General features: G+C 70.8%; 222 protein-coding genes, 1 tRNA gene, 1 pseudogene and 1 riboswitch (2 of these 225 running past the window's edge). Of the genes and pseudogenes, 130 read left to right on the top strand and 94 right to left on the bottom strand.

Annotation, left to right across the window (positions count from 1 at the left end; genetic code table 11):
- Positions 1-1,422, bottom strand: the 5' portion of a protein-coding gene (locus tag HF323_RS15170; RefSeq protein WP_169583743.1) for an MFS transporter. 255 nt of this gene lie to the left of the window's left edge; 1,422 of the gene's 1,677 nt are visible here — the first part of the coding sequence; its start codon is at positions 1,420-1,422; its stop codon lies off the left edge, out of view.
- Positions 1,423-1,499: 77 nt separating this feature from the next.
- Between HF323_RS15170 and HF323_RS15165 the strand changes: the two genes are divergently transcribed.
- The 4 genes from HF323_RS15165 to rpsN all read left to right on the top strand — a co-directional run bounded on the left by HF323_RS15165 (position 1,500) and on the right by rpsN (position 3,103).
- Positions 1,500-2,228, top strand: a complete 729-nt coding sequence (locus HF323_RS15165) for a DNA-3-methyladenine glycosylase (protein ID WP_169583742.1) — start codon at positions 1,500-1,502, stop codon at positions 2,226-2,228.
- A gap of 159 nt (positions 2,229-2,387) precedes the next feature.
- Complete coding sequence (gene rpmB, locus HF323_RS15160) at positions 2,388-2,624, top strand: 50S ribosomal protein L28 (protein WP_013584774.1); 237 nt, start codon at positions 2,388-2,390, stop codon at positions 2,622-2,624.
- Positions 2,624-2,794 carry a 50S ribosomal protein L33 gene (rpmG, locus tag HF323_RS15155; protein WP_005051772.1) on the top strand — a complete coding sequence of 57 codons (171 nt, stop codon included), beginning with the start codon at positions 2,624-2,626 and terminating at the stop codon, positions 2,792-2,794. The genes rpmB and rpmG overlap by 1 nt, the downstream gene beginning before the upstream one ends.
- A 3-nt stretch (positions 2,795-2,797) precedes the next feature.
- Positions 2,798-3,103 (top strand): 30S ribosomal protein S14, encoded by a 306-nt coding sequence (rpsN, locus tag HF323_RS15150; protein ID WP_169583741.1) that lies wholly within the window; start codon positions 2,798-2,800, stop codon positions 3,101-3,103.
- Positions 3,104-3,180: 77 nt separating this feature from the next.
- On the opposite strand, the gene HF323_RS15145 is transcribed toward rpsN, so the two are convergent.
- Positions 3,181-4,047, bottom strand: coding sequence for a potassium channel family protein (locus HF323_RS15145; protein WP_169583740.1), 867 nt, complete (start codon positions 4,045-4,047; stop codon positions 3,181-3,183).
- Positions 4,048-4,184: 137 nt separating this feature from the next.
- Here HF323_RS15145 and HF323_RS15140 point away from each other — a divergent pair, with 137 nt between their 5' ends.
- On the top strand, positions 4,185-5,342 hold the full coding sequence (locus HF323_RS15140; RefSeq protein ID WP_169583739.1) for an alpha/beta hydrolase: 1,158 nt from the start codon (positions 4,185-4,187) through the stop codon (positions 5,340-5,342).
- Positions 5,343-5,397: 55 nt separating this feature from the next.
- Here HF323_RS15140 and HF323_RS15135 read toward each other — a convergent pair whose 3' ends face one another.
- On the bottom strand, positions 5,398-6,240 hold the full coding sequence (locus tag HF323_RS15135) for an alpha/beta hydrolase (RefSeq protein ID WP_169583738.1): 843 nt from the start codon (positions 6,238-6,240) through the stop codon (positions 5,398-5,400).
- Positions 6,241-6,405: 165 nt separating this feature from the next.
- On the opposite strand from HF323_RS15135, the gene HF323_RS15130 reads away from it, so the two are divergent.
- The 3 genes from HF323_RS15130 to HF323_RS15120 all read left to right on the top strand — a co-directional run bounded on the left by HF323_RS15130 (position 6,406) and on the right by HF323_RS15120 (position 9,735).
- On the top strand, positions 6,406-6,996 hold the full coding sequence (locus tag HF323_RS15130) for a TetR/AcrR family transcriptional regulator (RefSeq protein WP_169583737.1): 591 nt from the start codon (positions 6,406-6,408) through the stop codon (positions 6,994-6,996).
- Between the two features lie 238 nt (positions 6,997-7,234).
- A complete protein-coding gene (locus HF323_RS15125) occupies positions 7,235-7,522 on the top strand; it encodes an HU family DNA-binding protein (RefSeq protein WP_127473557.1) in 288 nt (95 codons plus the stop codon).
- 236 nt (positions 7,523-7,758) lie between these two features.
- Complete coding sequence (locus HF323_RS15120) at positions 7,759-9,735, top strand: bifunctional copper resistance protein CopD/cytochrome c oxidase assembly protein (RefSeq protein WP_169583736.1); 1,977 nt, start codon at positions 7,759-7,761, stop codon at positions 9,733-9,735.
- A 10-nt stretch (positions 9,736-9,745) separates the two neighbouring features.
- On the opposite strand, the gene HF323_RS15115 is transcribed toward HF323_RS15120, so the two are convergent.
- Positions 9,746-10,888: a hypothetical protein gene (locus tag HF323_RS15115; RefSeq protein ID WP_317451103.1), complete on the bottom strand. Its 1,143-nt coding sequence runs from the start codon at positions 10,886-10,888 to the stop codon at positions 9,746-9,748.
- Between the two features lie 121 nt (positions 10,889-11,009).
- Between HF323_RS15115 and HF323_RS15665 the strand changes: the two genes are divergently transcribed.
- Positions 11,010-12,374, top strand: a complete 1,365-nt coding sequence (locus HF323_RS15665) for a DEAD/DEAH box helicase (RefSeq protein ID WP_169583735.1) — start codon at positions 11,010-11,012, stop codon at positions 12,372-12,374.
- Positions 12,375-12,384: 10 nt separating this feature from the next.
- Here the strand turns inward: HF323_RS15665 and HF323_RS15105 are convergent, their stop codons facing one another.
- Both HF323_RS15105 and HF323_RS15100 read right to left on the bottom strand, forming a co-directional pair.
- Entirely contained in the window at positions 12,385-13,038 is a 654-nt protein-coding gene (locus HF323_RS15105) for a biliverdin-producing heme oxygenase (RefSeq protein ID WP_169583734.1), read from the bottom strand.
- A gap of 44 nt (positions 13,039-13,082) precedes the next feature.
- Positions 13,083-13,394, bottom strand: coding sequence for a DUF2470 domain-containing protein (locus HF323_RS15100; protein WP_169583733.1), 312 nt, complete (start codon positions 13,392-13,394; stop codon positions 13,083-13,085).
- Positions 13,395-13,472: 78 nt separating this feature from the next.
- Here HF323_RS15100 and HF323_RS15095 point away from each other — a divergent pair, with 78 nt between their 5' ends.
- The gene (locus HF323_RS15095) at positions 13,473-14,738 is read left to right on the top strand and encodes a serine hydrolase domain-containing protein (RefSeq protein WP_169583782.1); all 1,266 of its coding nucleotides are present in this window, start codon (positions 13,473-13,475) and stop codon (positions 14,736-14,738) included.
- A 29-nt stretch (positions 14,739-14,767) separates the two neighbouring features.
- Positions 14,768-15,628, top strand: a complete 861-nt coding sequence (locus HF323_RS15090; RefSeq protein WP_317451102.1) for an EamA family transporter — start codon at positions 14,768-14,770, stop codon at positions 15,626-15,628.
- Positions 15,629-15,740: 112 nt separating this feature from the next.
- Here the strand turns inward: HF323_RS15090 and HF323_RS15085 are convergent.
- Positions 15,741-15,811: transfer RNA gene (locus HF323_RS15085), tRNA-Gly, on the bottom strand.
- 107 nt (positions 15,812-15,918) lie between these two features.
- Here HF323_RS15085 and dcd point away from each other — a divergent pair.
- Together dcd and HF323_RS15320 are read left to right on the top strand one after the other, a co-directional pair.
- Entirely contained in the window at positions 15,919-16,524 is a 606-nt protein-coding gene (gene dcd / locus HF323_RS15080) for a dCTP deaminase (RefSeq protein WP_169583732.1), read from the top strand.
- A gap of 227 nt (positions 16,525-16,751) precedes the next feature.
- Positions 16,752-17,582, top strand: a complete 831-nt coding sequence (locus tag HF323_RS15320; protein WP_211160640.1) for a hypothetical protein — start codon at positions 16,752-16,754, stop codon at positions 17,580-17,582.
- Between the two features lie 11 nt (positions 17,583-17,593).
- Here HF323_RS15320 and HF323_RS15070 read toward each other — a convergent pair whose 3' ends face one another.
- The gene (locus HF323_RS15070; protein WP_169583731.1) at positions 17,594-18,346 is read right to left on the bottom strand and encodes a cache domain-containing protein; all 753 of its coding nucleotides are present in this window, start codon (positions 18,344-18,346) and stop codon (positions 17,594-17,596) included.
- A complete protein-coding gene (locus HF323_RS15065; RefSeq protein WP_169583730.1) occupies positions 18,343-19,137 on the bottom strand; it encodes a GntR family transcriptional regulator in 795 nt (264 codons plus the stop codon). Before HF323_RS15065 ends, HF323_RS15070 begins: the two co-directional genes overlap by 4 nt.
- A gap of 124 nt (positions 19,138-19,261) precedes the next feature.
- On the opposite strand from HF323_RS15065, the gene HF323_RS15060 reads away from it, so the two are divergent.
- The 4 genes from HF323_RS15060 (at position 19,262) to HF323_RS15045 (ending at position 23,392) form a co-directional block, all read left to right on the top strand.
- Positions 19,262-20,296: an ABC transporter ATP-binding protein gene (locus HF323_RS15060; protein ID WP_188241726.1), complete on the top strand. Its 1,035-nt coding sequence runs from the start codon at positions 19,262-19,264 to the stop codon at positions 20,294-20,296.
- A 68-nt stretch (positions 20,297-20,364) separates the two neighbouring features.
- On the top strand, positions 20,365-21,546 hold the full coding sequence (locus HF323_RS15055) for an extracellular solute-binding protein (RefSeq protein WP_169583728.1): 1,182 nt from the start codon (positions 20,365-20,367) through the stop codon (positions 21,544-21,546).
- 71 nt (positions 21,547-21,617) lie between these two features.
- Positions 21,618-22,583: an ABC transporter permease gene (locus HF323_RS15050; protein WP_317451101.1), complete on the top strand. Its 966-nt coding sequence runs from the start codon at positions 21,618-21,620 to the stop codon at positions 22,581-22,583.
- An 8-nt stretch (positions 22,584-22,591) separates the two neighbouring features.
- Positions 22,592-23,392: an ABC transporter permease gene (locus HF323_RS15045; protein WP_169583727.1), complete on the top strand. Its 801-nt coding sequence runs from the start codon at positions 22,592-22,594 to the stop codon at positions 23,390-23,392.
- Positions 23,393-23,471: 79 nt separating this feature from the next.
- Here HF323_RS15045 and HF323_RS15040 read toward each other — a convergent pair whose 3' ends face one another.
- The 13 genes from HF323_RS15040 to HF323_RS14980 all read right to left on the bottom strand — a co-directional run bounded on the left by HF323_RS15040 (position 23,472) and on the right by HF323_RS14980 (position 36,925).
- Positions 23,472-24,443 carry an NAD(P)/FAD-dependent oxidoreductase gene (locus HF323_RS15040; RefSeq protein ID WP_169583726.1) on the bottom strand — a complete coding sequence of 324 codons (972 nt, stop codon included), beginning with the start codon at positions 24,441-24,443 and terminating at the stop codon, positions 23,472-23,474.
- Complete coding sequence (fdxA, locus tag HF323_RS15035; RefSeq protein ID WP_169583725.1) at positions 24,436-24,765, bottom strand: ferredoxin; 330 nt, start codon at positions 24,763-24,765, stop codon at positions 24,436-24,438. Before fdxA ends, HF323_RS15040 begins: the two co-directional genes overlap by 8 nt.
- Positions 24,762-26,141, bottom strand: a complete 1,380-nt coding sequence (locus tag HF323_RS15030) for an FAD-dependent oxidoreductase (RefSeq protein ID WP_169583779.1) — start codon at positions 26,139-26,141, stop codon at positions 24,762-24,764. The genes fdxA and HF323_RS15030 overlap by 4 nt, the downstream gene beginning before the upstream one ends.
- An 11-nt stretch (positions 26,142-26,152) precedes the next feature.
- Positions 26,153-26,968, bottom strand: coding sequence for a uroporphyrinogen-III C-methyltransferase (gene cobA / locus HF323_RS15025; RefSeq protein ID WP_169583724.1), 816 nt, complete (start codon positions 26,966-26,968; stop codon positions 26,153-26,155).
- Positions 26,965-27,885: an ABC transporter permease gene (locus tag HF323_RS15020; protein WP_169583723.1), complete on the bottom strand. Its 921-nt coding sequence runs from the start codon at positions 27,883-27,885 to the stop codon at positions 26,965-26,967. Before HF323_RS15020 ends, cobA begins: the two co-directional genes overlap by 4 nt.
- Positions 27,875-28,600: an ABC transporter ATP-binding protein gene (locus HF323_RS15015; protein ID WP_317451105.1), complete on the bottom strand. Its 726-nt coding sequence runs from the start codon at positions 28,598-28,600 to the stop codon at positions 27,875-27,877. The genes HF323_RS15020 and HF323_RS15015 overlap by 11 nt, the downstream gene beginning before the upstream one ends.
- Positions 28,601-28,737: 137 nt before the next feature.
- Entirely contained in the window at positions 28,738-29,805 is a 1,068-nt protein-coding gene (locus HF323_RS15010) for an aliphatic sulfonate ABC transporter substrate-binding protein (RefSeq protein WP_317451100.1), read from the bottom strand.
- 48 nt (positions 29,806-29,853) lie between these two features.
- On the bottom strand, positions 29,854-31,251 hold the full coding sequence (locus HF323_RS15005; RefSeq protein WP_169583722.1) for a GTP-binding protein: 1,398 nt from the start codon (positions 31,249-31,251) through the stop codon (positions 29,854-29,856).
- On the bottom strand, positions 31,251-32,249 hold the full coding sequence (gene cysD / locus HF323_RS15000) for a sulfate adenylyltransferase subunit CysD (RefSeq protein ID WP_169583721.1): 999 nt from the start codon (positions 32,247-32,249) through the stop codon (positions 31,251-31,253). The genes HF323_RS15005 and cysD overlap by 1 nt, the downstream gene beginning before the upstream one ends.
- Positions 32,246-32,989 (bottom strand): phosphoadenylyl-sulfate reductase, encoded by a 744-nt coding sequence (locus HF323_RS14995; RefSeq protein WP_169583720.1) that lies wholly within the window; start codon positions 32,987-32,989, stop codon positions 32,246-32,248. Before HF323_RS14995 ends, cysD begins: the two co-directional genes overlap by 4 nt.
- Positions 32,986-34,722: a nitrite/sulfite reductase gene (locus HF323_RS14990; RefSeq protein ID WP_169583719.1), complete on the bottom strand. Its 1,737-nt coding sequence runs from the start codon at positions 34,720-34,722 to the stop codon at positions 32,986-32,988. The genes HF323_RS14995 and HF323_RS14990 overlap by 4 nt, the downstream gene beginning before the upstream one ends.
- 166 nt (positions 34,723-34,888) lie before the next feature.
- Positions 34,889-35,611 (bottom strand): CbiX/SirB N-terminal domain-containing protein, encoded by a 723-nt coding sequence (locus HF323_RS14985; protein ID WP_169583718.1) that lies wholly within the window; start codon positions 35,609-35,611, stop codon positions 34,889-34,891.
- A gap of 231 nt (positions 35,612-35,842) precedes the next feature.
- Positions 35,843-36,925: a hypothetical protein gene (locus HF323_RS14980; protein WP_169583717.1), complete on the bottom strand. Its 1,083-nt coding sequence runs from the start codon at positions 36,923-36,925 to the stop codon at positions 35,843-35,845.
- Positions 36,926-37,038: 113 nt separating this feature from the next.
- Between HF323_RS14980 and HF323_RS15540 the strand changes: the two genes are divergently transcribed.
- Positions 37,039-37,584 (top strand): MarR family winged helix-turn-helix transcriptional regulator, encoded by a 546-nt coding sequence (locus HF323_RS15540; protein ID WP_223169468.1) that lies wholly within the window; start codon positions 37,039-37,041, stop codon positions 37,582-37,584.
- A 35-nt stretch (positions 37,585-37,619) separates the two neighbouring features.
- Here the strand turns inward: HF323_RS15540 and HF323_RS14970 are convergent, their stop codons facing one another.
- Entirely contained in the window at positions 37,620-39,092 is a 1,473-nt protein-coding gene (locus HF323_RS14970; protein WP_169583716.1) for an MFS transporter, read from the bottom strand.
- A 163-nt stretch (positions 39,093-39,255) separates the two neighbouring features.
- On the opposite strand from HF323_RS14970, the gene HF323_RS14965 reads away from it, so the two are divergent.
- The 7 genes from HF323_RS14965 to HF323_RS14935 all read left to right on the top strand — a co-directional run bounded on the left by HF323_RS14965 (position 39,256) and on the right by HF323_RS14935 (position 46,668).
- The gene (locus HF323_RS14965) at positions 39,256-40,836 is read left to right on the top strand and encodes an MFS transporter (RefSeq protein ID WP_169583715.1); all 1,581 of its coding nucleotides are present in this window, start codon (positions 39,256-39,258) and stop codon (positions 40,834-40,836) included.
- 267 nt (positions 40,837-41,103) lie between these two features.
- Positions 41,104-41,967, top strand: a complete 864-nt coding sequence (locus HF323_RS14960; RefSeq protein ID WP_169583714.1) for an amidohydrolase family protein — start codon at positions 41,104-41,106, stop codon at positions 41,965-41,967.
- A gap of 192 nt (positions 41,968-42,159) precedes the next feature.
- Positions 42,160-44,025: a molecular chaperone DnaK gene (dnaK, locus tag HF323_RS14955; RefSeq protein ID WP_169583713.1), complete on the top strand. Its 1,866-nt coding sequence runs from the start codon at positions 42,160-42,162 to the stop codon at positions 44,023-44,025.
- A gap of 2 nt (positions 44,026-44,027) precedes the next feature.
- Positions 44,028-44,639 (top strand): nucleotide exchange factor GrpE, encoded by a 612-nt coding sequence (locus tag HF323_RS14950; RefSeq protein ID WP_169583712.1) that lies wholly within the window; start codon positions 44,028-44,030, stop codon positions 44,637-44,639.
- Between the two features lie 18 nt (positions 44,640-44,657).
- Positions 44,658-45,653: a DnaJ C-terminal domain-containing protein gene (locus HF323_RS14945; protein WP_169583711.1), complete on the top strand. Its 996-nt coding sequence runs from the start codon at positions 44,658-44,660 to the stop codon at positions 45,651-45,653.
- Positions 45,654-45,706: 53 nt separating this feature from the next.
- Positions 45,707-46,189 (top strand): MerR family transcriptional regulator, encoded by a 483-nt coding sequence (locus tag HF323_RS14940; protein ID WP_169583710.1) that lies wholly within the window; start codon positions 45,707-45,709, stop codon positions 46,187-46,189.
- Positions 46,190-46,245: 56 nt separating this feature from the next.
- A complete protein-coding gene (locus HF323_RS14935; RefSeq protein ID WP_169583709.1) occupies positions 46,246-46,668 on the top strand; it encodes an MmcQ/YjbR family DNA-binding protein in 423 nt (140 codons plus the stop codon).
- Positions 46,669-46,738: 70 nt separating this feature from the next.
- On the opposite strand, the gene HF323_RS14930 is transcribed toward HF323_RS14935, so the two are convergent.
- On the bottom strand, positions 46,739-48,133 hold the full coding sequence (locus HF323_RS14930; protein WP_169583708.1) for a DUF2252 domain-containing protein: 1,395 nt from the start codon (positions 48,131-48,133) through the stop codon (positions 46,739-46,741).
- A 91-nt stretch (positions 48,134-48,224) separates the two neighbouring features.
- Between HF323_RS14930 and HF323_RS14925 the strand changes: the two genes are divergently transcribed.
- From HF323_RS14925 to HF323_RS14915, 3 genes are read left to right on the top strand one after another with little or no spacing between them, the layout of a single operon-like run.
- Complete coding sequence (locus tag HF323_RS14925) at positions 48,225-49,349, top strand: AI-2E family transporter (RefSeq protein ID WP_317451099.1); 1,125 nt, start codon at positions 48,225-48,227, stop codon at positions 49,347-49,349.
- Positions 49,346-50,416: a DUF998 domain-containing protein gene (locus HF323_RS14920; RefSeq protein WP_169583706.1), complete on the top strand. Its 1,071-nt coding sequence runs from the start codon at positions 49,346-49,348 to the stop codon at positions 50,414-50,416. Before HF323_RS14925 ends, HF323_RS14920 begins: the two co-directional genes overlap by 4 nt.
- A gap of 48 nt (positions 50,417-50,464) precedes the next feature.
- Positions 50,465-51,187: a potassium channel family protein gene (locus HF323_RS14915; RefSeq protein WP_169583705.1), complete on the top strand. Its 723-nt coding sequence runs from the start codon at positions 50,465-50,467 to the stop codon at positions 51,185-51,187.
- A 62-nt stretch (positions 51,188-51,249) separates the two neighbouring features.
- Here the strand turns inward: HF323_RS14915 and HF323_RS14910 are convergent, their stop codons facing one another.
- The 4 genes from HF323_RS14910 to HF323_RS14895 all read right to left on the bottom strand — a co-directional run bounded on the left by HF323_RS14910 (position 51,250) and on the right by HF323_RS14895 (position 52,761).
- Entirely contained in the window at positions 51,250-51,606 is a 357-nt protein-coding gene (locus HF323_RS14910; RefSeq protein ID WP_169583704.1) for an SHOCT domain-containing protein, read from the bottom strand.
- 12 nt (positions 51,607-51,618) lie between these two features.
- A complete protein-coding gene (locus tag HF323_RS14905; protein ID WP_169583703.1) occupies positions 51,619-52,038 on the bottom strand; it encodes a DUF6325 family protein in 420 nt (139 codons plus the stop codon).
- Between the two features lie 21 nt (positions 52,039-52,059).
- Positions 52,060-52,440, bottom strand: a complete 381-nt coding sequence (locus tag HF323_RS14900) for an SHOCT domain-containing protein (protein ID WP_169583702.1) — start codon at positions 52,438-52,440, stop codon at positions 52,060-52,062.
- A gap of 96 nt (positions 52,441-52,536) precedes the next feature.
- Positions 52,537-52,761, bottom strand: a complete 225-nt coding sequence (locus HF323_RS14895) for a hypothetical protein (RefSeq protein WP_169583701.1) — start codon at positions 52,759-52,761, stop codon at positions 52,537-52,539.
- A gap of 139 nt (positions 52,762-52,900) precedes the next feature.
- On the opposite strand from HF323_RS14895, the gene HF323_RS15780 reads away from it, so the two are divergent.
- Together HF323_RS15780 and HF323_RS14885 are read left to right on the top strand one after the other, a co-directional pair.
- On the top strand, positions 52,901-55,483 hold the full coding sequence (locus HF323_RS15780) for a LuxR C-terminal-related transcriptional regulator (protein WP_169583700.1): 2,583 nt from the start codon (positions 52,901-52,903) through the stop codon (positions 55,481-55,483).
- Positions 55,484-55,518: 35 nt separating this feature from the next.
- Positions 55,519-56,679: an AI-2E family transporter gene (locus HF323_RS14885; protein ID WP_169583699.1), complete on the top strand. Its 1,161-nt coding sequence runs from the start codon at positions 55,519-55,521 to the stop codon at positions 56,677-56,679.
- Positions 56,680-56,685: 6 nt separating this feature from the next.
- Here the strand turns inward: HF323_RS14885 and cls are convergent, their stop codons facing one another.
- The 3 genes from cls to HF323_RS14870 form a co-directional block, all read right to left on the bottom strand.
- Positions 56,686-58,161: a cardiolipin synthase gene (gene cls, locus HF323_RS14880; RefSeq protein ID WP_169583698.1), complete on the bottom strand. Its 1,476-nt coding sequence runs from the start codon at positions 58,159-58,161 to the stop codon at positions 56,686-56,688.
- 12 nt (positions 58,162-58,173) lie between these two features.
- Positions 58,174-58,386: a hypothetical protein gene (locus HF323_RS14875; protein ID WP_169583697.1), complete on the bottom strand. Its 213-nt coding sequence runs from the start codon at positions 58,384-58,386 to the stop codon at positions 58,174-58,176.
- Positions 58,387-58,487: 101 nt separating this feature from the next.
- Entirely contained in the window at positions 58,488-59,087 is a 600-nt protein-coding gene (locus HF323_RS14870; RefSeq protein ID WP_169583696.1) for a hypothetical protein, read from the bottom strand.
- Between the two features lie 112 nt (positions 59,088-59,199).
- Here HF323_RS14870 and HF323_RS14865 point away from each other — a divergent pair, with 112 nt between their 5' ends.
- The 4 genes from HF323_RS14865 (at position 59,200) to HF323_RS14850 (ending at position 64,921) form a co-directional block, all read left to right on the top strand.
- Positions 59,200-60,429, top strand: a complete 1,230-nt coding sequence (locus HF323_RS14865) for a glycosyltransferase (RefSeq protein ID WP_317451098.1) — start codon at positions 59,200-59,202, stop codon at positions 60,427-60,429.
- 6 nt (positions 60,430-60,435) lie between these two features.
- On the top strand, positions 60,436-61,671 hold the full coding sequence (locus tag HF323_RS14860) for a glycosyltransferase (RefSeq protein WP_169583694.1): 1,236 nt from the start codon (positions 60,436-60,438) through the stop codon (positions 61,669-61,671).
- A 505-nt stretch (positions 61,672-62,176) separates the two neighbouring features.
- Positions 62,177-63,196: a helix-turn-helix domain-containing protein gene (locus HF323_RS14855; RefSeq protein WP_169583693.1), complete on the top strand. Its 1,020-nt coding sequence runs from the start codon at positions 62,177-62,179 to the stop codon at positions 63,194-63,196.
- Between the two features lie 51 nt (positions 63,197-63,247).
- Positions 63,248-64,921 carry a SulP family inorganic anion transporter gene (locus HF323_RS14850; RefSeq protein ID WP_169583692.1) on the top strand — a complete coding sequence of 558 codons (1,674 nt, stop codon included), beginning with the start codon at positions 63,248-63,250 and terminating at the stop codon, positions 64,919-64,921.
- Between the two features lies 1 nt (position 64,922).
- Here the strand turns inward: HF323_RS14850 and HF323_RS14845 are convergent, their stop codons facing one another.
- Positions 64,923-65,135 carry a dodecin family protein gene (locus HF323_RS14845; RefSeq protein WP_169583691.1) on the bottom strand — a complete coding sequence of 71 codons (213 nt, stop codon included), beginning with the start codon at positions 65,133-65,135 and terminating at the stop codon, positions 64,923-64,925.
- Between the two features lie 157 nt (positions 65,136-65,292).
- Here HF323_RS14845 and HF323_RS14840 point away from each other — a divergent pair, with 157 nt between their 5' ends.
- Positions 65,293-67,503: an AAA family ATPase gene (locus HF323_RS14840; protein WP_169583690.1), complete on the top strand. Its 2,211-nt coding sequence runs from the start codon at positions 65,293-65,295 to the stop codon at positions 67,501-67,503.
- A 71-nt stretch (positions 67,504-67,574) separates the two neighbouring features.
- Positions 67,575-68,417: a UbiA family prenyltransferase gene (locus HF323_RS14835; protein WP_169583689.1), complete on the top strand. Its 843-nt coding sequence runs from the start codon at positions 67,575-67,577 to the stop codon at positions 68,415-68,417.
- Between the two features lie 7 nt (positions 68,418-68,424).
- On the opposite strand, the gene HF323_RS14830 is transcribed toward HF323_RS14835, so the two are convergent.
- Genes HF323_RS14830 through HF323_RS14820 form a run of 3 tightly spaced genes read right to left on the bottom strand, consistent with a single transcriptional unit; the run spans position 68,425 to position 71,430 of the window.
- Positions 68,425-69,567 carry an NAD(P)/FAD-dependent oxidoreductase gene (locus HF323_RS14830; RefSeq protein WP_169583688.1) on the bottom strand — a complete coding sequence of 381 codons (1,143 nt, stop codon included), beginning with the start codon at positions 69,565-69,567 and terminating at the stop codon, positions 68,425-68,427.
- Positions 69,560-70,264, bottom strand: coding sequence for a methyltransferase domain-containing protein (locus tag HF323_RS14825; protein ID WP_169583686.1), 705 nt, complete (start codon positions 70,262-70,264; stop codon positions 69,560-69,562). The genes HF323_RS14830 and HF323_RS14825 overlap by 8 nt, the downstream gene beginning before the upstream one ends.
- Positions 70,261-71,430 carry a type III polyketide synthase gene (locus HF323_RS14820; RefSeq protein ID WP_169583684.1) on the bottom strand — a complete coding sequence of 390 codons (1,170 nt, stop codon included), beginning with the start codon at positions 71,428-71,430 and terminating at the stop codon, positions 70,261-70,263. Before HF323_RS14820 ends, HF323_RS14825 begins: the two co-directional genes overlap by 4 nt.
- Before the next feature lie 88 nt (positions 71,431-71,518).
- Here HF323_RS14820 and HF323_RS14815 point away from each other — a divergent pair, with 88 nt between their 5' ends.
- Positions 71,519-71,977 (top strand): hypothetical protein, encoded by a 459-nt coding sequence (locus HF323_RS14815; protein WP_169583682.1) that lies wholly within the window; start codon positions 71,519-71,521, stop codon positions 71,975-71,977.
- A gap of 6 nt (positions 71,978-71,983) precedes the next feature.
- Here HF323_RS14815 and HF323_RS14810 read toward each other — a convergent pair whose 3' ends face one another.
- Positions 71,984-73,405, bottom strand: coding sequence for an MFS transporter (locus HF323_RS14810; protein ID WP_169583680.1), 1,422 nt, complete (start codon positions 73,403-73,405; stop codon positions 71,984-71,986).
- 57 nt (positions 73,406-73,462) lie between these two features.
- Between HF323_RS14810 and HF323_RS14805 the strand changes: the two genes are divergently transcribed.
- Together HF323_RS14805 and HF323_RS14800 are read left to right on the top strand one after the other, a co-directional pair.
- Positions 73,463-74,002 (top strand): winged helix-turn-helix domain-containing protein, encoded by a 540-nt coding sequence (locus HF323_RS14805; protein WP_169583678.1) that lies wholly within the window; start codon positions 73,463-73,465, stop codon positions 74,000-74,002.
- Positions 74,003-74,197: 195 nt separating this feature from the next.
- Positions 74,198-75,406, top strand: a complete 1,209-nt coding sequence (locus HF323_RS14800; RefSeq protein ID WP_169583676.1) for an acetyl-CoA C-acetyltransferase — start codon at positions 74,198-74,200, stop codon at positions 75,404-75,406.
- 55 nt (positions 75,407-75,461) lie between these two features.
- On the opposite strand, the gene HF323_RS14795 is transcribed toward HF323_RS14800, so the two are convergent.
- Both HF323_RS14795 and HF323_RS14790 read right to left on the bottom strand, forming a co-directional pair.
- The gene (locus HF323_RS14795; protein ID WP_169583674.1) at positions 75,462-76,559 is read right to left on the bottom strand and encodes an ABC transporter permease; all 1,098 of its coding nucleotides are present in this window, start codon (positions 76,557-76,559) and stop codon (positions 75,462-75,464) included.
- A complete protein-coding gene (locus HF323_RS14790) occupies positions 76,556-77,440 on the bottom strand; it encodes an ATP-binding cassette domain-containing protein (RefSeq protein WP_169583671.1) in 885 nt (294 codons plus the stop codon). The genes HF323_RS14795 and HF323_RS14790 overlap by 4 nt, the downstream gene beginning before the upstream one ends.
- 227 nt (positions 77,441-77,667) lie before the next feature.
- Between HF323_RS14790 and HF323_RS14785 the strand changes: the two genes are divergently transcribed.
- Positions 77,668-78,237, top strand: a complete 570-nt coding sequence (locus HF323_RS14785) for an NADPH-dependent FMN reductase (protein WP_169583669.1) — start codon at positions 77,668-77,670, stop codon at positions 78,235-78,237.
- A gap of 131 nt (positions 78,238-78,368) precedes the next feature.
- Here the strand turns inward: HF323_RS14785 and HF323_RS14780 are convergent, their stop codons facing one another.
- Entirely contained in the window at positions 78,369-79,055 is a 687-nt protein-coding gene (locus HF323_RS14780) for a response regulator transcription factor (RefSeq protein WP_169583667.1), read from the bottom strand.
- Positions 79,052-80,320 carry a sensor histidine kinase gene (locus HF323_RS14775; RefSeq protein WP_169583665.1) on the bottom strand — a complete coding sequence of 423 codons (1,269 nt, stop codon included), beginning with the start codon at positions 80,318-80,320 and terminating at the stop codon, positions 79,052-79,054. Before HF323_RS14775 ends, HF323_RS14780 begins: the two co-directional genes overlap by 4 nt.
- Before the next feature lie 137 nt (positions 80,321-80,457).
- On the opposite strand from HF323_RS14775, the gene HF323_RS14770 reads away from it, so the two are divergent.
- The 4 genes from HF323_RS14770 (at position 80,458) to HF323_RS14755 (ending at position 82,892) form a co-directional block, all read left to right on the top strand.
- Positions 80,458-81,030, top strand: coding sequence for an NADPH-dependent FMN reductase (locus HF323_RS14770; RefSeq protein ID WP_169583664.1), 573 nt, complete (start codon positions 80,458-80,460; stop codon positions 81,028-81,030).
- A gap of 92 nt (positions 81,031-81,122) precedes the next feature.
- The gene (locus HF323_RS14765; protein ID WP_169583662.1) at positions 81,123-81,560 is read left to right on the top strand and encodes a VOC family protein; all 438 of its coding nucleotides are present in this window, start codon (positions 81,123-81,125) and stop codon (positions 81,558-81,560) included.
- Complete coding sequence (locus tag HF323_RS14760; protein ID WP_169583660.1) at positions 81,561-82,259, top strand: helix-turn-helix domain-containing protein; 699 nt, start codon at positions 81,561-81,563, stop codon at positions 82,257-82,259. It begins immediately after the preceding gene.
- A 12-nt stretch (positions 82,260-82,271) separates the two neighbouring features.
- Positions 82,272-82,892, top strand: a complete 621-nt coding sequence (locus HF323_RS14755) for a dihydrofolate reductase family protein (protein WP_211160638.1) — start codon at positions 82,272-82,274, stop codon at positions 82,890-82,892.
- A 7-nt stretch (positions 82,893-82,899) separates the two neighbouring features.
- Here HF323_RS14755 and HF323_RS14750 read toward each other — a convergent pair whose 3' ends face one another.
- Positions 82,900-83,739: an exodeoxyribonuclease III gene (locus HF323_RS14750; RefSeq protein ID WP_169583658.1), complete on the bottom strand. Its 840-nt coding sequence runs from the start codon at positions 83,737-83,739 to the stop codon at positions 82,900-82,902.
- Positions 83,740-83,901: 162 nt separating this feature from the next.
- Here HF323_RS14750 and HF323_RS14745 point away from each other — a divergent pair, with 162 nt between their 5' ends.
- The 4 genes from HF323_RS14745 to pyrE all read left to right on the top strand — a co-directional run bounded on the left by HF323_RS14745 (position 83,902) and on the right by pyrE (position 86,949).
- Positions 83,902-84,660: a hypothetical protein gene (locus HF323_RS14745; RefSeq protein WP_169583656.1), complete on the top strand. Its 759-nt coding sequence runs from the start codon at positions 83,902-83,904 to the stop codon at positions 84,658-84,660.
- 182 nt (positions 84,661-84,842) lie between these two features.
- Entirely contained in the window at positions 84,843-85,400 is a 558-nt protein-coding gene (locus tag HF323_RS14740; RefSeq protein ID WP_169583654.1) for a DUF1697 domain-containing protein, read from the top strand.
- Between the two features lie 86 nt (positions 85,401-85,486).
- Positions 85,487-86,293 carry a trypsin-like serine protease gene (locus HF323_RS14735; protein ID WP_169583652.1) on the top strand — a complete coding sequence of 269 codons (807 nt, stop codon included), beginning with the start codon at positions 85,487-85,489 and terminating at the stop codon, positions 86,291-86,293.
- A 77-nt stretch (positions 86,294-86,370) separates the two neighbouring features.
- Positions 86,371-86,949 carry an orotate phosphoribosyltransferase gene (gene pyrE, locus HF323_RS14730; RefSeq protein ID WP_169583650.1) on the top strand — a complete coding sequence of 193 codons (579 nt, stop codon included), beginning with the start codon at positions 86,371-86,373 and terminating at the stop codon, positions 86,947-86,949.
- A gap of 125 nt (positions 86,950-87,074) precedes the next feature.
- Here pyrE and HF323_RS14725 read toward each other — a convergent pair whose 3' ends face one another.
- Complete coding sequence (locus HF323_RS14725) at positions 87,075-87,650, bottom strand: YdeI/OmpD-associated family protein (RefSeq protein ID WP_169583648.1); 576 nt, start codon at positions 87,648-87,650, stop codon at positions 87,075-87,077.
- 49 nt (positions 87,651-87,699) lie between these two features.
- Positions 87,700-88,509, bottom strand: coding sequence for an HAD-IIA family hydrolase (locus HF323_RS14720; protein ID WP_169583646.1), 810 nt, complete (start codon positions 88,507-88,509; stop codon positions 87,700-87,702).
- A 39-nt stretch (positions 88,510-88,548) separates the two neighbouring features.
- Here HF323_RS14720 and HF323_RS14715 point away from each other — a divergent pair, with 39 nt between their 5' ends.
- A complete protein-coding gene (locus HF323_RS14715) occupies positions 88,549-89,523 on the top strand; it encodes an SDR family NAD(P)-dependent oxidoreductase (protein ID WP_317451097.1) in 975 nt (324 codons plus the stop codon).
- A 27-nt stretch (positions 89,524-89,550) separates the two neighbouring features.
- On the opposite strand, the gene HF323_RS14710 is transcribed toward HF323_RS14715, so the two are convergent.
- From HF323_RS14710 to HF323_RS14685, 6 genes are all read right to left on the bottom strand, one after another.
- Positions 89,551-90,186: a metal-dependent transcriptional regulator gene (locus HF323_RS14710; RefSeq protein ID WP_169583642.1), complete on the bottom strand. Its 636-nt coding sequence runs from the start codon at positions 90,184-90,186 to the stop codon at positions 89,551-89,553.
- Between the two features lie 23 nt (positions 90,187-90,209).
- A complete protein-coding gene (locus tag HF323_RS14705) occupies positions 90,210-91,457 on the bottom strand; it encodes an Nramp family divalent metal transporter (protein ID WP_223169488.1) in 1,248 nt (415 codons plus the stop codon).
- Positions 91,458-91,579: 122 nt separating this feature from the next.
- Complete coding sequence (locus HF323_RS14700; protein WP_169583638.1) at positions 91,580-91,993, bottom strand: ATP-binding protein; 414 nt, start codon at positions 91,991-91,993, stop codon at positions 91,580-91,582.
- On the bottom strand, positions 91,983-92,315 hold the full coding sequence (locus tag HF323_RS14695) for an STAS domain-containing protein (protein ID WP_169583636.1): 333 nt from the start codon (positions 92,313-92,315) through the stop codon (positions 91,983-91,985). Before HF323_RS14695 ends, HF323_RS14700 begins: the two co-directional genes overlap by 11 nt.
- Positions 92,312-94,264, bottom strand: a complete 1,953-nt coding sequence (locus HF323_RS14690; RefSeq protein WP_169583635.1) for a glycosyltransferase — start codon at positions 94,262-94,264, stop codon at positions 92,312-92,314. Before HF323_RS14690 ends, HF323_RS14695 begins: the two co-directional genes overlap by 4 nt.
- Positions 94,261-95,409, bottom strand: a complete 1,149-nt coding sequence (locus HF323_RS14685; protein WP_169583633.1) for a SpoIIE family protein phosphatase — start codon at positions 95,407-95,409, stop codon at positions 94,261-94,263. Before HF323_RS14685 ends, HF323_RS14690 begins: the two co-directional genes overlap by 4 nt.
- Before the next feature lie 97 nt (positions 95,410-95,506).
- Between HF323_RS14685 and HF323_RS14680 the strand changes: the two genes are divergently transcribed.
- A complete protein-coding gene (locus tag HF323_RS14680) occupies positions 95,507-96,127 on the top strand; it encodes an RNA methyltransferase (protein ID WP_169583631.1) in 621 nt (206 codons plus the stop codon).
- Positions 96,128-96,131: 4 nt separating this feature from the next.
- Here HF323_RS14680 and HF323_RS14675 read toward each other — a convergent pair whose 3' ends face one another.
- Complete coding sequence (locus HF323_RS14675) at positions 96,132-97,454, bottom strand: MATE family efflux transporter (protein WP_169583629.1); 1,323 nt, start codon at positions 97,452-97,454, stop codon at positions 96,132-96,134.
- Between the two features lie 70 nt (positions 97,455-97,524).
- On the opposite strand from HF323_RS14675, the gene HF323_RS14670 reads away from it, so the two are divergent.
- Both HF323_RS14670 and HF323_RS14665 read left to right on the top strand, forming a co-directional pair.
- A complete protein-coding gene (locus tag HF323_RS14670) occupies positions 97,525-99,489 on the top strand; it encodes a M13-type metalloendopeptidase (RefSeq protein WP_169583627.1) in 1,965 nt (654 codons plus the stop codon).
- Between the two features lie 64 nt (positions 99,490-99,553).
- On the top strand, positions 99,554-100,471 hold the full coding sequence (locus tag HF323_RS14665) for a serine hydrolase (RefSeq protein ID WP_169583625.1): 918 nt from the start codon (positions 99,554-99,556) through the stop codon (positions 100,469-100,471).
- 23 nt (positions 100,472-100,494) lie between these two features.
- On the opposite strand, the gene HF323_RS14660 is transcribed toward HF323_RS14665, so the two are convergent.
- Together HF323_RS14660 and HF323_RS14655 are read right to left on the bottom strand one after the other, a co-directional pair.
- Positions 100,495-100,902 carry a hypothetical protein gene (locus tag HF323_RS14660; protein WP_169583623.1) on the bottom strand — a complete coding sequence of 136 codons (408 nt, stop codon included), beginning with the start codon at positions 100,900-100,902 and terminating at the stop codon, positions 100,495-100,497.
- Positions 100,899-101,636 (bottom strand): CDP-alcohol phosphatidyltransferase family protein, encoded by a 738-nt coding sequence (locus HF323_RS14655; protein ID WP_169583621.1) that lies wholly within the window; start codon positions 101,634-101,636, stop codon positions 100,899-100,901. The genes HF323_RS14660 and HF323_RS14655 overlap by 4 nt, the downstream gene beginning before the upstream one ends.
- 86 nt (positions 101,637-101,722) lie before the next feature.
- On the opposite strand from HF323_RS14655, the gene HF323_RS14650 reads away from it, so the two are divergent.
- From HF323_RS14650 to HF323_RS14620, 7 genes are read left to right on the top strand one after another with little or no spacing between them, the layout of a single operon-like run.
- Positions 101,723-102,700 (top strand): zinc-binding alcohol dehydrogenase, encoded by a 978-nt coding sequence (locus HF323_RS14650; protein WP_169583619.1) that lies wholly within the window; start codon positions 101,723-101,725, stop codon positions 102,698-102,700.
- Complete coding sequence (locus HF323_RS14645) at positions 102,697-103,092, top strand: 6-carboxytetrahydropterin synthase (RefSeq protein ID WP_169583618.1); 396 nt, start codon at positions 102,697-102,699, stop codon at positions 103,090-103,092. The genes HF323_RS14650 and HF323_RS14645 overlap by 4 nt, the downstream gene beginning before the upstream one ends.
- A complete protein-coding gene (locus HF323_RS15530) occupies positions 103,089-104,105 on the top strand; it encodes a glycosyltransferase family 4 protein (RefSeq protein ID WP_169583616.1) in 1,017 nt (338 codons plus the stop codon). The genes HF323_RS14645 and HF323_RS15530 overlap by 4 nt, the downstream gene beginning before the upstream one ends.
- The gene (locus HF323_RS14635; RefSeq protein WP_169583614.1) at positions 104,102-104,914 is read left to right on the top strand and encodes an SAM-dependent methyltransferase; all 813 of its coding nucleotides are present in this window, start codon (positions 104,102-104,104) and stop codon (positions 104,912-104,914) included. The genes HF323_RS15530 and HF323_RS14635 overlap by 4 nt, the downstream gene beginning before the upstream one ends.
- Positions 104,902-105,870 carry a lysylphosphatidylglycerol synthase domain-containing protein gene (locus HF323_RS14630; protein ID WP_169583612.1) on the top strand — a complete coding sequence of 323 codons (969 nt, stop codon included), beginning with the start codon at positions 104,902-104,904 and terminating at the stop codon, positions 105,868-105,870. The genes HF323_RS14635 and HF323_RS14630 overlap by 13 nt, the downstream gene beginning before the upstream one ends.
- Positions 105,867-106,598 (top strand): dihydrofolate reductase family protein, encoded by a 732-nt coding sequence (locus tag HF323_RS14625; RefSeq protein ID WP_169583610.1) that lies wholly within the window; start codon positions 105,867-105,869, stop codon positions 106,596-106,598. The genes HF323_RS14630 and HF323_RS14625 overlap by 4 nt, the downstream gene beginning before the upstream one ends.
- Positions 106,588-108,249 (top strand): hypothetical protein, encoded by a 1,662-nt coding sequence (locus HF323_RS14620; protein WP_169583608.1) that lies wholly within the window; start codon positions 106,588-106,590, stop codon positions 108,247-108,249. Before HF323_RS14625 ends, HF323_RS14620 begins: the two co-directional genes overlap by 11 nt.
- A 147-nt stretch (positions 108,250-108,396) precedes the next feature.
- On the opposite strand, the gene HF323_RS14615 is transcribed toward HF323_RS14620, so the two are convergent.
- From HF323_RS14615 to HF323_RS14605, 3 genes are all read right to left on the bottom strand, one after another.
- Positions 108,397-109,086, bottom strand: a complete 690-nt coding sequence (locus HF323_RS14615) for a VOC family protein (protein ID WP_169583607.1) — start codon at positions 109,084-109,086, stop codon at positions 108,397-108,399.
- An 80-nt stretch (positions 109,087-109,166) separates the two neighbouring features.
- The gene (gene purU / locus HF323_RS14610) at positions 109,167-110,045 is read right to left on the bottom strand and encodes a formyltetrahydrofolate deformylase (protein WP_169583605.1); all 879 of its coding nucleotides are present in this window, start codon (positions 110,043-110,045) and stop codon (positions 109,167-109,169) included.
- A 73-nt stretch (positions 110,046-110,118) separates the two neighbouring features.
- Positions 110,119-111,519 (bottom strand): MFS transporter, encoded by a 1,401-nt coding sequence (locus tag HF323_RS14605; protein WP_169583774.1) that lies wholly within the window; start codon positions 111,517-111,519, stop codon positions 110,119-110,121.
- A gap of 177 nt (positions 111,520-111,696) precedes the next feature.
- Between HF323_RS14605 and HF323_RS14600 the strand changes: the two genes are divergently transcribed.
- The 9 genes from HF323_RS14600 (at position 111,697) to HF323_RS14560 (ending at position 119,481) form a co-directional block, all read left to right on the top strand.
- The gene (locus tag HF323_RS14600; protein ID WP_169583603.1) at positions 111,697-112,413 is read left to right on the top strand and encodes a GNAT family N-acetyltransferase; all 717 of its coding nucleotides are present in this window, start codon (positions 111,697-111,699) and stop codon (positions 112,411-112,413) included.
- A 114-nt stretch (positions 112,414-112,527) separates the two neighbouring features.
- Positions 112,528-113,454, top strand: a complete 927-nt coding sequence (locus tag HF323_RS14595; RefSeq protein ID WP_169583601.1) for a cyclase family protein — start codon at positions 112,528-112,530, stop codon at positions 113,452-113,454.
- A 63-nt stretch (positions 113,455-113,517) separates the two neighbouring features.
- On the top strand, positions 113,518-113,667 hold the full coding sequence (locus tag HF323_RS14590) for a hypothetical protein (protein ID WP_169583599.1): 150 nt from the start codon (positions 113,518-113,520) through the stop codon (positions 113,665-113,667).
- Positions 113,668-113,701: 34 nt separating this feature from the next.
- Positions 113,702-114,835, top strand: coding sequence for an o-succinylbenzoate synthase (gene menC / locus HF323_RS14585; RefSeq protein ID WP_169583597.1), 1,134 nt, complete (start codon positions 113,702-113,704; stop codon positions 114,833-114,835).
- The gene (locus tag HF323_RS14580) at positions 114,832-115,734 is read left to right on the top strand and encodes a hypothetical protein (protein ID WP_169583595.1); all 903 of its coding nucleotides are present in this window, start codon (positions 114,832-114,834) and stop codon (positions 115,732-115,734) included. Before menC ends, HF323_RS14580 begins: the two co-directional genes overlap by 4 nt.
- A gap of 78 nt (positions 115,735-115,812) precedes the next feature.
- Positions 115,813-115,971, top strand: a complete 159-nt coding sequence (locus HF323_RS14575; RefSeq protein WP_169583593.1) for a hypothetical protein — start codon at positions 115,813-115,815, stop codon at positions 115,969-115,971.
- A gap of 244 nt (positions 115,972-116,215) precedes the next feature.
- Entirely contained in the window at positions 116,216-117,517 is a 1,302-nt protein-coding gene (locus HF323_RS14570; RefSeq protein WP_169583591.1) for an alpha-hydroxy-acid oxidizing protein, read from the top strand.
- A 57-nt stretch (positions 117,518-117,574) separates the two neighbouring features.
- The gene (locus tag HF323_RS14565; protein ID WP_317451096.1) at positions 117,575-117,955 is read left to right on the top strand and encodes a DUF4870 domain-containing protein; all 381 of its coding nucleotides are present in this window, start codon (positions 117,575-117,577) and stop codon (positions 117,953-117,955) included.
- Positions 117,956-118,095: 140 nt separating this feature from the next.
- Complete coding sequence (locus HF323_RS14560) at positions 118,096-119,481, top strand: glycine--tRNA ligase (RefSeq protein ID WP_169583772.1); 1,386 nt, start codon at positions 118,096-118,098, stop codon at positions 119,479-119,481.
- A gap of 7 nt (positions 119,482-119,488) precedes the next feature.
- Here the strand turns inward: HF323_RS14560 and HF323_RS14555 are convergent, their stop codons facing one another.
- Both HF323_RS14555 and HF323_RS14550 read right to left on the bottom strand, forming a co-directional pair.
- Positions 119,489-119,911, bottom strand: coding sequence for a DUF1801 domain-containing protein (locus HF323_RS14555; RefSeq protein ID WP_169583590.1), 423 nt, complete (start codon positions 119,909-119,911; stop codon positions 119,489-119,491).
- Positions 119,911-120,492 (bottom strand): HhH-GPD-type base excision DNA repair protein, encoded by a 582-nt coding sequence (locus tag HF323_RS14550; RefSeq protein ID WP_169583588.1) that lies wholly within the window; start codon positions 120,490-120,492, stop codon positions 119,911-119,913. Before HF323_RS14550 ends, HF323_RS14555 begins: the two co-directional genes overlap by 1 nt.
- Positions 120,493-120,612: 120 nt before the next feature.
- Here HF323_RS14550 and HF323_RS14545 point away from each other — a divergent pair, with 120 nt between their 5' ends.
- From HF323_RS14545 to HF323_RS14510, 8 genes are all read left to right on the top strand, one after another.
- Positions 120,613-122,061, top strand: coding sequence for an FAD-dependent oxidoreductase (locus HF323_RS14545; protein ID WP_169583586.1), 1,449 nt, complete (start codon positions 120,613-120,615; stop codon positions 122,059-122,061).
- Between the two features lie 2 nt (positions 122,062-122,063).
- Positions 122,064-122,807 carry a DUF2071 domain-containing protein gene (locus HF323_RS14540; protein WP_317451095.1) on the top strand — a complete coding sequence of 248 codons (744 nt, stop codon included), beginning with the start codon at positions 122,064-122,066 and terminating at the stop codon, positions 122,805-122,807.
- A gap of 112 nt (positions 122,808-122,919) precedes the next feature.
- Positions 122,920-123,324, top strand: a complete 405-nt coding sequence (locus tag HF323_RS14535) for a hypothetical protein (RefSeq protein WP_169583582.1) — start codon at positions 122,920-122,922, stop codon at positions 123,322-123,324.
- Position 123,325: 1 nt separating this feature from the next.
- A complete protein-coding gene (locus HF323_RS14530) occupies positions 123,326-123,727 on the top strand; it encodes a phage holin family protein (RefSeq protein ID WP_169583580.1) in 402 nt (133 codons plus the stop codon).
- Complete coding sequence (locus HF323_RS14525; RefSeq protein WP_169583578.1) at positions 123,717-123,995, top strand: hypothetical protein; 279 nt, start codon at positions 123,717-123,719, stop codon at positions 123,993-123,995. Before HF323_RS14530 ends, HF323_RS14525 begins: the two co-directional genes overlap by 11 nt.
- A gap of 164 nt (positions 123,996-124,159) precedes the next feature.
- Positions 124,160-124,993 (top strand): uroporphyrinogen-III synthase, encoded by an 834-nt coding sequence (locus HF323_RS14520; protein ID WP_169583576.1) that lies wholly within the window; start codon positions 124,160-124,162, stop codon positions 124,991-124,993.
- A 13-nt stretch (positions 124,994-125,006) separates the two neighbouring features.
- Complete coding sequence (gene cofD / locus HF323_RS14515) at positions 125,007-125,990, top strand: 2-phospho-L-lactate transferase (RefSeq protein ID WP_169583574.1); 984 nt, start codon at positions 125,007-125,009, stop codon at positions 125,988-125,990.
- Positions 125,991-125,992: 2 nt separating this feature from the next.
- Positions 125,993-126,736 (top strand): sulfite exporter TauE/SafE family protein, encoded by a 744-nt coding sequence (locus HF323_RS14510; RefSeq protein ID WP_169583572.1) that lies wholly within the window; start codon positions 125,993-125,995, stop codon positions 126,734-126,736.
- 19 nt (positions 126,737-126,755) lie between these two features.
- Here the strand turns inward: HF323_RS14510 and HF323_RS14505 are convergent, their stop codons facing one another.
- Genes HF323_RS14505 through cofG form a run of 5 tightly spaced genes read right to left on the bottom strand, consistent with a single transcriptional unit; the run spans position 126,756 to position 132,871 of the window.
- Positions 126,756-127,187: a cupin domain-containing protein gene (locus HF323_RS14505; RefSeq protein WP_169583570.1), complete on the bottom strand. Its 432-nt coding sequence runs from the start codon at positions 127,185-127,187 to the stop codon at positions 126,756-126,758.
- 23 nt (positions 127,188-127,210) lie between these two features.
- Positions 127,211-127,918 carry a 2-phospho-L-lactate guanylyltransferase gene (gene cofC, locus HF323_RS14500; RefSeq protein ID WP_169583568.1) on the bottom strand — a complete coding sequence of 236 codons (708 nt, stop codon included), beginning with the start codon at positions 127,916-127,918 and terminating at the stop codon, positions 127,211-127,213.
- Positions 127,915-128,928 carry a glucose-6-phosphate dehydrogenase (coenzyme-F420) gene (gene fgd, locus HF323_RS14495; protein WP_169583566.1) on the bottom strand — a complete coding sequence of 338 codons (1,014 nt, stop codon included), beginning with the start codon at positions 128,926-128,928 and terminating at the stop codon, positions 127,915-127,917. Before fgd ends, cofC begins: the two co-directional genes overlap by 4 nt.
- Positions 128,925-130,415, bottom strand: a complete 1,491-nt coding sequence (locus tag HF323_RS14490) for an NAD(P)/FAD-dependent oxidoreductase (RefSeq protein WP_169583564.1) — start codon at positions 130,413-130,415, stop codon at positions 128,925-128,927. Before HF323_RS14490 ends, fgd begins: the two co-directional genes overlap by 4 nt.
- Complete coding sequence (gene cofG, locus HF323_RS14485) at positions 130,412-132,871, bottom strand: 7,8-didemethyl-8-hydroxy-5-deazariboflavin synthase CofG (protein ID WP_317451094.1); 2,460 nt, start codon at positions 132,869-132,871, stop codon at positions 130,412-130,414. The genes HF323_RS14490 and cofG overlap by 4 nt, the downstream gene beginning before the upstream one ends.
- 104 nt (positions 132,872-132,975) lie before the next feature.
- Between cofG and HF323_RS14480 the strand changes: the two genes are divergently transcribed.
- The gene (locus HF323_RS14480; protein ID WP_169583562.1) at positions 132,976-133,452 is read left to right on the top strand and encodes a hypothetical protein; all 477 of its coding nucleotides are present in this window, start codon (positions 132,976-132,978) and stop codon (positions 133,450-133,452) included.
- A 43-nt stretch (positions 133,453-133,495) separates the two neighbouring features.
- Here HF323_RS14480 and HF323_RS14475 read toward each other — a convergent pair whose 3' ends face one another.
- Both HF323_RS14475 and HF323_RS14470 read right to left on the bottom strand, forming a co-directional pair.
- On the bottom strand, positions 133,496-134,314 hold the full coding sequence (locus HF323_RS14475; RefSeq protein ID WP_169583560.1) for an ABC transporter permease: 819 nt from the start codon (positions 134,312-134,314) through the stop codon (positions 133,496-133,498).
- A complete protein-coding gene (locus HF323_RS14470; protein ID WP_169583558.1) occupies positions 134,311-135,999 on the bottom strand; it encodes an ATP-binding cassette domain-containing protein in 1,689 nt (562 codons plus the stop codon). Before HF323_RS14470 ends, HF323_RS14475 begins: the two co-directional genes overlap by 4 nt.
- Before the next feature lie 135 nt (positions 136,000-136,134).
- On the opposite strand from HF323_RS14470, the gene HF323_RS14465 reads away from it, so the two are divergent.
- Positions 136,135-137,196, top strand: coding sequence for an enoyl-CoA hydratase/isomerase family protein (locus HF323_RS14465; RefSeq protein WP_169583556.1), 1,062 nt, complete (start codon positions 136,135-136,137; stop codon positions 137,194-137,196).
- 22 nt (positions 137,197-137,218) lie between these two features.
- Positions 137,219-138,145 (top strand): DnaJ domain-containing protein, encoded by a 927-nt coding sequence (locus tag HF323_RS14460; RefSeq protein WP_169583554.1) that lies wholly within the window; start codon positions 137,219-137,221, stop codon positions 138,143-138,145.
- Positions 138,146-138,159: 14 nt separating this feature from the next.
- Here the strand turns inward: HF323_RS14460 and HF323_RS14455 are convergent, their stop codons facing one another.
- A complete protein-coding gene (locus tag HF323_RS14455; protein WP_169583552.1) occupies positions 138,160-139,758 on the bottom strand; it encodes a D-alanyl-D-alanine carboxypeptidase in 1,599 nt (532 codons plus the stop codon).
- Positions 139,759-139,795: 37 nt separating this feature from the next.
- Positions 139,796-139,907: riboswitch (TPP riboswitch) on the top strand.
- Here HF323_RS14455 and HF323_RS14450 point away from each other — a divergent pair.
- The 3 genes from HF323_RS14450 to HF323_RS14440 all read left to right on the top strand — a co-directional run bounded on the left by HF323_RS14450 (position 139,898) and on the right by HF323_RS14440 (position 142,801).
- A complete protein-coding gene (locus tag HF323_RS14450) occupies positions 139,898-140,545 on the top strand; it encodes an ECF transporter S component (RefSeq protein WP_169583550.1) in 648 nt (215 codons plus the stop codon). (Overlaps the previous riboswitch by 10 nt.)
- 16 nt (positions 140,546-140,561) lie before the next feature.
- The gene (locus tag HF323_RS14445; protein WP_188241729.1) at positions 140,562-142,013 is read left to right on the top strand and encodes an ATP-binding cassette domain-containing protein; all 1,452 of its coding nucleotides are present in this window, start codon (positions 140,562-140,564) and stop codon (positions 142,011-142,013) included.
- On the top strand, positions 142,010-142,801 hold the full coding sequence (locus tag HF323_RS14440) for an energy-coupling factor transporter transmembrane component T (RefSeq protein ID WP_317451093.1): 792 nt from the start codon (positions 142,010-142,012) through the stop codon (positions 142,799-142,801). The genes HF323_RS14445 and HF323_RS14440 overlap by 4 nt, the downstream gene beginning before the upstream one ends.
- 4 nt (positions 142,802-142,805) lie before the next feature.
- On the opposite strand, the gene HF323_RS14435 is transcribed toward HF323_RS14440, so the two are convergent.
- The 3 genes from HF323_RS14435 to HF323_RS14425 are packed head-to-tail and all read right to left on the bottom strand — an operon-like array spanning position 142,806 to position 144,387.
- Positions 142,806-143,318, bottom strand: coding sequence for an SRPBCC domain-containing protein (locus HF323_RS14435; protein WP_169583548.1), 513 nt, complete (start codon positions 143,316-143,318; stop codon positions 142,806-142,808).
- On the bottom strand, positions 143,315-144,040 hold the full coding sequence (locus HF323_RS14430) for an aminoglycoside 3'-phosphotransferase (RefSeq protein WP_169583546.1): 726 nt from the start codon (positions 144,038-144,040) through the stop codon (positions 143,315-143,317). The genes HF323_RS14435 and HF323_RS14430 overlap by 4 nt, the downstream gene beginning before the upstream one ends.
- 2 nt (positions 144,041-144,042) lie before the next feature.
- Positions 144,043-144,387: a DUF488 family protein gene (locus HF323_RS14425; protein WP_169583545.1), complete on the bottom strand. Its 345-nt coding sequence runs from the start codon at positions 144,385-144,387 to the stop codon at positions 144,043-144,045.
- 109 nt (positions 144,388-144,496) lie between these two features.
- On the opposite strand from HF323_RS14425, the gene HF323_RS14420 reads away from it, so the two are divergent.
- Genes HF323_RS14420 through HF323_RS14405 form a run of 4 tightly spaced genes read left to right on the top strand, consistent with a single transcriptional unit; the run spans position 144,497 to position 147,309 of the window.
- On the top strand, positions 144,497-145,258 hold the full coding sequence (locus HF323_RS14420) for an SDR family NAD(P)-dependent oxidoreductase (RefSeq protein ID WP_169583543.1): 762 nt from the start codon (positions 144,497-144,499) through the stop codon (positions 145,256-145,258).
- A gap of 10 nt (positions 145,259-145,268) precedes the next feature.
- A complete protein-coding gene (locus tag HF323_RS14415) occupies positions 145,269-146,057 on the top strand; it encodes an enoyl-CoA hydratase-related protein (protein ID WP_169583542.1) in 789 nt (262 codons plus the stop codon).
- Positions 146,054-146,908, top strand: a complete 855-nt coding sequence (locus HF323_RS14410; protein WP_169583540.1) for an NAD(P)-dependent oxidoreductase — start codon at positions 146,054-146,056, stop codon at positions 146,906-146,908. Before HF323_RS14415 ends, HF323_RS14410 begins: the two co-directional genes overlap by 4 nt.
- 23 nt (positions 146,909-146,931) lie before the next feature.
- Positions 146,932-147,309: a VOC family protein gene (locus tag HF323_RS14405; RefSeq protein ID WP_169583538.1), complete on the top strand. Its 378-nt coding sequence runs from the start codon at positions 146,932-146,934 to the stop codon at positions 147,307-147,309.
- A 3-nt stretch (positions 147,310-147,312) separates the two neighbouring features.
- On the opposite strand, the gene HF323_RS14400 is transcribed toward HF323_RS14405, so the two are convergent.
- Both HF323_RS14400 and HF323_RS14395 read right to left on the bottom strand, forming a co-directional pair.
- The gene (locus tag HF323_RS14400; RefSeq protein WP_169583536.1) at positions 147,313-147,951 is read right to left on the bottom strand and encodes a LysE family translocator; all 639 of its coding nucleotides are present in this window, start codon (positions 147,949-147,951) and stop codon (positions 147,313-147,315) included.
- Positions 147,952-147,991: 40 nt separating this feature from the next.
- Entirely contained in the window at positions 147,992-148,867 is an 876-nt protein-coding gene (locus HF323_RS14395; RefSeq protein ID WP_169583534.1) for a hypothetical protein, read from the bottom strand.
- A 101-nt stretch (positions 148,868-148,968) separates the two neighbouring features.
- Here HF323_RS14395 and rlmN point away from each other — a divergent pair, with 101 nt between their 5' ends.
- A complete protein-coding gene (gene rlmN / locus HF323_RS14390) occupies positions 148,969-150,213 on the top strand; it encodes a 23S rRNA (adenine(2503)-C(2))-methyltransferase RlmN (RefSeq protein ID WP_169583532.1) in 1,245 nt (414 codons plus the stop codon).
- A 9-nt stretch (positions 150,214-150,222) separates the two neighbouring features.
- On the opposite strand, the gene HF323_RS14385 is transcribed toward rlmN, so the two are convergent.
- Positions 150,223-155,772 carry a PD40 domain-containing protein gene (locus tag HF323_RS14385; RefSeq protein ID WP_169583530.1) on the bottom strand — a complete coding sequence of 1,850 codons (5,550 nt, stop codon included), beginning with the start codon at positions 155,770-155,772 and terminating at the stop codon, positions 150,223-150,225.
- A gap of 130 nt (positions 155,773-155,902) precedes the next feature.
- Here HF323_RS14385 and HF323_RS14380 point away from each other — a divergent pair, with 130 nt between their 5' ends.
- Both HF323_RS14380 and HF323_RS14375 read left to right on the top strand, forming a co-directional pair.
- On the top strand, positions 155,903-156,916 hold the full coding sequence (locus HF323_RS14380; RefSeq protein WP_169583528.1) for an aldo/keto reductase family protein: 1,014 nt from the start codon (positions 155,903-155,905) through the stop codon (positions 156,914-156,916).
- A 101-nt stretch (positions 156,917-157,017) separates the two neighbouring features.
- Positions 157,018-157,498: pseudogene (locus HF323_RS14375) on the top strand (NUDIX domain-containing protein).
- Between the two features lie 120 nt (positions 157,499-157,618).
- Here HF323_RS14375 and HF323_RS14370 read toward each other — a convergent pair.
- From HF323_RS14370 to HF323_RS14355, 4 genes are read right to left on the bottom strand one after another with little or no spacing between them, the layout of a single operon-like run.
- Positions 157,619-158,149, bottom strand: coding sequence for a ribonuclease H (locus HF323_RS14370; RefSeq protein WP_169583526.1), 531 nt, complete (start codon positions 158,147-158,149; stop codon positions 157,619-157,621).
- Positions 158,150-158,159: 10 nt separating this feature from the next.
- The gene (locus HF323_RS14365; RefSeq protein WP_317451091.1) at positions 158,160-158,627 is read right to left on the bottom strand and encodes a MarR family transcriptional regulator; all 468 of its coding nucleotides are present in this window, start codon (positions 158,625-158,627) and stop codon (positions 158,160-158,162) included.
- Between the two features lie 3 nt (positions 158,628-158,630).
- Complete coding sequence (locus HF323_RS14360) at positions 158,631-160,250, bottom strand: polyketide antibiotic transporter (RefSeq protein ID WP_169583524.1); 1,620 nt, start codon at positions 160,248-160,250, stop codon at positions 158,631-158,633.
- Positions 160,247-161,170: an ABC transporter ATP-binding protein gene (locus HF323_RS14355; protein WP_188241725.1), complete on the bottom strand. Its 924-nt coding sequence runs from the start codon at positions 161,168-161,170 to the stop codon at positions 160,247-160,249. The genes HF323_RS14360 and HF323_RS14355 overlap by 4 nt, the downstream gene beginning before the upstream one ends.
- Before the next feature lie 244 nt (positions 161,171-161,414).
- Between HF323_RS14355 and HF323_RS14350 the strand changes: the two genes are divergently transcribed.
- From HF323_RS14350 to pulA, 6 genes are all read left to right on the top strand, one after another.
- Positions 161,415-162,041 carry a GntR family transcriptional regulator gene (locus tag HF323_RS14350; protein ID WP_169583522.1) on the top strand — a complete coding sequence of 209 codons (627 nt, stop codon included), beginning with the start codon at positions 161,415-161,417 and terminating at the stop codon, positions 162,039-162,041.
- A 7-nt stretch (positions 162,042-162,048) separates the two neighbouring features.
- Positions 162,049-163,575 (top strand): MmgE/PrpD family protein, encoded by a 1,527-nt coding sequence (locus HF323_RS14345; RefSeq protein WP_169583520.1) that lies wholly within the window; start codon positions 162,049-162,051, stop codon positions 163,573-163,575.
- Between the two features lie 118 nt (positions 163,576-163,693).
- Positions 163,694-164,593 carry a methylisocitrate lyase gene (gene prpB, locus HF323_RS14340; protein WP_169583518.1) on the top strand — a complete coding sequence of 300 codons (900 nt, stop codon included), beginning with the start codon at positions 163,694-163,696 and terminating at the stop codon, positions 164,591-164,593.
- A 112-nt stretch (positions 164,594-164,705) separates the two neighbouring features.
- The gene (locus tag HF323_RS14335) at positions 164,706-165,896 is read left to right on the top strand and encodes a bifunctional 2-methylcitrate synthase/citrate synthase (protein WP_169583516.1); all 1,191 of its coding nucleotides are present in this window, start codon (positions 164,706-164,708) and stop codon (positions 165,894-165,896) included.
- A complete protein-coding gene (locus tag HF323_RS14330) occupies positions 165,893-166,348 on the top strand; it encodes a hotdog fold thioesterase (RefSeq protein WP_169583514.1) in 456 nt (151 codons plus the stop codon). Before HF323_RS14335 ends, HF323_RS14330 begins: the two co-directional genes overlap by 4 nt.
- 213 nt (positions 166,349-166,561) lie before the next feature.
- Positions 166,562-172,357, top strand: a complete 5,796-nt coding sequence (gene pulA / locus HF323_RS14325; protein WP_317451090.1) for a pullulanase-type alpha-1,6-glucosidase — start codon at positions 166,562-166,564, stop codon at positions 172,355-172,357.
- A 64-nt stretch (positions 172,358-172,421) separates the two neighbouring features.
- On the opposite strand, the gene HF323_RS14320 is transcribed toward pulA, so the two are convergent.
- On the bottom strand, positions 172,422-172,760 hold the full coding sequence (locus HF323_RS14320; RefSeq protein ID WP_169583510.1) for a hypothetical protein: 339 nt from the start codon (positions 172,758-172,760) through the stop codon (positions 172,422-172,424).
- A gap of 141 nt (positions 172,761-172,901) precedes the next feature.
- Here HF323_RS14320 and HF323_RS14315 point away from each other — a divergent pair, with 141 nt between their 5' ends.
- Positions 172,902-173,345, top strand: coding sequence for a MarR family transcriptional regulator (locus HF323_RS14315; RefSeq protein ID WP_317451089.1), 444 nt, complete (start codon positions 172,902-172,904; stop codon positions 173,343-173,345).
- A gap of 15 nt (positions 173,346-173,360) precedes the next feature.
- Here HF323_RS14315 and HF323_RS14310 read toward each other — a convergent pair whose 3' ends face one another.
- A complete protein-coding gene (locus HF323_RS14310) occupies positions 173,361-173,702 on the bottom strand; it encodes a hypothetical protein (RefSeq protein ID WP_169583507.1) in 342 nt (113 codons plus the stop codon).
- 154 nt (positions 173,703-173,856) lie between these two features.
- On the opposite strand from HF323_RS14310, the gene HF323_RS14305 reads away from it, so the two are divergent.
- Positions 173,857-174,048 (top strand): hypothetical protein, encoded by a 192-nt coding sequence (locus tag HF323_RS14305; protein WP_169583504.1) that lies wholly within the window; start codon positions 173,857-173,859, stop codon positions 174,046-174,048.
- Positions 174,049-174,085: 37 nt separating this feature from the next.
- Here HF323_RS14305 and HF323_RS14300 read toward each other — a convergent pair whose 3' ends face one another.
- Positions 174,086-174,397 (bottom strand): hypothetical protein, encoded by a 312-nt coding sequence (locus tag HF323_RS14300; protein ID WP_169583502.1) that lies wholly within the window; start codon positions 174,395-174,397, stop codon positions 174,086-174,088.
- 226 nt (positions 174,398-174,623) lie between these two features.
- Between HF323_RS14300 and HF323_RS14295 the strand changes: the two genes are divergently transcribed.
- The 3 genes from HF323_RS14295 to HF323_RS14285 are packed head-to-tail and all read left to right on the top strand — an operon-like array spanning position 174,624 to position 177,476.
- On the top strand, positions 174,624-175,784 hold the full coding sequence (locus HF323_RS14295) for an acyl-CoA dehydrogenase family protein (RefSeq protein ID WP_169583500.1): 1,161 nt from the start codon (positions 174,624-174,626) through the stop codon (positions 175,782-175,784).
- Between the two features lies 1 nt (position 175,785).
- A complete protein-coding gene (gene mmsB, locus HF323_RS14290) occupies positions 175,786-176,703 on the top strand; it encodes a 3-hydroxyisobutyrate dehydrogenase (RefSeq protein ID WP_169583498.1) in 918 nt (305 codons plus the stop codon).
- Positions 176,700-177,476: an enoyl-CoA hydratase gene (locus HF323_RS14285; protein ID WP_169583496.1), complete on the top strand. Its 777-nt coding sequence runs from the start codon at positions 176,700-176,702 to the stop codon at positions 177,474-177,476. The genes mmsB and HF323_RS14285 overlap by 4 nt, the downstream gene beginning before the upstream one ends.
- 2 nt (positions 177,477-177,478) lie before the next feature.
- Here HF323_RS14285 and HF323_RS14280 read toward each other — a convergent pair whose 3' ends face one another.
- Positions 177,479-178,015, bottom strand: coding sequence for a MarR family transcriptional regulator (locus HF323_RS14280; protein ID WP_169583495.1), 537 nt, complete (start codon positions 178,013-178,015; stop codon positions 177,479-177,481).
- Between the two features lie 184 nt (positions 178,016-178,199).
- On the opposite strand from HF323_RS14280, the gene HF323_RS14275 reads away from it, so the two are divergent.
- From HF323_RS14275 to HF323_RS14265, 3 genes are read left to right on the top strand one after another with little or no spacing between them, the layout of a single operon-like run.
- A complete protein-coding gene (locus tag HF323_RS14275) occupies positions 178,200-178,976 on the top strand; it encodes an electron transfer flavoprotein subunit beta/FixA family protein (protein WP_169583492.1) in 777 nt (258 codons plus the stop codon).
- Between the two features lie 11 nt (positions 178,977-178,987).
- The gene (locus tag HF323_RS14270) at positions 178,988-179,953 is read left to right on the top strand and encodes an electron transfer flavoprotein subunit alpha/FixB family protein (RefSeq protein WP_169583490.1); all 966 of its coding nucleotides are present in this window, start codon (positions 178,988-178,990) and stop codon (positions 179,951-179,953) included.
- A 6-nt stretch (positions 179,954-179,959) separates the two neighbouring features.
- Positions 179,960-181,705, top strand: coding sequence for a cytochrome b/b6 domain-containing protein (locus HF323_RS14265; protein WP_188241724.1), 1,746 nt, complete (start codon positions 179,960-179,962; stop codon positions 181,703-181,705).
- Between the two features lie 39 nt (positions 181,706-181,744).
- Here the strand turns inward: HF323_RS14265 and cofE are convergent, their stop codons facing one another.
- The gene (gene cofE / locus HF323_RS14260; protein ID WP_169583488.1) at positions 181,745-182,509 is read right to left on the bottom strand and encodes a coenzyme F420-0:L-glutamate ligase; all 765 of its coding nucleotides are present in this window, start codon (positions 182,507-182,509) and stop codon (positions 181,745-181,747) included.
- Between the two features lie 5 nt (positions 182,510-182,514).
- Positions 182,515-183,021, bottom strand: coding sequence for a GNAT family N-acetyltransferase (locus HF323_RS14255; RefSeq protein ID WP_169583486.1), 507 nt, complete (start codon positions 183,019-183,021; stop codon positions 182,515-182,517).
- A 153-nt stretch (positions 183,022-183,174) separates the two neighbouring features.
- On the opposite strand from HF323_RS14255, the gene HF323_RS14250 reads away from it, so the two are divergent.
- The gene (locus HF323_RS14250; protein ID WP_169583484.1) at positions 183,175-183,735 is read left to right on the top strand and encodes a thioesterase family protein; all 561 of its coding nucleotides are present in this window, start codon (positions 183,175-183,177) and stop codon (positions 183,733-183,735) included.
- 22 nt (positions 183,736-183,757) lie between these two features.
- On the opposite strand, the gene HF323_RS14245 is transcribed toward HF323_RS14250, so the two are convergent.
- Positions 183,758-184,072: an ATP-dependent DNA ligase gene (locus tag HF323_RS14245; protein ID WP_169583482.1), complete on the bottom strand. Its 315-nt coding sequence runs from the start codon at positions 184,070-184,072 to the stop codon at positions 183,758-183,760.
- A gap of 127 nt (positions 184,073-184,199) precedes the next feature.
- Here HF323_RS14245 and HF323_RS14240 point away from each other — a divergent pair, with 127 nt between their 5' ends.
- On the top strand, positions 184,200-184,967 hold the full coding sequence (locus tag HF323_RS14240; RefSeq protein WP_169583479.1) for an EAL domain-containing protein: 768 nt from the start codon (positions 184,200-184,202) through the stop codon (positions 184,965-184,967).
- 1 nt (position 184,968) lies between these two features.
- On the opposite strand, the gene HF323_RS14235 is transcribed toward HF323_RS14240, so the two are convergent.
- The gene (locus HF323_RS14235; RefSeq protein WP_169583477.1) at positions 184,969-185,238 is read right to left on the bottom strand and encodes a hypothetical protein; all 270 of its coding nucleotides are present in this window, start codon (positions 185,236-185,238) and stop codon (positions 184,969-184,971) included.
- Between the two features lie 74 nt (positions 185,239-185,312).
- On the opposite strand from HF323_RS14235, the gene HF323_RS14230 reads away from it, so the two are divergent.
- Positions 185,313-185,621: a hypothetical protein gene (locus HF323_RS14230; RefSeq protein ID WP_169583475.1), complete on the top strand. Its 309-nt coding sequence runs from the start codon at positions 185,313-185,315 to the stop codon at positions 185,619-185,621.
- Between the two features lie 18 nt (positions 185,622-185,639).
- On the opposite strand, the gene HF323_RS14225 is transcribed toward HF323_RS14230, so the two are convergent.
- Positions 185,640-187,592 carry a sensor domain-containing diguanylate cyclase gene (locus tag HF323_RS14225; RefSeq protein WP_169583473.1) on the bottom strand — a complete coding sequence of 651 codons (1,953 nt, stop codon included), beginning with the start codon at positions 187,590-187,592 and terminating at the stop codon, positions 185,640-185,642.
- Positions 187,593-187,869: 277 nt separating this feature from the next.
- On the opposite strand from HF323_RS14225, the gene HF323_RS14220 reads away from it, so the two are divergent.
- From HF323_RS14220 to rocD, 8 genes are all read left to right on the top strand, one after another.
- A complete protein-coding gene (locus HF323_RS14220; RefSeq protein ID WP_169583471.1) occupies positions 187,870-188,487 on the top strand; it encodes a hypothetical protein in 618 nt (205 codons plus the stop codon).
- Between the two features lie 115 nt (positions 188,488-188,602).
- Positions 188,603-192,403 (top strand): bifunctional proline dehydrogenase/L-glutamate gamma-semialdehyde dehydrogenase, encoded by a 3,801-nt coding sequence (locus tag HF323_RS14215; protein WP_169583469.1) that lies wholly within the window; start codon positions 188,603-188,605, stop codon positions 192,401-192,403.
- A 41-nt stretch (positions 192,404-192,444) separates the two neighbouring features.
- Positions 192,445-192,801, top strand: a complete 357-nt coding sequence (locus HF323_RS14210; protein WP_169583467.1) for a hypothetical protein — start codon at positions 192,445-192,447, stop codon at positions 192,799-192,801.
- Between the two features lie 254 nt (positions 192,802-193,055).
- Positions 193,056-193,490: a hypothetical protein gene (locus tag HF323_RS14205; protein ID WP_169583465.1), complete on the top strand. Its 435-nt coding sequence runs from the start codon at positions 193,056-193,058 to the stop codon at positions 193,488-193,490.
- The gene (locus HF323_RS14200) at positions 193,490-193,705 is read left to right on the top strand and encodes a helix-turn-helix transcriptional regulator (protein WP_169583463.1); all 216 of its coding nucleotides are present in this window, start codon (positions 193,490-193,492) and stop codon (positions 193,703-193,705) included. The genes HF323_RS14205 and HF323_RS14200 overlap by 1 nt, the downstream gene beginning before the upstream one ends.
- A 1-nt stretch (position 193,706) precedes the next feature.
- Positions 193,707-194,756, top strand: a complete 1,050-nt coding sequence (locus HF323_RS14195) for an NAD(P)-dependent alcohol dehydrogenase (protein ID WP_169583461.1) — start codon at positions 193,707-193,709, stop codon at positions 194,754-194,756.
- A gap of 139 nt (positions 194,757-194,895) precedes the next feature.
- Positions 194,896-195,774 (top strand): dimethylargininase, encoded by an 879-nt coding sequence (ddaH, locus tag HF323_RS14190; RefSeq protein WP_169583459.1) that lies wholly within the window; start codon positions 194,896-194,898, stop codon positions 195,772-195,774.
- Between the two features lie 17 nt (positions 195,775-195,791).
- Positions 195,792-197,018, top strand: a complete 1,227-nt coding sequence (gene rocD, locus HF323_RS14185; RefSeq protein WP_169583457.1) for an ornithine--oxo-acid transaminase — start codon at positions 195,792-195,794, stop codon at positions 197,016-197,018.
- Between the two features lie 2 nt (positions 197,019-197,020).
- Here rocD and HF323_RS14180 read toward each other — a convergent pair whose 3' ends face one another.
- Together HF323_RS14180 and HF323_RS14175 are read right to left on the bottom strand one after the other, a co-directional pair.
- Entirely contained in the window at positions 197,021-197,713 is a 693-nt protein-coding gene (locus HF323_RS14180; protein WP_169583455.1) for an FCD domain-containing protein, read from the bottom strand.
- A 63-nt stretch (positions 197,714-197,776) separates the two neighbouring features.
- Positions 197,777-199,282 carry a molybdopterin-dependent oxidoreductase gene (locus HF323_RS14175; RefSeq protein ID WP_169583765.1) on the bottom strand — a complete coding sequence of 502 codons (1,506 nt, stop codon included), beginning with the start codon at positions 199,280-199,282 and terminating at the stop codon, positions 197,777-197,779.
- 137 nt (positions 199,283-199,419) lie between these two features.
- On the opposite strand from HF323_RS14175, the gene HF323_RS14170 reads away from it, so the two are divergent.
- Genes HF323_RS14170 through HF323_RS14160 form a run of 3 tightly spaced genes read left to right on the top strand, consistent with a single transcriptional unit; the run spans position 199,420 to position 203,056 of the window.
- Complete coding sequence (locus HF323_RS14170) at positions 199,420-201,288, top strand: circularly permuted type 2 ATP-grasp protein (protein WP_223169465.1); 1,869 nt, start codon at positions 199,420-199,422, stop codon at positions 201,286-201,288.
- Complete coding sequence (locus HF323_RS14165) at positions 201,282-202,214, top strand: alpha-E domain-containing protein (RefSeq protein WP_169583453.1); 933 nt, start codon at positions 201,282-201,284, stop codon at positions 202,212-202,214. Before HF323_RS14170 ends, HF323_RS14165 begins: the two co-directional genes overlap by 7 nt.
- Positions 202,211-203,056, top strand: coding sequence for a transglutaminase family protein (locus HF323_RS14160; RefSeq protein ID WP_169583451.1), 846 nt, complete (start codon positions 202,211-202,213; stop codon positions 203,054-203,056). The genes HF323_RS14165 and HF323_RS14160 overlap by 4 nt, the downstream gene beginning before the upstream one ends.
- Before the next feature lie 65 nt (positions 203,057-203,121).
- Here HF323_RS14160 and HF323_RS14155 read toward each other — a convergent pair whose 3' ends face one another.
- Positions 203,122-203,268: a hypothetical protein gene (locus tag HF323_RS14155; RefSeq protein ID WP_169583449.1), complete on the bottom strand. Its 147-nt coding sequence runs from the start codon at positions 203,266-203,268 to the stop codon at positions 203,122-203,124.
- A 189-nt stretch (positions 203,269-203,457) separates the two neighbouring features.
- Here HF323_RS14155 and HF323_RS14150 point away from each other — a divergent pair, with 189 nt between their 5' ends.
- Positions 203,458-204,696 carry a D-arabinono-1,4-lactone oxidase gene (locus HF323_RS14150; RefSeq protein ID WP_169583764.1) on the top strand — a complete coding sequence of 413 codons (1,239 nt, stop codon included), beginning with the start codon at positions 203,458-203,460 and terminating at the stop codon, positions 204,694-204,696.
- A gap of 27 nt (positions 204,697-204,723) precedes the next feature.
- On the opposite strand, the gene HF323_RS14145 is transcribed toward HF323_RS14150, so the two are convergent.
- Both HF323_RS14145 and HF323_RS14140 read right to left on the bottom strand, forming a co-directional pair.
- Entirely contained in the window at positions 204,724-206,064 is a 1,341-nt protein-coding gene (locus HF323_RS14145) for an MFS transporter (RefSeq protein ID WP_169583763.1), read from the bottom strand.
- 32 nt (positions 206,065-206,096) lie between these two features.
- Positions 206,097-206,561 (bottom strand): MarR family transcriptional regulator, encoded by a 465-nt coding sequence (locus HF323_RS14140; protein WP_169583447.1) that lies wholly within the window; start codon positions 206,559-206,561, stop codon positions 206,097-206,099.
- An 86-nt stretch (positions 206,562-206,647) separates the two neighbouring features.
- Between HF323_RS14140 and HF323_RS14135 the strand changes: the two genes are divergently transcribed.
- The 5 genes from HF323_RS14135 (at position 206,648) to HF323_RS15520 (ending at position 211,777) form a co-directional block, all read left to right on the top strand.
- Positions 206,648-207,499, top strand: coding sequence for an alpha/beta fold hydrolase (locus tag HF323_RS14135; RefSeq protein WP_169583445.1), 852 nt, complete (start codon positions 206,648-206,650; stop codon positions 207,497-207,499).
- Between the two features lie 98 nt (positions 207,500-207,597).
- Complete coding sequence (locus tag HF323_RS14130) at positions 207,598-208,647, top strand: biotin/lipoate A/B protein ligase family protein (protein WP_169583443.1); 1,050 nt, start codon at positions 207,598-207,600, stop codon at positions 208,645-208,647.
- Positions 208,648-208,740: 93 nt separating this feature from the next.
- Positions 208,741-209,592, top strand: a complete 852-nt coding sequence (locus HF323_RS14125; protein WP_317451104.1) for a site-specific DNA-methyltransferase — start codon at positions 208,741-208,743, stop codon at positions 209,590-209,592.
- Between the two features lie 10 nt (positions 209,593-209,602).
- Entirely contained in the window at positions 209,603-210,589 is a 987-nt protein-coding gene (locus HF323_RS14120) for an LLM class F420-dependent oxidoreductase (RefSeq protein ID WP_169583438.1), read from the top strand.
- A gap of 750 nt (positions 210,590-211,339) precedes the next feature.
- On the top strand, positions 211,340-211,777 hold the full coding sequence (locus HF323_RS15520) for a DUF559 domain-containing protein (RefSeq protein ID WP_317451088.1): 438 nt from the start codon (positions 211,340-211,342) through the stop codon (positions 211,775-211,777).
- Positions 211,778-212,007: 230 nt separating this feature from the next.
- Here HF323_RS15520 and HF323_RS14110 read toward each other — a convergent pair whose 3' ends face one another.
- The 4 genes from HF323_RS14110 to galT all read right to left on the bottom strand — a co-directional run bounded on the left by HF323_RS14110 (position 212,008) and on the right by galT (position 217,198).
- Positions 212,008-213,474, bottom strand: a complete 1,467-nt coding sequence (locus tag HF323_RS14110; protein ID WP_317451087.1) for a carboxylesterase family protein — start codon at positions 213,472-213,474, stop codon at positions 212,008-212,010.
- Between the two features lie 403 nt (positions 213,475-213,877).
- Positions 213,878-214,714, bottom strand: coding sequence for an alpha/beta hydrolase (locus HF323_RS14105; RefSeq protein WP_169583436.1), 837 nt, complete (start codon positions 214,712-214,714; stop codon positions 213,878-213,880).
- Between the two features lie 130 nt (positions 214,715-214,844).
- Entirely contained in the window at positions 214,845-216,032 is a 1,188-nt protein-coding gene (gene galK, locus HF323_RS14100; protein WP_317451086.1) for a galactokinase, read from the bottom strand.
- The gene (gene galT, locus HF323_RS14095) at positions 216,029-217,198 is read right to left on the bottom strand and encodes a galactose-1-phosphate uridylyltransferase (protein ID WP_169583760.1); all 1,170 of its coding nucleotides are present in this window, start codon (positions 217,196-217,198) and stop codon (positions 216,029-216,031) included. Before galT ends, galK begins: the two co-directional genes overlap by 4 nt.
- An 88-nt stretch (positions 217,199-217,286) precedes the next feature.
- Between galT and HF323_RS14090 the strand changes: the two genes are divergently transcribed.
- Complete coding sequence (locus HF323_RS14090) at positions 217,287-218,258, top strand: LacI family DNA-binding transcriptional regulator (protein WP_169583759.1); 972 nt, start codon at positions 217,287-217,289, stop codon at positions 218,256-218,258.
- A gap of 36 nt (positions 218,259-218,294) precedes the next feature.
- Here HF323_RS14090 and HF323_RS14085 read toward each other — a convergent pair whose 3' ends face one another.
- Positions 218,295-219,422: a LacI family DNA-binding transcriptional regulator gene (locus HF323_RS14085; protein WP_169583432.1), complete on the bottom strand. Its 1,128-nt coding sequence runs from the start codon at positions 219,420-219,422 to the stop codon at positions 218,295-218,297.
- A 139-nt stretch (positions 219,423-219,561) separates the two neighbouring features.
- Here HF323_RS14085 and HF323_RS14080 point away from each other — a divergent pair, with 139 nt between their 5' ends.
- From HF323_RS14080 to HF323_RS14055, 6 genes are all read left to right on the top strand, one after another.
- Positions 219,562-221,586 (top strand): DUF2264 domain-containing protein, encoded by a 2,025-nt coding sequence (locus HF323_RS14080; RefSeq protein WP_169583430.1) that lies wholly within the window; start codon positions 219,562-219,564, stop codon positions 221,584-221,586.
- Positions 221,583-222,887 carry an extracellular solute-binding protein gene (locus tag HF323_RS14075; RefSeq protein ID WP_169583428.1) on the top strand — a complete coding sequence of 435 codons (1,305 nt, stop codon included), beginning with the start codon at positions 221,583-221,585 and terminating at the stop codon, positions 222,885-222,887. Before HF323_RS14080 ends, HF323_RS14075 begins: the two co-directional genes overlap by 4 nt.
- Positions 222,888-222,953: 66 nt before the next feature.
- Complete coding sequence (locus tag HF323_RS14070; RefSeq protein WP_169583426.1) at positions 222,954-223,913, top strand: sugar ABC transporter permease; 960 nt, start codon at positions 222,954-222,956, stop codon at positions 223,911-223,913.
- Entirely contained in the window at positions 223,913-224,830 is a 918-nt protein-coding gene (locus HF323_RS14065; protein WP_169583424.1) for a carbohydrate ABC transporter permease, read from the top strand. The genes HF323_RS14070 and HF323_RS14065 overlap by 1 nt, the downstream gene beginning before the upstream one ends.
- A complete protein-coding gene (locus HF323_RS14060) occupies positions 224,830-225,498 on the top strand; it encodes a YesL family protein (RefSeq protein WP_223169463.1) in 669 nt (222 codons plus the stop codon). Before HF323_RS14065 ends, HF323_RS14060 begins: the two co-directional genes overlap by 1 nt.
- Positions 225,499-225,530: 32 nt before the next feature.
- Positions 225,531-225,579, top strand: the beginning of a protein-coding gene (locus HF323_RS14055; protein ID WP_169583422.1) for a glycoside hydrolase family 88 protein. Its footprint extends 1,136 nt past the window's final position; the window shows 49 of its 1,185 coding nt (coding positions 1-49); its start codon is at positions 225,531-225,533; its stop codon lies beyond the right edge, outside the window.

Genomic DNA, 225,579 nt, shown 5'->3' with positions numbered 1-225,579 from the left:
CTCGGCCTGATCCTGCGAGATGATCGGCGCCCCGCCCGCCGTGGCCTCCGCGACCTGCTGCTTCACGTCGTCGGCGAGCGTGGTGCTGCCCTCGACCGCCGTGCTGAAGCCGCCCGTCAGCAGCAGGATGAACACCGAGCCGACCACGGCGGTGCCGAACGAAGAGCCGAGGTTCTGGAACGTGCCCTGCAGGCCGCCGACCTCGGAGGTGTCGTCTTTCGAGACCGCGGTCATGTTGACGTTCCCGAGCTGGGAGGCCAGCAGTCCGAAGCCGGCTCCGACCACGAACATCCCCGCGGCGAAGAGCACGTCGGTCAGTTCCGGCTGCACCGACACGAAGACGAGCAGCAGGCCGAGGCCGAGGGTGAACTGGCCGATGCGGGCGATGTTGCGGGCCGACCGCACCGTCGACATCCGCGAGCCGACGACCGAGAAGAGGATGAGGCCGACCGACAGCGGCAGGATCTTCAGACCCGTCTGCAGCGCGTCGTACCCGAGGATCGTCTGCAGGTAGACCGGCACCACGAAGAAGAGCGCGGCGATCGCGAAGTACTGCGCGAGGAACATCGTCAGTCCGCTGCGCAGCGCCGGGATGCGCAGCATGCTCACCTTCAGCAGCGGGACGCGGCCGGCGCTCTCCAGGTGCTGCTGACGCCGGACGAACCACCACAGCACGAGGATCGCCACGACGATGAGGTACGCGACCGGCGAGATGCCGAAGGGCGCGATGGTGACTCCGGCGACCTCGGGCGGGTCGAGCGGCACGAGCCACCCCCACGCCTTGCTCTGCAGGACCGCGTAGACGAGCAGCGCCATGCCGGACGCGGACAGGATGACGCTCAGCAGGTCGATGCGCAGCGAACGGTCGCCGGGAGTGTCCTTGATGCGTCCCGACACGATCAGGACGAGCACCATGATCACGGTCTCCGCCACGAAGACGTATCGCCACGAGGCATACGTCGTCATGAGTCCGCCGATGAGGGGACCGGCGGCCGCGGCGAACCCCGTGATCGCACCGAGCGCCGAGAACGCGATGACGCGGTCTCGGCCGGAGTAGTTGATCGCCGCGAGGGCGGCGATGGCGGGGATCACGAGGATCGCGCCAAGACCCTCGACGAGCGACCACCCGAGCATGAGCACGGTGAGGTTGGGGGCGAGGGCCGTGGTGAGCGAGCCCAGGCCGTAGACCACCGACCCGATGCGGAACGCGGTGCTGCGTCCCCACTTGTCGCCGAGCTTGCCGCCCGTCAGCATGAAGGCCGCCATCGTCAGGGCGTAGAACGTGATGGCCGCCTGCATGCCCCCGATATCGGTGTTCAGGTCGGTGGCGACCGTCGAGATGGACACGTTCATGACCGTGCTGTCGAGCACCATGACGAACTGCGAGACGCCGAGGATCACCAGCACGAACCATCGCTTCATGAGCGGATGCTAGCGATCGCCGCGGTCGCAGCGGATCGCCCCGCCGAGGTGAGATGCCTTCTGCGTAGAATCCCCGCATGTCCGATCCCGTTGCGCTGCGGCCTGCGCGCCGTGAGGATCTGCTCGGTCTTCCCGCCGAGGTCGCGCCGCGGCTGCTGGGCGGCACTCTCACCACGATCGTCCACGACGACACGGTCGTCGTGCGGCTCACGGAGGTCGAGGCCTACCACGGCCGGGGCACCGGACCCACACCCGACCTCGGCTCGCACGCCCGGATGGGACGCACGGCGCGCAACGCGACCATGTGGGGAGAGCCCGGCCACCTGTACGTGTACCTGAGCCACGGCATCCACTCGTGCGTGAACGTCGTGTGCGGTCCGGGCGGGGTCGCCGGCGGAATCCTCCTTCGCGCAGCCGAGGTGATGGAGGGGACGGATGCCGCGGCCCGCCGCCGGCCCGCAGCGCGAACCGCGCGCGACCTGGCGCGGGGACCCGGTCGGCTCGGAGACGCGGTGGGGCTGCGGCATCCGATCCACGACGGCATCGACGCGATCACCGGCGAGCCGCGCCACGGAGCGGTCGCGCGCCTGTCGCTGCGCGTCGAGCCGCTCACGGGCATCGCGACGGGCCCGCGGGTCGGAGTGGCGGGCGAAGCCGGCACCGCGCTCTTCCCGTGGCGGTTCTGGATCGCCGGCGATCCGTCGGTGTCGGCGTTCCGGTGGGGCCGGGGTGCGGCAGAGGCGGCGGGCGTGGCATCCGGTGAAGCCCGCCGCGGCAAGGGCGACACGCCGCCCGTGCTAGACTGACTCTTTGTCTGCGCGCACTCCAGCACGCAGTTCGCGTTTCGTCTCACTTCGTTCGCTCAACGACCGGAACATCCGGGCGGGGATCGCGTGTGTCACGAGATGCAGACAAGGGATCTTGGGTGGGGCCGTCCGGCTCCACGGTACTAAGGAGACATCACTATGGCAGCAGTGTGCCAGGTGACTGGAGCAGTTCCTGGCTTCGGTCACAACATCTCGCACTCGCACCGCCGGACGAAGCGCCGCTTCGACCCGAACGTGCAGAAGAAGACCTACTTCGTTCCGTCGCTGGGTCGCAACATCAAGCTCAACGTCTCGGCCAAGGGCATCAAGGTCATCGACGCCCGCGGCATCGAGGCGGTCGTGCGTGACCTCCAGGCGAAGGGTGTGAAGCTCTGATGGCCAAGAAGGCACAGGACGTCCGTCCGATCATCAAGCTGCGTTCGACCGCCGGCACGGGGTACACCTACGTGACGCGCAAGAACCGCCGCAACAACCCCGACCGCATCGTGCTCAAGAAGTACGACCCGGTCATCCGCAAGCACGTCGAATTCCGAGAGGAGCGCTGATCCATGGCCAAGAAGAGCAAGATCGCGCGCAACCAGCAGCGCCAGGAGGTCGTCGACCGCTACGCCGCCAAGCGCGCCGAGCTGAAGAAGGCTCTCGTCGACCCCACCTCGACCGACGAGCAGCGCGAAGCCGCTCGCGTGGGCCTGCAGAAGCTGCCCCGCAACGCGTCGCCGGTTCGTCTGCGTTCGCGCGACGTCATCGACGGCCGCCCCCGGGGCGTGCTGACGAAGTTCGGCATCTCGCGTGTCCGCTTCCGCGACATGGCGCACCGTGGCGAGCTGCCCGGCGTGACCAAGTCGAGCTGGTAAGCACCACAGCATCAGTCGGAAGGCCCGGCGTTCCTCGGAACGCCGGGCCTTCCGTCTTGCGCGGGGCGCGCCGTCAGTCAGGACAGGTCGTGCCCGTGGCTGCCCGCGACCGCTCGCAGCACGTCGTCCGTGGACTCTCCCCTCACGTGCGGGTACTGGACGGTGAGCACGCGGGCGAGCTCGTCCAGCACGTGCGCCAGGAACACCCCCGCGGCGTGAAGGTCGGGGTCGTCGGACTGTGTCGCGGTGTCGCGCAACTCCATCGCGTACCCGGTTGCTCGCGAGGCCGACAGGCGCTCGTCCTTCTCGGTGAAGTAGAAGATCTCCGTGTTCTGCACGAGGTCCGCCGTCACTTCCGCGAACGCACGGGCCACCGAGGCGACGACGGATGCCGCATACGCCGGCGACACCGTGGGCGACAGTGCGCTCAGACCCGACGAGTGCAGGCTGGTCAGTTCGATGGCCAGCGCCCGCCGGCGCGCGAGCGCGGGGTAGAGCTGAAGGAACCACGACACGGCCGCCGAGAGCAGCGCGAAGCCGGTGAGCGCCTCCAGCGGTGACAGCAGCCGGATGACCGGATCCGTGGGGACCGCGTCTCCCAGTCCGAGGGTCGTGAGCGCGACGAGCGAGTACGTCAGCGCTTCGAAGAACGGGCTGTAGTCGTCGGGATCGATGCCGCTGTAGGCGAAGCCGTCCGGCACGTGGGGCAGGTAGATGAGTGCCCAGCCCAACGCGATGAGCACGATCCAGACGGCGATCGTCGCGAGGATCGTGAGCGGCCCCCCGATCGTGAGCGGGCGGCGCCTGCGGGAGAGGAACCACATCGCCCGGAAGACCAGGGTCGTCAGCCTGCCGGTCGACGCCGGCCGCAAGAGGGTGTGGAAGACGTCGTTCAGCGCGACGGCGATGAGGACGATGCCGGCGATGATGCTGACCGCGGTCATGCGCCAACAGTATGCCTCCCCGGGAGGCCGCGGGGCGCCGCCCGCGGTGCGGGGGGACGCGCATCCGTGTGTCAATCCCGGTCGTGCCGAACGGGCGCCCCTCTACACTCGGCGTGACGCGACGGAGGTGAGGGCGGATGCGGCTGGACCCGTTCTTCGAGGAGCGGCTGCGCGTGCACCGCAAGCACCTGCTCGACAAGGCGAAGGGCGCGATGCGCGCACGCCTGAGCGCGCTCTGGCCCTTCTCCCGTGTGGCCGCACCGACCGCGGCCGGCAACGCGGCCCCGAGGGCAGGCGCCGCGGGGCCGGTGCCCGCCGCGGGGTCAGTGCCCGCGAGGGCGAAGACGGGATCCACGGCGAAGCCGGGCAGCCCGCCGCTGGGTCCCCGCGCACAGGCGCGTGCGCGCAAGCGCAAGGCGGCGCTCGCGTGGGACCGCACCGAGCTGCGCACCGTCGGCATGCCCGGTCCGGACATCCGCACGACCGACCATCGCGTCGAGGTGCCGGGCCGTCCGTCGGTGCGGGTCCGTGTCTACCACCCCGGCCCCGTCGGCGCCGCGCCGGTTCCGGGGGTGCTCGCGCTGTTCGGCGGCGCGTTCCGTATCGGGGGCGTGGACTACCCCACGACGGATGCCTCGTTCCGCCGGCGGGCGGTGGACGCAAATGTCGCCATCGCGGCGGTCGACTACGCCCTCGCACCCGAGCACCAGTACCCGGTGCAGGTGGAGCAGACCTTCGCCGCGCTGGGATGGCTGCGCGCGCACGCGGGCGAGCTCGGCGTCGACCCGGGGCGCATCGGCGTGCTGGGGACGTCGGCAGGCGCGAACATCGCGGCGGCGGTGGTCTTGATGAACCGGGACCGAGGCGGTCCGCCGCTCGCGCTGCAGGTGCTCGAAGTGCCCGTCGTCGACCTCACGGGCGCGCACCTCGACCTGAGCGCGACCCGCACCCTCGGCATCCCCCGATTCATCGCCGTTCGCGAGCTGCGATCGGTCGCGCGCACCTACCTGCCCTCATCGCGCGCTGCGCATGAGCCCTACGCGTCGCCGCTGCGCGCGGGTTCGCACGAAGACCTGCCGCCGACGGTGATCATGACGGCCGAGTACGACCCGCTCCGCGGCGACGGCGACGCCTACGGGGCAGCCCTCCGCGCGGCAGGGGTGGAGGCGAGCGTCGTCCGGTACCAAGGTGTGACCCACGACACCCCGATCTTCCTGGCCGCGCTGCCCGCGGCGCGACGCTGGCACGACGACGTCGTCTCGGCGCTGCGCCGGCTGCACGCTCCCGAGGGCTGAGGGCGTTTCGTCTCGCTTCGCTCGCTCAACGACCCGGGGTGGGCGAGGCATCCGCTTACTTCGCCGCCTCGGCCTGGCGCACCTGGTGGGTGGTGGCCCACTCGAGGGCGTAATCGGCGATCTCCTCCCAGCCGTCCTGGCTCACCAGGCGGTGGGTGCGGCCCGGGTAGGTCTTGTAGTCGACGACCGCCGGGCTGCCGGTCTTCCTGTACTTCTTCACGATCGCCTCACCGATCGCGGGCGGCACGACGTGGTCGATCTCGCCGGTGATGATGAGCAGCGGCGCGCGGTCGGTGCGGCCGTAGTCGACACGGGTGACGCCGTTCTTCTCGTTCAGCACCGACGTGACGCCCTCGAAGAACACCTTGTTGTACGAGTTGACGGCGAACTCCTCCCAGAGCGTGTCGGACTCCTCACGCGGCAGGTCATTGCCGAAGGTGAAGTGGAAGTGGCGCTTCGACAGCGGCTTGGCGCCGTTGATGCCGAACGGGTTGGACAGGATCGGGGTTCCGGTCCACAGCGTGGAGAGGGGGAGCGTCGTGACGCCGGCCGTCTGCCCGGGGGCCACGCCGACGTAGGCGACCCCGAGGCCGCGGTCGGCGAGCATCTGCGTGAGGACTCCCCCGAAGGAATGGCCGATGATGATCGGCTTCTCGGGGAGGGCGCGGATGATGCGCTCGTAGTTGTCGGCGATCTGCGCGAGCCCGATGCCCTTGAGCGCGGCGGGGTTGTTGCGGATGTCTTCGACGGTGCGGTCGTCGATCCCGGGCCAACCCGGGACGATCACCTGGTGGCCCGCGGCGCGGAAGCGATCGGCCCACGTGTCCCAGCTCTTCGGAGTCATCCAGAGTCCATGGATGAGGACGATGGGGGTCTTGGCGGTGGTGTTCTCGTTCATTTCGATCTCCTGTGCGGTCTCGTGCGGTGGTGGTGTGTGGATCCGGATCCTGCGTCTCCGGTTGTTGTATCCTGATAGTAGACCGAACGTTCTATCTACGCAAGACTGTTCTCGAGAAAATCTTTCGCGCCGCTCCGGATGGCACGATGGAGACCGGAGGAGACCATGAGCACCACCCCCGCCGCCAGCGGCACGACACGCCCCTCCCCTGCGCGGCAGCGCCTGCTGGATGCCGCGACCCACCTCTTCTACAACGAGGGCATCCACTCGGTCGGGGTCGACCGCATCATCGAAGAGTCCGGCGTCACGCGGGCGACGATGTACAAGCAGTTCCAAGGCAAGGAAGGACTCGTCATCGCCTACCTGCGCGGCGAGGACGAGCGCCTCCGCGAGCTGTTCGCCCACGCCGGTGCCGCCTCCGACGACCCGGAGGTGCTCCTCGAGCTGGTCATCGCCGGGATCGAGCAGGACATCCGCGAACGGCACACCCGCGGCTGCCCCTTCATCAACGCCGCGGCCGAGTACCCCGACGAGGGGCCGGTGCGCGAACTGATCGCCGGCCATCGCGAATGGTTCCGGTCGACGCTCGAGCAGCTCGCCGCTGCGGCGCGGCTGATCGATCCGCGAGACGTCGCCGCCTCGCTGGTCCTGCTGCGAGACGCGGCCCTGGTCGGCGGCTACCTGGACGGACAGGACCGCGTCGCACCGGCGTTCGCACGCACCGCGCGCAGCGTGATCGCGTCCCATCGAGGCTGATCCGGCGGCCCGCTCCGCGAGGCGGGAAGAGGAGCTGAGCGGCCTTCACAACAGCCCCAAAGGCCACAACCACCCCCGACACGCCGTCTGGAACGTCCGAAAACCCCGGAAATCCGCGGTTTCCGACGGGATGTCGGGTACATTCAAGGCGGTCGAACCGACCAGCCGGGGGGCTCACGCCGTCCGGTCCGAGAAATGAACAAGGCGGCGACTCCGCCGCTTTCGGAGGACAAACCCCATGGCCGACAAGTCCATCACCAAGACCGAACTCGTTGCGAGCATCGCGAGCGCGACCGGGCAGAGCCAGTCCGCCGTGTCGGGCGTGCTCGACTCCCTCTTCTCGACCGTCTCCGAGGCAGTCGCCAAGGGCAGCAAGGTCTCGATCCCCGGTTGGATCTCGTTCGAGCGCGTCGAGACCTCCGCTCGCACCGGCCGCAACCCCCAGACGGGCGAGGAGATCAAGATCCCCGCCGGCCAGCGTGTCAAGGTCACCGCGGGCTCGAAGCTGAAGGCCGCCGTTAAGTGACGAGAGTCGGATCAATGCCGCGTATGCGGCGTTGATGCGACTCGGGTCAGGTTGAGGAGGCCGCGCAGCGACCGTATCGAAACCAACCAACGACCACACAAGAAGGGGGATGCCGCGTGGCGGCGTCCCCCTTCTGCCGTCTGTGCCACCGCCCAGGCGGGCCCACGTAGGCTGGACGGGTGATCCCGGCTTCCCCTCCACGCGGCGCCGTTGCACCGCGCGGAGCGTCAGGAGGTGTGGCCTCCCCCCGCGGGCTGCGGGCCGCGGGGCCCGTCATCCTCGTCGTGTCGGCGCTGATCGTTCTGGTGTGGGCGCTCGCCTACGGCGGGGGAGCCGCGCCGCTGGCCATCGGCGATCCCGGTCCGATCGCGCGCTGGGGGCTCCCCACCGCGAAGCTCTTCGTCAACCTCTCCGCAGCCGGCATGGCCGGTGCTCTCGTGACCGCGCTCTTCGCCCTCACGTCGGGCGAGCGCGAGTTCGACATCGCGCTGGACGCGGCATCCGTCTCCGCCGCCGTCTTCACCGTCTCGGCGGCCGTGACCGGGTTCCTCACCTTCGTCGACGCGTTCAATCCCGCCATCGACGCCGGGCCCGAGTTCGGGGCGCAGCTGGGACGCTTCCTCGTCGAGACGGAGGTCGGCCGCACGTGGCTCATCACCACTGTCGCCGGCGCCGCCCTCACCGTGCTGACCTTCGCCGTCCGCTCGTGGACGGCGACGCTCTTCGTCGCGATCCTGGCGCTGGCGGCCCTCGTGCCGATGGGCACGCAGGGACATTCGGGTGAGGAGGCCAACCATCACGAGGCGATGACGGCCCTCATCCTCCACATCATCGGAGCTGCGGTGTGGCTGGGAGGCCTGCTGCTCATGGTGCTCGTGCGTCCCGCCCTGAGCCGGGACAGGCTCGCCTCGGTGCTTGCACGCTACTCGAGCATCGCGCTCGCCGCCTTCGTCGTCGTCGCCCTGTCGGGCACCGTGCGCGCCGTGATCGGGCTTCAGGACTGGGGGGCGCTGCTGTCGCCGTACGGCGTGATCCTCTGCGTCAAGATCGTCGCCCTCATCGCGCTCGGCGCCCTCGGAGCGTGGTACCGCGTGCGTCTCATCGGGCGCGTGCGGGAGACCGGCGCCTCCCGCACCTTCTGGACGCTGGTCGCCTTCGAGCTCGTCCTCATGGGCGTCGCCAGCGGCGCGGCCGCCGCGCTCGCCCGCACGCCTCCCCCGGTGGCGTCGGCACCCCCCGCGCAGCGCACGCCCGCCGAGGTGCTCACGGGCGCGCCCCTCCCACCCGAGCTGACGCCCGACCGCTGGCTCAGCGCGTGGAACATCGATCTGCTGTGGGCTGTCGCCGCAGGCTTCGGCGTCTTCTTCTACCTCGCGGGTGTCTGGCGACTGCGCCGGCGCGGTGACGAGTGGCCGCTCTACCGCACGATCATGTGGGTCGCGGGGCTCGCCCTGCTGGTGTGGGTCACGGGCGGCGTGATCAACGTCTACCAGGACTACCTCTTCAGCATGCACATGGTCGGCCACATGCTGCTGACGATGGCGATCCCGGTCCTGCTGGTCGCCGGGGCGCCGGTCACGCTCGCGGCACGCGCGATCCGCAAACGCGACGACGGCACGCGCGGCGGCCGCGAGTGGATCCTCTGGGCTGTGCATTCGCCGGTGGCACGCGTGCTCACCAACCCGTTCGTGGCTGCCGGGCTGTTCATCGGCTCCCTCTGGGTGTTCTACTACACCGACCTGTTCCGGTGGTCGCTGTACGACCACCTCGGTCACGAGTGGATGGTGGCGCACTTCCTGTTCACGGGCTACCTCTTCGTGCTCACGCTGATCGGCATCGACCCCGTGCCGTACCGCCTCCCGTACCCGGGACGCCTGCTCCTGCTCATCGGCATCATGGCGATGCACGCGTTCTTCGGCATCGCCATCATGATGCAGAGCGGCCTGATCGTGGCCGAGTGGTTCGGTTCGATGGGCCGGCAGTGGGGACTGCCGCCGCTCGAGGATCAGTACTTCGGCGGGGGCGTGGCCTGGTCGATCGGCGAGATTCCGACGCTCATCCTCGCGATCACCGTGGCCATTCAGTGGAGCCGGAGTGACGCACGCGATCAGAAGCGCCGCGATCGGCACGCCGACCGCACCGGGGACGCCGAACTCGAGGCGTACAACGCGCACCTTGCGAAGCTCGCCGAGCGGGACGCCCAGGTCCGCTGACGCCGAGCGACTAGGGTCCCTCGGGCCCGCTGACGACGATCGATGCGGTGCCGTCGGGCTGCACCGTGATCCGCCCGCCGACGGTGAAGGGAACGTCTTCACTCACGTGGGTGATCGACCCGTCGAAGAGCGAGACGACGTCGAGCTCGATGTGGGCGACCGCTTCGGTCGGCATGATCGCCCATCCGGCACCGTCGGGTGCGACCTCCACGGTCGGCTGCCGGGCGATCGACCAGGTCGGCGGGGAGTCGATGCGATCCTGGAGCACGTACCCGAACGGGCACGCCGTGGGCTGCAGCACCTCCTGTGTCGCGCACGCGGTGAGGAACTCCTCGACCTTCTGCTGCACGACGGCGACGAACTCCTCGGTCGCCTCGGCCTGGATCTCGACGGGGAATCCGTGGAACGGGGTGTCGGAGAGCACGGCGACGCCGGGTGTGGCCGAAATGGGAGTGTCGACGGCCACGGAGTACATGCCGGGCGAGAACACGAGCAGATTCACCGGCGCGAGGGGGTCGGCCTCGGTTCCGTCGGGCGAGACCTGACGCTTGTCGAGCTCGAAGCCGTTCACCTCGAACTGCATGGAGCCCTTGACGACCAGCTGCATCACCGCGAGCGGGCTCTGCGCGAACCGCCACGTCGGCGCGAGGCCGACGGAGCCCTCGCGCGCGATCTCGAACGTGGTCGTGCCCGGATAGCCTCCTGCCTCGTACTCGACGGTGACACGGGTGATGTCACCGTCGACCTGTTCCGAGACGACGCGGGCGTCCTCGAGCGACCCGAGCGCGGCCTCGCGCAGGAGGCCCTCCGAGGCCGACGCCGGCAGCCCGGCCGCCTCGAGATCCGAGGAATCGACCGCGACGCCGGGTACGGTCAGCGCTTCGGCCGCGCGTCCGTCGGCGAGCATCGCGAGGTAGCGCTGGACGAAGGCCGTCGGGCTGTAGAACTGCTGGTGGATCGCGCCGATCGCCGCGGCCGCTGCCCCGAGCAGCAGCACCCCCACCACCGCGAGCAGGGTGAGGTCGAGGGCGAGGCTGCGTCGCCGGCGGTCCGTGCGAGCGGGGGCGGGAGCGGATGCCTCGGCATCCGGGCGCGCGGACGCGACCGGCGGCTGCACGCGACCGGCGGCGGTGTCCACCGACCCTTGGTCCACCCGCCCAGTCTAAGAACACGCCGGGCCGCGCCCGAACCCGCCGTCACGTCTCGTGATGTGCAGATCCACCGATGCGGTCCGGGGACGCCGGGGCGAGGCATCCGCTGGCTAACATGAATCGGTGAACACGCCCGCGCTCTCCGCCGAACAGGAGGCGCTCTTCCGGCTCATCGAGGACACCCGAGAGCACGTCTTCGTGACGGGTCGCGCCGGGACGGGCAAGTCGACGCTCCTGCAGCACCTGGCCTGGCACACCAGCAAGCAGATCGCCGTGTGCGCCCCGACGGGGGTCGCGGCGCTCAACGTGGAGGGGCAGACGATCCACTCGCTGTTCCGCCTGCCCATCGGGCTCATCGCGAAGAGCGAGATCGAGCAGTCGGATGCCGCGCGCAAGATCCTCAATGCGATCGACACCCTCGTCATCGACGAGATCTCCATGGTGAACGCCGACCTCATGGACGCGATCGACCGCTCGCTCCGACAGGCACGCGGTCGGCGCGCCGAGCCGTTCGGCGGCGTGCAGATCGTCATGTTCGGTGATCCGTACCAGCTCGCCCCCGTTCCGCCGCGCGGTGACGAGCTGCGGTACATCCGCGACCACTATCGCTCGTTCTGGTTCTTCGATGCGAAGGTGTGGGTCGGCGAAGCGGCGGGAGACGGCATCATCGACATCGGGTCGTACGGCGCCGACCTGCATATCCGCGAGCTGGTCGACATCCACCGGCAGTCCGATCCCGCGTTCAAGGCGATGCTCAACGCCGTGCGATACGGCCGGGTGACCGCCGACATCGCGCAGATCCTCAACGACACGGGCGCCCGCACACCGCCCGACCCGAAGGACGGCGAGCATCCGATCATCACCCTCGCCACGCGCAACGACATCGTGAACAGCATCAATCGGCGTCACCTCACCGAGCTGATCGGCCGGGAGCAGACGGCGGTCGCCGAGATCAACGGCGACTTCGGGCGCGGCGACGCCGCCTATCCGGCCGATGTCGAACTCAAGATGAAGGTCGGCGCGCAGGTCATGTTCCTGCGCAACGACACGCAGTCCTACGGCGAGCCGCCGCGGTGGGTCAACGGCACGATCGGCACGGTGACGCGCATCGCAGGCGGCACGGTGCGCGTCGAGGTCGAGGGGCAGGAGTTCGACGTCGAGCCGGCCGTGTGGGAGAGGTTCCGCTACGCGTACGACGCCGGGTCGAAGTCGCTCTCGCGCGAGATCGTCGCCGAATTCACGCAGTTCCCGCTGCGTCTGGCCTGGGCCGTCACCATCCACAAGTCGCAGGGCAAGACGTACGACCGCGCCGTCGTCGATCTGGGCTCGGGCGCCTTCGCGCCGGGGCAGACGTACGTCGCGCTCTCACGGCTCACGTCGCTGGACGGCCTCTACCTCTCCCGTCCGCTGCGGCCGAGCGACATCCGGGTCGATCCCGACGTCCAGCGGTTCATGGCCGGCGTGAGAGCCGGGTCGGTCAAGGCGTAGCGCCCGACCGTCACGCGACGTGGGCCGCCTTCGCGTCGGCGAGGTCCTCGAAGAGCTGAGTGTTGAAGCGGTAGGCGAGAAGCACCTCGTCGATCACGCGGTCCTGCTCGTCGGCGTCCCACGGAGCCGCATCCAGCTGCTCGCGGTAAACGTCCTTGAAGGCCTTCGGATCCGCGATGTCCTCGAAGAGGTAGAACCCGATGCCGTTGGTCTCGAACCCGAAGCGGCGGGCCATCAGCCGGCCGATGAACTGACCGCCCGACAGGTCGCCGAGATAGCGGGTGTAGTGGTGGGCGACGAATCCCCCGGGCCACGTCGCGCCGACCTCGTTGATGCGGTCCACGTACCGGCGCGTGCTGGGCAGCGGCGTGATCGACTCGCGCCAGCCGGGCCCGACGAGGAACTCGAGGTCGGCTTCGAGCGCCGGCAGGCGGGTGAGCTTGTCACTGATGAAGACCGCAGCGACGGGGTCGTTGCGCATCTGCTCAGCCGTGCGCTCGAGGGCCTCGTAGATGAACCAGTGCTGAGCGACGAGCGCGATGTAGTCGTCGCGCGTGCCCTCGCCCGTCATGAGGTCGGACATGAACCCGGAGTGCTCGCTGCTCGAGTGGGCACGACTCGATCGCTCCCGCAGGGCGGTCGAGAACGGGATCGGGTCGCTCATGCGCCCAGTGTAAGGGAGTGAGGATGCCCTAACCTATGGGCATTTCACGCGTGGGGACGCGGCTGCACGCCGAGCCTGCGGCAGGCCTCGTCGTACAACGCGACGATCTCGCGCCGCACGTCGGGTCGCTCAGTGATCGGGCCGCCGGGCCAGCCGACGCGGACCTGAACCGTCGTGCCATCGCTCAGCGACGCCTCCCACGATCCGCCCTCGCCGTCGAATCCCGTCATCACCGCATCGTCTACAGCATCCGCCGGCCCGAAGGCGCGCGCGATGAGAACGTTGTCGGCACGATGATCGTGGTTCATGTGTCCGAGCACACCCGCGCGAACGGACTCGTCGAAGCGATACGCCATGTGTCAAGCCTAGAGAGCCGGATCCTCGGTGGCACCCGCGGTGTGTTTGAATCGAGGGACGACCATCGGGGGGTGAGCATGCACAGTCCGGCCATACTGCGCCGCGCCGTCGCGACGGCATCCGTCGCGCTCGCCGTCACACTGGTCCTGCTGGGCTGCGCACCCGACTCGAGCGTCGAGATCGAGCTTCCGCCCCAGGCGGACGTCCCGCTTCCCGAAGCGACCGTGACGCAGCTGCAGGATGCCGTGACCCACGCGATGGCGGCAGCCGGCGCGTCGGGCGCGATCGTCGGAGTCTGGGCGCCGTGGAGCGGCGCGTGGGTCTCGGGCATCGGCACCCAGAACCCGGTCGACGGCGCCGAGGTGACGGCCGACATGCAGTTCCGCGCGTCGCGGGTCACTCGCGCGATGACGTGCGATGTGCTGTACGCGGCGGCCGAGCAGGGGAAGGTCGAGCTCGACGACCCGATTTCGGACTGGGTTGCCAGCGTCCCTGTGCTCACCGACGTGACGCTCGAGCAGCTCTGCGACAGCACCTCGGGGATCGGATCGTACGCGTCGCATCTCCAGCCGCTCTGGCTGGCCAACCCCGATCGCAGATGGGTGCCGCGTGAGCTGGCGAGCTTCGGGCTCGGCGAACCGCGCACCACTCAGCCGGGCGCCGCCTACCGCGACTCCGATGCCGGCTATGTGCTTCTGGGTCTCGCCCTCGAGCGGGCGCTCGGCGCGCCCGCGTCGCAGCTGATCGACGAGTACGTCGTCCGTCCGCTCGACCTCGATGCCTCGCATCTCGGCGGCTTCACGACGGAGAACGTCCTCCAGGGCCTGTACGCGCCGCCCGTCGAGGGCGGGAAGCGCAACTGCGCCGAGCCGCTCGACGTGACGGACGTGTCGGCGAGCGCCGGCTACACCGACAGCGGAGTGGTGAGCGACATCGACGACCTCGGCAGGTACGCCCAGGCGCTCGCGACCGGCGCGCTCCTGCCGCAGGTCGACGACCGATTCGCCGACCCGGTCCCGGCCGGCGCCTCTGCCCCGTCGTGGTACACGGTCGGGGGCGGCGCCGTGCAGGCCGGATCGCTCATCGGGCAGTTCGGCGCGTCTCCCGGCTACACGACCGCCGCCTTCTCCGACCCCGAGACGGGCCTGACGGTCGCCGTCGTGCTCAACAACTCCGCAGGCGGCGGCGGGCACGGACTGTACCTGGCGTGGGAGCTCGCGGCGATCGCCTCGAAGGCCCCGGCGGCTGCCGGTGAGACCGCGCCTGAAGCCGGCCTGCCGTGGACGGCGGAGCAGTACCACGACGCGATCGCCAAAGCCGCGATCTGCGCACCCGCCGCGTGAACGCAGCGCCCCCTCGTGGGGCGGGAGGGGTGAGCGGCCCCGCGGTCTTGCTCGTCGTCGCCGGTCTGGCGTGCCAGGAGGTCGGCGCGTCGCTCGCCGTGCTCCTCTTCCCCCAGGTCGGACCTCTCGGCATGGTCATGCTGCGCCTGGTGTTCTCGGCGCTCATCCTTCTTGCGATCGCGCGGCCGGCGCTGCGTGGTCACACCCGGTCGGACTGGACCGCCGTCATCCTCTTCGGTCTCGTGCTCGCCGTCATGAACGGCCTGTTCTATCTCGCCCTCGAGCGGCTGCCGCTCGGCGTGACGGTGACCATCGAGGTGCTCGGCCCGCTCGTGCTGTCGATCGTGGCCGCCCGGCGGGCGTCGGCGTGGCTCTGGGCGGTCGTGGCCTTCGCCGGGGTCGTCGCCCTCGGCGGCGGGGGGTGGGACCGCCTGGACCCGCTGGGGGTCCTCTATGCGCTCGGCGCGGCGGCGAGCTGGGCGTTCTACATTCTCGCCTCAGCCCGGGTCGGCAGGGCGTTCCCCCGGCTCGACGGCTTGGCCCTCGCGATGGCGGTCGGCGCCGTGATCGCGCTGCCGTTCGGGGTTCTCGACGCCGGCTCCGCCGTCCTGCGTATCGAGCTCCTCGCGCTCGGTGCGGCGGTCGCGGTGCTGTCGTCGACGATCCCCTACGCCTTCGAGCTCATCGCGCTGCGGCGTCTGCCGGCCTCCGCGTTCGCGATCCTCATGAGCCTCGCGCCGGCGACCGCGGCGATCGCGGGCTTCGTGTTCCTCGGTCAGCAGCTGGCCTGGCTCGAGATCGCGGGCATCGCGCTCGTGATCGCCGCGAGCATCGGGGCGGTCCGGTCGTCGGCGCGGAGCGCGCGGGAGGCGGCAGAGCCGCTGGCATGAAAGCTACGCCGGCGCGTGGAGCCTCTGGCGGCGCGGGCCCACCCAGGGGGTCGATTCGCGGCAACAGCAGATGCTCCGCTGCACCGCCTGCGGCGGCACATCAGAGCATCGGAGGGGATGACGGGAATCGAACCCGCGCTATCAGCTTGGGAAGCTGAAGTTCTGCCATTGAACTACATCCCCGGGACGCCGAATCGGCGTTCGGCCAGGATAACAGAGCACGGCGGGGGCGCGGCATCCGGACCCGTCACAACCGTCGAGTGCCCGAGCCCCACCGCTAGGCTTGCCCCGTGCTGCTCAGTGACCGCGACATCCGCCTCGAGATCGACGCCGGCCGCATCGGCGTCGAGCCGTGGCAGCCCGAGATGGTGCAGCCGTCGAGCGTCGATGTGCGTCTCGACCGCTACTTCCGGCTGTTCGACAACCACAAGTACCCGTTCATCGATCCGGCGCAGGACCAGCCCGAGCTCACGCGCCTCATCGAGGTGTCGCCCGACGAGCCGTTCGTGCTTCACCCCGGTGAGTTCGCCCTCGGCTCGACCTTCGAGCTGGTGTCTCTGCCCGACGACGTGGCTGCTCGGCTCGAGGGCAAGTCGTCGCTCGGGCGCCTCGGCCTGCTGACGCACTCGACCGCCGGATTCATCGACCCGGGCTTCTCGGGTCACGTGACCCTCGAGCTGTCGAACGTCGCCACGCTGCCGATCACGCTCTGGCCGGGCATGAAGATCGGTCAGCTGTGCTTCTTCCGGCTGTCCTCACCCGCGGAGAACCCCTACGGCTCGGGTCCCTACGGCAACCGGTATCAGGGGCAGCGCGGGCCGACCGCGTCGCGCTCGTTCCAGAACTTCCACCGGACGGACGTCGGCACGACCGACGCGGGATCGCTCGGCGGCTGAGGCTGAGAAGGATCAGCAATCGGGGTGGCGCCGACCGAGGTGGCGGCGCCACCCCGATGGCTGCCCCAGCGTCATCGGGTGCAAGCCGACCACCGGTCGTGCCTGCCCCAGTCAACGGCCCGTGTCCCCACACGTTGCGGCCGCGATCAACCCGATGGCTACTGCAATTTGCAGTATAGGGTCCGCAGGCCTCCACGTCGACTATCGTTTTGCCCACGGAGGATGCCGTGCCCGACCTCAACGATCGCGTCGACGACGAGCTCCGGGCCCTCCGCGAGCGGGCCTACGGACCCGGCGCCGACATCCATGACGATCCCGTGGCGCTCGCACGCCTCGACGAGCTCGAGCGGTCGCTGTCGGGCGAGCGCCCGTCGGTCGCCGTCACGCCTCGTGATCCGGTCGATCCGGACGAGGGCGACGCGCGGACGCGAGCCGAGGTCGCCGTCCACGACGGCCCCGCCGACCCGCGCGGCGACCCCGCCGACCCGCGCGGCGACCCCGCCGACCCGCGCGACGACCCCGTGCGTTCGTCGGATGAACCCGCTCCCCCGGCCGATCCCGCCTCGGCCGAGCCCGCGCGTCCCGCGTCGCGACTGTCGCGCCGGACCAAGGGCATCTGGGCGGTGTCGGTCGTCGCCGCACTGATCGCCGGCGCCGCTCTCACCATGGCGACCACCGCCGCGGTCGGCGGGCGCGTCGCGGTGCTCGCCGAGGCGGACCTGGACGAGTGGCCGGACCAGTTGTTCGGCGAGCCCCAGGAAGGGGCGCAGGTCTTCGAGGAGCTCTTCGGGCTGCGCGTGCTGACGGTGCCCAATGCGTGGGGCAGCTCGCGCCACGGAATCAACTGCGTGTTCGTGACGCAGGTGGGCGGGTCCGAGGCGGGAAGCGCCGGAGAACTCATCACGACCGGCTGCGGAGACGGGCACTACCCGCCGTCGGCCGCTTTTCCGGTGACGGATGCCTCGCCCGAGGCCCTCCGTGAGCGCTTTCCGATCGGCACGAGCCTCAAGGTCGTGGTGCAGGGGAACCAGGCGGAGGTCTTCGCGCGCACCCCGTAGCGCGGGGGCCGTCAGGCGTCGACGACCAGCGCGAGAGACGTGTCGCCGCACGCGAGGACGACCGCGCCCGAAGGCAGGACGACGGGCGTGGACGACGCCGTTCGCGCAGCGGCGGCAAGGCCATCCGAGCGGAGCATCGATCCGGGCTCCCGCCGCGCGTCGGTCGAGGTGACGACGCGGCCGGACGCGTTGACGAGCGTGACGGGTGTCGCGCCGGAGCGCATCGCGGGCAGGAGCGCGCGTTCGAGCCGGTCGACGAGGGCATCCGCCCCGACGACGCCGACGAGCTCGTCGCCGATGCGGACCGGCGTGGTGATCGTGACCGTGTAGTCGTCGGTGCACACGTAGTCCACATAGGGTCCCGTGAGATGGCGCGTGCCCGTCGTCGCCGGGACGCGCCACCACTCGAGCGCGGTGTAGTCCCGGAACTGCTCGTGCGACGGGTCGTCGATGGTCGCCAGCCGCCGGAGCTGTCGCGACGGTGTGGTGCCGCCCAGCCACCAGGCGAGGTGCCATTCGGCGTCGCTCAGCGCGCCGGGAGCAGCGACGAACCCGGCGCCGGTGAGCAGCGTCTCTCCCGTGACCGCGGGAACGGCGAAGGACTCGACGAGCGGATCGACGCGGGCTGCGGTGAGCGAGGCATCCGCTCTCAATCGGTCTTCGAGCAGATCCCGCCAGCCGTCGATCATGGCGAAGATCCCGTCGATCGTGCCGGCCACGTGGGCGGCGACGTCGGCGTGCGAACGGGTCGCGATGGTGGTCATGGCGCTCCCTCCGGCTCGGGTGATCCGGATGCCTCATCCTGCGCGAGCGCGTCTATCCGCGCCCGCTCGTCGATGAGCCACTCGAAGGCACTGTCTATGTGCGCGATCGTCGCTGCGCGGGCTGCCTCCGGTGCGACGTCCCGGAGGGCGGTGATGACCTGTGTGCGTGCGAGGGCGCTGCGGTCACGGTACTCCTGTTCCCGCAGGCACATCCAGAGCATCGGCCCGGCCTCGCTCTGCAGTCGCATCTCTTCGTGGACGAGGCGTGGGGACTGGCTCACCGCCGCGACCTCGAGCTGGAAGCGGCTGACGGCGCGCCTCGCGCCGCCGGCGGTCGCGAGGTCGGCGCCGTCGGCGATGCGCGCGAGGTTCTCGATGTCATCCTCGCTGGCTCGGTTCGCGGCGGTCTCTGCGGCCGTCCCGGCGATGGCCGACACGTGGAGGGCGAGGTCGCGCAGTTCGATGCGGCTCGTGTCGCGGAGGCGACGCTCGAGCATCCGGGCCGCCGTCTCGCGGTCGTAGGTGACGAAGCTGCCTCCGTCGCGGCCGCGCCGCGTCCGGACGAACCCCTTGTCGCGCATGCCCTCGAGTGCCTCGCGTGCCGTGACGAGGGCGACGCCGAGACTGCGCGAGAGGTCGGATTCGCTCGGCAGGCGCTCGCCGTCGTGCAGCACTCCGCTGACGATCGCGTCGGTGAGGCGCTGTTCGACGAGCTCTGCCCGGCCGGTGCCGTCGAGGGGCGCGAACACGACCGCTCGCGCGGCGTCGACGCGCCCTGTGGCGTGCGGCATTGAGCGTTCCCTCCCGGTGCAGAAGCCCGTCCGTCCGAACCGTGACACGACCGTAACACGACGGGTGATCTTTTGACATATGGATCCATATGATTTAGTTGCATCGACATCGAAGGAGAGGTCAATGACCGAGCAGCAGCCCGCCATCCGGCTGAGCGGACTCACGAAGGAGTTCGGAGCCGTGACCGCCGTCGATCACGTCGATCTCGAGATCGCCGCCGGCGAGTTCTTCTCGATGCTCGGGCCGTCGGGCTCGGGCAAGACCACGGTGCTGCGCCTGATCGCGGGCTTCGAGCAGCCCACCTCCGGGACGATCGAGCTCTTCGGACACGACGTCACGAAGAAGGCCCCCTTCGACAGGGACGTCAATACGGTGTTCCAGGACTACGCGCTGTTCCCGCACATGTCCGTTCTCGACAATGTGGCGTACGGGCTGCGGGTGCGCGGGGTCAAGCGCGCGGAGCGACGGGCGCGCGCCATCAAGGCGCTGGAGGCGGTGCGGCTGGAGCAGATGGCCTCGCGCAAGCCCTCCCAGCTCTCGGGCGGCCAGCGGCAGCGCGTCGCGCTCGCTCGCGCGACCGTCGTTCAGCCCAAGGTCCTCCTGCTCGACGAGCCGCTCGGCGCGCTCGACCTCAAGCTCCGGGAGCAGATGCAGGTCGAGCTCAAGCAGATCCAGCGCGACCTCGGCATCACCTTCATCTTCGTCACGCACGACCAGCAGGAGGCTCTCACGCTGTCCGACCGCATCGCGGTCTTCCACGACGGACGCATCGAGCAGCTCGGCACGCCATGGGAGCTCTACGAGCAGCCGGCCTCCCGCTTCGTCGCCGACTTCGTCGGGACGTCGAACCTCTTCGACCACGACCGCTCGGCCGCGCTCATCGGACGTTCCGGCGAGCACTCGATCCGCCCCGAGAAGCTCTCCATCCGATCGGAGGCGGCGACGGGCCCGGGGGAGCACTCCGCCCCCGGCACGGTCGTGGAGTCGATCTACGTCGGTCACGGCATCCGTCGCGTGATCGATCTCGACGCCGGGATGCGCGTGACCGTGCTCGAGCGCAACGACCGATCGCGCGTCTCCGACGATGACCGCGGCGACCGAGTGCACGTCACGTGGCACGACTCGGACGTCGTGTCGCTGATTCCGCCCGGCACCTGAGCCGGCACCCGACCGCGGGCACGGCCCCGGACAACACAGCAGTTCCACACACCGAGAGAGGAACACCCATGATGCACACAGCACGCGGTCGCCGGATCGCCGGCACCGCACTCGCGATCGGCTCGATCGCGATCCTCGCCGGCTGCGGCACCGCCGGCGGAGGCGGCAGCGCTGCCCCCTCCGAAGCCGTCGACGAGCTCGGCGAGTACGAGGGCTCCGTCTCGATCCTCGCCTGGCCGGGGTACGTCGAGGACGGCAGCAACGACCCGAACGTCGACTGGGTGAGCGGCTTCGAGGAGGAGACCGGCTGCGAGGTCACCTCCAAGACGTACGGCACGTCGGACGAGGCGGTCAACCTCATGAAGACGGGCGAGTACGACGTCATCGCCGCCTCGGGCGACGCGACCCTGCGCCTCATCGCCGCGGAGGACGTGGCACCGGTCAACACCGCTCTCATCCCGAGCTACGAGGGCATCTACGACTTCCTGAAGGAGAAGGAGTGGAACTCGGTCGACGGGCAGTCGTACGGCGTGCCGCACGGCTACGGCGCCAACCTCCTCCTCTACAACACGGAGGTCGTCTCGCCGGCTCCGACATCGTGGGACATCGTGTTCGACCGCGCCAGCGAGTACTCGGGCAAGATCACCGCGTACGACTCGCCGATCTACATCGCGGATGCCGCGGTGTACCTCATGACCCACCAGCCGGAGCTGGGCATCGAGAACCCGTACGCCCTCGACGAAGAGCAGTTCGCGGCGGCGGTCGACCTGCTCAAGGAGCAGCGGCAGCACGTCGGCGAGTACTGGTCCGACTACCTGAAGGAGATCCAGGCGTTCGAGACGGGCGACTCGGTCGCGGGGACCACGTGGCAGGTCATCCAGAACGTGCTCGCGAGTGGCGACGCGACGACGGATGTCGTGCTGCCCGAAGAGGGCGCCACCGGATGGTCGGACACGTGGATGATCGCCTCCGAGGCGAAGAGCCCGAACTGCGCCTACGCGTGGCTCGACTGGATCGCCAGCCCCGAGGTCAACGCGCAGGCGACCCAGTACTTCGGTGAGGCGCCGTCCAGCCAGGAGGCGTGCGACTATCGCGACGACTGCGAGGCGTACCACGCGGGCGACGAGGAGTACGCGTCGCAGATCTGGTACTGGACCACACCCATCGCCGACTGCGTGGACGGACGCACCGATGTCGAGTGCGTCGACTACGCGAAGTGGACCGAAGCCTGGACCGAGATCAAGGGCTGACCTTCCGCCCGATCGCCGGGGGCGGCGGTGCAAGCCGCCCCCGGCCTTCTCCCACAGATCGTGAGGATTCCGTGACGACCGACACAGTCACCTCCGCCCCCTCGGGGCGCGCACCCGGAACGCCGGGCCCGGACGCGGGAACCCCGTCCGGGAGCACCGGTGCACTCCGCCGATGGATGCGCGGCGTCTCGTCGTTCCTGACCACCCACCCGCGCACGCGCCTCTCGCTGCTGATCGCCGCCCCGCTGTGCTGGCTCGTCGTCGTCTACATCGTCGCCCTCGCCCTCCTGCTGGTCACGGCGTTCTGGCGCGTGGACCCGTTCACCAACGAGATCGTCATCGACTGGACGCTCGACAACATCGTCACGGTGGTGACCGGAACGCTGTACCAGACGGTGACGCTGCGAACCGTGGGTGTCGCGCTGCTCGTGACGGTGATCGACGTCGCGATCGCCCTTCCCATCGCGTTCTTCATGGCCAAGGTCGCGAGCCCGAGGATGCAGCGTCTGCTCGTCATCGCCGTGCTGATGCCGCTGTGGGCCAGCTATCTCGTCAAGGCTTATGCGTGGCGGTCGGTGCTGTCGCAGGAGGGGATCCTGGAGTGGATCCTCGCGCCCTTCGGCCTGCACACCCCCGGCTACGGGCTTCCGGCGACGGTGATCACGCTGTCGTATCTCTGGCTCCCGTACGTGATCCTGCCGATCTACGCGGGACTGGAGCGCGTGCCGGATTCGCTGCTCGAGGCATCCGCCGACCTCGGCGGCAAGACGTGGCGCACGCTCGGCAGTGTCGTGCTGCCGCTGGCGTTCCCCGCGATCATCGCGGGCACGATCTTCGCGTTCGCCCTGTCGCTCGGCGACTACATCACGGTGAACATCGTCGGCGGCGCGAACCAGATGCTCGGCAACCTCATCTACGCCAACATCGGCGCAGCGGGCAATCTGCCGCTCGCCGCTGCGATCGCCCTCATCCCGATCGTCATCATCTTCGGCTACCTGGCTCTCGTGCGGCGCACGGGCGCCCTGAACAACCTGTAGGACGCAGCATGCGACTCTCAAGGCCGGCGCGGGTCCTCCTCGCGATCGTGACGGGCCTCATCCTGCTCGTCGTCTACCTGCCCCTGTTCGTCGTGCTCGTGAACTCGTTCTCGACGTCGACGTCGCTCACGTGGCCGCCGCCGGGGCTGACGCTGGAGTGGTGGGGCAAGGCGTTCCAGAGCGCCGGGGCGCTGGAGGCCGTGCTCACCAGCGTGCAGGTCGCGATCATCTCGACGGTGATCGCGCTCGTGCTCGGCACCCTCATCTCGTTCGCCCTCCAGCGCTTCGAGTTCTTCGGTCGCGAGTCGGTTTCGCTGCTGATCATCCTCCCCATCGCCTTGCCCGGCATCATCACGGGCATCGCGCTCAACAACTTCTTCCGCACGATCATGGGCGTTCCGCTGTCGATCTGGACCGTCGTGATCGCCCACGCGACCTTCTGCATCGTCACGGTGTTCAACAACGTCATCGCGCGGCTCCGGCGCACGGGCACGAATCTGGAGGAGGCCTCGGCCGACCTCGGGGCAGGGGTGTGGACGACGTTCCGCCTGGTGACGTTCCCGCAGCTGCGATCGGCGCTGCTCGCCGGCGGCATGCTCGCGTTCGCCCTCAGTTTCGACGAGATCATCGTCACGACGTTCACCGCGGGGTCGGGCGTCACGACGCTGCCGATCTACATCCTCAACAACATGTTCCGGCCCAACCAGGCCCCCGTCGTGTCGGTCATCGCGGTCGTGCTGGTGATCGTGTCGATCGTGCCGATCTACCTCGCGCAGCGGCTGTCCGGTTCCGAGCAGACCCGGCGCTGAGGCGCGGGCGACGGATGCCTCGGCATCCGCTCCCTGCGCCTCAGACGCGAGGAGATCAGCCGCGCCGGGTCGGCACGGCTCAGTGCGCCGTGCGCACCCCCACGAGGTCGTGCACAAGGACAGCGGCGGCGCGTGCGCCCTGGCCCGCCGCGACGATCAGCTGCTGCGGACCGGGGGAGGCGGCATCCCCCGCTGCGTAGAGGCCCGCGACCGAGGTGCGTCCCGACGGGTCGACGGCGAGCGTGTCGTCCGCTTCCCGCTCGGGGTCGTGGGACGTGAGGAAGTCGAGCTGCGGCTGCCACTGCGGCCGCACGAAACCGCCGTCGATGGGGACGAGCATGCCGTCGGAGAGGCGCACGCCCGACACGGTGCCGCGATCCCCTTCGAGGTCGTCGATCCGGCGGCGTTCCACGAGGATCCCGGATGCCGCGAGCTCGGCTTCTTCGACGGTGCCGACCGCATCGGCCCCGTTGGTGAAGACGGTGAGCCGGTCGGTCCATCGCGCGATGAGCCGAGCGCGAGCGGCGAGGTCGGGGGTCTCGCCGATGAGGGCGAGGGGCCGGTCCTGCAGCTCCCATGCGTCGCAGGCGGCGCAGCTGAACATCGTCATGCCGTAGAAGGCGCGGAGGCTCGGGATCGACGGAAGCGTCTCCCGCAGGCCGGTGGCGACGAGGACCGACCTCGCAGCGACCGCCGGTGGCGTGCGCTCCGAGCGCCCCTTGAGAGCGGCGATGAAGCGCATGCCGTTCGACGCATCCGTCGGCAGGAGGGCGGTCACGATGGTGCGATCCAGCACCGTGACGTTGGGGTAGGCGGCCAGCTCGGCGCGCGCGAGCTTGCGCAGCTCGAGCGGCGGCACCCCGTCGCGCGTGAGGAATCCGTGCGACCGCAAGGTCGCCGCATTGCGGGGCCGTCCCGCGTCCACGACGACCACGGAGGCGCGCGCGCGACCGAGGTTGAGAGCGGCAGACAGACCGGCCGGACCGCCGCCGATGATGACGACGTCGACTTCCACCGCAGGCGGCGAGGCGGTGTATTCCGTTTCAGCCATGATCATCTGCCTGTGGCGGGAGTGCGGCGATGATCGGGTGGTCCTTGTGGATCACGCCGACCTTGGCGGCGCCGCCGGGCGAGCCGATGTCGTCGAAGAACTCGACGTTGGCCTTGTAGTAGTCCTGCCACTCGTCGGGCAGGTCGTCCTCGTAGTAGATCGCTTCGACGGGGCACACCGGCTCGCAGGCGCCGCAGTCGACGCACTCGTCGGGGTGGATGTACAGCGACCGTTCGCCCTCATAGATACAGTCCACCGGGCATTCGTCGATGCACGCGCGGTCCTTCACATCGACGCAGGGCAGCGCGATGACGTACGTCATGGGACGAGGGCTCCTCGGGAGATGCCCACCTGCTCGTCGCGGGGAACGAGCTTCACGCGCTCGCGTGTGTGGAGGTGGTTCGCTCCGCGCTCGCGCTCGTGGGCGTCGAGCGCGAGCCACCCCTCCCACGTCGTGTAGGCGACCTCGCGCTCGTCGAGGAGGTCCCGCACATCCGAGCCGACGAGCGGCGCCGTGAGGACTCCCGCCTGCACATCGGCCACGAGGTGGGCGATCGTCTCCATCGCGTCGGACTTCGTGTGCCCGATGAGGCCGACCGGTCCGCGCTTGATCCAGCCGGTGGCGTACAGCCCGCGGATCGCCGCCGCGTCGCGGTCACCGGTGGTCGAGGCATCCACCACCCGTCCCTCGATGTTCGAGACCACGCCGGCGCGCGCGTCGAACGGCGCGTCGACGACGGGGGTGCCGTAGTAGCCGACCGCCCGGTAGACCTGCTGGACGGCGATCTCGCGGAACTCGCCGGTGCCGCGCACGCCCCCGTCGCCCGTCGGCTCGGTCCGCTCGAAGCGCACGCCTTCGACACGCCCCTCTCCGAGCACCTCGACGGGGGAGTGGTAGAAGTGCAGGTGCAGGCGACGGCTCGCGCCCGTCGACTCCCGCGTGCGCCAGCCGTTCAGGATGCGCAGCATGACCTTCAGCTGATTGTTCGGCGCGTCGGCCGGGTCGGCGTGGGCGAAGTCCTCGTCGTGCACGACGATGTCGACGTTCGGCACCTCGCCGAGCTCGCGCAACTCGATCGGGGTGAACTTGATGTCGGCAGGGCCACGGCGTCCGAAGACGTGGACGTCGGTGACGGCGGATGCCTCGAGCCCGGCGAGCACGTTGTCGGGGATCTCGGTCGGCCGCAGGTCGACGGCGTGCTTCGCGAGGACGCGCGCGACGTCGAGCGCGACGTTGCCGTTGCCGATCACCGCGACCTTCGCGGCGTCGAGCGGCCACTCGGTCGGCACGTCGGGGTGGCCGTCGTACCAGGCGACGAAGTCCGCGGCCCCGTACGATCCCGGCAGGTCGATGCCGGGAATGTCCAGCACCGCGTCGCGGATGGCGCCCGTCGCGAGGATCACGGCGTCGTAGCGGTCGTGGAGCTCCTCGAGGGAGATGTCGCGGCCCACCTCGACGTTGCCGAGGAAGCGCGTCGTGCCGGCGTCGAGCATCTCGTGCAGCGAGTTCACGATGCCCTTGATGCGGGGGTGATCGGGGGCGACGCCGTAGCGGATCAGTCCGTACGGGGCGGGCAGAGATTCGAACAGGTCGATCGCGACGGAGCCGCCGGCCTCCGCCACGGCGTTGGTCAGGATGTTGCCGGCGTAGATGCCGGCGGGACCCGCGCCGACGATGGCGACGCGCAGGTGGGACAGGGTCGAAGAGGTCACGAGGGGTTGGCCTTTCCGGTCGGGTGCGCGGCCGGGGCCGCGAGAGGATCGAAGGTCGAGAGGTCGAGGGTGGCGAGAGCATCGGGGGCGTAGGGGCTGAGCCGCACGACGTCGCCGACGACGACGACCGCGGGGGAGCGCACACCGCGCGCCGCAGCCTGGTGCGCGATGGTCGAGAGGGTTCCCACCGTGACCCGCTGACCGGGCCCGAAGCCGTCCTCGATGATCGCGACCGGGCAGTCCGCTCCGCGTTCGCCGCGTGCGAGAGTGAGGGCGGAGTTCGCCAGGGTGCCGACGCCCATGAGCAGGACGACCGTGTGGTCGCGACCGCCGCCGAGCGCGCGGATCTGGTCGTGGCCGGTCGCGACGGTGAACGCCGTCGCGACACCGCGGTGGGTGAGGGGGATGCCGGCGATGGCGGGCACCGAGATGGCGCTCGTCACTCCCGGAACCACCTCGACCTCGACGCCGCCTTCCACGCACGCGGCGAGCTCTTCGCCGCCGCGGCCGAAGATGTACGGGTCGCCGCCCTTGAGCCGGACGACCTGCTTGCCGTCCCGCGCCAGCTGCACGAGCAGCGCGTTGATGGCGTCCTGGGGCACCGCGTGGTGCCCGGGGAGCTTGCCCACGTCGACGATCTCCGCGCGAAGGGCGACGCCGTCGGCGGCGAGTGCGTCGAGCACCGGTCGCGCGCCGAGCCGATCGGCCACCACGACGTCGGCGCGCTCGAGCGCGCGCAGTCCCTTGACCGTGAGCAGGCCCGGGTCGCCCGGTCCTGCTCCCACCAGCCACACCTTCCCGACGCCGGTCATCGGGCACCTCCCGTGATGAGAAGGCCCCGGCGGCGAAGCATCCGTCGCTCGAGCGGCCCGAAGAAGACGAGTTCGATGAGGATGCCGATCGCGAGGATCACCAGGATCGCGCCGAGCACGCCGGCGAGGTCGGCGAGGTCGCGCGACTGCTGCAGCATCGCGCCCAGGCCGAATCCGATCGTGCCGCCGGTCGCGATGATCTCGGCCGCCATGAGCGAGCGCCACGAGAAGGCCCATCCCTGCTTGAGCCCCGCGAGATAGCCGGGCAGGGCGGCGGGAAGGATCACCGAGGTCGCCAGCTGCCAGCGGGACGCACCCAGCACCGTTCCCACGCGGCGCAGCTGCGGCGGCACCTGGTCGATGCCCGCGATGAGGCCGTTGACGATCGAGGGGATCGCGCCCATGAGGATCACGAAGTACACGGTGGCGTCCGACAGCCCGAACCAGATGATGGCGGCCGGAACCCACGCGACCGACGGGAGCACCTGCAAGCCGGAGATGATCGGACCCACGGCGCGGCGGATCGGCTTCACCTCGGCGAGCAGCAGGCCGATGGGCGTGCCGACGGCGATCGCGATGATGAAGCCGGCGATCCCCCGCTCGAGGCTCGTCGCGACGGCCTCCTGAAGGCGCCCGGTCTCCCATGCCAGGCCGAGCGCGTTCCACACGTCGAGCGGGCTCGGGACCTTGTCGGGGCGCGGGTCGGCGATCACGACGTAGAGCTGCCACGCGACGATCAGCAGGATGACGAAGACGATCGGCGGCACGACGCTGGTCGCGAAGCGGCGCCAGCGGCTGGGAGCGGCGTCGGTGTCGGTCTGCAGGTTGTCGAGGCCGGCGGCGAGCGAGCGGAGGTCGTCGGACAGGACGGATGCCGCGGCATCCGTCCTGTCGATGGTCGTGGTGTCACGCGGCATTGCGACGGATCTCCTTCCGCAGCTGCTCGGTGATCTCCACCGAGAGGGCGGCCACCTCGGGCGACTCGATGCGCCGGCCCGTCGTCTTGGCGACCTGCCACTGCTGCACGATCCGGCCGGGCCGACTGCCCATCAGCACGACGCGCTGGCCGAGCCGTGCCGCTTCGCGCACGTTGTGGGTCACGAAGACGATGGTGCGTCCGGTCGCCCGCCACACCCGCTCGAGCTCCTCGTGGAGCAGGTCGCGGGTGATCGCGTCGAGGGCGGCGAAGGGCTCGTCCATGAGGAGGACCGGTCGGTCCTGCGCGAGCGCGCGGGCGAGGGCGACGCGCTGGCGCATGCCGCCGGACAGTTCGTGCGGACGCTTGTCGGCGGCATCCGCCAGATTGACCGCGTCCAGCAGCGCCAGCGCCTTCTCGCGCCGCTCGCCGCGCGCGACGCCACGAAGCCGGAGCGCCAGCTCGACGTTGCGCCGTGCGGTGAGCCACGGCATGAGCGCCGACTCCTGGAACATCACCGCCGCACCGGCCGCGGGAGTCTCGATGCGCCCGGCCGTGGGCCGGTCGAGGCCGGCGATCAGGTTCAGCAGGGTCGACTTTCCGCACCCCGAAGCGCCCAGCAGGCACACGAACTCGCCGGGCGCGATGTCGAGCGCGACGTCGTCGAGCACGAGGGGCCCGGCGCCGAACCGCTTCGAGACGCCGTCGATGCGCACCGCGGGGGGCTGCGCGGGGGCGGCGGCGGGCACCGGAGCGACCCCGTCGAAGCTCGGGCCGAGCAGGTTCGGGATGCCGCGGCCCGGCGCCGCGTCGATGGACGACGCGACGCCGGTGCCGCGGGCGTTGAGATCGGTCACGGTGAATCCTCGCCGAGGCCCGCGGCCGAGACGGCCGGGGCGCCGGCTGCCTCGAGCAGGCCGTTGAGCAGGCGCAGATCGAACAGGCCGTCGATCGAGCCCTCCTTCTGCGTGCCGGCCTCCAGGCCGTTCGCGACGAGGGTCTCGAAGGTGTCGGCGTGCGGGTCGACCGAGAAGGTGACGTGGTCCAGCGCCCGCTCGATGACCGCATCGGAGAGAGGCTTGCCCGTCTCCGCCTCGATCGCGCCGTTGATCACCGCGGGCGCCTCTTCGGGGTTGTCCGCGATCCACTGGACGGCGGCGACGTGACCCTCCAGCAGCTGCTCGACGGCCTCCGGGTGCTGCTCGAGGAACTCGGCGCGCACCAGCAGGACGGTCGTGGGGAACTCGCCGTCGGGCCACAGGTTCGCCTCGTCGACGAGCACCTCGGCGCCCTCGTCGATGACGAGGCGCGACACCCACGGCTCGGGGAGCCAGGCGCCGTCGATGTCTCCCTGCTGGAAGAGCGTCAGCGTCTGGGCGTTCTCGGTCGGGGTCACCGACACGTCGCCGCCACCTGAGACGTCGGTCTCGTAGCCCTGGTCGGCGAGCCACACGCGCAGCGCGACATCCTGCGTGTTGCCGAGCTGCGGCGTCGCCAGGGTCGTCCCGGCCAGCTGCTGCGGGCTGTCGATCCCGGGTGCGACGACGAGCGCCGCGCCGCCGGTCGCGGCGCCGGCCACGATGCGTGCCGACTCCCCTCCGGACTGGATGAACGTGTTGATCGACGGGTTCGGACCGATGTAGGTCGCGTCGATCGCTCCCGCCGTGAGCGCCTCGATGGCGGCGGGGCCGGCGTTGAAGACAGAGGTCGTCACGTCGATGTCGCCGAGCGCGTCCTCGAAGAGGCCCTCCTCGAGACCGACGAGCGCGGGGGCGTGGGTGACGTTGGCGAAGTAGCCGAGGCGGAGCTCGGTCACCTCTTCGGCATCCGGGGTGCTCCCCGACGCGGGGGCGCAGCCGGCCATCATGGCCGCCACAAGTCCCAGGGTGGTGATCGTCGTCGCGGTGCGGATGGTGTTCACGGTTCGCCTCCTTCGTTCGGCGTGTCGGGGTTGGTGGAGCGGTGCGCGTCAGTCGCGCGCGATGCCGGCGGCGAGTGTGGCGCCGTCGGACGGATGAATGACGAGGAACGAACCGCCGTGACGGCTGGCCTCGTACGGCTCGATGGGCAGTTCGCCGGCCAGGCGCAGACGCGCGCGGCCGATGTCGTTGGTCTGCAGCGCCTGGGCGGGTTCGTGCACGAGTGCATCGAGGTCGTAGCGCGACTCGATCTGCGCGACGATCGCCTGGACGGTCGTCGTCCCGTGCTTGACCAGCACGCGTGAGCCCGGCGTCAGCGGCCGCGCATCGAGCTGGAAGAGCTCGACCTCGATCTCCTTGCGTCCTGCGGGCAGCGTGCCTTCCGCGACGACGACGGCTCCCCGGGCGGTGTCGATGTCGTCGGCGAACTCGAGCGACACGGACTGCGAGGCGAACGCCTCGTCGACGGCTGTGCCCGCTGAGCGGATGCCCGTCACCGTCGTGGCGATCCCCGAGGGGAAGATCTCCACGCGGTCGCCGACGCGGACGGATCCCGATGAGATGCGACCCGCCACGGCGCGGTAGTCGCGGAGGCGCTCGACCTCGGCGGGGTCGGCCGCGACCTCGGGCGCGAGGCCGCCCTGCGGGCGGAGCACCAGCTGCACCGGGAGGCGCAGGGGCTCGAGGCTCTTCTCGAGCTCGTCGGCGGCCGGGAGCGTCTCGAGCAGCTCGAGCAGCGCCGGCCCGCCGTACCAGGGCGTCCGCTCGGAGCGGTCGACGATGTTGTCGCCTTCCAGCGCCGACACCGGCAGTACGTGCAGATTCCGGATGCCGAGCTCGGCCGCCACCGTCCGGGCCTGGTCCGCGACCGACGAGAACACCTCTGCCGAGAACCCGACGAGGTCGATCTTGTTCACCGCGACGATGACATGCGGAACGCGCAGCAGCGCGACGACCGCGAGGTGGCGGCGGGTCTGCTCGAGCACGCCCTTGCGTCCGTCCACGAGCACGACGACCGCGTCGGCCGTCGTCGCCCCGGTGACCATGTTGCGGGTGTACTGCACATGGCCCGGGCAGTCGGCCAGGACGAACGATCGCGAGCCGGTGGAGAAGTAGCGGTAGGCCACGTCGATCGTGATGCCCTGCTCGCGCTCGGCGCGCAGGCCGTCGGTGAGGAGCGCGAAGTCGAACTCGCCGTGAGCGAAACCGCGCTCGGCGGACGTGCGCTGCACCTGCTCGAGCTGGTCGGCGAGGATCGCCTTGGAGTCGTGCAGCAGCCGGCCCACGAGCGTCGACTTGCCGTCGTCGACCGATCCGGCCGTCGCGAACCGGAAGAGCGTCGGCGTCTGCGGTTCGTCTCGTTGCTGCGCTCCTCGCTCAGCGACCGCGTCGACGGCGGTCGTCGAGCGAGCGAAGCGAGCCGAAACACCCTGGGTATCGAGGGACATCAGAAGTACCCGTCCTTCTTGCGGTCTTCCATCGCGGCTTCGCTGAGCCGGTCGTCGGCGCGCGTCGCGCCCCGCTCGGTGAGGGTGGACACGGCGACCTCGGCGACGATGTCGGCGAGGGTCGAGGCATCCGATTCCACCGCCCCTGTGCAGCTCATGTCGCCGACGGTGCGGTACCGCACGGTGCGCAGCTCGACGTTCTCGTCGGCGCGGGGCGGCGAGAACTCGCCCACCGGGCGCCACATGCCGTCGCGGGCATACACCTCCCGCTCGTGCGCGAAGTACAGCGACGGCAGCGGGATGCCCTCGCGCTCGATGTAGCGCCAGACGTCGAGCTCGGTCCAGTTCGAGATCGGGAAGGCGCGGACGTGCTGGCCCGGCGTGTGGCGGCCGTTGTACAGACTCCACAGCTCGGGGCGCTGATTGCGCGGATCCCACTGCCCGAACTCGTCGCGCAGTGAGATGATGCGCTCCTTCGCGCGGGCCTTGTCCTCGTCGCGGCGGGCGCCGCCGAAGACGGCGTCGTGGCGGCCGTTCGCGATCGCATCGAGGAGAGGCAGCGTCTGCAGCGGGTTGCGCGTTCCATCGGCGCGCTCCTGCAGGCGCCCGTCGTCGATGTAGTCCTGCACCTTCGCGACCTCGAGACGGATGCCGAGACGCTCGACGGTCTCGTCGCGGAAGGACAGCACCTCGGGGAAGTTGTGGCCGGTGTCGACGTGGAGCACCGGAAACGGCACCTTACCGGGAGCGAACGCCTTGGTCGCGAGGTGAAGGACGACGACCGAGTCCTTGCCGCCCGAGAACAGCAGCACAGGGCGCTCGAATTCGGCGACGACCTCGCGGATGACGTGGATCGCCTCCGCCTCGAGAAGGTCGAGCGTCGACAGCGCTCGAGGGCGTTTCGTCTCGGTCGCTTCGCTCCCGCGCTCGACGACCGGAGTCCCGGTCGTCGAGCGAGCGGAGCGAGACGAAACGCTCGCGGTGTTCGAGAGAGTCATACGTGCAGCCCGCATTCCGTCTTCGAGAGCCCGGCCCAGCGGCCGGACCGGGGGTCTTCACCGGGGGCGACCGGGTTCGTGCAGGGCTCGCAGCCGATCGAGGGATAGCCGTTCGACACGAGCAGATTCACCGGCACCTGGTGCGTGCCGGCGTAATCGAGCAGGTCGTCGAAGGTCCACGCGGCGACCGGGTTCACCTTCACGAGCCCGTTGCGCTCGTCCCACGTCACCAGCGGAGTGTTCGTGCGGGTCGGCGCCTCCTCGCGGCGCACGCCCGTGAACCACACCTCGTATCCCGACACCGCGTCCTTGAGCGGCGCGACCTTGCGGCGCTCGCAGCACAGCGCCGCGTCGCGCTCGAAGAGCTTCGCGCCGAACTCCGCGTCCTGCTGGGCGACGGTCTGCTCGGGCAGCACGTCCACGATGCGCACGTCGAGTGCGCGGCCGACCTCGTCGCGCGTGTGGCGCGTCTCGGCGAAGTGATACCCGGTGTCGAGGAAAAGCACGTCGACGCCCGGCAGCTGCTCCGCCACGAGGTGGGGGAGTGCGGCGTCCGCCATCGAGCACGCGACGGCCGCGGAGGTCATCGAGAAGTTGCGCGCCACCCACGCGACGACTTCGGCGGGGGATGCTTCGTGGTCGGTCAGGCTGCCGAGCTCGTGGTTGCCCTGCTCGGCCAGCGCGCGGAGCTCGTCGGCGGTGCGCTTCACCGCGATGCGCGGTGCGAGGGTGACCGTCATTGCAGCGCCTCCTCGTCGGCGCGGTGCGCCCACTGCGCGAAGGTCTCGTCCGCCGCGGCATCCCGCTCGGCCAGGAACCTCTTGACGACCCGCTCGGTGTAGTCGGCGATGCCGTCGGCGGCGACCTTCAGGCCCCGAACCGTCCGGCCGAGGCCGGGGTCCTCCCGGTCGGCGTTCGCGAGACCGCCGCCGAGGTGCACCTGATACCCGGGCACCTGCTCCCCGTCGATCGTGACGAGCTGGCCCTTGAGCCCGATGTCGGCCGTCTGGATCCGCGCGCAGGAGTTGGGGCATCCGTTCACGTGCAGCGAGATCGGGTGCGGAAGGTCGAACTGCGCGAGGCGCTCCTCGAGGTCGAGCACCGCCGCCGTCGCGTAGGCCTTCGTCTCGACGATCGCGAGCTTGCAGAACTCGATGCCCGTGCACGCGATCGTGCCGCGACGGATCAGGCTCGGGCGCGCCGAGAGGCCGAGTTCGTCGAGCCCGGCGATGAGGGACTCGACGCGGTCCTCGGGGATGTCGAGGATCACGAGCTTCTGGTGAGGCGTCGTGCGCAGCCGGGTCGAGCCGTGCGCCTCGACGAGGTCGGCGAGCTTCGACAGGATCGGGCCCGAGACACGGCCCACGATCGGCGTCACGCCGACATAGAAGCGGCCGTCCTTCTGGCGGTGGACGCCGACGTGGTCCCCCTGCGTGAGCGGCTTCGGTGCGGCCGGCCCATCGGGCAGCGCGTATCCGAGGTACTCGTCCTGCAGCACCTGCCGGAACTTCTCGGCGCCCCACTCGGCGAGCAGGAACTTCAGCCGGGCCTTGTTGCGCAGGCGACGGTAGCCGTAGTCGCGGAAGATCTGAGCGACGCCGTGCCAGGCATCCGCCACCTGATCCGGAGCCACGAAGGCACCCAGGCGCTCGGCCAGACGCGGCGTCGTGGAGAGGCCGCCGCCGACCCAGATGTCGTAGCCGACACCCAGCTCGGGGTGCTCGACGGCGACGAACGCCACGTCGTTGATCTCGTGGACGACGTCCTGGCTGGGGTGGCCGGTGATCGCCGACTTGAACTTCCGGGGCAGGTTGGCGAGCGACTCGTCGCCGATGAAGCGCGTCGTGATCTCGTCGATCTGCGGGGTGGGATCGATGAGCTCGTCGGCCGCGATGCCGGCAACCGGGGACCCGAGGACCACGCGGGGCACGTCACCGCACGCCTCCGTCGTGCCGAGGCCCACCGACTCGAGGCGGCGCCAGATCTCGGGCATGGCCTCGACCTCGACCCAGTGCAGCTGGATGTTCTGCCGGTCCGTGAGGTCGGCGGTGTCGCGGCCGAACTCCTGCGAGATGCCGGCGACGACGCGCAGCTGATCGGTGGTCAGCTGACCTCCGTCGATGCGCACCCGCAGCATGAAGTAGCGGTCCTCGAGCTCATGCGGCTCGAGTGTGGCGGTGCGGCCGCCGTCGATCCCGGGCTTGCGCTGGGTGTACAGCCCCCACCAGCGGAACCTGCCGTGCAGGTCGGTCGGGTCGATCGAGTCGAAGCCGCCCTTGGCGTAGATCGTCTCGATGCGCTCGCGCACAGCGAGGCCGCCGTCCTGCTGCTTCCACTCCTCGTTGCCGTTCAGGGGAGCGGTGCCGTCGATCTTCCACTGCCCGTTGGGCTTGGACGACGGACGCGGCGGACGGGCGGCGGCACGGCCGGCGTGCGGCGTCGCGTCGCGCGTGTCGGTGTCGCTGATGGTCACGGTGGCCTCCGGGTGAGCCCGGGCGTCCCCGGGGCGCGGACTCTATCGAGCCCATGCCGCGAGAGTAGAAGCGACGCTCGCTTCGACCTACCCGAGCGTCAAGAGCCGTCACCGTGCGTAACGGTGCGTCACAGAGGTTGCGTGCCGCCTTGGTGGACGGCGTCCATCAACCCGCCGGAGCGGCGGCTGAGGCGGCGGCCGCGGTAGTGCGATAGCGGTCGACGACGATGTCGACGAGGGATGCGGCGGGGGCGTCGTCGTCGAGCAGCGGGCGGGCCACGGGGCATCCGTCCGCCTCTCGCACCGCGAGGTCGTGGAAGTAGCCCGGAGCGAGAAGGTAGTTCGCGACGACGACGCGACCGGGGGCGCCCTGGCGTGCGTCGGCGACCGCGGCGGCGAGCCGGGGATCGGCGGCCGCGAGGAACCCCACCCCGACCGGCCGGCCGAGCCGCTCGCCGAGCATTGCCGCGACACGGCGGCAGTCGTCGTTCGCGCGGTCATCACTCGAGCCGGCGACCGCCAGCACGACCCGGTCGTCGGCGGCGAGTTCGAGGGGCGCCAGGCGGGCGAGCAGTGCGTCGACGAGACGCGGGTCGGGCCCGAGCGCCGATGCGATCGAGATGCCCGTGCGACCCGCCGTCTGCTCCTTGAGGTCCACGCGCACGTGATAGCCGGCCGACAGCAGCAGCGGCACGATGACCACCGGAGCATCGACGGGGAGGGCGTCGAGGGAGGCCGCGACGTCGGGCTGCTGCACGTCGACGTGACCGAGCCGCACCACGACGTCGGGCAACCGCGCGGCGACGGCGGCGACGAGGCCCGCCACGGCCGCCTGCCCCTCGGGGGAGGCGGTGCCGTGCGAGATCGCGAGGAGCGCGGGAGTCGTCACGCCTCCATTCTGGCCTCGCGGCGTGCCCGGGGTGTACGCCGCGAGGTCCGGCGGCGTGCGGGCGGTGCCCACCCCGCGCCAGATGCAGGAGACACGCCGCCGTCGCGCGGCTACCACGGGTGCTTCGCCGCGTGTCTCCTGAATCTGTCACCAACCGACGTGGGCGGGCGGCGGGGTCGTCAGCGGACCGGCGGGTTCGCTGGTTCTTCGACCGGAAACGGCCGACGTGGGTCAGGCGGCGGGGTCGGATGCCTCGGCACGACGCGCGTCGGTGGACTGCGCCGCTCGGAACCCGGCCGCGAAGCCGCGTTCGTATGCCCGCTCCGCCTTCCGCCTGCCCTGACCGCGGTGGTCGTGCCGACCGCGCCCTTCGTGCCCGTGCCCGCCGTGCCCGTGCCCGAGGTTCCCGTGCCCGTGCCCGAGGTTCCCGTGCCCGTGCGATTCGTGCCCGTGCCCTTCGTGCCCGTGCCCGTGCCCGTGCCCTTCGTGCCCGTGCCCGTGTCCGTGCCCTTCGTGCCCGTGTCCGCCGTGCCCGTGCCCGTGCCGGAGCCCGTGCCCGAGGTGCCCCAGCCCGTGCCCGAGGTTCCCGTGGGCGTCGCGTCCGCGCCCGGCGCCCGGGTGGTGGCCGTGGTCGGGGCATTCAGGATCGTCGAGCCCGGAACTCCTCCACGCGTCGTCGTGCGCGGTGCCGTGTCGCGGGGCCGCGCCCGGACGCTCCGCACGGCCGGGTTCGAAGCCGTGGTGTCGGCTCGGGCCCCACCCGTGACGGATCTCGGGCCGCGGCGCGCCCGCGAAGGGAGGTCCGCCGAAGGGAGGTCCGCCGAAAGGAGAACCGCGGAAGCGACCTCCACCGAGCCCCCCGCCGCGGGGGAAGGGCTGGCTCTCGTCCCAGCCGAGCTCCCGCGCCATCGCCTCGAGCGCAGCCAGTGTCGTCGCATAGTCCTCGGACGAGACGGCGTCGGTGACGCGCGAGCGAACGCCGCTGACCGCGTCGGCGAGCCGCGCGTGCGCCTCGCGTCCGGCATCGGTGAGTACCCACGTGCCGTCGCCTTGCTCGAGCGCCCAGCCGAGGTGCTCCAGGCGACGCAGTCGCTTGCCCTTGCGAGCGAGGCGCTCGTCGAGACCGGGCGCGTCGACGGTGCCGGCGAGCACGTTGAGCAGCATCCAATCGCGACGGCTGACGCCCTCGCTCGCCAGCGCGAGGCCGAGCTCCCTGGTGAGCAGCCCGTCGACGAGGCGCAGCCAGTAGCCGAGCGGTCGGCCGGTATGCCGCTCGGGCGGGTTCTGGTTCTCTGTGTTCTCTTCGTTGTTCATGGGAGGTCCTTTCCAAGGCCGTCGCCGGCCAGCGTGAGTGCATGTCAACCGACATGTACATGTACTGTGACATGTGCATGGGATGCATGTCAAGACACATGTAAATTGGAGCCATGTCGCAGCAGCCTTCCGATCCCGCCGACGCCATCGCCGCCGCGCTCTCCCGGATTCGGGGTCGACGGATGCCGCGCCCGCCGTGGGAGGGCGGTCACCCCCATGCGGGTCCGATGCATCACGGGCACCACGAGCCGCCGTGGGGCGGCGGGCCCCACCACGGTCACGGGCGCGGACCGATGCCGTGGGGCGGACCCGCGCGCTTCGGCGGACCGGCGCGCATGCGTCTGCTCGAGGCGCTCGCCGCGGCATCCCGCCCCCTCTCCATCGGCGAGATCGCCGACGCGGTCGGGGTGGATCAGCCCCGGGCGTCACGCCTCGTGCAGCAGGCGGTGCAGCTCGACCTGGTGCGGCGGGAGGTCGACCCCGACGACGCGCGGCGCACGCGCGTCGCGTTGACGGATGCCGGCGCCGCCCTCGTGCGCGGGTTCCGCGGCGAGCGGCGAGAGGCCATCGACACGGCGCTGTCGGAATTCACCGATGCCGAGCGGGTCGATCTCGCGCGGCTCCTCACGAAGCTCGCCGACGCCTGGCCCGGGGTCTAGGGCCCCGGTGCTCCGAAGCGTCCGGCGACCCGTCCTCAGGCGGCGCGAGGCGGCGCCTTGACGAACACCAGCAGCACGAACCCGACCGCGAGCACGAGCGCGATCGCCAGGATCCCGTACAGGGTCTGGTTCGCGGCCGCCGCGATGAACAGGCCCCACAGCAGCGGGGCGAGCCAGCTCGCCGCCCGGCCGGTCGTCGCATACAGGCCGAAGATCTCGCCTTCGTGGCCGGAGGGGGTCACGCGGGCCAGGAACGAGCGCGACGCAGCCTGAGCCGGTCCGACGAACAGGGCCAGGACGATGCCGACCACCCAGAACAGTGCCTGACCCGCCGCCGCGCCGAAGAACACCGTGAGGCAGCAGACGATGATCCCGCCGATCGCGACCAGGATCACGGTCTTCGGTCCGAACCGGTCGTCGAGCCGGCCGGCGAGGATCGTCGACACCCCGGCGACGAGGTTGAGCACGATCCCGAAGATCACCAGGTCCGTGAACCCGAACCCGAAGACGCGCGCCGCGATGACGGAGCCGAACGTGAAGACCGCCGCGAGCCCGTCGCGGTACACGGCCGAGGCCAGCAGGAACCAGAACGTCGCCCGGTTCTCGCGCCACAGCCGGGCGATCGACCGGGCCAGCTCGACGTAACCCAGGAAGAAGTTGACCCGCCGGGAGTCCGGCGTGGGCGGCGGCTCGGGGACGTTGAGGAAGATCGGGATCGAGAACAGCAGCGTCCACACCGTCGCGCCGGCGGCGATGAGCTGGAAGGTCTGCGGTTGCGTTCCGTCGAGCACGCCGCCGAGGATGAGCCCGACCACGATGGCCAGCGCGATGATCCCGCCGAGGTATCCGAAGCCCCAGCCGAGGCCGGAGACGCGGCCGACCGTCCGGGGGGTCGAGACCGAGACGAGGAGGGCGTTGTAGTTCGCCCCCGCGATCTCGCCGACGATGCTCCCGAAGGCGATCATCGCGACGCCGAACCAGAACTGCGACGGAACCCCCGAAACGAAGGCCATGCCGAGCTGGCACAGGATGAGCAGGGCGGTGAAGATTCCGAGCATGAACTTCTTGCGGCCCGTCGCATCGGCCCGCTGGCCGAGCACGGGAGCGAGCAGGGCGATCAGGATGCCGGCGGCCATGATGCCCCAGCCCAGGTTGGCGTCGAGCTGACCGAGCGCCTGGCAGAACGCGGTCGCCGTGTTCGCCGGGGTGTCGCAGTCGATCTCGGATCCGTCCACCACTCCGGAAGCCGCGACGCCCGGGTCGAGGAAGAACGGCGAGACGAGGAAGCTCGGCACCCACACGAAGGTGAGCAGCACGGTGTTGAACGGCTGCGTCGCCCAGTCCCACAGTGCCCACGACACCACGCGCTTGCGGGGGACGCGGACCTCGGGCGCGTGCTCCTGCAGCACCTCGCCGATGGGGCCGATCGCCGCCGACCGAGCGGTCGCCGGCGGCGTCGTCGCCGTGTGGTTCGCGGCGGGGTCGGCAGGGGGCTCGGGCGAACTCATGTCCGTCACGCTAGGACCCTTCGGTGAACGGCGCGTGGCGCCGGCGGGCGCGTCGCCTCATCGCGGCGCCACGCCAGCGTAGCCGGGGCGCGCCGACATCGGTCCAGGGTGATTTCCGGTCGGGGGCCTGGAGCGGGGGCATCCCCTGTGCTTTGCTTCGCACATGACCGACGCACCTGCCGCGGCGCCCTTCAACGGACGTCTGGCGATCCTCCTGGCGATGGCGATGTTCGTGCTGGTCGTCGATACGTCGATCATGAACGTCTCGATCTCCGCTGTCGTGAAGGAACTCGGCACGACGGCGAGCGGGGTGCAGGGTGCGATCGCGCTCGAGGCGCTCGTGTCGGCGGCCTTCATCCTCATCGGCGGCAAGACCGGCGACCTCATCGGGCGCAAGCTCGCCTACACGCTCGGCCTGCTCGGCTACGCCGTCGGTGCGGTCGCGATGACCTTCGCGCAGAGCCTCACGGCGGTGATCATCTTCTGGGCGATCATCGGCGGCATCGGCGCCTCCCTGCTTCTGCCGTCCATGCAGTCGCTGATCCACGGGAACTTCACCGGCGGGCACCAGAAGCGGGTGTACGCGCTGGTCGGTGCCTCGGCGGCCATCGCGGCGGCGATCGGCCCGCTGCTGGGCGGGTTCATCACGACGTTCTGGTCGTACCGGGTCGCGTTCGCACTCGAAGCCGTCATCATCGGGGTGGTCCTGCTCGGTCTGGGGCTCGTCAAGGATGTGCCTTACACCGGCGACCGATCGATCGACCTCGTCGGCGCCGGCCTCTCGGTCGTCGGCATGGGCGGCGTGGTGCTCGGCATCCTGGTCTGGCAGGAGGGCGGCGGCTACGTCGGGCTGCTCATCGGGCTCGGCGTCGTGGCGCTCGGAGGTCTCGCCTGGTGGCTGAACGCGCGAAAGAAGAAGGCGAAGCCGGTGCTGCTCGATCCGGCCCTGTTCGCCTCGAAGCCTTTCCGCACGGGCGTCAGCGGACAGCTGCTGCAGCAGATCGCCCTCGGCGGCACCATGATCGTTCTGCCGCTGTATCTGCAGATGGTGCTCGAGTACAACGCCCTGCAGGCGGGCCTGTCGATCGCCCCGCTCTCGCTCAGCATGTTCGCGGTGGCCATCCTCGCCGGACGACGGGGCAAGGGGCGGCCCGCGAACCTGATCCTCACCGGATTCGCGCTCGCGCTCGCCGGGCTCGTCGCGATCGTTCCGCTCGTGCCGATCGCCGACTCGGGCTGGTGGCTCACTCTGCCCCTGATCGTCGCGGGGTGCGGGCTCGGCCTGCTGGTCTCTCAGCTGAACAACTACACGCTGTCGCCGATCTCGGACGAGCGGGTGAGCGAGGCCGCCGGCGTGAACTCGGCGGCAGGATCGTTCGGCCTCTCGTTCGGTCTCGCCTTCGCCGGCGCCATCATGCTCGCCACCCTCGCGACTGCGTTCACCTCGCTCGCCGACGCGAGCACGGTGCTCGACGCCCAGCAGAAGGAACAGGTGTCGACGGTGCTGGAGGAGGATGCGCAGCTCATGTCGAACACGGGCCTCGCTGAACTGCTCGTCGACGAGCCGCCCGAGGCGGCTGACGAGGTGATCCGCATCAACACCGAAGCGCGGCACATCGCGCTCCAGGTGGCGCTGCTGATCCCGATCGCCGCCGCCGGGATCGGCGTGCTGAACGGATTCCGGATGCGTCGACTGCCGGACCCGAAGCCCAACGAGGCCACCGAGGGCACGCTTCTCGGGTGAGCCGCGGGTCGCCGACTCACCCGCCCGCAGCAGGGTCCTTCGGCGGATTGTGCATGAATTCGATCCGGATGCCGTTGCCGTCTTCGACGAAGGAGGCGTAGTAACGGGCGTCGGACCTCGGATAGCGAGCGTGCGTTCGCGGACCACCGTCCAGCCGGCGTCGACCGCGACGGCGCCGTCACAAGCCGAGGACAGCGCGGAGATCCTGGCAGAATCCGTAAAGACCTTTCGTTTCCCCGAGGGGATGTTCTGGCGCCAGGAGGCCCCATGACCGGCATCATCGACGCGCACACCCACATCTGGGAGCGCGCCAGCGGAGACTACACGTGGCTCACGCCCGCGCACGGCGTGATCTACGACGACTTCGGCCTGGAGGACTTCGCCCCCGTCCGCGCGGCGGCGGGGGTGGACCGGGTGATCCTCGTGCAGGCCGCAGACACCCCGGGGGACACCGACCGCATGCTCGCCGCGGCGGCCGCACACCCCGAGGTCGCGGGCGTCGTCGCGTGGCTCCCGCTCCAGCACGACGACCTGCGGGAGCAGCTCGATGCACGCCTCGCCACGGGCCGGGTCGTCGGGGTGCGCGCCCTGATCCACGGGATGGCGGACGGAGAGTGGATGCTTCGCCCCGACGTCGCTGAAGGACTCGACGCCCTGGCCGCTGCCGATGTGCCGTTCGACTTCGTGACGTCGGGCCCCGCGGCGCTGGCGCTCGTTCCGCTGCTGATGCAGCGGCATCCGTCACTCCGCCTCATCATCGACCACCTCGGCAAGCCCCCCGTCGGTGGGGACGCCGCGCAGTTCGAGGAGTGGTCTCGCCTCCTCCGCGGTGCCGCCGCCTCGCCCCGCGTCGCGGCGAAGCTCTCGGGGCTCGCCTCGGCCGTCGGAGCGCCCGACGGCTGGACGGTCGACGACCTGCGCCCGATCGTGGCGGAGGCGGTGGCGGTGTTCGGCCCCGACCGTCTCATGTACGGCGGCGACTGGCCGGTGAGCAACCTCGCGGGCGGATACGTGCGCACGTTCGAGGGCCTGCACGCCGCACTCGACGTCTCGTCGGGCGACCTGGAGCGGATCCATCACGGCACCGCCGTCGAATGGTACGGCCTCGATCCGTGTGCAGCCCGGGCCTGAACTCCGCGCCGCAGGTCGGTCATCGACAAACTTGAGCCGAGTCATATCAAGTTCATTTGACACCTTTGTGGGTCGTAGGTAGCCTTGAGTCATCGCGGCTCAACTCGCTCAGGAGCGAGTGCGCCGTGAGCTAGGTTTCCCAGATCCACGGGCCGAGGCATCCGTCCCCGTCCCACACGAAGGAGAGAACACATGGCACGTGCTGTCGGAATCGACCTCGGTACGACCAACTCGGTCGTCAGCGTCCTCGAGGGCGGCGAGCCGAAGGTCATCGCCAACGCCGAGGGCTTCCGCACGACCCCGTCGGTCGTCGCGTTCACGAAGGACGGCGAGGTGCTCGTCGGCGAGACGGCCAAGCGCCAGGCCGTGACCAACGTCGACCGCACGGTCTCGTCGGTCAAGCGCCACATGGGCACCGACTGGTCGTTCGGCGTGGACGGCAAGAAGTGGACGCCGCAGGAGATCTCGGCCCGCATCCTGCAGAAGCTGAAGCGCGACGCCGAGCAGTACCTGGGCGACACGGTGACGGATGCCGTCATCACCGTCCCCGCGTACTTCAACGACGCCGAGCGCCAGGCCACCAAGGAGGCCGGTGAGATCGCGGGTCTCAACGTGCTCCGCATCATCAACGAGCCGACCGCGGCCGCCCTCGCCTATGGCCTCGACAAGGGCAAGGAGGACGAGCTCATCCTCGTCTTCGACCTCGGTGGCGGAACCTTCGACGTCTCGCTGCTCGAAGTGGGCAAGGACGACGACTTCTCCACCATCCAGGTGCGCGCGACCGCCGGTGACAACCGCCTCGGCGGCGACGACTGGGACCAGCGTCTCGTGGACTTCTTCATCAAGCAGTTCAAGGACACGACGGGCGTCGACGTCTCGGGCGACAAGATCGCGCTGCAGCGCCTCAAGGAGGCTGCCGAGCAGGCGAAGAAGGAGCTGTCGTCGTCGACCTCGACGAGCGTCAACCTCCCGTACCTCTCGCTGACCGACTCCGGCCCCGTGTCGCTGTCCGAGACGATCACGCGCGCCAAGTTCGAGGACCTCACCAAGGACCTGCTCGACCGCACCAAGAAGCCGTTCGAGGATGTCATCCGCGAGGCCGGCATCAAGGTCGCCGACATCGACCACGTCGTGCTCGTCGGCGGCTCGACCCGTATGCCCGCCGTGAGCGAGCTCGTTCAGCGCGAGGCCGGTAAGGAGCCCAACAAGGGCGTGAACCCCGACGAGGTCGTCGCCGTCGGCGCCGCCCTGCAGGCCGGCGTCCTCAAGGGTGAGCGCAAGGACGTGCTGCTCATCGACGTCACCCCGCTGAGCCTCGGCATCGAGACCAAGGGCGGCATCATGACGAAGCTCATCGAGCGCAACACCGCCATCCCGACCAAGCGCTCCGAGACCTTCACGACCGCCGACGACAACCAGCCGTCGGTCGCCATCCAGGTCTTCCAGGGCGAGCGCGAGTTCACGCGCGACAACAAGCCGCTCGGCACTTTCGAGCTGACCGGCATCGCGCCCGCGCCGCGCGGCATCCCGCAGATCGAGGTCACGTTCGACATCGACGCGAACGGCATCGTCCACGTCTCGGCGAAGGACAAGGGCACCGGCAAGGAGCAGTCGATGACGATCACCGGCGGCTCGTCGCTGCCGAAGGACGACATCGAGCGCATGGTCCGCGAGGCCGAGGAGCACGCCGCAGAAGACAAGAAGCGTCGCGAGGCCGCCGAGATCCGCAACCAGGCGGAGACGCTCTCGTACTCCATCGAGAAGCTCATCAAGGAGAACGACGACAAGCTGCCCGAGGACGTCAAGACCGACGTGCAGGCCGACGTCGACGCGCTCAAGACGGCGCTCGCCGGAGACGACGACGAGGCGGTCAAGACCGCGTTCGAGAAGCTGAACCAGAGCCAGGGCAAGCTGGGCGAGGCGATCTACGCCGCAGGCCAGGCGTCTCAGCAGGCGGATGCCCCGGCCGACGAGCCCGCCGGTGACAGCGGTGCGACGACCTCCGAAGAGGACGTCGTCGACGCCGAGGTCATCGACGACGAGGACGAGAAGAAGTAACCATGACAGGCAAGGACTTCGAAGAGCCCCAGGGCGAGGGCGAAGAGGTCCGTCCCGAGCAGGAGGGGTCGGAGGCGCAGGCCTCCGGCCCCGTCCCGCAGGACGGGCAGGCTCGCGACGAGGAGCTCACGGTGGAAGACATCCTGGGCGCCCAGCAGAACGCGGATGCCGCGGCGGAGGACGCCGTCATCGCCGACCTCGAGTCGCAGCTGCTGAACGATCTCAAGCGCCTCCAGGCGGAGTACGCGAACTACCGCCGCCGCACCGAGGAGCAGCGCGAGGTCGAGATCGAGCGGGCGAAGGGCGCGGTGGCCAAGGGCCTGCTCCCGGTGCTCGATGATCTCGACCGCGCCGAGAAGCACGGCGATCTCGAGGAGGGCACGCCCTTCGCCGCGATCGCCGAGAAGCTTCGGGGCGTCGCCGAGCGCATGGGGCTCACGACGTACGGCGTTTCGGGTGAGGTGTTCGACCCGCAGCACCACGAGGCCATCTTCCAGGCGCCGACACCCGGGGTCGAGACCCCGACGATCCTCGAGGTCGTCGAGATCGGCTACCGCCTCGGCTCGGTCGAACTGCGCCCGGCGAAAGTCGTCGTCGCGGTCCCCGCCGAGTAGTCCGCAGGAGGAGCATCCATGGCCAGTCAGGACTGGTTCGACAAGGACTTCTACAAGATCCTCGGTGTGTCCAAGGACGTCACCGACGCCGATCTCAAGAAGACCTACCGCAAGCTCGCCCGCAAGTACCACCCCGACTCCAACGCGGGCGATGCCGCGGCGGAGGCGAAGTTCAAGGAGGTCAGCGAGGCGTACTCGGTGCTCTCCGACGCGGAGCAGCGCAAGGAGTACGACCAGATCCGGGCGATGGGTTCGGGCGCGCGGTTCACCTCGGGCGGCCCCGGCGGTGCCGGCGGTTTCGAGGACGTGTTCAGCATGTTCAACCAAGGTCGCGGCGGCTCGCGCTATCGGACCGAGGACTTCGACGACATCTTCGCGATGTTCAACCAGCAGCAGGGCGCCGGCTTCGGCAGCGGCCGGTTCGGTCAGACCACGGGCGGCTACCGCGGATACGGCGGGCCGACGCGCGGGACCGATGTCACGGCGCGCACGACGATCGACTTCGTCACGGCGACGCGCGGCGAGACGATCTCGCTGCAGGGGGAGGACGGCAAGCCGTTCAAGGTGAAGATCCCCGCGGGGGTCTCGGACGGGCAGAAGATCCGCCTGCGCGGTCGAGGGCGCCCGTCGCCCGACGGCGGCGAGGCGGGCGACGTCGTCGTGCAGGTGAGCGTTCGGCCGCACCCCGTCTTCACACGGGACGGGCTCAATCTGCGTGTCACGGTGCCGATCACCTTCACCGAGGCGGCGCTCGGCGCCACCATCGAGGTGCCGACGCTCGGCGGGGAGCCCGTGAAGCTGCGGGTGGCTCCCGGCACTCCGTCGGGTCGCGTCCTGCGCGTGAAGGGTCGCGGCGTCGAGACTGCGAAGGGCACGGGCGATCTGCTCGCCGAGGTGCAGGTCGCGGTGCCCTCGCACCTCGACGACGCCGCCCGCGAGGCCCTCGAGCGCTATCACGAGCTCGAGCCGAAGGAGAACCCGCGTGCCGACCTCATGTCGAGGGCGCGCGGCTAGGAAGATGACGATGGCGGGTCCGGGTTCCGGTTGCCGACGAGGAGGTGAACGCGATGGGCGAGCAGCACGACATCGACGATGAGGCGCCGATCTTCGCGATCGCCGTTGCGGCGGAGCTCTCGGGCATGCATCCGCAGACGCTCCGCCAGTACGACCGTCTCGGCCTCGTCGTCCCTGCGCGCACGCCGGGCGGCTCCCGTCGCTACTCGCTGCGCCATGTCGCGCAGCTGCGGGAGGTCGCCCGCATGTCGGCCGACGGCATCGGCCTTCCGGCGATCGCCCGCATTCTCGAGCTCGAGGACAGGGTCCGCGAGCTCCATGGCCGCGTCCGCGACCTGGAGGAGCGCGTGCGCGTCGAGCTCGAACGGCGACCGGGTGCACGCGTGTTCGCCGCGGGGTCGACCGGCTCGGTCATCACGCTGCGCAGCGGCACACGCGTGCGCCGAGCGACGGAACTCGTGGTGTGGCGGCCCCGGCACCAGCTCGAGCAGGGCGGGTCGACGGATGCCGCCCCCCGGTCCTCCTCGCAGGAGTAGCAGGGGCATCCGCTCGTCCTCTGGCGCCGATCGCCGTCGCGCGCCAGCATGAGCGCATGGCGACTCTCGAGGACGTGCGCGCGATCGCGCTCGGGCTCCCGGGCGTTCACGAGCGCGTGGACGGTCATCGGGGCGGCATGACCTGGCGCACCGCGGCCGGTGCGTTCGTGTGGGAGCGAGGACCGGGAAAGGCCGACCTCGCCGCCCTTGACGCGCTCGGCCGGGAGTGGCCCGACGGCCCGGTGATCGCCGTGCGCACCGACGGGCTCGACGAGAAGGAAGCATTGCTCGAGACCTACCCCGACGCGTTCTTCACGATCCCGCACTTCGACGCGTTTCCGGCGGTGCTCGTGCGTCTGGACAGGATCGAGGGCGACCACCTGCGCGAGATCGTCACCGACGCCTGGCTGCTGCGCGCTCCCAAACGGGTCGCTCGCGAATGGCTCGACGCCCACTCTGAGGCCCCAGAGGACGTCTGACGCTCCCGCTCCGGGGGCGGCGCGCTCCTGCGCCTCCGGCTCGCCCGCGTCCGCCGGCCGTGACGCGGCGTCAGCTCTCGATGCCGCGGTGCCGGCGGAACAGCTGCCAGTCGGCGCGGGACAGCTCGGCGTAGGCGTACGACCATTCGAGGATCGCCTCGCCGGCGACGCGACCGCCCCCGATGTACCCCGCGACCACCGAGGCATTGGGCGACTGGCCGTGCGCCCGCGCCAATGTGGTCGCACAGGCGTCCGCGTACCAGCGGAACGCCGTGTCCTCGAGCGTGTCCATGTCGAACCCGCCCTTCTTGTCATGGAACTGCCGCACGTAGAAGGATCGCTCCGGCCCGTCGACCGAGGGGCCGGTGAGGTGGCCGAGGAAGGGGTCCGAGACGGCCTGAAGCACCCGTTGCATCGCGACGACGCGGGCGCCGTCACCCTGCTTCTCGATGTACCGGGTCACCCCTTCGGGCTGCTCGACCCGGCCGTACTCGATGAGCACGCTCTGCCCCGCCTCCTTGGCCTGCAGAAGCAGCGCGTTCCCATCGCCGTCGGCGAGCGAGACGAGGAAGCACCGGGTGCCGACGCTTCCCACGCCGACCACACGCCGGGCGATATCGGTCACGTGGTACTTCTGCAGCAGCACGCGGATGTCGATGTTCGCGGACTGCTGGTACTCGAGCATGAACTCGTGGAGCCGCAGCTCGATCCGAGGATCGACGTGCGTCATGGTGGGCGGGATCTCGATGAAGACGAGGCGGCCGTCGTCGTCGACGACGGTGAGCTTGCGCACGGCGCGCGTGGCTGTCCGCTTCTCCGCGTCCTTCACGGCCTTGTGCAGAGCGTCGGCCGAGGCAGGGTCGATGGCCGCAGCCGCCGCGTCGGCGTCGAAGTGGTCGTAGTAGCGCTTGAGCGGGCTGCGCTTGGCGCCGTTCGCCAGCGATCGGGCGTAGGTGCGCACGGCGCCCAGCGCGGCATCCGCCACCACCTTCTCGTCGCGCGAGGTCGACTGTCCGGCGATGACGATGCTCGTCACCAGACGCTTGACGTCCCACTCCCACGGCGCCCACGCCGCTTCGTCGAAGTCGTTGAGGTCGAACACGAGCGTGCGCTGCGGAGACGCGAAGAGGCCGAAGTTCGACACGTGGGCATCGCCGCACGACCCGACCGCCAATCCGCTGCTGGGGGAACGGGCGAGGTCGGCCGCCATGAGCGCCGCCGTGCCCCGATAGAAGGCGAATGCGCTCTCGGCCATGCGCTGCGTGCGGATCGGCACCAGCTCGGGGACGCGCACGGAGTCCTGCCGGTCGAGGATCCCCATGGGATCGCGCTCGCCGTCCGGGAGGAGCGCGAGGCTCTCACGCGGGGCGGGGCCGCGCGCAGCACGGCCCTCGTCGAGGTGGTCTTGAAGCGTGGGCGGCGGCGACCAGGACTCCGCCAGCGGGCTGACGTGTGCCGTTGACATGGGCTCAGTGTGGCATCGTCACACCGTTCACGGGGGTGACTTCACGGGTGAAATCCCCGGCGACCGAGAGGACGGTGGATACCCTGGCGGCGTGACCCGCACACCACCCTCACCGTCGCCGGTGCCGTCGACGCCGACGGGACTGTCGCCGAGCCTGCGGACGCTGCTCACGCTGGCGGCCGCCGCGATCGTGCTCGCGGGGGTGTCGTTCGCTCGCGAGCTGGTCGGGCCGCTCGCTCTCGCGATCGTGCTCGTGGTCATCTGCGAGCCGGTGCGGCGCCCCCTCGACCGTCGCGGATGGCCGCGCTGGGCCGGCACGACGGCGGTGATCGCCGTCGCCTACCTCGTGCTGCTCGTCATGGGTGTGCTCCTGTGGGTCGCAGGGGTGCAGTTCGTTCGCCTGATCGGCGACCTCGGGGAGCAGCTCGAGAGCAGTGTGCAGGGCGTCGTCTCATGGCTGCAGTCCGTCGGGCTGGAGGGGGAGGCGTCGGATGCCGCGGCATCCGTCCTCGACCCTGAGTCCCTCTTCGGCCTCGCCTCCCGCCTGGGCGGCACGGCCGTGGGAGTCGCGACGGCGCTGTTCTTCGTCTTCGCGTACATCATCTTCATGGCGGCCGACGCGGCCCGCTATCGCGACGCCGGACGGGTCTTCGGCGCGTCGAAGCGGCCGACGCTCAGCCGCATCCGTCACCTGAACACCGGCGTCCGCCGCTACTACGTCGTCAACGCGACCTTCGGTGCGATCGTCGCGATCATCGACGGGCTCGCGCTGTGGTGGCTCGGCGTCCCCGCGCCCCTCGTGTGGGCGATCCTCGCGTTCGTCACGAACTTCATCCCCAACATCGGCTTCATCCTCGGCCTCATCCCGCCGGCCGTGCTCGCGCTCGTCGTCGGCGGCTGGCCGCTGCTGCTCGCGGTCGTCGCGGTCTACTGCGTGGTCAACGTGGTGCTGCAGGTGCTCGTGCAGCCGAAGTTCGTCAGCGACGCCGTCGACCTGAGCCTCACCCTGAGTTTCTTCTCGGTCATCTTCTGGACGTTCGTCATCGGGCCGCTCGGCGCGATCCTCTCCATCCCGCTGACACTGTTCGTGCGAGCGCTCCTGCTCGAGGGCGACCCGGGCGGACAGTGGCTCCGCTGGCTCTCGGGCGACCGCACCGCCGCACCGCCCACGGCACCAGACCCGGCACCACCGGCCCCCAGGAGGAGGCGACCATGACGCAGGACACCCTCGCCGATCGGGGAACGCGACGCGATCGCGCTCTCGCCCGTGTCGTCGACGCCCGCAGCGAGCGATCGCTCGAGTCGCTCGCCCTCGGTTCGGCGACGCTCGCGTTCATCGTCGTCGCCCTGATCGCCCTCATCGCGTTCGGGTTCGAACCCGCGCCGATCTCGGGCCCGGGCTCGATCGGGCAGTTCGCGGCGCTGGCGGCGGCGGCGGTGGCCTTCGCCGCCGTGCTCGCCGGCCGGTACCTCCTGCACGAGCGCGGTCCGCAGGGACGCCTGCGCCTGCTCGACCACTTCGACATCATCGCCCTCGCCATCGCGCACGCCGTGATCGCGCTGCTCGGATGGACGCTCCTCGCCGTGATCCTCGAGCGAGCGTTCATCGGAGCTGAGGTCTTCCCGTTGGCGGTGCTGCTGCTCGCGGGTTCGGCCGCGGGGATGACGGCGTACATCGCCTTCTATTCGGCGACGCACATGGACCTCGAGCTGCTCGCTGCGGTGCTGGCGGTGTTCCTGGTGTTCGGAGTCCTGGCGAGCATGCTCACCGCGAGCGACCCGGACTGGTGGAAGGACAATCTCAGCGCGCTGGGGATGACCACCAACGTCTCCGCGCTCGCGTTCAACCTGACGCTGATCGTCGCGGGCTTCCTCGTCACGACGCTCGCCCGCTACGCGACGCTGGGCATCCCGACGCCGAACCCGGTGGGCATCGGACGCGTTCGCGTGTGCCTGATCGTCGTCGGCGTCTTCCTGGCGCTGGTGGGGGTCTTCCCCGTCAATCTCTTCTTCGCCCTCCACACGGGTGTGGCTTCGGGCATGGTCGTCGCGTACGGCGTGCTGGTCATCGGGCTGGCACGATGGATTCCCGGGATGCCGCGCCCCTTCGTCCTCCTGGGCTGGCTGTTCCTCGCCGTGACTCTCGTACTCGCTGTGCTCTTCGCCGTGGGCTACTACACCCTGACCGCGGTCGAGCTCGTGGCGGGGATTCTGGTCTTCACGTGGATCGTGCTGTTCATCCGCAACGCCGCAGCCCTCACCGAGGACGCCCGCCGCGCCTGACCCGCGCGTCCCCGCCCGCGGAGGTTGCTCATGCGGGATGATGCGCGTGTGGACGAAACGACGTGGCACCGCCGCACGCAGGTGCCGCTGATGGTGGCGTCGCTCCTGTACCTCGCCGCCTACTCCTGGCGAGTGATCGGCGAACCAGGGGACACCGCCCGCGTTGCGATGACGGTCGTCATCCTCGCCACGTGGGCACTGTTCATCGTCGATTACCTCGTGCGGCTCGCGCTCGCGCCCAACCGGGCGAAGTGGTTCCGGACGCATCTGGGCACGCTCGCCATCGCTGTCATCCCTGTGTTCCGGCTTGTCCTGCTGCTGAAGGCACTTACCCGCGTTCCCGGCATGCGTCCATCCGCGGGCACGCGGCTGCGCACGCAGATCATGGTCTACGGTGCGGGCGCCGGCGTCCTGCTCATCTACATCTCCTCGCTCGCCATGCTCGAGGTCGAGCGGCGCGCGCCCGGTGCCAACATCCAGACCTTCGCCGAAGCGGTGTGGTTCGCCTGCGTCACCATCACCACCACGGGGTACGGCGACTTCTATCCCGTGACCGCGCCCGGTCGCATCCTGGCGGTGGCGGTCATGTTCAGCGGGGTGGCATTGGCCGGCATCATCACGGCGACCCTGGCGTCGTGGGTGCTCGAGCGCGCGGCGCGCAACCGGGACGATGCCGAGCCGGCGACGCGGGGACAGATGCGCCAGCTCATGGCGAAGCTCGATGCGCTCGGCGGCGAGTCGCCGGGCGGCGCGGGCGACCGCCAGGACTGACGGGCCCCGAATGCCACGAGGGCCGCATCCCGTCGGATGCGGCCCTCATGCTAGCGATTCGATCAGGACAGCAGCTTCGCCTTCGCGGCGGCGAACTCCTCGTCGGAGAGGATGCCCTGCGCGTGAAGGGTGCCCAGCTGCTGCAGCTGAGCCATCATGTCGGTGCCGCCTCCTGCGGGTGCGGCCGCGGGGGCGGGCGGCGGTGCGGCGGCCTGGGCATTGGCGACAGCCTGCGCCGCCGCGGCATCCATGGCCGCCTGCTGCTGCTGCGCCTCGTATGCCTGGGCCTCGTACTGCTGATTCGCCTTTTCCTGCTGGTGCCGCGCGACGCTGCCCGAGACGGCGGTCGCCGTTCCCGCGACGACGGCTGTGCGGGCAGCCATTCCGATGAGGCCGGGCCGGCCAGCTCTGCGCATCATGTCGGTGTCTCCTTACTCGACGTGCTCTGCGAGGAATGCGTTGACGATCGGTGCCGGAATCGTCTCGCGGGCGATCACGGCCCCGCCGGCATCGAACAGGGCGCCGGCGAACGCCTTGGCCCAGAGCAGCTCGACGACGAGGATCGCCGCCGAGGCGCCGGGAGGCACCTCGGCCGCGAGGGCCTCGATGTCCTCGAGGCCGGCGAGCCCGGCCAGATCGAGGGCCGGCACACCCCCGTCGTCGGTGGTGTCGGAGAGCTCGACCACCGTGAGCTCCCCCTCCGGCGAACGGGTGGCGTACACCAGGTCGAGCACGTTCACCGTGCCGGCCGCCACGAGGTCGTCGATCGCCTGGAGCACGCCGGGACCGGGCTTGTCGCCGTCGAACGCGATCGCATAGAACTCGATCGGTCCGTAGTCGAAGGTCGTCATGTCGTCATCCTTCTTTCTCGATCAGCCGGCGAGGGCCTTGGCCTTGAGGGAGTCGAACTCCGCCTGCGTGATGGCGCCGGAGTCGAGGAGCGTCTTCGCCTTGGCGATGTCGTCGGTGGCGCTGGATCCGCCGGCGGTCGCCCGGATGTAGGCGTCCTGCTGGGCACGGACCTCCTGCGCCTGCTCGATCGACCGCTTCGTCATGCCCGGACCGCGGGCGATCAGGTAGATCAGGGCGGTCAGGAAGGGCACGAAGATCAGGAAGATGATCCAGAGCGCCTTGCCCCAGCCGTTGAGGGTGTGGTCGCGGAAGATGTCGCCGATGATGGAGAACAGCACCATCAGGTACGCCACGAACACGAACACCCAGAAGAACCAGGCGATCAAGCTCCACAGATCCATTTGACTTGCCAATCGTCGGTGGACGGGCCGAGCGCTCGTCACACTCGAAAGCTACGATCCAGCCCGAATCGCTACGTCACCCTCTGAGGGTGAGAATCAGGTGTCCTCGCCGACCGTCGCCGGGTTCACCGAGACGACCTCGACGTGGAGCTCGTCGAGCATGCTGAGCAGACCCATGAGACGGGTCTGATCGGGGATCGTGCCGACGACTCGCGAGCATCCGTCGGGTGCGGGAAGCACGTCGAATCCGTGGAGCGCCGCGACGAGTTCGGGTCCCAGCGTTCCTCGAACGACGATCTCCACGACCTGAGCTCTGCTCATGGGTCCTCCTGGCGGTGGTCGGGACATTCGGTGTCACCGGTCGTCGTTGCGTGTCATTGTGCGGCCGTGCGCCTCGCGCCGACGTCACCCCTGTGGGATGATTCAGCGGGCGCACGCACCCACTCGCCAGGGAGGCAGCGTGACTGAACAACGTCGGATCCCGCCCCACGCCGTCGACAGACCGGCGCTGAGGCGACAACTCGATGCCGGTGTGCGATCACCGCTGTCGTTGCTCGTCGCGCCTGCCGGGGCGGGCAAGACCGTACTGCTGTCGCAGTGGGTGCACTCGCGTCCGGACATCGCCGTCGCGTGGTTCGACGTGACCGCTGCCGACGACGCGCCCGTGTCCTTCGCGCGTCGGCTCGTCGCCGGAGTCCAGGCGGTGGTGCCCGAACTCGCTCCCCCTGCTGCGCCGGTCGAGGCATCCGGAGACCGCCTCGGAGAAGCATTCCTCGAGGACTTCACCGGTGCTCTGGCCGACGTCGGCGAGGTCGTGATGGTGTTCGACGACCTCGACCGGATCGCGGGCAGCGCCATCCTCGCGGACCTGTGGCGAATGGTCGATCTGCTGCCGTCGAACGCCCACGCCGTGTTCTCTTCGCGGGTCGATCTGCAGCTGGGCTGGAGCCGGCATCGGCTCGAGCACGGCCTCGTCGAGATCCGGCAGCGCCAACTCGCCTTCGACGACGCCACGACCGCGCACGTGATCGCACGCATCGCGGGCAAGCCGGTCACCGACGAGGCCGTCGCCGCGGTCACCGCGCGTACCGAGGGGTGGGCCGTGGGCGTGCAGCTGACGGCGCTCAGCCTGCGGTTCTCCGAGAACCCGGAGCGGGTCGTCGACGCGCTCGCCGACACCGACCGGCTCGTCGTCGACTACCTCAGCGAGGAGGTCCTGGATGCCCTCGAGCCCCCGCGTCGGGACGCGCTGATGCGGATCGCGACGGTCGACGAGGTGTCTCCCGGGCTCGTCGAGGCGCTCACGGACGTCGACGGCGGCGAATTCCTGGCCGACCTCGAGCGTGACTCGATGTTCGTCGTGCCGATCGCCGGGCGCACGGGCTGGGTGAGGTTCCACCGTCTCTTCCGCGATCTGCTCCTCTATCGTCTGCGGGCGCAGGACGGGCGGGCCGAGTCCCGGCTGCAGGAGATCGCCGCCGACTGGTACCTCGCCGAGGGCGACCCCGAGACCGCTGTGGAGTACCTGCTTCGCGCCCGCCGCTGGGAGCGCGTGATCGAGCGGGTGCTCTCGACCGGACGCAACGTCTTCGAGGACGTCCGCACCGCGACCGTGGCCGGGTGGCTTCGCCGCGTGCCCGCCGATGTGCGAGCCGAGCATCCCGATGCACAGCTGCTCTTCGCGATGGCCGAGGGGATGAACGGGCGCGGGCTCGTGGCCGTGGAGCTCCTGCGCGAGCTGCTGACGGACGAGCGACTCACCGTCGGCCAACGCCAGGTCGCCCTCGCGTACCTGGCGGCGGCCGTCCAGTTCCACCCGCACGCCGAGCTCTTCGTCGACGCGGCGCGGGAGTCGCTGGCGCTTCTGGAGGCGCAGCCCGGCGCCGAGCTGCCCGACCTGCTCGGGCTGACGACGCGACCGCTTCTGCAGTACCTGAGCCAAGGGTCGCTGGGCCGCGCGCACCTGTTCCTCGGCAATCTCGCCTCGGCGCGTCGCGAGCTCGTCGCCGCGCTGGCTCTGCCCGGCTTCGCCTACGCTCCCTACCGCATCCATCTGCTCGGCAGCCTGGCGCTCGTCAACGCGATCAGCGGCAATCTGGTGGAAGCCGCCGAGCAGGCCGACGAGGCGCTCGCCACCGCGCGGGAGTTCCGACTCCTGGCCCACCCGGCGCCGGGCGACGCGTACCTGGCCCGTGCGATCGTCGCGATTCAACGCGGCGAGCCCGACGTCGGCGCGCTCGCGCTCGCCGAGGGCGGCATCCGGGCGGCGTCGAACCAGCGGACCCAGCTCATGTGGGTGGCGCATGCGGCGGCGCTCCTGGTGGACCCGGGCGACGAGCAGCTCGCCGCCGCGGAGCCGCCCGGACCGCCGCCGCCGCTCGTGCGCCGTGCTCTCGCCGCGGTGTCGATGCGACGCGCGCGGACGCAGGGCTCACCGATCGCGCCCTCGGCTCCGGCGCAGGCCTGGAACGTCGTGGCCTTCGAAGAAGTGGCAGGGCTTCTCGCAGACGGGCATGCGTCCGCCGCGCATGCGCGGCTGGCGCAGCTGCGCTTCGAACCCGACCAGGACGCTCCGCTGCCGACCGTCGAGTTCGATCTGCTGCAGGCGTGGACGCTCGCGTCTGAAGGGCGCCGCCCGCAGGCGAAGGAGCGGCTCCTCGCGGCGCTCACCCTCGCCGAGTCGGAGTGGCTCGTGGATCCCTTCGTGCGCGTCGGTCCGGCCGTCGCCGAATTGCTCGAGGAGCTCGCCGTCCGCAGTGACTTCGTGCGCGCGGTGATCGCGCGGTGCCGGGCCGTCGCGAACTCCGGCGGCAAGTCGCTCGTCGACGAACTGACGCCGCGCGAGCTCGAGCTGCTCACCTTCCTGCCCAGCCGTCTCACGATCGCCGATATCGCGGCACGATGCTTCGTCTCGACGAACACGATCAAGACCCACCTCGGGCACATCTATCGCAAGCTCGGAGTCTCGGGCCGGGATGCCGCGATCGAGCGGGCCGTGGAACTCGGCCTGCTCGACGCTCGTGAGATCGCCCGCGTGGGATGACGACGAGCGGTCCGGGTGCACCGGAGGATGTGCCCATGGACGCCACCGCTGCGCGCGAGCCCGACCGGACGCCGGAAGACACCCCCGGCGACGGTTCCCCGCCGCCAGACGCCCTGCTCTCGGAACGGCCGCGTCGCTTCACCGGGGTTCTCGCCGCACTCGACCGTCCCCTCGCCGTCGGCTTCATCACCACCATCGGGGTGCTCGGAGCGCTCGTTCTGGGCAGCGCCCTCGCGTCGATCTCGACGATCCTCGTCTACATCGTCCTCGCCATGTTCCTCGCGGTCGGACTCGACCCGATCGTGCGGCTGCTCGAGCGGCATCGCGTCAAGCGGGGCGCCGCGATCGCGATCGTGTTCGGTGCCTTCGCCCTGCTGTTCGCGGCGTTCCTCATCTGGGTGCTCCCGCCGGTCATCGCGCAGATCGCGGAGTTCGTGGCGGCGATCCCCGAGACGGTGGCCGGCATCCCCGACACCGACTGGTTCGCGGCACTCGACCGCGACACCCAGGCGGCCATGCTGGCCGCGCTGGATGAATTCGCGAGCTGGGTCGCCAGCCCGTCGACCCTCGCGGCGCTCGGGGGCGGCGTGCTCGCGGTCGGCGTGGCTTTCGTCGGCGGCATCTCGGCATCCTTCATCGTCGTCGCCCTCACCCTTTACTTCCTCGCGTCGCTCTCGGCGATGAAGAAGGCGTTCTACGCGCTCGCGCCCGCACGCAACCGCGCGCGCCTGGAAGACCTCACCGAGCGGATCACGGCCTCCGTCGGCGGGGCGCTCATCGGCTCGGTCACCCTCTCGTCTCTCAACGCCGCCGCCGTGTTCGTCCTGCACCTCGTGATCGGGCTGCCGTTTCCCGCCCTCATGGCCGTCGTCGCGTTCGTGATCACGCTGATCCCCCTGTTCGGCTCGGTGATCTTCCTCGTGATCGGCACCGGCGTTGCGCTGTTCTCGAGCCCCACGCAGGCGCTCATCTTCGCCGTCTGCTATCTGATCTACATCCAATTGGAGTCGTACGTCATCAGCCCGCGCGTCATGAACAAGGCGATCGCGATCCCCGCCGCGCTCGTGCTCATCGGCGCGATGGTGGGTGGGGCGCTGATGGGAGTCATCGGCGTCCTGGTGGCCCTGCCCGTGATGGCGTCGATCCTGCTGATCATCCGCGAGGTCGTCGTGCCGAAGCAGGACCTGAAGGTCTGATCCCGGTCAGTTCAGAGCCGACGTCAGCCGGGCCAGGCCGTCGAGGAAGGTCGCCTTGCCGGGCTGGTTGCGCCACTCGTCGAGCGTGAGCTCGCGTCCGGCGTCGCGGTAGGCCTGCTCGACCTTGCGCATCTCGGTGACGAACGATTCGCCGCGCACGAGCAGCGAGACCTCCATGTTCAGGCTGAACGAGCGGATGTCCATGTTGCTGGAGCCGATCACGGCGATGTCGTCGTCGATCGAGAAGTGCTTCGAGTGGAGGATGTACGGCGCGGGGTAGAGGAAGATCCGCACGCCGGCCTCGAGCAGGGGCGTGTAGTACGACCGCTGGGCGTGGTAGACGAGACCCTGATCGCCGATCTCCGACACGAACAGCTGCACCTCGAGCCCGCGCTGGCAGGCCGTCGTGATCGCGTAGACCATCGCCTCGTCGGGAACGAAGTACGGGCTCGTGAGAATGACCTTCTCGGTGGCGCCGTAGATGAGCGAGAGGAACAGCCGCAGGTTGTTCTCGGTCTCGTAGCCCGGGCCGCTCGGCACGACCTGGCACAGCAGCGCATCCGCCGACGAGGATGCCTCCAGGCCGTAGACCGGGACGTGCTCGGTCGCCGTGAGGTCCTCACCCGTCTCGATGAGCCAATCCGAGAGGAACACCGCGTTGACGCTGGCGACCACCGGTCCGGTGAGCCGGGTCATGAGCTCCTGCCACTTGAGGCCGCGCTTGATGTTCCTGGGGGAGTCGTAGGTGCGGTCGATGAGGTTCTGCGATCCCATGAAGCCGACCCGGCCGTCGACCACGACGATCTTGCGGTGGTTGCGCAGATCGGGTCGCTGATACTTGCCCCGGAACGGCATGACCGGCAGCATCCATGCCCACCTCACCCCGATGCGATCGAGCTCGGCGAGCGTCGCCTTGCAGTTGCCGAGGCGCCGGGTCGCCACGTAGTCGGCGAGCAGTCGCACGGTCACCCCGCGCGCGACGGCGCGTTCCATCGCCGCGAAGAAGCCGCGGGTGGTGTCGTCCCAGGCCACGATGAAGAACTCCACGTGCACGAAGCGCTCGGCGGTGTCGATCTCGCGGGCCATCGCGTCGATGGACTCCTGGTAGTGGGGATAGAGCGTCGCCTCGTTCCCCTCCGCCGCGGGAAGCGCCGTGAGGTTCTCGTTCTGCTGGACGACGCGCTGAAACCACCGTGGCCAGTCCGGGCCCCGCGTCTCGAGACGGTTCTCGCGAACGTTGGCCCGGATGATGTCGTCGATACGGGCCTGCTCGTCGCGTCGCCTGCGAGGCAGCCGGAAGCTCCCGATCAGCAGGAACATGAGGATGCCGACGAACGGAAGGAGGAAGATGAGCAGCAGCCACGCCATCGCCGCGGTGGGTTTGCGGCCCCGCGGGATGACGATCAGCGCGAGGATGTCGATGACCAGGACGACGATCAGAACCAGCGGCCACAGCGTGCCCGCGTCGATGATGGTGCGCATGCGCTCCTCTTCTCAGGCCGGGGCGACCCGGTTGACCGAGACGACCTCGATGTGGAGGTCGTCGAGCACTCCGAGAAGCGCGCGCAACTCTGACTGATCCTCGAGCAGTCCGGTGATGCTGGTGGTTCCGTCCTCGCGGGTGCGCACGTCGTAGGCGTCGAGCGCTGCCGTGAGGGAGCGTCCGAGATGACCGGTGATGACGATTTCGACGAGGTGCGCCGACATGGCCCGCCCTTCCATGGCCCGGGGGATCAGACTCTGCAAGCGTGGGGCAGAGTCGATGGCGCTCTCGTCACCCGGCAGGGATGATTCCGTTCACGGACCGTTCAGTACGGGCCGCCCGGATCGATGCGCAGCACGGTCGGAGACTCGCCGACCTCGAGGTCCTCGACGAGGCGGATCGTGCGCGCCAGGTCGTCCACCGCGCCGACGATCGTTCCGAAGCGCTCCCGGTCGGAGCAGACGGCGGTCACCGTGACGAAGTGGGTCCCGGTATCCCATGTGTAGGTGGCGAAGGGCGGGGTGCGCGGATCGGCCGGCAGCGACATCTCGAGCTTCTCGCCCATGCCGAGGTGTGCGCTGCGGAAGTCCTCGGTGTCGTCGTACTCCATCGGCATCATGGCGCGGGCGGTGCGCAGCTGCGCCGTCGCCTGCTGAACCTGCGCCATCACGACGACGAGTTCGGCGTCGGCCTTCCACACCCAGACGAGCACGCGACCCGCGGCCTTGCGCATGAGAAGGGGGGCCGCCTGGCTCATCGCCCACGCGGCGACGCCGGTGCCGGGGCGGTCGGCGCCGGTCGCACCACCGGCCTGCGACAGGAGCATCCGGATCGCCGCCTTGCGGTGCCTGCGGCCTCTGAATCCGAAGGACTCGGTCACCGGCACCCACAGCAGGGGGTCGGCATCCGCCTGAAGTCGGGGCATGCCTCCAGCGTACGGGGAGCGTGGAGGGGCCTCGGGTACAGTGGAGGCGCGCGGTTCCCCACCCCCTCCCCCCTTCCGCCGCGCCCCGCCGCACAGACAGGCCCCTGACCCCGTGACCGAGTCCGCGACGCCCGACGATCGTTCCGCCGAAGCGCACCCTGCCGCCGGTGCGAAGCCGCCTCTGAAGATCCTCATCGGGGCCGACACCTTCCTGCCGCACGTCAACGGCGCCGCGCGCTTCGCCGAGCGCCTCGCCGCCGGCCTCGTCACGCGCGGCCACGAGGTTCACGTGATGGCGCCGAGTGAGACGCACCGCAAGCACGGCCGCTTCACCGAGGTCATCGAAGGCCAGCCCATGACGATGCACCGCATCCCGTCGTGGCGCTGGTATCCGCACGACTGGCTGACGTTCGTGCTCCCGTTCCGTGCGAAGTACTACGCCCGCCGCGTGCTGGACGAGGTCCAGCCCGACATCGTGCACATCCAGTCCCACATCGTCATCGGACGTGGCCTGACCCGCATCGCCCGCCAGCGAGGCATCCCCGTGGTCGCCACCAATCATGTGATGGCGGAGAACGTGCTGGACTTCACCGTCCTGCCGCGGCCCTTGACGGACTACGCGATCCGCCTCGCGTGGGAAGACGCAAAGCGCACGTTCGACATGACGCGGGCTGTCACCACTCCGACCCGCAAGGCGGCGGAGTTCCTCGAGCACACGATCGAGATCGGCAACGTGATCCCGGTGAGCTGCGGGATCGAGGCATCCCACTACACCGCCGACCTGACCCCCCGCGACGCCCACCGCCTCGTCTTCGTCGGCCGACTCACGACCGAGAAGCAGATCGACGTCGTGCTGCGAGCCATCGCACGGCTCGACCCCGACCTCGACGTGCGATTCGACATCGTGGGCAAGGGCGATCAGCGCCGCAACCTCGAGGAGCTCACGGCCGAGCTCGGCCTGGCCGATCGTGTGCACTTCCACGGGCACACCGCCGACGAGGAGCTTCGCTCGCTGCTGACGAACGCGAGCCTGTTCGTGATCGCCTCCATCGCCGAGCTCCAGTCGATCGCCACGATGGAGGCGATGGCGTCCGGCCTGCCGATCGTCGCCGCCGACGCCGTAGCGCTGCCGCACTTGGTGCACGACGGCGAGAACGGCTATCTCTTCGAGCCGGGCAACATCGACGACCTCGCTGCGAAGCTGACGACCGTGCTGACCCAGACTCCCGAAGAGCGGCTGCGCATGCAGCGGGCCTCGCTCGAGGGCGTCAAGGTGCACGACATGAAGCGCACGCTCGACACGTTCGAGGCGCTCTACCGCGACGAACCCCTGCCGGAGTAGTCCGCCGTGCACGTCGTGATGTTCGGCGACCAGCACGTCGAGACCCTCGGCGGGGCCCAGGTCTCGATGCGGCTGCAGCGGCGCTTCCTCGAACTCGCCGGCCACACGGTGACGATCGTCTCCCCGAAGGTGCACGGTCCTCGGGGGCGGTCGATCGCTCCGGATGCCTCGTATCTCGACATCCCTTCGGTGCCGGTCGCCTTCGACCGCGAGTACTCCATGTCGTGGCCCGGTCGCCGGACCGACAGATGGGTGGATGCGGCGCTCGCCGGCCGCCCGCCGGTCGACGTCGTGCACGTCCAGGCCGACTTCTGGGGTGCGTTCATCGGCCTGCGCTGTGCGCGCCGCCACTCGCTCCCGGTCGTCATCACCATGCACAACCGCGTGGAGGTCGGAATCCGCGCCGTCACGCCGTTCCCCGGTCTCGTGCTCCGGACGCTCAACGCGTGGCAGCGGCGCGCGATCGGCTCGCGTGCCCGCGGTGCGGACGGCTGGGCGTACCTCGCCGGGCTCGCCGAAGGGGCGGCGGCGGTGACGGCTCCCTCGGCGCACTTCGCGCAGCGGCTCGAGGATCACGGCGTGCACGCGCGCGTCGAGGTGTCGTGGAACGGCATCGACGACGAGCTGCTCGACGCAGCGCTCATCGGGGCGGCGGCCGGGCGTCGCCCCGGCCGGCCGAGGTTGGTGTGGCTGGGGCGCATGAGCCCCGAGAAGCGGCTCCTGCCGTTCCTCGAGGCGGTGGCCGACTCCGGCGTGAGCGCCGACGTCGAGGTCATCGGCGGCGGAGGCCAGTTGCGGGCGGCGCAGCACCTGGTCGCGCGGCGCGGACTCGACCCGGCGGCCGGTGTGGGCGACCCGCATCGTCCGACGGTGCGGTTCGCCGGTCGCCTGCCGTACGACGAGGTGCTCCGTCACATCGCGGACGCGGACGCCGTCGTGCAGACCTCGATCGGCTTCGAGACCCAGGGCATGACCGTGTTCGAAGCGGCATCGCTCGGCACGCCGTCGGTCGTCAGCGATCCCGACATCGCCGCCGAGCTCGGGTCGGGGTACTGGACCGTGGGGAACGGTCGGGTTCCGGATGCCTCGACCGCCGCGCTCGCGGCAGCGCTCGTGCACGCGACCGCCGACATCGAGGCGGGAAGGCCGGTCCCCGTGGACCCGACCATCCGCGAGCGGTTCCGTCAGTCGTCGCGTACCGCCGCGATGATCGACCTCTACCGCCGGGTCGCCGGTTCCTGACGCCCGACCGGCCGGGGCATCCGTCCCTTCCCCGTGACCCTCGCGGGGTTGGGGCGGGTTCCGGCGTTCGGGGCGGCCTCTTGTGCGCCCCGAATCACCGGCGCCGCCCCAAACCCGCCCGGCCCGACCGGCCGGGGCATCCGTCCCCTCCCGGTGACCCTCGCGGGGTTGGGGCGGGTTCCGGCGTTCGGGGCGGCCTCTTGTGCGCCCCGAACCACCGGCGCCGCCCCAAACCCGCCCGGCCCGGTCGGCGAGGTGGGTGAGGGAGGGTGAGGAGCGGCTTCCGAGTGGTCAGACGAGGCGCGACCAGTCGGTCGGGGTGCGACGGTAGCCGTCGGTGCGGAGTGCCGAGATCGTCGAGGCGACCGCGACAGCGGACAGTGCTGCAAGAAGAATCACCATGAACATGGCAGAAACGCTACGCTTGCGTCATGACTGCCACGAGTGGCAGGATGGACACACATCGCACGAATACTGCCATCGCAGTCGACGCCAGGAGGTTCCCATGAAGACGGTCGCCGTCATCGTGCAGGACGGCTTCGCGCCGTTCGAGTTCGGAGTCGCGTGCGAGGCGTTCGGCCTCGATCGCACCGACGACGGCATCCCGAACTTCGACTTCCGCATCGTGACTCCCGACCCGGGCGTCGTGCAGTCCAAGATGGGGTTCACGATCAACGTCGACCTCGACCTCACCTTCGCCTACGAGGCGGATCTCGTGGTCGTCTCGCCCACGCCCCGCCAGTACTGGGCGCGCAGCGCCTCCGACGAGCGGGTGCTCGATGTGATCCGCAAGGCCGTCGCGCGCGACGCGTGGGTGCTCAGCGTGTGCAGCGGATCCTTCGTCGTGGCGGCGTCGGGCGTGCTGGACGGGCGCAAGGCGACCACCCACTGGATGTATGCCGACGCCATGGCGCGGATGTATCCCGAGGTCGACGTCGACCCCGACGTCCTCTACGTGCAGGACGGCCGCATCATCACGAGTGCCGGCACCGCCGCCGGACTCGACGCATGCCTGCACCTTTTGCGCCAGGAGCTCGGCGCGGAGCTCACGAACAAGATCGCCCGCCGCATGGTCGTGCCGCCGCAGCGCGACGGCGGGCAGGCGCAGTTCATCGACAAGCCGCTGCCCGAGGTCGCGTCGCTCTCGCTGGCACCGGTCACCGACTGGATGCTCGAGAACCTCCGGCTCGAACTCACCGTCGACCAGCTCGCCGCGAAGGCGCACATGTCTCCCCGCACCTTCGCCCGGCGCTTCAAGGCCGACTACGGCGCGACGCCGGCGGCCTGGCTCGCGCGACAGCGCATCATCCACGCCCAGCGCCTGCTCGAGAAGACCGACCTGGGACTCGACCGCATCGCGTACGAGAGCGGATTCGGCTCGGCAGCGGTGCTGCGCCAGAACTTCGCGCGCGTGCTCGACACCACGCCCACCGCCTACCGCGCGCGCTTCTGCTGCACGAGCGAGGCGATGCAGGCGGCCGGCGTCGAGCGGGCCTCTGCCGCGGTTCTCGAGCCCGTCGCGTAACCACCCGCGACGGGCGACGCCGGTGGTGGCGCTCGTCGCTACGGTGTGACCGTGCGGATCGATCCGAGGCGGTGGTTCTCCCGCAAGACGCTGGGGAAGGATGCCGCGGCCGGCCTGGTGCTGGGCGTGGAGGCCGTCCCCGACGGACTCGCCGCGGGACTCCTCGCGGGCGTCAATCCGCTCGCGGGGCTGTACGCCTACCTCTTCGGGATGGCCGGAGCGGCGCTCTTCACGAGCAGCACGTTCATGGCGGTGCAGGCCACGAGCGCGATGGCCCTCGTGGTCTCGGATGCCGATCTCGCCCGCAGGCCGGACCCTGACCGCGCGCTCTTCACCCTCGCCATCCTCACCGGGATCGTGATGGTCGTCGCCGGCATCGCCCGGGCCGGCCGTCTCGTGAGCTTCGTGCCCACCGCGGTGATGACGGGGTTCATCACCGCGATCGGCGTGAACATCATCCTCGGCCAGTTCTCGAACTTCACCGGCTACGCGGGGCGCGGTGCGAACCGGCTGCTGAAGACCTTCGACGTGCTGCTGCACCTCGGCCAGTGGAGCATCGCCTCGGTCGTCGTCGGCACGATCACGATCCTCCTGATCGTGGTGCTGCGACCCACCCGTGTCGGCAGCCTCGGGCTCGTCGTGGCGGTCGTGGCCGGGTCGGTATGCGCCGTGCTGCTGAACCTCTGGGTCGGCGATCCCGTCGCGCAGCTCCGCGATATCGTCGACGTGCCGCGCGGACTGCCGGCGCCGGTGCTGCCGAGCGTCGCCGACATCCCGGTCCTGCTCGTCCCCGCGGTTTCGCTCGCGTTCATCGGCCTCGTACAGGGCGCGGCCGTATCGGCCGGCATCCCCACGCCCGACGGCCGCCCTGCGAACGCCAATCGCGACTTCATCGGCCAGGGGGCGGGCAACGTCGTGTCGGGTCTCTTCCAGGGGATGCCCGTGGGCGGGTCGATGTCGGGCTCGTCGATCATCGTGCAGTCCGGCGCGAAGACCCGGCTGGCCCTCTTCATCGCGGCCGGTGTGATGGCCGTCCTGGTCTTCGTCGCCTCCGATCTCGTGGCGTATGTCGCCATGCCCGCGCTCGCGGGATTGCTCATAGTGGTCGGCTTCGGGGCGATCAAACCCAGCCGGGTGTATTCGGTGGTGAAGTCGGGGCCGCTGCAGACAGCGGTGATGGCGGTCACCTTCGGGCTGACGCTCATCATCCCGCTGCAGTTCGCCGTGCTCGCGGGCGTCGGCCTCGGGATCATCCTGTACGTGGGCCAGCAGTCCAACCGCGTGCGCGTGCGCGCCGTGCACGTCGAGCCGGAGGGTCGCCTGCGCGAGTCCGACCCGCCCGCGACGGTGCCCGCGGGGGAGGTGCTGGTGCTGCAGCCCTACGGCAGTCTCTTCTTCGCGAGCGCGCCGATCTTCGAGAAGCAGCTTCCCGAGGTCAGCCGCGCGTCACGCAACGCGGTCGTGATCGTGCGGCTGCGCGGCACGGATCAGATCGGCCTGTCGCTCGTGGATGTGCTGCGCCGCTACGCGCATCTGCTGCGCGACGCGGGGTCCAGCCTGAAGGTCGTGGCGACCGAGGACCGGGTGATCGAGGCGCTCGCCGCCGGCGGGCTCGTCGACGACATCGGCGAGCGCAACGTGTACAAGGGCACCGAATGGGTCGGTGAGACCTTGCGCCGCGCGTACGCCGAGGCCGAGGACGAGATCCGGACCGGCCGGCCGTAGGTCAGTCGTCGAGGACGAACGTCACCTCGAGCACCACCTGGTACGACGTGATCGTGCCGTCGTCGCACTCGACCTTCTGCTCCTTGACCCAGGCTCCGCTGACGTTGCGCAGCGTCGCGTGCGACCGCGCGATGCCTTCGCGGATCGCCGCGTCGAAGCTCTCGGGTGACCGGGCGGTGATCGTCGTGACGCGTGCGACCGTCGTGCTGCTCATGATGAACTCCTCTGTTCGTGTGTGCTCCACAGTTCTCCCGCCTGCCCGGCGAATCAACCCCTTGCCGAGCAAGACGGATTGCCGAGGCATCCGCCCTGCTGTTAAACTTGAGCCATCGCGACTCAACTTTGTTCCGCGAGCCCACCTCAGGAGACACATGAACGCCACGCAGAACCCCGGTCAGGAGGACGCACGCAGCGCACTCGAGCAGTTCGGGATCAACCTCACCGACCGCGCGCGCCAAGGCAAGCTCGACCCGGTGATCGGGCGTGACAGCGAGATCCGGCGCGTCAGCCAGGTGCTGACCCGTCGCACGAAGAACAATCCCGTGCTGATCGGCGAGCCCGGCGTGGGCAAGACCGCCGTGGTCGAAGGTCTCGCGCAGCGCATCGTCGCCGGAGACGTGGCCGAGTCGCTCAAGGACAAGGAGCTCGTCACGCTCGACATCTCCGCGCTCGTGGCGGGCGCGATGTACCGCGGTCAGTTCGAGGAGCGGCTCAAGAGCGTCCTCAAGGAGATCACCGAGTCCGACGGCCGCATCATCACCTTCATCGACGAACTCCACGTCCTGATGGGCGCGGGCGGGGGCGAGGGCTCCGTGGCGGCATCCAACATGCTCAAGCCCATGCTCGCTCGGGGCGAGCTGCGGCTGATCGGGGCGACGACGCTCAACGAGTACCGCGAGTTCATCGAGAAGGATGCCGCGCTCGAACGTCGCTTCCAGCAGGTGTACGTCGGCGAGCCGAGCGTCGAAGACACGGTCGCGATCCTCCGCGGCCTGAAGGGCCGGTACGAGGCGCACCACGGCGTCACGATCAGCGACAGTGCGCTGGTCGCGGCCGCCGCTCTGTCGAACCGGTACATCCCCAGCCGCCAGTTGCCCGACAAGGCGATCGACCTGATCGACGAGGCGATGAGCCGCCTCAAGATGGAGATCGACTCGAGTCCCGTCGAGATCGACCAACTGCGCCGCCGAGTCGACCGCATGCGCCTCGAAGACCTCGCCCTCAAGAAGGAGAAGGACGAGGCCTCGAAGGAACGGCGGGCGAAGCTGCGCGAGCAGATGGACGAAGCCGAAGCCGAGTTGAAGGTGCTCGAAGACCGCTGGGAGCGCGAGCGCGCGGGTCTGAACCGCGTCGGCGAGCTCAAGAAGCAGTACGACGAGGCGGTCACCCAGCGCGACCGCGCCCTGCGCGAGGCCGACTACGCGCGGGCGTCCAAGCTCGAGTACGAGACGATCAAGCGGCTTCAGCAGGAGATCGCCGAAGCCGAGCGCACCGAGGCGATCGCGCCTGAGGACCGCATGGTCAACGAGCAGGTCACCGACGAGGACATCGCCGCCGTCATCGCGGCGTGGACGGGCATCCCCGTCGGCCGCCTGCTGCAGGGCGAGACCGAGAAGCTGCTGCACCTCGAAGCCGAGCTCGGCAAGCGCCTGATCGGACAGAAGGAGGCCGTCAAGGCGGTGTCGGACGCGGTCCGCCGCTCGCGCGCGGGTATCAGCGACCCGAACCGTCCCACCGGCTCGTTCCTGTTCCTCGGGCCCACGGGCGTCGGCAAGACCGAGCTCGCGAAGGCGCTCGCGGAGTTCCTCTTCGACGACGAGCACGCCATGGTGCGCATCGACATGTCGGAGTACGGCGAGAAGCACACCGTCTCGCGTCTGGTGGGTGCCCCTCCCGGCTACATCGGCTACGAGCAGGGCGGTCAGCTGACGGAGGCGGTGCGGCGCCGCCCGTACTCGGTGGTGCTCCTCGACGAGGTCGAGAAGGCCCACCCCGAGGTCTTCGACGTGCTGCTCCAGGTGATGGACGACGGCCGGCTCACCGACGGTCAGGGCCGTACGGTCGACTTCAAGAACGTCATCCTGATCCTGACGTCGAACCTCGGCTCGCCCATCCTCATCGACCCGACGCTGTCGGTCGAGCAGAAGCGTGAGCAGGTGCAGGGCCTCGTGCGCCAGGCGTTCAAGCCGGAGTTCGTGAACCGCCTCGACGACATCGTGATCTTCCAGGCGCTCACCGAGGACGACCTCGCCCAGATCGTCGAGCTCGCCGTGTTCGCGCTGCAGCGCCGGCTGAAGGACCGCCGCCTCACCCTCGCCGTGACGCCCGAGGCTCGCTCGTGGCTCGCCGAGCGCGGATACGATCCGGTGTTCGGGGCGCGCCCGCTGCGCCGGCTCATCCAGTCCGAGATCCAGGACCGCCTCGCGATGGCGATCCTCGCGGGCGGGGTGCACGACGGCGACGTCGTGCGGGTCGACGTCGAGGCCGACGGGTCGGGTCTGTCGCTCGTCAGCGACGGTGCGGCGCCGGTTCCGGATGCCTCGGACGACGACGATGTGATCGAGGCCGTGCTCGAGGACTGACGTGGTGCCGACCCTCGCCCGCCCGGCCCCGGTGTGCCCTCGGCCGGGCGGGCGCGTGAGAGCATCGGGGGATGCGCACCGTCCGGGCCCTGTGGGGATCGTCCCATCCCGGACCGACGCTCGTGGTCTCCGTCCTCGCGCTCACGCTCGGGATCGCGGTCGGCCTCGAGCCGTGGCGGATCGCGCTCCTGGCGCTCGCGGTGTTCTTCGGGCAGCTGTCGGTCGGCATCTCGAACGACGCGCTCGACGCCGACCGCGACCGTGCGGTCGGCCGAACCGACAAGCCGCTCGCGCGCGGGGACGTGTCGCTCACGGCGGCATGGGTGGCGGCATCCGTCACCCTCGTGCTCGCGCTCGTGCTGTCGGCGCCGCTCGGGTGGCGGATGCTGGCGGCGCACGCGCTCTTCATCGGATCGGCCCTGTCGTACAACACCGGCCTCAAGTCCACCCCGTTCTCGCTCGTGCCGTTCGTCGTGAGCTTCGGGATCTTCCCCTCGCTCGCGACGCTCTCGGCACCGGAGCCGTCGTTCGCGCCCGCGTGGGCCTGGGTCGCCGGCGCCGCGCTCGGCACGGCCGTGCACCTCACGAACGTGCTCCCCGATCTCGACGACGACGCTCGCACCGGCGTTCGCGGCCTGCCACACCGGCTCGGACCGCGTGTGTCCGCGGTGCTGGCGGCGCTCGCCGTGCTCGCGGGCGCCGTCGCAGTGCTGCTCGGCGCGGCCGGGGGAGACCTCGCCGCCGTCGGACCGGTGTCCTGGCTGTTCTTCGGGGTCGTGGTCGCCGTGGCGGTCGCGACCCTGGTGCGGGCGCTCGTGCGCCCGCCCGCGCGGGTCCTCTTCCGGCTCGTGATGCTCGCCGCGCTGCTGCTCGCGGCGCAGCTCGTGGCGTCGGGGTCCGCGCTGACCGCGTGACCCCGGGTCAGGCGTCGCGGTCCAAGCCCATCGAGTACGCCCGTGCGAACCCGCGGTCGAGCGGGCGGGTCAGCATCGCCCGCACCGCCAGCCGCCGCATGCCGTCGACGAGAGTCGGGAGCGAGCGGCCGAGCGACGTGTTCACACCGGCCAGTCGGGCGGCCGTCCGCGCGGATGCCAGCCGCCGCTGCTCCCACCTCTGCAGTGCTGCCTGCGGGGCGACCCCGCTGCGCACCCACCCGGCGAGGAGCGGCGCGAGCGTCGCCGCGTCGAGCAGGCCGAGGTTCATCCCCTGACCGCCGATCGGGCTGACCTCGTGCGCGGCATCCCCGATCACGAAGATGCGACCATTGCGCAGGCGGGGAGCCACGACGCGGCGCACTCCGAAGGCGCCGGCCGCGGTGACGGAATCGGATGCCTCGGCTTCGCCGCGCTCGGCGAGAGCGGTCCGGAGTCGCTCGACGCGCGCAGCGGGGTCGGGATCGGCGCCGGGCGCGTCCCATGCCACGTACCGCCGCCTTCCGCCGGGGAGCGGGAACGATTCGAGCACGCCGCGGCGATCGAGGTGGATGACGGCGAGGTCGGCCGGCGCAGTGCCCGGGGCTGGGGCATCCGTCATCAGGTACGTGTCGCGGTACTGGTGCATCCGGACCGCGTCGGGGCGGAAGACGAGGTCGCGCGAGGCGGAGCCGCCCGCCACGACGACGAGGGGAGCCGACGCTTCGGCCGGGCGACCGGCGTGACCGTAGCGCACGTGCACGGCGTCGCCGCGGGGCAGGATGCTCCACACCGTCGCTCCGCGGAGGGGGTCGGGCGCCCGAGCGGAGAGCACCGCCTCGGTCGCCGCCTGAGGCAGCGTCGCGACGAACGGGAACCGGGTCGAGAGGCGATCGAAGCGCACCTCGCCGAGCAGACGTCCGGCGGCACGCGCTTCACCGCGGCCGACGCGGGTCGCATCGGCGAGCAGCGCCTCGGTCGTGCCGGAGTCCTCGAGCGCGCGCAGGACCGGAGCGTGCACGCCGATCGCCCGCGACCCGGCGCCGGTCGCCGGGCGCTTCTCGAGCAGCTCGACCTCGACGCCGCGCGAGACGAGCTCGCCCGCGAGGAGCAGCCCGACGGGACCTGCCCCCACGATCAGGACGTCAGGCACGGCCGCGGCTCATCGCGAGGAGGCGGAAGGGCGCGTGCGTGCCGACCGACCACGCGCCGTTCGCGTGCGCATCGAGTTCGCGCTGCAGCTCGTCGTGCGTGAAGCTGCGGCGAATGGATCGCAGCCCGTCGGTGCGCAGGAACGTCCCCGGCGCGAACGGCGTGATGCCGACCGCGTACAGCCCGTACGCCCACCGGTTGCGGTCGATGTCGCCGTGCAGCACGAGGCCGCGCGAAAGCGCACGCGACGCCTCGGCGAAGGCGGCTGCGCTCGACCCCGCGTGGTGCAGGACATGGTTGGAGAAGACGACGTCGAACACCTCCCCCTCGGCCGCGAGGTCGTCGGCGTCGGCCACGCGGAACGTCACGTTCGCGGGAGCGCCGCGCTCGATCGCGATCGCGTGCGCGCGCGGGTCGGGGTCGATCCCCGTCCACGCGACCTCGAGCCCGTCGCGCGCGGCGCGGCGGGCCAGCCGCAGCGGCAGATCACCGCCTCCGGAGCCGATGTCGAGCACGCGGGCAGGGCGGCCCAGTGAGGTCAGATACGGGCCGAGGTGGCGGCGGTAGACGGTGCCCCACCCTGCGAACAGCCGGTTGACGATGCCGAACCGTCGCAGCGTGGCCGCGAGCCGGGCGGGATCGCACGCGGGGTCGTCCATGAGCTCGACGAGCTCTCGGTCGCGGACGGCGAGGCTCATGCCCGGGTCGCGCCCGCGGCGACGGCGTCGCGTTCCGCCGCGTCCGGCCCACCGGGTGCCCGCTTCGTGAGGAGCGCCGCCTCGACGGTGAGTCCCGGCCCGAAGGCGAGACCGGCCACGCGCGCGCCGTCGGCGACGGCGTCGTCGAGCAGCAGCCGGCGGAGGATGAACAGCACCGTCGCGCTCGACATGTTGCCGAAGTCGCGGAGGACTCCGCGTGAGGTCTCGAGCATCGCGGGGTCGAGGTCGAGTCCGCTCTCGACGCGATCGAGCACGCTGCGTCCGCCCGGGTGCACCGCCCACGCGTCGGGCGCGTCTCCGGCGAGGAAGCCGTCGACCGCGCCGCGGATCTCGCGGCCGATGATGCGGGGCACCTCGGCCGACAGGATCATCTCGAACCCGTGATCGCCGATCGTCCACACCATGTCCTTCTCGCCCTCGCTCGTGAGCGTGGTCGCGAAGCGTTCGAGCTCGAGTCCGCCCGGCCGGCCGACGTCGGGGTCGGCGGTCACGATCGCCGCGGCGCCCCCGTCAGCGAAGACGGACGCCGCCACGATCTGCTGCGGGTCCGGCGACGGGCGGATGTGCAGCGTGCACAGCTCCACGCACACCACCAGCACGACGGCGTCGGGCTGCGCGGCGGCGATGCGGGCCGCCAGGCGAAGGCCCGGCATCGCGGCAGCGCAGCCGATGAATCCGAGGTGGTACCGCTCCACGGAGGGATCCAGGCCCAGGTCCCGCACGAGCCGGTAGTCGGGGCCCGGGGCGAAGAACCCCGTGCACGAGACGGTGACGACGTGGGTGATCGCGGACGCGTCGAGCGAGGCATCCGTCAACGCCGCCCTCGCCGCGCGGGCGTACAGATCCGGCGCGACGGCCGTGTAGAGATCATTTCGCGGCCCGGTCGTGGGCTGCAGCATCCGCCCCTCGTCGTCCGCGAAGCGGGGGCGCCCCGGCGGGATGACCTCGCGAGGCGAGAACTCGTCGCCGAATTCGCCGAGGACGGTGTGTCGTCGCTCGATCGCCGATGCGTCGAAGGCGGCGTGGATGAGGCGCTGCGTGAGCCGGTCGACGCCGGGCTGACCGGCGAAGATCTCGCGCGCGCGATCCTGCGGCACGCAGGTGGGCGGGACGGCCGTACCGATCGACACGATGCGCGCGCTCATGCACACACTCAAGCACGCCCGCGGCGCCCGTGGGGCGGCCTTGCGGGAACTCACGGTTCATGAGAGGTCGCCGCGCTACGGTCGGAGGATGCACATCGAAGGGTCCGGGCGGTTCGTCTTCTACGCCCAATGGCCGGTCGCGCTGTTCCTGCCGGTGTTCTTCTTCATCGGTCGGGGCTTCGTGGGAGCCGGGATCGGCCGGCTCGGCTTCCTCGGGATCGCGTATGGACTCATCGTCGTCGCGCTGCTGCTCGTGCCGCCGGTGCTCACGCTCTTCGACCGCGAGGTGCGCCGCGCGCGTGCGACCCGCGTCGCGTACGACATCGCGAGCGCCGTCCTGTGGCTCGGCTTCGTGCTGGGAGGGCTCACCGTGCCCGACGCCGGCGACAGCGGACCGCTCGACACCGCCCTCATGACGTGGTTCGGCATGACGGCCGAGACCTCGGCGGCCATGTTCGCCGTCTCGGCCGGTCTGATCGTCCTCGCCTACCTCGCGGCGCTCACCTTCGCGATCATGGGGCTCACCCGCAGTCGGCGCCGGCCCTGACCGGGCTCAGTCGACGGATGCCGCGGACGTGTGCACGTCCGGAAGCTCGCGCATCGTCCAGAACGGCGCGAAGACCACGAACGCCGCCGAGAGCAGCTGCCCAGCCGCGCCGATCCACATCGTCGGCACGACGCCGAGCCACGTGCCGAGGGCGCCCGCGAGGAGCGCGGCGATCGGCATGACTCCCCACACGACGAACCGCACCGACGCGTTCATGCGACCGAGCAGCCGCGGCGGAGTGATGCGCTGCCGGAAGGTCACCTGCGTGATGTTGTAGAGCAGCACGGTGAAGCTCGCGACGAAGGACTGCGCCACCAGCAGCGGAAAGGCGACGGCGGGGACGACGGCGGCGACCGGAAGGAGCAGGGCGACGACGCTGAAGCCGAGGGCGCTCACCGGGATCGCGCGGGCTTCGCCGATCGCCTTCACGATGCGGGGCGTCGCCATGGCGCCGAGCAGGCCGCCGATCGCGCCGAGCGAGAAGATCAGTCCGAGCGAGGCGGGGGAGAAGCCCAGTTCGCGCAGCAGGAAGATCGGCAGCAGCGTGAACGACATCGTGCTGAAGAAGTTCGAGACGCCGGTGGTGCCCACGATGCGGCGCAGCAGCCTCTCGGTGAAGACGAAGTGCAGCCCCTCCCAGATCTCGCGCAGGATCGGCGCGCGGTCGTCGTGAGCGCGCGGCTGCTCCTGGTCGCGGGTGAAGGCGAGTGCGACCGCCGACACGAGGTACGTCCCGGCGGTGGCCAGCAGCGCGAGCGGCGCGGTGATCACGCCGACGAGCCACCCGGCGAACCCGGGTCCGGCGATGTTGGCGAGCTGGTAGGTCGACTCGAGCTTGCCGTTCGCCTCGGCGATCTGCGCCGGCTTCACGAGCGACGGCACGATGCTCTGGTACGACACGTCGAAGAACACCGTGGCGATGCCCACGACCGCAGCGATCGCGACCAGGTGCCAGATCTGCAGCACGCCGGTCATCCACAGGAGCGGGACGAGCGCGAGCGCGGCGGCGCGCACGATGTCGGCGGCGATCATGACGTGCCGCTTGCGCATGCGGTCGATCCATGCGCCCGCCGGCAGGCCGACGAGCAGGAACGCTGCCACCTGCGCGGCACTCAGCACGCCGACCTGGAACTCGGTCGCATTGAGCAGGAGCACGGCGAGGACCGGGATGGCGAGCTCGGCGATCTGAGCGCCGAACTGACTCAGCGCCTGGCCGCTCCACATCGTGAGGAAGTTGCCGTCCCGCCACAGCGATCGCTCGGGCGGCGACGCCGGGGCGGCCGCATCGGCGACGTCCGCGTCGGCGGCGGCGTCCGCGCGCGCCGCCGAGGAGGGGAGGGATGCCTCGGCCCGCGCCTCGGCGATCAGGTCATCCGCGACCCCGGGGGTGTCCTCGACGGCGTCGCCGGGGAGAGGTGATTGGGACATGTCAATCAGTGTCGACCAGTGATTGAGGAATGTCAATCAGTCCGCTAGCGTGAACCCGTGGAGCAGCGATCGGATCGTCTCGAGCTCACGCCCGGCGACCCCGAAGCCGAGGCGCGGCTGCGGGCGATCAGCTCACCGCTGCGCCTGCGCGTGCTGCGGCTGTGTGCGTTCGAATCGCGCACGAACAAGGAGCTCGCGGAACTGCTCGGGGTGAACCCCGGGACGATGCTCCACCACGTGCGCACGCTGGTCCAGACCGGGTTCCTCGCGGCCGAGCCCGCCCGCACCGGCGCGCAGGGGGCGCGCGAGGTGCCGTACAAGGCGACCGGTCTGTCGTGGCGCATGCCGATGCCCGACCGCAGCCGCGTGCTGGTCGAGGTCTTCCTCCAGCAGATCGAGGGGGTCGAGCCGAACGACCTCGACACGAGCTGGCTGGGGCTCAAGCTCAACGAGGAGCACAAGGAGGAGTTCCGCCGCCGCCTGTACGACCTCCTCGTCGAATTCAAGGAGCGCGTTTCGGATCCCGACGGCGAGACCTACTCGGTCTTCACCGCCTTCCATCCCGATCTGAACCCGCCCGGGCCCCGCGCCGACTGAACCCGTCGCACCCCGGCAGCGGTGCCGCCGGGCGCCGCCGCCGCGCCGGGCTTCGGTGCCGGATTCAGGAGACACGCCGGGTGAGGCATCCGCCTCCCCGGCCCGGTCGGCGTGTCTCCTGAATCCGGCACCCGGCCGGCGGGCTCTCACCCCTCCCCGCGGTGGCACGATGGAGACACCACCGAAGGAGGTGCCATGGCCGAGGCATTCGTCTTCGACGCGGTCCGCACGCCGCGAGGACGCGGGAAGGCGACCGGCTCGCTGCACGGCGTCCCGCCGCACCGGCTCGTCGTCGGCCTGATCGACGCCCTGCGCGAGCGCAACCCGGGCCTCGACCCCGCCGGCATCGACGACGTCGTGCTCGGGTGCGTCACGCCGATCGGCGACCAGGGGTCCGACATCGCCAAGGTCGCCGCGCTCGCCGCGGGGCTCCCCGATACCGTGCCCGGCGTGCAGCTCAACCGCTTCTGCGGCTCGGGGCTCGAGGCGGTCAACCAGGCGGCCTCCCGGGTGCGCTCCGGCTGGGAGGACCTGTTCCTGGCGGGCGGCGTCGAATCGATGAGCCGCGTGCCGATGGGCAGCGACGGCGGTCCGTTCGGCAAGGACTCCGCCGCGGCTGTGGCTCCCGATGCCGTGCCGCAGGGCATCAGCGCCGACCTCATCGCGACCCTCGAGGGCTACACCCGTGAAGACGTCGACCGCTTCGCCGCAGAGTCCCACGCTCGCGCCGCCCGCGCCTGGGACGAGGGACGCTTCGCCCGCTCCGTCATCCCCGTGTGCGACGAGGACGGCACCGTGATCCTCGACCGCGACGAGACGATCCGGCCCGGCACGACGGTCGAGACGCTCGCCGCTCTCCCGCCCGCGTTCGCCGAGCTGGGCGATCGCGGCTACGACGACATCGCCGTGCGGAAGTACCCCGAGGCCGGCGGGATCGACCACGTGCACCACGCCGGGAATTCCTCCGGGATCGTCGACGGCGCGGCGCTCGTGCTCGTCGGCAGCGAGGAAGCAGGCGCGCGCCACGGCCTCACGCCGCGGGCCCGCATGCGCTCGGCCGCCGTCGTGAGCACCGAGCCGACGATCATGCTCACCGGCCCCGGACCGGCCTCGCGTCTCGCGCTCGAGCGCGCCGGCCTGACGATCCACGACATCGACCTCGTCGAGATCAACGAGGCGTTCGCGTCGGTCGCCCTCCGGCTCATGAGCGACCTCGACTTCCCCCACGAGCGCACGAACGTCAACGGCGGGGCGATCGCGATGGGGCACCCGCTCGGCGCGACGGGGGCGATGATCCTCGGCACGCTCGTCGACGAGCTCGAGCGCTCCGGCGGACGCTACGGCCTGGCCACGCTCTGCATCGGCGGCGGCATGGGAGTGGCGACGGTCGTCGAGAGGCTGTGAACGACGGATGCCCCGGCATCCCCGCGAACGGGGGCCGGGGCATCCGGAATCGTCGTCAGCGTGCGAGCGCCTCGGAGAGCTTGACCCGCGCGCCCATGCGCAGCAGCGAGTTCTCGTAGATCCGCGCGCCGACCAGGATCGCGGCGACGCACGTCGCGACGAGGATGGCGAGCGACAGGAGCGGCTCCCACCACTGCGCCTCGCCGAGGAACAGGCGCATCGGCATGCCGACGGGCGCAGAGAACGGCACGTACGACATGATCCCCAGCACGAGCGGGTTGTCGAAGAAGAAGATCACGAGGAAGTACGGCGCCATCACGAGCATCGTGAGCGGGGTCGTGGTCGAGCCGATGTCCTCCTGGCGCGACACCATCGACGCGGCGGCCGCGAAGAGCGACGCCAGCAGGATGAAGCCGAACAGGAAGAACACCGCGAACCACGCGATCGGACCGCCGAGGCCCTGCAGCAGGGCGGTCTGATCCGTCACCGTGAGGCCCACGACCGCGATCGCCGCGAGGATCAGGATCTGCCCCATCGCGAGCACCGTGTTGCCGATCACCTTGCCCGCCAGCAGCGACCGCACCGGGATCGCCGAGATCAGCAGCTCGACCACGCGGGTCTGCTTCTCCTCGACGACGCTCTGGGCGATCGTGCCGCCGAACATCGAGGCGGCGAAGAGGAAGACCACGCCGAAGCCCACGGCGACGATGTATCCCAGCGCCTCGGGTCCCTCGGCCGGCTCGAGCAGCTCGACGGTCGGGGTCTGCGCGAGGAGCAGCATGAGCTGCGTCGGGGTGTCCGACTGCGCGATCACCGCGAGCCCGACCGGTGACTCCGGATCGCTCACGATCGCCGCATCCACGTCGCCGCTCTCGACGAGCTCGACGGCTTCGTCACGGTCGGCGACCTCGGTGATGTCGAGCCCCTCGGTGCTCGTGAGGGCGGACGAGGCATCCGTCGTCACGGCCACTGGCGTGCCTTCGTTGTTCGCCGCCGCGAATCCTCCCCAGATCACGAGAGCGAGGGCGCCGAGCAGCAGGATCGCCGTCGAGATGACGAATGCCTTGCTGCGCAGCTTGGAGCCGATCTCGCGCTCGGCGACCAGCCAGATGCCCTGCGCCGAGCTGAGTCCCTGGGTGCGTGCGGTGCTCACTGGATGACCTCCTTGAAGATCTGGGCGAGGGTCGGATGCTGCGGCGCGAAGCTCGCGACGTCCCCCTGCGCGACGGCCTGGCGCAGCACGCGCTGGGCGGTCTCGTCGCTGTCGGCGTCGAACACGGCGTACCCTCCGTCGAACTCGAGCACCTCGACGCCCGGCTCGGTGCGCAGCCAGCCGGCGTCACCGGCTGAGACCAGCTCGAAGCGGCGCGTCGAGTAGCGGGCGCGCAGGTCGTCGCGCGCGCCGGCGGCCCGGATCGTGCCGCCCGCGATGATGACGAGGTCGTCGCACAGTCGCTCGACCACGTCGAGCTGGTGAGACGAGAAGACGATCGCCGCGCCCTGTGCGGCACGGTCCTGCAGGACCGCGGCGACGACGTCGACCGCGAGCGGGTCGAGGCCCGAGAAGGGCTCATCGAGCACGAGCACCTCCGGGTCGTGGACGAGCGCCGCGGCGATCTGCGCGCGCTGCTGGTTGCCCAGCGACAGCGTCTCGACGTTGTCGTTCAGGCGTTCGCCGAGTCCGAGCTGTTCGAGCAGCGCCGTGGCGCGAGCCGAGGCATCCGTCTTCGTGAATCCGTGCAGGCGGGCGAGGTACGTGATGTGCTCGAGCACCTTCATCTTCGGGTACAGCCCCCGCTCCTCGGGCATGTAGCCGAAGCGTCGGCGGTCGGAGGCCGTCACCTCGGCGCCGTCGAGCATCACGGTGCCGGCGTCCTTGGCGAGCACGCCGAGCACGATGCGCATCGTCGTGGTCTTGCCGGCGCCGTTGCCTCCGACGAACCCGGTGAGGCGCCCCGGCCGCACGTCGAACGTGACGTCGTCGAGCACGCGCCTCCCTCCGTAGCTCTTCGTGATCCCGGTCAGCTGCAGCATCCGCTCCTCCTCGTCTCGGCCCCCATGACTCTCAACGTACGACCCGCCGCGCGCCGGGGCCTCCCCCGCACGGCGGAGATCTCCGTCCGCCGTGCGCCGGATCCCGCGTCACATGAGGAAATTTTCATGCACGGGAATAGATCCGGATGACGGGTCCTTGCACGTGAATGGAACGTCCACGGTGGTCCCCGCTCGGGGACCCCTTTCATTTCCGGAGGAAACTTCTCATGACCGATCGGACCATCGGGTACATCGTCGGCAGCATCTCGTCGACCTCGATCAACCGCCGCCTCGCCAAGGCGCTCGAGCGCCTTGCGCCCGAGGGAACCACGCTCGTCGAGATCCCGATCCAGGATCTGCCGTTCTACTCGCCCGACTTCGACGCTGACTTCCCGCAGGTCGCCCGCGACTTCAAGCAGGCGATCGACGACGTCGACGGTGTGATCATCGTCACCCCGGAGTACAGCCGGTCGATCCCCGGTGTTCTCAAGAACGCCCTCGACTGGGCGGCCCGCCCGTGGGGCCAGGGCTCGTTCAACGGCAAGCCCACCGCCGTGATCGGCACGTCGCAGGGCGGCATCGCGACCGCCGCGGCCCAGCAGCACCTCAAGGCGATCCTCAGCCACTACAACGCCCCGACGCTCGGTCAGCCCGAGGGTTACGTGCAGACCACGCCCGGCCTCTTCGCCGACAACGGCGAGGTCACCAACGACCAGACCGCCGAGTTCCTCGTCGGCTACCTCGAGGCCTTCGGCGCTCTGGTGGACCGCTACGCCCACGTTCCCGTCGCCGCCTGACGCCCTTCTTCCCAACGCCCCGGCCCCTCGCGGGCCGGGGCGTTTCGTCTCGCTTCGCTCGCTCAACCACGACCGGGTGGATGGGTGAACCCTCGGTCGTCGACGAAACGCGTCCGTCCGGCGCGGCCCCCTCAGCGACCGGCGAGACCGTGGCGATGCGCGTAGACGACAGCGGCCACGCGGTCGCGGGCGCCGAGCTTCTGCAGCACGTTCGACACGTGCGTCTTGACCGTCGCCTCGCCGATGTACAGCCGCTGCGCGATCTCGGCGTTGCTCAGCGCCTGCGACATGAGGCGCAGCACCTCGTCCTCGCGCTCAGTGAGCTCGACCGGCACCCCCGTCGCCGGCGTGACCGTCGTCCCGGCCGATGAAGGCGGGGGAGCGGATGCCTCGGCGAAGCGCGCGATCACCCGCCGGGTCACCTCGGGGGCGAGCAGCGCATCGCCGGCGGCCGCCACGCGCACCGCGTTGACCAGTTCCTCGGGCCCCGCGTTCTTCAGCAGGAATCCGCTCGCGCCGGCATCGAGTGCGGTGAACAGGTAGTCGTCGCGGTCGAACGTCGTCACGATGACGACGGCCGCTGCGCCGTCGGACGCCACGATGCGCCTGGTCGCCTCCACCCCGTCCATGTCGGGCATCTGCACGTCCATGCACACGACATCAGGGTGCAGAGCGGATGCCGCGGCCACCGCCTCCACGCCGTTGGCGGCTTCCCCGACGACGACGACGTCGTCGGTCGCTTCGAGGATCATTCGGAACCCGGCGCGCATGACCGCGTGGTCGTCGACCAGCAGGACGCGGATCGGCGCGCGGCTCACGCGTCCACCCGCAGCGGCAGAGGGATCCGCAGGCGCACGAGGAACCCGCCGCGCGGTCGCGGCCCGGCTTCCAGCGTGCCTCCCGACGACGCCGCGCGCTCGCGCATTCCCACGATGCCCAGTCCGGGTCGCATCGGTCCCGCCGTCCGGCCGGTGTTCGTCACCTCGAGCTCGACCGCGCCTTGGTCATAGCGCAGGCGGACGTCGGCGGAGGCATCCGGTCCGCCGTGGCGGCGCGCGTTCGTGAGCGATTCCTGCGCGACCCGGTAGATGTTCACCTGCGTCAGCTCGGCGAGCTCCACCGGTTCGCCCACGACGGTGAGCGACGTCGGCAGGCCGTTGTCGTTCGCGTGCGCGACGAGATCGGCGAGCCCCGACAGGTGCACGGCCGAACCGCCTTCCGCTTCGAGGTCGGGCGTCCGCAGCGTCTCGAGGAGCTGGCGCAGGTCGGCCAGGGCGGAGCGCGCGGACTCCTCGACGCCGAGGAGCGCGCGGCGCGCGGCATCCGGATCCCGCTCCAGGACCGTGCGCGCGGCACCGGCCTGCACCCCCATCGCCGAGACGTGGTGGGCGACGACGTCGTGGAGCTCGCGCGCGATGCGCACCCGGTCGAGTGCGACCGCCTGCGCGGCGGTCACCTCGCGCTCGAGCTCGAGCTCGCGCGTGCGCTCCTCGAGGGCCGCGCGCGACATCGCGGCGGCGTACGCGCGATCGCCCATGTAGTACGCGCCGCCGAAGTAGGCGGCGTTCACGAGGAACTGGATGAGCATGTACGCGGCGAACGGCGAGAAGAGGCCGGCTCGGGACAGCGTCTCGTCGGTCGGGTCGATGGCCGCCTGGAACGTGGTGACGAGCAGCCACACGAACATCCCCACGATGACGGCGACACGCACCCACATCGCCCGGCGACGGTCGTCGACCCATGCGCCGACCGTGTACATCGCGATGAACACCGTGATGTTGCTGACGTACAGCTCGGGGATCCGCAGAGTCACGCCCACGAAGAACACCACCGCGATCACCACGACCGCGACCTCGGGGAACCGGCGGCGCACGGCGAGAGGTGCCGTGATCGCGAGGCAGTACAGCAGGGCGCCCTGCATGCCGCCGCCCGCGTCCTCGCCGTACACTCCGGCGACGGACCCGAGGGCGGTGCTCAGCACCGCAGCGACGAAGAGGCCGGCGGCGAGCCACACGTCGTTGCGCAGCTCCGACCGGCTCGGCCGCGGGCGCCGGACCGGCGGCGCGACGGGGAGTTCGGACATCCCTCCACGCTACGGGGGAGGGTGGGGCCCCGGCATCCCCCGCACGACGGAGACCCTGGCGTCTCGAGGCCGACCGCGCAAGGGGCTGGCGTCGATGGCGAGCCTCGCGTGGGATGGGGCCACGAGAGGAGATCCCCATGACCCCATCCCCGGACACCTTCACTGTCGCGCTCATCGTCGGCAGCGTCTCGCAGCCCTCGCTCAATCGCCGCCTCGCCGATGCGCTCGCCGCGCTCGCTCCCGACGAGGGACTCGAGCTGCGAGACGTCCCGATCGGCGAGCTGCCGTTCTTCGGTGCGCACATGGAGTCCAAGGCGGACTATCCCGAGGCCGGGCGCGTGTTCAAGCGCGCGGTCGACAGCGCCGACGGACTGCTGCTCGTCACGCCCGAGTACAACCGCTCGATCACGGGCGTGCTCAAGAACGCGATCGACTGGGCCTCACGCCCCGAGGGTGAGAGCTCGTTCCCAGGGCGTCCGACCGCCGTCATCGGGGCGAGCGCCGGCGACATCTCGACCGCCGTCGCCCAGAACCACCTGAAGGCGATCCTCATGTCGCAGGGGGCTCAGGTCCTCGGCGAGCCCGAGGCATACATCAAGTACGAAGACGGCCTCATCGACGACGAAGGTCAGGTGACGGATGCCTCGACCCGCGAGTTCCTCCAGGAGTTCCTGCGCTCGTTCCGATCGCTGATCGAACGCTTCGCGTGAGCGTACTTGCTATTGACAAGCTCGCTTGTCTTTTGCAAGTATCGGTTCCATCGCCGAGGGAACCCTCGCATGGAGCGGCAAGGAGCAACGCAATGACGCACATCTTCGTCAACGTCCCGACGAACGACCTCGAGAAGGCCAAGGCCTTCTACACGGCGCTCGGCGCCGAGATCAATCCGCTGTTCACCGACGAGAACGCCGCGTGCATCGTCTGGGGCGACAACATCCAGATGATGGTGCTCACGAAGGAGTACCTCGCGACGTTCACCGACAAGCAGATCATCGACCCGCGCACACACGCACAGGTGCAGATCGCGTTCAGCCGCGACTCGCGCGAGGAGGTCGACCGCGTGCTCGAGGCGGGGCTCGCGCACGGCGGCAGCGAGCCGCGGCCGGCGCAGGACTACGGATTCATGTACAGCCGCGACCTCGACGACCCGGACGGCAACGGCCTCGCTTTCCTCTACATGGAGCCGCAGGCGGCCGAGCAGGGACCCGAGGCCTACCTGGCGGAGCAGGCGCAGGCGTAAGTGGCCTCCCGCAGCTACGGGCAGTACTGCGGGGTCACGACCGCCGTCGAGCTGATCGGGGAGCGGTGGGCGCTGCTCATCGTCCGCGATCTGCTCGTCGGACCCCGCCGCTACACCGACCTCAAGCAGGGCCTGCCCAAGATCCCGACGAACATCCTCTCCACGCGGCTGAAAGAGCTGCAGGAGGGGGGCGTCGTGCGTCGAGTGGCGCTCGCGAACTGCGGACTGGTGTACGAGCTCACGCCGTACGGGCGCGGTCTCGAATCCATCGTGCTCGCGCTCGGACGGTGGGGATTCCCGCAGATGGGCGAACCGGCTCCCGAGGACGTCGTGACCGGTGACTCGCTCACGATGGCGCTGCGCACGGCCTTCCGGCCGGAGGTCGCGGCATCCGTCCCCCCGGCCGACTACGAGGTGCACGTCGGCGACGTGGCCCTGCGCGTACAGGTCGACGGAGCCGAGCTGAGGATCGCTCAGCTCGCACCACCCGCGCCTCCGGTCGGCGGTCGGCTGCCGACCGGCCAGCCCGAGCTCGTGTTCGCGGCCGGACCCGGCATCCGGCGGGTGATCTCGGGCGAGCTCACGCCGGCCGAGGCGATCGACCGCGAGGTGCTGGCGGTCGTCGCCGGCGACCCGTCGCTGCTCGAGCGGTTCGCCGACACCTTCCACATCGAAGCGACCGTCGACGTCGCAGCCTGAGAGGAGCGCCCTATGATCGGACGCATCACGATCGACCTCTTCACGACGCTCGACGGCGTCGCGCAGGCGCCCGGAGGTCCTGAGGAAGATCCGTCGGGAGGCTTCCCGTACGGCGGCTGGCAGGCGCCGCTCCCCGACGACGTCGTCGGGCGTGCCGTCGGCGAGGGCATTGCGGCGATGGACGCCCTCGTGCTCGGCCGCCGCACCTACGACATCTTCGCCGACTACTGGCCGAAGCATGTCGACAACCCCATCGGACGGCGGTTCGCCGAGATCCCCAAGTACGTCGCGTCGCGGTCCCCGCTGCAGCTCACGTGGCAGGGGACGACGCAGTTGGCGGGGGATGCCCCGGCCGCGGTCGCCCGGCTGCGGGAGAAGCACGACGACATCCACGTGATCGGGAGCATCGACTTCGTGCAGTCGCTCCTCGCCGCGGGGGCCTACGACCAGCTCAGGCTGTGGGTGCACCCGATCGTGCTCGGTCAGGGGAAGAAGGTGTTCCCCGACGGTGCCGTGCCCGCGCGGCTCCGGCTCCTCGAGCCGCCGATCACGGGCGGGACGGTGGTGCAGCTGCGCTACGCGCCGGACGGCGACGTCGAGACGGGGTCGATGGAACCGCCCGGCGAAGACTGAGCTCGCGTCAGAAGATCATCGGGCGATCGTCGTCGTCGGGGCCCTCGAGGTCGAGGTCGACGACCACGGGCACGTGGTCGCTCGGCGCCTCGCCCTTGCGCTCGTTGCGATGGATCTGCGCGCCGGTGACCGCGTCGGCCACCGCGTGCGACCCGAGGATGAAGTCGATGCGCATGCCTTCGTTGCGGGGGAAGCGGAGCTGCTTGTAATCCCAGTAGGTGAACCCGGTGGGCACGAGCGGGCGCACCACGTCGTGCACGCCCGCTGCTTCGAGGGCGGCGAACGCCTCGCGTTCGGGCGGCGAGACGTGGGTCGCGAAGCCCTGCACGACCGAGGGGTCACCGTTGTCGGCGTCGGTCGGGGCGATGTTGAAGTCACCCACGAGGGCGATCGCCTTGTCGGGGTCGGCCGTCAGGGACTGCCGCGTGTAGTCCTCGAGGGCGGCGAGCCACGCGAGCTTGTAGTCGTAATGCGGGTCGCCGAGCGAGCGGCCGTTGGGCACGTAGAGGCTCCAGACCTCGATCCCGCCGACGGTCGCGCCGATCGCGCGGGCCTCTTGCGGGGCATCCGGACCCTGGTGGCCCTTCGCGAAGCCGGGCATGCCCGGGAAGGCCGTCCGCACGTCGGACAGCGGCTCTCGGCTGGCGATGGCGACGCCGTTCCACTGCGAGAAGCCGTGCGCCTCGACGTGGAATCCGGCCTCTTCGAAGCGGTCGAACGGGAACTGCTCGACCTTGCACTTGATCTCCTGCATGGCGAGCACGTCGATGTGCTCGCGCACCGCGAAGTCGACGATGCGGTCGACGCGCGCGCGGATCGAATTCACGTTCCAGGTGGCCAGGCGCATGAGCTCAAGCCTAGGCGGGGGCGCCGACGCCGCGGGACCGGCATCGGCCGCGCCGGCGCGTCACGATCGCGCTCGCTGTCACTCCCGCGCGGCCGCTCACGGGGGCGCTTCCGGAGGGCGATCTCCGGCGCTAGGGTGGGGGCGTTGGCCAGGGGAGACAACATGGCGGAGCCCGAAATCCGCCCCGAACCCACGGAACCGCCCGCACCCCCCACGGGACGTCCCAGTCATCGGGGCCGTTGGACCGCGATCATCGGCGCGGTCGCCGTCGCCGTGCTGGGAGCCACCGCCGCGGCCGTGATCACCCCCGAGCGGGTCGACGCGATCTTCGGAATGCTGAATCCGGCTCCGACGGCCAGCCCTTCTGCCACCGTCGCGCTGGCGACGCACTCGGTCTCGTCGGCAGACGGCGCGCTGACGGTCGACGTGCCCGAGGACTGGTCGGCACAGCGGAGTCGGTGGAACGTGACGGAGGACCCCGGGACCGCTCTGCTCCTCGGGACCGCTCTCGACCGCTACGTGGACTTCCGAAACGACGGGGCGTGGATCGGCGCATCGCGGGACATCGTCGTGGCGGCCGACGTAGCCGCGATGGCGCCGCGCGATCGTGCCGAGTGGCTCGACGGATTCGTCGACCTCGACTGGTCGATCGACGGGTGCGTTCCGGTCAACGAGCAGCCGCGCGAGCGGTCGGGCTGGACGGTCGCCACGCGGGTGTGGAAGGAGTGCGCCGCCACGAAGGGCCAGCGAATGCTGGAGTTCGCTGCGATGCCCGAGAACGCCGAAGTGCTCGTCATCGCGCAGGTCTCGGCTCACGGGCAGACGGCGGACGAGGTCTTCGACGTCATCTTCGACAGCTTCGTCGTCGAGCCGGAGAAGGTGCCCACGCAGGCAGCCGTCGGCGACGTCGTCGTCCCGTAGACCCCGCCCCGATGTTCCGCGGTTGCGCTCGTGGGTGCGCGGCAATAGGTTCGCGGCGGACGCTGCGATGGAGGTCTCATGATGCGAAAGGTGGCCGAGCGGGTCTGGGTGCCTGAGAGCGGGGCGCTCCGCGTGCTCGTCGTCGAACCCGGCATCGCCCTCGGCGAGAGGCGCGGGGGGACGTGAACGCCGTCCCCGGTGCTGCGGCGCCTGTCGACGTGCGGTACGTGGCGTTCTTCCGCAACGTCAACCAGGGGCAGCGCGGGCACCCCTCGACCGCCGACCTGCTGGGCGCGCTCGGCGACGCGGGCGGCCGGGATGCGGTCGCGTTCCAGAGCAACGGCACGGTGGTGTTCACGGATGCCCCGGCCTCCGGCATCGCCGGTGACATCCCGAGCGCTCTTCTTGCTCGATCCGGCGTCGAGCGCGAGGTCTTCGTGATGGCACTCGATGAGATCGCGATGGTCGTCGCAGCGCACGCGGGCGCACCGGATGCCCCGCGGCTCGAGGTCACGCTGCACCGCGGCGGCGTGCTCGACATCGACGACGCCGCAGTCGCCGAGGAGGCCGCCGTGCGGCGCTGCCGCGTGGTCGGCGCCGGGCCCGGCTGGGTGGTCTCGGCGAACGAGCGGGACCGCGAGTCCAACGCCACCCCCGTCGTCGAGCGGCTGACCGGAGCGCCCGCCACCTCCCGAGGACTGCCCACCCTGATCCGCCTCGCGGACCGCTTCGCGCGCTAGGAGCTGACACGCCGGAGCCCCTTGTCCTTCCGGGTGCCGCCTGGCATGCTCGGCGGCACTGACCCAACGGAGAGGGGTACCCACACATGCGCCACAAAGCGCTCGCCGCAGCTGCTGCGGCACTCCTGATGATCGGTCTCGGCTCAGCGCCGGCGAGTGCGGTCACCGATGGAGTGCCCGACGGCGACGGCCACCCGAACGTCGGACTGATGGTCGCCCAGACCGAGAACGGCGATCCGCTGTGGCGATGCAGCGGCACGCTGATCTCGCCCACGGTCTATCTCACCGCCGGGCACTGCACCTACGGCGCCGAGCACGTCGAACTGTGGTTCCAGAGCGACCTCGAGCCCAACCCGCAGGCGCTGGGCTACCCCAGGGACGGGCAGGTCAGCGGCACGCCCTACACGCACCCCCAGTACGACGACAACGCCTTCTACCTGTACGACCTCGGCGTCGTCGTGCTCGACGAGCCGGTCTTCCTCGACGAGTACGGCGAGCTGCCGACGCTGAACCAGCTCGACGTCTACGCGAAGAGCGCGAAGAAGGACGCATGGTTCACGGCGGTCGGCTACGGGCTGCAGAAGAGCTTCCCCGACGCGGCGGCGTGGAAGGACCAGGCGTACAAGACCCGCATGGTCTCGACGCCGAAGCTGAACCAGATCAACACCGGGTTCACGACCGACGCGTCGCTGCTGCTGTCGAACAACGCCCACACCGGGGGCACGTGCTCGGGCGACTCGGGCGGCCCGAACTTCATCGGCGACAGCAACGTCATCGCCGGTGTCACCTCGTTCGGGCTGAACAGCGCCTGCGCGGGCACCGGAGGCGTGTACCGCGTCGACCGCGCCGACGACCTCGAGTGGCTCTACGCCGAGTTCGGCGACCTGCTCTAGGCCGGGGGGACGAAGGCCGGTGCGATGGACCTCGCACCGGCCTTCGCCGTTGCCGAGGCATCCGTAGACTCGTTCCCATGACCGTCGCCTCCACGCCCGCGCTCGAAGCCGACCGCCAGTACCTCATCGCGCTGATTCAGGACGAGGCCGTCTTCCACGGCGACTTCACGCTCTCGAGCGGCAAGAAGGCGACCTACTACGTCGACATGCGCAAGCTCACGCTCGACCACCGTGCGGCGCCATCGATCGGACGCATCATGCTCGACCTGATCCGCGACGTCGACGGCGTCGTCGCCGTCGGGGGGCTGACCCTCGGCGCCGATCCGATCGCGAACGCGGTGATGCACGAGTCGGCCCGCACGCACACCCCGCTCGACGCGTTCGTCGTGCGCAAGGAGCCGAAGGATCACGGTCGCGGCCGCCAGGTGGAGGGGGCGGATGTCGCGGGCAAGCGCGTCGTCGTGCTCGAGGACACCTCGACCACCGGTCAGTCGGCGCTCAAGGCGGTCGAGGCGCTCCGCCGCGAAGGCGCTGAGCCCGTCGCCGTCGCCGTGATCGTGGACCGCAAGACGGGGGCGCAGGCCGCCGTCGAGGCCGAGGGGCTGCAGTGGCTCGCCGCGATCGACCTCGACGACCTCGGTCTCGAACCGCAGTAGTCCGGGGTCGCAGCCTCAGTCTTCGCCGCGGCCTCGGCCGCGCAGCCACTGCCAGACGAAGACGATGAGCGTGCCGGTGAGCCCGATCGCCGAGATGGTCAGCAGCACATTCTGCTCGAACTCGGTCATGCGGGTCTCTTCCCTTCGGCGGCGTCCGCGACGATCTTGGCGATGCGCGCGGCACGGGTCTCGGGGCGACGCGCCGAATCGACGGCCGAGATTCCGAACTTCCTCGCCGAGGCCGGGAAGCCGTCCCACGCGGCACGGGCATCGGGCTCCGCGTCCAGCGCTGCGGCGAGGTCCTCGGGCTCAATGCCGGCCTCGGCGTTGTCGAGCACCGTCCACGCGCCGTTCGCCTTGGCCACCTCGACCGCGCGGATGCCCGCCTCGGTCATGAGCCCGGCGGCCTCCAGCTCGACCAGGCGCGCCTTGTTCGTCGCGGCCCACCCGCTCGACGGGCGCCGCGGTGCGAACCAGAGACCGCCGGTCGCCTCGTCGAACGTGCGGACCGGGCCGTCGATCCAGCCGAAGCACAGCGCCTGACGGATGGCGTCCTCGTACTCGACGTATACGAGGCCCGAGTCCCGCCGGGCGCGCACGAGCCACGCGCCCCTCGACGTGCGATGGTTCTTCTCGAGCCAGTCGCGCCAGGCCGCGGCATCCGCTGCCTCCACCTTCTCGCCGTCGTCGAGTGCACCCATGCCGCGACCCTATCGCCGGACGCGGACGCCTCGTGTCCGCAAGGCCCCGTCAGAGGATGTCGGCCTCTTCGCTCTCGACCGGCTCGGTCGCAAGCAGGTCGGCGACGGAGTCCAGCACCTCGTCGGGGCGGAACGGGTACCGCTGGATCTCGGCCGGATCGCTGATCCCCGTGAGCACGAGCACGGTGTGCAGGCCCGCCTCGATGCCCGCGACCACGTCGGTGTCCATGCGGTCGCCGATCATGCCGGTGTTCTCGGAGTGGGCTCCGATGCGGTTGAGCGCCGAGCGGAACATCATCGGGTTCGGCTTTCCCACGACGTACGGCTCCATGCCGGTCGCCTTGGTGATGAGCGCCGTGATCGCCCCCGTCGCGGGCAGGACCCCCTCGGTGGAGGGCCCGGTGGCGTCGGGGTTGGTCGCGATGAACCGCGCGCCGGTGCCGATGAAGCGGATCGCCTTCGTGATCGCCTCGAACGAGTAATTGCGCGTCTCGCCGACGACGACGTAGTCGGGATCGGTCTCGGTCATGATGAAGCCCGCCTCGTGCAGGGCGGTCGTGAGACCGGCCTCGCCGATGACGAACGCGCTTCCTCCGGGCATCTGCGAGCGCAGGAAGTCGGCGGTCGCGAGCGCCGAGGTCCAGATCGACTCCTCGGGCACGATCAGTCCCGAGGCGCGCAGCCGGGCCGACAGGTCGCGGGGCGTGAAGATCGAGTTGTTGGTCAGCACGAGGAACGGCGTGCCGGTGTCGCGCCACTGCTCGAGCAGCGCCGAAGCACCCGGAATCGGGGTGTTCTCGTGGACGAGGACGCCGTCCATGTCTGTCAGCCAGCATTCGATCTCGGCTCGGGTCCGCATGGCGCAAGCCTACGGCCGCGGGGGATTATGGTCGAAGTCGTGACCTGGGACCCCCGCAGCCTGCCCGATCTGTCCGGTCGCACCTATCTCGTGACGGGGTCCAACGCCGGACTCGGCTACTTCGCCTCCGAGCAGCTCGTGCGCGCCGGCGCGCACGTGTACATGACGGCGCGGCATCCGAATCGGCTGTCGGCTGCGCGGGCGGCGGTGAGGCGACGGGTTCCGGATGCCTCGCCCGACGCCACCGAGGCACTCGTGCTCGACACGAGCAACCTCGGCTCCGTGCGTTCGGCGGCGGCCAGCGTGCGGGGTCGCGGCGGGCTCGACGGCGTACTGCTCAACGCCGGCATCGTCCACCCGCCGAAGGCGCGGGAGACCACCGTGGACGGGCACGAGGTGGTCTTCGCGACGAACGCACTCGGTCACTTCGCCCTCGCGGGCGAGCTCCTCACCGCCCTCGCGCGGAGCGACGGCCGCATGGTCTGGGTCGGCAGCATGTCGACCTCGCTCACCCCGTACGACCCCGTCGACCCGCAGCTCACGACCGGCTACACCGCGTGGCGGGCGTACGTGCAGTCGAAGATCGCCACCGCGGCGCTCGGCTTCGAGGCCGACCGGCGCCTGCGCGCCGCCGGCGTCCCGGTGGCGAGCGTCGTGGCCCACCCCGGTTACTCGACCAGCGGGCGCACGCCGGGCATCGCGGGCGTCAATGCGCCGACGCGCATGAAGCGATTCCGCGACAACCTGCAGGCCGCGATCGCCCAGTCCAAGGAGCGCGGCGCGTGGCCGCTCGTGCGGGCGCTCGTCGATCCCGACGTCGAGGGCGGCGAGTTCTGGGGTCCGCGCACGATCACCCGCGGCGAGCCGCGACGACAGAATCCGTCGAGGATCACCCGCGACGAGGAGGTCGCCGCTCGCCTGTGGCAGGCGGCCGAAGACGCCACCGGCGTGCGCTGGCCGTTCGCCGAGGCATCCGCCTTCCGCCGTCCCCCGAGTGGTCGATCCCGAGCGTGAGAAGCGCGGAGGCGGCCCGATCGGTTCTCAGGCGCTGAGCCACACGGCGTCGGCGGCCGCAACCGGGAGCGACACCTCGGAGCCGTCGACGCGCAGGGTCGAGGCATCCGTCACCGTCGCCTCGGTGCCCACCGAGACTCCCGCCGCCTCCACCGCACGGAGCAGCTCGGGATCGCGGTCGCTCACGCGGAGCACGCGGCCGGAGTGCCCGACCGCCGCGGCCCCGAGGAGCACGAACGGCACGCGCTCGACGTGGCCCGAGGCATCCGGAATGGCATCGCCGTGGGGATCGAAGCTCGGGCGCCCGAGCCGCTCGTCGATGCCCTCGAGCAGGCGGTCGCTGATCGCGTGCTCGAGCACTTCGGCTTCGTCGTGCACCTCGTGCCACGCGTAGCCGAACTCGCGCACGAGCCAGGTCTCGATGAGCCGGTGCCGCCGGATGATCGACGCGGCGCGCAGCTCTCCCGCCTCGGTGAGGGCGATCGGGCCGTACGGCCGGTGCGTGACGAGGCCCTGCGCCGCGAGCTTCTGCACCATCTCGGTCACGCTCGACGGGGCGAGGCCGAGCTCGGCGGCTAGCTGTGACGGCGTGATGCGCTCGGTCTGCCACTCGGTGTGGTGATAGATCGTCTTCAGATAGTCGTCGACGGCGGGGGAGGGCACCGCCCCAGGCTACCCGCCGGGCGTCACGACCCCGTCAGCACGAGCCACAGCAGGATCGCGTTCAGGGCGATCAGGAAGACGGAGGCCGCGACCCCCGCGACCGTCGTCACGGCGCGATTGCGGAAGCCGCCGAGCACGTCGCGCTTCGCCGTCAGGGCGACGAGCGGGATGAGGGCGAACGGGATGCCGAACGAGAGCACCACCTGGCTGAGGACGAGCGCGAGCGTGGGGTCGACGCCCGCCGCCAGGATGATGAGCGCCGGGATGAGCGTGACCAGCCGGCGAGCGAGCAGCGGCACGCGGATGTGCAGCAGGCCGTGCATGATCTCGGCGCCGGCGTACGCGCCGACCGAGGTCGAGGCGAGTCCGCTGGCCAGCAGGCCGACGGCGAACAGCGTCGCGACGGCGGGGCCGAGGCCGGCGTCGAGCGCGGCGTACGCGCCCTCGAGGGTGTCGGTCCCGGGCACGCCGGCGAGGTTCGCCGCGGCCAGCAGCAGGATGCAGAGGTTCACGGTGCCCGCGATGAGCATGGCGATCGTGACGTCCCACTTCGTCGCGCGCAGCAGCCGCGCCGTCGAGATGCCGCGCAGCTCCTCGAGCGGGGCCGGCGTGCGGGCGCCCTGGGTCTCGTCGCCGAACACCGGCTTGCCGGGGGCGAACCGATCGCGCGCGAGTGCGCTGTGGGCGTAGATCGCGTGAGGCATGATCGTCGCACCGAGGATGGAGGCCGCGAGCAGCACCGAGCCGGAGTCCTCGAAGCGCGGCATCAGGCCCGACGCGATGCCGGCCGGGTCGGGCGGGGCGACGAACACGCCGTAGGTGAACCCGATCGCGATGATCACGACGAGCCCGATCACGACGAACTCGAACGTCTTGGGCCCGCGACGCGACTGCAGCAGGAGCAGCGCGATCGACACCGTGCCGGTGATCAGCCCGCCCCACAGCAGGGGAACGCCGAACAGCAGGTTGAGCGCCACGGCGCCGCCGATCACCTCGGCGATGTCGGTCGCCATCGCGACGAGCTCGGCCTGCAGCCAGTAGGCGCGGCGCGCCCACCGATTGCGCATGCGCGTGCCGAGCGTCTCGGGGAGGCTCCGCCCCGTGACGATGCCGAGCTTGGCCGAGAGGTATTGGATCAGCCACGCCATCACATTGCCGAGCACGACGACCCAGACGAGCAGGTAGCCGTAGACGGCGCCGGCCGTCATGTTGCTCGCGACGTTGCCGGGGTCGAGGTACGCGACGCCCGCCACGAGGGCGGGACCGATCAGCCACGCGGTGCGCGGGACGCTCGGGACGGCGGTGCGCTGCGGCGGCGCGACGACGGGACTTTTCGGCACACCGAAACCGTAGCGGTTTTTCGGCGTGCCGAAAAGTCCCGGATGCCTCGGGGTCAGTCGCCCCGATGGATCCGGTGCAGCCGCCAGGTGTTGCCGCCGTCCGTCTCGTGGAGCAGCTGATCGAGCGTGGCGAGGGCGATGGCCAGACCACGGCCCGACTCCGCCTCCTCACCCGGCATCGTGACGGCGCTGAGGTCGATGAGCGCGGGGTCGGCGTCGTCGGTGAACACGGCCGAGAAGCCGCGGTCGTCGGCGCCGAGCCTTACCGTCACGTGGATGGGCTCGCGCTGTGACGCGTGCTCGACGACGTTCGTGGCGACCTCGCTCACCGCGAGCCGGAACAGCATGCGATCTTCCTCGCCGGCGCCCGGGGCGTTCTCGAAGAGCTGGTCGAGTGCCTCGTGCACGCGGTCGACCAGGACGGGATCGGCGATCCCGTCGAGGCTGATCGAAGCCTCAGTCGCCATCGAATGCCGACTCCGGCGTGGGGTGGTCCCGCAGCACGCGATCGAGGTTGGTGAGCTTGAGCACCTTGCGGACCGGCTCGGTCATCGCCGCGATCCGCAGGTCGCCGCCCGCGAGACGCGCGGCCTTGAGCCCGCCGATCAGGGCGCCGAGACCGGACGAGTCGACGAACTCCGTGCCGCCGAGGTCGACGACGATACGAGGACTGCCGCCGGAGACGAGGTCGTCGACCGCCTTGCGCAACTGGGGCACGGAGGTCGCGGTCAGGCGCCCTTCGGGACGGATGACGGCGTACTTCGTGCCGGTGGTGACGGTGAGATTCATGCGACCTCCTCGGAAGCAGGGGCGGCGGGCCCGCGGTACAGCGCCGCCTGGATGATGACGCTCAGCACGACGAGGTCGTAGATGACCCAGACGGTGTTGACGAGGGTGCCGGTCCCGTCGGCGGTGCCGACCGCGAGGCGCGCCAGGCCGATCACGAGGGCCACCGCGAGGATCGCCATCGCCGTGAGCTGGGGCCAGATCTCGCGCCACGGCGGGCCGAGCTCGCTGCGGCCGTCCTTCTTGGTGACCGCGAAGTTCAGCGGCCGGCCGAAGGCGACGTTCGCGAACGCCGAGGTGCAGGCCTTGATCCACACCGGGAACAGCGCGAGCGAGTACTGCTGCCCTCGCCAGGTCTTCAGCCCCCTCGCGACCACGAGGAAGAGGATCTGATTGACGATGAAGTACGGCAGGAAGCGCGCGAAGAAGTCGAGACTCCACGCCGTGACGGGCATGACCCCGAAGACGAGGTAGATCACCGGCGCCGCCAGGTAGACCACCGCCGTGAAGCCGGAGAGATAGCTCCACATCGTCGCGAAGTACATGACCCGCTGGCCGGCGGACAGGCCCTTCTTGGCGAGCGGATTGTCGCGCAGCATCACCTGGAGCGTGCCCTGCGCCCAGCGCAGTCGCTGCGTGAGCATCGTGCGCAGGTCTTCGGGAGCGAGCCCCTTCGCGAGGATCTCGTGGTGGTAGACGCTGCGCCACCCCAGCGCATGCAGCTGCATCGCGGTGGCCATATCCTCGGTGACCGAGATCGTCGCCATCGGCTGCACCGGCTGCGCCTCGTCGGGGCGATCGACGCGGATCGCCTCGAGCAGCGCCGAGACCGACTCGACGGCACCGAGCGGCGACAGCTCGCGCGCCGCGAGCGCGTCCAGTGCCGCATCGTCGACGATGAACGCGTCGAGCTCGGCGTCTCGCTGGACCGGCAGCTCTCCGATGGCGGCGAGGTCGGCGCGCACCTGCGCCAGGTCGGCGTTGACGAGGCGACGGGATGCCGCGTCCACCGCGCTCTGAACCCGGTAGGTGACGTCGGCGATCGGCTCGCCCGCCGAGATCTCGGCTCGCGCCTTCGCGACCTCGGTGCGCAGCACCCCGACCTGCTCGCGCACGGGACCGTCGGCGGAGCGGTCTCGCGCGGCCTTGGCCAGCAGCGACTCCGCGGCGCGGAGCGTGCGCAGCGTGGACTGCTCGATGCTGCGGACGTAGCCGACGATGCCGAGCTGCATGAGCGCGTCGCGGCGCAGCACGGCATTCGAACCGCAGAAGAACGCGGCGTTCCACCCGTCCTTGCCCTGCTGGATCGGGCCGTAGAAGAGCGGCGCCTGGCTGCCGAGGGGATCGGCGTCGTCGACGTTGACGAACCACTGCGGTGTCTGCACGAGGGCGACCTCGGGATCGTCGGCGAAGTAGCCGAGCGTGCGGTGCAGGATCAGCGGGTCGGGCACCTGGTCGGCATCGAGGATGAGCATGAACTCGCCCTCGGTGGCGAACAGCGCGTTGTTGAGGTTGCCGGCCTTGGCGTGCCGGGGCTTGTTCTCCCAGTCGACCGAGCGCGTGATGTACCCCACGCCGGCCTCGCGCGCGGCGGCGGCCATATCGGGTCGCGCGCCGTCGTCGAGGATCCACGTCTCGTGCGGGTAGGCGATGCGCTTGGCCGCGCGTGCCGTCGCGATCACCATCTCGACGGGCTCGTTGTAGGTCGTGATCAGCACGTCCACCGTGCCGGTGGGCGGCGACACGGGGGCGGGCCGGTCCCGCGCACGCCACATCGTGAGGCAGAAGAAGAACGTGTCGATGAGGCTGTAGGTCTCGGCGATGACGAGCGGCACGGCGATCCACCACGCCGACCAGTTCACCGAGTCGAGCCAGCGCCACACGACGTAGTTGACGCCGAAGAGCACCGAAAGCAGCGCGAGGACGCGGATGGTGACGAAGCGAGCGGTCATCGGTCCCTCCTCACCACGACCACGGTCACGTCGTCGGGCGCGTGGACCTCGCGCGCGAGCCGCGCGGCCTCCGCGACCGCGCCCGCGGGGTCGAGGCTCGTCAGCACGCGGTAGACGTGCCCGTAGGGATCGTCGGGGTCGAGCACGTCCAGCAGTCCGTCGCTGCAGACGAGATAGCTGTCGCCCACTTCGAGCCTGGCTCCCGCGGGCTCCCGCTGCTCGTCGAAGCCCATGCCGAGCGGCAGGCCGGTCGACTCGAGGAACTCCCACCGTCCGTCGGCGCGCAGGATGAAGGCGAGGCTGTGACCGGCGTCCACGAACGACAGCTCGCCCGTCGCGACGTCGATCTCGGTGTGCACGGCGGTGACGAAGATGTTCGCACCGCCGATGTCCTCTTCGAGCATGCGGTCGACCTCGGTCACCGAATCGCCCAGCGAGCGCGACGGAGCCGTCCGCAGCGACGCCCGCACCTCCGCCGCGATGATCGCGGCGCCCGCGCCCTTGCCCATGACGTCGGCGACCGTCACCCGCAGGCGCCCGTCGTGAAGGTACCAGTCGTAGAAGTCGCCCATCAGCTGACGCGACGGCGTCGCGGACGCGGCGAGCGTGTAGCCGGGCACGTCCGGCGTGCGCGCACCGTAGAGGGCCCGCTGCACGAGGGACGCCTCGTCGAGCTCCTGCACATCGGTCAGCTCGTTCTGCACCCACAGCGCGAGCTCTTTGAGCAGCTCGCGCTGATGGTCGTCGAGGGTGCGCGGCTTCGTGTCGAGGATGCACAGCGTGCCGAAGTGCTCACCACCGGGCGCGGCGAGGGGATGGCCGGCGTAGAAGCGCAGGTGCGGATCGCCGGTGACGAACGGGTTCTGGGCGAAGGTCTCGTCGATCGAGGCATCCTCCACCACCAGGGTGTCGCCCTTGCGCACCGTGACGTCGCAGAAGGCGCCCTCGCGGGGAGCCTCGCTCCCGCCGAGGCCGATCTGCGACTTGCGCCACTGCCGGTCGCGGTCGATGAGGGTCACGCTCACCATCGGAACGTCGAACAGCTCCTGGGCGAGCCGGGTGACGCGGTCCACGCGGACATCGGGCGGGGTGTCGAGCACTCCGAGGGCTTCGACGGCACGCTGCCGCTTCTCGTCGTCAAACAACAGGCCCCCTCTGCGGAACGGCGATAGTCCCAGTATGTGCGTCCGAGGGCACACCGTCGACCCGCCATCCGGGGGACGTCCCGGATAATCTGAGCCGGTGACCGACGAGCCCACTCTCCCTCACGGCGTCGGCCCCTGGCCCGGCGGACCGGCCGCGTGGCCGGACGATCCGCGCTACGACCGCGATCTGCTCGAGCACGGCGACGCGCGCAACGTGGTCGACGAGTACCGGTACTGGTCGATGGAGGCGATCGTCGCCGACCTCGACCGCCGGCGTCACGGCTTCCACGTCGCGATCGAGAACTGGCAGCATGACATGAACATCGGCTCGATCGTGCGCAGCGCGAACGCGTTCCTGGCGGCCGAGGTGCACATCGTGGGGCGCCGGCGCTGGAACCGCCGCGGCGCGATGGTGACCGACCGGTACCAGCACGTGCGGCACCACGAGGACGTCGCGGCGTTCAAGGAGTGGGCGGATGCCTCGTCCCTCCCGATCATCGCCATCGACAACGTCGACGGCTCGGTGCCGCTCGATCGCGCCGAGCTTCCCCAGCGCTGCGTGCTGCTGTTCGGGCAGGAGGGTCCGGGGCTGTCGCCAGAGGCGCTCGCCGCGGCATCCGCCGTCGTCGAGATCACCCAGTACGGATCGACCCGCTCCATCAACGCCAGCGCGGCCGGCGCCGTCGTGATGTACGAGTGGTGCCGTCGCTGGGCGTGACGGCTCAGGCCCCCGCCGTCATCCAGGCGGCGCCGCGCACGCGCAGGCCCAGGGTCGCGAGGCGCGCGAGCATGTAGACGCCGAAGAAGGCGACGGCCAGCCACGCCAGCCCGGCCGCTCCCGGCGGGTGCAGCACGGCGACGAGCGCGAGCGCCGGCAGGTACGGGATGAGGTTGAGTCCGCCGGCCACCGCGAGGTACTTGGAGTCGCCGGCGCCGATGAGCACACCGTCGAGCACGAACACCACGCCGCACAGCGGCTGCGTGACGGCCAGCACGATGAGCGCCGGCTGGACGAGGGCGGCGATCGCGGGGTCACCCGTGAACAGCAGGCCGATCGCGCCGGAGAACAGTCCGATCACACCGCCCACGACGACGCCGAACCACGCGCCCCACGCGACCGTCCGGCCGAGGACATGTCGCACGAGCGAGGTGTCGCCGGCGCCGAGGCCCTTGCCGATGAGGGCCTGTGCCGCGATCGCGAGGGCGTCGAGCGCGAAGGCCGCGGTCGAGAAGATGGTGAACGCGACCTGCCACCCGGCCAGCTCGTCGGTGCCCAGCGCGGTTGCGACGGCGACCGTCGCGAGCAGCGCCACACGCAGCGAGACGGTGCGCAGGAAAAGCCAGCCACCGGATCGAGCCGAGCCCCGCACGCCTTCGCGCTGGGGACGGACGGATGCCTCGTGCCGCCGCGCCAGCCGGCCGATGACCACGACGTAGGCGGCGACCATCGCCCACTGCGCGACGACGGTGCCGGCGGCAGAGCCGGCGATGCCCCACCCGAAGCCGTAGATGAAGAGCCAGTTGAGCAGGGCGTTGGCGCCGAAGCCGAGCCCGGCGATCCACAGCGGCGTCACGGTGTCCTGCATGCCGCGCAGGAGCCCTGTCGCGGCGAACACGATCAGCATCGCGGGGAGGCCCCACATCGAGATGCCGAGATAGATCTCGGCCTGCTCTGACACGATCGGCGTCGCGCCGAACAGCCCGACCAGCCACGGGGTCGCCAGGGACCCGACGAGCGCGAGCACCGCGCCGATGCCGAGGGCCAGCCACAAGCCGTCGATGCCGACCGAGACGGCCTTCGACGGATCGCCCGCGCCGAAGCGCCGCGCCACGGCCGGTGTCGTCGAGTACGCGAGGAAGACCATCAGCCCGACGATCGTCTGCAGCACCGCCGAGGCGATGCCGAGGCCCGCGAGCGGCACGACACCGAGGTGGCCGACCAGCGCCGAGTCGACGATGAGGAAGAGGGGCTCGGCGACGAGCGAGCCGAGCGCCGGGACGGCGAGCCGCAGGATGTCGCGGTTCAGCGTCTGCGGGCGGGTCATCCTACGAGCCTAGGGCGGTCCACCCACAGCCCTTGCCCTTCGGGAGGAGCCGACGCATATCCTGGAACGCATGACCGACGCCCCCCGCTCTGGTCTCGCGCTCGATGAGCTCAGCGCAGACATCCGCCCCCAGGACGACCTCTTCCGCCACGTCAACGGCGCGTGGCTGGAACGCACCGACATCCCCGAAGACAAGGCGAGGTGGGGTTCCTTCCACCTCATCGCCGAGCAGGCCGAGAAGGACGTGCACGCGATCGTCGAGGAGTCGCAGGCGGCGGAGCCGGGAACCGAGGCGCGCAAGATCGGCGACCTCTTCACGAGCTTCATGGACACCGCCCGCATCGCGGAGCTGGGCGCGGCGCCGCTCGCCGACCAGCTCGCGCGGGTGGACCGGGTCGACAGCATCCCCTCCTTCCTTCGCACGGTGGGCGAGCTGGAGCGTGACGGCGTCGCCGGTCTCGTGCACCTCTACATCGAGCCCGACCCGGGCAACCCGCAGCGGTACGTGCCGTTCTTCATCCAGGGCGGGCTGTCCCTCCCGGACGAGAGCTACTACCGCCTCGACAACTTCGAGGCGACGCGCACCGCGTTCCGCGCCCACGTGCAGAAGATGCTCGATCTTGCGGGCGTTGCGGACGCCGCGGCATCCGCCGACCGCATCTTCGCGCTCGAGACGGAACTGGCCACGCACCACTGGGACAACGTCAAGAGCCGCGACGCCGTGGCGACCTACAACCTCAAGCCGTGGGCCGACGTGCAGGCGCTCGCCGGCGTCGACCTCGCGCCCTGGATCGAAGGCGTCGCACCCGGCCACGCCGATGCGTTCGCCGAGGTGAACGTCTACCAGCCCAGCTACGTCGAGGGCCTCGGGTCGCTCCTCACCGAGGACCGTCTCGAGGACTGGAAGGCCTGGCTCCGCTGGTCGATCGTCCACGGTTCGGCAGCGTTCCTGTCGGACGAGTTCGTCGACGAGAACTTCGCGTTCTACGGCACGCAGCTCACCGGCGTGCCCGTGAACCGCGAGCGCTGGAAGCGCGGGGTGGGCCTGGCCGAGGCCGCGCTGGGCGAGGCCATCGGCAAGGTCTACGTCGACCGGCACTTCCCGCCGTCGGCGAAGGCGGCGATGGACGAGCTCGTCGCGAACCTCATCGAGGCCTACCGTCAGTCGATCACGGGCCTCGAGTGGATGAGCCCCGAGACCCGCCGGCGCGCCCTCGACAAGCTCGACGCCTTCACGCCGAAGATCGGCTACCCGGTCAAGTGGAAGGACTACTCGACGCTCGAGATCGACCCCGCCGACCTCATCGGCAACGTCCGACGCGCGCACGTGTGGGAGCACGACCGTCAGCTCGACAAGGTGGGAAAGCCCATCGACCGCGACGAGTGGTACATGACGCCGCAGACGGTCAACGCCTACTACAACCCGCTCATGAACGAGATCGTCTTTCCCGCGGCGATCCTCCAGTACCCGTTCTTCGAGGCGGATCGCGACGCGGCCGCCAACTACGGCGGCATCGGCGCGGTGATCGGGCACGAGATCGGCCACGGCTTCGATGACCAGGGCAGCCGCTTCGACGGCGACGGATCGCTGCGCGACTGGTGGACCGACGACGACCGCGCCGCGTTCGAGGAGCGCACCAAGACCCTCATCGCGCAGTATGACGAGCTGACCCCCGACGGCCTCGACGAGCAGTACACGGTCAACGGCTCGCTCACGGTCGGCGAGAACATCGGCGACCTCGGCGGCCTGGGCATCGCCCTCAAGGCCTACGAGCTGTCGCTGCGCGGCGGCGAGGCGCCGGTCATCGACGGCTACACCGGCGTGCAGCGCCTGCTGCTGAGCTGGGGTCAGATCTGGCAGCAGAAGGGGCGGGATGCCGAGACCATCCGCCTTCTCACGATCGACCCCCACTCGCCCAACGAGTTCCGGTGCAACCAGATCGTGCGCAACATCGACGCGTTCTACGACGCGTTCGGCGTGACGGAAGCCGACGCCCTCTGGCTCGATCGGGAGCAGCGCGTCACCATCTGGTGAGATGGACCCGTGCGCGTCCTGGGGTCGCGCATCCACCAGCCGAATCCACCGGAAGGAACCGCCCGTGGGCACTGAGCCCAGAAGGGATGCCGAGTCGCAGCGGGGGTCGCGACGGAGCACGAGCAGACGAGTGCCGAGGAGGGCGGCAGTCGGACGCCGATCATTCACGTCGACGCTGAAGGCGCTCGACGACCTCGCCGCGTCCGGAGCGAAGATCTCGGTGCGCATCACCGATCTCGATCGCGGCCATTCGGTGCTGGCGGGCGACGACTTCGTCACGCTCCCCGTGGGCGGGCTCGGCGTCGTCCCGCTGCTGATCGAGGTCGCGGCCGGGTTCGAGTCGGGAGCGCTCGACCCCCTCGAGATCATCGACCGCGCCGATATCGACCCGGTGACGGTCGGCGGCGTGTGGCAGCACCTCAAGGCGCCGGCGCTGCCGATGTCGGATGTCGCGGTGCTGGCCGCGTCGACGGGTGACGCGCTCGCCGCGAACGCTCTGCTGTCGCGCGTCGGCCTTCCAGCCGTGCGCGCACGCATCGAGCAGCTCGGCCTCACGAGGTCGGCGATGCTCGACCGCTTCCGCGACGTGCGCGGACCTGACGATGCGCCGCACTTCGCGCTGGGCTCCGCCCGCGAGCTCGCCGAGCTGTTCGCCGCGCTCGTGAACGCGAAGGTCGTCTCGCCGGGCGTGAGCGCGCAGGTCGCCGAGTGGCTGAGCCTCAACCACGACCTCTCGCTCGTCGCGTCGGCGACGGGCCTCGACCCCTTCGCGCACGAGAACGACGAGCACGGCCTGCTCTTCATCAACAAGACGGGGCGGGATGCCGGTGTGCGCGTCGAGGCGGGTGTGCTCGCCGGGCCGCGGGCCGGCGTCTCCTATGCGCTCATCGTGTGCTTCGACGACCTGTCGATCATGCATCGCATGCGCGCGCACGAGGCGTTCCGCACGCTCGGCATGGAGCTCATGGAGTACGTGTTCTGACGGCGTGCCGGGGGGCGCGGTGGTCAGCGCACGGCGGGCGCGGGGCGAGGCATCCGCAGCACCATCACCGTCGTGATCGCGAGGACCACGACCCCGATGGATTCCACGATGACCGTCTCGGGCACGAGCGTGAAGTTCCAGTCCTGATGGATGCCGAACAGTCCCACGGTCAGCGCGAGCACGAGAGAGCCGAGCGTCGCGATCAGGAACAGGAGGCTGAGAACGGTCGCGATCTGCAGCAGCCGGCCCTTCAGCGCCACCATGGCGATGGCCAGGACGAGCCCCGCGACGAAGTTCAGGATGAAGGCGACCCCGAGGAAGCCCCCGACGCCGTTGAGGGCGAGGTACAGGTGGATCCCGCCGGTGGCGAGAAGGAAGAGGGCGCTGAGGATCCGCAGGATCCACACCGCGCGCGAGGTGCCGTCGGTCATGTCTGTTCACTCCTTCGTAAGCCCGCATCGGTGCGGGCGGGGGTGAGCCGCCGCCGCGCGATGAGCCAGAGCACATCGCGTCCGAACGACTCGATCAGCAGGGCGAGGGCGACGAGCGTGAGGACCAGGCCCGCCCCTGCGGGCACGAGACTCGACGCGGTCACCGTGAGCGCGATCCCCGCGTAGGCGGTGACGACCTTGCGCCAGTACCGAGCGGGGAGGGTCGCGCGCATCCAGGGCAGCAGCCATCCGGCGACGACGAAGGCGTAGCGCAGCAGGCCGATGGCGAGCACCCACGCCCCCAGGTCCTGGGCGACGTAGGCGCTCAGGACGAGGAGAAGGAAGGCGTCGACCTCCATGTCGAATCGCGCGCCGAGGTCGGTCTCGGTGCCGGTGCGCCGAGCGAGCCAGCCGTCGACCGCGTCCAGTGAGAGCGCCACGCTCGCCAGCACGACGAGCAGAAGCACCGACACCGGTGCGGTGAACGACGTCGCGACGAGCGCCGTGACGAACCCGACCAGGGTCGACCGCGTCGTCGTCGCCGCGTTGCCCCAGCCGAGGGAGGTCGTACCGCTGCGGTGCAACCCCCTGGCCAGGAGTGCGTTCGACGCGACAAAGTAGAGGAGGCCGGCGGTCCATCCGACCGCCGACAGCGGGGAGAGGCGATCGACCGCGAACAGGCCGAGCGCGCCCGCCATCAACGACGAGAGCGGAGCGAGATGAACCTTCGACATGGGGAGTTCCGTTTCTCCGTCATGGATACCACTGGGAACACGGAGCCGGGGCGGGCTTCGGTTCAATCCGGTGAGGTGCGGGACTGATGGATGCCGCGGCGTTCTGGGTGGAAGGCCCCGGTGTCGGGTCCCTGCGCAGCGCGCCGGCACGCGACCCCGGTGCGGACGACGTGCTCGTCCGCACGCTGTTCACGGGGATCAGCCGCGGCACGGAATCGCTCGTCTTCCGTGGCGAGGTCCCCGAGAGCGAGCGGGAGCGCATGCGTGCGCCGTTCCAGCGGGGCGCGTTTCCCGGTCCGGTGATGTACGGCTACCTCAATGTCGGCACCGTCGAGCGAGGGCCGGAGGGGCTCGTCGGACGCACCGTGTTCACGCTCTACCCCCACGAGTCGGTGTTCGTGGTTCCCGCGAGCGCCGTCTCCGTGGTCCCGGACGGAGTGCCCCCGCGGCGTGCCGTGCTGGCGGGCGCGGTCGAGACCGCGGTGAACATCCTGTGGGATGCCTCGCCCCTGGTGGGCGACCGGATCACCGTCATCGGCGCGGGCATGATCGGCTGCGCCGTCGCGCGGCTCGCGCGTGCAATCCCGGGCGCTGACGTCGTCGTGCTCGATGTCGACCGCACCAAGGCATCCGTCTGCCGGGCGCTCGACCTCGCGTACGCGCATCCCTCCGACAGTCCGCCCGAGCGGGACCTCGTCATCGACACGAGCGGGTCCGCCGAGGGCCTCCAGCTGGCGATCGACACGGCGGCCACCGAGGGCGAGATCGTCGAGGCGAGCTGGTTCGGTAGCCGCGAGGTGCCCCTGCGCCTCGGCGGCGCGTTCCACTCCCGCCGCCTGACGATCCGCTCGAGCCAGGTGGGCGCGGTCGCGCCGCGCCGGCATGGAACGCGCACGACCGCCGACCGGCTCGCCCTCGCGCTCGACCTGCTTCAGGACGACGCCTTCGACGCGCTCTTGACGGGCGAATCCTCGTGGCGCGACCTTCCGGCCACCATGGCCGCCATCGCCCGCGGCGATGCGCCGGGCCTGTGTCACACGATCGACTGGAGGGACCCCGCATGACCTACTCGGTGACCGTACGCGACCACATGATGATCGCGCACAGCCTCTCAGGCGAGACCTTCGGGCCCGCGCAGCGCCTGCACGGGGCGACGTACGTCGTCGACGCGACCTTCCGATCGGCCGATCTCGACGCGGACGGCGTGGTGGTCGACATCGGCCGCGCGTCGGCGGCACTGCACGAGATCGTCTCGGCGCTGTCTTACCGCAACCTCGACGAAGAGCCCGACTTCGCGGGGGTGAACACGACGACCGAGCGCCTCTGCAGCGTGATCGCGCTGCGCCTGGCCGACACCGCCGCTGCCGGCGGGCTCGGCGGCGCGACCCTCTTCGCCATCGAGGTCACTCTGCGCGAGTCCCACATCGCGTGGGCGTCGTTCGAGGTGACGCTGTGACCGGACGCTCGCTGTGGTTCGTCGTTCCCGAGGGGATCGACGATCCGGCGCGCGTGAGCGGCGGCAGCGTCTACGACCAGCGCCTCCGCGACGGTCTGCGCGAGCTAGGGTGGGACGTGCGGATGGTGGGGGCGGATGCCTCGTCCGACCCTTTCCTCACGGTGCCCGACCACGCGCTCGTCCTCATCGACGGGCTCGTGGCCATGCAGGCTCCCGAAGCGGTCGAGGGTGCCGCCGCCCGCGCGGCGGTCGTGCTGCTCGCGCACATGGTCGCGGCATCCTTCCCCGATCCCGACCCGCGCGATGTCGACGCCGAGCTCCGCGCCCTGCGGGCAGCGCGGTCTGTGGTGACGGCGAGCGAGTGGGCGAAGGGCGAGCTGATCTCGCGCGGGGCGGCACCCGACGCGGTGATCGTGGCCGTTCCGGGATCGGATGCCGCGGCGACCGCCACCGGCACCTGGACGGGTGCCGCGCTGCTGTGCGTCGGCGCCGTCGCGCCGCACAAGGGACAGGACATGCTCGTCGAGGCGCTCACCCGTCTGCCGGCCGGGGTGCGGTGGACGTGCACCTTCGCGGGATCCACGGCGGTGGACTCCTCCTTCGCGCGTGCCGTAGCGGAACGCGCCGCCGGGGCGGGGCTCGCCAGCCGCATCACGTGGGCCGGCGTGCTCGGGCCGAGAAGTCTGGGCGACGCCTACTCCGCCGCCGACCTCGTCGTCGCGCCGTCGCGAGCCGAGAGCTACGGCATCGCGATCGGAGACGCGCTGAGCCGTGGCATCCCGGTCATCGCGAGCCGCGTCGGCGGCATCCCGGAGGCGGTCGCGCCCGGGGGCGGAGCGCTCCTCGTCCCTCCGGGCGACCCGGCAGCGCTCGCCGACGCGCTCCGAGGATGGATGGCCGACCCCGAGCTGCGACGCCGGCTCACCGACCGCGCGCGGCGCGAGGCGCCGACCCGGCCCCGATGGCATGACACCGCACGGGTCGTCGACGCGGCCCTGCGAGGCGCGTCATGAGCGCCGTCATCCCGGTCTCGGCCGACTGGCTCAGCCTGCGCGAGCCCGTCGACGCTCGGTCGCGGTCGCTCGCGCTCGTCGAGAACGCGGGACGGATGCTTCGCCCCCCGCTCACGATCCACGATCTCGGCAGCGGCACGGGGTCGATGATGCGGTGGCTCGCACCGCTCCTGCCCGGGCCGCAGACGTGGGTGCTGCACGACTGGAACGAGGAGCTGCTGCGGCACGCGGCTGCCACCGCAGCGATCGATGCGGCGGGGAGGAGCGTCGAGGTGCAGACGAGAGTCGGGCACCTGGCGGAGCTGCGGGAGGCAGATGTCGCCGGAGCGTCGCTGGTCGTCACGTCGGCCCTGCTCGACGTGCTCGCCGCCCCCGAAGTGGAAGCCATTGTGCGGGCGTGCGTGACGGCGGCAGTCCCCGCCCTCCTCGCCCTCTCGGTCCGCGGCACCGTCGAACTCGACCCCGCTCGCCCCGAGGACGCGGTGTTCGAGGCATCCTTCAACGATCATCAGCGCCGCAGCGCCGACGGTCGCACCCTGCTCGGCCCCGATGCGGTCGACGTCGCCGCACACCTGTTCGCGGAATCCGGGTGGACGGTGAGCTTCGACTCCTCGCCGTGGCGTCTCGGCCCCGGCGACGGCGAGCTCACCGCGGAGTGGCTCGACGGATGGGTGGGCGCCGCCGTCGAGCAGCGGCCGGAACTCGCCGCCACCGCGCGGGAGTACCTGCTCCAGCGTCGGGCCGAGCGGGAAGCCGGTCTGCTCTCCGCCGTCGTGCATCACACCGACCTGCTGGCGTGGCCGCCGTGAGTGCCGCGGCGAGCGTGATCCCGCGTCGGCCCGCATCGACGGCACGGCGCTGGCAGCCGTGGGTCCGGGCGGCCGTCGGTGCGGGCATCCTCGTCCTCATGATCGCCGTCGCCGGAGCCGAGCCGTTCCTGCGGGGTCTCGCCGCGATCTCGGCGCCGGCGGTGCTGGCCGCGTTCGCGCTCGCCGCCGTGGCGACGATGGCGGCCACCTGGCGGTGGCGCCTCCTCGCCGGCCGACTGGGACTCGACCTCGGCTGGCGGGCGGCACTCGCCGCGTACTACCGCTCGCAGTTCCTCAACACGGTCCTGCCCGGCGGCGTGATCGGCGACGTGGACCGGGCCGTGTCGCACGGGCGCACCGTCGACCGGGTCGCTCAAGCCGCTCGCGCCGTCGCCGCCGAGCGGGCAGCCGGCCAGGCGGTGCAGCTGACGCTCGCCGTCGTGGTGCTCGCCGCCGTCGGTTCCTGGGCCTACGCTCCGGCGCTGGTGGTGCTGGCCGGGGTGATCCTCGCGGGAGCGATCGTCGTCGCGACGAGCCGGCGCCTGCGCGCGATGCTCGCGCGTGAACTCGAGATCCTGCGAGGCGCGTTCGGGAGCATCCGCACGGTCGTGTGCGTGTCCCTCGCGTCGACGGTGGTCGTCGCCGGCCACGTGGCGACCTTCCTGGTGGCATGTGCCGCCGTGGGCGTCGATCCCGGCGCCGACCGCGTGGCCGCCGCCGCCGTGATCGCCGTGCTCGCTTCGTCGATCCCGCTCAACATCGCAGGGTGGGGCCCGCGCGAGGGCGCGGCGGCCTGGGCGTTCGGGGCAGCGGGGGTCGGCGCCGCCGCCGGGATCGCCGCCGCGACGGCGTTCGGAGTGCTCGCCGCGCTCGCGGTCGCCCCGGGCGCCGTGGTGGTCGCGGTGTCCCTGATGCGTCGACGGCGGCTGGAGCGGGAGCGGAGGCGGAACTCATGACGCGGCCCTACGTCACGCTCAGCTGTGCGATGTCGATCGACGGCTACCTCGACACCGAGGAGCCTCGGCGGCTCGCGATGTCGAACGCGGCGGACTTCGACCGGGTCGATCAGCTGCGCGCCGAGAGCGACGCCATCATGGTCGGCGCCGCCACCGTGCGACGCGACAACTGCCGCCTGCTCGTGCGGAGCGAGGAGCGTCGCGCGCGCCGTCGCGACGCCGGCCTGCCGGCCTCGCCGAAGAAGGTGACGGTGACCGCCAGCGGCGAGCTCGCAGTCGATTCGTCCTTCTTCACCGCGGGTGACGTCGAGAAGATCGTGTACTGCCCCCGGGTCGACCGGGACCGCATCGAGGCGGAGCTCGGAGGGGTCGCGACGGTCGTGCCGCTCGGCGACCCGGTCGCCATGCGCGACGTCGTCGACGACCTCGGTCGACGGGGTGTGCGGCGGCTGATGGTCGAAGGCGGCGGGCGACTGCACACGCAGTTCCTGGTGGAGGATCTCGCCGATGAACTGCAGCTGGTGATCGCACCGTTCTTCGTGGGCGAGCCACTGGCTCCCCGCTTCGTGCAGCCGGGCCGGTTCCCGTGGACGGCTGCTCGGCGTGCACGCCTGGCCGAGACCCGTCCCATCGACGACGTCGTCCTCCTGCGGTACGCGCTGTCAGAGCGCTTCGCGGAAGGGGGTTCCGCGCATCCCGAAGGGGAGGTGGCTCCGGATGACCGGTGACCGAGGACCGTTTACGCCGCCGCTCGGGGCGGGCGCGGGGTCCCGCCCCGGCGGACGCTCTGCTGCGGTCACGGCGATCGCCGTCGCCGCTCTCGCGCTGCTTCCCCTCGTTCCCGGCGCGTTGAGTGCCGGCGACCCGGCGCAGCTCGTCGGCGTGCCGGTGGAATCGATCGTGGTCGTGCTGGCGGTCGGCGTGCTGGCGTCCGCCCTCGGGCAGGGTCTCGCCGCTGCGGCCTATGCCGCCGTCATCGTCGCCGCGCTGCTCGTCGCGGCGCTCGACGTCGCCTTCCGCGCGTCGATCGACCGGCCTTTCAGCGCGGCCGAGGACGGCATCGCACTCGTGAACGCCTTCGGGGTCGTCGAGGACGCCGTCGGCGCCGTCGGGGCGTGGTCGGTGCTGATCGCCGTCGTCGCGATCTTCGTCGGGTGCGGCTTCGCGCTCGCCGCCGCCGCGCTCCGCGTCGGGCGCCTCACCGCAAGGGCGGGGAGTCGGGGACGGATGCTTCTCGCGGCGGTCGCACTCGCATGGATCGCGTTCGCCTTCGTCGGGGCGCAATCCGCGGGTGCGTCGGCGGCGGCATCCCGTTCCCTCGACGCGCTCGTCACGACGTCGGCTCGCGCGATCGCCGACGTCGAAGCGCTCAGGGTGTTCGACGAGTCGATCGCGGCCGATCAGCTCGCCGCGCAGCCCGGTGAGGAGCTGCTGACGGCGCTCGCCGGCAAGGACGTCGTGATCGCGTTCGTGGAGAGCTACGGCCGGACCGCCGTCGAGCCGTCGGGCTTCACGCGCGGAATAGAACGGACGCTCGACGAGGGCGCAGCGGCGCTCGAACGCAGGGGATACGTCGCGCAGAGCGCGTTCCTCGCATCGCCGACGTTCGGCGGCGTGAGCTGGCTCGCCCACGCCACGCTGCAGAGCGGAGTGTGGGTCGACTCGCAGCAGAAGTACGGCCGGCTGATGACGACCGACCGGCTGACCCTGACCTCCGCGTTCGAGGAGGCCGGCTGGCAGACGGCCGCCGTGGTGCCGTCCAACCGGCGCTTCTGGGAGGAGGGTCAGTCGTTCTACGGCTTCGACACCGTGCTCGACTCCCGGAACATGGGGTACCAGGGGCCGGCGTTCGGGTACGCGCGCATGCCCGACCAGTACACCTGGAGCACCTTCCACGACCGGGTGCTCGCCCCCGCGACCCTGCCGGTCATGGCGGAGGTGGATCTGGTGTCGTCGCACGCACCGTGGACGCCGCTCCCACGCCTGCTGCCCTGGGATGAGCTGGGCGACGGCGCCGTGTTCGCGGCGCAGGCCGAGAGCGGCCAGCCCGCCGTGGCCGCGCTGACAGACGCCGAGCGCGCGCAGGCGCTCTACGCGGCATCCGTCGAATACTCCCTCGGGGCGACCTTCTCGTACCTGGAGGCGTTCGAGCAGCGCGACCTGGTGCTCGTGCTCGTCGGCGACCATCAGCCCGCGAGAAGGGTGAGCGGAACGGATGCCCCGTACGACGTGCCCATCACGATCATCGCGAACGACCCCGACCTGTTCGGGCGGATCGCCTCGTGGGGCTGGGAGGACGGCGTGCATCCGTCCGCAGACGCGCCGGTATGGCGCATGGACGAGTTCCGCGACCGGTTCGTCGACGCCTTCAGCGGCTGAGCACCCGCATGACGGCTAGACGATCTTCTCGAAGACCATCGTCGCCTGGATCCGATCGCCTCCGCCCGAAACCACCTCGCCCTCAGGCGGCTGAGCTGATGGTGTGGAGGCGGTAGCCGAGCGCGGCCCGCCGTCGTGGAGAGCTGATCACTCGTACGTGTCGGTCCACGAGGCGATGTCGACGCCGTGGTTGTCGGGGGACGCGAGCGACCACCACGCGGGGGCGTGAGAGTCGTCGGCGAGCCGCCCACCGGCGGCCACGGCGGCATCCACTCGCGCCTGCGCCTGGTCGGCCGGAACGAAGACATCGAAGTGGGTGCGCCCTCGCGCCGGTGAGTCTCCCGCGATCGGGTTGAAGGCGAGCTGCGGTCCGCAGCGCAGCGGGTCGACGGCATCCGTGTCGCCGAAAGCCTCGTATCCCAGGGCGGCGAGGAAGAACGGGCGCGCGTCGACCTGGGAGTGCTGCGCCACATAGATGCCGATCGACTGCGCGAGCGAGGGGTCGGCCGGGAGCGACCGTTCGGCTGCCGCCCGTGATACGGCCGCAGCGAACTCGCCGGCTGCCGCAGGAATGCCTTCGGGGTTTCGATAGGGGATGCGTACGACGATGACCTCGGGGCGCAGATCGATGTCAGGCAGGACGCCGGTCCGCTCGGCCGCGGCGACGATCGGCTCGACGAGTGCCGCGGCCTGCCCCAGCGACGCCGCGGTGAAGACGGCCTGCGGGCCCGACCCCGTCACCCGCCAGTCCGAGACGCCGGCGGCTCGATGGAACTCGGCCGCCGAGAGGAGCCGTGCCTCGTCGCTGGTCGCCTCGCCGTTCGTGGACTCGCCCATGGAAGACCCCTTCGCCGGTTGCCTGGATCCGGCATCGGCGCCGGGCCCGGGGCCACGGTACTCCGGTGCAGACGGGTCTGTCAGAAGACGATCGTGTGGTTGCCGTGGCGGATGACCCGGTCTTGGGCGTGCCAGAGCACGGCGCGTGAGAGCACCTGGCGCTCGACATCCGATCCGCGGCGCACGAGCTCCTCGACGCTGTCGCCGTGGGTCACGCGGACGGTGTCCTGCTCGATGATCGGGCCTTCGTCGAGGTCGTCGGTCACGTAGTGCGAGGTGGCGCCGATCAGCTTGACCCCGCGCTCCTTCGCCTTCTTGTACGGCTCGGCTCCGATGAAGGCGGGAAGGAAGGAGTGGTGGATGTTGATCACGGGAACGGCGAGCTTCTCGAGGAAGTCGGCTGAGAGGATCTGCATGTAGCGCGCGAGCACGACGAAGTCGACGTTCCCGGTCAGGAGCTTCAGGATCTCGGCCTCGGAGGCGGACTTGTCGGGGCCGGGCGTCGAGGGCACGTGGAAGAACGGCACGCCGAACGAGCGGACATCCTCTGCCGACGTGGTGTGGTTCGAGATCACCATCGGGATCGTCACGGGGAGGTCCCCGCGGCGGTGGCGCCACAGCAGATCGAGCAGGCAGTGGTCCTGCTTCGACGCGAGGATCGCCATGCGCTTGGGCACCGACTGGTCGGTGATCGACCACTGCAGATCGAACCCGTCCCCGAGCGTGCGAGCGAGATCCTCCTCGATCGCGGGGAGCCCGGCCGTCAGATCGGGCCGGTGGAAGACGACCCGCTGGAAGTACGCGCCGCCCGTGGGGTCGTCGGAGTACTGATCGAACGCGACGATGTTGCCGTGGTTTCGCGTGATGAGGGCCGAGACGGCCGCCACGATCCCCGGCTGGTCGCTGCCGTGGACGATCAGGCAGGCGTGGTCGGGAAGCAGGTGCGGAGTGGCGGCCATGCCTCGATTCTGCCCTGTCGATCACGCCGTGCCGTCAGGCGAGCGGGCGAACCCCTCGCGGGCGGGGACGTCATCACTCCCGGAGGGACGGATGCCTCTCCTCAGGCGCATGGTGCCGAGGGATGAACAGCGCCACGAGAAGGGCCATCACGGCGGCCGCCCCGCCCAGCACGAACGACAGCTGGAACGCCGTCGGCGAGGGGACTGCGGTTCCTTCGTGCGCCACGGTGTAGGTCGCGAGCACGGCGCCGACGACCGCTGCTGCGGTGCTCGTGCCCAGCGAGCGGAACAGCGCGTTGAGCCCGTTCGAGGCGCCCGTCTCGGACTGCGGCACCGAGCGCATGATGAGCATCGGCATCGCCGCGTAGCCGAAGCCGATCCCGGCGCCGATGAGGATGTTCGCCACGACCAGCTGCCACACCTCGCTCGAGAAGAGAAGGGTGAACCCGTAGGCGACGATCAGCGAGATCGCGCCGAGCACGAGCAGCAGCTTCGGCCCGACGGTCCGGGCGAGCCGTCCCGAGAAGGGCGAGAGCACCATCATCACGATGCCCGCGGGCATCACCACGAAGCTCGCGGCCAGGAGCGACAGGCCGAAGCCGCCGGTGGCGACCGGCAGCTCGAGCATCTGCGGGTAGACGACGTTCGAGGCGAACAGCGAGAAGCCCATCGCGACCGACGCGATGTTCGTCAGCAGCACCGGGCGTCGCGCGGCGACGCGAAGGTCGAGGAGCGGCTCGTCGATCCGCAGCTCGTACCAGCCCCACGCCAGCAGCATGACGAGGCCGCCGACGCCGAGGGCGAGCACGGCCGGTGAGGTCCAGCCCCACTCATTCCCCCGGGAGATCGCCAGCAGGATCCCGAGCAGCCCCAGGCTGAGCCCCGCCGCGCCGACGAAGTCGAACCTTCCGGCGGTGCGCAGGACGCTGACCGGGACGATCCACAGCACGAGCGCGAAGACCACCGCGCCGAGGCCGGCGGCCAGCCAGAACAGCATGTGCCAGTCGCTGCGCTCGGTGATGAACGCGCTGATCGGCAGACCCAGGGCGCCGCCGACTCCGAGCGTCGCGCTGATGAGCGCGATCGCGGTGTCGACGCGGTTCTCGTGCAGCACGTCGCGCAGGATCGAGATCCCCAGCGGAACGACGCCGACGACCGCGCCCTGCAGCGTTCGGCCGACGATGATGCCGACGATGCCGGGGGAGAGCGCGGCGATGACCGAGCCGACGACGAGCAGCGCGAGCAGCACGAGCACGATCCGTCGCTTGCCGTACATGTCGCCGAGCCGGCCCGAGATCGGCGTGATGATCGCGGCGGCGAGCAGGGTCGAGGTCACGACCCATGCGGTGTCCTCGCGGCTGGCGTCGAGCAGTTCGGGCAGCTTCGACTGGATCGGCACGACGAGCGTGAACATGAACGACGACGCCAAGCCTGCGATCGCGAGCACGGCGACGATCGCGCCCTGGCGGGGCATCCGGGTGAGTCGTCTTCTCGCGTCCTCATCCGTGCCCATCCGTCCAGGCTATCCGCGCCCCGGACGCCGGGCTCCGGCGTGCACACCTCCTCCTGCCTGGCCCCAGAGCGGGGCGGATGACGAGGCCTGGCCGCCCCCGGAGGAGTTGTGCGCGCCGGCGAGTGCCACACTGGATCCATGGCCGACACGTCACCCCCGCCGGGCTTCGCGATCCGCCCGCTCGACACCGTCGCCGACGTGCACGCCGCGTCGCAGGTGCTCGCCGACGTGTGGGGCGGTGACCGCGGCGGCATGCCGCCGAACCTGCTGCGCGCCCTCGCCCACGCGGGCAACTATGCGGTCGGGCTCTATGACGGAGAGCGGATGGTCGGAGCATCCGTCGCCTTCTTCGCCGCCCCCGCGGCGCGCTCGATGCACAGCCACATCACGGGAGTGCTCCCGGACCACCAGAGCAAGGGCCTCGGGCGCGTGCTCAAGCAGCACCAGCGGGAGTGGGCGCTCGCGCGCGACGTGGGCCACATCACGTGGACCTTCGATCCGCTCGTCGCACGCAACGCGCACTTCAACCTGCGTGTGCTCGGGACCCGCGTGACCGAGTACCTCGTCGACCATTACGGACCGATGGACGACGGCGTCAACCGCGGCGACGAGACCGACCGGCTCATGGTGTCGTGGGCGCTCGCCGCTCCGCCCGTGCCCACGCCCGAGGCAGGGCGCGTGGTCGCGTCGGTCGCTGTGCCGCACGACATCGAGACCATGCGGCGCGAAGCGCCGACGGATGCCGCGGCCTGGCGCACCCGGTTGCGCGAGGGCGTTCTCACCCAGCTCGCCGAGGGCCTGGTGATCGGGGGCTTCGACGACGAGCGCGGCTACCTGTTCGTGCGTCCGGCCTGAACCTGCCGGGGCGTTTCGTCTCGCCTGCGGCTCGCTCGACGACCGGGGGTTCAACGACCGTAATCCGACGGTCAGCGGCAGTTCTGCGGCGGCCCGCCCGCCTAGGCTCGCGTCATGCCCGAGTACCGCGCCCACTTCGACTTCGACATCCGGTTCGCCAACGGCGGTGGGCTCGCCGGCACCGGCTTCCGCCTCGACCTGCCCTCGGCCGATGCGACCGAGGACGCGATCGGCCGCCTCCTGGTGCGGCACCTGGGGCTGGCCCTGGTCGACGAGGTCGAGCTGCGCGGACTGCGCATCGTCGAAGAACCCCACCGTGGCAGCCGCGGGGTGGTTCCGGATGCCTCCGCCGCGGCGCCGTCGACGAAGCCGCGGGTCGTCGACCTCAGTCACCCCATCCGCGCCGGCCTCGTCACGTATCCCGGTCTGCCCGCGCCGACGATCACGCCGCACCTGACGCGCGAGGACTCGCGTGCGAGGTACGCGCCCGGCACCGAGTTCGCGATGGACATCCTGACGATGGTCGGCAATACCGGCACCTACCTCGACAGCCCGTTCCACCGCTACGCCGAGGGCCCCGATCTCGCCGGGCTCGAGCTGGCGTCGCTCGTCGGCCTGCGTGCCGAGGTCTTCCATCTCGAAGACGCCTGGACGCCCGAGCGCCGCGGCATCCGCCCCGAGACTCTCGCCGATCGCGACGTGCGCGGAGCGGCCGTGCTGCTGCACACCGGCTGGGACCGCTGGTTCGGTCGGCCCGAGTACGGCTCCCGTGCGCCCTACCTCACCGGCGAAGGGGCGCAGTGGCTGATCGACGCCGGCGCCGCGCTCGTCGGCATCGACTCCCTCAACATCGACGACACCGAGGCGGGAGGGGAGCGCCCCGCGCACACCCTGCTGCTCGGCGCGGGCGTGCACGTCGTCGAGCACCTCACCAACCTCGGCGGTCTGCCGGCGCGCGGAGCCCGGTTCACCGCGGCGCCCCCGGCGGTCGAGGGCTTCGGAACGTTCCCGGTGCGCGCGTTCGCCGAGGTTCCCGCCTAGCCGACGTATCTGTGCCGCGCGCAGCGGCTCCTCCCTTGCAGACACGCACGCGAGGAGAAGATCATGCGCGAACACATCGAGATCCTGGTGACCGGGCTCGCGACGGTACTGCGGGGCGACGCTCGCAAGGCACGCCGTCGCGCACCGCGCCGGGCTCGGGGAACCTTCGTTCCGGTGGCGCCCGACATGCGGCCCACGCGGTTCGCGCACTGACGCGCGCGGACGGCGGGCGGACTACCCTGAGCCCATGCCCATCGCGTCTGCCGCGGCATCCGTCGCCCTCGAAGGGTTCGAACTGCGGGTGCTGCACCTGCCGCTCGTTACCCCGTTCACGACGTCGTTCGGCACCGAGACGGTGCGCGAGGCGATCGTCGTGCGAGCGCTGACGTCCGGCGGCGACGGCTGGGGCGAGATCGTCACGAGCGCCGCCCCGCTGTACTCCAGCGAGTACACCCAGAGCGCGTGGGATGTCGCGCTCCGGTGGCTCGCGCCGGCGCTGCTCGACCGCGGCACGCTCGCACCCGAAGAGGTCGCCGGGGTCCTGCGGCCCTTCGTCGGCCACCGCATGGTGAAGGCGGGTTTGGAGCTCGCGGTCCTCGACGCGGCGCTGCGCAGTGAGGGCCGCGCGCTCGGCGAGTACTTCGGTGTCGCGCGCGACCGCGTGCCCAGCGGCGTCTCGGTCGGCATCCAGCGCGATCCGGCGGCCCTCGTCGACGTCGTGCGGGGCTACCTCGACGAGGGCTACGCGCGCATCAAGATCAAGATCAAGCCCGGCCGCGACGTGGGTGACACCGCCGCCGTCCGCGACGCGTTCGGGGGGATCATGCTGCAGGTCGACGCGAACTCGGCGTACACGCTCGCCGACGCCGACACGCTCGCCGAGCTCGATCGCTTCGACCTGCTGCTGATCGAGCAGCCGCTTCAGGAGGACGACCTCGTCGACCACGCTGCTCTCGCGCGGCGGCTCACGACGCCGGTGTGCCTCGACGAGTCGATCGTGTCGGCGAAGGCGGCCGCCGACGCGCTCGCGCTGGGTGCGGCATCCGTCATCAACATCAAGGCCGGGCGCGTGGGCGGCTATCTCGAGGCGGTCGCGATCCACGACCTGTGCCGGGATGCCTCGATCCCGGTGTGGTGCGGCGGCATGCTGGAGACCGGCATCGGCCGGGCGGCGAACGCCGCGCTCGCCGCGCTGCCGGGGTTCACACTCCCCGGCGACGTGTCGGCGTCGAGCCGGTTCTACGCGCGCGACATCGTGACCGAGCCCGCCGTGCTCGAGGACGGGCACGTGCGGGTACCCACGGGGCACGGCCTCGGGGTCGAGATCGATCCGGTGGCGCTCGAGGACTTCACCGTCGCGCGGGAGACGCTCACGCGATGAGGTGGGGCGGTGGGTGGCGCAGGGCCGTGGCGGCGGCCGCGGTGGTGCTCGCCGCGTGCGCGACCTCTGCGTGTGCGGCGGACGAGCCGTCCGGGCCGAGCGAGCTCGACGGCCTGCCTGCCGGCGTGACGGTCGAGCTGCAGCAGCTGCGGTCCGACGTCGCTGCGCGCCAAGCGCAGGTGGTCGTCACCAACGGCACCGATGAGACGCTCGTCGTCGGCGAGCTCCTGGTCGACGATCCGCGCTTCGACGGCTCGATCGGCCGGGTGAACGCGCGCGACAGCACCGTCGGGCCGGGTCGCTCGGTGGGCGTTCGCGTGCAGCTTCCGCCGGTCGCGTGCGACGAGGAGGTGGATCCGGATGCCGCGACCGCGACGCTCGTCGTCGACTACACGCTCGGCGACGCACGGGGCCACGCCACCGAGCCGCTCGAGGATCCGCTCGGCTTCGTGCCGCCGCTCCACGAGCGGGAGTGCCGTGTCGTCCTGCTCTCGCAGGCGGCCGACCTCGCGTTCACGGGCTTCTCCCCCTCACCGGCGGGTCAGCCGGCCGCTCTGGAGCTGACGGTGACGCCGACGGGAGCCGGGGGTGGAGGCATCCGCTCGATCCAGACGACCAACCTGCTGACGTTCGACGCCGGCGCGGGAGCCACTGCCGACGACTATCCCGTCGGGCTGGAGCTCGCCGAGGGTGACACGGAGTCCGTCGTCCTCTCGCTGCCGCTCGTTCCGCTGCGGTGCGACCCGCACGCGGTGCAGGAGGACAAGCGGGGGACGAGCTTCGACCTGGACGTCACGATCGACGGCGAGGAGGGCGAGATCGAGCTCGCCGCCTCGGAAGAGATGCGCGGGCAGATCCTGACGTGGGTGGCAGAGTGGTGCGGGTTCGGCTCGGAGTGACGCCGATCGGCTGACCCGCGGCACCGCGGGTTGTCAAGCCCTTCTTCCGCGTCGTTCACCCGCGGCAAGGTAGGGGACATGACCGGACTAGCTGTGATCCTCCTCATCGTCGGCATCGTGCTGCTGCTTCTCGGCGTGTTCATCGAAGCGGCGAAGTTCCTGCTGTGGATCGGCCTCGTGATCATCGTCATCGCCGTGATCGCCTGGCTCATGCGCTTCATCCGACGCCAGACCTGACCTCCGCGCGGCACGCGCGTCGCGGCGCGCGACGGACGACCTGCGGGGCGACGCCACGACGGCGCCGCCCCGCAGTCGCGTTCACACCCGGCGTCGGCGGGCGATGAGCAGGCCGGTCCCCAGTGCCATGAGCAGCGCGCTCAGCGCGAGGATCGACCGTGCTGACGTTGCCTGCGGAATCCGTCGCCCGCCGCGAACCCCGTCGCTGGAGGCTCCGCGAGAGGGCGGGTCCTAGGCTGACGGCATGCCAACCAGCGGGATTTCGCGCCGCACGCAATCCGAGATCTACCGCGCGGGGATCAGCGGCGGCAGGCCTCGTGTTCCCGTCGACGACGTTGCTCTCGAGGAGCGCGCCCGTCGTTCGCTCTCGGCCGAGGCGTTCGCCTATATCGCCGGCGGCGCCGGCGCGGAGCGCACCATGGAGGCGAACGCGGCGGCGTTCCGGCGGTGGCAGATATGGCCCCGGCCGCTGCGCGATGTCGCCGAGAGGGATCTGTCCGTCGAGTTCCTCGGTCGGCGGCGCGCGACGCCGCTGCTGCTCGCACCGCTCGGCGTCATGGAGCTGGCTCATGCCGACGCCGATCTCGCGGTCGCGCGCGCCGCGTCCGACCTCGGCGTTCCGTACGCGCTGTCGAATCAGGCGTCGTACCCGATGGAGGCGGTGGCCGATGCCGCCCCCGACGGCTCCCGGCTGTTCCAGCTCTACTGGTCGGCCGATGACGACCTCAACGCCTCACTGCTGCGGCGTGCCGAGGCATCCGGGTGCGAGGCGATCGTCGTGACGCTCGACACCCATCTGCTCGGGTGGCGCACACGCGACCTCGACCTCGCCTACCTGCCGTTCACGCGGGGCCTGGGCATCGCGCAGTACACCAGCGACCCCGTCTTCCAGCAGCTCGTTCGCGAGCGCGTGAGGAGGGGGACGGATGCCTCGGCACCGCCCGCACCGGCCGTCAAGCTGACCGCCAAGACGGTGGCCGCGGGCGTGCAGATCGCCCGCAAGGGGGCGGCGCTGACCGGCGCCGGCCTGCGCGAGAACCTGCGGTCTCCGCTGCCGCGCACGGCGGTCGAGACGTTCCTCGAGGTGTTCTCGACGCCCGCGCTCACCTGGGACGACGTGGCGAAGGCGCGCGAGTGGACTTCGCTGCCGATCATCCTGAAGGGGATCGTCCACCCCGACGACGCGGCGCGTGCCCTCGATGCAGGTATGGACGGCGTCTGGGTCTCGAACCACGGCGGCCGTCAGATCGACCAGTCCGTACCCACCCTGGACGCGCTGCCGGGTGTCGCGGAGCGGGTCGGCGGACGGGTGCCCGTGGTCTTCGACTCCGGGGTGCGACAGGGATCGGATGCCTTCATCGCCCTCGCCCTCGGAGCCACCGTCGTGGCGCTCGGCCGCCCGTACGCGTACGGACTCGGCATCGCCGGCGAGGACGGCGTCCGCGAGGTGGTGCGCAACGTGCTCGCAGAGCTCGACATCACCCTGGGCCTGTCAGGGCACACCGCCATCGCCGAGGTCGGGCAGGACGCGCTGCGGCACGTCTGAGACGACTCGGGGGATTTCCCCCGTGCGTCGCGGCGGGCGGCTTCGTAGAGTGGCCGGGTGAGCTACCCTCCCCCGTCACAGGCGCCCTACGCCTATGCGCAGCCGCCGCAGCCGATGAGTCCGTCCGACGAGAAGACGTGGGCGACCCTCGTGCACGTCGGCTCGCTCTTCTTCAACTTCCTGGTGCCGCTCATCGGCTTCCTCATCCTCAAGGACCGCGGGCCATTCGTGCGCGCCCATACCGCCGCGGCGCTCAACTTCCAGGTGAGCCTGCTGATCTACGCCCTCGTCGGTGGCGTGCTTACGATCGTCCTCGTCGGATTCGTGATCCTGCTCGCGATCGCGGTGCTCAACCTGGTGTGCTCGATCATCGCCGCCGTGAAGGCGAGTCGCGGCGAGTGGTACCAGTACCCCCTCGCGATCCGCTTCGTCCGCTGAGCGGGCGGGCGAGCCGCTCAGCCGGGGCCCGGCGGGAGGTCGGCGCCGTCGGCCGGCATGCGGCGGCCGACTAGAATCGACGGATGCCGCGGCGATCGCCGCATTACGGCAGATCCCCCATCCCGACCATTGGAGCCACCGTGGCCGAGCAGTCCCGCCTCGACAAAGTCATCGCCCTCGCCCGTCATCGCGGGTTCGTGTTCCAGGCCGGTGAGATCTACGGCGGATCCCGTTCGGCATGGGACTACGGCCCCCTCGGCACGGAGCTGAAGGAGAACATCCGCCGCCAGTGGTGGCAGACCTTCGTGCGCGGCCGCGGCGACATGGTCGGTCTCGACTCGTCGATCATCCTGCCCAAGCGCGTGTGGGAGGCATCCGGTCACGTCGCCACCTTCACCGACCCGCTCGTCGAGTGCCTGCAGTGCCACAAGCGGTTCCGTGCCGACAATCTGCTCGAGGACTTCGAGGCGCGCAAGGGCCGCCCTGCCGAGAACGGCCTCGCCGACGTGCCGTGCCCCAACTGCGGCACGAAGGGCCAGTACACCGAGCCCAAGGCGTTCTCGGGCCTCGTGAAGACCTACCTCGGCGTCGTCGACGACGAGTCCGGCCTCCACTACCTCCGCCCCGAGACGGCGCAGGGCATCTTCGTGAACTTCTCGAACGTTCTCACCGCCTCGCGCAAGAAGCCCCCGTTCGGCATCGGCCAGGTCGGCAAGGCGTTCCGCAACGAGATCACGCCCGGCAACTTCATCTTCCGCACCCGCGAGTTCGAGCAGATGGAGATCGAGTACTTCACCCCGCCGGCCGAGGCCGACACCTGGTTCAAGGCGTGGGTCGAGGACTGCTGGAACTGGTTCGTCGAGCTCGGCATCGACCCCGGCAACATGCGCCGGTTCGACGTCCCCGAAGACGAGCGCGCGCACTACTCGGCCGGCACCGTCGACGTCGAGTACCGTTTCGGCTTCCCCGGCAAGGAGTGGGGCGAGCTCATGGGCATCGCCAACCGCACCGACTACGACCTCGGCAGCCACACCGAGGCGTCCGGCCACAAGCTGCACTACTTCGACCAGGCGTCGGGCTCGACCTACGTCCCCTACGTGATCGAGCCGTCGTTCGGCCTCACCCGCGCGATGATGGCGTTCCTCGTCGACGCCTACCACGAGGAGGAGGCACCCAACGCGAAGGGCGGCACCGACACCCGCACGGTGCTGAAGCTCGACCCGCGCCTCGCGCCGGTCAAAGCGGCGATCCTGCCGCTGTCGCGCAACGAGCAGCTCTCGCCGATCGCGCGGGAAGTCGCCGAGACCCTGCGCGGCGAGTGGAACATCGACTTCGACGACGCCGGCGCCATCGGACGCCGGTACCGCCGCCAGGACGAGATCGGCACGCCCTTCTGCGTCACGGTCGACTTCGACTCGCTCGACGATCGTGCCGTGACCGTGCGCGACCGCGACACCATGGCGCAGGAGCGCGTGCCGCTCGAGGGACTGCGCGACTACCTCGCGGAGCGTCTGCGCGGAGCCTGACCGGCGGTCAGCCGGTGACCGTGATCTCGGCGGCGCCGGTCTCACCGGCGAGCACCCGGCGGTAGTCCTCCGCCACGATGTCGCGCAGCACGTCGCCGTCGACGGCCTCGAGGTCCTTGATGTAGAGACACGACACCCCGGTCGTGTGCGGACCGAGCTGGGCGAGCCGCGCGCCGTGCTCGTCGGCGCGCAGCAGGTAGATCGTCGTGGATGTCTTGCGGGGCGCGAACGCCGCGATCGGCATGTCGCCCTCGGTGCCGGTGGGGTAGCGATAGTGGCACGAGCCGAATCCGATCATCGTGCCCCACAGCTCGGGATCGCGCCCCGTGACCTCGCTCATCAGGGCGACGAGGGTCTCGGCATCCCGTCTCCGCTTCTCGGGGGTGACCCCGGCGATGAACGCGGCGACGCTGCCGCCTGTCTTCTGCATCAGACTCCTCCTCCACCGCTCTTGGCGGCAGCCTTCATCGCCCGCTTGTGATCGCGCACCTTCGCGAGCGAGTCGGGCGAGACGATGTCGGCGACGCTGCGGAAGCTCCCGTCCTCTCCGTACGGGGCGGATGCCTCGCGCCATCCCGCGCCGTCGTAGCCGTACTGCTTGCCCAGGAGCGCCAGGAAGATCTTCGCCTTCTGCTCTCCGAATCCGGGGAGCTTCTTCAGACGCGCGAGCACCGTCGCGCCGTCGGGGTCGCCGTCCTTCCAGATGGCCGACGCGTCGCCCGCCCAGTCCTGTTCGACGGCCGCGCACAGCGCCTGGACGCGGCCGGCCATCGAACCGGGGAAGCGGTGGACGGCGGGCGTCGCCTTGAAGAGGTCGATGAAGGCGTCGGGGTCGAAGCTCGCGATCGCGGCGGCGTCGAGCGTGCCCGCCCGCTCGGAGATCTTGAGGGGGCCGGCGAACGCCGTCTCCATCGCGACCTGCTGGTCGAGCAGCATCCCGATGAGCAGTGCGAGCGGGTCGTCCGTCAGCAGGCGGTCGGCGGTGTCGTCCCCGGTGATGTGGAGCGTCATGAGGTCAGTCTCGCACTCGCGGTCTGCCGGTGGCGAGCCATCGGGCGCTGGTACTCCCCGCACCGGCACGCGGGTGGCCGGACCGGGGCGGGCTCGGGCCGCGATGGGAGGATGGATCGCATGGCCGACACCCCGGAACCCTTCGACGAGCTCGTCACTCACGCCCGCGACACACGAGTGCTCGTGGTGGGCGGCGGGATCGCCGGTCTGGTGGCGGCGTGGGAATGCGCGAAGGTCGGAATGCCCGTCACGGTGGTCGAGGCATCCGGAGCCTTCGGGGGCACGATCTCGGGCGCGGAGGTGGACGGGCTGAACCTCGACACCGGCGTCACGTGCTGGTCGGCCGGCGGCGCGGTGCGCGAACTGGTCGAGGAGCTGGGCCTCGGCGATCGCGTGGTGACCCCGCGCACCGACCGCACGTGGATCTCCGGGCTCGGACGCGGCGGCGCGGCGGCTCCCGTGCCGGAGCAGGCCGTGCTCGGGATCCCGGCCAACCCCTGGGACGAGAGCGCCCGTGCCTTCATCGGCTGGGGCGGCGCGTGGCGGGCCTACCTCGACCGGCTGCGGCCGCCGCTCACGATCGGCAAGGAGCACAACCTGGCGCGGCTCGTCGGCACGCGCATGGGAGACGCCGTGCTGGCACGCATGGTGGCGCCGCTGAGCGTCGGGCGCTACGGTCTAGCCCCCGAGCAGGTCGACGTGGCCGCCGCCGCACCGGGGCTGAGCTCCGCCCTCACCCGCACCGGGTCGCTCGGCGGCGCCGTCGCGGACCTCCTCGTGGACCGGGGCCGGGGTGCGGCCGTCGAGAGCCTGGATGGCGGAATGGGCCAGCTGGTCGCCGCGCTCGTCGAGCGGCTCACCGATCTGGGCGCCGAGCTGAAGGTCGACACGCGCGTGTCGCAGCTCGAGCGCGCCGGTGATCGCTGGATCGCGAGCATCGACGCGGCAGAACCCGTGGCCGCCGACGTCATGATCGTCGCCGTCGGTCCGGCGGCGGCCTCGTCACTTCTCTCGCCGTTCGTCGGCGACGCGGTGACCCAGATGACCGCTGCCGCGGGCACCCGCGAGATCGTGACGCTGGTGGTCGACGCACCGCCGCTCGACCCTGCACCGCGCGGCGCGCAGATCTACCCCGTCCCGGGGACCAGCCGCGCCTCGGGCGTGGTGCACGAGACGGCCCGCTGGGAGTGGCTCGCGCGCGTCGCCGGCGCGGGGCGTCACGTGCTGCACGTCGCGTTCGACGGGCCGGAGGCGTCGGGACGGGGAGACGCGGATGCCGCGACCGTCGCTCGGGAGGAGGCATCCGCCCTGCTCGGCGTCGACCTCGACGCGGGCGCCGTGCGCGGCTCGCATCGCGCGGTGTTCCCCCTCCCCCTGCCGCGGTCGGCGCTCGGGCACGACGCCCGCGCGGCCGCCGTCCGCCAGGCGGTGGCCGGACACTCGGGGCTCGCGGCGGTCGGTGCCTGGCTGGCGGGGAGCAGCCTCGCGAATGTCGTCTCAGCCACGCGAGAGGAAGCAGAGCGCGTGCGGCGCGCGGCTCTCTGGGGCGGGCCAACGCGAGGCGAGTGAGCGTGGCGGCCGAAGAGATCCTGCCCGCGGGGGCGCCCCTCGAGGGCAGGCCGATCGCGAGCCAAGGGTGGCGCGATGCGGCGTTCCTGCATTGGCGGGTCTCGCCGCGTCAGGTCGAGCATCTCTATCCCACGGGAGTCGTCCCCGATCTCCTCGACGGCGAGACCTGGATCGGGCTGATCGCCTTCCGGCTCGAGGACGCGCGCGTCGGGCGTTCCCCGTCGCTGCGGCGGTGGGGAACCTTCACCGAGGTCAATGTGCGCCTCTACGGCGTCGACGCGCGGGGCCGGAGAGGTGTCGTGTTCCGCTCTCTGGAAGCGGCGAGCCTGCCCGCGGTCATCGGCGCCCGTGCCCTGTTCTCCCTGCCCTACTACTGGGCCGACATGACCGAGAGTCACCGCGTCGGTGCGCGGCACAGCACCCACGAGTACACCTCTCGCCGGCGCTTCGGTGACGCGCGACTCGACCTTCGCGTGACGGTCGATCGCCTCCGGCCCGTCGACACGCCGACGAGCAGGTTCCTCACGGCGCGGTGGGCGCTCTTCCAGGAACGCGGACGGCGCGTGATGCGCCTGCCCAACACGCACGAGGCGTGGACGCTCTTCCCGGCCGAGGTGACGCACTTCGAGAGCAACCTCCTCGAGCGCGCGGGGGTTTCCGGGCTTTCCGCGGTGCCGGACTCGGTCCTGTACAGCCCCGGGGTGCGGGCGTGGTTCGGGAGCGGAGAGCGTCTCCCCCTGCCGTGAGCCGGGCGACGAGTGCACGGTGACGTCGCTTGTCAAGGGCGGATGCCGGAATCGGAATACAGGGCTACCCTGGGGATGGTCATCAGCGCACCACCGAACGTGAGGAGACCCCATGAAGGGGAAAGCAGGACTCGTCGTCGGAATCGCCGTCGGCTACGTGCTCGGCGCGCGAGCGGGCAGAGAGCGCTACGAGCAGATCAAGACCCAGTGGCTCAAGGTCTGGAACCTCGACCCCGTGCAGGAACAGGTCGGCAAGGTGAAGGACTTCGCCAAGTCCAGCGCCATGGCGCTCCCCAGCACGCTGTGGGACTCCGCCGTCAAGGTCGCGAAGTCCGCGTCGTCCAAGGGCACGCCGGGGCAGCGCCTCGACGCCGCGATCACCGTGACGAAGGACCAGGCCGATGACGTGCAGCGCGCGGCCAAGACCTCGGCCAAGGCCGCGAAGGACGCCGTCGAGGACCTGGTGGACGACGTGACCGACGACACCACGCCCGGCGCGGGACGCGGCGGAGCGTGACGTGAGCTCACCCCGAGGCTTCCGCGATCGCGCGGACGACAGCCTTCTGACACTGCTCGGCGAGATTCCGGAGCTGCTCCGCAACCTCGTCATCGCCGAGATCGAGTCGGCGAAGAAGTGGGTCGCGCGAACGGCGAAGGACGGCGGATGGGGTGCGCTGTGGATGTTCGCCGCGCTCTTCGTGCTGTTCTGGTCGGTTCCCGTGCTGGGCACCTTCATCATCGCCGGACTCTCGTCGTGGTGGCCGGTGTGGCTCTCGGCGCTGGTCGTGTTCTTCGGCATGCTCATCGTGACCGCCGTGCTGGCACTTCTCGGCATCCTGCGGTTCCGCAAGATCGGGGAGCGCCAGAACCCGGTGCAGTCGATCGCCCAGGACGTGAAGGAGGTGCGCGATGAGTTCTGACGCGCCCGTGCCGATGCCCCGCACCGCCGTCCCGCTCGGCATTGCCGATCCCGTCGAGAAGGCGCGTGCCGAGCTCAAGGCCGCGCTGGCCGCCATCGAGGTGAAGGCCAATGTGCCGCGCCGCGTCTCGCTGAGCATCAACGAGGGGATCGAGAAGGCGCGCACCTTCTCGAAGCGCAACCCGGCCCTCGCGGCGGCGGCCGTGGTGACCGCGGCGGCAGCCATCGGTGCCGCCGTGTGGGGGTTCGTGCGCTCTTACACCCGCTGACCCTTCGGAGTCCACCCGGACACACACCGCGGGGCTGGGGGTATGCTCGGAATAAGGCAGTGCAATGGTGCGGATGCTGCCGAGAGCGCGAACCCGATTCGTTTCGCGCAATCGGCTGCTCGACGTCTGGGGCGGCCGACTGAGCACCACGAGAGTCGACCCCAATGAGCACAGCCCCACAGCACGTTCCCGCCAAGCCCCTCGCGGGCTGGCGCGTCCTCGTGCCCCGCGGCGGCCCCTGGGGCGACGGCGTCGCGGCGAGTCTGCGCCGCCAGGGTGCGACGCCCGTGATCGCTCCGCTCATCAATTTCGCGCCCACGAACGACCAGGCCACGCTCGAGCAGTCACTCGCTGACCTGGCAGCCGGAGCCTTCGACTGGCTCACGGTCACGAGTGCGACGACCGTCGACGTGCTCTACGCGTACCGGGCGGTCGTGCCCGCCGGCACGAAGGTCGCCGCCGTGGGTGAGACGACGGCGGCCGCCCTGCAGGCCGTCGGCTACCGCGTCGACCTCGTTCCGGCACAGGACAACTCGGCGGCCGGCATGGCCGAGCAGATGATCGCGCTCGAGCCGAGCCCCCGCGACATCCTGACCCTGCGCAGCGAGATCGCCAAGCCGGTGCTCACGCGCATGCTCTCCGAGGCCGGTCACCGCGTCCGCAGCGTCGTGGCCTACCGCACGGTCGGGGTTCCCGTCACCGACCGGATCGCCGAAGACGTCCGCTCCGGGCGCATCAACGCGATCCTGGTCACGAGCGGATCGGTCGCCGAGCAGGTGCACGAACAGTTCCCCGAGGTGCCCGAGACGACCCTCATCGCTGCGATCGGCCCTCGGACCGCCAAGGACGCCCGTCGCGCAGGGCTCTCGGTCGACGTGGTCGCCGAGACCCAGACCGTCGACGCGCTGATCGACGCCGTCGCCCGCTTCTCGCTGCCGCACGCGGCGGACGAGTTCGCCCCGCGCACCGGGCTGCTCCCCGTGCAGCGCCAGGACTGACGCGAGTGCGCGGATGAGCGCCGCACCGCGCATCGTGGTGCTCGCGGGCGGGGTGGGCGGCTCGCGTTTCATGCTCGGCGTGCGCGAAGCCCTGCGCCGCCGAGGAATCGACGACACGGCGGCCGTGCTCACCGCGGTCGTGAACACCGGGGACGACCTCTGGCTGTCGGGGGTACGCCTGCAGCCCGACGTCGACTCGATCACCTACGCCCTCGCGGGGGTGAACGACGTCGAACGCGGCTGGGGCCGCACCGACGACAGCGAGCGCGTGAACCGCGAACTGCAGGAGTGGGGAGCCGGCTGGCCCTGGTTCACCCTCGGCGACCTCGACCTGGGCACGCACCTCGCCCGCACCGGCTGGCTGCGCGACGGGCTCACCCCGACCCAGGTGATCGAGCGGATGTCGCGGCGCTGGGAACTCGGCGCCCGGCTCCTTCCCATGACCGACGCCGAGGTCGACACCGTGGTGGTGCTCCGCGACGGCTCGCGCCTGCACTTCCAGGAGTGGTGGACCCGCCACCGGGCGACGCTCGCCCCCGCGCGGTTCGAGAATCCCGGCATCGCGGCCGCGGCCCCAGCCCCCGGCGTGACGGACGCGATCACCTCCGCCGATGCCGTGCTGCTCGCACCCTCGAATCCGGTGGTGTCCGTCGGGCCGATCCTCGCCGTGCCCGGCATCCGCGAAGCACTCGGCGCGACGCCGGCTCCGGTGGTGGGCGTGTCGCCCATCATCGGCGGACGTATCGTGCGCGGCATGGCCGACGTGTGCCTCACCGCGATCGGGGTCGAGACCTCCGCGTCGGCGGTCGCGACCCACTACGGCACGCGCACGGCGGGGGGAGTGCTCGATGCCTGGCTGCTCGCCGAGGAGGACGCCGCCCTCGCCGAGGAGGTCGCGGGCCGGGGCATCCGTCCCGTCGTCGCGCCGCTGTGGATGACGGATGCCTCACGCTCCGCGGCCCTCGCCGAGACGGCGCTCGCCACCGCAGGAGTGTGACAGTGCCCGAACTCGCCTGGTTCGGCTGGGCTCTGCTGGTGCTCGCCGCCACTGTCGTGGGCCTGTCGAAGACCGGGATCCCCGGCGCCGGGACGATCGCGGTCGCGATCTTCGCCGCCGTGCTCCCGGCGAAGCAGTCGACCGGCACGATCCTTCTGCTGCTGATCGTCGCCGACCTCTTCGCCGTCACGATGTACCGGCGCCACGTGAACGGGCGCGAGCTGCTGCGGCTCGCCCCGGCCGTGGTCGCGGGCGTGATCGTCGGCGTGGGGTTCCTCGCGTTCGCCGACGACACCTGGGTCAAGCGGACGATCGGGGTGATCCTCCTCGCCGTGATCGGCATCACGCTGCTCCGGCGCCGCATGAGCGCGCGGGTCGAGCTCGACCGGCCGCATCCGGTCGCCGCCGCCGCCTACGGGTCGACCGCCGGGTTCACGACGATGGTGGCCAACGCGGCGGGGCCGGTGATGTCGATGTACTTCCTGGCGGCGCGATTCCCGGTGAAGGAGTTCCTCGGCACGGCCGCGTGGTTCTTCGCCGTCATCAACCTGTTCAAGGTCCCCTTCTCGGTGGGGCTCGGTCTGATCACACCGTCGGGCCTGCTGCTCGATCTCGTCCTCGTTCCCGCAGTGGTCGCGGGTGCGCTCCTCGGACGATGGATCGCCGGGCGCATCGACCAGCGGGTGTTCGAGCGCCTGGTGATCGCCTTCACGATCGTCGGGGCGGTGTACCTCCTGGTCGTGTGAAGCCCGCGGTCGTGCGGCCTCAGGCCCAGGGCGACGGGCGGTCGTTGTCGCGCGTGCCGTCGTCGGGGAAGTGCGGGAGTTCGTAGCCGCCGGCGCGGATGCACAGCCATCGCAGCTGCTCGGGGCTGTCGGGCGTCGCCCGCCAGGTGCGCCACACCCCCTGCCCGACCCGCACGACCGTTCCGGGCTCGACGTCGACGACATCGTCGTCGAGCCCCATCTGCCCGCGCCCCGCGAGGAACACGTAGAGCTCCTCGACGCGGGAGTGGGTGTGCCAGTAGCCGGCCTCCTCTCCCGGCTCGAACGCGTTCGCCGTCATGCCGATGTACTGCATCGTCATGTCGTGGTCCACGACGCGTCGCCCGTCGCGCGAGCTCTCGGGCCGGAACCCGCCGTAGTGGGCCCGCCACTCGTCGAGCCCGCCCATCTCCAGCACCGTGTAGTCGCTCATGCCGCCAGGCTAGTGCGGAATGCTCAGGCCGAGCGCGCGAGGAGCGCGGTGGTCCGCGGGCCGAGGCCGAGAGCGCGTGCAGCCTCGAGCTGCCCGGCGGTGTCGACGTCGCGACGGAGGGTCGAGGCATCCGGAATCGACAGCGCCGCGCAGCCCAGCGCCACGTGACGCGCGAACGACCCGTCGCCGAAAGAGGATGCCCACTCGACGCTGGCGCTCGCGGTCACCAGCGTCGAGCCGGTCCCCTCCGTGTCGGCCACGACAGAGCGGGAGACGGATGCCGCGGCCCGCAGCGCCTCGGACAGATCGGGAGGCCGCAGCGCGGGAAGGTCGCCGAGGAGGGCGGCACGAGGCATCCGGCCCGCGGGGTCGATCTGCGCGAAGCCCGTCGCGATCGCGGCGTCGAGCCCGCGCGGCTCACCCTCGGGCACGAAGCGCAGCGCCGGGATCATCGCGGACTCGCGCGCGAGGGCCGGGTCGTCCGAGACCACGACGACCTGGACGACGTCTTCGCAGCGCGCGGCCGCCTCGATCGTGTCGAGCGCGATCGCCCGGGCGAGCTCGGCACGATCGGCGCCGTCCACGGCGAGGCGCGACTTGCCCTGAGTCGCGCGCTTCACCGGGATGACGACGACCCAGCGCGGGCGGGGGGCGTCGGAGAGGTCGCCCCGGCGCGCCTCCTGCGCGTCGGCGCCTCGCGGGTCCTTGCGCCGGCGGAAGATCCCCCTCATGCGCCGTACTTCGCACGCAGGCGCGGCAGGATCTCGTCGCCGTACCGGCGGAGGAAGGCCTCCTGGTCGTGACCCGGGTCGTGGAAGACCAGGTGCCGGAACCCGAGGTCGACGTACCAGGAGATCCGCTCGACGTGCTCGTCGGGGTCGTCCGACACGATGAACCGCGAGGCCGCACGCTCGATCGGCAGCTCTTCGCCGAGTCGCTGCATCTCGATCGGGTCGTCCACGCCCATCTTCTCGTCGGGGCTGAGCGCGAGCGGAGCCCAGAACCGGGTCTTCTCCTTCGCCGCGTCGATCGACCTGTCGAGCGAGACCTTGATCTCCATCAGGGTGTCGATGGCGTCGGGGGCGCGTCCGGCCTTCTCGAGCCCCTCGTGCAGCGCGGGCAGCAGCGTGTCGGTGTAGAGCTCGCGCTTCTTGCCCGAGGTGGTGATGAATCCGTCGGCGATGCGCCCGGCGAGACGCGTCGCGGCGGGGCCTGCCGCGCCGACGTAGATGGGCACCGGCTGGGGCAGCTTGTCGTAGATCGTGATGTTCTTCGCGTGATAGTAGGTGCCGTCGAAGTTCACGCGATCCTCCGACCACAGCCGGCGGATCAGCCCGATCGCCTCCTTGAGCCGCTGGAAGCGCTCCGGCGGATCGGGCCAGGCGATGCCGAGGTTCGCCTCGTTGAGCGCCTCGCCTGTGCCCACCCCGAGGATGACCCGGCCGGGGTACATCACGCCGAGGGTCGCGAAGTCCTGCGCGACGACGGTCGGGTTGTAGCGGAACGTCGGGGTCAGCACCGAGGTGCCGATCAGCACCCTCGACGTCTTCGCCCCGACGGCACCGAGCCAGGGGACGGACGCGGGAGCGTGGCCGCCCTCGTGCAGCCACGGCTGGAGGTGGTCCGAGATGAAGACCGAATCGAAGCCGACCTCCTCGGCGAGGACGGCGTAGTCGAGCAGCTCGGTGGGGCCGAACTGCTCGGCAGAGGCCTTGTAGCCGAACCGGATGGGAACCGTCATGCGAGTCTCCTCTCGAGAGGTGCGGGAAGCGCCTCGAACTCCGAGCCGTCGGCGCGGGCGAGGCGTGAGCGGAAGGCGTCGACCGTGCCCGGCCACAGCAGCGTCAGCCGGCCCGAGCGTTCGTCGACGTACCAGTTGCGGCAGCCGCCGGTGAGCCAGGGTGTGGATGCCGCGGCCGCCGCGATCTCGTCGGTGTACGCCGCCTCGGCGGCGGGCTCGAGCCTCAGCACGCCACCGTGCTCAGCACGAGCGGCGAGCACGCGGACCGCGTACGCCGCCTGCTCCTCGATCATGAGCACCGACGACGAGTGCCCGAGCGACGCGTTCGGGCCGTTCAGCACGAAGAGGTTGGGGAACCCGGCGACGACCGTGGACGCGAACGAGGTCATGCCGAGCGACCAGTGCCGTGCGAGCGTCTCGCCGTGCTCGCCGCGGACCAGGTCGGCGTACGGCTGCCGGGTCGAGGCGAAGCCGGTCGCCAGCACGATGGCATCGACCTCGTGCCGCGTGCCGTCGGCGGCCGTGAGGGCCGAGCCGTCCACGCGCGCGAGCGCGCCGGTCACGAGGGTCACGGCCTCCGACGCGACCGCCGGGTAGAAGTCGTCCGACAGCAGTACACGCTTGCAGCCGAAGGCGTAGTCGGGGGTCAGCGCGGCCCGCAGGGCCGGGTCGCTGACGGAAGCGGCGAGGTGGGCCACGGCGGCGTCGCGAGCGGATGCCGCAGCCGAGGCATCCCCCGACCGCGACGCGAAGCGTGCCTCGCCCTCGGCGTACAGCTCCGCCCGCAGCGCGGCGAGGACATCCGGCCGCTCGGCGAACGTGCGCTGCTGCTCGGGCGTGAAGGCCCCGCCGCCGCGCGGAACGATCCACGCGGGCGTGCGCTGGAAAAGGGTGACGTGTGCCGCGCACTCGGCGAGCCGCGGCACGATCTGCACGGCGCTCGCGCCCGTTCCGACCACGGCGACGCGCTGTCCGGCGAGGTCGGTCGAGTGGTCCCAGCGGGCCGAGTGGAAGAGGGGACCGGTGAAGGTGGCCAGACCCGGGATCTCGGGGATCGACGGCTCGGTCAGGCGCCCGCAGGCGAGGACGAGCGCGTCGGCGAGCACCGTCCCCTGCGAGGTGCCGATGCGCCACGCCTCGTGCTCGGCATCCCAGTCCGCCGACTGCATCGCCGCTCCCAGCCGCAGGCGGCCGCCCAGCCCTTCGGCGGCGGCGACGTCCTCGAGGTACGCGCGGATCTCGGCGCCGGGTGCGAACTCCTGCGACCACCGCGGGTTCGGATGGGTGGCGAAGCCGTAGAGGTGCGCCGGCACATCGCACGCCACCCCCGGGTAGGTGTTGTCGCGCCACGTGCCGCCGATCGAGGTCGCCCGCTCGAGCAGCACGAAGTCCTCGCGGCCCGCGCGCCGCAGCGCGATCGCCATGCCGAGGCCGGCGAATCCGGCTCCGACGATCGCGACCTCGACGCGTGTGGTGGACGGGATCATCGCCACCGCGCCTTCCGGTCGGGCGCGGGCTCGCGGTAGTCGGTGGTGCGCTGACGGAAGGGCCGGAAGAGGCGGGCGGCGATCGCCGCGGCATCCGTGACCGGAAGCTCCTGCCCGAACTCGATCCCCGCCTCGGGCTTCACGCGGCCGTCGAGGAGTGTGCCGCCGAGGTCGTCGCCGCCGGATCGCAGCAGGACGGCGGCCACCTCGCGGCCCACGCGCGTCCAGGGGATCTGCACGTGCGGGATGCTCCCCGACAGCCCCAGCCGCGACACCGCCACCATCGCGCGGTGCTCGTCGATGCTGGAGCGACCCGCCACGAGCGGCACCCCGCCCGCCGGGGCGGGAAGGGGGATCGGCACGAACTCGGTGAATCCGCCGGTCTCGTCCTGGATCCGGCGCAGCGCGCGCAGATGCGCGACCCGCTCGGCCGCCGTCTCGACATGGCCGTAGAAGAGGACGCTCGTCGAGCGGAAGCCGTGGCCGTGGGCGGCCGTGATGCCCTCGATCCAGAGGTCGATGTCGAGGTCGTCGGGCGCGATCAGGCGTCGGACGCGTTCGCTGAGGATCTTCACGCCGGTCCCGGGCACGGTATCGACTCCGGCGTCGCGCAGCGCGGCGAGCGCCCCGCCGAGTCCGAGTCCGCCCCGGACGGCGAGGTCGCGCACGTCCTGAGGTCGGTAGGCATGCAGGTGGATGCCGGGCGCCGCAGCCTTCACCGCGCGCGCGAGGTCGAGGTAGCCTCGCGGGTCCTCGTCGTCGGGGAGCCGCCCCTGCACGCACAGTTCCGTGGCACCGAGATCCCACGCGTCGGCGGCGACCGCCGCGGCGTCGGCGAGCGTGAACGTCGTGGCGTCATCGGTCGAGCGCGCACGCAGGCCCGACGACGTGAGATTCCGGTTGACGACCAGGCTCACGGCCTCGCCGACCGTGTAGCGGCGGACGTCGTCGGCGGTCGCGGTGAGCGCGTCGAGGTCGGAGCCCGTCGCCTCGAGCAGGGCGATCCACTCGGCGTCGTCGAGGGCGAGCGGGTCGGATGCCGCGACTTCGGCGATGCGGCGGACGGCGTTGGTCGGGGCGGCGCGTTTCGTCTCGCTTCGCTCGCTCGACGACCGGGGGGCGGCTGTCCGGTCGTCGAGCGGGGGAGCGGAGCGATCGAGCCGAAACGCCTCACGACCCGAGGGGCCCTCCGCATCCGCGCGGGACGAACCGGCGGCGGCGAGGCCGGTCTCCGGGTCGGCAAGAGCGGCGACCGGCGCGCGCATCGCCGCGTCGAGCCACGTCTCGGCGGCGAGCACGAACTCCGGCTGTGCGGTGAGCCGCTCCCGCAGCTCGAAGCCGAGCGCGGCGGTGCGCGCGGCGAGGTCGTCGAGGTGCGGCCAGGGCCGCTCGGGGTTGACGTGGTCCGCCGTGAGCGGCGAGACACCTCCCCAGTCGTCGGCGCCGGCCCGAACGAGAAGCGCGAACTCGTCCGGGTCCGACAGGTTCGGCGGCACCTGGATGCGCATGCGCGGTCCCATGACGAGCCGCGCCACGGCGACCGCCGCGACGTACTCCCGCAGCTCGGCGTCGGGAGCCGCCTGCATCGCCGTGCGCGGCTTCGCCCGGAAGTTCTGGACGATGACCTCCTGCACGTGCCCCTGACCGTTCACCGCGTGACGCTCGTGGGCGTCGCGGATCGCCACGAGCGACTCCGCGCGATCGCGCGGGGTCTCGCCGATGCCGACGAGGATTCCCGTCGTGAACGGGATGCGTTCACGCCCGGCGTCGTCGATCACGGCGAGCCGCACCGCCGGGTCCTTGTCGGGCGAGCCGAAGTGCACCTGGCCGGGCTCCTCGAACAGCCGGCGCGACGTCGTCTCGAGCATCATTCCCATCGACGGCGCCACGGGGCGCAGTATCCGCAGCTCGTCGGCCGACATCACGCCCGGATTCAGATGCGCGAGCATGCCGGTCTGTTCGGTGACGAGTCGGGCGATGTGGCCGACGTAGTCGAGTGTCGACGCGTAGCCGTGCTCGTCGAGCCATGCGCGGGCCTCGGGCCAGCGGTCCTCCGGGCGGTCCCCGAGGGTGAGCAGCACCTCTTTGCAGCCCATCGCCTGGCCCTGCCGCACCACGGCGAGCACCTGTTCGGGTGACATGAAGGCGGGCTTGTGCTTCTTCAGCAGCTGCCCGGGTGTGTCGACGAACACGCAGTAGTGGCACCGGTCGCGGCACAGCGTGGTGAGCGGGACGAACACCTTGCGCGAGTAGGTGAGGATCCCGGGGCGGCCGGATGCCTCGAGCCCGGCGTCGCGCGCAGCGGCGGCGAGGTCGAGCAGCCGATCGAAATCCTCGTGCGTCGCGGCGAGCAGCGCGGCGGCATCGTCGGCGTCCAGTCGCGCACCGGCTGCCGCGCGTGCGAGCGAGAGGGCGGTCTCCGGCGGCGAGGCGACGGAGGATGCCACGGAGGTCACCGAACCAGTCTCGCACCGCCCGTCGACGCTCGGGGCCGTCGATCGTTGCCCTCCTGTAAGCAAAAGGCTCGGCGCGTGGGGGCGGCCGCTGGCAGACTAGTCGCATGGTGACCTTGCTGCTGGATTCGACGCAGCTCGAGATCGTGCTGTCCGGAGCCGAGCGCGCCATGGCATTCCGCAAGGGGAATGTCGTGATCGAGCGGTCGGCGATCTCGAAGGTCCAGCTCACCGATGACGCGTGGACCTGGCTGCGCGGCGTGCCCAGCCCCGGCACGCACCTGCGCGGCGTGGTCGCGATGGGCACCTGGAAGTCGGCCGGCGCCGAGGACTTCGCGATCATCCGCCGTCGTCGCCCGAGTGTCGTGATCGACCTCGAGGGTCACCCCGAGTTCCAGCGGATCATCCTCACCACGCGCCACGGCCTCGCGCTCGTGCAGGCGCTGCGGGTCGAGGGTGCCGACGAAGCGGCCGACGTCGTCGAGATCGCGGCCGAGACGGGCGCCGTTCCGGTCGCACCGGTGCGCAAGCCCCGGGCGCGCAAGGCTCCCGCCGCGGCTCCTGCCGCGGCTCCTGCCGTCTGACGAGACCACGACCACACGCGGCCCCGGTCGACCAGCTGCGCGGTCAGCTGACGTCGCGGCGCCAGCTGAGCAGATACCCGAGCAGCACGAGCACGACAGCGTAGCCGAGCAGGACGAGTCCGCCCGCCCACCACTCGAGCGCGGCCGTCTCGACACCGCCCATACCGGCGGTGAACACGCTCGCCCCCACCAGCGCGTCGCCGGCGGCGCCGGGGAGGTACTGCGTCACGTCCGACAGCCCGTCCACGAACGCCGCGGCCGCGCGGCCGACCGGCTCGAGGAACTGCGTGAAGACGAGCACGCCGACGATCGCTCCGACCTGGTTGCGCACGAGCGCTCCGACGCCGATGCCGATCAGCACCCACAGCGCGTAGGCCAGCAGCATCCGTCCCAGCAGCGCCCAGGTGTCCGGCGACGTGAGCTCGGTCTCGAGGCCGTAGCCGACCAGGAAGCCGGCCGACGCGCCCACCGATGCGGCGATGCCGATGACGCCGTAGAGGGCTCCGAGCAGGATGCCGACGAAGAGCTTCGCCCACAGCACGAGCCCGCGCTGGGGCGTGGCGAGGAACGTCGGCGTCAGGGTCTTGTGGCGGAACTCGGCCGTGACCATGAGCGTGCCGATGAGAAGTGGGAAGACGTAGCCGACCGATGTCGCCGTGCTGTACAGGATCGGCGCGAGCCCCTCTTCGGGCAGCGGCGGGGCGTTGCCCGGAAGCGAGCCCGATGCGGCCGCGGAGAAGACGAAGCCGAGCGCGGCGGCGGTCGAGCCGACGTACACGACCAGCACGAGCGCGAGGATCCACCACATCCCGGTCGAGAACTGCTTGGTGGTCTCGGAGCGGGTGGCTGCGGCAAGGCTCATCGCTGCTCACCTCCCTCGTCGGGTCGGGATTCGGGATCGGATGCCTCGTCCTCCTGGCTCTCGGGCGCGGTGCCGGCTTCGGCTTCGGGTGCGGGCCCTTCGTCGGCTTCGCCTCCGGGGTCGGCTCCGGGCACCTCGTCCTGATCGGTCGACGCGCCGTCCTCGGCGAGGCGCTCCGCGGCGCCATCCTCCGCGGCCGCCTCGGCGGCGCGCTCCGCGGCGGCGCGCTCCTCGGCCTCGGCGGCGGCGGCGCGGTCGAACGCCGCGAAGAACCGGTCCGCCTCGAGGTCGGCGTCGGTCTTGACGTACCGGTCCCACGACCGATCGTCGGCTTCAGGCCCCTCGTCGCCCTCGGGGATGTCGTCGGGCTCGCTCTCGACATCGCCGTCCTCGCGATCGACGTCTTCGACTTCGCCGTCGTCGACGGCGTCACCCTCCACGCCGTCGACGACACGGACCTCACCGCCCTCGGCGGGTTCGTCGCCCGTCGGCTCACCCTCCCGCTCCTCGGCGGGGATGATGTCCACCACGCCCGTGCCGGCGACGGCGAACGACGCCTCGGCGTCGAGTTCCGCGGCCGCCGACGCCGTCTGATCGGGACGCGCCTCGGGGAGATCTTCGTCGTCCGCCGACGGCTCGTCGCCGGGCTCACCGCTGCGGGGCGCCGAGTCGTCGCGCGCGGCGGCCGAGGCATCCGGAACCTGCTCCTCGGCGACGAGGACCGTGATCGGACCGGACTCGATCGCCGGGATCACGTCATCCAGCCGCATGCCCGAGGCGCTCGCGTGCACGCGCGTGCCGTTGACGAGATCGAGGAAGACCTCCTCGAGGGCGGGGCCGCGCTTGTGGAGCGCCGACAGCGGCACGCCCGCGGCCGCCGCGGCCAGGCCCACATCGACCGGCTCGATACCGCGCACCGTGAGCCCGGACCGCAGCACCTCGAACGGGATGCCGGCGCCGCGCAGCGCCTCGGCGAGGGCCGCGCGGTCGGCCGAGTCGACGACCGTGGCCTGCTCGGACGGGTCGGAGAGCTCCTCGAGCGAGCCCTGGAACACCAGCCGGCCCGCCGAGATGATGAGGAGCGCGTCGACCGTCTGCTGCACCTCGGCGAGGAGGTGAGAGGACACGAAGACCGTCCGCCCCTCGCGCGCGAGCTGTCGCAGGAAGCCCCGGATCCACTTGATGCCCTCGGGGTCGAGCCCGTTCGTGGGTTCGTCGAGCACGAGGACGCCCGGGTCGCCGAGCAGCGCATAGGCGAGCCCGAGCCGCTGCCGCATGCCGAGCGAGTAGCCGCCCACCTTGCGCCCTGCGGCGTCTTCGAGCCCCACCAGCCCGAGCACGTCGTCGACGCGGGATGTCGGGATGCGCGCGGCCTGCGCGTACACCCGCAGGTGCGCGTGCCCGGTGCGGCCGGGGTGGAAACTGGATGCCTCGAGCACGGCGCCCACCGTCTGCAGCGGGTGCTTCAGCTTGCCGTAGCGGACCCCGCCGATCGTCGCCGCTCCCGACGACGGACGCACCAGCCCGAGCAGCAGGCGCAGCGAGGTCGTCTTCCCGGCGCCGTTCGGACCCAGGAAGCCGGTCACCAGACCCGGCTCGACCCGTGCCGTGAACTCCGAGACGGCCGTCACCCGGCCGAAGCGCTTCGTCGCACCTGAGAACTCCAGCACCTGTCCTTCGGGCATGCCGTACCTCTCGTCCTCGGGAGCTTTCCCCCATATCTTTGCGGAAACCGCGCTCCGACGTGAGCAATTGTCCCGGAGCGCCCTGAGGTGGGCCATCGATCCCGCTCCTCCGCTGCCCCGGGTAACGTTGCGGGCGTGACAGACGCCTCCGAGCCCACGGTCCTCGCCCGCGCCAGCGGCGGCCTCGGGCGCCTCACTCTCAATCGCCCTCGCGCGATCAATGCGCTCGACCTCGACATGATCCACCAGCTCCATGCAGCACTGGACGCATGGGAGCGCGACAGCGAGGTCGATGTCGTGCTGCTCGACGGCGCGGGGGAGCGCGGTCTGTGCGCCGGCGGAGACGTACGCGGCCTCGCGGAGCGCGTCAACGGCGGAAAGGCGGAGGAGTCGGCGACGTTCTTCCGCGACGAGTACGCCCTCAACGCCCGCATCGCCGAGTACCCGAAGACGTTCGTCGCCTTCGCCGACGGCATCACCATGGGCGGCGGCATCGGCGTGGCCGGCCACGCCGCCGTGCGCATCGTCACGGAGCGCTCCCAGCTGGCGATGCCCGAGACGCGGATCGGATTCACCCCGGACGTCGGCGGCACGTGGCTGCTCGCCCACGCGCCGGGGCGCCTCGGGGAGTACCTCGGCCTCACCGGTGCCGTGATGGACGCGAGCGACGCGATCTACGCCGGGTTCGCCGACCACTTCGTGCCGTCCGACCGCCTCGACGGGCTGCGCGACGCCCTCGAGACCCGTGCGGACCCGTCGAGCCCCACCGAACTCGTGCTCCTGTTCGACGAGACCCCGGCCCCCGCGACGCTGCAGCGCGCACGCGAGTGGATCGACGATGCGTTCGCGGCGGACACGGTCACCGAGATCATCGAGCGCCTGCGCGCGAGGCCCGAGCCCGAGGCATCCGCCACCGCCGACCTGCTGGGCGAACTGTCGCCGACGGGCCTTGCCGTGACCCTGGCGGCCGTGCGGCGGGCCCGCGAGCTGCCGGGCCTGCGCGACGCCCTGGCTCAGGAGTACGGCCTCGTGATGTGGTTCGCCACGACCCAGCCCGACCTCGCCGAGGGCATCCGCGCCCAGGTCATCGACAAGGACCGCTCGCCGCGCTGGCAGCCGGCGAGCCTCGCCGAGCTGGCGCCGGACGTCGTCGAAACCGCCTTCGCGCATCGCCCTGCGCGACCGCTCTGGGACTGACGGCGGGGATCGGAGGAGACGCGTGTTCGACAGCCCGATGTCGGCCTCGGCGTACGAGGTGCTCGGAGTCGAGCCCGACGTCGACGAGGAGGCCCTGCGACGGGCCTACCGGCTGCGCCTGCGCCAGACCCATCCCGACACCGGCGGTGACGCGGCGGTCTTCATCCAGGTGCAGCGGGCGTGGGCGCTCGTCGGAACTCCCGAGGCCAGGGCCGCGTACGACCGCGGCCACGGATTCGCCGATGCTCCGGCCCCGGAGTGGTCGGGGTGGCGGGCGCCGGCCGCGCGCACCGATACGCGACCGCGCGCACGCTCGTACGGACACCCCGGAGGCTGGCGCCGCGAGCGGTACCTGACGCTCATCCGGGAGTGGGCCGGGCGCGGCGTCACGCTCGAAGACCCCTACGACCCCGCGCTCGTGCGCTCGGCACCGCAGCACCTGCGCCGGCTGCTCGCCGACGCGCTGGCGGAGGAGGCGACCGCCCGCATCGTGGCCGACCTCGGGATGGGCTACACCGTGTGGCACGACGTCACCGCCGCCGGGCGAGACGCCGACCCCGACGCGAAGGTCGACCACATCGTCCTCGGCCCCAGCGGTCTCTACGGCGTCCTCTCGGAGGACTTCGGCGGTCCGGCGCGACTGCGGCGCGGGGAGCTCACCGGCGACGGCGTCGCCGGCACGCCCGTCGCCACGCTCGTCGCCCGCATGCGCGGACTCTCGCGCGCGGCAGGCGTGCGCTTCAGCGGCGCGATCGTCGTGCTGCCCGACGACGATGTGCTGCAGGTCATCGAGGAGATCGGCAAGGTGCGCGGCACGCCGGTCGCGATCGTCGCGCGGAGCGCGCTGGCGACGGTGCTCCGCCGCGGCATCACGGGCGTGCGCGCGATCGGCGGCAACGAGGTGTTCGACGTGCGGACCCGTCTGCAGCAGACGGTGCGGTTCGCGTAGCGCGCCTCTGGCGCTCAGTCGGTGAGGCCGAAGAGCTCGAGCGGATGGGTGAGCCGCCACCAGGCCGACGGCCCCTCGACGTCGTCGGCGAGGCGCAGGTCGACCGTCGTCGCATCGAGCGGACCGGTCACCGTGAGCTCGCCGACCGCGTCACCCTCGTCGCGGTGGTCGCCGAGCGCATAGATCGGGGCGACCGTCCCCGTTCCGCCGTTCCACAGCACGACCGAGGCGTCGTCGGCGACCACGATGTCGACCTCCTCGCCCCACGCGGTCGTCACCTCGCCGGCGGTGGTGCCGGCCGTCACCGACGGCTCGGGCTGCAGCTCCTGCTCGAGCTGGGCGTACAGCGCCCGCGAGGCGGCGAGGCGCGCATCGTTGTCGGGCTGCCCGAGCACCGATGCGAACAGGCGCACCGGCGTCTCGCCGATCACGACGTCCTTCGCCGAGAGCAGGTTCCAGGCGTCGAGCGTGCCGGTCTTGATGCCGACCACGCCGGGGTCGGCCAGCAGGCCGTTCGTGTTCTCGACCAGGCCCGCGCCGGGAAGCTCGACGGACTTCTTCGCGACGATCTCGGCGATCACCGGATGGGCGAGCGCCTTGCGGGCGAGCGTGAGGAGAGCCTCGGGGGTGGCGGTGTTCCCGGGGTCCATGCCCGTCGGCTCGACGATCGTGATGCCCGGAACGCCGTGGGTCCGGAGCCAGTCCGTCGCGGCGCGTGCGAACACCTGGTCGGACGGGAAGAGGTTGCCGACCAGGCGATCGGCGTAGTTGCCGGCCGAGCCGATGAGCATGCCCTCCAGCAGCTGGTACTGGGTGAGCACGCCGCCGACCGGCACGTCGAGCGCCGACTCGCCCGCCGCCCGGTAGTCCCAGTAGGCCAGCGTGTCGCCGTAGTCGAAGCGGAACTCCGGCCCCTGCTCGCCGACGGCGAGCGGCATCCGGTCGAGCACGACGAGGGCGGTGACGAGCTTGGTGATGCTGGCGATGGAGTCGGGTTCGGCAGCGGATGCCGCGGCGCCCGCGACCCCGCCGACCGAGACGGCCGCGCTGCCCGCCGCCGGCCAGGCCGGGGCTGCGGCCGGGGCAGGGGTGGGGGTGATCTCGATCGCCGTCACGGTGGGGGCGACGGCGTGCAGCGGCCACGCGAGCGTCGTGGCCGCGTATGCCCCGAACACGCTCGCGAGCACGAGCGTCGGCACGATGACGCCGGCGCGGAGCGGACTGCGCGGCGGGAGGTCGGAGAGGAGGTCGGCATCGACGGGGATGTAGGGCGTCGACGCGACGCGCAGGTCCGCGGGCGCGAGCGGACGCGTGATGGTGGACTCGTCGACCCACTGCAGCGCGAGCGGCCGCGTGCCCGCCTCCTCGGCGGGCGTCTCGTCGAGTGCCTCCTGACCGCCCGGGAGATCACCGAGCGCAGTGGTGCTCGCACGCTCGATCGACGCGGTCGCCGTCGCAGCGATCGAGCCGCCCGCGCCGGTCGTGCTGACCGCGTCGGCGCCCAGGGTCAGCATCCCTTCCGCAAGGCCGGGCTCGCCCTTCGCGACGGGGAACTCGCCCGTCGCGGCCCGAAGCGCACGGCGCGTCAGGGTGGGCGCGTCATCCGGAGTCACCCGCTCAAGATAACGCAGGCCGCGGGCGTATACTCGTCCACACAACCACGGGAGTCCGGTGAGCCGGGCTGAGAGGAAGCGATCCACGCTTCGACCGTCGAACCTGATCCGGATCATGCCGGCGCAGGGAGGAGTTCACATGCACGCCACCGCGTCCGCCCCCACCACGACGTCGTCCCCCGCGACGCCGCCCGCCCACCCGTTCCGGTGGCGCGTGGTCGACATCGTCGTCGCGAGTGTCATCGGCGTGGCATCCGGTCTCGTCTTCCTGCTCTGGAACGTCGCCTACCGCGGCCCGAGCGCGCTCCTCGAACCGCTCTGGCCCGGTCTCCAGGGCCTCCTCGACGGCCCGTGGCTGTTCGCCGGCGTGCTCGGCGCCCTCATCATCCGCAAGCCCGGCGCTGCGATCTACACCGAGGTCGTCGCCGCGGCGGTGTCGGCGCTGACGCTCGTGGGCAACACGTGGGGCGCGTTCCTCACCCTCGAGGCGGGGCTCGTGCAGGGGCTCGGGGCCGAGCTGGTGTTCCTGCTCTTCTTCTACCGCCGCTGGTCGCTGCCGGTCGCGATCCTCGCAGGCATCGGTGCCGCCCTGGCGGGCGGCGTGAACAACCTGCTGCTGTGGTACGCGGGCGCCGACCTCCCCTTCGTCGTCGTGTACCTCATCAGCACCTCGATCTCGGGAGCCCTCATCGCCGGCCTGCTGACCTGGCTGCTGGCGCGCGGCCTCGCGCGGACGGGTGCCCTCGACCGGTTCGCCTCCGGCCGCGAGGCACGCACCCGCGTCTGACCCCGTGTCCGAGGTGATGCCGCGGCCGGCCGCCGTCGAGGCGCGGGGCTGGGGCTGGCGGCACGCGTCGCGTCACGCCTGGGCGGTGACGGATGCCTCGTTCCGCATCGAGCCCGGAGAGCGTGTGCTCCTCCTCGGCGCATCCGGCGCCGGCAAGTCGACGCTGCTGCACGGCCTCGCGGGCGTGCTCGGTGGCGAAGAGGACGGTGAGCAGACCGGCGAGCTGCTGATCGACGGCGCGGCGGCCTCCGCGGCGCGTGGGCGAGCGGGCCTCGTTCTCCAGGACCCCGATGCGCAGGTGATCCTGGCCCGCGTGGGCGACGATGTCGCTTTCGGGTGCGAGAACCTCGGTGTGCCCCGCGACGAGATCTGGCCGAGGGTGCGGGCCGCCCTCGACGCAGTCGGTCTCGACGTGCCGCTCGACCGGGCGACCAAGGCGCTGTCAGGGGGGCAGAAGCAGCGACTGGCCCTCGCGGGGGTGCTCGCGATGCGGCCGGGACTCGTGCTCCTCGACGAGCCCACCGCCAACCTCGATCCCGAGGGTGTCGCCGACGTGCGCGATGCCGTCACGCGCCTGCTCGACGCCCACGAGGCCACGCTCGTCGTCGTCGAGCACCGCGTCGAGGTGTGGCTGCCCGTCGTGTCGCGCGTCATCGTGCTCGGCGAGGGCGGGGTCCTCGCCGACGGCACGCCCGCCGACGTCCTGGGCCGCCGTGGACCGGCGCTCGCCGCGAGCGGAGTATGGGTTCCCGGCATCCCTCCCGCCCGCCCTCCGGCGCCGGCCGCGCCTGCCGGATCCGCCCTGCTGTCGGCGGCGGATCTGTCGGTGCAGCGCGTCGCGGGTCATCCCGTCGCCTCGGGCATCGACCTCGAGGTGCGCGCGGGCGCGGTGCTGGCTGTCACCGGCCCGAACGGCGCGGGCAAGTCGACCCTCGGCCTCACGCTCGCGGGGCTGCTGGCTGCGGCATCCGGCACCCTCACCGCCGCACGCGAACTGGCCGGCGCCGCGGGGACGACCCCGATCCGCTGGAGTTCGCGGGAGCTCCTCACCCGGATCGGCACGGTGTTCCAGGACCCCGAGCATCAGCTGCTGGCCAAGACGGTCCGCGACGAGCTCGAAGTCGGACCCCGGGCGCTCGGTCTGCCGGAGGCGGCGACCGCGCAGCGCGTCGAGGAGCTCCTCGAGCGCCTGAGGCTCGCTCCGCTGGCCCGCGCCAACCCGTACACGCTGTCGGGGGGCGAGAAGCGCCGGCTCACCGTGGCCGCCGCGCTCGCCACCGCGCCTCGGGTGCTCGTGCTGGACGAGCCCACCTTCGGCCAGGACGCGCGCACGTGGGCCGAGCTCGTCGCGCTGCTCGCGCGGCTGCGCGACGAGGGGTCGGCCATCGTCACGATCACGCACGACCTGGACGTCGTGGCGGCCCTCCACGCCGAACGGTTCGTGCTGGCGCGGTCGGACGCGTCGTGACACTTCTCGACGCGCACGCGCGCACGAGCCGCATGGGGCGGGTGAATCCTGTCGCCAAGCTCGGGGCGGCCGCGGTCATCACGATCCCTCTCGTGCTCACGCTCGACGTCGTCTCGGCGACGGTGGCGCTCATGCTCGAGCTGCTGCTCATGCCGCTCGCGGGCCTCGGCTGGCGCGAATTCTGGGCACGCACCTGGATCGTGTGGGTGCTCGCGCCGCTCACCGGCCTGACGATCGCCCTCTACGGGCGAACGAGCGGGGAGGTGTACGTGCAGTGGCTCTTCGTGACGGTGAGCGAGGGATCGCTCGTCCTCGCGCTGGCCACGACCATCCGCGTGCTCGCGATCGCGCTGCCGTCGGTGGTGCTCTTCGCCAGCGTCGATCCCACCGACCTCGCCGACGGGCTGGGGCAGGTGCTGAGGCTTCCCGCACGGTTCGTCCTGGGCGCCCTGGCGGGTCTGCGGATGGTCGGCCTGTTCCTCGACGACTGGCGCGCCCTCGAGCTCGCCCGCCGCGCGCGCGGCGTCGCCGACAGAGGCCGCCTCCGCCGGTTCCTCGGCATGGCCTTCGCGCTGCTCGTGCTGGCGCTGCGCCGCGGGACGAAGCTCGCGACCGCGATGGAGGCACGCGCGTTCGGGGCACCGGGTGAGCGCACGTGGGCGCGCGAGTCGCGGTTCGGTGGGGCGGAGTGGGCGCTGCTGGCCGTCGGCGTCGCGATCGCCCTCGTGGCGACGGCAGCCGCCCTCGCCGCGGGCACGTGGAACTTCATCCTCGGCCCCGGCGCGTGAGCGCTCAGCCCGCGGCGACCAGGCGCTGGTACGGCGCCTGCAGCGCGGGGAAGTACGAGCCCCAGTTCACGGTCGAGGCATCCCGCCCCTTCTGCACCGCCACGAGCCGGTCGAGGTAGTACTCCCAGCCCGGTCCGATCGAGCCGACGTCCTCGCCGGGGTTGAGCCGCTGGCCGAAGACGAGCAGCGTGGCCTCGCCCTTCTCGACCAGCTCGAACCACAGGTGCCACGAGCCGCTGGCAGCGGACGTGTCGCCCGCGAAGCGCCGCGGCGGGTCGCATTCGAGGATCGTGTACTCCTCGGGCGCGACGTCCTCGCCTTCGGAGGTCATGAAGAACGCGACTCGCCCCGTCGACGGATCCCCTTCCCATCGTCCGATCCACCGCTCGAGGCGCGCCGACTGGGTCAGCTCGCGCCAGATCTCCGTGGCGGGGGCCGCGAACGTGCGCGTGAGCACGAGGTTCGGGTGGCCGTCGATGTCGGTGACGGTGCCCGTGATGGCGGTGCGGTCGGTCATGTGGCGTTCCACAGCTCCCGGTAGTAGGACAGGCGTTCGCGATCGGGGTCGATGCCGTACGCCTCGATGAGGGCGTCCTCCCATCCAGGTCCATAGTTCCACTCGGTGCTCATCGACGCCACGGCGATGTCGGCCCACCGGTCGCCGGTGCCGAGCTGCCCGAGGTCGACGTGTGCGAGCCAGCGGCCGTCGTCGCCGACGAGGGTGTTGGGACAGCACGCGTCGCCGTGGCACACGACGAGCAGGTCGATCGGCGGGGGTTCGCGCAGGGGCTCGGGAACCCGGATGCCCCGGCGCGCGGCGTTCTCGAGACGGGACGGCACGCTCCATACGAACGGGCACTCGTCCGCGGGCAGCGCGTCGTGCATCGCGCGGAGCCCTTCGCCCACCGCCCGGACGGCGACCTCGGGCTTCGCGATCCACCGCGGCGCCACCGCGCTCTCGCCCGGGATCGCCCTCGTCACGAGCCACTCGAACGCGTCGTCGTACCCGGCCTCGAGCACGTGCGGCACGCGGATGAAGCGGCCCGCCCACTCGAGCCGGACGGTCTCGTCGGCGAGCGAGGACTCCGCGTTGCGCGGTCCGTGCTTGATGTAGCGGCCGTCATCGGTGCGGAACGTCACGCCCCCGTAGTCGTTGCGCCACACCGGAGCGAGCGCGGCGCCGCGGGCGAGCGAGCGGACGCGCTCGGGGACGGCGACGGCGTCGACGGGGATCGACATCGTCAGACGCCGAGCGCGTCGAGCAGGATCGTCGCGTGGTTGTGATCGGGATCGTGCGCGCCGTACAGGAGGGTCGATTCCGGATGCCTCGCCAGCTCGGCCCGCAGTTCGTCGAGGTACGCGTTGGCGGAGAGCTCTGCGCGGTACGCGGCCTCGAACTCCTCCCACGGGAGTCCGCCGTCGTGGAACGCCCTGCGCAGGTCGGCGGAGGGTGCGGCCGCTTTGGCCCAGAGGTCGACGGCTGCGCGTTCCTTGCTCAGACCGCGCGGCCACAGCCGGTCGACGAGCACGCGGAAACCGTCTTCGGATGCCGGGTCGTCATAGACCCGCTTGAGTCCCACCGCCATGTGACCATGATGCCCCTCGACTACGCTGGGCGTGGCATCCGAGTTCGATCGTGAGACTCAGTACCGCGTAGGGTGGGATGCAATGTCACCGCAGTTCGAAGGAGAACGCATGGACCTCACGGGCGCCTCCGCCCTCGTCACCGGCGGCGCGAGCGGACTCGGACTGGCGACGGCTCGTCGGCTCGCGGCGGCGGGAGCGGCCGTCACCATCGTGGACCTCCCCGGCTCGGCCGGCGCCCAGATCGCTGCGGAACTGGGCGGCACCTTCGCCGCCGCCGACGTGACCGACCCGGCTCAGGTCGCCGCCGCGGTCGAGGTCGCCGCCGGCGCGGGGGACCTGCGGGTCGTCGTCAACTGCGCGGGCATCGCGCCCCCCGCCAAGGTTCTCGACCGCGACGGGCAGCCGACGCCGCTGGAGGGCTTCGAGCGGATCGTCCGCGTGAACCTCATCGGCACCTACAACGTCCTGTCACAGGCATCCGCCGCCATGGCCCGCACCGATCCGACCGCAGACGGCGAGCGGGGGGTCATCGTCAACACGGCGAGCGTCGCCGCCTTCGACGGACAGATCGGCCAGCCGGCGTACGCCGCGAGCAAGGGCGGTGTGCACGCGATGACGCTGCCGGTCGCCCGCGAACTCGCCCGGTACGCCATCCGCGTCGTGACCATCGCGCCCGGAATCATGGAGACGCCGATGCTGATGGGCCTGCCGCAGGCGGCGCAGGACTCGCTCGGGCAGCAGGTGCCGCACCCGCAGCGCCTCGGCAGGCCCGACGAATACGCACGACTCGTGATGGCGATCGTCGACAACGGCTACCTCAACGGAGAGACCATCCGTCTCGATGGCGCCATCCGCATGGCCCCGAAGTAAGGAGACTCCGATGAGCGAATCGATCCTGCTCCACGTCGAGGGCGGGCTGGCCCGCGTGACGTACAACCGTCCGGCGTACCTGAACGCGATGGACTTCGAGATGGCCGGTCGATGGCGTGACGTCGCACACGCCGTGACCGAAGACCCCGCGGTGGGGGCGGTGATCCTGGATGCCGCAGGCCCGGCTTTCTGCGCCGGCGGCGATGTCGTCGCGATGGCCACCTCGGGAGCCTCGGGCGCGGATGTCACCCGGACGGCGCATCTCATCCACGACGGCATCCGCACGTTCGCCACGAGCGACAAGCCGATGGTCGCGGCCGTGCAGGGCGCGGTCGCCGGCGGCGGGCTCGGGCTCATGCTGACGGCCGACTACATCGTCGCCGCCGACTCGTCCAGGTTCGTCAGCAAGTACGCCAACATCGGACTCACGCCCGATCTGGGCGTCTCGACGCTGCTCCCCGCCGCCGTCGGCCAGCGCCGCGCGCTCCAGCTCCTTCTGCAGGATCGCACCCTCACGGCGGCTGAGGCGCTCGACTGGGGCCTGGTGGCAGAGGTCGTCCCCGCGGCCGAGGTGCCCGTTCGCGCCGACGAGATCGCGGACTTCTGGCTCGCCGGCGCGACCGCCGCCTTCGGCCAGGCCAAGCGGCTGGTCCGTCAGGGCGCCCACCGTTCGTTCACCGACAACCTCGACGATGAGGCCGCATCGATCGGTGCGCGCTTCGCCACGCCCGAGTCGCAGGTGCGCGTGGCCGCGTTCGCGGCCGCGTCCCGCAAATCAGCCCCGAAGGAGACGGCATGACCACCCCCACGGACGCCGGACGCAGTCTCGCCGGAAAGACCATCCTGATGTCCGGCGGCAGCCGCGGCATCGGGCTGGCCATCGCGGTGCGCGCCGCCCGCGACGGCGCCAATGTGGCCCTGCTCGCCAAGACCGATTCGCCGCACCCGAAGCTCGAGGGGACGGTGCACTCGGCCGCCGAGCAGATCCGCGCAGCCGGCGGCCATTCGCTGCCGATCGTCGGAGACGTGCGCAACGACGACGACGTCACCGAGGCGGTGCTCAAGACGGAGGGCGAGTTCGGCGGCATCGACATCGTCGTCAACAACGCGTCGGTGATCGACCTCTCGTCGTCGCTGGATCTCGCTGCGAAGAAGTACGACCTCATGCAGGACGTCAACGTGCGGGGCACGTTCATGCTCAGCCGAGCGGCGGCGCCCATCCTGAAGGACGCCGAGAACCCGCACATCCTGTCGCTGTCGCCGCCGCTCAACCTGTCGCCCAAGTGGCTCGGCGCCCACACCGGCTACACGATGGCGAAGTACGGCATGACCATGGCGACGCTCGGCATGGCCGCCGAGTTCGCGAAGGCCGGGATCGCGGCCAATACGCTCTGGCCTGCGACCACCATCGCCACGGCGGCCGTGCGGTTCGCCCTCGGCGGCGACGCGATGATGAAGGTCAGCCGCACGCCCGAGATCTACGCGGATGCCGCCTACGAAGTGCTCCTCAAGCCGGCGCGCGAGTACACCGGCCAGACGCTCATCGTCGAGGACGTCCTCCGCGCGGCGGGGGTGACCGACTTCTCGGGATACGCCGCGGTGCCGGGAACGCCCGACGACCAGCTGTTCCCCGACATCTTCCTCGACTGACCCCGCCGGCGTAGGGTGACCGCATGGCGGTGCGGAGCCTCTTCCCGATCCTGGTTTCGCGAGACCTGCCGAGGCTCGTGAGCTTCTACGAGCGCGCGCTGCACGCTCGCGTGACGTACCGGTTCGGAAGCGCCGATCAGGATGACTACGTCTCGCTCGCCATCGGCGAGGCGTCGCTGGGGATCGGCCGGGATCCGTCTGCGCCGGCGGCCGACGGGCGGATCGCTCTGTGGTTCTACGTCGACGACGTCGACGCAGCGTACGCCCGCTGGATGACGGTCGGGGGCGACACGGTCCAGGTGCCCGGCGACACACCGTGGGGCGAGCGCGTGGCGCAGGTGCGGGATCCTGACGGCAACCTGGTCAACCTCGGGGTCGAGGCATCCGGATCGCCTGACTGATCCTCAGTGTTCTCCGCCGGTGAAGAGGAGGATGCCGCCGAGCCCGATCATCAAGCCGCCTCCGGTGGCCGAGAGGCGCGCGATGCGCCGCGGCGACCGCCCGAACCACGAGCGGGCTCCCGCCGCCGCGAGAGCCCAGATGCCGTCCGAGATGAGGGCGATCACGAAGAAGACCAGGCCGAGCTGGATCATCTGCAGCGGTACGGCGCCGGCCGACAGGTCGACGAACTGAGGCAGCACGGCCACGAAGAAGGCGATGGTCTTCGGATTGGTGACGCCGACGATGAATCCCTCGCCGAGCTGACGCCAGGCCGATCGCGGGGCGGCGCCGCCGTCGGCCGCTTCCGCTGCGCGGTAGCGGTGACGGATGGCCTGCACCCCGAGGTACATCAGGTACCCGGCACCCGCGACCTTCACGATCGTGAACAGCACGACCGACTGCGCCACGAAGCCGCCCACGCCCAGGGCGACGAGGCCGATGACCGGCAGGAGGCCGAGGGCGTTGCCGAGCACGCTGAGAAGGCCGCCGATGCGTCCCAGCGCGAGCGCCCTGCCGATCGTGAAGAGCACGCTCGGCCCCGGGATCACGATGAGCACGAGGGCCGCAAGGGTGAAGGCGAGGAGGTTCTCGGGAGGGACCACGAGGACACGATAGTCCCGGCATCCGGAACCCGCCGCCGTGTCAGCGCGGGAGCGCCGCGCCGATCAGGATGTCGACCGAGTCGTCATCGTGCCACCAGAAGCCGAGGCGATCGTTCGGTCCGAGCGCGCCCGGTCGATCGGCAGGAGCGACGTAGGTGTAGGGCACCGAGACGATCAGCGCGGCGTTGCCCCGCAGAGAGGCCGGCACGCAGCGGGCACGGCGCAGCGGACCGCGCTCGACGAGGATGCAGTGCTCCCGCTGGATGAGCCCGGCGGCGCCTGCGATCCACAGGTCCCACCCGTAGTACTCGCCGAGCGGGTAGGCCCAGTCCACCTCGCCGCTCGTGGGGAACTCCGGCACGTACGCGGTGCTGGGGAGATTGATGTACGTCCCGAAGGAGCCGTCGAGCGGCACCTGCAGAAGGGGCACCGCGGTCGAGTCCTGCGCGAAGGAGAACGCCTCACGGCCCTCCATGGGCACGCGCGTGACGGAAGGGGTCGGCGCGGCGGCCGGTGGCGGGACCGTCACGGCGGCCGCCCACGCCGTGACCGCGACGACGATGGCGAGACCCGCGGCGAGCGTGAGGATCGTGCGGCGGGGCGGAGGCGTCGCGGAAGGCGCGGGTCCCGCGGCGCGGGTCCCGGTGGCGCCGGGTTCAGCGGCGGCTGCGGAACGAGACGGTCCCGGCGGAGCGGGCGGGGGATCGGATGCCCGCGGCCGGACCGTGTCGTCGGCGGACCCGGGCTCCTCGTCCGTCGCTTCGGCGGGGAGATCGGCGACGGCGTGCTCATGGCGCACGCGCTCCTCCAGCGCGATCAGGCGCGCGAGGGCCTCGGGGTCGGCGTCGATGTCGGGGGCGCGGTCGAACGCCCGCCGGCGCAGGCGATCGAGTTCCGCCCGGTCCGCGGCATCCATCTCAGCGCCCCCTCGCAGGCGAGGCGACGGCGCGCGTCATCGCGCCCATGTGCACCACGGTAGTCCGGGTGGCGTTCAGGTGGGTCCCCTACGCTCGAACCATGAGCACCCAGCCGCCCGTGCGCGCCACGAAGCCCCGACAGGTGCGTCCCGCGACCGAGGGCTGGACGCAGCAGAAGGACGCCGAGGGCCGCCCGCTCCTGCAGTTCGCCTCGCCGAAGCGCGGCAAGCCGCCCGTGCACCTCGCGGATCTGACGCCCGACGAGCGCGTCGCGAAGGTGAAGGAGCTGGGCCTCCCCGGCTTCCGCGCGAAGCAGCTCGAGAAGCACTACTTCCAGCACTGGACCCACGACCCCGCCGACATGACCGACCTCCCGGCCGCGGGCCGCGAGGAGTTCGTGCACGGCATGCTGCCGGCCCTCCTCACCGAGGTGCGACGCCTCGAGACCGACCGAGGCGACACGATCAAGTTCCTGTGGAAGCTGCACGACGGCGCGCTCGTCGAGTCGGTGCTCATGCGCTACCCGGGACGCATCACGCTGTGCGTCTCGTCGCAGGCCGGCTGCGGCATGAACTGCCCCTTCTGTGCGACCGGCCAGGCCGGGCTCACGCGCAACATGTCGGCCGCCGAGATCGTCGAGCAGGTCGTGCGCGCCAATCGGCTCATCGCCGACGGCCACCTCGGCGGCAAGAAGAAGACCGATCATTCGGCGGAGCGCGTGTCGAACATCGTCTTCATGGGCATGGGCGAGCCGCTGGCCAACTATGCCCGCGTGATGCAGGCGGTCCGCGTGATGACCGACAAGGAGCACGGGCTCGGCATGAGCGCCCGCGGCATCACGGTCTCGACCGTCGGTCTCGTGCCGGCCATCACGAAGCTCGCGAACGAGGACATCCCCGTCACGTTCGCGCTGTCGCTCCACGCCCCCGACGACCGGCTCCGCGACGAGCTCATCCCCGTGAACTCCCGCTGGAAGGTCGACGAGGCGCTCGACGCCGCGCGCGCGTACTTCGACAAGACCGGTCGCCGCGTCTCGATCGAGTACGCGCTCATCAAGGACATGAACGACCACGCGTGGCGCGCCGATCTGCTGGCCGAGAAGCTCAATGCGCGCGGCCGCGGCTGGGTGCACGTCAACCCGATCCCGCTCAACCCCACACCGGGCTCCATCTGGACCGCGTCCGAGATCGACGTGCAGAACGAGTTCGTGCGGCGCCTCAACGACGCCGGCGTGCCGACGACCCTCCGCGACACCCGTGGCAAGGAGATCGACGGCGCGTGCGGCCAGCTCGTCGCCACCGAGGACGACGAGGCGGTCGCCGCGGCCACTCCGCTCGAGGTCTGACGACCGCCGTCAGTCCGACTCGCCGACCGCTGTCGTCACGTTCCCCCCGGCATCGACGACCTGGAGGATCCAGCGGTAGGGCCCGTCGGTCTCGTCCGAGACGTCCGCCGACCACTGGTCGCCGGCCGAGCGCAGCTCCACAGCCTCCCACGGGCGGACGTCGCCGTCGCGGGCGTCCTTGGCCGGCTGGATCAGCAGGAGTGCGCGGACGATGCTGCCCGACGACGAGGGGTCTTCGACGGTGACGCGGAACTCGTCACCCGCGCCGACGTCGCCGATGACCGGCGGGAGGATGTCGCCGGCGTCGCCGTAGAGCACCTCCACGTCCATCTCGGGGAAGACCTCGATACCGGCGTCCGTGTTGGCCGGCACCCGCGCCGCCGTGGCCACCAGCAGCGTCGCCGGACCGTCGGGACCGGTGAGCCGGGTGAGGGCGACGAGAGCGGAAGGGGATGCCGGGGCATCCCCCGCCACGGGCGGAACGCCGCCGCCGGACGTCGGCACCGCCACGGCGGGACGGGCCACATCGCTCCAGCGCGAGCTCAGTGCGGTGACGAGAACGCCGCGGGGGACCGCGCCCGAGGCATCCGTCGACGGCACGGTGCGGATGACCGAGGGCAGCAGCGCCTGACCGGGCACGCTCAGCGGGAGGCCGCCATCCGCGGTGACGAAAGCCCGGGCCGCGCCCGACGAATCGGTACGCGTCACCGTCGCCAGGGAGGGAGCGAGCGTCGCCGTGACAGGTCCCTCGACAGCTTCGGCGGCGCTGTCGCTCGCCGGTGGTGGCAACGGGGGCTCCTTCGTCGAATCCTCGAACGTGTACAGCGGCACGCCATAGAAGACCGCCTGCATCGTGGCCGTCGCATCGAACGCGGTGTGGTGCGGCGAACCCGCGAGAGAGGACTGCTTGGCGTACGCGAGCGCGGCGCCGGCCGACACCGGGCCATCCGCAGCGCTGACCCCGATCCAGTCTGCGTAGACCGCCATCAGCCGCTCGCTGAGCGCCAGCGTGGTCTCGTCCGCGAGACCACAGCCGGTGTTGCCGATGAACCCGCCGGCCGCGGCGAACGAGTCGACCCAGTGAGCCCTATCGCCGTAGACCGAGTCGGGAAGGTGGATTCCCCCGTGGCATCCGAGCGACAGCACGAGCGCTCCGTCGAACGGCCCGTCGGCGGCGGTCTCGTCCAGCCCCTCGCCGATGTCGAGGCTCGACCGGTACGCCTCCGCCTCCAGGGGATCGCCCGCACTCTCGCCGTCATCCGCGAACGCGGCTCCGGGAAGCATCCTGCGCTCGTCGCCGACGCCGTTGAGCGAGATGATCCCGGGGGCACCGGCTCCCGCCTCCGGCGACAGCGCCGCCTCGACGTCCTCCGCGGTCCAGGCCGATTCGAGCAGCACGTCCCCTCGGCCCGTCCGCCAGCTGAGCGCGGCGCTCATCGCGTCGGGCAGGTCCGACCACGGGCCGTAGCCGCCCGCGAGAAGCGAGTCCGCCTTCAGGATGCCGTCGGCGCGCCGGAAGCGGTCGAGCTGCGCACGGATCTCATCGGGGGTGTCGACCAGGCGTCCGATCCCCACCGTCGGGACATAAAGGTGGCCACCCAGCGCCGGGTACGCGTCGGGCAGCGCGTACGGGTCGTCGCTGAGGAGGAACGACCCGGCCGTGATCGCCGCGTACGGCGTGGCGCACGGGTCGACGGCTCCGGCCGTCGTCGCCGCCGAGCAGGTGCCCTGTGACGCGGGCAGGCGAAGCGCCGCGGCGTGAGCGCGCTCGGCGACCGCGTCGTCCTGAGGAATGGGCGCGTGGGGGATCACGTCGTCGCCGCCGACGATGACGATCGCCGAGACGGCCTGCCGCTGCGAGCCGATGGCCGACTCGACATAGCGGTTGATGGCGGCCACCAGCTCCTGGCGAGCGGCGACCGAGCACGGGTCCGCGTCGAGCGACGCGCGGGCGGATGCGACGGCGGGGTCGGTCTCGACCGTGAGAACGGCTCCGCTCACCGAGTCCTCGCCGACGACGCCGGTGCCGTCGAGTGCCCGGATCGCGGTGAGCACCTCGTCCACCGCCTCCGCGCCGTGGAGGTCGCGCATGCGGGTGAGGTCGGTGAGGAAGACCGTGTTCGTCGAGGACGTCACTTCGTCGCTCGTCGGCAGCGCCGGGGTCTGTGCGATGTCGAGGCCGAAGGGGTCGAACGGATCGAGCGGGGCGAAGGGATCGATCGGGGCGTAGGGGTCCACCGGCGCGAACGGATCGTAGAAGCCTCCGTCGTCGGGGATGGCGGGAGCGGGCGGAACCCACGGCGCGCACCGGGGGGCGACCGGCTCGGTGCGGGTCTGGACGTGGATGCCGTAGCGACCGGCCTCTGTCGCACCGGCGGTGCGGGTGACCCGCACGAGCCACGGGGCGTCGCTGTCGGCGTCGCTCCAGCGACCACCGACCGTGGCTGACTCGCCGGCGCCCGCCTCGGCGTGGTCCACGAGGTCGTATCCCTCCACGGCGGGAAAGCCCGAGCCGATCGCCTGCGCGCCGCCGGGAACGGGCGTGATCGCGGTGTCGCGCGTGACCGGCACGCCCAGCGGCGTCGTCGCGGAGACGGGCTCCCACAGGGTGACGGCGAGCGGATGCGCCGACGATCGCACCGCGACGGTCAGTCGCTTCCCCGGCTGCGGCGGCGCCACGCGGTACCACTGCTCGTCGGCGGACGTCTCCTCGGTCGCCGCGGTCGCATCGGAGTCGAAAGCGCCGTAGCGCACGGTCGCCTCGACGAGCAGGGGCGCAGAGTCGATCTCCGTCTCGGGGGCACGGTCGTCCTCGGTGCCGGTCTCGCCGGCCACGGGCAGATCGGCCGTCGATACGACGTCCCGCGCCACCCCCTGCCCTGCGGAGAGCGTGGCCGAGAGCGCCCACGCGCCCAGACCGCGGCTGGCGGTGTAGTCGATGGAGACCGAGCGGACCGTGCCGGCGATCGCGTCGTCCAAGGGCAGCCGGACGACCGATCCGTCGACGTCGATCGTGCCCTCGTACGGTCCTTCGACGATGGTCGACTCCGGACCGGCCTCCGCGACCCGGACCGACGTGGGAGCCGTCACTGCGGGCAGTCGAACGGATGCCACGGCATCCGGGAACCGAACCGCCTCACCCGGCCCCGGGTCGAGGGCGAAGCGGAAGCTCGCGGTCCGGCCACAGGCTGCTCCCTCGCAGCTGCTCCCGGTCGAATCCTCGGTCGCCGCGTCCGCCGGCAGCAGCGCGGGGTCGAACGCCTCCCAGGGGACGCCGGTCGAACCGACCAGCGACAGCAGTGCCGCACCCACCGTCTGCGGTTCGGGTGACGTGGAGGCATGGGGGTTCGGGGTGACGATGGGCGCGGGGGTCGCCTTCGGTGCCGGGGTGGCCGTCGGTGTCGGGGTCGATGTCGGGGTGGGCTCGGGTGTCGGCGTGGACTCCGGAGTGGGCGTGCCCTGCGGTGACGGTGTTTCGCCGCGCTCGCCGACCGCGCGCGAGACGAAGGCGACGTCTGCGAGTCCCACCGCGCCGAGGTCCATCCCGGCCGAATCGACCTCGACCAGGCTCGTCTCCTCGGAAAGCTCGAGCTCGATGCCCTGTGCCGCCGCCGCGCGCTCCCAGCGGGCGAGCACGTCGCCCGACCCATCGATCGGAAGATCGGCGAGCGGCACGTCGCCCAGCAGCAACGACGCCAGCGACAGCGAGCCCACCGGAGTGCCGGCGAGCGCGAGGTCGCCGAGGCGAAGCCCGAGCACCGCCGCCTGCGCCGATTCCTCGGAGGACCCCGAACCGGCGTCGGCCTCCGCTGCCCACTCCATGACGTCGCGAAGGGTCACGTGGGCCGCCACGTCGTCCGCGAACGGCGAATCGGCGAGAAGAGCATCCCATCCGCCGGGCAGGTCGGCTCGCGAGATCGGCAGGTCGGAGATCGACGCGTCGCCCAGCGGCAGTCGATCCAGCGGCAGATCATGCAGGGCGGGGCCGAGTTCGGAGAGGTCGGTGCCCTCGAGCCGCGCCAGGGGAAGCCTGGCGAGCTCGTGCGCATCGCGCTCCAGCGCCTCGGCGGGGATGTCGGCGATCGCGGCACCAGTGACATATCCGGGCACGGGCGCTTCGCGTATCGCATTGGTGACCGACAGACCCTCGTGCGTGTGGAGGTCGATGGCGGTGACCGAGCGCGCGGCAGCGCTCATGTCGCCGGGACCCGCAACGGCGACGGTGCGTCCCGATGCGGACACGCTCGCCGACTCGCCCGGTCCGACGACCACGCTCGCCTCGCCGCTCGTCGCGCACTCCGCGCCGGCAGGCGCGGCATCCGTCCATCGCATCTCCGACGACCGAACGACCAGATCCTCGCTCGGCACGTTCGCCGAGACCTCGCCCGCGTCGGCATCCCGGATGCCGGCGTACACGATCGTCGACCCGTCCGCCGAGATGGCGGGCGCCGACGCGTCGGTGACGGTCGCCGCCGATTCGTCGACAGCGGCGACGACCCACCGCCCATGCCGATCGAGCATCGCGCCGACGATCGCGGGTGATCCGCCGCAATCCTCGACGCGGGCGGCGATGAACCCGCCGGTCGCGTCGACGGCTCCCGTTCGCGCGCCGGTCAGCACCGGCTCCGCCCGACCGGTGGCGCGGTGGATCCGGAACAGGTTCGGAGCGGTCGAAGCGCGTGGCGAGGCGGCCGCCGGGTCGGCGACGCGGGCCGTGACGACGATCCACTCGCCGTCGCCGCTGATCGCCGGCTCTCCGAGGCCCCCCGGCACGCTGCGTCCGGGCAGCACGCGCGTGACCGAGACGTCGCCGCGGGTCCCGTCGGCGTTCGCATCCAGGTCGGCCACGAAGACGTCGGTGGCGCCGTTGGTGTCGCCCGCCGAGAGGTTGGTGGCATCCGACTCGAAGACCACGAAACGTCCGTCTTCGGTGATGTCGGGATCGGCCGACGCGCCGTCGGGCTCGACGCCGGCGTCGAGGCGCAGCGTCGTCTCCTCGACGGTGTCGCGCACGAAGACGCCGGCGTGGTCGGAAGGACCCTGCTCCGGAACGAGGTTGCGGGCGCGGCTGACGAAGGCCACGTAGCGCCCGTCCCCGCTCACCGCAGGAGAGTGACTCATGCCGTCGGCGGAGACCTGCGCAAGGGAGCGGTCGGGACGGCTGACGAGCTCGGGCGCGCCGGAGAACGGGTCGCGGGACCCGGAGGCCGCCGTCGCGAGGAACACGTTGGGCACGCCCGGACGGGTGAGCGCCGCCAGGTCGGCCGCCGTGGACACGTAGGCCACGCTCTGGCCGTCGGTCGAGAGGGAGGGGTCGCCGGATTCGCCGCGATCGGTGCGGGATACCAGGTACACATCCGATCCGGCGGCATACTCGAACTCGGGTGCCGCGATCGCTTCGGCGCTCGCCGGCGCCGCGGGCGACCAGGCCAGGCCGGTCGCGATGAGGCCCGCGATCACCGCGTGGGAGAGCGTGCGGCGGGCACGCCGATCAGCGGGCCGCTCCGCATCCGCGGCGGGCCCGCGGTCGATGAGGTTCGCGTTTGCGCGCGCTCCCATGTACAGCTTCCCTATGAGGTCACGCCGGCCCAGAACGGTGAGACCGATGTCGTGTCAAGCAACTATCGCATTGCCGGGGCTCCTGCGCCATGCCGGGCCGAGGCATCCGTCACCGCACTAGCGTTGAAGGATGGTCAATCATCGGTATCTCGGCAACAGCGGTCTCAAGGTCTCGGAGATCACCTACGGCAACTGGGTGACGCACGGGTCGCAGGTGGATGACACCGCCGCGGTCGCCACCGTCCACGCAGCGCTCGACGCGGGGATCACGACGTTCGACACCGCCGACACGTACGCCAACACGGCTGCCGAGACGGTTCTCGGCAAGGCGCTCGAGGGTCAGCGCCGCGAGTCGCTCGAGATCTTCACGAAGGTCTACTGGCCGACCGGACCCAAAGGCCCCAACGACACCGGACTCAGCCGCAAGCACATCATGGAGTCGATCAACGGCTCGCTGCAGCGCCTCGGCACCGACTACGTCGACCTCTACCAGGCGCACCGCTACGACTACGAGACGCCGATCGAGGAGACCTTCCAGGCGTTCGCCGACATCGTCCGCCAGGGCAAGGCTCTGTACATCGGCGTCTCGGAGTGGACCGCCGAGCAGCTGCGCGAGGGGCACGCGCTCGCCAAGAGCCACGGCATCCAGCTGATCTCGAACCAGCCGCAGTACTCGATGCTCTGGCGTGTCATCGAGGGCAAGGTCGTGCCCACGTCGGAAGAGCTCGGCATCTCGCAGATCGTGTGGTCGCCGATGGCGCAGGGCGTGCTGAGCGGAAAGTACCTGCCCGGTCACCCGCTGCCCGAGGGCTCGCGCGCGACCGACGAGAAGAGCGGCGCGAACTTCATCAAGAGCTTCCTGCGCGACGACGTGCTCGAGGCTGTGCAGCGGCTCAAGCCCATCGCCGAGCAGGCCGGACTCACGATGCCGCAGCTCGCGATCGCGTGGGTGCTGCAGAACAAGAACGTCGCCGCGGCTCTCGTGGGGGCATCCCGTCCCGAGCAGCTCGCCGACACCGTCAAGGCCTCAGGCGTCACGCTCGACGCCGACACGATGGCCGCGATCGACACCGCGCTCACCGGCGTCGTCGAGAGCGACGCCGGGAAGACCTACGAGGTCTCGCCGAAGTCGCGTCCGGCCTGACGCGCTGCACGGGGAGAGGAGATCTGCGTAACCTCGGATCGGATCGCGCCGATCGGTCCGCGAAAGCGCAGATCTCCTCCGCGACGCAGAAGGGAGCCGCCATGCCGGTCCACAGTGCGGGGCTCCTCCTGTATCGGGTGACGGATGCCGCGCCCGAGGTCTTCATCGCCCATATGGGCGGCCCGTACTGGGCAGCCAAGGACGAAGGCGCCTGGTCGGTTCCCAAGGGGGAGTACGACCCCGACGCGGAGGCCGCGCTCGACGCCGCGCTGCGAGAGTTCGAGGAGGAGCTCGGCGTCGCTCCGCCGGGCGAGCCCTACGCCGAACTCGGCACATGGTCGTATTCCTCGGGCAAGCGCATCACGGTGTTCGTCGTCGACGGCGCTCGCGTTCGAGGCGACCGAGTTCACCTTCGGCGAGTTCGAGATGGAGTGGCCGCCGCGCTCGGGGCGCACCGGGTCGTTCCCCGAGGTCGACAGGGCCGAGTGGATGCCCCTGCCCGACGCCCGGGAGAAGCTCGTGAAAGGGCAGCGCCCCGCCCTCGACGCACTGGAGCAGCGCCTCGCGGAGGCCGCTCGCTGAGCGCGTTTCGTCTCGCTCCGCTCGCGCAGCGACCGGGCACAGTCCTCGGTCGTTGAGCGAGGAGCGAAGCGACGAGACGAAACGCGTCGGCTCACCGGAGGCCTCGGCCGAGGCATCCGCTCACCGTCCGTTCTTCGGCGCGACCGAGACATCGATGCGCTCCTGCGCGCCGAGCGACGACCATGCGCTCGTGATGCCCTTCGCCGCGTGCTCGGACGCCCGCACCGCGCGCTCGTCGGCCCACGCGTTGAGCACGTGGCCGGAGTGCCCGCGCACGTGCTCGAGCACGACATCGGGAAGTCCGGCCGCACGCCGCGCGTCGCGCGCCGTGATGAGCTGCTCGAGCAGGTCGACGTTCTTCGTCGGCGCGCCCGTCGACGTCTTCCAACCGCGGCGGCGGTGCCCGTCCATCCACTTCGTGTAGGTGTCGATGGCGTACTTCGAGTCAGCCTGGACGACGAGGTGCTCGACGTCGCGGTGGTCCTCGATCGCCTTCAGCAGCCCCATCAGCTCGCCGACGTTGTTCGTGCCGACGGGGATCGAGCCGGCGGCCCAGTGCCCGTCCTCGCCGACCCACGCCCAGCCTGTCGGTCCGGGGTTGCCCTTGCAGGCGCCGTCGGTGGCCACGATGTAGGGGGAGGCGTCAGTCACTCGGGCAAGGCTACCCGCGCTCGCCGGCTCTCTCCGCTCGCCACTCGTCGGCCAGCCGCGGCATCCGCTCGGCGAGGTACCGCAGGAAGTCGGCGACATCGCGGGCGCGGGCGACGGATGCCGGGGCATCCGTGTTCTCATCGGCGATCGCCTCCATCGCCGCCGCCAGCGCGGCGTACATCGGCGCGTTCGCAGTGATCATGCCCGACCACGCGTCGTCGACGAGGTCGTAGCGGTCGCGGCGCTCGCCGGGGCGCGACACCCGCTGAATGATCCGCATCGACACGAGGTACCGCACCGCGCCGGAAACGGCCGCGGGCGAGACGCCGAGTCGGTCGGCGAGCTCGGCCGCGGTGTAGCCGTCGTCGGGGGAGCCGACCAGCGCCATCATGACGCGAGCCGGCATGCGCGCCATGCCCGCCGTCGTCAGCATCGCCGCGGCCTGCTCGGCCGCGCCCAGCCCGGGGTGATCTGCCACGGCCTATCCCGCCGCCGTCAGCTCGCGCCGCCGCATGAGGGCGAGCGACCCCGCCGCGCCCACTCCGGTCGCGAGCAGCAGCCACCACAGCCCGCGAAGGTCGACGGCGTCCCCGTCGACCTGCGGCGTCACCGCGATCGGCGACAGGTGCACGAGCCAGTCCGGGAACTGGAACAGCGGACCGAAGAGACCCAGCACCATCGCCACCAGCACGAGCGTCCAGCCCAGCGGGATCGTGAGACGGGGTACGAGCACGAAGGCGAGGGCCGTGACGACCAGGAACACGGATGCCGCGGCGACCTGCCCTGCGGCCGTGATCGCGACCGTGCGCATGAGCTCCCACTCTCCCGCCTGCCCGGCGATGCCGAGCGCCGCTCCGCCGACGGCCGCCCCGACCACCAGCACGATGCCGACGAGCGCGACGACGAGGTAGTCGGCGAGCCAGCGCACCCGGCCGACCGGAGCGGACAGCACCGGCTCCGCCGTGCCATGCGCCTCCTCCTGTCGAGCGCGGCAGACGACCTGCACCGCGCAGCACGCCGCCAGCACCCCGAGCATCGTGAAGAACGTGGTGACCGTGCCCTGCTCGATGCTGCCCTCACCGGAGATCTGCCGCAGGATCTCCTCGACGGCGGGGTTGGCGGCCCCGACCTCCTCCACGATCGAGGCGAGCGACGTCGAGAGGATTCCCGTCAGCAGCCCGCCGACGGCCCAGCCCGCCACGGCACCCCGCGTGAGTCGCCACGTGAGTCCCAGCGGTGAGGAGAGGGCGGCGGATGCCTCGGCACGCCCTGTCCGCTCCGGGATGAAGCTGCCTCCGAGGTCTCGGAGCGACGCCAGCGCGATCGACGTGACGGCGAGCGCGAGACCCACCACCGCGCAGAGCAGCGCGGGCCACCACGAGTTCTCGTCGAACGCGCGCGTGTTCTCGCCCCAGCCGAACGGCGACAGCCATGTGAGCCACGAGCTCTCCATGCGCGTGAGGTCGTCGCTCGGCGTGCCGATCGCGTTGCCGATCCCGGCGATCACGAAGGTCGTGACGGTGGTCCACACCGCGACGCTGTTCGCCCCGCGGGAGGTGCGCATCAGCTGCGCCGCGAACAGCCCGACACCGAGGAAGACCACGCCCACGCCGCCCGCCGCCAGTCCCGTCAGGAGGGCGCCTTCGGCGTCGAGACCGGCCGCGAGGAAGGCGCCGGCCGTCAGCGCGCTCAGCAGGAGGTTCGCCAGGAGGCCGTGGGTCGCGGTGGCGATGATCGGCAGACTGCGCCCGGCGGGAGTCGCCGAGATCAGTTCGGCGCGGCCGGCCTCTTCGTCGCCCCGAGTGTGCCGCACGGCCAGGAAGGTGCTCATGAAGGCCGCGAGCATCGCGAGCCACGGGAAGATCAGGAACACCATGAACGCGCCCTCGTCGGCGCCCGAGGGCAGTCCGCGGAAGAGCAGGATCACGGGGTTGGCGAGAGCCGCGGCGAGCAGGGAGGTGCGGTCCCGCTCGGTGCCGTACGCATCGGCGACACCGATGTACGAGGAGTACGCGAGGAGCGCCGTGCCCACCGTCCACAGCAGCACTTGCAGCCAATCGCGTCGCACGCGCTGGCCGATGAGAGCGAGGAATCGGATCATCGTCCGTTGCCCTCCATCGCCGCGAGGTCGTCGCCGTAGTGACGCAGGAAGAGCTCCTCGAGCGAGGGCGGGGCGACCCGCAGCCCGGCCACCCCGCGCGCCGCGAGGCCGGGCAGCGCGCCGGCGACCGCGTCGCTGTCGACCGTGAACCTCACGCGCCCTTCTTCCGCCGTGACGTCGTGTGCGCCGGCGATGCCGGCGGCCGCCGAGGCATCCGTCCCCTCGAACGAGATCTCGGTGCGCGTCAGATGACGGAGCTCCGCCAGGGTGCCGGACTCGACCACCTTGCCGGCGCGGATGATCGAGACGCGATCGCACAGCTGCTCGACCTCGGACAGGATGTGGCTCGACAGCAGGACGGTGGCGCCGGCCTCCCGCACGCGGGCGATCTCGCGGCGGAACATGACCTCCATGAGCGGGTCCAGGCCGCTCGTCGGCTCGTCGAGGATGTACAGGTCGGCGGGCACCGCGAAGGCGGCGATGAGCGCCACTTTCTGTCTGTTGCCCTTCGAGTAGGCGCGTCCCTTCTTGCGCGGATCGAATTGGAACGCGTCGCACAGCCGGTCCTTCTCGGCGCGATAGACGGCGTCGTGACGGGATGCCCCGCGCAGCCGCGCCATGAGGTCGATCGCCTCACCGCCCGAGAGGTTCGGCCACACACTCACGTCGCCGGGGACGGAGGCGATGCGCCGGTGCAGGTCGACCGCGTCTCGCCACGGGTCGCCGCCGAAGACGGATGCCTCGCCGCCGGTCTTGCGGGCGAGACCGAGCAGTACGCGGATCGTCGTCGACTTCCCGGCGCCGTTCGGCCCGAGGAAGCCGTGGACCTGTCCTTCGCCCACCTCGAGGTGGAGCCCGTCGAGGGCGTGGACGCGGCCGTAGTGCTTGGTGAGGGCGGCGGTGCGGATCACGAGGGTCATACAGCGGACGCTACGCTGATTTCATGATTTTGTGAATATTCCTACCGGGAATCTTTGCGGCCGGAGTCGGCCGCCCCCCGGCGATCGCCGGTGCTACTGGAGCAGGCGGGAAAGGTGCGATGGTCGCCGTATCCCGTGACTGCGCTCCGTATGTATACGCCGTAGCCAGGTTGAGGTGATCAAGTGGCCAAAACGGGGGCTTGTGTATACAATGGCCGAGGTTCAGAACGAGGAGGTGCGACGGATGCGAGCCAGCGATCGCGCCTACGCGACCCTTCTCGACGAGATCCAGGAGGGCGCGCTGCCCCCCGGCGCGGTCCTCGGCGAGGTCGAGCAGGCCGCTCGGCTGGGGGTGAGCCGCACTCCGCTGCGGGAAGCGCTCGGGCGCCTCGCGGCCGACGGACTCGTCGCACAGCAGTCTCCGCGCGTGACCGTTGTCACTCCGATCGACGCCGGCGACATCCGCGAGATCTTCGAGGTCCGCCGCGCCCTCGAGGAGACCGCCGCGCGCCTGGCCGCCGAACGGGGCGATGCCGGCGCGTTCGCCGACCTCGCGCGCGAGTTCGCGACCGCCGACGTGATCGGGGCCGACGGGCTCGACGCCTACTACTCGCTCATCGCGCGCTTCGACCGTCAGCTCGACGAGGCCGTCTCGAACGACTACCTCACGTCCGCCCTGCGCGGCGTGCGCACCCACCTGGGTCGCGTGAGACGCCTCGCGCGCGACAATCCCGACCGGCTCGCGGCCTCCGTCGCCGAGCACCGCCTGATCGCGTCCGCGATCGCCGCGCGCGACGCCGACCTGGCCGCGCACGCGACGCACGTGCACCTGCACAACGCGCTCTCGAACATCCTGGAATCCCTGAGTTAGGACGATCATGACCGTCATCCACCACCTCCGCGTCCACCGCAGCGACGAGAACCTCGCTCGCGAGGGACAGCTCGCCTGGCACATCGCCGAGGTCGCCGCCGACCCGGTCGAGGTCGAGCCCGACGTCGTCGACATGATCATCAACCGCGTCATCGACAACGCGGCGGTGGCTGCGGCATCCCTCACCCGCGCGCCCGTGAGCGCGGCCCGCCAGCAGGCCCTCGACCACGCCGTGTCGGTCGGAGGCAACGGCGCGACCGTGTTCGGGTGCGCTCTCGACCGCAAGACCTCGCCCGAGTGGGCGGCGTGGGCCAACGGCGTCGCCGTGCGCGAGCTGGACTACCACGACACGTTCCTCGCTGCCGACTACTCGCACCCCGGTGACAACATCCCGCCGATCCTCGCGGTGGCCCAGCACGTCGGAGCCGACGGCGCGGCGCTGGTGCGCGGCCTCGCGACGGGGTACGAGATCCAGATCGACCTCGTGCGCGCCATCTGCCTGCACAAGCACAAGATCGACCACGTCGCCCACCTCGGTCCGTCGGCCGCTGCCGGCATCGGCACGCTGCTCGGGCTCGACGTCGAGACGATCTACCAGGCCGTCGGACAGGCGCTGCACACCACCACCGCCACGCGCCAGTCGCGCAAGGGCGAGATCTCGACCTGGAAGGCCCACGCCCCCGCCTTCGCCGGCAAGATGGCGGTCGAGGCCGTCGACCGTGCGATGCGCGGCGAGACCTCTCCCTCGCCGATCTATGAGGGCGAGGACGGCGTCGTGGCATGGATGCTCGATGGTCCGGATGCCTCGTACGACGTGCCGCTCCCCGCCGCGGGCGAGCCGAAGCGCGGCATCCTCGACTCCTACACGAAGGAGCACTCGGCCGAGTACCAGGCGCAGGCGTGGATCGACCTGGCGCGCCGTCTCAACAGCGAGCACCCCGAACTCGTCGACCCCGCGAACGTCGAGTCGATCGTGCTGCACACGTCGCACCACACCCACTACGTCATCGGGTCGGGCGCGAACGACCCGCAGAAGTACGACCCCACCGCGTCGCGCGAGACCCTCGACCACTCGATCCCGTACATCTTCGCCGTCGCGCTGCAGGACGGCGGCTGGCACCACGTCGACTCCTACACCCCGGAGCGCGCCGGCCGCCCGGACACCGTCGCGCTGTGGCAGAAGATCACGACGGCCGAGGACGCCGAGTGGACGCGCCGCTACCACTCGGAGGACCCGAACGAGAAGGCGTTCGGCGGCCGCGTCGTCATCCGTCTCGCGAACGGCGAGACGATCGAGGACGAGATCGCTGTCGCCGACGCGCACCCGCTCGGCGCGCGGCCGTTCGCGCGAGAGGACTACGTGCGGAAGTTCCGCATGCTCGCCGAGCCGGTGCTGACGGCCGACGAGATCGAGCGCTTCCTCGGCCTTGCTGAGCGTTTGCCCGAGCTCACCCCCGAAGAGGTGCAGCAGCTGACGATCGTCGCCGAGTTCGGCGTCCTCGCCGCTGCGCCGGCTCCGAAGGGGCTCTTCTGATGACCTCGCCGAGCACGGAATCGGAGATCGTCGCGGACATTCCGGTGACGGATGCCGCAGGCCGGCGTGTCGCGCAGGATCTCCGCGATTCGGTACGGCGACCCAGGGGAGGCCGCTGATGCTGTACTCCGACGTCCCGGCGCACGAGAAGCGGCGGCTGTTCCGTGAGCGCCTCGCCTCGGGCGAACTCCTGCGGTTTCCGGGCGCATTCAATCCGCTGTCGGCACGGTTGATCCAGCGCAAGGGGTTCGAGGGGGTCTACATCTCGGGCGCCGTGCTGTCGGCCGACCTCGGGCTGCCCGACATCGGCCTCACGACCCTCACCGAGGTCGCGGGCCGCGGTCAGCAGATCGCCCGCATGACCGACCTCCCGGCGATCATCGACGCCGACACCGGCTTCGGCGAGCCGATGAACGTGGCCCGCACGATCCAGACGCTCGAGGACGCGGGTCTGGCCGGAACGCACATCGAGGACCAGATCAACCCGAAGCGCTGCGGTCACCTCGACGGCAAGTCCGTCGTGGACGAGGACACCGCCATCAAGCGCATCCGGGCCGCCGCCGATGCGCGCCGCGATCCGAACTTCCTCATCATGGCGCGCACCGACATCCGGGCCGTGGAGGGGATGGATGCCGCGATCGACCGCGCGAAGGCGCTGGTGGATGCCGGAGCCGACGCCATCTTCCCCGAGGCGATGCGCTCGCTCGAGGAGTTCGCCGCCGTCCGCGCCGCGGTGGACGTGCCGATCCTCGCCAACATGACGGAGTTCGGGAAGTCCGACCTGTTCAGCGTCGATCAGCTGCGCGACGTCGGCGTCAACATCGTCATCTGGCCGGTCTCGCTGCTGCGGATCGCGATGGGCGCGGCATCCCGAGCACTGGACACCCTCGTGGAGGAAGGGCACCTCACGTCGAAGCTCGGCGAGATGCAGCATCGCGCCGACCTCTACGATCTGATCGACTACGAGCAGTACAACCACTTCGACCAGGACGTCTTCACCTTCACGATCGACCGCTGACCACGTTGACGATGTCCCGAACTTTGCGTTACATGTCCCGAAATGACTCGCTTGCGCACCATGCGAGCGGCTCATTCTGGGACATGCCCCACCTCGAAGGAGAGCACGAGTCATGACCGATCCCGACATCAAGAAGGGCCTCGCCGGCGTCGTCGTCGACTACACGGCGGTGTCGAAGGTCAATCCCGAGACCAACTCGCTGCTCTACCGCGGGTACCCGGTGCAGGAGCTGGCCGCGACCCAGCCGTTCGAGGCGGTCGCCTACCTGCTGTGGCACGGCGAGCTGCCGACCGACGTGCAGCTGTCGCAGCTGCGTGCGACCGAGCGCGCCTACCGCGCGCTTCCGGCCGATGTGCGGGCGGCGATCGACCTCGTGCCGATCGACGCCCACCCGATGGACGAGGTGCGCACGGCGGTCAGCCTCATCGGCGCGCGCGACCTGGCGGGCTCGGGATCGGTGCTCGACGCGAGCGGAAGCGCCGAGGAGAACCTCGCGCGCAGCATCCGCCTCTTCGCCGTGCTGCCCGCGATCGTGGCGTACGGCCAGCGCCGCCGCCGGGGGCTGCAGCCCGTCGCCCCTCGCGATGACCTCGACTATTCGGCGAACTTCCTGTGGATGACGTTCGGCGAAGAGGCCGACGATGTCGTCGTGGACGCCTTCAACCGGTCGATGATCCTCTACGCGGAGCACTCGTTCAACGCGTCGACCTTCACGGCCCGCGTCATCACGAGCACCCTCAGCGATCTCTACTCGGCGGTGGTCGGCGCCATCGGCGCGCTCAAGGGTCCCCTCCACGGCGGGGCCAACGAGGCCGTGCTGCACATCTTCGACGAGATCGGCGCAGCGGAGAACGTCGGCCCGTGGCTGGACCGGGCGCTCGCCGAGAAGCGCAAGATCATGGGCTTCGGTCACCGCGTGTACAAGCGCGGGGATTCGCGGGTGCCGACGATGAAAGCCGCGCTCGACACGCTCGTCGAGCACTACGACCGCCCCGAGGTGGCGGCGCTCTACGACGCCCTCGAGTCGCAGTTCGTCGAGCGCAAGGGCATCTACCCGAACCTCGACTACCCGTCGGGGCCGGCGTACAACCTGATCGGATTCGACACGCTCACGTTCACCCCCCTGTTCGTGGCCGCCCGTGTGACGGGATGGACCGCGCACGTCATGGAGCAGCTGTCGTCGAACGCGCTCATCCGCCCGCTGTCGGAATACAACGGTCCCGACGAGCGCCACATCGAGGGCTACGTGCCCGACGCCGCGGTCGTCGCGGCGGCCGAGCGCGCGGAGGAGTCCGCCGAGTGAGCGTGTGGTTCGGCGACGTCTCCGGCATCGCTCTGAACGCGATGTCGGAGTCGACGCTGATCGCGAACCTCGGCATCGAGGTCACCGAGCTGCGCGACGACGCCCTGATCGGGAGGATGCCGGTCGACCAGCGCACCGTGCAGCCGGCGGGCGTGCTCCATGGCGGGGCTTCCGTCGCCCTCGCCGAGACTCTCGCGTCGTGGGCGGGGTACCTCGCGGTCGATCGCGACAGGTTCCATGTGGTCGGTCAGGAGATCAACGCCAATCACATCAGGCCGGTGTCGTCGGGGTGGGTGACGGCGACGGTCACGCCCGCGGCGATCGGCCGGCGTTCGCACGTGTGGGAGATCCGCATCGTCGACGAGGCGGGGCGACTGGTCTGCATCTCCCGCTGCACGCTGGCGGTCATCGAGCAGCGCAGCACCTACGCGACGGCGGCCGAGCGCGGCTGAGCCGCCGCGGCGAACCCGCGGAGCGCGGGTTTATGCAAGCGGTTGCGGGTAGATCGTTCGAACCGGATGCCCCGTGCCGCGGCATCCGAGAAAATGAGCGCTCTCTCATCATGTAAGCGCTTGCAGTTTCGGTCGGGTTCTTGCTACCGTCGGCCGAACACACCTGCACCCTCCGGCACGTCGTCGTGCCTTTTCCTTCTCAGGAGCAACCCCGTGTCGAAGCCGACATCCGCACGTGTCCGCCGTTCCGCCGCGATCCTCACCGCGGCGGCACTGATCCTGACCGGGGGAGTCGTCGCGTCCGCCCCCGCAGTCGCCGCTGAGCGCACGTTCGCGCTCGTCGGCAGCCTGCAGAGCGAGCTCGGCTGCCCGGGCGACTGGCAGCCGGACTGCAACGTCACCGACCTCGAGCCGACCGGCACGCCCGGGGTGTACGCCCGAGAGTTCGACGTGCCCGCGGGCGCGTTCGAGTACAAGGTGGCCGTCAACGACGCGTGGGCCGAGGCATACGGGCTCAACGGCGGCGGCGACAACATCCCGCTGACGGTCGCCGGCCCCGCCACGCTGCGATTCACCTTCGACGACAATGTCAAGCGCGTCGGCGTCGCCCCCGCTGCTCTGGACGGCAAATACTCCGCCGCAGACGACGCGCTCGTCGCCGCACCGGTGCGCCAGCCCGGCAGCAGCGAGCAGTTCTACTTCGTCATGACCGACCGCTTCGCCAACGGCGACACGTCGAACGACACCGCCGGGATAGCGGGCGACCGCCTGGCGCACGGGTTCGACCCGACCGACAAGGGCTTCTACCACGGCGGCGACATCGCCGGCCTGCGGTCCAAGCTCGACTACATCGAGGGTCTCGGCACGACGGCCATCTGGCTGACCCCGAGCTTCAAGAACCGGCCGGTGCAGGGGGCCGGAGCGAATGCGAGCGCCGGGTACCACGGGTACTGGATCACCGACTTCACGCAGATCGACCCGCACCTCGGCACGAACGAGGAGCTCGAGGCGCTGATCGCGGAGGCCCACGCGAAGGACATCAAGGTCTACTTCGACATCATCACGAACCACACCGCCGACGTCATCTCGTACTCCGAGGGCACGCAGACCTACATCACCAAGGAGGCCGAGCCGTACCGCGATGCGAGCGGCGTGACCTTCGACCCGGCGACGTACGCCGGCACCGACACCTTCCCTGCCCTCGACCCCGCCACGAGCTTCCCGTACACGCCGGTGATCGCCGATGCCGATAAGGACGTGAAGGTTCCCGCGTGGCTCAACGACCCGACGCTGTACCACAACCGCGGCGACTCGACGTGGGCCGGTGAGTCGGTCACGTTCGGCGACTTCGTCGGGCTGGACGACCTCATGACCGAGCACCCGACGGTCGTGGACGGCTTCGTCGACGTCTACCAGGACTGGATCGACCTGGGCATCGACGGGTTCCGCATCGACACCGCCAAGCACGTGAACTTCGAGTTCTGGGAGACGTGGTCGGCCGAGGTGCTCGACTACGCGCACGACGCGGGCAAGCCTGACTTCTTCATGTTCGGCGAGGTCTTCGACGCCGACCCCGCGAAGCTGTCGCCCTACGTGCGCAACTCCGACATGAACTCGGTGCTCGACTTCACCTTCCAGAGCGCGGCGACCGCGTACGCCAAGGGCACCGGCGCCGGGGCGAAGCCGAGCGGACTGCGCACCCTGTTCGCCGGTGACGACATGTACACCACGCCCGATTCTTCGGCGACGGCCCTCCCCACCTTCCTCGGCAACCACGACATGGGCCGCGTCGGCTTCATTTTGGCGGGCGCCGACCTGCAGCAGCGCGACGAGCTCGCCCACGAGCTGATGTACCTCACGCGCGGCCAGCCGGTCGTGTACTACGGCGACGAGCAGGGCTTCGCGGGCGCCGGCGGTGACAAGGACGCGCGTCAGACCCTCTTCGCCACCGAGACCGCCGAGTACGCCAACCAGACCCTCGTCACGGGCGGTCAGCTCGGCAGCCAGGACCGCTACGCGACGGACGCTCCGCTGTACACGCACATCGCGGCGCTGGCCGAGCTGCGCTCGAGCCACCCCGCGCTCGAGACGGGTGCGCAGATCGAGCGCTTCGTCGAAGACGCCGCGGCCGGTGTGTACGCCTTCAGCCGCGTCGATCGTGACGAGAAGGTCGAGTACCTGGTCGCCACGAACAACGCGACCGCCGCGCGCACGGTCTCGATCCCGACGCTCACGGCCCAGGCATCCTTCGCCCCGCTCTACGGCGGAGGCCAGGCGTTCAGCACCGATGCGGCGGGCGTCGCGTCGGTGACCGTTCCCGCCCTGTCGGCCGTCGTCTTCCGTGCGGACAAGACGGTGACCGCGCCGACCGAGGCGGGGGACCTGACTCTCACCGTGCCCGAGGTCGGCGCCGCCGTCACCGGCGTCGCGCCGGTCGGAGCCGACATCGCCGACAACGCCTGGGCCGAGACCAGCTTCGCGTGGCGCATCGTCGGCGAGGACGAGTGGCACGCGCTCGGAACCGCCGAGGACACCTCGCCGCGCGTGTTCCACGACACGGCCGGTCTCGCGCCGGGCACGCTCGTCGAGTACCGCGCGGTGTCGACGGATGCCGCGGGCAACCGCTCCGCCGGATCGACGTACGCGTCGGTCGGCAATCGCGTCAGCACCACGATCCCCGAGGAGCCCGAGCAGCCGGAGGAGCCGGAAGAGCCCGAGCCGCAGGACCCGACCAACTACGGCGCGGTGAGCGTGCCCGGCAGCTTCAACGCCGAGGTCGGATGCCCCGGCGACTGGCAGCCCGAGTGCGACGCCGTGCAGATGACCAAGGTCGACGGCATCTGGCGCCTGGAGATCGCCGACCTCGCGGCCGGAGACTACGCCTACAAGATCGCGGTCGAGAAGTCCTGGGGCGAGAACTACGGCGCCGGCGGCGCGCCCGGCGGGCAGGACATCGTCCTGAACCACGACGGCGGCGCGATCACGTTCTACTTCGACCCGCGCACGAAGAACATCTGGTCCACGGCTCAAGGGCCGGTGATCACCCTGCCCGGCTCGTTCCAGAGCGAGCTCGGCTGCAGCGACGACTGGAAGCCCGACTGCCTCGCGAGCATGATGTTCGACCGCAACAACGACGGCGTGTTCCAGTTCACGACCGACGACCTGCCCACCGGATCGTATGAGGTCAAGGTCGCGCACAACCTCTCGTGGGACGAGAACTACGGCGCCGGTGGCAACCCCGGTGGCGCGAACATCACGTTCTCTGCGACGGCCGGCAAGGTCGTCACCTTCCGCTACAACATCGCGACGCACGTGCTGACGGTGAAGGCGAGCGAGCCGCCGCTGGCGGGCACGGGTGAGCTCCGCTCGCACTGGATCGACGCCGAGACCATCGCGTGGCCGAGCGATCTGGGCAGCAGCGCCGCGGATGCGTCGTGGCAGCTGCACTCCTCGGCCGATGCGTCGCTCGCGCTGGCCGACGGCCAGATCAGCGGCGGGGATGCGATCGACCTCTCCCGGATCGACGGTGGCCTCACCGCCGACCAGAAGGAGCGATTCCCCGCGCTGGCGGGCTTCACGGCGCTGCGCGTCGAGGGAGTCGATCGGGATGCCGCGGCCGACCTGCTCAGGGGTCAGCTCATGGTCTCGCAGCGCGACGCGGCAGGCACGCTCAAGGCGTTCACCGGAGTCCAGATCCCTGGCGTGCTCGACGACCTGTACGCCGACGCGGTGGCAGACGTCGAGCTCGGCGTGACGTTCAAGAAGGACAAGCCGACGTTCCGGCTCTGGGCCCCGACGGCGCAGTCCGCCACGCTCCTCACGTGGGAGGCCGGCGCCGACGGCGACCCGGTCCGTCACGAGGCGGCGTGGGACGAGGCATCCGGTGTCTGGACCGTCAAGGGTGCGAAGTCGCTCAAGGGCGATGAGTACCTGTGGGAGGTCGTCGTCTACGCTCCGGCCACGGGAGCGATCGAGACCAACCGCGTCACCGACCCGTACTCGGTCGCGCTGACCGTGAACTCCGAGCGATCGGTCGCCATCGACCTCGACGACAAGTCATGGAAGCCGAAGCAATGGGAGAAGACGAAGGCCCCCGTGGTGGACCGCCCCGTCGACCGCGCGATCTACGAGCTGCACATCCGCGACTTCTCGATCACCGACGAGTCGGTTCCCGCCGAGGAGCGGGGCACCTACCGCGCCTTCACGCGTGACAGCGCCGGAACGAAGCAGCTGCGTCAGCTCGAGGCGGCCGGCATCAACACCGTGCACCTGCTGCCGTCGTTCGACATCGCCTCGATCGAGGAGGATCGCGCCAAGCAGCAGACGCCCGACTGCGACCTCGCGTCCTACGGACCGGCCAGCACGGAGCAGCAGGCCTGCATCCAGAAGGTGGTCGACGCCGACGGCTTCAACTGGGGCTACGACCCGTACCACTACTCGGCTCCCGAAGGCTCCTACGCCGTCGACCCCGAGGGTGGCGCGCGCGTGCACGAGTTCCGCGAGATGGTGGGGGCGCTCCACGGCATGGGCCTGCAGGTCGTGCTCGACGAGGTGTACAACCACACGGCGCAGTCCGGGCAGGGGGACAAGTCGGTTCTCGACAAGGTCGTGCCCGGCTACTACCACCGACTCAACCTCGCGGGGAAGGTCGAGACCTCGACGTGCTGCCAGAACGTCGCCACCGAGCACGAGGTCGCAGAGAAGCTCATGGTCGACTCGATCGTGGTGTGGGCGCGCGACTACAAGGTCGACGGCTTCCGGTTCGACCTCATGGGACACCACTCGAAGGAGAACATGCTCGCCGTCCGCGCCGCGCTGGATGAACTGACCCTGAAGCACGACGGCGTCGACGGCACGTCGATCTACCTCTACGGCGAAGGCTGGAACTTCGGCGAGGTGGCGAACAACGCGCTGTTCGTGCAGGCCACCCAGGGCCAGCTCGGCAACACGGGCATCGGCACCTTCACCGACCGGCTGCGTGACGCCGTCCACGGAGGCAGCCCGGTCGACGGGGCGTCGATCTTCTACCAGGGCTTCGGCACCGGCCTCTACACCGACCCGAATGGCCGACCCGGCGTGCCGGGGGATCCCGCCGGCGACCTCGCGCGCAAGACCGACCTGGTCAAGCTCGGCCTCGCGGGGAACCTGCGCGCGTTCACGATGACGGCAGCGGACGGCTCGGTGAAGCGCGGCGACCAGTTCATCTACAACACGTCGCCCGCCGGATACGCCGACCAGCCCGACGAGATCATCACCTACGTCGACGCGCACGACAACGAGACGCTCTACGACCACCAGGTCTTCAAGCTGCCCGTCGACACGTCGATGGCCGATCGTGTCCGCATGAACACGGTGTCGCTCGCGACGACGACGTTCTCGCAGACCCCGTCGTTCTGGCACGCCGGCACGGAGCTGCTGCGCTCGAAGTCGCTCGACCGCAACAGCTACAACTCCGGCGACTGGTTCAACCGCATCGACTGGACCGGCAAGGAGTCGACCTTCGGGTCGGGCCTGCCGCGCGAGTCCGACAACAAGGACAAGTGGCCGCTCATGCAGCCGCTGCTGGAGAACCCGGCGCTCAAGCCCGGCGCCTCCGACATCGCGAAGGCCGAGGCATCCGCTCTCGATTTGCTCCGCGTGCGCGAAGAGGTGGGCCTCCTCCGGCTCGGCTCGGCGGACCTGATCCAGCAGAAGGTCACCTTCCCCGGCAGTGGGCCGGATGCCACGCCGGGCGTGATCGTGATGCTGATCGACGATCTCGTCGGCGAGGACGTCGACCCGGCGCTCGAGGGTGCGCTCGTCGTCTTCAACGCCTCACCGGAGGCGACGACGGAGGTGCTGCCAGAGCTGGCCGGCCGAGGGTTCACGCTGACCCCCGCTCTCGCGAAGGGGTCGGATGCGGTCGTGAAGACGACGACGTGGTCCGCCGCCTCGGGGACGATCACCGTGCCCGCCCGGACCGTGGCCGTGCTCGTCGATGCGCAGGAGAAGCGCAAGAACCTGCGCTGAGGGACGAAGGAGGGGCCCGCCGCGTGATGCGGCGGGCCCCTCCTCCACTCCTGCCCTGGGGCCCTCAGGCCACGGGAGCGAGGCTGGCGCGCTGATCGACCGGGGCGAATTCGCGAAGGTCGACGACCAGACCGCTCGATGCATTCGACCGGTGTGCCATGTCTTGGAGCATGTGACCGTCGAGCTGCTCGGGTTCGGCGGAATCGAACACGAAGCGCAGGGGTATGGATTCCTGCAGCCACAGCGATGACCGCCCGCCGGCGTCGCCGTCCAGGTGCCGCCAGCTCAGCGTGAAGCTCTCTGCGCGGCGGAGCTTGGTCGTGATGACGACCTTCAGGTGGGCGAGCAGGCGATCAGGGAATTCGATCGGCTCGGCGGTGTCTCCGTAGAAGAGCTGTCCCATCTCGGCCCTCCTTTCTGCGGCGTGTGTGCCGTCGTGTCGAGTCTAGAGTACTTCACCGATTTAAATAAGCCATCTAATCTTTCACTCATCTAAGTTTCGAGTAGGATGGGGCGTAGTCGACGACGAGCGGAGGGGGTTCAGGTGGATTCCGGGGCTGTTCCGTCCGCGGTGCGCCGTGCGCTGCACACCTACATGCAGGCCCGCGCGGACGCGATCACCGTGGCGCGTCGCAGCCTCGGCCTGGGAGAGGGCGATGCCAAGGCACTCCTCCACATCGCCGACAACCCCGGCATCCGGCCGACCCAGCTGCGTGATCATCTCGGCATCACCTCGGCGGGCGTCACCGCGCTCATCGATCGGCTGGTCGAGAAGGACGTCGTGCGGCGGGACGTCGACGCCGACGACCGTCGCGTGAACCGCATCGCCGTGACGATCGACCTCGGTGAGGACCCGTGGTCGCAGCTGACTCGCTTCGACGAGGACTTCGATCGCGCCGTCAGCGGAATCGACGACGATCGCCCGGCGATGTTCGCCGAACTCCTCGAATCGCTCACTCGCGAGACGCTGGAGCGCGGGCGCGCCTAGACGACCGGACGAGGCCTATCCGGAGGTCGGCTCGTGCCCTGCCGACTTGGCTTGGAGGAAGGCGCACAGGGCCGACACGGTCGACAGCTCGGTGGCGAGGTGGAGGAGTCCGGGCGAGTCGAGCACGACCGTCTCCTCCCGAGGCTCCAGCGCGACGACCCATCGGTGGGATGTCGGCGTCTCAGGCTGGAGATACGTGATCGTCGACGCGTGCGCGAGGTGCACGCCGACGAGTCCGGTGTCGGCTCCGTCTCCGCCGTCCTGATCCATGACCCGCAACGTCCCCGCGAGGGGGTAGCCGAGCGCGAGGAATTCCTCGACCCACGCCTCGAGCACCTCTCGGCTGCGAAATGCCATGGCTCTCCCCTTTGATGCAGTCGCTGTAGAGACAATGTAGGCGATCCGCGCCGAGATCATGCTCCCGGGTTGTCGGAAGCCGCCCGCCCTGAGCACGCTGTGAGAACAGTCAAGGGGCCTGCGCTCGGGGGCGAACCCGCGTACGGTGCTCTCCATGGCGTATCTGCTCCGCGGGGGGCCGAGGGATCAGCAACTGGTCGACGACCTGCCCCGCGGCTACCGCCCGGTGGAGGGCGGCGAGAGCTCGCCCTTCGGCGGGATCGTCTTCGAGGCGGCCGTGTGGCGCGACGGTTCCGGTCCGGAAGGCGCTGCTGCCGGCGAGCCCCCGAACCTGCGGGCGCTCTGATCGGCGCATCGGGCTGAGCTCGTGGAGCGGCTCGCGCTCAGATCCAGTCCTCCAGGAACTGGCCGGGATGGGGACGGGTGAGCCGCTGGGTGCGCGTCGTCAGTTCGCTGACGACAGCCTCGTCCGTCAGTTCGGCGGCGCCGTCGGACTCCACGTGCCTCGCCACGATCTGACTCGCGGGGCCGACGAGAAAGACGGCCGACTCGAGGTTCCCGTTCGCGTCACGGATCGGCACCTCGATGCTCTCGGACGAACCGGCACGGGCCAGGGCGCGACTGTACTCCACCAGCGCGCGCGCGATGGCGTCGCCCGTCAGGAACTCGGTGCCCGCGTAGACGATCTGCATCACCCTTCATGAGTACACCCGCGGGGTACGACAGCGGAGGCCGTTGTCGTACCCCCGTCGGGCTGGTAGCGTGCACGGCCCTCGGCGCGGCTCCTGTGGTGAGCTATTCTTTTGTCTCCCTCGCAGATACATGGAAGTCCATGTAAAATCAGCAACGTGCCAATGTCGGCGCGATGACGTTCATCAGGATGCCTCACGAGGGCGTGCTGGTGCGGTTGAAGGAGCAACGATGTCCATGACCATGTCCCCGAGTCCAGCCCTCGCCGACGACGAGCGGGCCGCCATCCTCGAAGCGGTGCGCGACTTCGCCGAGACCGAGCTGGCGCCGCACGCGCTGGAGTGGGACGAGACCAAGACGTTCCCGGTCGACACGCTCCGCCGCGCCGGGGAGCTCGGACTCGGCGGCATCTACGTGCGCGAGGACGTCGGGGGCAGTGCGCTGTCGCGCGCCGACGCCGTCGCGATCTTCGAGGAGCTCGCCGTGGGCGACCCCGCGATCGCCGCCTACGTCACGATCCACAACATGGTCGCGTGGATGATCGACACCTACGGCTCCGATGCCCAGCGCCAGGAGTGGCTGCCCATGCTCACATCCATGCAGGGGCTCGGCAGCTACTGCCTCACAGAGCCGGGGGCCGGCTCCGACGCCGCAGCCATCACCACGTCCGCGATCCGAGACGGCGATGACTTCGTGCTCACGGGGGTCAAGCAGTTCATCTCCGGGGCGGGCTCGTCCTCCGTCTACATCGTCATGGCGCGCAGCGGGGAACCGGGCGCGCGCGGCATCACGGCCTTCCTCGTGCCGGCCGACGCGGCCGGGCTGTCGTTCGGTGCGAACGAGAAGAAGATGGGATGGAACACCCAGCCCACCCGCCAGGTCATCCTCGACGAGGTGCGCGTCCCCGCTGCCAGCGTGCTCGGCAGCGAGGGTCAGGGCTTCAAGATCGCCATGTCCGCCCTCGACGGCGGCCGGATCAACATCGCCGCCTGCTCGCTGGGCGGTGCGCAGTGGGCGCTGGACCGGGCGATCCGCTACGTCCACGAGCGCTTCACGTTCGGCGAGCCGCTCGCCGAGAAGCAGTCGGTCGTCTTCACCCTGGCCGATATGGCGACCGAGCTCCGCGCTGCGCGCGCTCTGGTGCGGGATGCCGCGGCCGCCCTCGATGCGAAAGCCGACGACGCCTCGATGCAGTGCGCGATGGCGAAGCGCTACGCGACCGACGCCGGCTTCCGGGTGGCCAACGAGGCGCTCCAGCTGCACGGCGGCTACGGCTACCTTCATGAGTACGGCATCGAAAAGGTCGTGCGCGACCTGCGCGTGCACCAGATCCTCGAGGGAACCAACGAGATCATGAGGGTGATCATCGGCCGCGAACTGCTGGGAGCCTGACATGCGCATCGCCTTCCTCGGACTGGGGCACATGGGCCTTCCCATGGCCCGCAACCTCGCCGCCGCGGGTCACGATGTCGTCGGCTTCGACGTCTTCCAGGGCGCGATGGATGCCGCGACCGCCGCTGGCCTTCCGGTCGCCGAGACCGGAGCCGCAGCCGTGTCGGCAGCCCGCGCCGAGATCGTCATCACGATGTTCCAGTCCGGGAAGCAGGTGCTGGACGCCTATCGGGGCGTCGACGGCGCAGGCGGACTGCTCGACGTCGCCGAGCCGGGGACGCTGTTCATCGACTCGTCCACCATCGCCGTGGACGAGGCACGCGCGGCCCACCAACTCGCTGAAGCCGCGGGCCACCGATCGCTGGACGCCCCGGTGTCGGGCGGGGTCGTCGGCGCCGAGAACGCGACGCTCGCCTTCATGGTGGGCGGCCGCGACGAAGACTTCGAGGCGGCTCGTCCGGTGCTCGAGGCGATGGGGCGCCGTATCGTCCACTGCGGCGGCGCCGGCCTCGGCCAGGCCGCCAAGGTCTGCAACAACATGATCCTCGCCGTTTCGCAGATCGCCGTCGCCGAGGCCTTCGTGCTCGGCGAGCGCCTGGGGCTGTCGCACCAGGCCCTGTTCGATGTCGCGTCCAACGCCTCCGGACAGTGCTGGGCGCTCACGACGAACTGCCCGGTCCCGGGTCCGGTGCCCACCAGCCCGGCGAACCGCGACTACCAGCCCGGATTCGCCGGCGCCCTGATGTCGAAGGACCTCGGGCTGGCCGAGCACGCGATCGTCTCGACGGGCGTGGACGCCCAGATGGGCATGCTGGCGCGGCGGATCTATCAGGAGTTCGCGGACGGCGCCGGAGCCGGACAGGACTTCTCCGGGATCATCAACACGATCCGCGACGAGAGCGCCCGGGGAGCAGCATGACGACATACGAGACGATCCTTGTCGAGACGCGCGGGCGCGTCGGATGGATCACCCTCAACCGCCCCGAAGCGCTCAATGCGCTCAACACGCAGGTGATGAAGGATGTCGTGGCCGCGGCATCCGCCTTCGACGCCGACGAGGGCATCGGCGCCATCGTGCTCACCGGATCGGAGCGGGCGTTCGCCGCCGGCGCCGACATCAAGGAGATGGAGTCCAAGAACGGGCTCGAGATGCTCATGGGAGACCATTTCGGCGGCTGGGCGCAGTTCGCCGGGGTGCGCACGCCGGTGATCGCGGCGGTGTCGGGCTACGCACTCGGCGGCGGCTGCGAGCTGGCGATGATGTGCGACATCATCCTCGCCGCGGACACGGCGAAGTTCGGGCAGCCGGAGATCAATCTCGGTGTCATTCCCGGCATGGGCGGCTCGCAGCGGCTCATCCGCGCGGTGGGCTACTACAAGGCCGCCGACCTGATCCTGTCGGGCCGGATGATGGATGCCGCGGAGGCCGAGCGCTGCGGACTCGCCTCGCGCGTCGTCCCGGCAGCCGACCTCCTCGCCGAGGCGGAGAAGCTCGCCGGCGAGATCGCGGCGAAGTCGCTCCCGTCGGTCTACGCCGCGAAGGCGACCCTCGACGCGGCCATGGAGGTACCTCTCGCCGAGGGCCTGCGTCTCGAGCGGCACGTCTTCGCCAGCCTGTTCGACACCGCCGATCAGAAGGAGGGCATGGCCGCCTTTCGCGAGAAGCGGTCGCCGGACTTCACGAACCGCTGAGATCAGAGCGGGTCGGGTTGCGGTCGCGGATCGGTGAAGTCGCCGGCGTCCTTGCGGAACCGAGCGATGATCCGCACCAGCTCGGCGGTGTCATCATCGCTCAGGCCGACGTCCTCGAACACCTGCTCGTTCAGCGCGGCGGTGGCTCGCTCGACCAGGTCGATTCCCTCGTCGGTGATCACGAGCATCGCCGCGCGCCCGTCGATAGGGTGCGGCTCCCGGCTGACCAGGCCGTCGCGCGCGAGCCTGTCGACCGTGTTCGTGACGCTCGTGGGGTGAACCTGCAGGCGTGCGATGGCGCTGGCCATCGGCATCCGCCCCGCCCTGGTGAAGGCGAGCAGCCGCAGCATCTCGTAGCGGGCGAACGACAGGCCGAAGGGCTTCAGCGTCGCGTCGATGCGAGCGAACATCAACTGCTGCGCGCGGATGATCGACGTGACGGCGGTCATGCCGGCAGCGGCCGGCTCCCATCCGTGTTCGACCCACTGGCGCTTCGCCTCGGCGATGGGGTCGACGGGAAGTCGTCGGATCGCTGCCACGCGTCACCTCCTGGCTCCCACCGTACCGGCTGGGGGCGGCGGCCCAGCGCCTGCACGAGGCCGATTTGGAGGGGTCAATGTATACACAGATCCGCATCGGGCGGGGCGTTTGTGCGGTGGCTCCGTGCGATTGGGTACACACCGGGCCGCGCCCTAGACTCGTGGCCATCGTGAGGAGATGACAATGAAGATCGTCGTCCTGGTCAAGGAAGTCCCCGATACCTATGGGGATCGCAAGCTCAGCCTCGAGACCGGCCTGGCCGATCGCGCCGCGAGTGAATCCGTGCTCGACGAGATCGGCGAGCGCGCACTCGAGGTCGCGCTCTCGTACGCCGACAAGAACGCCGGCACCGAGGTGGTCGTCCTCTCGATGGCTCCGGAGTCGGCCACCGCCACCGTCCGGAAGGGCCTCGCGATGGGGGCTGCCTCCGCCGTGCAGGTGGTCGACGACGCGCTCCTGGGCGCCGACATGGGGCTCACGGCAGAAGTGATGGCCGCGGCCCTCACCCGCATCGGGTTCGACCTGGTGGTCGCCGGCAACCAGTCGACGGACGGCTCGGGCGGTGTCCTGCCGGCGATGATCGCCGAACTGCTCGACGTGCCGGCCGCGACGTATCTGAGCTCCGTCGACATCTCCGGGACCGGCGTCTCGGGCGTGCGGGCCTCCGACGGTGCCACCGCGCAGGTCTCGGCCGCGCTGCCGGCGGTCATCTCGATCACCGAGGCGCTCCCGGATGCCCGGTTCCCCAACTTCAAGGGGATCATGGCGGCCAAGAAGAAGCCGTTCGAGACCCTCTCGCTCGACGACCTCGGCATCGAGGCGCACTCTGCCGCGGCATCCCGGTCCATCGTGATCGCGCTGAGCGAGAAGCCGCCGCGCGAGGCGGGCGTCAAGATCGTCGACGAGGGCGATGCGGGCGAGAAGCTCGCCGAGTTCCTCATCCAGAACCGGCTCGCATAAGGGTGGCTGACATGACATTCGCCGACGATTCGATTCTCGTCCTGCTCGACGTGACCCCGTCGGGCGCGCTCGCCAAGTCGGCCGCAGGGTTGTTGGGTGCGGCCGCCCAGGTGGGCACGCCGGTCGCCCTGATCGTGGGCGACGAGAAGCTGGCAGCGGATGCCGCAGCGCTCGGCGCCTCGTCCGTGCTGGTCGCCGCTCCCGGTGAGGGCCTGGTGGTGCCCGTGGTCGACGCGCTCGTCGCGGCCGCGAACCTCGTGCGCCCGGACGCGGTTCTCGCGTCGCACTCGATCGAAGGACGCGAGGCTGCGGGCCGGTTCGCCGCCCGTACCCGGTCGGCGATCGCCGTGGACGCAGTCGGGGTCTCGCGCGATGCGGAGGGCGTCGTCGCCCAGCATTCGGTGTACGGCGGGGCGTACAACGTCGACTCCGCCGTCACGTGGGGCGCCCCGGTCATCACCGTCCGCCAGGGTGCGGTCGACGCGCGCGCCGAAGCAGTCGCGTCTCCCGCGGTCGAGAAGCTCGACGTCGCCGCGTCCGGACGCAAGGCGGCCACCGTCGCGTCCGTCGAAGAGGCGGTCGTGTCGTCGTCGCGCCCCGAGTTGCGCGGTGCCGCCAAGGTCGTCTCCGGCGGCCGCGGCTTGGGCTCGGGCGACAAGTTCGCGCTCGTGGATCAACTCGCCGACGTGCTGGGCGCCGCGGTCGGCGCCTCCCGCGCCGCCGTGGACGCCGGATACGTCCCGTCGTCGTACCAGGTCGGCCAGACCGGTGTCTCGGTGTCGCCCCAGCTGTACGTCGCGCTCGGCATCTCCGGCGCGATCCAGCACAAGGCGGGCATGCAGACGGCCAAGACGATCGTCGCGATCAACAAGGATGCCGACGCCCCGATCTTCGAGATCGCGGATTACGGCGTCGTCGGCGACATCTTCACCGTGGTGCCGCAGCTCATCGCGGCGCTCGAGGCCAAGAAGGCGTAACCGGGCGTGGCCACCTTCGGAGCGACCATCCGCCGTGGGCTCCCGCGACAGCCGGGCGGCGAGCCCTGGCCTCCCGACGGCGACGCCCCGGTGGCGGCCGTCGGCTCCCGGTCGTTGAGCCAGGAGCGCGTCCCCGTGTCCGATGGGCCCGCCGGCTCCCGGTCGATGAGCGAGGAGCGCGTCCCCGTGTCCGATGGGCCCGGCGGCTCCCGGTCGTCGAGCGAGGAGCGCAGCGACGAGACGAAACGCGTCTCCGTGCTCGATGCGCCGAACCCGACGCCGCAGGGGCGTCCGTTGCGCCGCGGACTTCCCCGCGTGCCCGGCGGTGAGCCGTGGCCGCCGGTCGGCACCGCCCCGGACGAGGTCGTCGCAGCCGGATCCGCCGGGCTCGGCGCGGGGATCGCGGCGACCGCCCCGACCCCGTCACCGCGGTCGCAGGGCTTCGCCGACGCGCCCACCCCGGTGCCCGTCTTCGCCGCCGCGGCTCCCGCTGCGGAGGCGGACGTCCCTTCTCTCTCCGCTCCCTCGACGACCGCGGATGCGCGCCCGCTGCGCCGCGGTCTGCCGCGCGTCGCCGGCGGTGAGCCCTGGCCGCCGCCCGGTCTGTTCGTCGCGGACTCGCCGGTCGAGGCATCCGCCCCTGCTGCCGCCGCTCCCGAGGTGCGCACGTCCGTGCAAGAGGCGCAGCTGCAACTGCGCGCCGAGGCGGAAGCCGCGCCCACCCCGCCCGCACGGACCGCGGACTACTCCAGCCCGCTCCCGTTCACGCCCACGGTGTGGGCGGGTGCCGCTGCGCGCACGCGACCGGAGCCGAAGCCCGAGCCGCAGCGCATCGGGCCGTTCACGCGACTGCAGTGGGCCGGTGCGGTCATCGTGGGCGGCGGCGCGCTGCTCTATGCCGGGCTCCTGGCAGTGCTGGCGGTGCGGTTCCTTCTCAGCACGCCCTGGGGCATGGACTTCCTCGCAGCGTATCCGGGGGAGTACCACCTGCCCGAGGGCGCGCCCGTCGGCTTCCCGGCGTGGCTGGGCTGGCAGCACTTCTTCAACGTCTTCCTGATGGTGCTGATCATCCGGACCGGCTTGCAGGTGCGCACCGAGAAGCGCCCGAGCGTGTTCTGGTCGCCGCGGACCAACGGGAAGCGCAAGATCAGCCTGAACCTCTGGTTCCATCAGTCGCTCGACATCCTGTGGCTCGTGAACGGTGTGATCTTCGTGGTCCTGCTGTTCCTCACCGGGCAGTGGATGCGCATCGTGCCGACCTCGTGGGAGGTCTTCCCCAACGCGTTCTCCGCGACCCTGCAGTACGTGTCACTGGACTGGCCGACCGAGAACGGCTGGGTGAACTACAACTCCCTGCAGCAGCTGGCGTACTTCGCAACCGTGTTCATCGCGGCGCCGCTCGCGGCCATCACGGGCGTGCGGATGAGCGGGATCTGGCCGAAGGACGCCAAGACGCTGAACCGGATCTACCCCGTGGAGTGGGCGCGTGCGGTGCACTTCCCGGTGATGCTCTACTTCGTGCTGTTCATCTTCGTGCACGTCGTGCTGGTGTTCGCCACGGGAGCGCTGCGCAACCTGAACCACATGTACGCCGCGCAGGGGTCCGTCGATCCGGACGCGTACGCGATGAACTGGACCGGGTTCTGGATCTTCGCCGTCTCGATGCTGGTCATCGTCGCCGCCTGGGTCGCCGCCCGCCCGCTGGTGCTCGCCCCCATCGCCCGCCTGTTCGGGAAGGTCAGCGGCCGCTGAACACGGGGTGTCCGCCGAGACGGATGCCTCGGCCGAGGCTCAGTCGACCGTGACCCCCGCGGCGCCCGCCGCGAAGCCGTCGGCGTACGCCTCATCGGCCCCCAGGCGGAACATGTCGCGTTCGAGCGGGCGCACGATCGAGCGCGCACCCGGCAGGTCGAGGGGACCGACGAGGTCGGCGCGGCCCCGCACGACCGCCACGGGGAGGCGTGCGGTCTTGCCCTTCACGAGGTCGGCGGCCGCTGCGAGCTCATCGGCGACGCACGGCATCGTCACCACGAGCGGGCGGCCCTCGGCATCCGTTCCCCCGCGCAGGTCCTCGAAGACCCGAACGCCGCCGGCACCGATGGCGTGGTCGGTCTGGCCCTCACGCCAGGCGCGTCCGAGCGTGTCGGAGATGAGCACTCCCACGTCGACGCCGAGCGAGGCCCGCAGCCCGGCGGCGAGGGCGCGAGCCGAGGCATCCGGATCCTCGGGCAGGAGCAGGATCGTGCCCTCCGGCGTATTGGACGCGTCGACCCCCGCCGCAGCCGACACGATGCCCAGCCGGTTCTGCACGATGCGGGTCACGTGCCCGGTCGGCGTGGGCCGGGTGGCGACGACGCGGACGGTCTCGGCCGTGATGGCGTCCTCGCGGTCGTCGGCGGCCACGACGCGCCCCTCGGCCTTCGACACGATCTTCGACGTCACGACGAGGATGTCGCCGTCGGTGAGCGTGCCCGCCGCGGCATCCGCGATCACGGCCACCAGATCGGCTCCGGGGGAGATCTCGGGGATTCCCCGGAGTGCCCAGACCTGCAGCACCGTGCTCAGCGGACGAACCGGACCTCGGTCAGCGTCTCGCCCAGGAAGGGCTCGGTGTGCGAGGCGCCGTCGAGCATGAAGCCGTTGCGCGTGTAGAAGCGGTGCGCGCGGGGGTTATCGTCGGCGACCCACAGGTACAGCGGCTCGTCGGCGGCGACCACCGCGTCGAACAGCCGCTGGCCGATGCCGGTCCCGTGGTAGGCGTCGAGCAGGTAGATGAAGTACAGCTCGCGGAACCTGGGAGCGTCCTTGTCGCGAGCAGGACCCGATCCTGCGAAGCCGACGATCTCACCGCCCACGAGCGCCGCGAACATCTTGAACTCGGGGCCCTGAACGGCCCAGTGGGTCCACAGCTCCGCGAGGCGCTTGGGGGAGACGGCCTCGAGGGCCGCCTTGCTGATGAGGTGGTCGTAGGTCTCGTGCCAGGCGGTCGCGTGGACGCGCCCGAGGGCCTCTGCGTCGACGTCGCGCACCGGACGGACGACGATGTCGGTCTGGAGTTCGGCTGCCATGGCGAGACTCTACGCTCGCGCTCCCGCGACGCGAAATCGAGGGCGAAAGGTTGCGTGCGTGCGCCGCGGAGGAGCAACGGATGCCGCCCCTGCACTGTCGGGATCCCACAACGGAATGTCGGTGAGTGTCTCGGATCGCTACGATCGCTCGTCGTGAATGTGATCTGGCGCACCCTGCTCGTGATGCTGACGGCGCGGCGGCGCGTGCGGCGCGAAGGGCGGCTCGGACCGACCGAGATCGGGCGCATCCGGCTGACGACGCTCCCCACCGACATCGACCTCCTGATGCACATGAACAACGGCCGGTACCTGTCGCTCTTCGACCTGGGGCGCTGGGACCTCCTCGTGCGGACGGGGCTCTGGGACGTCATGAAGGACCGCGGGTGGTACGCCGTGGTCTCGAGTGAGACCGTGACCTTCCGGAAGTCCCTCGAGCTGTGGCAGCGCTTCGACGTCGAGTCGCGCATGGTCGGCCACGACGACAAGGCCGTGTACCTCGAGCACCGTGCGGTCGTTGCCGGCGAGGTCTACGCCCGGGTCATCGTCCGTGCCCGCATGATGAAGCGCAGCGGCGGGACGCTCTCGCACGAGGAGCTGTTCGGCGCGGTCGGGTATCCGGACGGCATCCCGCAGGTCGACGACTGGGTGCACGACTGGGCGGCGGCATCCGCCCTTCCGCCCTCGCGCGGTGAGGCGCCGAGCGTCTGGAACTGACGCGGCGTGCGGCTCCGCAGGCTCAGCGCGGTGCGGCCGGCTCTTCCGGCTCGGGGACCATCGACAGGCCCGCCGGCGAGTTCGCCGCCTTCGTCAGGGCGTCCACCCACGCCGGGTTGAGCCGCGGCTGGCGTCCGCCGAAGTACTCGAACACGAGCGGCTGGTTGGGGCTGAGCCACACCGACGTGCGGCCCATCCCGTTGCGCGTCGGGTCGGTCCATGTGAACGGGAAATGCTCGCCGCGGCGCAGCTTCGCCCAGATCACGACCTGGAGGTGGGCGAGGACCCGGTCGTCGATGGAGACCGTGACCCTCGAGTCATACGTGAGCGTGCCCATCCCGCAAGACTAGCCGCGTCGCGCCCCGAGTCGGCGCGACGATCCATCCGAGTGGGAGGAGTATACGCTTTTCTCTCGCCCTTGTCGGGTGTTGCGCGAAAAGGGTTGACTCCTTCAGTCTGTCACGGTGACGATCTCGGCTGACTTGGTGAGCGACCTGCGTGAGGCGGTCGCCTCCGGGGCGTTGTCGATCGCGTATCAACCCCAGTTCGAACTGGATCCTGCGGGCGTGCGCTCCGGTCCGGTCGCAGTGGAGGGGCTGTGTCGGTGGGTTCACGGCGGGGAGCCCGTGCCGCCATCGATGTTCATTCCGCTCGCCGAAGACGCGCGCATCCTCGAGGAGATCGACCTCTTCATGCTCGGGCAGGGCTCGAAGCAGGTCGCGGCGTGGCGTCGTGCCGGACATGACGTGGCCCTCGCGACCAACGCCTCTCCGTCGCACCTCACTCTCGACTACGCCGACGCGGTGATGGCACGTCTGGACGAGCTCGCGGTGGACCCCGCCACCGTCACTCTCGAGATCACCGAGTCTCCCTCGCCGAACCTCTTCCCCGACATCGCCCGTCCGCTGACCCGCCTGCAGTCGTTCGGTCTCGCGATCTCGATCGACGATTACGGCGCCGGCGACATCACGCTGGCGATGATCGAGGCCCTGCCGATCGACGAGGTCAAGATCGACCGCTCGCTGTCACGCCGCGCCGATGCCGAGGCCGATGACATCGTCGCCGAGGTCATCGATCGAGCGCGGCGCAACGGGTGGCGCACGGTGGCCGAGGGCATCGAGACGCAGGCCGACCTCGATCGCGCGCTCGCGCGAGGCTGCGATCGCGCCCAGGGATACCTGCTCGGCCGTCCGATGGCGGTCGAGGAGCTCGAAGCGCTGTTCTCGGACTGAGTTACAGCTGGTAGTCGTCGTCCGCGGTGGTGGTGGCCGCCGCGACGGGCTCCTCACCCGCAGGGGACTCTCCGACGTCGATCTGCGACCAGGTCACCGGCATGCCCGGCGAGAACAGGATGTCGATGCCGGGGCCTCCGCGCAGCGGCGGGATGTTGACGTAGCCCCCGCCCGCCTTGATCGCCTCGAGGATCGCCGTCTTCAGCTGCGTCACGGGCTCGGGGAGAAAGTAGTCGCGTCCATCCACGGTGAGCCGGTTCACGATCGCCATGTCCCCACCCTAGCGGGCCCGCAACAGGGTGGGCGCAGGACGGGTTCCGGGGCGAATCCCCGTAGGATCGAGCGGTGGGCACACTCCATTACGGCTCTCCCTCCGTCGGCTTCCCCCTCGATGACCGCGTCCTCGCGCACATCGAGCTGGTGATCATGGCCAAGCTGCGCCGCCAGGAGAGTCTCTCGTTCGCGGTGGTGGATGACGAGACGCAGCGTCGTCAGGCGGTGTGGATCTCCCCGGTCACACCGCTGCGCTTCGAGTACGACGCCCCCATGCCGGAGATCAACCGGCTGTGGCTGCAAGAGCTCGTCGACACGGCGAACTCGCCCGGTGGCCTCCGCGTCGTGCCCGAGCCGGAGCTCCCCGCCGCCTCACGCTGAGGCGTCCTGCCCGCCGCCTCACGCTGAGGCGCGTCCGCCGCCTGCCCGCTTGGAGCGGTACATCGCAGCGTCCGCTGCAGCCAGGAGATCGGCGGCGTTCGTCGTTCTGTTGGCGGCCACGATCCCCGCGCTCGCTGTGATCCGCAGCACCGCGTCCTGCACCGCGATCGGCTCGCTGACCGTTGCGATGGCCCGTGCCGCGACGTGCTCCGCGTCCTCCTCTGAGGCGCCCACGCACACGATGACGAACTCGTCCCCGCCGAGCCGCACCACCATGTCGGAGGCCCGCGCAACGCGCGCGAGGCGCTTGCCGATCGCGGCGAGGACCGCGTCGCCGACGTCGTGACCGCGGGTGTCGTTCACCGCCTTGAACTCGTCGAGGTCGAGGAAGATCACGGAGAGACTGGCGTGCGGTCCGCTCAGGAGCGCATCGAGCCGGTCGTTCAGGAAGCGCCGGTTGTGGAGCCCGGTGAGCGAGTCGCGCAGCGCCAGCTCGGCGAGCTCGGCCTGGCTGCGGGCAGCGAGCGCGGCTCGGATCTCCTCGCCCAGGTCGGAGGCATCCTGTGCATGATCGCCCCACGGCAGACTGCGTCCGGTGACGCTCTCACGCCATGCCGAGAACGACCGGCGAGGAGACAGCACGTGGTCGCGATTCTCGGGACTCTGGTCGCCGAGCCAGTCGATGTCGCGCGCCACCTCGCCGCGGACGAAGACCAACCGGTCCCCGTCCGGACCGAGCGGAACGACGAGGAGGCCCGCGACGCCCGGCACCTCGACCGCGAGCTCGGGCCGTTCGGAGGGCAGCGCCTCCCACGCGAGGCGCCCGGGGCCGAGGTCGTCGACGACGTCGATGAGGGCGTCCGGCGCCGGGACGATGCCGAGGGTGCGGACGGAATCGCCGTACTGCAGCAGCACGCCGTCCGCCGGGACGACGTCGAGGACGGTGCGTTCGCCGCCGAGCAGCACGCCGGCGACGTCGGCGCGTCCGTACAGGGGTGCGACGATGGCGACGCGGCGCTCCCGGGCTTCGAGGCGCCGCCGCAGCCCGTGGATCTGCTGCGCGGCGGCGAGCTGCATCGCGATCTGGCTCGCGAGCACCTCCAGCGACCGCCGAAGCAGTACCGGCAAGCGGCGCGGCGTGCGATGCGCGCACGTGAACATGCCGACCAGGCGGTCCTCGATGACGATGCCGAACGAGACCGTGGAGGCCTGCCCCATGTTGCGCATGAACTGCAGGTGGTGCGGGGAGACTCCGCGCAGCTCGGCGGCGGCGAGGTCGACGGGCGCCTCCTCCGGAAGCAGGGCCCTGAGTGGGACGCCCGGGTCCTCGGTGTCGACGATCACCCGTGATCGCTTCTCGATGTAGAGCGCGCGCGCCTGCGCCGGGATGTCGGAGGCGGGGAAGTGAAGGCCGAAGTACGGCTCCATGTCGGGCTCGCGCTCGTCGGCCACGATCTGGCCGTGCCCGTCCTCGTGGAACTCGTAGCACATGACGCGGTCGAAGCCCGTGATCGACTTGATCTGCTCGGCGGCACGCTGGCGGAGGAGGTCGGGGTCGGTGATGGATGCGAGCAACTGGATCGCGCGCACGACCCCGGTACGCACGTACTCGAGCTCGGGCACGATCGGCTCGAGCTCGACGATGAGCGGGGACGTGCCGCGATGGGCGATGACGTCGTAGGTCGAGCCCTCGAACTCCGCCCGCACCGGATCCACCGCGATGGCGTGATTGACCGCCCACGCGAGGGTGTCGCTCCCGGTCTCGCTGACGTTGCGACCCAGCCACTGCTCGGCATTCCCGCTGGCCACCACGATCGTCGCCGTCTGCTCGTCCACGCCGAACAGAACCCCGTGCGACTGGATGCGGCCGATCGTGCGTATCGGCTCGGTGGCGCACTCCTGCAGTCGCAGCGCTTCGGCGGACTCGCGTGAGCGCTCGCCCTCGTACGGCAGAGCGGGGGTATCGGTCAACGCGCCTCCTCGAGCCTCGGCCCGCGCAGGCGGGATCGGCTCCACGAGCAAGCCTCAGCATAAGCACGCACGCGCGCTCGCAGTAGCGGGGCCTTCGCACAGTGGCGGGCTTTTTCGCTTTTCGGCCGGGGCGTTCGCTGGTGGTCTCGGATCGGTCCCGCGCCGGCGTAGCGCACGGCCGCCGGCCCCGCAAGCGGTTTGCCGATCGGCCGCCGCTCCGATTGCCTGTCACCGGGAGCGCCGGTATCTCCGCCGGCGCGGAAGGAGGGCGAGCGCCGTGGACACGAGCACTCTCATCTGGATCATCGTCGCGATCGTGGTCGTCGCGATCGTCGTCGTCGTCGTTCTGATGCTCACCGCACGCGGACGCCGCGACAAGCGCGCCCAGGCGCAGCACGAGAAGGCCGAGAAGCTGCGGGCCGATGCCCGCCAGTCCGAGATGGCCGCCCGCGAACACGAGGCGGAGGTGGCCCAGGCCCGCGCCGATGCCGCTTCCGCGGCCGCCGCGGCGGAGCGTGCCAAAGCGCAGGCGGCACAGGCCTCGCTCGACGCGGAGCGCCGCGCGGGCGAGATCGGCGACCTGCAGGCAGATGCCGAGAAGCATCGAGCCGCGCAGGCGGAGACGCTGCGCAAAGCCGACGAGGTCGACCCCTACGTCTCGAACGACGGGGCGGATGCCGCGGCCGACGCGACCACGCGAAGGGAAGCGCGCCGAGACGACGCGTCCGATTCCCGCGCCGAGGTGCGCGACGAGCGGGCCGCAGACGTGCCGGGCGACGCCGATGCAACGACCACGGAGGACCGCCGGGTGTTCCGGAGCTCGCCCGCAGACGTCGATGGCGACGGTGTGGCCGACGGCCGTCGAACCGGCGACCCGCGCACCGATCGCGTCTGACCGATCCGCGCGGGGGCACCGGAGCGCGGTTCCTGCGCCGCAACGCTGTGGCGCGGTCTCCACACCCGCCGCCCCGCGGCGGAACAGGGAGCGTCGCAGAGCTTAGGCTTGTCGCATGGTGACCGACCCTTACCGGGGGGACACCGACCTCACGGCATCCGGCGACGACCTCGCTGCGCGCGCCGTGGTGCTGGCGCAGCGGTGGATCACCGAGAGCGCAGAGGTCGACGTGGACCCCGCTGCCGAGCGACTGGCCGGCGTGCTCAAGGACCCCAACGGACTTCCGTTCACGATCGGGTTCGTCGACGGCGTGATGCGCCCCGAGAGTCTGACGGCCGCGGCATCCAATCTGCACCGGGTCGCCCCCCTCGTGCCGGAGTTCCTTCCCTGGTATCTGCGCGGCGCCGTCCGACTCGGCGGGGCGGTGGCGCCCGTTCTGCCATCGCCGGTCGTGCCCGTGGCCCGCCGCGTGCTCCGCGAGATGGTGGGCCACCTCGTGGTCGACGCGCGACCTGAGAAGCTGGGCCCGGCGATCGCGGCCATCCGCGAGACGGGCGCGCGGTTGAACCTCAACCTGCTGGGCGAGGCGGTGCTCGGTGAGCAGGAGGCGCTGCACCGGCTCGAAGGCATCCACGAGCTGATCCGCCGTCCCGACGTCGACTACGTCTCGGTCAAGGTCTCGGCGATCGCCAGCCACATCTCGATGTGGGCCTTCGACGAGGTCGTCGACAAGGTCGTCGAGCGCCTGACGCCGCTGTACCTCTCCGCGGTGACGGACCGCACGTTCATCAATCTCGACATGGAGGAGTACCGCGACCTCGATCTCACGATCGCGGTGTTCACGCGCATCCTCGAAGATCCGCGGCTGCGCGGGCTCGAGGCCGGGATCGTCCTCCAGGCCTATCTCCCCGACGCGCTGCCCGCCCTCCAAGGGCTCACCGAGTGGGCGCAGCGCCGCGTCGCCGACGGCGGCGCCCGCATCAAGGTGCGCCTCGTGAAGGGCGCGAACCTCGCCATGGAGCGCGTCGACGCCGTGATGCACGACTGGTCGCTGGCGACCTACGACGCGAAGGTCGACTCCGACGCGAACTACGTCCGCTGCCTCGACTTCGCGCTCCGCCCTGAGAACATCGCCGCCGTGCGCATCGGCGTCGCCGGGCACAACCTCTTCGACATCGCGTACGCCTGGCTTCTCGCCGGTGAGACAGGTGTGCGCGGCGCTGCTTCGACCGTCTCGACGCACGGCATGCCGGAAACCGCCGACACCTCGCCCGACATCGAGTTCGAGATGCTCCTCGGCATGGCGCAGGGGCAGGTTCAGGCCGTCGCCCGCGAGGTCGGCCATGTGCTCCTCTACGTTCCGGTGGTGCGTCCCGACGAGTTCGACGTCGCGATCAGCTACCTCGTCCGCCGCCTCGAGGAGAACGCGTCGAGCGACAACTTCCTCTCGGCCGCCTTCGAGCTCGCCGACGACCCGGCGATGTTCGCCCGCGAGCGGGACCGCTTCCTGGCTTCGCTGGAGCGCGCCGCCGATCCGGCGCTGGCCCTGGGGCCTACTCGCACCCAGGACCGCACCGCCCCGGTCACCGACGCGTCAGCCGCGGCTCCCCGCCCGAGCGGTGCGGCCGGGGCAGACGATGCCGGACTCACGCAGGCCGTGCTCGGCATCTCCCGGGCAGCCGGCGTCGATCCCGCCGAGACCGCACCGATCGCCCCTTCCGCGGAGGAGCAGCTCTTCGGCGGAGACGCGTTCGTCGAGACCGCCGTCTACGCGCCTCGGCAGACCGCCGATACGGCCGCCGGCGCTCCCGGCTTCCGCAATGCGCCCGATACCGATCCGGCCCTCCCGGCCAACCGGGCGTGGGCGAGAGGCATCCTGTCCCGCATCCCCGCGTCGCGGGCCGGAGACGACACGATCGCCGCCGCCCGCATCGAGGACGTCACAGCTCTCGAGTCGGTGGTGAAGGCGGTGACGGATGCCGCGGCCCACTGGGGCGCTCAGCCCGCCGCCGAGCGCGGCGCCGTGCTCGCCGCCGCCGCGCGCGAGCTCGAGGCGCGCCGCGCCGAGCTGATCGAGGTCGCCGCGTCCGAGACGGGCAAGATCTTCGCCGAGGCCGACGTCGAGGTGAGCGAGGCGGTCGATTTCGCGAACTACTACGCGGCGACCGCGCGCGAGCTCGACCGCGTGAGCGGAGCGGTGTTCGAGCCCGCGCGCCTGACGGTCGTCACCCCGCCGTGGAACTTCCCCGTCGCCATCCCCGCTGGCGGCGTGCTGGCCGCGCTCGCCGCGGGCTCGGGAGTCGTCTTCAAGCCTGCTCCGCAGGCGCGGAGGTGCGCCGCGGTCGTGGCGGAGGCGCTGTGGCAGGCCGGCGTTCCGCGTGACGTGCTCGCCCTCGTCGACATCGACGAAGGCGGTCTCGGCCAGGCGCTCATCTCGCACCCCGCCGTCGACCGGGTGATCCTCACCGGCTCCTTCGAGACCGCAGCGCTGTTCCGGTCGTGGCGTCCGGAACTCCCACTGCTGGCCGAGACCAGCGGCAAGAACGCGATGATCGTCATGCCCTCGGCCGACCTCGACCTCGCGGCATCCGATGTCATCAAGAGCGCTTTCGGCCACGCCGGCCAGAAGTGCTCGGCGGCCTCGCTGGCGATCCTGGTGGGACCGGTCGGACGCTCGAAGCGGTTCGCCCGGCAGCTCGTCGACGCCGCCACGTCGCTTCGTGTCGGACCTCCGGCCGACCCGCTGTCGGAGGTCGGTCCGGTCGTAGAGCCGCCGCGCGGAAAGCTCGAGTGGGCGCTCACGACGCTCGACGACGGCGAGAAGTGGCTCGTCGAGCCGAAGCCGGTCGACGCCGGCCCCGAGTTCGCCGGGCGCATGTGGTCGCCCGGAATCCGCACGGGAGTGCTCCCCGGTTCGAGGTTCCACCATGAGGAGTTCTTCGGACCGGTGCTCGGGGTCATGCACGCCCCTTCGCTCGCCCACGCGATCGAGCTGCAGAACGCCGTCGCGTACGGCCTCACTGCGGGGCTCTACACGCAGAACCCCGACGATCTCGCGGTGTGGCTCGACCGGGTCGAAGCGGGAAACCTCTACGTCAACCGGGGAATCACCGGCGCCATCGTGCAGCGCCAGCCCTTCGGCGGCTGGAAGCGCTCGTCGGTCGGCGCGGGCACGAAGGCGGGCGGACCGAACTACCTGATCGGCCTGGGATCGTGGCGGGCGACGAGCGGCGGCCCCACGTCGGCGACGCTGCACCTTCGCGGCCTCGACTCGCGCATCACCACGGTGATCGAAGCAGCCCAGCCGTCGCTCGATTACGAATCCTTCGAGTGGCTGCGCCGCGGCGCGCTGTCCGACGCGATCGCGTGGGACCGCGAGTTCGGCCAGGTCAAGGACGTCTCGGGTCTCGGCGTCGAGCGGAACCTGTTCCGCTATCGGCCCGTGCCGGCAGTCGGAATCCGCGCCACCGCCGATGCGACGTGGCAGGCGATCCTGCGCGTCGTCCTCGCGGGCCTGCGCGCCGGCTCGGTGCTCACCCTCAGCACTCCTGCGGGCGTTCCCGCCGAGGTGCGCCGGGCGCTCAGCGGCCTCAGCGTCGGCGTCTTCGTCGAGAGCGAAGAGGAATGGCTTCAGCGCATGGCCGCGCCGGCGACCGATATCGTCGCGGCGGCGGCGGATGAGGCATCCGCTTCCCGACCCCCGCGCGTGCGGCTGGTCGGTTCGCGCGGCGCTGTCGCGTCGCTGCATCGCGCGCTGTCGACGGCGGTCGGGGGCGACCCCGACCTGGCGGTCTATGACAACGAGGTGACCACGGCAGGGCGCCTGGAGCTGCTGCCGTTCCTGCGCGAGCAGTCGGTCACGATCACCGCCCACCGCTTCGGCAACCCCGACCGGTGGTCGGAGGCGGTCATCTGAGGGGCCGACCACGGCGGCGATGACGGAGGCGTGTTCCACGGATGAGTCGTGATCTCGTCGTCCTCTTCCTCGGCTTCACCCTGGGGGCGCTTCTGTGCCTCGTTCAGTACGTCCTGATTCGCCTGCGCCGCTGGCCACGCAACCCCTATATCGGCATTGCGCTTCGGATCACTCGTGATTCCGACGATGCGTGGTGGCAGGTGCACCATGCCGCTGCGCCGTGGATCGGCTGGGCGGGGCTCTCGGCTGCATTCGGTGCTCTGCTGGCAGCCTGCGGCCTGTGGGTCGGCGAGCCCGAGAGTGCGGGGGCCTTCTCCACCGCCAGCGCCGTATTCGGCTACGCGGGTGTCGCGATCTACTGGCTTGGAGTGAAAGCGGGGCACCGCCGGCCTCGGTGACACGCGGCGAACTGTCGCCGGAGCGTCGACCGGTTCGGGAAACCCGACCGGTGGCCGGAGGCGCTCAGCCGACGCCGGCTCGCTAGAGCCCGTCCGCGTCATCGGTGCGCTCGTCTGTGCGAAACCGACGATCCGTGGACGGTGCGAGATCGATTTCGTGCAGATGAAGCAGCCGAGTGTAAAGAATTCTTGACACGGATGCCTCGGCGGCCGTACCCTCACAATGTCAAACATTCTAGACATCGGAGGATGCCATGGTCTATGAGGAGCGCAATGTCTGGGCGAGCCTCGTCGTCAGCGTGATCGGCATGGCGATCTACACCGTGCTGGTGCTGCAGCAAGCGGCGGGAGGACCGGTCGAGGATGTCGACTGGGTGCCGCTCATGCTGTGGACCATCGGCGGCAGCATCGTCGCCGCGATCGTGGTCAGCATCGTGTGGGGCATCCTCGCCGGCATGCGCGACCCCGACGGTGTCGGCACGTCCGATCAGCGCGACCGCGACATCAGCCACATGAGCACGCGCGTCGGCCAGGCGTTCCTGGTGATCGCGGGGCTCGGCGTCATCATCGAGTGCGCGCTCGAGCTCGACTGGTTCTGGATCGCGAACACGATGTTCTATGGATTCGCGGTCTCGGCGATCGTCGGCGGCATCGCGAGCGTCATCGCCTACCGGCGCGGGCTCGTCTGATGGTAAAGCCCACTCGCGTCACCAACTCGATCCGCACGTTGCGCGAGTCTGCCGGGTTGACCCAGGCCGAGCTCGCCAAGCAGGTCGGCGTCACGCGCCAGACCCTCATCGCCATCGAGCAGGGCAGGTACTCGCCGTCGCTCGAGCTCGCCTTCCAGATCTCCCGCGTCTTCCGCGTGGGGCTCGACGACCTCTTCCACTACCCGGAGGACTGACATGACCGACTCCACGCCCGAGACCGCCGCACCGCTCTCGACCGACACCATGCCTGCCTGGCACCAGACACGCTACGGCGGTCCCGAGGCGGTGACCCTCGGCAGCATCGACGTGCCGCCACCCCGGGGAGGCGAGGTGCTGCTGCGCCTGCGCGCCACCGGTCTCAACAACGGCGACATCCGCGTGATGCGGGGCGAGCCGCTCCTCGTGCGGCCGGCGTTCGGCTGGCGTCGCCCCCGGCAGCCGGTGCGGGGGATGGATGCCGCGGCGACCGTCATCGCAGCAGGCCCCGACGTCGTCGGCTTCGCCCCCGGCGACGAGGTGGTGTGCGAACTGCCCGCGGGCGGAGGACTCGCGGCATACGCGGTCGCACCGGCGAAACGGCTCGTGCGCCGTCCTGCCGCGCTCGACCCGACGGTCGCGGCGGCGCTGCCCATCGCGGGCGGGACCGCCTGGCAGGCCCTCGATCGCGGCGGGGTCTCCGCCGGGCAGCGCGTGCTGGTCATCGGCGCGTCAGGCGGGGTCGGGACGTTCGCCGTGCAGCTCGCCACGCACCGCGGCGCCGAGGTGTGGGCGCTGTGCGGCGAGCGCAACCGTGCGATCGTCGAAGAGCTCGGCGCGGTGCGCACCTTCGACTACCGGTCGGTCCAGCCGGGGTCCGCCGAGCTGGGCGGCGATTTCGACGTCGTCATCGACATCGCCGGCACCGCGCCCCTTCGCGCGCTTCAGGCGCTCGTGAAGGACGGCGGCGCGGTCGTCCTCGTGTCGGGCGAGGGGGGCCGTGTGCTCGGTCCGGTCGGAAGGCTCGCGGCGGCATCCCTCCGTTCGATCGGCTCGAAGCGGCCGCTGCGGCCGCTCGCGGCGGTGGCGAAGACGGACGTGCTGAGCCGGCTGCTCGAGCTCGCGGCATCCGGAGCCCTCCGCCCGCGGATCGAGCGGACGTATCCCTTCGCGGAGGCCGGCGCGGCGCTCGCGCACGTCGACGGCGGTCACGCCGTCGGGAAGATCGTGGTGATCCACCCTGACGACATCGCACAACAGCGGTCCTGAGGGAGGTTCGGGTTCGCTGGGGGTTCAGAGGCATTCGACGGCGGTCATGAGACAATGACACCGGCGTGCCCGTGTGCCGGCTTCCGCAGCTCCGCCGGGCCTCTGGACAGCGTCCGCCGCCCCTTCCCCGAGGAGCAAGATGTCCGCGCAGAACACCGCGCCCACCGCTCAGGCGTCCGCGATCACGGACCGCGTCCAGCAGCACCGCACCTACCTGATGTGCCGGCCGGAGCATTTCACCGTCAGTTACACGATCAATCCCTGGATGGAGCCGGCGAACCCGACCGACACGGCCAAGGCCGTTGCGCAGTGGCAGACGCTGTACGACACCTACGTCGCGCTGGGGCACGACGTGCACCTCATCGACCCGATCGCCGGGCTGCCCGACATGGTCTACACCGCCAACGGCGGCTTCGTGATCGACGGGGTCGCGTACGGCGCGAAGTTCCGCTTCGCCGAGCGCGGTCCCGAGGCGCCGGCATTCATGGACTGGTTCCGCGCCAACGGCTTCGACGTCGTCGATCCCGTCGAGGTCAACGAGGGAGAGGGCGACTTCCTGCTCGTCGGCGACACGATCCTCGCCGGCACCGGCTTCCGTTCGACCGGCGACAGCCACCGCGAACTGGCCGATGTGTTCGGCAAGGAGGTCGTGAGCCTGAGCCTCGTCGATCCGCGGTTCTATCACCTCGACACGGCCATCTCGGTGCTCGACCCCGTCGAGGGCCCGGGTGGCGTCCAGAACGCCAACATCGCGTACCTGCCCGGTGCGTTCGACGAGCCGAGCCGCCGCATCCTCGAGGAGCGCTACCCCGATGCGATCCTCGTCGCCGACGAGGACGGCGCCGTGTTCGGCTTGAACTCGGCCAGCGACGGACGCAACGTCCTCATCTCGCCGCGCGCGACGGGCTTCGAGGCCCAGCTCCGCGAGCGCGGCTACAACCCCGTGCTCGTCGACCTGTCCGAGCTGCTGCTCGGCGGCGGCGGCATCAAGTGCTGCACCCTCGAGTTGCGGCGCTGACGAAGGAGACGCATCCCATGACCGCCACCTCGCCCGACCTCGACACCGCCATGGCCCGCATCATCGCGGACGAGCACGAGCACGTCGCCCACAACTACCACCCGCTCCCGGTCGTGATCTCCCGCGGCGAGGGCGCGTGGGTGACCGACGTCGAGGGCAAGCGCTACCTCGATCTGCTCTCGGCCTACTCTGCCCTGAACTTCGGTCACGGGCATCCGGCCCTGCTCGCCGCCGCGCAGGAGCAGCTGAACCGGCTCACCCTCACCAGCCGCGCGTATCACAACGACCGCCTCGGACCTTTCGCCGCGGCCCTGGCCGACCTGTGCGCCAAGGACCTGGTGCTGCCGATGAACACGGGCGCCGAAGCCGTCGAGACGGGCATCAAGGTGGCGCGGGCGTGGGGCTATCGCGTCAAGGGGATCGCTCCGGATGCCGCGACCGTCGTCGTCGCTCACGGCAACTTCCACGGCCGGACCACCACGATCGTGGGCTTCAGCGACGACCCGCAGGCTCGCGACGGCTTCGGCCCGTTCGCGCCCGGATTCGTCCAGGTGCCGTTCGGTGACGCCGCCGCGATCGAGGCGGCCATCGACGACAGCACCGCCGCGGTGCTCATCGAGCCGATCCAGGGCGAGGCGGGGATCATCCTCCCGCCGGACGGGTACCTCCGCGCGGTCCGTGAGATCTGCACGCGCCACAACGTCCTGTTCATCGCGGACGAGATCCAGTCCGGTCTGGGCCGTGTCGGCGAAACGTTCGCATGCGATCGCGAGGGCGTCGTTCCCGACGTGTATCTGCTCGGAAAGGCGCTGGGCGGCGGCATCCTCCCCCTCTCCGCCGTCGTCGCGGACCGCGACGTGCTCGGGGTCATCCGCCCGGGCGAGCACGGCTCGACCTTCGGCGGCAATCCGCTGGCGTCGGCCGTCGGGCTGCGGGTCGTCGAGATGCTGGCCTCCGGCGAGTTCCAGACGCGCGCGAAGGCGCTGGGGGAGCACCTCGAGGCGCGCCTCGCCGCCCTCGTCGGCAACGGCGTCACCGCGGTTCGGGTCGCCGGACTGTGGGCGGGCGTCGACATCGACCCCGCCGTCGGCACGGGCCGCGAGGTCGCGGAGCGCCTCATCGCCCGCGGCGTGCTCGTGAAAGACACGCACGGACACACGATCCGCATCGCGCCGCCCCTCGTCATCCGGGCGACCGAACTGGACTGGGCCGTCGAGCAGCTGCGGGTGGTCCTCGCCGGCTGAGCTCAGCCCGCCCGGCGCTCCGCTTCCGCGCCGGTCGCGATGCCGAAGTGCCGCCGCATCGCGAGGCGCGCCGCCTCGGGGTCGCCGGCCTCGATCGCGTCGATGATGTCCTCGTGGGACCGGTCGAACTCGTCGCCGGCCCGTCCGCGCTCGACCGACTCGCGTCGCGCGCGCATGTCGTCGTCGAGTGCCCGGCGCAGGCCCTCCTGGAGGAACCTCAGCACCGGGTTGTCCACGATCTGCAGCAGCCTGCGGTGGAAGTCGGCGTCGGCCTCGTGGATGCGCGCGATGTCGCCGTCGCGCTCGCCGGAGTCCATCCGGTCGAGGGCTTCGCGGAGTCCGGCGATCTCTTCGGCGGTCGCGCTCCGCGCCGCGGCCTCGGCGACCGCCTCCTCGACCATGACCCGCGCGTCCGAGACGTCGGAGTCGGCGATGTAGCCGAGAGAGCGCGCGATCGTGAAGTAGGTGCGCACGAACCCGTACGACGGGGTGTCGAGGTAGGTGCCTCGGCCCTGCGTGCGGTGGAGGAATCCGAGTCGCTCGAGGACCGCGAGCTGCTCCCGCAGCGCGCCGCGGCTCATACCCAGGGCATCGCCGAGTTCGCGCTCCGGGGGAAGGCGCCGGGCGCCGGTGTCGTCATCGATGGTCGCCAGGGCGAGCAGGCGCTCCACGAAACGGTCGAGCGTATCGGGCACCGCGCCTCCGTCGGGTAAAGGGTTCCCGGAATGCTACAGCCGGACGGGTCCTTTTCCAGGGAGTCAGGCGAACACGCTGACGAATCGCTCGTGCCACCCCGTGGCGCCGTCGGGCGCCGGGCGGGCCCGGTCGGGGGTCTGGACCTCGCCGGTCGCGCTCGTGGCGCGGCAGCGGATGAGGTGGTCACCTACGTCGGCCGTCCACGGCACGCTCCACTGCACCCAGGTGTCGTCCGAGATCGCGGTGGCCAGCTCCGCCGGCTGCCAAGGACCCTCGTCGATCTGCACCTCGACGGCCGCGACGCCGACGTGCTGCTGCCACGCGACACCGGCGATGACGACCTCGCCCGCCTTGAGCCCCTGACCGCGGCGGGGTACGTCGATGCGGGACTGCAGCTTGATGGGACCCCGTTCCGACCAGCCGCGGTCGGTCCAGTATGCGCGAGCCCGGTCGAACCGTGTCACCTCCAGCTCGGTGACCCACTTCGTCGCCGACACGTAGCCGTAGAGGCCCGGCACGACGAGCCGGGCCGGGAAGCCGTGCTCGGCGGGCAAGGGCTCGCCGTTCATGCCGACGGCGAGGATCGCCGCGCGGTCATCGGTCAGAACCTCGAGCGGAGTCGAGGCGGTGAACCCGTCGATCGACCGGGAGAGGACCATGTCGGCCTCGCTCGTCGGCCGGGCGCGTGCGAGCAGCTCGCGGACGGGGTAGCCGAGCCACAGGGCATTGCCGATGAGGCTGCCGCCCACCTCGTTGGACACGCACGCCAGCGTCGTGTAGCCCTCCTCGAGAGGGAGCGCGAGCACCTCGTCCCACGTGAGAGTCACCTCTCGCTCGACCATGCCGTGGATGCGCAGACTCCAGTCGGCGGGGTCGATGGCCGGCACGATCAGTGCCGTGTCGATGCGGTAGAACCGCTCGTTCGGGGTGACGACCCTCGCGAGCCCCGGCAGGCCGAGCTCGGCCCCCGCCGGAACCGCAGGCGCCGCCACGGCGGGGGATGGCAGCACCACGGAGCGGATCGCGTTGAGCGCGTTGCTCCCGGTGCGCATCGCCGACGCCGCCAGCGCGGCGAGGACGCCGCCCGCGGCCGCCGCCCCCGTCCACACCAGGAACGTGCGCCGGCTCGGCGGGGCGCCTGCCCCGGTAGCGGAGCGGGATGTCGTGGGGAAGGCGGGGCGCAGCATCCGGATCAGCCACCACAGCACGATCGCCCCGGTCACGCCCGCGACGGCGGATGGGAGCCACGCCAACGGGCCGGCGTCGGCGCGCGTCACCGCCGTCACGGCTCCGACGGCGCCGAAGGCCACGACGGTCACCCGGCCCCAGGGCGGCCGCCGGGCTTCGAGCCACCCGGCGAAGCCTGCGAGCAGAAGCACGACGATCGCCATGCCGACGAGGAGCGCGAGCTTGTCGGCGGTGCCGAAGAGCGCGATCGCAGTGTCTTTCGCCCACGACGGGGCGAGATCGATGAGCGCCCCGCCGACCGCGGCGAACGGCCCGGACGACGGCGCGAACACGGCCCCGGTCAGTTCGCCGAGTCCGGCTCCGAACACGACCGCGCCCATGCCGGCCGCCCAGGCGAGGGGCGCCGGGATGCCGCGGTCCCCGCGCGACGACGTCACGTTCACAGCGTACGTCTCCGTCCGGCCCCACGGGCGGCAGGCGAAACAACCCGGCAACAGGCCGCGACTAGGCTCGTGGCATGGGTGATCTGTTCGACGGCTACGGCTCCACGCTGGCGCCGCGCAAGACGGCCTCCGGGGTCCCCGCGTACGACGAGATGTTCGGCAGCCCGGCGCATCCGGGCGCGCTCGCGGAGTCGCGCGAGGCGTACAAGGAGCTCTATCAGGCGCTCGCGCAGATGACCCAGGAGGAGCTGCGCGGCCGCACCGATTCGCTGGCGAGCTCGTATCTCGCGCAGGGCGTGACCTTCGACTTCGCCGGCGAGGAGCGCCCCTTCCCGCTCGACGCGGTGCCGCGCGTCATCACGTACGACGAGTGGTCCCGGGTCGAGGCGGGCGTCAAGCAGCGCGTGCTCGCGCTCGAGGCGTTCCTCAACGACGCGTACGGGCGGCAGCACTGCGTACGCGACGAGGTGCTTCCGGCGGGCCTCATCGCGTCGTCGCAGTACTTCTACCGTCAGGCGGCCGGGATCCAGTCGGCCAACGGCGTGCGCATCCAGGTCTCGGGCATCGACCTGATCCGTGACGAGCACGGCGAGATGCGCGTGCTCGAAGACAACGTGCGTGTGCCGTCGGGGGTCAGCTACGTGATCTCCAACCGCCGTGTCATGGCCCAGACGCTCCCGGAGCTGTTCGTCTCGATGCGCGTGCGGCCCGTCGGCGACTACCCCAACAAGCTCCTCGCGGCGCTGCGGGCCTCCGCCCCGGCTGGAATCGACGACCCCAACGTCGTCGTCCTGACGCCTGGCGTGTACAACTCCGCGTACTTCGAGCACACCCTGCTCGCCCGCCTCATGGGCGTGGAACTCGTCGAGGGGCGCGACCTTCTGTGCGTCGGCGGCAAGGTGTTCATGCGAACGACCCGCGGACCCAAGCGCGTCGACGTCATCTACCGCCGCGTCGACGACGACTTCCTCGATCCGCTGCAGTTCCGCGCCGACTCGATGCTGGGAGCTCCCGGTCTCATGCTGGCGGCGCGCCTGGGCAACGTCACCATCGCGAACGCGGTCGGCAACGGGGTCGCCGACGACAAGCTCCTCTACACCTACGTGCCCGAACTCATCCGGTACTACCTCGCCGAGGAGCCGATCCTCAAGAACGTCGACACCTGGCGGCTGGAAGACCCGGGCGCGCTCGAAGAGGTGCTCGATCGCCTCGACGAGCTCGTCGTGAAGCCGGTGGACGGCTCCGGCGGCAAGGGACTGGTGGTGGGGCCGGATGCCTCGCCCGCCGAGCTCGAGAAGCTGCGCCAGCGTCTGCTGGCCGACCCCCGCGGGTGGATCGCGCAGCCCGTCGTCATGCTGTCGACGATCCCGACGCTGGTCGAGGACGGGATGCGCCCGCGTCACGCCGATCTGCGTCCGTTCGCGGTGAACGACGGCGAGGACGTCTGGGTGCTGCCGGGCGGTCTCACGCGGGTCGCGCTGCCCGAGGGCCAGCTCGTCGTGAACTCGAGCCAGGGCGGCGGCTCGAAGGACACCTGGGTCATCGGCGGCTCGGCTCCGTCGCACGTGGAGTACGGCCAGGGCAACGGGGTGTCAGGGCTGGTCGCAGACCAGGCGGCGACCGTGACCGCAGCGATCCCGATCATCTACGACGGTCAGCCCGAGCCGGCCCACTCTCCGCGCGATCCTGCCGGCTCAGGGCGCCGCGACCAGCACGAGCAGCAGCAGCAGGAGCAGGCTCCCGGCCAGCCGCACAGCTCGCAGGCTGAACAGCAGCAGCAGGCGCGAGCCCAGACTGGACCCACGCGCCCGGAAGCATCCGGTCTCGCCCCCGCTCCCGCACCCTTGTCCCCAACTTTCCGCCCCGTGTCCCGAAGTTCGTCGCCTGCGCGACGCCCAGGCGACGAACTTCGGGACACGCTCGACGGCGGTGGCTCATGCTGAGCCGCATCGCGGAGTCGCTCTTCTGGATCGGGCGGTACATCGAGCGCAGCGACGGCACGGCCCGCATCCTCGACGTCCACCTGCAGCTGCTGCTGGAGGACCCCTGGATCGACGAGGACACCGCGTGCCGGTCGCTGCTCAGCGTGATGGGCTCGCTTCCGCCCGAGGGCGTCGAGCACGTGCGTCGCTCCGACGTGCTGGCGCGCCTGGCGGTGGATCGCATGAACCCGTCGAGCATCGCCTACGCCCTGACCGCGGCCCGCGAGAACGCCCGCCGCGCACGCGAGATCGTCTCGACGGAACTCTGGGAGACCCTCAACACCACGAACGCCCGCATGCCTCGCCGGCTGCAGGCCGATCGCGTGCACGAGTTCTTCCAGTGGGTGCGCGAGCGCGCGGCGCTGGCCGTCGGCATCGTCGACTCCTCCACCAGCCGCGACGAGGCGTGGCAGTTCTTCACCCTCGGCCGCAGTATCGAGCGCACCGACATGACGGCGCGCCTGCTCGCGACGCGGTCGCTGACCGAGGCATCCGGACCGTCCTGGACGACCATCCTGCGATCGTGCGGCGCCTACGAGGCCTATCTGCGCACCTACCGCGGGATGCCGAGCGCCAAGAACGCGGCCGAGTTCCTGCTGCTCGACCGGCTGTTCCCGCGGTCGATCATCTACTCGATCCAGCGCGCGGAGGACTGCATGAGCGCCATCGACCCCCGCGCCGACCGCGTCGGGCACTCGAATACCGTGCTGCGTGCGCTCGGCCAGATCCGCAACGACCTCGAGTACCGGCCGATCTCCGAGATCCTCGGCGAACTGCCCGCGCATATGGACCGCGTGCAGAAGGTGACGCGCGAGGCGTCGGAGGCGATCCGCGGGAGGTTCTTCCCGACGCAGGCCGAACCGAGCTGGATCGGAGAGATCTCATGAAGCGCCTGCGCATCGAGCACCAGACGGGCTTCAGCTACCAGGGCGACGTCTCGGCCTCCTACAACGAGGCCCGCATGCTACCGGGATCGACCGACAGTCAGTTCGTGCTCAACTCGTCGCTCGACATCGAGCCGTCGACGTCGGTGAACCAGTACGTCGACTACTTCGGCACGCGCGTCGCCGCCTTCGACGTGCTGTCGCCTCACACGTCGCTCACGATCACGGCCCGCTCGCTGGTGGAGGTGCGCCCGCGCCCGCTCGAGCACGTGGACCTCTCGTGGCACGCGCTCGCGCGTGAGGCCAGCCGCTCGATCGAGACGGTCGAGCAGATGACGCAGACCGGACGCACGCGCCCGCACCCCGAGGTCGCCGAGCTCGCACGATCGATCGCCGCACAGCACGACCACCCCGGCCGTGCGGCCCACGCCATCGCAACCGGGATCGGCGACGCCGTCGAGTACATGCACGGGATCACGGGAGTGCACTCGACCGCGCAGGACGCCTGGGAAGCCCGCAAGGGCGTCTGCCAGGACATCGCGCACATCACCCTCGGGGCACTGCGCGAAGTGGGCATTCCGGCGCGGTACGTCTCGGGCTACCTGCACCCGCGTCCGTCCGCCGAAGTCGGCGTCGCCGTCACCGGCGAGTCCCACGCGTGGATCGAGTGGTTCGCCGGCGAGTGGCAGGGCTTCGACCCCACCAACAACATCGAGATCGGCGACCGCCACGTGCTCGTGGGGCGCGGCCGGGACTACGGTGACGTGCCGCCCCTGCGCGGGGTCTACGCCGGTCCCTTCAAGTCGCACCTGCACGTGAAGGTGACGATCACGCGCGAGGCGTAGCTCAGGCGCGTTTCGTCTCGTCGCTCCGCTCCTCGCTCAACGACCGGGGGAGCAAGACACGCGGGTCAGGCCGGCGGCGAGTCGGGGTCGAGCGTCTTGAGCATCTCCTCCTCGGCCGGATTGTCGGCCTCCAGCTGTGCCTCGGTGGTCTCGTCGCCGCCCAGGGGGGCGTCCGTCTCGTGGGGCTGGTCTTCGGCGTGGCGTTCGTCCATGCCCTCACGCTAGGTGCGGCGGCGGCGCGCGGCATCGGGGTTGACGCGCGCGAATCAGGAGGGAACGCGCCAGCGCCAGCGCCAGGCGCGATGCGGGGCGCTGCGCGAGCGCGGAGAGCCTCCGGGCGCAGACCCAGCTTCGGCATCCCTCCCGGTCGCGATCGGCGTCCGGTGTACAGTCGCCCCGTGATGCGGAACTGGGCGGGCACATACGAGTACGCGGCACCCGAGATCGTGGCCGTGCGCACCGAGGATGACGTCCGGCGGGCGGTGGCCGGCACGGGACGCGTGCGCGCGCTCGGCACGCGGCACTCTTTCACCGACCTGCCCGACACCACCGGGACCCTCATCGACCTGGCGGGTCTCGAGGGCGGCTTCGACCTCGGTGACGGGGTCGTTCGGGTGGCGGCGGGAACGCGGTACGGGGTGCTCGCGTCGTGGCTGGAGGAGCGTGGGCTCGCCCTTCACAACCTCGGCTCGCTGCCGCACATCTCCGTCGCCGGGGCCACCGCCACCGGCACCCACGGCTCGGGTGACGCCAACGGGGTCCTCACGACGGCGGTGCGAGGCATCCGGTATCTCGACGCCTCGGGAGCCGTGCGCGAGATCCGGCACGGCGATGGCGAGTTCCCGGCGCTCGCGGTGGGGCTCGGCGCTTACGGCGTCGTGCTGTCGCTCGACCTCGCGGTGGAGCCCACGTACCGGGTGCGGCAGGACGTCTACCGGGGGGTGTCGTGGGAGGCGGCGCTGTCGTCCCTGAGCTCGGTCACGGGCGCCGGCTACTCGGTGTCGGTCTTCACGCGCTGGGAACCCGAATCCCTGGCGTTCGTGTGGGTGAAGACGCGTCTCGACCACGACGCCGATGCCGTTGCGGACCACCTGCTCGACGGTGTGCGCGACCCGGACGCCGAACCCCTCGCCGGCGTTGCCGACATCACGGAACTGCGCGGCGTGCCAGGACCGTGGATGCTCCGGCTGCCGCACTTCCGCCTCGACGGCACGCCGTCGTTCGGCGACGAGATCCAGAGCGAGTACTTCGTCCCACGCGAGCACGCGCCCGACGCGCTCCGTGCCATGCTCGCGCTCGGCGACCTGGTGCGGCCTCTCCTCTTCGTGAGCGAGCTGCGCACCGCGGCTGCCGACGACCTGTGGCTGAGTCCGGCCTATGCCCGCGACCTCCTCGCGATCCACTTCACGTGGCGCAACGACCCCGAGGGCGTCGCGCGCGTGCTGCCGCACGTCGAGGGAGCACTCGCCGCGTTCGGAGCACGGCCGCACTGGGGGAAGCTGCACGGCTTCGGTCGTGACGATCTGGAACGCGTGCACCCGCGCCTCGCGGACACGCGGGCGGTCTTCGAGAGCCTCGATCCCGAAGGGCGGTTCACGAACGCCCATCTCGAGCGCGTCGGCATTCGCGAAGCCCGCTGAGCCGAGGCATCCGCCGCTGCCCTTCGCTCAGCTCGCGCGGCGCTCGCGAACCTCCTCGGGGATCCGTACGGGAGTCGTCGACGCGACTTCGTCGCTGAACTCCTCAGGCAGCGGCTGCACGACCGAGAGGGGCCGCGTCTCGTCGATCGTCAGGCGGAACCGGTTCTGCTCGCTGCGGTGCAGCCGGCCCGACACGATCAGCCACGTCGCGCCGACGGCGAAGGCGACGAGCGCGGCGCCGGCTCCGAGGAGGATGGCGACGCGGGGACCGAACTCGGCCGCCACCCAGCCCACGATCGGAGCGCCGATCGGCGTGCCGCCCATGAGGATCGCCATGTACAGCGCGAGCACCCGGCCGCGAAGGGCGGGATCGGTCGTGGTCTGGACGAAGCCGTTGGCGGTCGTCAGCATCGTCACGACGGCGAAGCCGGTGAACATCAGCGTCACCGCGTACAGCCAGTACGTCGGCATCATCGCGGACACCGTCGCAGCCACGGCGAACAGCAGCGTCCCGCCGATCACGACGCGGATGCGGGCGCGGTCGCGCCGTGCGGCCATGAGGGCGCCGGCGAGCGAGCCGACCGCGAGGATCGAGCTGAGCAGTCCGTAGCCGTCGGCCTCCTGCCCGAACTCGAGCGCCATCGTCGAGGCGAAGATCGGGAAGTTCATGCCGAAGGCGCCCACGAGGAACACCATCGAGAACGTCACGATCAGGTCGGGGCGACGTGCGACATAGCGGAAGCCGTCGGCCAGCCGGCTCGCACCGGGTGCCTTGACGCGGGGGATCAGCTCGTCGGTGCGGATGAGCAGCAGCGCGACGATCATGCCGAGGAACGTCACGCCGTTGACAAGGAACACCCAGCCGGTGCCCACGGCGACGATCAGGACTCCCGCCACCGCCGGGCCGATCATGCGCGCGCCGTTGAACGACGCGGCGTTGAGGGCGACGGCGTTCGACGCGATCTCGCGCGCCACGAGATCGGACACGAAGGCCTGGCGCGCCGGATTGTCGAAGGCGGCGATGACGCCGAGCGCGAGCGCGAACGAGTACATGATCGGCAGCGTCATCACGCCGAGGAGCAGCAGCACGCCGATCGCGACCCCGAGAAGCAGCAGCAGACCCTGTGTCACCACGAGCAGACGCCGGCGCTCGAACCGGTCGGCGACCCATCCGGTGACGCCCACGAGCAGGAGCGGGGGAGCGAACTGCAGCGCCATCGTCACACCCATCGCTGCGGCGTCGTTCTCGGTCAGCTCGGTGAGGACGACCCAGCTGAGGGCCGTCGCCTGCATCCAGGCGCCGATGTTCGACACCAGCGCGCCGATGAACCAGACCCGGTAGTTGAAGATCGAGAACGAGCGGAACATCGGCTTCGACTCACGGGCCGAGGACCGGCGGCTCATCGGGCGGCCATCCGCTCCATGATGGCGGCGGCCCGTGCGAGCGTCTCGCGCTCCTCGACGGTGAGTTCGGCGAGCGCGGATTCGACCCACGCGTCGCGACGGCGCGCCGTCTCGTCGACGACGCCCCGACCCTCGTCGGTCAGCGAGATGACGACCTTGCGCCCGTCGGACTGGTCGGCGGAGCGAGTGATGTAGCCCGCCTCCTGAAGGCCGTTGACGGTGCGGTTCATGGAGGGAGCCGACACCCGTTCGCGGTCGGCGAGCTCTCCGAGGGTGTGAGGGCCGTGCACCCAGAGCGCTGCGAGCACGGCGAAGTGTCCGTCGCTCATGGAGTCGACCGCGCGCTGGGTGCGCATACGGCGCGCCAGCCGGAAGGTGGCGATGCGCAGCTGGGAGGCCGCGGCCGAATGGTCGTCGGGGAAGTCGGTGGCTGTCGTCGTCGGTTTCGTATCAGTGCTCATGCGTTTACTTAGCATAGCTCATTAGTTTGGCTAAAGGACTAGCGGATGCCCCGGCATCCGCTCGCGCGCACCCTAGACTTCTCCGCATGCCCGAGTTCATCGATGCGCACGGCATCGCGATCGTCTACGACGTCCACCCCGCGAAGGCCGAGCCTCGGGGCGTGGTCCAGCTGCTGCACGGCGTCGGTGAGCATGCAGGCCGTTACGGCGCGCTCATCGGCGCCCTCACCGCAGCAGGCTTCATCGTCTACGCCGACGACCGCCGCGGGCACGGACGCACCGGGATGGGGCACCACGGCGGCGACGCCACCAAGCTCGGGCGCCTGGGCCCCGGCGGGTACCGGGCCGCTCTCGCCGGCTGCCGCCAGCTCACCGACCTCATCCGGGAGGAGAACCCGGGTCTCCCGCTCATCATCCTGGGGCACTCGTGGGGGTCGTTCATCACCCAGCGGCTCGTCAACGATCGCCCCGAGGCGTACGACGGCGTCGTGCTCAGCGGGAGCGCCCTGCTGTGGCCGGGATCGCTCAACCCGGGTGACCTGAACGCGCCGTGGAACGGCCCGGACGCCATGGGCATGGAGTGGCTCGCTTCCGACCCCGCGGTCGGGCGCGCGTTCCTCGACGACCCGCTGACCACGAACGTCCCGCTCGCGAAGCTCTTCGGCCCCGCCGACACCCTGAGGCTCCTCGGCAAGCCGCGCAAGAACCTCGGCGTCGACATCCCCGTCCTCCTGATGGTCGGGCGCGACGACACCGTCGGCGGCCCCCGAAGCGTGCATCGGCTCGCCGACGCCTACCGCCGTCGCTCCGGTCTGACCGATGTGACGACGCTCGTGTATCCGGGCGCACGGCACGAGATCTTCAACGACGTCTCGCAGGCCGAGGTCCGCGCCGACCTCCTCGCGTGGCTCGACAAGCGATTCCCGTCGCGCGAGTGATCGCGCCGCGACCAACACCGCCAGCCGCCTGACGCCGCGCGCTGACGACGGTCACGCCGCCGGGGCCGCGTCGTGCGCTGGCCAATAGGCTGGAGCGCATGCACGGCGAATACAAGGTGCCCGGAGGCAAGCTGGTCGTCGTCGACCTCGAAGAGCGCGACGGCCGCATCGCCGACTTCCACCTCGCCGGGGACTTCTTCCTCGAGCCGGACTCCGCCCTCGACGACATCGACGCCGCCGTGAACGGCCTCCCGATCGTGTCCGACGTCACCGCGATCGCGGCAGCCGTCCGCTCCGCCCTCCCCGAGGGAGCCCAGCTGCTGGGGTTCACGCCCGAAGCCGTCGGCACCGCCGTGCGCCGCGCCCTCGTGACCGCGCCGGGATGGCGCGACTTCGACTGGGAGATCGTCCACGAGAAGCCCGTGTCGCCGCGCATGAACCTGGCCCTCGACGAGGTGCTCACGGGTCGTGTGGGCGACGGTCGACGCCGGCCCACGCTTCGGCTGTGGGAATGGGATGAGTCGGCTGTCGTGATCGGCTCGTTCCAGTCCCTGCGGAATGAGGTCGATCCCGAAGGTGCTGCGCGCCACGGGTTCGACGTCGTGCGCCGCATCTCGGGCGGCGGGGCGATGCTCATGGCGGCGAACTCGATCGTCACGTACTCGCTGTACGTGCCGGCATCGCTCGTCGCCGGACTCACCTTCGCCGACTCGTACGCGTTCCTCGACGACTGGGTGCTGCAGGCCCTGCGCTCCCTCGGTATCGAAGCGGTCTACCAGCCGCTCAACGACATCGCGTCTCCGCAGGGCAAGATCGGCGGCGCGGCCCAGAAGCGTCTCGCGAACGGCGGCGTGCTGCACCACGCCACGCTGAGCTACGACATGGACGGCCAGGTCATGACCGAGGTGCTGCGCATCGGCCGCGAGAAGCTCAGCGACAAGGGCACCGTCTCGGCCGCCAAGCGGGTCGATCCGCTCCGGCGGCAGACAGGTCTGCCGCGCGAGGCGATCATCGAGCGGTTCAAGGAGACGTTCGGCACGTTGTACGGAGCTGTCCCGGGGCATATCACCGAAGAGGAATACGCCGAGGCCGAGGCGCTGGTCGAGTCGAAGTTCGCCACCGACGCGTGGCTGCGCCGCGTGCCGTGATGGTGTCCGGTGAGTGAGAAGGCGGGGCCGGCGTCCGCCGCGAGCGGCCGCAGCGTCGGCGGCGGGGGGGCCGAGGCATCCGGATCCGTCGACATCCACCACGGCGACAACCTCGACGTGATCCGAGGCTTCGCGGACGGGTCGTTCACCCTCGTCTACCTCGACCCGCCCTTCAACACCGGGCGCACGCAGGAACGGGCGCTCGAGACCGCCCGCCCGCCGCGCGAGGAGCGGCCCGGTGACGTCGTCGTGCGCCGCGGCTTCCACGGCCGCGAGTACGAGCGGCTGAAGGGCGACCTGCGAGCCTACGGCGACCGGTTCGACGACTACTGGGGCTTCCTCGAGCCGCGACTGCTCGAGGCGTGGCGGCTCCTCGCCGACGACGGCACGCTGTACCTGCACCTGGACTACCGCGAGGCCCATTACGCCAAAGTGCTCCTCGACGCGCTCGTCGGGCGCGAACGGTTCCTCAACGAGCTCATCTGGGCTTACGACTACGGGGCGAAGACGCGGCGCCGATGGCCGACGAAGCACGACACGATCCTCGTGTACGTCAAGGATCCGGAACGGTACTGGTTCGACTCCGAGGCCGTCGACCGTGAACCCTACATGGCACCCGGACTCGTCACCCCCGAGAAGGCCGCCCGCGGCAAGCTTCCGACTGATGTCTGGTGGCACACGATCGTGCCCACCACCGGACGCGAGAAGACGGGGTACCCCACGCAGAAGCCGGAGGGCATCCTGCGGCGCATCGTGCAGGCATCCTCCCGCCCGGGCGACCGGGTCCTGGACTTCTTCGCCGGCAGCGGCACGACCGGAGCCGTGGCATCGGCGCTCGGCCGGCACGCCGTGCTCGTCGACGACAACCCCGAGGCGATCGCGGTGATGAGCGAGCGGATGCCTCACGCCACCGTCATCGCGTCCGGCACCGCGCAGGCCTCCTAGGCTGGAGAACATGCGTTTCGGTACCTTCATCCCCCAGGGCTGGCGATTCGATCTCGTGGACATCGACCCGCAGGACCACTGGCGGGTCATGGCGACCCTCGCCCAGCAGGCCGACGACGGACCATGGGAGTCGCTGTGGGTCTACGACCACTTCCACACGACGCCGGTGCATTCGGGCGAGGCGACGCACGAGGCGTGGACGCTCATGGGCGCGTTCGCCGCCTCGACCTCGCGCATCCGCCTGGGTCAGATGTGCACCTGCATGGGCTACCGCAACCCCGCGTACCTCGCCAAGGTCGCCGCGACCGTCGACATCGTGTCGGGCGGACGCGTCGAGATGGGCATCGGCGGCGGCTGGTACGAGCACGAGTGGCGCGCGTACGGCTACGGCTTCCCCGAGGTCCGCGACCGCCTGGCGATGCTGCGCGAAGGCGTCGAGATCATGCACCAGGCCTGGACCACCGGCACCGCCACCCTCGGCGGCAAGCACTACCAGGTCGACGGGGCGATCGTCCGCCCGCTGCCGCTGCAGGACGGCGGCATCCCGATGTGGGTTGCGGGCGGCGGCGAGAAGGTCACGCTCAAGATCGCGGCGAAGTACGCCGCGTACACCAACTTCAACGGGTCGCTCGAGGAGTGGGACCGCAAGAGCGAGATCCTGCGCGGCCACTGCGACGCCCTCGGGCGGGACTTCGGCTCGATCACCCGCTCGGCGAACTTCAACACCATCGTCGGCGAGACCGAGGCCGAGGCATCCGATCGCCTCGCCGCCGTGAAGGCGCGACTGCTGCCCCACGTGGGCCAGGAGCGGGCCGACCGCATCGAGCACGAGTACCGCAACTCGCCCGCCTTCGGCACGGCAGAGCAGGTCGCCGAGCGCCTCGCCGAACGTGAGCGGCACGGGCTCGGATACGCGATCCACTACTTCCCCGAGGCGGCGTACGACCGCTCGGGCGTGCAGCTCTTCGAGCGCGACGTCATCTCCGCGCTGGCCTGAGCCGCGCCCTCGGCCGGGCCGGGCCGGGCGGCGGCCGGGGCTGGGCCGGTGGAACGGCCGGGCGGCGGCCGGGGCGGGGCAGGGGCTGGGCCGGGCGGCGGCCGGGGCGGGGCCGGTGGAGAAGCGTGCCAGATTCAGGAGACACGCCGCCGACTCCTGTCGCCCCGAGGGGCCATGCCGTGGGTTGCCTGAATCTGTTCCGCTCCTCCACAGTCGGAGGGAGATCGCGGTCGTCCCTCCCTTCGCGCAGCCGGCCGCCAGAGGGTCCTCTGACCGACGACGCTGGGCGGGGTGACCGGATCCATTCGCGCTGAGCGCATCAAGACTCCCACCCCTCACGTCCTGCGGCGGTCCGATCTCTTCGGCGATGGACTGACGAAGCGCGACATCGCAGCAGCCGTGAGAGGCGGTGACCTGATCCGCGCCCGTGAAGGCACCTATCTCGCGCGGGATGCACCCCCCGACGTCGTCGACGCGTGTCGGGTGGGCGGACGACTTGCGTGCGTCTCGGAGCTTGCGCGCCATGGGATCTTCGTCATGGATCGGGCCGCGTTGCATATCCACCTCCCGCGGGCCGCGTCGCGCCTTCGGAGGCTGGTCAGGCCCGTGCGAACGCACTGGGGCGAGCTTCGACGCTTCGTACCCGCTCGGGCGGCGTCCGTCTCGGTCTTCGATGCGCTTCTCCAGGCCATTCGATGCCAAGGCCCTCGGGCAGCGGTCGCGACTCTCGACTCAGCGCTTCATCTCGGGGTGCTCCTGCCGGAGGAACTCGATGAGCTGTTCGCCGCGCTGCCGAACCGTTACCGGGCTCTGCGCCCGTTGCTGGACCCGAGAGCAGAGTCAGGTACAGAGACGCTGGTGCGCCTCATCCTGCGAGCTCTCGGACTGCGCTTCGAGGTGCAGGTCCACATCCGCGGGGTGGGTCGCGTGGACTTCGTGGTTCAGGGCTGGCTCATCATCGAATGCGACAGCCGGGCTCACCACAGCGATCGGGAGGCGCAGCGTCGGGACCGGCGGCGCGACCTCGCCGCGGCCGGGGCCGGATACGTCACTCTTCGGTTGCTTGCAGAGGACATTCTGTGGAATCCCGAGGGCGTGCGGGCCGCCATCACCGGCCTGACGGGCCAGTTTCAGGCGACACGCCGCCGTGAGGGTGAGCGGTGGCAGCGGAGTCGGCGTGTCTCCTGAATCTGGCCCGGTCGGGCGCGCGGAGGGCGCGGGGTCTCGCGGGCGCCGGGGGAGTCGCGGGGTCGCCGGGGGTCGCGGGGCCGCGGGGGCGCCGGGGGGGTCGCGGGGTCGCCGGGGGTCGTGAGGGCGCCGGGGGGTCGCGGGGGCGCCGGGGGGTCGCGGGGGCGCCGGGGGGTCGCGGGGGCGGGTGTCGGCAGCGGCTCGGGCGCCGGGGGGCAGGCCGGCCCGGCTCAGAGGAGGGCGCGGACCTCGCGATAGCCGTCGGGCTCGACGTCGGGGCGGGATGCCTCGCCCCCGAACACCCGCGTCGTGCCGGCGCGGCTCGACCAGGCCCGCCAGCCCGGGTCACCGCGCCGGATGAATCCGACCGCGGCGCCGTGCAGCGCGTCGGCGAGGCGGCGAGGCGGATCCGCGCCCGCGATCGAGGTCACGCCATCGGCATCCAGGCAGTCGAACCAGAAGGGCACGTCGAGGCAATGCAGCGCCCACCGTCGCGTGGGCGACGGCCACGCGAACCGGTACACCCACGTCGGGGCGTCCGCGCGCGCTTCGGCCACGCGCACGACCGTCGAGCGGAAGACGACGTCGGTGACATAGCGGCCCAGGACGGCGGCCGTCCCCTTGCGGCGCTGCGCCGCGTTGGCGGCCAGGTAGGCGCGACGGCGGTCCTTGCGAAGCTGCAGGCGACTCAGAGCGAGCGCGGGCGGGACGATCCGCAACCGTCCGCGAGCGGCGTCGATGACCGTCGTGAACTCGTCGTCGGTCGCTCCCAGAACGAGCGGCTTGTCCGCCCCGACTCCGGCGGCGATCGACGCGATCGTCGGTCGTGTGATCAGGTCGCCGTCGACGGCCGGTCCCCACGAGAGGCCCTCCTGGAGCAGGACGAGCGCGCCGGCGAGCGGGTCTCGTGCGTCGGGCGAGGCCGCCTTCTCCTGCAGGGAGTGAAGCGTCGACTCCGGCACGGTCGCGAATCCGTCGCGTGAGGGGGCGACGCCCGCGAGATGGGCGAGCTTGGCCGACTGGGTGCGGGAGCGCTCGGGGGCGACATCGGCGAGCGCCGCCGAGAGGGCCCACGCGGAGTGGAACAGGTGCTGGGCGGCGGGCATCCCGAGCAGGGTGAGCACGGCGCCGCCGCCCGCGGACTGTCCGGCGACCGTCACACGCGACGGATCTCCGCCGAACGCCGCGACGTTGTCCCGCACCCACTCGAGTGCGGCGAGCCAATCCCGCACGCCGCGGTTCGAAGCCGCGCCGGGGATGTGCCCGAACCCGTCGAACCCGAGCCGGTACGAGACCGTCACGGTCACGACGCCGTCGCGGTTGAAGGCCCGCCCGTCGTACCAGGGGCTCGCGGGGGAGCCGCCGATGTACCCGCCGCCGTGGATCCACACGAGGACGGGCAGCGCGGCCGAGGCATCCCCCGGAACGGGCGTGAAGACGTTCACGTTGAGCGTCGCCTCGCCCGGGATCGATGGTTCGGGGATCAGCGTCTCACCGGGATCTCCCCGTTGCGCCGTGGCCCCGTACTCGGTCGCATCGCGCACGCCCTGCCACGGCTCGGGCGGCACCGGCGCCGCGAAGCGGAGGTCGCCGACGGGCGCTTGCGCGAACGGGATGCCGAGGAACGCCGCCGAAGCCCCCCGCTCGCCGGGCGCACCGCGCCACAGCCCGCGCACCGACCCGGCCGCGATCGACACGACGGGAGGATCAGGATGCCGCACGATATGTCTCCGCCATGGAGCCAGTAAACCGAAACCACGCGATGACGCGAAACTCCATCAGCCTCGTGCGTCGCGTCGCGATCGGATGTCGGGAGAACGGATGCCCCGGCGCGGCGTAGCCGACCGCACGTGGCCGCCCCCCAGAGGCGGCCACGTCGCGAGTCGTGACGGGCCCGCCGCCCCCAGAGCGACAGGTCCGTCGTGCCGTCCCCAACGGCCTTTCGACTTTCCGGTGCGGTGCGGATCGGCTCCCCCGCTGATGCTCACCGTTCCGGCGTGATTCCATCCTGCCGCGCGAACCGCAAGGCAACCGCAAGATGGACGCAACGCATGCACAAACTCGGATGGATTCCCCCGCTGGGGAGGAGCGGGGGCTCCGTCAGGCGCGCAGGAAGGCCAGCAGCGCCTCGTTCACCTCGGCACCGTGGGTCCACAGCAGCCCGTGCGGCGCGCCGTCGATCTCGACGTACGTCGCGTCGGGAAGAAGCTGCCGGAAGCGTCGGGCGGTCGCATCGATCGGAAGGATGTTGTCGGCGGTTCCGTGGAGGATGAGCGCCGGCACGTCGATCGAGCCGATGTCGCCGCGGAAGTCGGTCGGCCACGTGAGCGGAGCTGCAGACATGCCGGCGTTGCTCGCCGTGTTGGCGACCTGGATGCTCGCATCGACCGCCTCCTGCGAGATGCGCGAGCCGAGGTTGTCGTCGAGGTTGTAGAAGTCCTTGTAGAAGCCGACGACGAAGGCGTACCGGTCCTCTCGCACCGACTGCGCGATGCCGTCGAAGAAGTCCTGCGGTCCGGCGCCCTCGGGGTTGTCGTCGGTCTTGAGCAGGTAGGGCTCCAGGGACCCGAGGAACGCCGCCTTGGCGACGCGCGAGCTGCCGTACCGCGAGAGATAGCGCGCGATCTCGCCGGTGCCCATCGAGAAGCCGACCAGCACGGCGTCCTTGAGATCGAGGTCTTCCATGAGCGCGTGAAGGTCGGCCGCGAACGTGTCGTAGTCGTAACCGGATCCGGCCTTGGACGACGCGCCGAAGCCGCGCCGGTCGTATGCGATGACGCGGTAGCCGGCATCCAGGAGCGCGGCCTGCTGTTTGCCCCAGGACTCGCCGTTCAACGGGAACCCGTGGATCAGCACGACCGGCTGGCCGCTGCCCTGGTCGGTGTAGTAGAGCTCGATGTCGGCCGAGTTCTCGGTCCCGACGGTGATGTACGCCACGATCTCTCCATTCCGGACCGTGGCGAGCGGATGCCCCGGCCCACGTCCGACGGTAGGCCGAGGCATCCGCTCCCGCCAGGTCTTGACGAGCGCCTGCCGGTGAACTCCCGGTTGCCGAAGGGTTCTGCGCTCAGCTGTCGCGCGCGGCTCCCGCCGACGGTGCGACCGAGAAGATCGTCGGCGCCGCGAAGCCGCGGGCCGTGAAGGCCTCGGTCACGGCATCCGCCACCACCGGCACGCCGTCGTGCGCGACGAGGGCGATCGCCGCCCCGCCGAAGCCGCCTCCCGTCATGCGCGCGCCGACGGCGCCGGCGCCCAATGCCGCCTCGACGGCGGTGTCGAGCTCGGGAACCGAGATCTCGAAATCGTCGCGCATGGAGGCGTGCGAGGCGACGAGGAGGCCTCCGATCGCCGCCGGCCCCTGTGTCCGCAGCGCCTCGACGGTGTCGAGCACCCGCTGGTTCTCGGTGACGACGTGGCGCACGCGGCGGAAGGTCACGTCGTCCATCACCTCGTGCGCCCTCTCGAGGTCGGACACGGAGAGATCGCGCAACGCCGGTACGCCCATCAGGTCGGCGCCGCGTTCGCATGCCTCCCGGCGCTCGCCGTAGCCGCCCGTGGCGTGGGAGTGCTTCACGCCGGTGTCGATGACGAGGATCTCGAGCCCGGCGGGAGCGAAGCCCAGATCGATCACCGTGGCCTCGAGCGAACGGCAGTCGAGGAACGTCGCGGCGTCGGGCCTGCCGAGCATCGAGGCCATCTGATCCATGATCCCGGTCGGGGCGCCGACGGCCTCGTTCTCGGCCCGGCGCCCGGCCTTCGCGAGCGCGACACGGTCGAGGTCGAGACCCCAGAGCTCGGCGAGCGCGACCGCGGTGGCGCCCTCGATGGCCGCGGACGACGACAGCCCGGCGCCGACGGGAACATCGGACGCGAAGGCGAGGTCGGCACCCGGGACGCCGTGGGCGTCGCGGCCCGCCGCGGCAAGCAGCGCCCACGCCACGCCGAGGGGATAGCGCGCCCACTCCACGACCTCGTCGCGGCGCTCGGGGAACACGCGGCCTAGCTCGGCGAGGGGCAGCTCCACGACGTCCTCGTCGAAGGTCGAGGCGACCCGGATCCGTCCGTCGCCGCGTGCACCGAGGGCCACGTGGGTGCGGTGCTGGATCGCGAACGGCAGCACGAAGCCGTCGTTGTAGTCGGTGTGCTCGCCGATCAGGTTGGCTCGGCCGGGCGCCGACCACGTGCCGTCGGGCCGGCCGCCGAACCGGTCCGCGAAGAGGCGGGCCGCGGCGGTCGCCGTGTCGTTCGGGGTCACAGGGTCTCCTCGGAGATGGTCTCGATCGCCTCGCGCAGGCGGGCGGCCGCGTGCTCGGGCGGAACGTCGCCGATCCATGCCCCCATGGCCGCCTCCGAACCGGCGAGGAACTTGAGCTTGTCGGCGGCCCGGCGCGGCGAGGTCAGCTGGAGGTGGAGGCGCGCGGTGTCGCGGGCCCGGTGCACCGGCGCCTGATGCCACGCTGCGATGTAGGGCGTCGGGGAGTCGTAGAGCGCATCGATCCCGCGCAGCAGGCGGAGATAGAGCGGCGCCAGTTCGTCGCGCTGGGCGTCGGATGTCTCGGCGAAGTCCGCGACGTGCCGGTGCGGCAGCAGATGCACCTCGAGGGGCCAGCGCGCCGCGAACGGCACGAAAGCCGTCCAGTGCTCCCCGCTGAGGAGCACGCGGTCGGAGGAGCGCTCGAACTCGAGGATGGAGTCGAAGAGGTCGGCTCCCTCGCGCTCGATCGCCGCGAGCAGGCTCGTGGTGCGCGGCGTGATGTAGGGGTATGCGTAGATCTGGCCGTGCGGGTGGGGGAGCGTCACGCCGATCGTCTCGCCCCGGTTCTCGAACGGGAACACCTGCTGGACGCCGGGGAGGCGCGAGAGCGCCGCGGTGCGATCGGCCCAGGCCTCGATCACGGTGCGGGCGCGCGTCGGCGTGAGGGTGCCGAAGGAGCCTTCGTGCTCCGGGCTGAAGCAGACCACTTCGCAGCGCCCGACCGACGTGCGGGTTCGACCCAGGCCGGGGGCATCGAGGTCGGCGAGGTCACGCGGGGCATCCGCTCCCTCCGGTGCGTCACCGTGGGCGACCGCAAGGGCCGGGCCGAACGACGGCGACTTGTTCTCGAAGACCGCCACGTCGTAGAGCGAGGGGATCTCGGACGGATTCGCCGGCGTCTGCGGTGCGAGCGGATCGAGGTGCGCGGGTGGCAGGAACGCGCGGTTCTGCCGTGCGGCGGCGACCGAGATCCAGTCGCCCGTGAGTACGTCGCGTCGCATCGTGGCGGTCTCGGGACGTGCGGCGAGCTCCCGGGCGTCGACGGCCCGCTCCGGACCGAGCGCTGTCCCCGGGTCGTCGAAGTAGATCAGCTCGCGCCCGTCCGCGAGGACGGCCGGCCGCTTGATGACGCCGGCGCCGAGCTCGACCGCGGGCAAGGGGAGCATGTTCACGTCAACACGCTAGCAATCGCGCCATGATAACGTCAACATGGAATCGGCGTCGAGGGAGGGAACGATGGAGCGGCGGGTGTCCATGGCCGACGTCGCGGCGATAGCCGGCGTATCCGGGCAGACGGTCTCCCGGGTCGTCAACGACAGCCCGCGCGTCGATCCTTCGACACGTGCTCGTGTCGAGGCTGCGATGGCCGAGCTCGGCTACCGCCCGCATCGGGCCGCCCGAGCCCTGCGCACCGGGCGCACGCACACGATCGGGCTGCTGGTGTCGACGCTCGCGACGGTGGGCAACTCCCGCATGCTGCAGGCGGTGGCGGATGCCGCGGCCGCCCGCGGATACGCCCTCACCGTCGTCACGCTCGCCGTTCCGGCGGACGTGTCCCGAGCGTTCGAGCGCCTGCGCGAACAGGGCGTGGACGGGGTCGTCGCGCTGAATGAAGCGACGGCCGCGGTCCGAGATGCGGCGATCGCGCCCGGCATGCGCCTCGTCGTCGTCGACTCTCCACCCGATCAGCGATTCGCCACCGTCCAGACCGCTCACGCTGACGGCGCCAGGCTCGCAGTGGAGCACCTGCTCGCGCTCGGTCACGACACCGTCAGCCACGTGGCCGGCCCGGCTGACTCGTACGCTGCTGCCGAGCGGGAGCGCGGCTGGCGCGATGCTCTCTCGGCGGCCGGACGGACGACTCCCGGCGTGCTTCGCGGGGACTGGAGTTCGGTCTCGGGTGCCGCCGTGGGACCCCTTCTGGCCGACTCGGGGGCGACGGCCGTCTTCTGCGCGAACGACCAGATGGCGCTCGGTGTCCTCCGTGCGCTGGCGGACCGCGGGCGGGAGGTGCCGCGCGACGTCAGTGTCGTCGGCTTCGACGACGTCGCCGACTCGGCGCAGTACCGACCGGCGCTGACAACCGTGCGTCAGGACTTCGATGCGCTGGCCGAACGAGCCGTCGCGCGGCTGGTTCGCGCGATCGAGGCGGGCGAGGCCGGCGGGCGGGACCTCGTGCCGACCTCGTTGATCGTCCGCGCGAGCACGGCGCAGCCGCGCTCGTGAACGGACGTCGCGGGCGGGGCGACGTCGAGACCACGCTCACCCTCGCGGTGGCGCCGTGGACCCGCGGACGACCAGCTCCGGGTTGAGTGTCACTCGATGCACGGGCCGAGCCGGGTCGCGGATCCGTTGCAGCAGCAGGTCGACCGCGGCAGAGCCCACCGCCGCGCGCGGGGGACTGATCGCGGTCAGGGGAGGAGTGAACAGCTCTGCGATCTCGTCGTCGTAGGCGATGACCGAAAGGTCGTCCGGCACGGAGAGGCCCCGGTTGAGGGCGACATCGACGAAGGCCATCGCCTCGGGGTCGGAGTGGACGAGGAGGCCGGTGACGCCCTCGTCGAGAACCTTGTCGAGGGCCCGATCGATCGCCGCCGGGAACTCCGGCTGCCGGGAGTGCGGCAGGAGGAGTTCGGTGCGCCGAGCGGGATCGAGTCCGAGCTCGGCCCGCGCCGCCTTCCATCCTTCGGCGATCTTTCCGGCGGTGGGGGAGTTGCGGGTGAGGACGAGGCCGATGTTCCGGTGCCCCCGCTCGGCGAGGTGTCGCGCGGCGAGGACGGCGCCGAGCCCGTGGTCGGTCGTCACCGTCTCGACGGGCGCGCGGCCTGGGACGGGCGTCGGATCGCGTTCGACGAGCACGCTCGGAATCGGCGCAGCTGAGAGCCATTGCGCGACGTCCTGCGCGGCCGGCGTCCGGGGGTTGGGGGCGAGGATCAGCCCCCGAACGTCGTCGGCAGCGACGAGGCGTTCGAGGACCGGCCGCTCGTCCGCGAGTTCGTAGGATGTCCCCCGCGTGATGAGGCGCACGCCTTGCCGGCGAGCCTCCGCTTCCATGCCGCGGACGACGGTGGGCCAGTAGAAGCTCAGCGACGGCACCAGGACGGCGATGCAGCCGCCCGCGGGGGCCCGCTCGCCGAGCGCTCCGGGAGCGCTGGGGCCGCCCGTGGCCCCGGGGCCGCCGCCGGTGCCGGAACCCGAGACTGCGCCGCCGTGAACCCGGACGACAAGCCCTTCTGCCTCGAGATGGGCGAGGTCGCGGCGGAGAGTCACCGGTGTCACGCCGAGCTCGCGCATCAGGTCCGCGATCCGCACGGCCCCATCGCGGGCGAGCGCATCGAGCACATACTGCCGTCGCGCAGGCGCGAGGAGCACGGGGGGCTGGTCGTTCATCGTCGTCCCTGGCGTCGGTGGATGAATCGATCGTAAGTGAAAATCGATCGCAATCGAAGCTTGAAACAACGAAAAGATGTTGCTAATCTCCCAAAACGATCGAGAAAGAAAGATCGATCGCAATCGAAGGAGAGTGCGCATGTCCCCCATCCCGGTGCCCCCCGCGGCGCCGCGCGACGCCGCGGAGTGGACACGTGCCGAGTGGGTCGCCTACGCCGATCGTCTCCTCGATGGCGCGGCTCGCTGGGCGTCCCCCAGTGGTGCTCGCATCACCCTCCCGGGCCGCGAAGGCGGCTACGGGCGCGACATCGACGGACTCGAGGGCTTCGCTCGGTCCTTCCTCCTCGCAGGCTTCCGGATCGCCGGGGAGCGGGGTCATGGGCTCGATGAGCTGATCGAGCGGTACTGCCGGGGCATCCGGGCCGGCGTCGAGCCGCACGCGCCCGACGCATGGGTCCGCCTCGACGAGCACCCGCAGGCGAAAGTCGAAGCGGCCTCACTCGCTCTCGTGCTCGACATGACGAGGCCATGGATCTGGGACCGGCTCGACGAGACGACGAAGAGCCGGGTCGTCGACTACCTCGCGCCGGCGGTCGGCGACAGCACGTACCCCCGCAACAACTGGCTCTGGTTCCGCACGGTGGTGCAGACCTTCCTCCGGTCGGTCGGCGGCCCGTGGTCGCCGACGGACATCGCCGAGGATCTCGCGCTGCACGACTCGTTCGCGCGCGCCGACGGGTGGTTCTCGGACGGCGAGCGTCGCGCGTACGACCACTACGTCGGCTGGGCCCTCCACGTCTATCCCATCCTGTGGTCGCGGATGCGCGGGGCCGCGGAGCTGGGCGGAGGTCGCACCGCCGGCGACATCGCCGCCCTCGATCGGTACCTGCAGGACGCGGTCGCCTTGATCGGCGCGGACGGCTCGCCTCTCGTGCAGGGGCGGAGCCTGATCTACCGCTTCGCCGCCGCCGCCCCGTTCTGGGTGGGTGCGATCGCCGAGGTGCCCTCCCTCACCGCGGGCGCTCTCCGTCACGCGGCGGGGCGGGTCGTCGGTCACTTCGTCCGTCGGGGCGTGCCGGGCGCGGACGACGTGCTGACAATGGGCTGGCACAGCGAGTGGCGCGCTCTCGCGCAGTCGTACAGCGGACCCGGCTCCCCCTACTGGGCTGCGAAGGGTCTGCTCGGGGTGGCGCTGCCGGCGGACCATCCGGTGTGGACCGCCCCCGCCGAGCCTCTGCCCGTGGAGACCCGCGATGAGCTGCGTGCCGTCCGCGCGGCGGGATGGATCGTCTCCGGCACGAAGGCCGACGGCATCGTGCGCGTGGTGAATCACGGCACCGATCACAGCACGCAGGGTGAGATGGGTGAGGACTCCCCGCTCTACGCGCGGATCGGGTACTCCACTGCGACCTTCCCCCTGCTCGACCACTCGGCGTGGCAGGACCCGATCGATCAGAGCGTCAGCCTCATCGACGGGCGCGACCGCGCCAGCCACCGGTCGGGGTTGACGTTGCGCGAGGCCACCGTCGAGCGCCCCTCCGACAGCAGCGCCGTCGGCGTCGCCTCGTCCACCTGGACCGCCTACTGGATCGATCCCCAGCCCAGCATCCGTCAGCACAACGCGAAGCTTCAGGGCGAGCCCGAACCGGCGGGGCGACTGACCGTGCTCTCGCTGGTGCGCGGACCCTGGGAGCTCCGGGTGTGCTGCGTGGACGAACTCGAGCCGGAGATCCGCATGGTGCGGCTTCGCGTGGGCGGATGGGCCGTCGCGGGTGCCCGGCCGGTGAGCCGGGTGACGGATGCCGCGGCATCCGTCACGGGCGACACGCTCACGTCCACCATCCGATCGGTCCTCGGCGTTGCGGCCTCCGCGGTCACCGTGCGCGCACACAGTCCCCTCGCCGCTGTCGCCGCCGCTCCGACGCTGGAGTACGCGGTGGTGGCAGGCAGCCGCGTCGCAGCGATCATTGAATTGGCGGGCGCGCAGCGCGCGACCGCGGCAGAAAGTCGTCTCGAGTTCGTGGGAGACGACGCTGTCGTCACCTGGCCGGACGGCGTGCGCACCTGCACCGCCCTGGACCACCGTCTCGTCGATCGACGAGCCGGTCACCCGAAGGATCCCGCCAGGGTCCGACAGAGCAATTCGCAAAGGAGCATCACATGAACCGCAAGTTCGCAGCAGCCGCCGGTCTCGGCGTCGCGGCGACGCTTTCGCTCGCCGCGTGCAGCGGGGCGGGGACGGCGACGGAGCCGTCCGACTCGGACGAGCCCGTCACTCTCACCGTGTCGGGGTGGGCGCTGGAGGCGATTCCCGAGTTCCAGCTTCTCGCCGACGCGTTCGAGGACCAGAACCCGAACGTCACGGTCGAACTCAAGGAGTACGACCCGGCGGAGTACAACACGCTCATGACGGCCGACCTCGCGGCGGGATCGGCGCCTGACATCATCGCCCAGAAGGAGGTCAAGCAGCTCCCGACCTGGCAGGAGGGCGGACAGCTCCTCGACGTGTCCGATGTGGAGCTTCCGGACGGCATCGCGGGCGCCGAGTCCTATCAGGTCGACGGCGTCGCGTACGCGGTGCCGTACCGCAAGGACTCCTGGGTCGTGTACTACAACGTCGACCTGTTCGAGCTCGCCGGCGTCGACCTGCCTGACGGCGGCTGGACCTGGGACGAGTACGCCGCGACGGCGAACGAGCTCACCGAGGGCCTGGCCGCAGCCGGCAGCGACGCCCGGGGCACCTATACCCACCGCTGGCAGTCGGCTGTGCAGGGCTTCGCCAATGCGCAGGCCGACGCCGACATCCTCAGCGGCGACTACGGCTACCTCGCCGACTTCTACGACACGGCACTCGCCCTGCAGGAGGACGGCGACACGGTGGACTTCAACACCAGCACCGCGAACCAGCTCACCTACCAGGGCGAGTTCGGCACCCAGCAGACAGCGATGATGCCGATCGGGACCTGGTACGTCGCGACCCTCATCGCCCAGCAGGAGTCTGGCGAGGCGGAGGCGTTCGAGTGGGGTATCGCTCCCGCGCCGCAGGTCGACGACTCGACGACCGGTCTCGACAACGAGCCGGTCACCTTCGGCGACCCGACCGGGTTCGGTGTCAACGCCGCGATCGATCCCGCGAAGGAGCAGACGGCGAAGGACTTCCTGGAGTTCGTCGCGAGCGAGGAGGCGGCGAAGCTCCTCGCCTCCATCGGCGTGACGCCGGCTCTCATCGACGAGGACGTCGTCGCTGCGTACTTCTCGGTCGACGGTGTGCCGACCGACGACCTGTCGCAGTTCGCGTGGTCGGTCCATGACACGCGCGCCGAGAGCCCCACCTCGACCAAAACGGCCGCGGTGCAGGGCATCCTCGGCGAGCTTCACACGGCGGTCATGTCGGGATCGACGTCGGTCGACGACGCGATCGCCACGGCCGAGGAGCGCGTGAAGAACGAGGTCGGGGTCGACTGACCCCGCGCGACGGCCCGGCTCCGGCCGGGCCGTCGCCCGCCGCCGGCCATGCATCGAGGAGGAACCATGACGAGTCTCGCCGCCGAGGAAGCGCCCTCGACGCCGACGCCGACGCCACGACGCCGGGCACGCGCGGGGCGAGCCCGCCGTCGTTCGCGACTTCGCGTGCGCAACACGCTCATCGGCTGGAGCTTCATCCTCCCGAATTTCCTCGGGTTCGCCGTCCTCACCCTCATCCCGGTGGTCACCCTCTTCTACATGTCGTTCACGAACTGGAACGTGTTCGGCAAAGCGGACTGGACCGGGCTCGAGAACTATCAGCGCCTCGTCGCCGACGGCAGCTTCCGGGTCGCCGTCGTCAACACCCTCTACTACTCCGCCCTCCACATCCCGCTCAGCATCGGCATCGCGCTCGGCTTGGCCCTGCTGCTCAACAACAAGCTGCGCGGAGTCGCCTTCTTCCGGACGGCCGCGTTCTTTCCGTACATCACCTCGATCGTGGCGATCGCCGTGGTGTGGAACCTGCTCTTCAGCCCCGATTACGGTCCGATCAACGAGATCCTTCGGGCCGTGGGGATCAGCGACCCTCCGGGCTGGCTCACGTCGCAGGAGTGGGCGATGCCCGCCGTGGTCATCGTCAGCACGTGGCGCGACATGGGGTATTACATGATCCTCTTCCTCGCCGGCCTTCAGACGGTCCCGCGCGAGCTCCACGAGGCCGCACGGGTCGACGGCGCGAACGTGTGGGAGCGGTTCGTCAACGTGACGCTGCCGTGCCTGCGCCCGACCATGTTCTTCGTCACCGTGATGCTGACCATCAACTCGTTCAAGATCTTCGATCTCGTCTTGGTGATGACCGACGGGGGCCCGGGGCAGGCGACTCTCGTCATCTCGCAGTTCATCTACCGCAAGGGCTTCGAGGAGAACCAGTTCGGCTACGCGTCGGCGGCCGCCGTCGTGCTGTTCCTGATGTGCATCGTGGTGACCGTCGTGCAGTTCCTCTGGAACAAGAAGCGGAGCAGCTGATGACCGAACTCCTGGTGCCCGCCGAGGATCGCGCGGCGCTGTACCACCTCGCCGATCCCCGCCCCGCGCCGACCTCGCGTAAGCGAGCCACCGGGTGGCGGCGGGTCGGGCGCATCGCCGCCTACCTCGCGCTGGTCCTCTTCGCGATCGGCCTGCTCCTGCCGTTCTTCTGGATGGTCATGAGCTCGCTGAAGACGGCCAACGAGGTCTTCTCCGTCCCGGTGAAGTGGCTTCCGGAGACCTTCGTCTGGAGCAACTACGTCGACATCTGGACAGAGACGGGGATGCTCACCTGGCTGCGCAACACCCTGCTGCTCGCCGTCGTCATCACCGTCCTGCAGGTGCTCACCGGCTCATTCGCGGCGTACGGATTCGCGCGGATGCGGTTCCCGGGCCGCGACGTGCTCTTCCTCGCGTACATCGGAACCATCGCCGTTCCGTGGCAGTCCTACATGATCCCGCAGTTCATCATCCTCTCCGACCTCAAGGTGTCCAACACGTTGTGGTCGATCATCCTGCTGCACGCGTTCGGAGCATTCGGCGTCTTCCTGATGAAGCAGTACTACGAGACGATCCCCGAGGAGCTGTCCGAAGCGGCACGCCTCGACGGCCTGTCCGAGTACGGGATCTGGCGGCGGATCATGCTGCCTCTCTCCGTCCCCGCCCTCGCGAGCCTCACGCTGCTGACCTTCGTGAACACCTGGAACGACTACCTGGGCCCGCTCATCTATCTGCGCAACCCCGACCTGTGGACCGTGCAGCTGGGTCTCAAGAGCTTCGTCAGCAATCTGTTCGACACCAACTACGCGTTGCTGTTCGCCGGGCTCACGATCTCGGTCATCCCGATCGCGGTGATCTTCCTGCTCGGTCAGAAGTACTTCGTCGAGGGCATCGCGACGAGCGGGATGAAGGGCTGATGATGAAGCGCCTCGGCCACGACGTGTACGCGACGGCATTCGGTGTCGCCTACCTCGGACTCATGACCAATCTGTTGGTGCTCATCGCGGCGCTGCCGGTCGTGCTCCTTCTCCTCACCACCGATCCGGCCCGCTCGTGGCCGTTCATCGCGCTCGCCCTTCCGGTCTCGACGCCGGCGTTCACGGCGGCGTTCACCGTCTTCCGCGCGCATTCGCGCGGCGATACCGCGGTCATCGGCACGTTCCTCGCCGGGTGGAGAGCGACCTGGCGTCGTGCCATGCTGGTCGGCGCGATCTCGAGCGCGACCCTGGTCGTGCTGCTCGTCGACGTGCGGGCTCTCGCCCCCACCACGGTCGGGGTCGTGGTCGTGCCGCTTCTGGCGGTCCTGACGGTGCTCGCGGTCGGATGCTTCGTCGTCACGCTCGTCGCGATCGCGGAGGCTCCCTCCGCCCCTCTCGGACGCGTCATGCGCGCGTCGCTCCTGCTGAGCGTCCGGCGGTGGTACCTCTCCGCGGTCACGCTCGGTGCGCTCGCCGTGCAGTTCGCGGCGATCGCCGGCATGCCGGCGATCGGGCTGGGCATCACCGCCGCGCCCACGCTCTACCTCGCGTGGGCGAACGCCCGTCACACGCTCCAGCCCGCCCTGTCCCCCCGTCCGGCCGCGTGACGCGGCCGCGCAACACGAAGGATGTGCACTCCATGACGTCGACCACGCCCGAAACGGGCCGAATCACGACTCCGATCGACA

The sequence above is a fragment of the Microbacterium sp. MF43 genome, assembly GCF_012847295.1.
GTDB lineage: Bacteria > Actinomycetota > Actinomycetes > Actinomycetales > Microbacteriaceae > Microbacterium.
Note: the sequence above shows the minus strand (reverse complement) of the source record. Positions and strands in the feature narration are given on the sequence as shown.

Coding starts and splice junctions, on each gene's coding strand:
- HF323_RS14745 (WP_169583656.1), top strand. CDS start 83,902: ATGGCGGAGCCCGAAATCCGCCCCGAACCCACGGAACCGCCCGCACCC.
- HF323_RS14195 (WP_169583461.1), top strand. CDS start 193,707: ATGACCGACTCCACGCCCGAGACCGCCGCACCGCTCTCGACCGACACC.
- rocD (WP_169583457.1), top strand. CDS start 195,792: ATGACCGCCACCTCGCCCGACCTCGACACCGCCATGGCCCGCATCATC.
- HF323_RS14070 (WP_169583426.1), top strand. CDS start 222,954: ATGACGAGTCTCGCCGCCGAGGAAGCGCCCTCGACGCCGACGCCGACG.
- cofC (WP_169583568.1), bottom strand. CDS start 127,918: ATGAGGGGGATCTTCCGCCGGCGCAAGGACCCGCGAGGCGCCGACGCG.
- HF323_RS14835 (WP_169583689.1), top strand. CDS start 67,575: ATGCGCACCGTCCGGGCCCTGTGGGGATCGTCCCATCCCGGACCGACG.
- HF323_RS14970 (WP_169583716.1), bottom strand. CDS start 39,092: ATGAGTTCGCCCGAGCCCCCTGCCGACCCCGCCGCGAACCACACGGCG.
- HF323_RS14725 (WP_169583648.1), bottom strand. CDS start 87,650: ATGGGTGCACTCGACGACGGCGAGAAGGTGGAGGCAGCGGATGCCGCG.
- cofD (WP_169583574.1), top strand. CDS start 125,007: ATGAGCGCCGCACCGCGCATCGTGGTGCTCGCGGGCGGGGTGGGCGGC.
- HF323_RS14525 (WP_169583578.1), top strand. CDS start 123,717: ATGAGTTCTGACGCGCCCGTGCCGATGCCCCGCACCGCCGTCCCGCTC.
- HF323_RS15145 (WP_169583740.1), bottom strand. CDS start 4,047: ATGACCGCGGTCAGCATCATCGCCGGCATCGTCCTCATCGCCGTCGCG.
- HF323_RS15040 (WP_169583726.1), bottom strand. CDS start 24,443: ATGGCTGAAACGGAATACACCGCCTCGCCGCCTGCGGTGGAAGTCGAC.
- HF323_RS14930 (WP_169583708.1), bottom strand. CDS start 48,133: ATGTCAACGGCACACGTCAGCCCGCTGGCGGAGTCCTGGTCGCCGCCG.
- HF323_RS14380 (WP_169583528.1), top strand. CDS start 155,903: ATGGTCAATCATCGGTATCTCGGCAACAGCGGTCTCAAGGTCTCGGAG.
- HF323_RS14815 (WP_169583682.1), top strand. CDS start 71,519: ATGCACATCGAAGGGTCCGGGCGGTTCGTCTTCTACGCCCAATGGCCG.
- cls (WP_169583698.1), bottom strand. CDS start 58,161: ATGCGCACCATCATCGACGCGGGCACGCTGTGGCCGCTGGTTCTGATC.
- HF323_RS14945 (WP_169583711.1), top strand. CDS start 44,658: ATGGCCAGTCAGGACTGGTTCGACAAGGACTTCTACAAGATCCTCGGT.
- HF323_RS14840 (WP_169583690.1), top strand. CDS start 65,293: ATGAACGCCACGCAGAACCCCGGTCAGGAGGACGCACGCAGCGCACTC.
- HF323_RS14270 (WP_169583490.1), top strand. CDS start 178,988: ATGACATTCGCCGACGATTCGATTCTCGTCCTGCTCGACGTGACCCCG.
- HF323_RS14160 (WP_169583451.1), top strand. CDS start 202,211: ATGAAGCGCCTGCGCATCGAGCACCAGACGGGCTTCAGCTACCAGGGC.
- HF323_RS14775 (WP_169583665.1), bottom strand. CDS start 80,320: ATGTCCGAACTCCCCGTCGCGCCGCCGGTCCGGCGCCCGCGGCCGAGC.
- HF323_RS14770 (WP_169583664.1), top strand. CDS start 80,458: ATGACCCCATCCCCGGACACCTTCACTGTCGCGCTCATCGTCGGCAGC.
- HF323_RS14490 (WP_169583564.1), bottom strand. CDS start 130,415: ATGATCCCGTCCACCACACGCGTCGAGGTCGCGATCGTCGGAGCCGGA.
- purU (WP_169583605.1), bottom strand. CDS start 110,045: ATGGCCGCCACTCCGCACCTGCTTCCCGACCACGCCTGCCTGATCGTC.
- HF323_RS14765 (WP_169583662.1), top strand. CDS start 81,123: ATGACGCACATCTTCGTCAACGTCCCGACGAACGACCTCGAGAAGGCC.
- HF323_RS14410 (WP_169583540.1), top strand. CDS start 146,054: ATGACCACCCCCACGGACGCCGGACGCAGTCTCGCCGGAAAGACCATC.
- rpmG (WP_005051772.1), top strand. CDS start 2,624: ATGGCCAAGAAGGCACAGGACGTCCGTCCGATCATCAAGCTGCGTTCG.
- HF323_RS14785 (WP_169583669.1), top strand. CDS start 77,668: ATGACCGATCGGACCATCGGGTACATCGTCGGCAGCATCTCGTCGACC.
- HF323_RS14885 (WP_169583699.1), top strand. CDS start 55,519: ATGGACGCCACCGCTGCGCGCGAGCCCGACCGGACGCCGGAAGACACC.
- fgd (WP_169583566.1), bottom strand. CDS start 128,928: ATGACGGTTCCCATCCGGTTCGGCTACAAGGCCTCTGCCGAGCAGTTC.
- HF323_RS14635 (WP_169583614.1), top strand. CDS start 104,102: ATGAGCGCCGTCATCCCGGTCTCGGCCGACTGGCTCAGCCTGCGCGAG.
- HF323_RS15100 (WP_169583733.1), bottom strand. CDS start 13,394: ATGGCGTATCGCTTCGACGAGTCCGTTCGCGCGGGTGTGCTCGGACAC.
- HF323_RS14075 (WP_169583428.1), top strand. CDS start 221,583: ATGAACCGCAAGTTCGCAGCAGCCGCCGGTCTCGGCGTCGCGGCGACG.
- HF323_RS14385 (WP_169583530.1), bottom strand. CDS start 155,772: ATGGGAGCGCGCGCAAACGCGAACCTCATCGACCGCGGGCCCGCCGCG.
- HF323_RS15165 (WP_169583742.1), top strand. CDS start 1,500: ATGTCCGATCCCGTTGCGCTGCGGCCTGCGCGCCGTGAGGATCTGCTC.
- HF323_RS14965 (WP_169583715.1), top strand. CDS start 39,256: ATGACCGACGCACCTGCCGCGGCGCCCTTCAACGGACGTCTGGCGATC.
- HF323_RS15125 (WP_127473557.1), top strand. CDS start 7,235: ATGGCCGACAAGTCCATCACCAAGACCGAACTCGTTGCGAGCATCGCG.
- HF323_RS14910 (WP_169583704.1), bottom strand. CDS start 51,606: ATGATGCGCAGAGCTGGCCGGCCCGGCCTCATCGGAATGGCTGCCCGC.
- HF323_RS14205 (WP_169583465.1), top strand. CDS start 193,056: ATGGTCTATGAGGAGCGCAATGTCTGGGCGAGCCTCGTCGTCAGCGTG.
- HF323_RS14695 (WP_169583636.1), bottom strand. CDS start 92,315: ATGAATCTCACCGTCACCACCGGCACGAAGTACGCCGTCATCCGTCCC.
- HF323_RS15070 (WP_169583731.1), bottom strand. CDS start 18,346: ATGACCACCATCGCGACCCGTTCGCACGCCGACGTCGCCGCCCACGTG.
- HF323_RS14605 (WP_169583774.1), bottom strand. CDS start 111,519: ATGCCCCGCCAGGGCGCGATCGTCGCCGTGCTCGCGATCGCAGGCTTG.
- HF323_RS14145 (WP_169583763.1), bottom strand. CDS start 206,064: ATGTTCCGCTCGTTCTCGATCTTCAACTACCGGGTCTGGTTCATCGGC.
- HF323_RS14625 (WP_169583610.1), top strand. CDS start 105,867: ATGACGCGGCCCTACGTCACGCTCAGCTGTGCGATGTCGATCGACGGC.
- ddaH (WP_169583459.1), top strand. CDS start 194,896: ATGTCCGCGCAGAACACCGCGCCCACCGCTCAGGCGTCCGCGATCACG.
- HF323_RS15055 (WP_169583728.1), top strand. CDS start 20,365: ATGATGCACACAGCACGCGGTCGCCGGATCGCCGGCACCGCACTCGCG.
- HF323_RS14335 (WP_169583516.1), top strand. CDS start 164,706: ATGACCGATCCCGACATCAAGAAGGGCCTCGCCGGCGTCGTCGTCGAC.
- HF323_RS14175 (WP_169583765.1), bottom strand. CDS start 199,282: ATGGGCGCGGTCGTGTTCGGAGCCGGACTCGGCGAACTGACCGGGGCC.
- HF323_RS14085 (WP_169583432.1), bottom strand. CDS start 219,422: ATGAACGACCAGCCCCCCGTGCTCCTCGCGCCTGCGCGACGGCAGTAT.
- HF323_RS14305 (WP_169583504.1), top strand. CDS start 173,857: ATGGCGTATCTGCTCCGCGGGGGGCCGAGGGATCAGCAACTGGTCGAC.
- HF323_RS14430 (WP_169583546.1), bottom strand. CDS start 144,040: ATGTCGATCCCCGTCGACGCCGTCGCCGTCCCCGAGCGCGTCCGCTCG.
- HF323_RS14655 (WP_169583621.1), bottom strand. CDS start 101,636: ATGTCGAAGGTTCATCTCGCTCCGCTCTCGTCGTTGATGGCGGGCGCG.
- HF323_RS14355 (WP_188241725.1), bottom strand. CDS start 161,170: ATGACCCTCGTGATCCGCACCGCCGCCCTCACCAAGCACTACGGCCGC.
- HF323_RS14995 (WP_169583720.1), bottom strand. CDS start 32,989: ATGACGGTCACCCTCGCACCGCGCATCGCGGTGAAGCGCACCGCCGAC.
- cobA (WP_169583724.1), bottom strand. CDS start 26,968: ATGACCGGCGTCGGGAAGGTGTGGCTGGTGGGAGCAGGACCGGGCGAC.
- HF323_RS14600 (WP_169583603.1), top strand. CDS start 111,697: ATGGCCGACACGTCACCCCCGCCGGGCTTCGCGATCCGCCCGCTCGAC.
- HF323_RS14690 (WP_169583635.1), bottom strand. CDS start 94,264: ATGACCGCTCGCTTCGTCACCATCCGCGTCCTCGCGCTGCTTTCGGTG.
- HF323_RS14900 (WP_169583702.1), bottom strand. CDS start 52,440: ATGGATCTGTGGAGCTTGATCGCCTGGTTCTTCTGGGTGTTCGTGTTC.
- HF323_RS14590 (WP_169583599.1), top strand. CDS start 113,518: ATGCGCGAACACATCGAGATCCTGGTGACCGGGCTCGCGACGGTACTG.
- HF323_RS14545 (WP_169583586.1), top strand. CDS start 120,613: ATGGCCGACACCCCGGAACCCTTCGACGAGCTCGTCACTCACGCCCGC.
- HF323_RS14575 (WP_169583593.1), top strand. CDS start 115,813: ATGACCGGACTAGCTGTGATCCTCCTCATCGTCGGCATCGTGCTGCTG.
- HF323_RS14210 (WP_169583467.1), top strand. CDS start 192,445: ATGAGTCGTGATCTCGTCGTCCTCTTCCTCGGCTTCACCCTGGGGGCG.
- HF323_RS14615 (WP_169583607.1), bottom strand. CDS start 109,086: ATGGGCGAGTCCACGAACGGCGAGGCGACCAGCGACGAGGCACGGCTC.
- HF323_RS14215 (WP_169583469.1), top strand. CDS start 188,603: ATGGTGACCGACCCTTACCGGGGGGACACCGACCTCACGGCATCCGGC.
- HF323_RS14120 (WP_169583438.1), top strand. CDS start 209,603: ATGCGTTTCGGTACCTTCATCCCCCAGGGCTGGCGATTCGATCTCGTG.
- HF323_RS14570 (WP_169583591.1), top strand. CDS start 116,216: ATGCCAACCAGCGGGATTTCGCGCCGCACGCAATCCGAGATCTACCGC.
- HF323_RS14090 (WP_169583759.1), top strand. CDS start 217,287: ATGGCCGACGTCGCGGCGATAGCCGGCGTATCCGGGCAGACGGTCTCC.
- HF323_RS14670 (WP_169583627.1), top strand. CDS start 97,525: ATGACCGACGCCCCCCGCTCTGGTCTCGCGCTCGATGAGCTCAGCGCA.
- HF323_RS14165 (WP_169583453.1), top strand. CDS start 201,282: ATGCTGAGCCGCATCGCGGAGTCGCTCTTCTGGATCGGGCGGTACATC.
- HF323_RS14675 (WP_169583629.1), bottom strand. CDS start 97,454: ATGACCCGCCCGCAGACGCTGAACCGCGACATCCTGCGGCTCGCCGTC.
- HF323_RS15105 (WP_169583734.1), bottom strand. CDS start 13,038: ATGAGCGACCCGATCCCGTTCTCGACCGCCCTGCGGGAGCGATCGAGT.
- HF323_RS14800 (WP_169583676.1), top strand. CDS start 74,198: ATGGCCGAGGCATTCGTCTTCGACGCGGTCCGCACGCCGCGAGGACGC.
- fdxA (WP_169583725.1), bottom strand. CDS start 24,765: ATGACGTACGTCATCGCGCTGCCCTGCGTCGATGTGAAGGACCGCGCG.
- HF323_RS14920 (WP_169583706.1), top strand. CDS start 49,346: ATGACGCAGGACACCCTCGCCGATCGGGGAACGCGACGCGATCGCGCT.
- HF323_RS14080 (WP_169583430.1), top strand. CDS start 219,562: ATGTCCCCCATCCCGGTGCCCCCCGCGGCGCCGCGCGACGCCGCGGAG.
- HF323_RS14345 (WP_169583520.1), top strand. CDS start 162,049: ATGACCGTCATCCACCACCTCCGCGTCCACCGCAGCGACGAGAACCTC.
- HF323_RS14320 (WP_169583510.1), bottom strand. CDS start 172,760: ATGGGACAGCTCTTCTACGGAGACACCGCCGAGCCGATCGAATTCCCT.
- HF323_RS14255 (WP_169583486.1), bottom strand. CDS start 183,021: ATGGCAGCCGAACTCCAGACCGACATCGTCGTCCGTCCGGTGCGCGAC.
- HF323_RS14450 (WP_169583550.1), top strand. CDS start 139,898: ATGCACGCCACCGCGTCCGCCCCCACCACGACGTCGTCCCCCGCGACG.
- HF323_RS14750 (WP_169583658.1), bottom strand. CDS start 83,739: ATGCGCCTGGCCACCTGGAACGTGAATTCGATCCGCGCGCGCGTCGAC.
- HF323_RS14470 (WP_169583558.1), bottom strand. CDS start 135,999: ATGCCCGAAGGACAGGTGCTGGAGTTCTCAGGTGCGACGAAGCGCTTC.
- HF323_RS14875 (WP_169583697.1), bottom strand. CDS start 58,386: ATGTCGGCGCACCTCGTCGAAATCGTCATCACCGGTCATCTCGGACGC.
- HF323_RS14550 (WP_169583588.1), bottom strand. CDS start 120,492: ATGACGCTCCACATCACCGGGGACGACACCGCCGACCGCCTGCTGACG.
- HF323_RS14420 (WP_169583543.1), top strand. CDS start 144,497: ATGGACCTCACGGGCGCCTCCGCCCTCGTCACCGGCGGCGCGAGCGGA.
- HF323_RS14155 (WP_169583449.1), bottom strand. CDS start 203,268: ATGGACGAACGCCACGCCGAAGACCAGCCCCACGAGACGGACGCCCCC.
- HF323_RS14130 (WP_169583443.1), top strand. CDS start 207,598: ATGCACGGCGAATACAAGGTGCCCGGAGGCAAGCTGGTCGTCGTCGAC.
- HF323_RS14425 (WP_169583545.1), bottom strand. CDS start 144,387: ATGGCGGTGGGACTCAAGCGGGTCTATGACGACCCGGCATCCGAAGAC.
- HF323_RS14285 (WP_169583496.1), top strand. CDS start 176,700: ATGACGACATACGAGACGATCCTTGTCGAGACGCGCGGGCGCGTCGGA.
- HF323_RS14895 (WP_169583701.1), bottom strand. CDS start 52,761: ATGAGCAGAGCTCAGGTCGTGGAGATCGTCGTTCGAGGAACGCTGGGA.
- HF323_RS14820 (WP_169583684.1), bottom strand. CDS start 71,430: ATGAGCGCGCGCATCGTGTCGATCGGTACGGCCGTCCCGCCCACCTGC.
- HF323_RS14980 (WP_169583717.1), bottom strand. CDS start 36,925: ATGAACAACGAAGAGAACACAGAGAACCAGAACCCGCCCGAGCGGCAT.
- HF323_RS14445 (WP_188241729.1), top strand. CDS start 140,562: ATGCCGCGGCCGGCCGCCGTCGAGGCGCGGGGCTGGGGCTGGCGGCAC.
- HF323_RS14060 (WP_223169463.1), top strand. CDS start 224,830: ATGATGAAGCGCCTCGGCCACGACGTGTACGCGACGGCATTCGGTGTC.
- HF323_RS14135 (WP_169583445.1), top strand. CDS start 206,648: ATGCCCGAGTTCATCGATGCGCACGGCATCGCGATCGTCTACGACGTC.
- HF323_RS14935 (WP_169583709.1), top strand. CDS start 46,246: ATGGCGACTCTCGAGGACGTGCGCGCGATCGCGCTCGGGCTCCCGGGC.
- HF323_RS14405 (WP_169583538.1), top strand. CDS start 146,932: ATGGCGGTGCGGAGCCTCTTCCCGATCCTGGTTTCGCGAGACCTGCCG.
- HF323_RS15045 (WP_169583727.1), top strand. CDS start 22,592: ATGCGACTCTCAAGGCCGGCGCGGGTCCTCCTCGCGATCGTGACGGGC.
- HF323_RS14415 (WP_169583542.1), top strand. CDS start 145,269: ATGAGCGAATCGATCCTGCTCCACGTCGAGGGCGGGCTGGCCCGCGTG.
- HF323_RS14720 (WP_169583646.1), bottom strand. CDS start 88,509: ATGCGGACCCGAGCCGAGATCGAATGCTGGCTGACAGACATGGACGGC.
- HF323_RS14065 (WP_169583424.1), top strand. CDS start 223,913: ATGACCGAACTCCTGGTGCCCGCCGAGGATCGCGCGGCGCTGTACCAC.
- HF323_RS14350 (WP_169583522.1), top strand. CDS start 161,415: ATGCGAGCCAGCGATCGCGCCTACGCGACCCTTCTCGACGAGATCCAG.
- galT (WP_169583760.1), bottom strand. CDS start 217,198: ATGCTCCCCTTGCCCGCGGTCGAGCTCGGCGCCGGCGTCATCAAGCGG.
- HF323_RS14200 (WP_169583463.1), top strand. CDS start 193,490: ATGGTAAAGCCCACTCGCGTCACCAACTCGATCCGCACGTTGCGCGAG.
- HF323_RS14475 (WP_169583560.1), bottom strand. CDS start 134,314: ATGAGCCTTGCCGCAGCCACCCGCTCCGAGACCACCAAGCAGTTCTCG.
- HF323_RS14645 (WP_169583618.1), top strand. CDS start 102,697: ATGACCTACTCGGTGACCGTACGCGACCACATGATGATCGCGCACAGC.
- HF323_RS14825 (WP_169583686.1), bottom strand. CDS start 70,264: ATGAGCCTCGCCGTCCGCGACCGAGAGCTCGTCGAGCTCATGGACGAC.
- HF323_RS14870 (WP_169583696.1), bottom strand. CDS start 59,087: ATGCCCCGACTTCAGGCGGATGCCGACCCCCTGCTGTGGGTGCCGGTG.
- HF323_RS14905 (WP_169583703.1), bottom strand. CDS start 52,038: ATGACGACCTTCGACTACGGACCGATCGAGTTCTATGCGATCGCGTTC.
- HF323_RS15065 (WP_169583730.1), bottom strand. CDS start 19,137: ATGCCGCACGCCACAGGGCGCGTCGACGCCGCGCGAGCGGTCGTGTTC.
- HF323_RS14650 (WP_169583619.1), top strand. CDS start 101,723: ATGGATGCCGCGGCGTTCTGGGTGGAAGGCCCCGGTGTCGGGTCCCTG.
- HF323_RS14360 (WP_169583524.1), bottom strand. CDS start 160,250: ATGATCCGATTCCTCGCTCTCATCGGCCAGCGCGTGCGACGCGATTGG.
- HF323_RS14480 (WP_169583562.1), top strand. CDS start 132,976: ATGGTGACCTTGCTGCTGGATTCGACGCAGCTCGAGATCGTGCTGTCC.
- dnaK (WP_169583713.1), top strand. CDS start 42,160: ATGGCACGTGCTGTCGGAATCGACCTCGGTACGACCAACTCGGTCGTC.
- prpB (WP_169583518.1), top strand. CDS start 163,694: ATGCTGTACTCCGACGTCCCGGCGCACGAGAAGCGGCGGCTGTTCCGT.
- HF323_RS14595 (WP_169583601.1), top strand. CDS start 112,528: ATGCCCGAGTACCGCGCCCACTTCGACTTCGACATCCGGTTCGCCAAC.
- rpsN (WP_169583741.1), top strand. CDS start 2,798: ATGGCCAAGAAGAGCAAGATCGCGCGCAACCAGCAGCGCCAGGAGGTC.
- HF323_RS14295 (WP_169583500.1), top strand. CDS start 174,624: ATGTCCATGACCATGTCCCCGAGTCCAGCCCTCGCCGACGACGAGCGG.
- HF323_RS14435 (WP_169583548.1), bottom strand. CDS start 143,318: ATGACCGACCGCACCGCCATCACGGGCACCGTCACCGACATCGACGGC.
- HF323_RS14700 (WP_169583638.1), bottom strand. CDS start 91,993: ATGGCGACTGAGGCTTCGATCAGCCTCGACGGGATCGCCGATCCCGTC.
- HF323_RS14235 (WP_169583477.1), bottom strand. CDS start 185,238: ATGGCGATCGTGAACCGGCTCACCGTGGATGGACGCGACTACTTTCTC.
- HF323_RS14245 (WP_169583482.1), bottom strand. CDS start 184,072: ATGGGCACGCTCACGTATGACTCGAGGGTCACGGTCTCCATCGACGAC.
- HF323_RS15130 (WP_169583737.1), top strand. CDS start 6,406: ATGAGCACCACCCCCGCCGCCAGCGGCACGACACGCCCCTCCCCTGCG.
- rlmN (WP_169583532.1), top strand. CDS start 148,969: ATGAGCACCCAGCCGCCCGTGCGCGCCACGAAGCCCCGACAGGTGCGT.
- HF323_RS14845 (WP_169583691.1), bottom strand. CDS start 65,135: ATGAGCAGCACGACGGTCGCACGCGTCACGACGATCACCGCCCGGTCA.
- HF323_RS14790 (WP_169583671.1), bottom strand. CDS start 77,440: ATGCTGCAGCTGACCGGGATCACGAAGAGCTACGGAGGGAGGCGCGTG.
- HF323_RS14310 (WP_169583507.1), bottom strand. CDS start 173,702: ATGGCATTTCGCAGCCGAGAGGTGCTCGAGGCGTGGGTCGAGGAATTC.
- mmsB (WP_169583498.1), top strand. CDS start 175,786: ATGCGCATCGCCTTCCTCGGACTGGGGCACATGGGCCTTCCCATGGCC.
- HF323_RS14960 (WP_169583714.1), top strand. CDS start 41,104: ATGACCGGCATCATCGACGCGCACACCCACATCTGGGAGCGCGCCAGC.
- HF323_RS14810 (WP_169583680.1), bottom strand. CDS start 73,405: ATGTCCCAATCACCTCTCCCCGGCGACGCCGTCGAGGACACCCCCGGG.
- HF323_RS15540 (WP_223169468.1), top strand. CDS start 37,039: ATGTCGCAGCAGCCTTCCGATCCCGCCGACGCCATCGCCGCCGCGCTC.
- HF323_RS14275 (WP_169583492.1), top strand. CDS start 178,200: ATGAAGATCGTCGTCCTGGTCAAGGAAGTCCCCGATACCTATGGGGAT.
- HF323_RS14535 (WP_169583582.1), top strand. CDS start 122,920: ATGAAGGGGAAAGCAGGACTCGTCGTCGGAATCGCCGTCGGCTACGTG.
- HF323_RS14620 (WP_169583608.1), top strand. CDS start 106,588: ATGACCGGTGACCGAGGACCGTTTACGCCGCCGCTCGGGGCGGGCGCG.
- HF323_RS15135 (WP_169583738.1), bottom strand. CDS start 6,240: ATGAACGAGAACACCACCGCCAAGACCCCCATCGTCCTCATCCATGGA.
- menC (WP_169583597.1), top strand. CDS start 113,702: ATGCCCATCGCGTCTGCCGCGGCATCCGTCGCCCTCGAAGGGTTCGAA.
- HF323_RS14170 (WP_223169465.1), top strand. CDS start 199,420: ATGGGTGATCTGTTCGACGGCTACGGCTCCACGCTGGCGCCGCGCAAG.
- HF323_RS14940 (WP_169583710.1), top strand. CDS start 45,707: ATGGGCGAGCAGCACGACATCGACGATGAGGCGCCGATCTTCGCGATC.
- HF323_RS15095 (WP_169583782.1), top strand. CDS start 13,473: ATGCACAGTCCGGCCATACTGCGCCGCGCCGTCGCGACGGCATCCGTC.
- HF323_RS14735 (WP_169583652.1), top strand. CDS start 85,487: ATGCGCCACAAAGCGCTCGCCGCAGCTGCTGCGGCACTCCTGATGATC.
- HF323_RS15060 (WP_188241726.1), top strand. CDS start 19,262: ATGACCGAGCAGCAGCCCGCCATCCGGCTGAGCGGACTCACGAAGGAG.
- HF323_RS14505 (WP_169583570.1), bottom strand. CDS start 127,187: ATGAGCGACTACACGGTGCTGGAGATGGGCGGGCTCGACGAGTGGCGG.
- HF323_RS14660 (WP_169583623.1), bottom strand. CDS start 100,902: ATGACCGACGGCACCTCGCGCGCGGTGTGGATCCTGCGGATCCTCAGC.
- HF323_RS14755 (WP_211160638.1), top strand. CDS start 82,272: ATGATCGGACGCATCACGATCGACCTCTTCACGACGCTCGACGGCGTC.
- cysD (WP_169583721.1), bottom strand. CDS start 32,249: ATGACTCTCTCGAACACCGCGAGCGTTTCGTCTCGCTCCGCTCGCTCG.
- HF323_RS14855 (WP_169583693.1), top strand. CDS start 62,177: ATGAAGACGGTCGCCGTCATCGTGCAGGACGGCTTCGCGCCGTTCGAG.
- HF323_RS15020 (WP_169583723.1), bottom strand. CDS start 27,885: ATGCCGCGTGACACCACGACCATCGACAGGACGGATGCCGCGGCATCC.
- HF323_RS14395 (WP_169583534.1), bottom strand. CDS start 148,867: ATGGATGCCGCGGACCGGGCGGAACTCGATCGCCTGCGCCGGCGGGCG.
- pyrE (WP_169583650.1), top strand. CDS start 86,371: ATGACCGTCGCCTCCACGCCCGCGCTCGAAGCCGACCGCCAGTACCTC.
- HF323_RS14520 (WP_169583576.1), top strand. CDS start 124,160: ATGAGCACAGCCCCACAGCACGTTCCCGCCAAGCCCCTCGCGGGCTGG.
- HF323_RS14555 (WP_169583590.1), bottom strand. CDS start 119,911: ATGCAGAAGACAGGCGGCAGCGTCGCCGCGTTCATCGCCGGGGTCACC.
- HF323_RS15005 (WP_169583722.1), bottom strand. CDS start 31,251: ATGTCCCTCGATACCCAGGGTGTTTCGGCTCGCTTCGCTCGCTCGACG.
- HF323_RS14950 (WP_169583712.1), top strand. CDS start 44,028: ATGACAGGCAAGGACTTCGAAGAGCCCCAGGGCGAGGGCGAAGAGGTC.
- rpmB (WP_013584774.1), top strand. CDS start 2,388: ATGGCAGCAGTGTGCCAGGTGACTGGAGCAGTTCCTGGCTTCGGTCAC.
- HF323_RS14140 (WP_169583447.1), bottom strand. CDS start 206,561: ATGAGCACTGATACGAAACCGACGACGACAGCCACCGACTTCCCCGAC.
- HF323_RS15140 (WP_169583739.1), top strand. CDS start 4,185: ATGCGGCTGGACCCGTTCTTCGAGGAGCGGCTGCGCGTGCACCGCAAG.
- HF323_RS14580 (WP_169583595.1), top strand. CDS start 114,832: ATGAGGTGGGGCGGTGGGTGGCGCAGGGCCGTGGCGGCGGCCGCGGTG.
- HF323_RS14150 (WP_169583764.1), top strand. CDS start 203,458: ATGCGGAACTGGGCGGGCACATACGAGTACGCGGCACCCGAGATCGTG.